The organism is Pseudomonas graminis (genome assembly GCF_004364335.1).
GTDB classification, from domain to species: domain Bacteria; phylum Pseudomonadota; class Gammaproteobacteria; order Pseudomonadales; family Pseudomonadaceae; genus Aquipseudomonas; species Aquipseudomonas graminis_D.
Genome location: NZ_SOCR01000005.1, coordinates 57279 through 285475 on the forward strand (window position 1 = coordinate 57279; position 228197 = coordinate 285475).

The following is a 228197-nucleotide window of genomic DNA, read 5'->3' on the forward strand; positions in this document are numbered from 1 at the left end:
TGGCGTTGTCCTTGTCGCTGAGCACGGTGATCGGGTTCATACCCTGGCGCGCAAGCTCCACGGCAATCGCGTCGCCCTTGTAGGCACCGATTCGGTAAGACCGCGCGCCTTCAAGCGTGCTCAGCTGAATCTGACTGTCAGCCCGCGCCAGCAGAATCCAGTCGTCGGGGCCGATGGGGCCTACCCACTTGAAGAGCTTTTCGCGCTCAGGCAATCGCGCGGTCACGAACACGCCGTAACCGGGATTTTCCAGCGCCAGCCTGTAGATGCGATCCCAGGGGAAGCGCAGGGTCAGGTTGTAGCCGATACCGGCGCGCTTGAAGGTCTCGCGCACCACCTCGACGGCGATGCCTTTGATGTTAGCTTCCTGGGCGAAATTCTTGCCGTCGGTGGCCATGTTGTAAGGAGGGAAGTTTTCGGTCAGCAGGACCATTGAATAGGCCGGCGTATCGTCGGCCCGGACGGCTGCTGACAGCAATGTCGCGACGCTGACCAGTGCGAGAAAAACACCTTTGAACATATCCCTGGCACCTGATCCTGACGACGGCAAAAGAGTGCCGCTAACGGCCTGCAAAGTCCAGTTCGGCGGCGGACGTGGTCGGTTTCAGAGCGAACGTGCCTCGTCGCTCTGAACCACGCAGTCGTTTAGCGAACCACGATCCCTTGCGCCGCCATGAACGCCTTGGCTTCCGGCACGGTGTATTCGCCGAAGTGAAAAATACTCGCCGCCAGCACCGCACTGGCATGACCTTCCAGTACGCCGTCTGCCAGATGCTGCAAATTGCCGACGCCACCGGAAGCAATCACCGGAATGCCGAGGGCATCGCTGATCGCCCGGGTCACGCCCAGATCAAAGCCGTTCTTCATGCCGTCCTGGTCCATGCTGGTCAACAGAATCTCCCCGGCACCGAGGTCTTCCATCTTCTTTGCCCACATCACTGCGTCCAGGCCGGTCGGCTTGCGGCCGCCGTGAGTGAAGATTTCCCAGCGCGGGGTTTCGCCGGGCAGCGAGACCTTCTTGGCATCAATGGCCACAACGATGCACTGCGAGCCGAAACGGGCTGCGGCTTCACCAACGAACTCGGGATTGAACACAGCCGCGGTGTTGATCGAGACCTTGTCCGCGCCTGCGTTCAACAGGTTGCGGATGTCCTGCACGGTGCGCACACCGCCACCCACGGTCAGCGGGATGAACACCTGACTGGCCATGCGCTCGACGGTGTGCAGCGTGGTGTCGCGGCCATCGACGCTGGCGGTGATGTCGAGGAAGGTAATTTCATCCGCACCCTGCTCGTCATAACGCCGGGCGATCTCGACCGGATCACCGGCGTCGCGGATGTTCTCGAACTTCACGCCCTTGACCACGCGGCCGTTGTCGACGTCCAGGCAAGGGATGATGCGTTTGGCGAGGGCCATGAGGGTCAATCTCCGAAATATTGGCCACCTGTAGGAGCGCGCTTGCCCGCGATTGCGTCAGCAGACCCTCTATGTTGAGCGCCTGACACATCGCCATCGCGGGCAAGCGCGCTACTACAAATCAGACCGAGTACTGATCACAAAACGCCTGGGCTTCAGCCACATCCAGCGTGCCTTCATAGATCGCGCGGCCGGTGATTGCGCCGATGATGCCGGGGGCTTTTGCGTCGAGCAGCGCCTTGATGTCGCCCAGGTTATGAATGCCGCCCGAGGCGATCACCGGAATGCGGGTCGCGGCGGCCAGCGCGGCGGTGAACGGGACATTGCAGCCCTGCATCATGCCGTCTTTGGCGATGTCGGTATAAACGATGGCCGAGACGCCGTCTGCTTCAAAGCGCTTGGCCAGATCGATTACCTGCACGGTGCTGACTTCAGCCCAGCCGTCGGTGGCGACGAAGCCGTCTTTGGCATCCAGGCCCACGATCACTTTGCCCGGAAACGCGCGGCAGGCTTCGGCGACGAAGTCAGGGTCCTTGACCGCCTTGGTGCCGATGATCACGTAACTCACGCCAGCTTTGACGTAGTGCTCGATGGTTTCCAGCGAACGGACACCGCCACCGATCTGGATCGGCAGATTCGGGTAACGACGCGCAATCGCCGTCACGACGTCGCCATTGACCGGCTGGCCTTCGAATGCGCCGTTCAGGTCCACCAGATGCAAGCGACGGCAGCCGCCCTCGACCCACTTGGCAGCCATGCTCACCGGATCATCGGAGAACACTGTGGAATCTTCCATCCGACCCTGGCGCAGTCGTACACAGGCGCCGTCTTTAAGGTCGATCGCGGGAATAATGAGCATGCTTTTTCCTTCGTCAAAAGAGCTGCGAGCCGCGCGCTTTACGCTGCAAGTGGCATCTCTACTAATTCTTGCAGCTTGAGGCTTGACGCTTCTAGCTGCTCTTCTCCAACGCCCACAGGTCGCTTTCGATGCTTTCGAAACGCTCCTTGAGGTGCGTCTGAACATCGAAGATCGCCCGGTTGTAGTAATGCGGTGCGATCTCGCGGGTGAACAATTCCAGAATTTCAGCCGCTTCGAACGAACCCAGGTCCAGCTCGAAACGGTCTTCCATGAACCGCTTGATCGTGTGGCACGCCTCGCTCTCCTGCTCGGGAGTGAGGGTCAGGATCGGCGGCTTGGTTTTCTTGCTCATTACCTGCGGCCGTCCCACGCCGCGAAGTTCTGCAGTAACTGCAGGCCATGGGTATGGCTCTTCTCGGGGTGAAATTGCACGGCGAAGCGCGAGCCATCGGCCAAAGCGGCGGCGAAGTCATGACCGTAGTGGCCACGACCGACGATCTGCTGCGCGTTCGGCGATTCTATGTAATAGCTGTGCACGAAGTAGAACCGCGCCATGTCCGGAATGTTGGCCCACAGCGGGTGGTCCACGGCCTGCGCCACTTCGTTCCAGCCCATGTGCGGGACTTTCAGGTGCTGGCCATCTTCGTGAAGATCCTTGCCGAAGAAGCGCACCTGCCCAGGCAAAACGCCGATGCAGTCGACGCCGCCACTCTCTTCGCTGCGCTCCATCAGCGCCTGCATGCCTACGCAGATTCCGAGAAACGGACGGTCCTGACTGACTTCACGCACCAACGTGTCGAAGCCCAGGCGACGAATTTCCGCCATGCAGTCGCGAATCGCGCCGACACCGGGAAACACGACACGGTCTGCTTCACGAATGACGTTGGCATCGCTGGTGATCAGCACGCGACCAGCGCCGACATGCTCCAGCGCCTTGGCCACCGAGTGCAGATTGCCCATGCCATAGTCGATAACGGCAACGGTCTGCATTACAGCACGCCTTTGGTCGACGGCATCTGACCAGCCATGCGGTCATCGAGCTCTACTGCCATGCGCAACGCACGGCCGAACGCCTTGAAGACGGTTTCGATCTGGTGGTGGGTGTTGTGGCCGCGCAGGTTGTCGATGTGCAGCGTGACGTTGGCGTGGTTGACGAAACCCTGGAAGAACTCCTGGAACAGGTCCACATCAAAGCCGCCCACGGTAGCGCGGGTGTACGGGACATGCATTTGCAGGCCAGGCCGACCGGAGAAGTCGATGACCACGCGCGACAGCGCTTCATCCAGCGGGACGTAGGCGTGGCCGTAGCGACGGATGCCCTTTTTGTCGCCGATGGCTTTGCTGAACGCCTGACCCAGCGTGATGCCGACATCTTCCACAGTGTGGTGATCGTCGATATGCAGGTCGCCTTTGCATTCAATGTCCAGATCGATAAGCCCGTGACGGGCGATCTGGTCGAGCATGTGCTCAAGGAAAGGAACGCCGATATCGAATCGGGACTTTCCGGTGCCATCCAGGTTGATCGAGGCTTTGATCTGGGTTTCCAGGGTGTCGCGCTCGACGAACACCATACGTTCGGCCATCACCAACTCCGCAAAATCATTGGGCGAAAAGGCGGCCATTATAGGCGTGTGGCGGGGAAACAGAAACATGAAGCGAGCAATGCCGGACCGAGGGGAATGGCACTGACGAAGATGTACATGTCTGTACAAATGGACTGCAGGAGCCGGCTTGCTGGCGAACGCGGTGCGTCAGTTCAAATGATTTGCCTGAGACATCCAGGTTCGCTAGCAAGCCGGCTCTTACAGGGTGCGGGGCCAGCCTGAAATCTTCAGGCCGACACCGCCAGGGTTTTAGTGAAACAACACCGCAGTTTTCTGCAGAGTGATCCACACGCCCCACGCCAACGGAATGCCCACTGCCAGCCAGGCCAGAATCGCCAGTGGCTTGGTGCTTGGATCAGCTTTCCATTCAAGCGAAGTGCTGTGATCGGCGCCGGCATCGTGACCGAAGGCTTGCTCAGCCTTCAATTGCTCGTCGGTCATGAAGTATTTATCGGCCACCGGACGCACCAGCAGGTTGCAGATGAAGCCCAACACCAGCAGGCCCGCGAGGATGTACAGGGTGATGTCGTAAGCATCGGCGCGTGCAACGCCGTGGCTCAACTGATACTCACGCAGGTAGTTCACCAGCACCGGGCCAAGGACACCAGCGGCAGCCCATGCGGTCAGCAGACGACCGTGGATCGCACCGACCATTTGCGTACCGAACAGGTCGGCCAGGTAGGCCGGAACGGTCGCAAAACCGCCGCCGTACATCGACAGCACGACGCAGAACGCCGCCACGAACAGCGCAACGCTGCCCAGGTGACCCAGGGTCGGTACCGACGCGTAGAGCAAGAAGCCCAGCGCGAAGAACACGAAGTAGGTGGCTTTACGGCCGATGTAGTCCGAGAACGATGCCCAGAAGAAACGACCGCCGATGTTGAACAGGCTCAGCAGACCGGTGAAGCCCGCGGCGATCGCCGCGATGGCCGCCAGTTGCGAGGCATCCAGCTGCCCGAACGGCTGATCGGTACCCAGCAGCTTGCCGCCGAACACTTCCTGCAGCAGGGGCGAAGCCATGCCGAGGATGCCGATGCCTGCCGATACGTTCAGGCACAGCACCAGCCAGACCAGACGGAACTGAGGCGTCTTCCAGGCAACGCTGACGTGCACGTGGCGGTTGGTGATCATCGCGCTATTGGCTTTCTTCACCGGAGCGGTCCAGCCTTCAGGTTTCCAGCCGGTAGGCGGAACGCGGTAAGACAGTGCGCCGCCGATCATGAAGATGAAGTAAATCACCGCCATCACCACGAAGCTCTGCCAGACGCCAACGCTGTCAGGCGTGGCGAAGTGGCTCATCAATGCGGTTGCCAGCGGAGCGCCAACCATCGCGCCACCGCCGAAGCCCATGATTGCCATACCGGTCGCCATGCCGCGCTTGTCCGGAAACCACTTGATCAGCGTCGAGACCGGCGAGATATAACCCAGGCCCAGACCGATACCGCCGATCACGCCCGAGCCGATCCACATCAACCAGATCTGGTGCGTATAAACGCCCAGCGCCGAGATCAGCAGACCGCCACACCAGCACAATGCCGATACCACACCGGCCTTGCGCGGGCCTGCGTGTTCCAGCCAGCCGCCCCAGATGGCTGCGGAGCAACCCAGGAAAATGAAGAACAGGGTGTAGATCCAGCCGAGCATGGAGATCGGCCAATCACAGCTGGACGAAATGACTTGCTCGAAGAAACCCATGTCAGCCGGGCAGGCGACAGCGGCCTTGATGCCGATTGCCTTGGACAGCGGCAGCCAGAACACCGAAAAGCCGTAGGCCATACCAATACACAGGTGGATTGCCAATGCGGCTGGCGGAACCAGCCAACGGTTGAAACCGCGTTTGGCGATAATGCGCTCTTTGGACAAGAACGCAGGCTGAGCGGCAGTACCACCCAGAGCAGTGCTCGTAGTCATCTTATTGTTGCCCCCAATTTATAGTTGTATCCCGCAAGAACAGCGACATAGCCCCACCACCACTCTTAAAGCACGCAGGCCTTGGTGGTTTATCGGCAGAACATCTCTTTACGTGACAATTCGACGCAGCAAAGCTGGCGAATGGCGCGAGATTACCATTTGCGGCCTAAAAGAAAGCACTCTGCTACTACCTTTTTCGTGCCATCTGTCACTGTGCAACGCCCCGTCAATTTGATCGGCAGCGTCTGTGGCGATCCAAAACCCTGTGCCTGTGCGAGAACGCTATACTCGCGGGCTAAATTTTGAACGACTCGACACAAGGACTCGCCCATGAAAGCGTTCGGCAAAATCCTGGGGCTCACCCTTCTCGGGCTGTTGCTGATCATCGTGGCTCTTGGCTTTGCCCTGACCCACTTTTTTGATCCCAACGACTACAAAGACGAGATTCGAAAACTGGTTCGCGATCGCGCCCATGTCGAGCTGACGCTCAATGGTGATATCGGCTGGAGCCTGTTTCCGTGGCTTGGCCTGGAGCTGCATGACGCCAGCGTCGCCACTTTGAGCGAGCCGACCAAACCCTTCGCCGACCTGCAGATGCTCGGGCTGTCCGTGCGCGTGCTGCCGCTGCTGCGCAAGGAAGTGCAGATGAGCGACGTGCGTGTCGAGGGCCTGAACCTGACGTTGACCCGCGATGAAAACGGCCACGGCAACTGGGAAGACATCGGCAAAGTGCCCGCCACCGCAGCCAATCCAGCCCAGCCGCCCGCTACGCCGTCTTCGCCCGCCGAGAGCGCGTCCGCCAAGCCCGATAAGCAATGGCAGCCGCTCAAGCTGGACATCGACAGCCTGACCGTGAACAACGCGCGGATCGATTTCAACGATATTCCCAAGGCCCGGCAGTTCACCGCCGAGAGCATTCAGCTGAGTACCGGCCCGATCCACAACGCGACCGATATCCCGCTGAAACTGACCGCGTTCCTCAGCACCAATCAACCCGTCGTGCGCACCAAAACCGAACTGACCGGCAAGCTGCGCTTTGATCGCGCCCTCAAGCGTTATCAGCTTGATGACATGCGCTTCTCCGGCGATGTGACGGGCGATCCGCTGCAGGGCAAGACCCTGACGTTCTCGGCCCAGGGCCAGTTGCTGGCTGACATGTCCGCCAACGTCGCGGAATGGACCAATTTAAAGCTGTCCGCCAACCAGCTGCGCGCCCTCGGCGAGCTGCATGTGCGTGATCTGGACAAGACCCCGCAACTCACGGGCGGCATCTCGATTGCCCAGTTCAACCTGCGCGACTTCCTCGACAACATCGGCCAGCCTGCGCCAACCCTTGGCGACGGCAGCCTGAACAAACTGGAACTGGTCACCCGCATCGCGGCAACGCCCAACAGCGTGGCGCTGGATGACCTCACGGTGAGACTCGACGACAGCACCATCAGCGGGCGCGTCGCCGTGGAAGACTTCGCCAAACAGTCCCTTCGCCTTCAACTCAAGGCCGACACGTTCAACGCTGACCGCTATCGCATGCCCGAGAGTGAACAATCCAAGGGCGCAGGCGCCGCTCGCAAAGCCGAAGTTCAGGGCGCCGAGGCCGAAGCCATGGTGGCGTCGGGCACCTCGCCGCTGCCGAACCAGCCGACCCAAGGTGCCTGGAGCGACACGAAGCTGCTGCCCCTTGAGCGCCTGCGCAAACTGGATGTCGATGCCGATTTGAGTTTCGGCAAGCTGACCCTGGAGAAACTGCCGATCCAGAATGCCGCGCTGAAAACATCGGCGCTTGATGGCGTGATCACGGTGAACAGCCTGCGCGGCGATCTGTACAACGGCAATTTCGAGGTCAAGGGCAATCTCGACGCGCGTCCCGAAGTGCCGTTGGCGAGCGTTCAGACCCGCATCGCCAAAGTGCCGGTGGAACACTTCATTCAGAGCCAGGGCACCACGCCACCTCTGCGCGGCCTGCTCAACCTCACCAGCGACGTGACCGCCAAAGGCAACAGCGAGAAGGCGTTGGTGGAGAGTCTCAACGGTACCGCCAATTTTGCGCTGAACGACGGCGTGCTGGTCAATGCCAACCTCGAACAACAACTCTGCCGGGGCATCTCGACGCTCAACCGCAAGAGCTTGAGCGGCGAGCCGCGCGGCAAGGACACGCCCTTCCAGCAGTTGAATGGCAATCTGGTGTTCCGCAATGGCGTGGCCAGCAACCCGGACCTGAAAGTCCGTACGCCGGGCCTGACCGTCAATGGTGATGGCGACATCGACCTGCGCGTCATGGGCATGAATTACCGCGTCGGTGTGATCATCGAAGGCGACAAGAGCGACATGCCGGACCCGGCCTGCGAAGTGAACCCCCGGTTTGTCGGCATCGAATGGCCGGTACTTTGCCGTGGCCCGCTGGAAATGGGCGCCAAGGCCTGCCGTCTGGATAACGACGGCCTGGGCAAGGTCGCCGCGAAACTGGCAGGCGACCGGATTGGCGACAAGCTCGATGAAAAGCTGGGGGACAAGGTGAGTCCCGAGCTCAAGGATGCGATCAAGGGATTGTTCAAGCGTTAAACCCATTCAACAGGCGCTGCAGAACAAACTGTAGGAGCGCGCTTGCCCGCGAAGAGGCCCGTACATCCGCTAAGGTCCCAGCGGTCGGAACACCGCCTTCGCGAGCAAGGTGGAGCGCCACCCCGGTCAATCCCACCGGGATTTCGTTTGCTACCTGATCGCGCGGCGTCTCTCCACGGGGAATCACCCGCAGATCAGCATCAACCTTAACCCTCTCTTTGATCACCGGAACCCTTGATGCAACCCGAGCAGTTCTCCTCCGCCGTTCTCGACTGGTACGACCGCCACGGCCGTCACGATCTCCCCTGGCAGCACGACATCACCCCGTACCGCGTGTGGGTGTCGGAAATCATGCTGCAGCAAACCCAGGTCAGCACGGTGCTTGGCTATTTCGATAAATTCATGGAAGCGCTGCCCACCGTGCAGGCCCTGGCCGAAGCGCCGGAAGATGAGGTCCTGCATCTGTGGACCGGGCTGGGTTACTACACCCGCGCGCGCAACTTGCAGAAAGCCGCGAAAATCGTGGTAACCGAGCACGGTGGTGAATTCCCCCGCGACGTGGAAAAGCTCGTCGAGCTGCCCGGTATCGGCCTCTCGACAGCCGGCGCGATTGCCAGCATCAGCATGGGCCTGCGTGCGCCAATTCTTGATGGCAACGTCAAGCGCGTACTCGCCCGCTTCACTGCGCAGGAAGGCTATCCGGGCGAGCCCAAGGTCGCGAAGCAGATGTGGGTGACGGCCGAGCGCTACACGCCGCACAGTCGGGTCAATCACTACACCCAGGCGATGATGGATCTGGGCGCCACGCTCTGCACCCGGACCAAACCCAGCTGCCTGCTCTGCCCCCTCGAGCGCGGCTGCGAAGCGCACATGCTAGGTCAGGAAACCCGCTATCCCATCCCGAAACCGCGCAAGGTCGTGCCGCAAAAACGCACCCTGATGCCGATCTTCGCCAACCACGAAGGCGCGATTCTGCTGTATCGCCGCCCTTCGACCGGGCTGTGGGGCGGGCTGTGGAGCCTGCCGGAACTGGACGACTTCAACGACATGCAGCATCTGGCCAACCAGCACGCCCTTGAGCTGGGCGAGCATCAAGCCTTACCGGGCCTGATCCACACGTTCAGCCACTTTCAGCTGACCATTGAACCGTGGCTGGTCCGGGTCCGCGCGTCCGCCCATCACGTGGCCGAGGACGACTGGCTCTGGTATAACCTCGCCACCCCGCCGCGCCTGGGCCTTGCCGCCCCGGTGAAGAAACTGCTGAAAAACGCAGCCGACGTATTGAATGCAGGAGAGTCCTCATGACCCGCACCGTAATGTGCCGCAAATACAAAGAAGAATTGCCTGGCCTGGACCGTCCGCCGTATCCGGGCGCCAAAGGTGAAGACATCTACAACCATGTCTCGCAGAAAGCCTGGGCCGACTGGCAGAAACACCAGACCCTGCTGATCAACGAGCGTCGCCTGAACATGATGAACGCCGAAGATCGCAAATTCCTGCAGACCGAGATGGACAAATACCTGTCCGGCGAGGAATACGCCAAGGCCGACGGCTACGTTCCCCCTGCCGAATAACCCTTCGCAGACAGTGGTCGTCGTAAGCGGAGGAAATAATTCAGATTTTTTTCAACACCCCGCTTGACGACCTCCTGAAAAACACGTTTAATGCGCCCCGTTGCCCAGATAGCTCAGTCGGTAGAGCAGGGGATTGAAAATCCCCGTGTCGGCGGTTCGATTCCGTCTCTGGGCACCACCTTTCGTTTTCAGGTGATGCCAAGCACGCTTGAAAACACACAAGAAGCCCGCCTCGTGCGGGCTTTTTGCTTTTCACGGTTCCACACCGCTTCCTTGTAAGCCCGGATCTATGTGAATAGATTCGTGAGCTCATAGACGGATCTGCCTGAAGACGCCCAGGTGGTGGCCGACGTCTCCGACAAACGCCTGCGTCGTCGCTCAAATCGCTTGATTGGAGGTATGGGAGCAGATAGCCGGGCTATCAATCATGCTTGTTTTTCTTGTGCCCATGTCGCTTGCCGTGAGATCGATTGTTGCCGCCGTCATCTGCCAAGTTGCTACCCACTGCGCCTCCGGCAGCGCCGCCTAAGCCGGCACCTATGGTTGACCCTGTTGAGCCACCCAACTGGTTACCAATGACAGACCCACCCGCTGACCCCAGCCCCCCGCCGATAGCCGCTTCGGTCTTGCTTCCCCTTTTGGCGCCTAAAGCTCCGCCAGCGGCTCCGCCGACACCAGCACCAACCGCCGCGCCGGTGCTTCCACCCATTTGCTGTCCAATCACATTCCCGAGCGCACCGCCTATGCCTCCGCCCACTGCAGATGTTCCATCCCCAGCCGCCAGCGCGCATTGAGTGCCAAGCATTCCTAAAAGCAGTACCGGTATGGTTATTCGCATGGATTCAATCTCAAGTGGGGGAAGTAGTCCCTCGGAGGAACATCGGGCAGGACTAAAACGGCGGTGCTGGACTGGGCTAGGGAGATTCAGCTCAGAGTATGTCCAACGGCATGCTCATACCCACACATCGGCTGCCGTGGATAAATCTTGATAGGGTAGAACCACTGGCGGGTGACCAGCGCCGGGACGGACGGCCACAAAAGATTCACCATAAATACCGTAAACCCCTGCATCGAAAGATTCAGGGGTTTTTTATTGGGCGCGATTTATTAACATCTCAGGCTTGAGCCGACCAGGGGACTTCGTGATGGCATCTGTCAGCAAGCAACAGAAACGCGCCAAGCGCGCCAAGACCAAAGCCAAGGCGCAGCGTGTCGCCCGTCAGCATCCGCAGACCCTCAGCCCCATCGTCCCGGATTACTTCATGCCTGACTTCTTGTCGGACGACGAAGCAGCGCTGTTGGACGACGATACCCTGCTAGAGAATTTCGTAGAGCCCGACATCCTCGAAAACATGGACGAAGAAGAGCGGGAGGCGATGGCGGCGGTGATCAGGGGCGAGGACATCGGGATGTCGCTCACTGAAGATGAAATGCTCTTATTGGAGGTGTACCAGACCCCTGCGCCAGAGCCGTCTCAGGCGCAACGCCTCGCGCATTACGAAGCGCTCAAGCTGGCCGAGCAGCAAGGATTCCTGGATTTGCTCGATGCCTTCGCCAGAGGTCCGATAGCCGCCCACGCTTTCTACGACATGGACTTCGACAATTACCTCGACGTCCTTGTCAGCACGCTAGGCGCCTACATGATGTGGGCCCACGGACTGGACGAGGCGACCGTTCGGGCGCGCATCCACGACGATGATTTCTATGAGGCCTTCCGCGCCATACTCGGCGAGATCGAGATGGAATCCACACTGGAGATGCTGGGGATCGACCGCAACAAGCACGACGAACCGGCACAAGACTGAATACAATACGCGCCCGATGATCCTGGGCCATGCGAATGGCTGCACCGCACAAGGAACCGCCGTCATGGCCTCCCCCGACAAACAGCAAAAACGCGCCCAGCGTGCAAAGGCCAAAGCCAAGCAGAACCGTTCCGGCAAGGCCCGGCCGAGCGTCATTCACCCGGTGCTCAACCACGCCTTCGTCAACGAGCCCTTCGATGACGTCGAGATCGACCTGAGCACGTTCGATTTCAAGGACATCGAAGAAAACGGTTTCGACCCGGCGGATTTCGACGACCTGTTCGAAGCAATGAAGCAGGCTGAATCGATAAGCTTGCTGGCGATGTGCGTGGTCTTCCTGCAATACCCGGTGCTGGAGCTGGTGATCGCCGAAGAAGACGAAGAGCCGGCGACCGACTTCATGATGGGCCTGCTGATCACCTACCGCGGGCTCTTCCATGAGGAAGATGAAGACTCCGCCGTTGAATGGATCGGCAGCGACGCCTTCCAGACCGCCTACTACGAAGCGTCGGTGATCCTGCAGAAAAAGAACGCACAGGGTGCAAGCGGGCGTTCTTAAAACGTTTTTTGATTTACATGACCCCGGTCAAAACGGTAGCTTTGCGCCATTACGAGAATGCAACTCCTTCTCAACTAAAGGCTGGCCGTTTTGACACTCCCAAATACTCCTGTGCCGGAACCCGCTTCAGGCGAAACGAGCCCTTACTCCCGAACCCGAATCTTCCTGCATTGGCTGTCTGCTGCAGTCATCCTGTGGGCGACGTTCAGCGGCTTCGGCGTGGCATTGCTCGATGAGAGCGACCCCTTTCGGCAATGGGTCGAGTCGTTCAATCCACAGCTGACCAGCCTGTTTATTCCGTTCTTTGCCTGGAGATTGTGGCTGGCAATCAAGGCGCCCTCACCTACCACCGCTAAAAACGTTCAGGCACGACTGGCGAGCGCTGCGCACAAGGCGATCTACGCGGCAGTGGCCGGCGTGTTGATCACCGGGGTGCTGATGATGAGCCACCCCGTCATGCTCCTGGCGCTGGTGCCGCTGCCACAGCTGATCCACTCGAAGATCGCGCTCATGGAGCTGCATGAGGTGCATCACGTTCTGTGCGCGGTGTTGGCAGGGTTGGTTGCGCTGCATCTGGCGGCGGTCGTGTTGCACCAAGTGCGTGGCAAGTCGGTGTTAGGGAGAATGCGCAGAACAGTGTAGGAGCGCTTGCCCGCGATGACTTATCCAAATTCAATAGAGATGGGCCTGCGAGGCCACAATCGCGAGCAATACCCGCACTCCTCACGACCCAATCATCGAGACAAAAAAAGCCGCCATCATCCCTGATAGCGGCTTCTCGACAGCGGTCGGTCATAACCGACTCACTCCCCCATCAATTCATCACAACCTTGCCAGCCTTCCCCGCCTTGCGACGGTTCGAGACGATCAAACCGGCCGCCACGACCAGGATGCTCAGCAGCCCGGTGGCAATGATCTCCATGCGGTGGCCTTCCTGGAACAGCATGACGGTCAACACGGCGACGATGAACACGATCACCGCCCAGGTCAGGCCCGGGAACAGCCACATGCGGAAGTCGATGGCCTGACCTGCTGCTTCACGCTTGCGGCGCATACGCAACTGGGACACGGCGATGACCAGATACACCAGCAGCGCGATCGCGCCCGAGCTTGCCAGCAGGAAGTCGAACACCGCAGCCGGTGCAACGTAGTTAGCGAACACGGCAGCGAACGCAGCGCCGGTCGACAGCAACACCGCCCAGTAAGGCGTGCCGGCTTTGGTGGTGCGCTGGGAAACAGCAGGCGCGTCGCCACGTTTGCCGAGGGAGAAGAGCATGCGTGAAGCCGTGTAAAGCGCCGAGTTCAGGCAGCTGGTCACTGCGACCAGCACGACGATGTCGACGATCAGCTTGGCGTTCGGAATGCCCATCAGATCGAGCACGGTCTGGTACGAACCCACTTCAGCCAGACGGCTGTCGTTCCACGGCACCAGTGAGACGACGAGGAAGATCGAGAGCAGGTAGAACAGGCAGATCCGCCAGATCACCGAGTTGGTGGCCTTGGTGATTTGCTGGCCGGGGTTCTTCGATTCTGCCGCTGCGATGGTGACAATCTCAGTCCCCATGAACGAGAACATGGTGGTCAGCATCGCCGCCAGCACCGCACCCATGCCGTTAGGCAGGAAACCCTGCGTGTCATACAGATGACTGACGCCGCTGACCTGGCTGTTCGGCAGCAAACCCAACACCGCCGCAATGCCCAGCAGCACGAAGCCAATGATCGCGATGACCTTGATCAGCGCGAACCAGAACTCGAACTCTCCGTAGTTCTTCACGCTGAACAGGTTGGTCGCGGTGAGCAGCAGGGTGATCACCAACGTGAACGCCCAGATCGCCACGTTCGGAAACCACGCGTGCAGAATCGTCGCGGCGGCGTTGGCTTCCAGCGGAATAACCAACACCCAGAACCACCAGTACAACCAGCCGATGGTAAAGCCGGCCCAGTGCCCGATCGCGCGGTCGGCGTAGGTCGAAAAAGAACCGGTGTCCGGCGAAGCGACGGCCATTTCCGCCAGCATGCGCATCACCAGCACCACCAGCGTACCTGCGGCGCCGTAAGCCAGAAGCACGGCCGGTCCGGCTTCGGCAATTGCATGGCCGGAGCCAACGAAGAGACCGGCGCCGATGACGCCGGCAATAGAGAGCATGGTGATGTGACGCGGTTTGAGCCCTTGTTCAAGGTTTGAAGCGTTGGGTGTACTGCTCATGGAACCAACCTTAGAAGGATTTTTGTACGGATCAGGACGCGTGGCGGCTCTTCGTAAAGAGAACACAACAGCTCTGTTATTTATTTTTTACGCAAGAATTACGCCAGAATGTTTCAGATACGACGTCGCAGCGGGATACGGCCGTTCCAGACGGTTTCCGCAAGTCCATGAATGCAATAGCAATTCGCCAGTCATGTAGGAAATGTTACCGAGCGCAACAGGAGTGAGACGATTGGCCGCACCGAAAATACACACTTACGACGAAATGGCACCAAATAAGCGCACAAGAATGGCTGCCGATCGCGCCAGTGGCCGAAACACCCTTCCCCACGGCGGTTAAAGCTGGCACCATCGCGCCCTTTTTGCGCAACGGCATTCTGAGCCCGCGCTCATCAAGCTCATCCTTATAAGCCTTCGCGCTACACGCCCGCTGCGATCGCCCGGTTGCGTCCCACCCGCCAACCCGATGAGCCCACCGAACACACGAGGACTGAACATGGCCGAGGCCACGCCCGCCCTGGAAATCCGCAATCTGCACAAACGCTACGGCGAACTCGACGTGCTCAAGGGCATTTCGCTGAGCGCCCGCGATGGCGATGTGATCTCGATTCTGGGTTCCTCCGGCTCAGGCAAGTCGACGCTGCTGCGCTGCATCAATTTGCTGGAAAACCCTCATCAGGGGCAGATTCTCGTCGCCGGCGAAGCACTCAAGCTTAAAGCCACCCGCAAGGGTGAACTGATCGCTGCCGACAACCGTCAGATCAACCGCCTGCGCAGCGAGATCGGCTTTGTCTTTCAGAATTTCAATCTCTGGCCGCACATGACCGTCCTCGATAACATCACCGAGGCGCCGCGCCGCGTGCTGGGGCAGAGCAAAGCCGAAGCCACCGAAGTTGCCGAAGCATTGCTGGCCAAAGTGGGTATCGCCGACAAACGTCATGCGTATCCCGCACAGTTGTCGGGCGGCCAGCAGCAACGTGCCGCTATTGCGCGCACGCTGGCGATGCAGCCCAAGGTCATTCTGTTCGATGAGCCCACATCTGCCCTTGATCCCGAGATGGTGCAGGAAGTGCTTAGTGTTATCCGTGGCCTCGCCGAAGAAGGCCGCACCATGCTGATGGTGACCCACGAAATGAATTTCGCCCGCCAGGTGTCCAGCGAAGTGATCTTCCTGCACCAAGGGCTGATAGAAGAACAAGGTTCGCCAGACCAGGTCTTCGATGACCCACGGTCGGCGCGCTGCAAACAATTCATGTCCAGCAATCGCTAACGGAGCAACATCGATGCAGACCCTGAGAAACATTCTGTTGGCCGCTGCCGCCACCCTGGCCATGGCCTCCAGCGCCTTTGCTGCCGACACCCTGAAAATGGGCATCGAGGGCGCCTATCCGCCGTTCAACAACAAGGACGCCAGCGGTCAGGTGGTGGGCTTTGACGTGGAGATCGGCAACGCCCTGTGCGCGAAGATGAAAGTGACCTGTGAAACCGTCACTTCCGATTGGGACGGCATCATTCCAGCGCTCAACGCGCAGAAGTTCGACTTCCTGATTTCTTCGATGTCGATCACCGAAGAACGCAAGCAGGCCGTCGACTTCACCATCCCGTACTACTCCAACAAGCTGCAATTTGTCGCGCCTAAAACCACCAACCTCAGCGGCGATCTGGCTGCCATCAAGGAAACGTTGAAGGGCAAGACCATCGGTGCCCAACGCGCGACCCTGTCCGGCTCGTGGCTGGAAGACAACTGGGGCGACGACGTGACCGTCAAGCTGTACGACTCCCAGGAAAACGCCTTTCTCGACCTGGCGTCGGGCCGCCTCGACGCACTGCTCGGCGACAAATACGCCAGCTACGAGTGGCTGAAAGGCAAGGAAGGCCAGAGCTTCGAGTTCAAAGGTGATGCGCTGCCGGTTGACGACAAGATCGGCATCGCGGTGCGCAAAGACGACCCGCTGCGCGACAAGCTGAGCGAAGCGCTGAAAGAAATCATCGCCGACGGCACCTACAAGAAGATCAACGACAAGTATTTCCCGTTCAGCATCCTCTGACCTGCCTGACCATCGCCGCCGTTTGCTCGCGCAGACGGCGGCGTCTGCCCTCTAGACAAACACCGCCATGAACTTCGATCTCTATGGATTCGGCCCGGCCCTTGCCGCCGGCATGCTGATGACCCTCCAACTTGCGCTGTCGGCCCTCTGCCTGGGGCTGGTCCTCGGCCTGCTCGGGGCGCTGGCGAAGACTTCGCCGAATCGACCCCTGCAGTGGCTCGGCGGCACCTACTCCACACTGGTGCGCGGCATCCCCGAATTGCTGTGGGTCTTGCTGATCTACTTCGGCACGGTCAGCTCGATGCGGGCGATCGGCAAGCTGTTCGACATCCCGAACCTGTCGCTGAGTGCGTTCGCGGCTGGCGTCATTGCCCTGGGCCTGTGCTTCGGCGCATACGCCACCGAGGTGTTTCGCGGCGCCATGCTGTCGATCCCGAAAGGTCATCGCGAGGCGGGGCTGGCGCTGGGCATGTCGCGCTCGCGTATCTTCTTCAAGCTGGTAATGCCGCAGATGTGGCGCATCGCGCTGCCGGGGCTGGGCAACCTGTTCATGATCCTGATGAAGGATACCGCGCTCGTATCAGTCATCGGACTGGAGGAAGTCATGCGCCACGCACAGATCGCGGTCACGTCCACCAAGCAGCCTTTCACCTTCTATATGGTCGCGGCGCTGATGTACCTGTGCATGACCGCGCTGTCGATGATCGGCCTGGCATGGCTGGAGAAACGCGCTTCGGTAGGCTTTGCGAGGAGCGCGTCATGAGTTGGGAATTCGTCCTCAAATGGCTGCCGAAACTGCTGCACGGCGCCACCGTCACGCTGGAGCTGGTCGCCGTCGCGGTAATTGCGGGCCTCATTCTCGCCATTCCCCTGGGCATCGCCCGCGCCTCGCGTAACGCCTATGTCCGGGCGCTGCCTTACGCCTACATCTTCTTTTTCCGTGGCACGCCGCTGCTGGTGCAGCTGTTTCTGGTCTATTACGGCCTGGCGCAGTTCGACGTTGTTACCAAAGGCCCGCTGTGGCCTTACCTGCGCGACCCGTTCTTCTGCGCGGCGCTGACCATGACGCTGCACACCACCGCCTACATCGCGGAGATCCTGCGCGGCGCCATTCAGGCCGTGCCGCCCGGTGAAATCGAAGCAGCTCGCGCACTGGGCATGTCCAGAGGCAAAGCGCTGCTGTACATCATCCTGCCCCGCGCTGCACGCATCGGCCTGCCGGCGTACAGCAACGAAGTCATTCTGATGCTCAAGGCCAGCGCACTGGCGAGCACTGTGACCCTGCTCGACATCACCGGCATGGCCCGCACCATCAACGCGCGGACCTACATGCCGGAGCAGACTTTCCTCATCGCCGGGTTGATCTATCTGGTGATGTCGTTCGTGCTGGTGCAAGGCTTCAAACTGCTGGAGCGCTATTTGCGAGTGGACGCCAGCCAAGGGCGGTGAGGATCGCCGCGCGCTCCCACAGAGAACTCGGTCCATGTGGGAGTGAGCTTGCTCGCGAAAGCGGCATTTCAACCGCCAAAGGTCGCTGTGCCTGAAGAGCGCTCCCTTCCCATGATTCACCGTATGCTGCAACGCATATCCCGACTGCCCTAATCAAATGCCACTCACACCCGCGCAACTCCAATCCCGATTCGCCGCGCTCGATGCCTTCCTCCTAGAGCATCAGGCCCTGTGGCGCCCGCGACCCTTCACCCATCGCCATCTGCCGTGGGAGTCGCAGCACCTGGAGCTGTCACGGTGGCTGCGACAACGTTCGCTCGAACAGGCAGAAGCGGCACACAACCATCCCGAACAGCTCGATGCGCCGCAGCCTTTCGCCCAGCTAGCTTTACAGTCGAAGGCGTTAAGCGAGATCGACGCGCTGCCGCCCGTTAGCCTGGAGACTGTGTCAGCGCGCATGAGCGTCGACGTGCCCGGCCGCAAGTGGCAGCAGATCGAAGCCTTCGCCAGCCGCTTGAGCTTTCAGCGACAGCCAACCCACTGGCTGGACTGGTGCTCGGGCAAAGGTCATCTCGGTCGGCGCCTCGCCCATGGCGGCCAAGCCCTGACCTGCCTGGAATACGATGCGGATTTGGTTGAAGCGGGAAGGCAACTCAGCGACAAACTGGGCATCCGCGCGAACCATCTGCATCAAGACGTCCTAGCCGACGATGCGGCTGCGCGCCTCCAAGCGCATCACACGCCCGTCGCCCTCCACGCCTGCGGCGACCTTCATGTGCGCCTCATGCACCTCGCCAGCGACGCCCACTGCCAACAACTGGCGATCGCGCCCTGCTGCTACAACCGCATCGCTGGCGAGCACTACCTGCCGATCTCCCAGCGGGGCAAAGCGTCTGCGCTTACGCTCTCCATCGATGACCTCGGCCTGCCCCTCAGCGAAACCGTGACCGCCGGCGCCCGCATACGCCGCCAGCGCGACACCTCCATGGCCCGACGCCTCGGCTTCGACCTGCTACAGCGACAACTTCGCGGCGTCGACGACTACCTGCCCATACCCTCACTGCCCAGCGCCTGGCTCGACAAACCCTTCGCCGACTACTGTCGCGACCTCGCAGAACTCAAGCAACTCCCCTCCCCCGGCAGTCAGGACTGGACCGCCCTTGAAACGGCGGGATGGGCGCGTCTGGCCGAAGTGCGCAACCTCGAATTGCTGCGCAACCTCTTCCGCCGGCCGCTGGAAATGTGGCTCATCCTCGATCGCGCGCTTTATCTGACTGAGTGCGGGTACGACGTACGCATCGGCACCTTCTGCGACAGCCAAGTCACTCCGCGGAATCTGCTCATTCTTGCAGAGCGACTGTGAGCATTTTTTGACGCGCGCGCCTGTGGATAAGTCTGTTGATGAAATTCCGGCGAACGCCCGGAAATCCTGCTTTGGAGGGGATGTAACCATTTGTTCATTTTTTGGCCAGCGTAAAATTGGCGCTAAAACAGTAGCTTGCGAACGATTGAGAATGGTTCCTGAATCTGACCGATCGTCGCCTTGGGCTTGTGCAGATTGTGAATAACGGTAATCGCCTTCCGGCATAAGGGCCGCGAAAAAACTGAAATTAGGGCTTTACTCGCCAGATCAAATCCCTATAATCAGCGCCCACAACGCCGGTATAGCTCAGTTGGTAGAGCAACTGACTTGTAATCAGTAGGTCCCGGGTTCGACTCCTGGTGCCGGCACCAGATTTAGCAAAAAGGCTCACCGAAAGGTGGGCCTTTTTTGTTTGTGCCAAATGCCACACCGCCAATCCCCGTAGGAGCGCGCTTGCCCGCGAAAGCCGCCCTCCGCCGCACTACCGTCCTACCTCCCCGCCCAACCCACACAAAAAGTCCCAAATCCCGTAGGACGCTTCTGAAATTAAGCGATATCCTCCCGACCGCTTGAACGTATCTGATCCGGCGACTACCTTCCCGCGTGTCGTTGCAAACAACGACCGGGTTTAGTCGCCCGAACACGTCAGGCGCGTAAAGCCCCATAACCTGAGCCGCTGTCATCGACATCGGTTCTGTCCTTTTATGGTGGCTGTACGAGGGGCACCTTCGGGTGCGCCGGGTGCCTGACTTCCCGGTCGACTAACCCGCGTACAGCCGCCACCTATTCGTTTAGTCGCGAACGGTGTCGGTCTCATCCAAGTCAGGAGAGACACCATGATTAAATCCACCCCTCACCCACCCGAAACACCCGCCCCACAATCAACCTGCATCAACGCCAACCTCGGCAACCTGAGCCTGTTCTCGGTCAAGCCCGGCGTAAGAGCTGAGGACGCATTGCTCACCGCCTCCGAATACCTCGCCTGCGCCGCAGCCACCGCCTACGAAGTCGCAGATAACTGCACGCTGGAATTCCGCCCGTTGGCGCGCTCGGTGGTGCATCAGCTTGATGCGGCGCGGGCGTTGATTGAGGTGTCGATCGCCAAGGTGGGCGGTTCGTCTTTGTAGCTGCCCTGCTGCGATCTATTCGCGTAGGCATTCCTTGCGCCAACCTGCGCCCATCTCTTTCTCCCGGAAAGAGACGGGCGCTCCTACCGCTGCTGCAGCCAACTCGTAAAAGGCTTTGCGGCATTCCCCCTCGTGACAATCGGCGTGACAAACACCGAAGTCACCAGCAACAGCGATGCAGATGATGGTGCCGCAGCCCAAGGAATGGACTGCACCTGACTGACAGTCAGGCATGCCCCGGTCATCGCATCACTGCCTTCACCTGACTCAGGATCTCGCGGCGTTGGTCTCGTCAGCCAGTGCAGCCTCCACCCGCCCACTTCTTCGGAAGTGCTCAGGAGGCCAGATAATGAGATACCCAAGCTCCCGGTCGTAAGGAGCCGTGAGTCCAGCGTTAATGGACATCCCCACAGGTCGCAGGGGCCTTGATCCCTGATCACACTCAGCATTCTTGACGAAATGCCGTGGGGGCGAGTTAAAAATTTGGTTTTGGAACCTGATCATGGCATTGGCAGCTAAATGGGGTGAACGGAGTATTGGTATGGTCGCCACGCCGGGACGAAAAGCGCAAAAAAATTGTTCCCTAGGGTGCACTATGGGGCAGCGAACGCGACTCGTAATAGATGGCTGGAGGCTTACCTAAAGCTGATCACAATGAGCAATGAGCTTCGTACCCGGCAGGTTTAGCAGCAACACGCCTCCAGCGAATGTGTACTCGGTCGATCTAGCCGCACCGGCAACCACCATCGGCGATCAAGGCCCCTCTCAATCAACCTGCTGGTTATAGGCAAAATGCCATGCATCCGCTAGTATCAAAGCGCCATCCAACAATGCCATTTATCTGGGTGATTGGATCTCCGAGATTTTATCTAAAGGGACTATAAATGTTATGCGCGTTAAAATATTAGGTGGGAACGGACTACATAAAAGTGAAGTGCGCGCTGTAGAACGAATGGAGAAAGAACTTAGAGACAGCTGGTTTTCTTATGCATCGCTTCTAGTGGTGGACAACCAGGGATCTATGGACATAGATCTTTTAATAATTACTCACGATAGACTATTGTTGGTCGAGCTAAAGGAGTGGAGCGGGAAGCTCGAAAGCCTAGATGGGCAATGGTATATAAACGGAAAAAGAAGAAGCAAGAGCCCCTACGAAACTAAAAGGGTTCATGCTTTAAGGCTGACAAATATCCTTAAGCAAGAACTTGAACATAAGCTTGGATACTACCCTCTCGTAGAGGCACATGTGGTTCTGTGCGGAAGCGCTACCCCAGAGCTATTAACTAGTACAGAAAAAAGGTATGTACACACCCTGGATGAGTTTATTAAAATCAGAGAAGCCTCTGACTACGAGCGTATCACAGAGGACAAGAGCAAATATATCTATGCCGTATTTGAGAAACTAGGTAAACCTAGGCCTAACTCGGAGAAGGTACTACCTTTTATTCAAAGTTTTTTCAGCGGCCACATGGTCAAACCTAAAGGATTTGTTTCACATCATTATGTAGGAAATGAAAACCCCTGGTATACTCACAGCAAAGGCCTATATGTTGAATACAAGGGATTACACGAAGAGGACTCAAATGATCAATCCTTGATGAGACGGTGGGACTTTTCAAGGTTAGGAATTGGGCACGCGACTCAAGATCAATGGGCTAACATAGCGCTAAGAGAGCATCGAATATTTCGCCACGCCAGAGCGGAAAATAGCAAATTAGAACAGTATATGCTGAGGCCGCTAATCTCACTTGGAGAAGAAGATATCTCTGAAGATGCGACTGAGCTGTACGAATTACGTCGCACGACAAAACGATTAGATGAGTACCTAGCTTCCAATGCAAAAAAATGGAGCACAGAGCAAAGGCTTGATCACGTAAGAGCTTTATTAGCGCCCTTTTCTGAACTACATGGCTTAGGCATTGGGCACAGAGATATTGATTGCCACAATCTCTGGTACGCCACGGACCAAAAAAGCATAATGACATCTGGGTTCGCAGCAGCTTTTTTTCCAGAAAAAGGAACCGTTGGAGATTTACGTGCAATTCTCAAAAGTTCAGAGTCGACCTTACCAGAGGATGAGTTTGGGCTAGATGGGGATATACTGGACCCATTCAGACAGGATGTATTTCTGCTCGGACAAGTTGCTTATCAAATATGTTTCTTTGGACAGTTTCCACCGAGAGAGAATAGCGTGCCGGTTTGGAGCCCTCCTAAAGAGGATCCATTCAATGGAGCTTTGAATGACTTTTTCATTAAAGCATTAGACTGGGACTATACAGTAAGGCATGACACCGCTAGTGAAATGCTCGCAGAGTTTAACTCGATTACGATGGGAGTATCATTAAGTTACGATGACACTCAGGAAGTTATAGATCAGATTATGTCTGGTACATTTATAAAGCGTGAGTGGAGCCCATTCTCGCTCTACCAAAATTTCCCCCCTCTTCCGGGCCAAAGCCTGAGCGCCGGTGCGAAAATTTCCTACCAGTTCGCGTACGAAGGAGGGAAAGGAATCTGCAAATTTTGGCAGAAGGCGTATGTAGGCCGCGACACGCCTGGCATGAACCGAAGAATACTCAGGCTACGTAAACGGATTGAGGTTGCGGCCACGCAAAATCTTCCTATAACGAAAATAATTGATTACGGCGTTCTAGAAAGTGGTGGGTTTTTTATTGCCACTGAATACGAAGAAGGTATTATTTGGAATGAGGCTGTTCCGACGTTCGACGCCCCATCAAAAATAATAATTTCTGAGATATTGGTGTCTGCGCTTATAAAAATGCATGGTCACGGGCTAGCCCATGGGGACCTTCACCCTGGAAATATTATTGTAAATCTCGCGCCATACGACGACGATCTTCCCGACAACCTCGCAACGCCGAAAGTAACACTTATCGACTTGATTGATTTAGGGGATAGCAGTGAACCATTTAACGTCGAATATGGCCCCAAAAACCCAGCAATAACAGATAGCTTTGGAAGGGACCGTTACGCTACATATAAATTAGTAGCTGAATTATTTGGAGATGGCATACCGCCAGAAATTAATGCCGAAATTGAAAGGGCTAATAAACAGTCAAATAGCATCCCGGTGTCTCTAGACCCTTTGTTGGAAAGCATCAGAGAACAAAAAAAATCAGACGCCAAAGTTGAGAGCGCTATTACTGAGAGCCCGATGGTATTTATTTGGGCACACAGTTCGTTCCCAAAGGAAGCTGTAAAACTGGAGCCTGATGGTAACTCGTACCATTTCAACTGCAAATGGGATCAGCGATTCCCAGAAATTCTAAACTGCTATATAACCTCGACCAATATCGTATTGATGGTTGCACTAGACCCTGAGCAACGACAAATAAGAAATGTTAAAGCCAACATGGACATTGCACTAAGCGAGCTAGTCTCGGCGAGCAATAAATCGCAAACTACTATTCACCAAAAAATTATCATTAAGCAAGGCACTTCACAGGTTGACTCATCGCGTGAGCTATTGAACTTATTATTCTCTCTCCCCCCGGTCATTGACGCACTTGACGAAAAATATTCTTGCGACAATGAATTGGAGGATGAGGTACCAGAGGGGGTGTATGTAGCTCCAAGCCAGATTTGGCGCACCCTCCTGGATAAGGAGGGTGAGCTTCTAATAAAAATCGAAATAACTGAAGACGATGTCGAAGAGAGCTCAAACGGTAGGCTCCTCATACCATATAGTTTGTCTCATGGAGACACTTTAGACTTTGAGATTGATGATCAAGTTTTTACTTCATTTTCCGAAGATGAAAACCCTTTCGGGGAGTTAGATCTTCTTGAAACCAATCCGAACTTTCTTGCAGTTAAGCCCAATTGGCAAGGAGTACGAAAAAAATTAAAAAAGGGAGTTGAACTAACTTTAGAATCTCTGAAAAGCAAAGCGTCTCGAGATAGAAGAAGACGAGCGCTTGACAAGGTACTAGACGGCGGAGCTACGATTAGTGAGTTACCGTCATATTTTGACTTCAACGCACACCATAAGTCTACTATCACTGGTGATATACCCGCTGAAGAAATCATCCGTGATCTATATGATGTTCCGGGATCAGATACCGAAAAGCTAAATAGCCAACAGATAATCGCCTTTCAGCGAGTCATCTCTGAAGGCCCAATTAGTGTGTTACAGGGACCACCGGGAACAGGTAAGACAGCATTCGTCAGCAAACTTATCCATTATCTGTTCCACACGGGGGGCGCAAAAAATATCTTACTCGTGGGCCAATCACATACTGCCGTTGATAACGTAGCAATTAAAGCGCGCGAGGTGTGCGCAAAGCATTCTACCGATATCAGTATTGTAAGACTTGGGCAAGAGCAGATGATCGATGAAGATCTACTCCATGCGCACCCTGGGGCTATCCAACGAAAAATTCGTCATAAGTTTCATCGAGAGTACGATCAACGTATTAATGCGCTTTCGTCTAGAATAATGCTCCCAACTGATCTGGTAGAGGAGCTATCCAGACTTCATCGCAGTATTCATCCGATGATCGAAAATTTAAGACATTTGGTAAAAAGCTTAGACAAGATCCATCGCCACGCAGAAACTGATGATAGGCGTGCAGACATATCCAACCGAATCAAAGACACAGTCGAACGCATAGCCAGCAACGTTAAAAACAGGTACCCCGAGCTATTGATTGAAAAAGTAGAAGAAGAAAACTTCTGGTCAGAGCTCTCGTCATCCGTAGCACAGCAGTTTGGTGTAAATAACCCTGTAGGCTTAAGAAAATTAAACAATTTGCTTAGAATAAGCCAAGACTGGATTGACGTTCTTTCGAGCGGCGAAGCGAACTATGACAAATTTTTGGTTAAAACATCCCAGCTAGTTTGTGGAACTCTAGTAGGCATGGGTAACAAGAGACTGAGCATCGAAGAGTCTGTTTTTGACTGGGTAATCGTTGATGAAGCAGGTAGAGCACAAGCATCGGAGTTGATGATCCCTCTTCAATCAGCCCGGAAGGCACTCTTGGTTGGAGATCACCGCCAGCTCCCGCCGTTCTATGAAAAGAGCCACCTAAAATCGGTTGCTGCGAGCCTGGGTATAAGTAGCGCCGAAGTTTCTAAAACAGATTTTGAACGCGCCTTTATAACTAACAACGGAATAACCTTAAATACGCAATACAGAATGACCTCTGAGATAGGCGAAATAGTTTCTAGTTGCTTCTATAGCGACACGGATGGGGGCCTAAAAACTGGCAGGGGGTTATCTCCGGAATGGTATGGATTATTGCCTGCACCATGGAATCACCCTGTGACTTGGATCGACAGCGGTGTCGGCGAGCTATCCTCTGGTGAAGAAGAGGTCGCAAAAAACAGATACATTAACAAGCACGAGATTGATGTTTCACTTCACATTTTAAAAACATTAGCAACGACCGAGACAATAGCACTCTTAAGCAACTCCGTCACTAACGAGCAGCCATTTCCCATTGGGATTATCACGATGTACCGGGCGCAGAAAGAGCTATTTGAAGCTGAACTTAGCAAAAGCGAATGGGCCGCACCACTTCGCCCCTTTATAAAAATAAACACTGTTGATTCGTATCAAGGGCAAGAGAACAAGATCATAATCTTAAGCTTGGTGAGAGACAACGCTAGTAAAAACCAAGGCTTTCTAGGTGATCAACCTCGCATCAACGTAGCGCTTTCTCGAGCGCAAGAGCGACTAGTCATTTTGGGCGCGAGGCGGATGTGGGGCAAGAGCAATACAGACTCTGCCTTAAGCCTCGTCCTAGACTACATTGAAGGGCAAGCTCATAACCGCGCTAAAGGTTACGAAATTACAGATGGAACTGGCATAATCAGAGGGATGGCAAATGTTTGATTTCGAAACCAATGAAGTTGAATCTGAACGTAAGCTCGGAAATGTGATTTCACTGTTGCTTCCAGCTAGAAGCTATAGGCTTTATTGTTCTTGGACTCAAGAGGCCCCTTTGCCGGCGATAGAGGAATTTTCTTGCAGGTTGCTTTTGGCGCTGGGAGAGGTGCTCATTGGAGAGCTTCAGGAATATTTTGGTTTGACCACAAGAGAATGTGAAGTCCTAGTTCAAAGCTTGACCGACAATAAACTAGCTACATATACCTCGGAGGGTCTTCTTTCCCCATCTTCAATGCTACAAACTAAAACAAATGGCAATGCCGACATATTACCCAGCCTGACAAAGTACGAAGAAAAGGAGGAGAATCCAGTATTTGATCTATTGACTCTAACCATTCTATCAAGACGCACTTACGACAAAAGTAAGTACGGCCTTCCTGAAATTCCCTTTACAGAGGAAAAAAGCTTAGGTCAGCTTGAAATCTTAGAAGCATTCGGGAAGCAATATCGAGCACACCTTGAATATACCCGGAAAAATGAAATAGATATAAAAAAGACACGACTATATAAAATAAACACTTGCGAACAAGATCGTACACTACAAATCCCTATAGACCTAGACATACATGTTGAAACAACCACTAATGGCAGAGTCAACGTAATCAAAGACTCATCTGAAAAACTCGGGGATTTGAGAAGACGTCCTTTATCTAACAAACTAGAATCAAAAATATCAGACTACTTAAATAGCCTACAAATGCCTAGCGGCGGGCTTTCGCTGGAGGAATATTGCCACATAGTCGATGACCAAATCCTCCTGCGCTATGCATCTAATAATTCATTTGATTTGAACTCATGGCTTTTGGACAGGGCGGAGAAGAAAACTGGATATGGAAACCCTCAAACCCGTGCAATGTTTGGCCCGATCTACCTAGATAATAACCGCACCTTTCTTGAACGCCTCCTAAAGGATAACTCTAGAGACTGGAAGCCTAAGACAATTCATTCCGCATTATGGCTTTCTAGCTTCGCTCCTTTATGGGGGGAGAATGGGTCATTGCTGGGGGAGTTCTCTCGAAAAATCGAGCCACTGCTCGCGGAAGATGAAAGCGTAAAGGGCAATATAGTCGCTCTATTTCCATTCAATGATTATAAGGGAATAAACGAGTTGAAACGGCGGTTTGGGACTCGTATCCCTTCAGCGGTCTGCTTTGGTGGCGATCCATTGCAAGACAGAAGCGAAATATTTTTGATCCCGGGACAAGTTGCAATTTCGCAATTCCACATTCATCCGAGCCCAGATAGCTCGATCACCGTCCCTATAGGATTTATTACTACAGACGTCGAAAGGCTGGCACGCATCCATTCTATATTGTCATATCGGCTTGAAAATCGTCCTCCCCCTCAACTCGCTTGGACAAATGGGAAAATGTCTGCGCACGAACTACTACGATTTAATTTAAACGACGAAGAGCGGTCCGAAGGAGAGGCGCCCAAAAGGCAAAATGAAACTGTAATTTACTACAAGTCTAAGCCAAAAAAGCTCAATGAGTAGATTCAGCGTACATTTCTGCGGCGTCTGAACATCAATACCGAGCCGCAGATCCAGAACAGATGTTTGAATAAAGTCTCACGATTAAAAAGTGGGATTTTATTTAAAATTATTACTTGGAAATTAAACTTTCCGAATAATTTTCAATGGACTCTGCATCATCGGTAAAAACCAGTCGGTCAATGCCTCCAAGACGGAGCTTATGAAGTCCACATTTCTCCGATGCATCAAGGGTATTCGATGGATAACCAAAATATCTGCAGATAATAGGAGTTTAATTAGCCTAACCTTCGGGATGAGATTTTATATAGGCATAAAATTCGAGGCCAAAAAACACTTTTTATTATTGACTTTTGGAGCCGCACTAGGCTTAGCAATGAGGCTCACCGGAAGGCGGGCCTTTTTTGTTTGGGCGTTTCAGAGGGGGAGTTGGGACACACATTTACCAGCTGAAAAGCCTCAGCCATCTCGACCCTGCACCTCATTGTCCCGGCCTCAATCCACGGGCATCATCGTGCTTCGACATAAGGACGCGTCTTCATGGCCAACCCCACACTCCACCTCCTGTGCGGCAAGATCGCATCCGGGAAATCCACCCTAGCGAATTCCCTAAAAGCCGAACATGCCGCGATCCTGCTGACTGAAGACCATTGGCTCTCAAGGCTCTACCCAGACCAGATCCACTCGGTCGGAGACTACGTAAAACTCTCAAGAAGACTCCGAGATGTCGTAGGCCCTTTGGTCATCGACATGCTAAAGGCCGGGATCAATGTGGTTCTCGATTTCCCCGCCAACACTCCCGCAGACCGCCACTGGTTACGCAGTCTGGCTGACACCGCCCATGCTTCTCACAGCCTTCACTTCCTCGACGTCGACGACGAAACCTGCCGAGCCCGGCTGGACCTCAGAAACACGCGCGGAGATCATGACTTCGCAGCGACTGACGCGGAGTTCGATTTGATCACCAGTTACTTTGTGGCCCCACATAAGGAAGAAGGGCTCAACGTGGTCATTCACCAGGATCACGCCTAAACGGCTGCCACCCGGAGAGAACCCAGCCATCAGGCTCAAATGGCGCCCTTAGATTCAAAGCGCCCCCTCCCCCATCCCGCCCCCATCGAGTAACGTATACCCATCCAACGGGCCCTCGCGTCTGCGTCAGGACAGCGACCCGCCATCAGAATCACGATAGAAGGCCCAACCGTGCACAAAGTCCGATTGATCAAGTACGTCTGGACCCACCAGACCCCGGAGATTTCGTCCGAATGGTCCAAGCTGCTCTACGAAGTGGAGCTGCCGTTCGTCCCTTTCCATGGCTTGAACATTCAGTTGCCGATGCAGCGTGTCTGGCGGATTCGGGATGTCGAGTGGAACGTCGAAGAGCAGACCTTCCGTTGCCATATCGAGGACCAGTTCATGAACCTGCTGGACGTGGACGACTCGTACGAGGACTGGATCGAGACGTTGCTGGAGTGTGGGTGGGTGCTGAGCGGGCGCTACACCAATGAGCACAACAAGACCTGAATCGCCGTCGCTCAACTATTCCCCCGGAATTGACGCAGGATGCGCGGTTTGCCCGGCAGAGATAACGAACAGGTGCCAGACTGGATAGCAGACCAGGCACATGGACTGTCACGGCGCCCTATTCCCTCTGAGCATGACTGCCATGAAATGGATTTCCTGTTGTATCCGTTACGCGGCCAGCGCGCTGTTGGCGTGTTCGTCAGCGGCGTTTGCGCTGCCGGTGGTTGACGTGTACGTGGCCGAAGCGCCACCGCTGACCATGGCCAGTCAAGGCGACCAGCATGGCATCGCGGGCGACATTAGCCTGCAAGCCATGGCGATGGCCGGGTATTCCGCTCACCTGCTGTCGCCGCCGTGGCCGCGCGCGCAACGCGACGTGGCGCTTGGGGCGAATAAGCTCATCGCGCCGCTGACCCGCACCCAAAGCCGAGAAGGCAGCTTCACCTGGATCGCGCCGCTGATGACGATGGACCGGGCGTTTTTCAGCCTTGATCGTCATGTCGAGAGTTTTGAAGAGGCGCGCAAGGCCTTCAAAATGATTGCCGTGGGCAGTGGCTCGGCGCAGGAGACGCGGCTACGTGAGGAAGGTTTTTCCGCCGCGCAGATTTATCCGCTGAAGATTGGCGAGAACCCGGCGCTGATGTTGCTCAAGGGCCGGGTGGATGCGTGGTTCAACGGCGTGCCGGAGACGCTTTATATCTGGAAGCAGATCAGCGACCGCCCGCTTATGATGAGCCGGGCGTTGATGACCGCCGATCTTTATCTGGCGTGCTCGAAAGACTGCGACCCTCAGATGGTCGAGAAGCTGAGGACCGCGATCGATACGCTGCAGTCAGACGGCTCGATCAAACGCGCCCAGCATGACTACCTGAAAGGGTTGCCCGTCCAGTAGGGCAGCCTGGCTCCAAGGCTCGTGATTGCCTGTTACGGCAGCAGAATCACCTTGTCGGCACCGCCCTGATTCACTTCGGCGTAACGCGCCAGGCCTTCTTCCAGCGGCGACTCGATCAGCCCGGTCGGCAGCGGCAAGGTGCCATCGTCAAACTGTTTGCCGAACTGCTCCAGCATCCGCGCGCAGGCTTCCACGCCATACAGCAGCGAGTTGATCCCCACCACCGAACCGCCTTTGCGGTACAGCGCCAGCGCCGGCAATTGCACGTGGCCGTCCACCGGCGCGGCGATGATTGCGATGCGGCCGAACTGGGCCAATGCCGCCACAGAAGCCGGTAGCCAGAAGCCCGTGGTGTCGAAGATCACATCGGCGCCGCCTGGAAAAACGGCGTTCACTTGGGCGCTGAGGTCTTCCGGTTTGTCGAGCTGGATCGTGTTGAAGCCTTGCGCTTGCAGCGCTTGCAGCTGGTCCGGTTTACGCACCGCTGCCAGCACCTGGGCGCCACGCACTTTCGCCAGTGCGATGGCGGCGCTTCCGACTGCGCCATTGGCACCGATGACCAGCAACCGGGTGCCGGCCTGCACGAGGCTGCGCTCGAGCGCGTCCCATGCCGTGGTGTACGGAACGCCCAGACTGGCGGCCTGAGTAAAGCTCAGCGATGCAGGCTTGATCGCCACGCCTTTGGCCGGCAGCGTGATGTAGCCGGCATGGGAGCCGTCGCGGACAAAGCCGATTTCCTTGCCGGTGCCCCACACTTCTTTGCCGATCAGTTCCTGCGGGCCTTCGACGACCACGCCCGCGAAGTCACGACCCGGAATGCGTGGCATCGTGGTGTAGGGGAAGCGACCCAGGACGTTTTTCACGTCGCTGGGGTTCAGGCCTGCTGCCTTGATCTGCACCAGAACTTCGCCGGCCGCCGGGACCGGCGTGGGCAGATCGACGACTTCCAGCGCAGCCAGGTCGCCGGTGCGGGAGAATTGCAGTGCTTTCATGATGGGTTATCCAGAGTTGGGAAAGGGAGGTCATCGGTTCAGGACGCCAAGTTGGAGAAGAACTGCTTGCCCACCGGCCACAGCCATTCACCGGCCTGCATGCCGAGCAGGCCAACCAGTGCGACCAGAGGCGGTGCAGGTGAACGGAAATCCAGCAGGCCATAGAGCAAACCGACGGCGATACCGATGGCGAGGGAAATGACGTAGCTCATGACAAACTCCGGTGCGTGGGACGCGCGGCTCGACGGCGGCGCGACAGCGTTAAGCGATGACCAGAGTGTAAGGAGGAAGGGCAAGGGCTACCGGCCAAGTGCTTCTGAATTTCGGACAGAGTCTGCGCACACGTTAGCTGGCTGGATCAACGACCGGGTACTGAGAAGGCGCGATGCCCAGTTCGCGGCGGAACATGTCGCTGAAACTGCTCGGCGAATATCCCATGGAACGGGCGATGGCGTTGACCGGTACGCCCTGGATGATCTCCGCCACCGAAGTCGCCAGTTGCACCTGCCGCCGCCATTCGGCGAAGCCCATGCCGAGCACCGCCTGAAACAGCCGGGACAGCGTTCGCACACTGGCGCCGGCGTTTTCCGCGTGCTGCTCGAATGACACATCAATGGACGGCTCGATCATCACCGCCTGACAGACGCTCATCAGCCGGCGGTCGCTGTCATCGGGCATCGGCACTTTCAGCAACGAACGCCGGGCGCGTTTGAGTTCGAGCAGGGCCAGGTTTACTACGGCGTTGTAGTAGTCCGATTCCTTGTCCTGCTCGGCCACAAGGCCGACGATCAGCTCGCGCAACAAGCGACCGACTTCCAGGACCTCAACCGTAGGGTCGAGGGTTCTGGCGAGTGCCGGGCGCAGGTAGATGTTGCGCATTTCCAGGTCCGACACGACGCGGATGCCATGGGGCACGCCGGGCGGCAACCAGACCGCGCGCTGTGGTGGCACGACCAGCGCTTCGTTGGGCGTCTCGACCCACATCACGCCCGACATCGCATACAGCACCTGCCCCCATTCATGCTCGTGGGGCTCGATGTACAGCCCGCGCGGATACGTCCGTGACAAAGGCTGCACGGGGACGGCGGTATTGGAAAGGTCAGGTGGCGCGGCGATTGCCATGGTGAAACCGGTGGGAGTGGGGATACGGCGATGGTAGCGGGAGAGCGGGCGGGATCGCCAGTGCAGTGGATCATGGACCGTTTCTGTGGATGGTGAGGCTGGCGAAGTCCGTAGGAGCCGGCTTGCTGGCGAAGGCGGTGGGTCAGCGACGGCGCGTTGTCTTCGCCGACGCATTCGCGGGCAAGCGCGCTCCTACAGTGGGTAGGCGTCAAACCTTACGTATGGGTTGTGTGCAAATCCGCAGGAGCCGGCTTTCTGGCGAAGGCGGTGGGTCAGCGACGGCGCGTTGTCTGAGCCGACGCATTCGCGGGCAAGCGCGCTCCTACAGTGAGTCGGCGTCAAACCCGACGTCTGGGTTGTGTGCAAATCCGTAGGAGCCGGCTTGCTGGCGAACGCGGTGGGTCAGCGACGGCGTGTTGTCTGAGCCGACGCGTTCGCGGGCAAGCGCGCTCCTACAGTGGGTCGGCGTCAAACCTTACGTATGGGTTGTGTGCAAATCCGCAGGAGCCGGCTTTCTGGCGAAGGCGGTGGGTCAGCGACAGCCGCGTTGTCTGAGCCGACGCATTCGCGGGCAAGCGCGCTCCTACAGTGGGTCGGCGTCAAACCTTACGTCTGGGTTGTGTGCAAATCCGCAGGAGCCGACTTTCTGGCGAAGGCGGTGGGGCGGCGTCAAACCTCACGTCTGGCTTGTGCGCAAATCCGTAGGAGCCGGCTTGCTGGCGAATGCATTTGTTCAGCCACCGTAGTGGTGAATGACGTGAACGGTTCGCCAGCAAGCCGGCTCCTACAGATCCATTTCAGCCAGCAGGCTTCACCTCAAAATACGTTGATCGGGTAATCGACGAAGATCCGCGTTTCGTTACCGCCAACGTTGTACTGGTCCACATCGTTGGAGACGCGCAGGAACGAGTTACGCAGGCGCACCGAGAGGTCTTTGACCGGGCCGCTCTGGACCACGTAGGTCAACTGGCTGAACAGTTCGCGCTCTTCGCCACGCCCACGACCGCTGCCGTCGTCGATGTTGTCGCCGCGCACGTAGGCCACGCGATAGCTCAGGCCCGGGGTCACGACGGTGGCCAGGTTCACGCCGTAGCCCAACTGCCACGAACGTTCGTCCTTGCCGTTGAAGTCCGACCAGTAGGAGTTCGCCAGGTAGATGGTGTTGCCGCCATCGCCGGTGCCGCCTGCGTTGCGGTAGCCGCCGTAGGTGTAACCGGTCTCGCCGGTGCTGCGCTGATGTGCGAGGGTGAACGAGTGGATGCCGACCGCCCAGGTCGCCGCCAGGCTCCAGATCTTGTTGTCGCGGGCGTCGTCGACGGCGAAGTCCTTGTCCAGCTTGGTCTTGTAGCCGTTGAAGTCGAAGGTCAGAGACTGATCTTTCGGCATCGCCCAGACGTAGTTCAGGTTCACGTACTGCTTCTTCAGCACGTCCTCGTCGTCGGAGGCGTAAAACGCGGCGCTGAGGGCCTCGGTGAATTTGTAGCTGCCGCCGTACACGTTGATGCTTTTCAGATCACCGCTGTCGCGGCCTTCGGCGCTCTTGCGGGTTTCGGCGGTGAAGCGGCCGGCCACCAGCGTGAGGCCCTTGATCTCTTTGGAGGTGATCATGGTGCCGGTGTAGGACTCAGGCAGCAGGCGCGAGCCGTCGTAGGTCAGCACTGGCAGCTCGGGCATCATGTCGCCGTACTTCAGTTCGGTATTGGACACCCGGAATTTGACCGCACCGCCAAAACGCGACAGGTCATCCGCCGCATTGCCGCTGTCGCCCTGCTTGAAGAAGTCGATACCGCCTGCGCCGCTCTTGCCCTTGCCACCGTCCAGACGCGCGGCGTACAGACCGAAGGCGTCAACGCCCACGCCCACCAGGCCTTGGGTGAAACCGGATGTGTAGCCGGCCATGAAGGCCTGACCCCATTCCGAGCGGTCCTGCGGTCCGTTTTTATAATCGCGATTGATGTAGGCGTTGCGCAGGTTGATCTTCAGGCTGCTGTCTTCGACGAAGCCTTTGGAATCTGCCTGACCGTCTGCCATGGCGTGAGTGGCGGCGAAGATGCCCAGAGCGAGCAGGCCGATACGCTGTTTCATCTTGTTGTCCTTGTGAGCGGATTAATCGCGCGCTGTGGCAAATGCCCCGGGTGGGCAGCTGCGTCTTCCGGGACTGGAGGAGTTCCGAAAGCCCGCACGAAATCATCGCAGTGGACTACTGATGCACGTACATGGCGCTAGGCCACAGGCGGTGGAGGCGCGAATGCTAGCCCCCGTCTATCGAGGGTGTCAATTTGATGGGGGTCAAACGGAGGCTCTGCAATGCCTGTTGCCGTACCTTCGTCAGCTGTGAAGCACGCCCAGCAGCGCTTCGATCTCCGCGTCGTTGATCAGTCCGCTGGGATAACGCTTCGACAGCATCTTGCGAAAATCACCACGTTGTTTCAGCGCATGCTCGTCGTGCATGGGCACCATCGGGATCCGGGTCGTCCGTAACCAGTCCGCCATCATCTGCCGTGCTTCACTGCTCGCAGAAAAACCTCGAGTCACTCGCAACTCATGACCTGCGTTCATAAGGACAACCTCTTATGTCGTGGACTGCGAAATCTACGGAGCTTTTGTTACAGATGGACGACCCGGCAAGCGCATTACACGCCTCTGGGATCCTATCTTCATCTGGCCGACCGGAAACCGTCCGCCCATAAAAAAGCCCATCGTCTGATGGGCTTGATAACAGCAAGAAGCGAACCAACTCAGCCGCGATGAGGTGCCGGCTGCTGCTGCGTCAGGCAGTGAATGTTGCCTCCACCCAGCAGCATTTCGCGGCCCGGGACCATGACCACCTCGTGTTCAGGGAACAACTGCTGGAGGATTTTGCGGGCCGTGTCATCCATCGGATCGTCGAAACACGGAGCAATGATGCCGCCATTGACGATCAGAAAGTTTACGTACGAACCGGCCAGGCGCACCGATGGGTTGCGCTCCTGACTGCCATGCACCTGATCCACGCCGGCGCACTCTTCTTCAGTCGCAAACAGCGGGCCGGGGATCGGCATCTTGTGCACGACGAACGGACGTCCCTTGGCGTCGCGGGCATTTTCCAGCACCGCCATGGCCGCCTGGCAACGCGGGAAATTGGGGTCTTTCGGATCATCTGTCCAGGCGAGTAACACTTCGCCGGGGCGTACGTAGCAGCAGAAGTTATCCACATGCCCGTCGGTCTCGTCGTTGTACAAACCATCCGGCAGCCAGATTATTTTCTCGACCGACAGGTGATCGCGCAGCACGGCTTCGATGTCTTCGCGGGACAGGTGCGGGTTGCGGTTGCGATTGAGCAGGCATTCTTCGGTGGTGATCAGCGTGCCCTCGCCATCGACGTGGATCGAGCCGCCTTCCAGCACAAACCCTTCGGTGACATAGCGCGGGCAGCGCTCGATTTCCAGCACTTTGCTGGCGACCTGTTCATCCAGGTTCCACGGCGCGTACAGCCCGCCGTCAAAACCGCCCCAGGCATTGAAGCCCCAATTGACACCACGGACCTCGCCCGCGTCGTTGATGACGAAGGTCGGACCGGAGTCGCGCACCCAGGCATCGTTGCTGCTGAGCTCGACGACACGAATGTTGGGCACGTTCAGTCGTGCACGGGCGTTGTCGTACTGTGCAGCCGAGACGCCAACAGTGACAGGCTCAAAACGGGCGATGGCCTTGGCCACGGCGACGTGATCGTTTTGCACCGGCTTGCCACCCAGACGCCAGTTGTCAGGGCGCTCGGGCCAGATCATCCAGGTTTGCGTCTGTGGTGCCCACTCGGCGGGCATGTAGAAGCCATCGGCGCGGGGGGTGCTGTTGAGAGTGGTCACAGTAATCAGAGCTCCATGAAACGACGAAGGCGTCTACGGCAAAGGAAGACAGACGTTATAGACGATAAAAATCGGATTTAAAAACATTAACGGAGCAAAGGTCGGATATTCGGACGGCTAATGCCGATATATATCGGAGTAAAGGTCAGTTCGCGACGGACAAGAACCCGCTCAACCCTCCAGCTCATTCAGCACCTTCGACACGTTATCGACAAAGAAGTCCACGCTTCGACGGCTGGTCACCATGGGCGGTTTGATCTTGAGAATATTCAGATAATCCCCTGTAGGTTGCATGAAGATCCCCCGCTCACGGAGACGATCACACAAGTAGGTCGTTTCCTCGGTTGCAGGCTCCAGCGTCTCTCGGTCGCGAACCAGCTCAAGCCCCAGATAGAACCCCGAACCATGAACGGCGCCGGCCAGCGGATGTTTGTCGATCAGCGCTAGCAGGCGCTCCTTGAAATAGCCGCCCACCACGCGGGCGTTTTCCCACAGCTTTTCTTCTTCCATGACGTCGAGCACCGCCATGCCGATGCGGCAACTCACCGGGCTGCCGCCTGACGACGAGAAGAAATAGCCTTCAGCCTCCAGCGCTTCGGCGATCTCGCGACGGGTGATGACGGCGCCGAGGGGATGACCGTTGCCCATGCCCTTGGCCATGGTGATGATATCGGGCACCACGCCCTGCTCTTCAAAGCCCCAGAAGTGATGACCGAGACGGCCGTAACCCACCTGCACTTCGTCAGCGATGCACACGCCGCCCTGGGCGCGGACTTTGTCGTACACCTGCTGCAAGTAACCCGGCGGCAGCGAGATTCCGCCGGCGTTGCCGTATACCGGTTCGCAAATGAAGCCCGCCACCTGCCGACCTTGCTCCTTTAGCGCGGTCAAGTGCGCGTCTACGCTGCGCAGGTAGAGCGGCGTGCTGTCCGCGCCACGAAACTCGCCACGATAGGTATTGGGCGCGACCACGGGATGCACCCAGTCCGGTCGCGTGCTCAGTGCTTGCGGGTTGTCGGCGATGGATGTCGAGATGGCATCGGTCGCCACCGACCAGCCGTGATAGGCCTCCAGCACGCTCAAGACATCGCGCCCGCCGCTGTAGGCCCAGGCCAGACGAATCGCCAGATCATTCGCCTCGGTGCCGCTGTTCACCAGAAACACCCGATCCATCCCGGCAGGCGCCAACTTCAGCAGCCGCTCGGAAAACTCGGCGATTGCCGCGTAATGAAAGCGTGAATTGGTGTTGAGCAGCGACCACTGCCGCGCGGCAACCTGGGCCATGCGCGGATGACCATGACCGAGCACTGCGACGTTGTTGAGCATGTCCAGATAAGAACGGCCCTGCAGGTCGATCAGGTGGTTGCGCCAGCCGCGCTCGATGTGCGGCGGGTCCTGATAATAATGCTTTTGCGAACGGGCGAAGCTCGCGTCGCGACGGGCGAGCAACGCGGCAGAATCGGCCAGCACGGGCGCATCGCAATCGAAACCCAGCAGCCCTTTGGGGGACGGACACAGCGCACGCCACGCAGAAGCTCGCGAAGGCGTGGTAAACAGCGGCGGGCTCACGTCCGGTTCCGAGCACAGCTGCACGATCAACGCACCGCCGCCCTGCCCGATCACGTCGCCCGCGCCGAACTCAACGCCTGAGTCGAAATCAGAACGCACGCCCCACAGGCGTAGACTCACTTCGGCGCCCACCAGCTGCAACGCGCCATCGGCGGTGTGACGCAGGCTCCCGGCAAATGGCGCATGAACAGCGGTGCCGTGGGGGATCTGCAATTCGGTATGCAGCGCGAAGGTGTCCGGCTCTTTCGCGCTGTCCGGCAGCGTGCGGGACAGCCGGTATTCGCCATAGCGACTGGCGCTCAGCCCGTGGCGTTGGGCCGCGTCTTTCAGCAGTTGTTCATCAATGCCGTTTTGTTCCCAGTTGCCCGCTACGAAATGCTCGCTGAGCGCACCCAGATCGACGAGGGTAAAACTCTGCCCGCTCAAGCTCGGTAACAGCAGCGAAAACGGCTCGGCCTCTTCGTCCGCTTCCCATTCACCCACCGCGTCAACAATCGCTGCCTCCATCAGCGCAATCGGCACGGAGGTAGCGACATCGAAGATGTTCCACTCGCTGGCCAGATTGGCCTGGATATAACGGTTGTCCGGCTCGATGCTCGCCTGTTGCTCGCTGCTCAAGACCAGCACGGCCGAGCGCGCAAGGATCAACGGCCACAGCGCCAGCAGTTCCTCGCTCTGGAGCGGGTTGATTTGGTGGTAAGCCTGAATGGCGGGCAGGATGAAGAACGGATCGCCGTCGGCGTGGTGCAGCAGCGCGGCGCAGGTCACCGAGAGATCGGCGATCCGCCACGTGCGCACCAGATCACCAAAGTCGATCAACCCTTGAAGCTGCCACTGGCAATGAGCGTCTCGGGCCCAGACCACGTTGTACTCGGTGATGTCCATGTGAATGGCCTGGACCGGCAGCGACGCCACCAGCGGCAGCAAATAGGCCTGAGCCTGCTCGGCAGCCTCGGCGATGCACGCGCGCTTGTCGGCATCCGCGATGACCGGGAGCAAGTGCTCGACCAACGTGAAGGCGTGGCGCGGGTCCCACTGCAGCACACGGTCCAGACCTGGGTGGTCGAACCCGGCCAGCGCTGCATCGACTCGGGCACAAAGCTGCGCCAATCCGGTCACGATGTGCCGGTTCAGATGCGCCACATGGGCCAGTGATTGCCCGTCGATAAATTCCAGAACGCGCAGGTGTACAGCGTTGCCTTTGTGCTCGACGGACAGCAAGCCCTCACCCTTCAGCGCCGGCATTACTGCCGGCACGCGCACCTGCGGCTCCCTGCTCAGATGCCGCAGCGCTGCGTGTTGCGCGGCAAGCTCGGTGGCTGAATAAGCGCCGTGGCAGATCTTCAGTACGAACCGTCGCCCGTCAGCGCAGTCCAGCAGGAAGTTTCGGTCCTGATGGCTGCCCAACTCCTTCAACGTCCCCGACAACCCGTAATGCGTCGCCAGCCATTCGGCGGCCTGCGCGGCGTCGACGTCCGGGCATGGCAGGCTGGAGCGGCGAATCAAGGTGTCGAGCGACATGGAGAAAGTCCTGAGGGATAGAGGTGCGCAAACAATATCGCCAGTTGCGCGACCGTTAATCAACCCCGCGCCAATTGCCTATGCGGAAATGCGTTGAAAGACCGATAGATAGGGCAGGCGTTAAGTCCGTGAAACACCCGCGGCGGTTTTATGGCGCTAATTGCGATGGGCCATCAATTAATATCATCGCTCGCTGGTGGATTGCTTCTTGCGCCGGTAACCAAGGCCCCACAAGCTATGCTCCATCGTCCTGCCTCTTTATCGTCCTACGTCTTTTCCAGGGAAGAAGGTTTATCCATGCGAATACTTGTTACCGGTGGCGCCGGCTTCATCGGCTCTGCGCTGATCCGTCATCTGATCAACAACACCGATCACGACGTCCTCAATTTCGACAAGCTGACCTACGCCGGTAATCTTGAGTCGCTGCGGGGCATCGCCACGAACACTCGGTACGAGTTCGTGCAAGAGGACATCGTTGATCAGGCCGCCGTGAGCAAAGTCCTCGCGCGCTTCAAGCCTGACGCGATCATGCACCTGGCAGCTGAATCCCACGTCGACCGCTCGATTGACGGGCCGTCGGAGTTCATCCAGACCAACATCGTCGGCACCTACAGCCTGCTGGAAGCCACCCGCAGCTACTGGCTGACCTTGCCCGAAGCCGAGCGCGCCGCCTTCCGCTTCCATCACATCTCCACCGACGAAGTGTATGGCGACCTGCATGGCGTGGACGACCTGTTCACCGAAACCACGCCCTACGCGCCAAGCTCGCCGTATTCGGCCAGCAAAGCGGCGTCGGACCATCTGGTTCGCGCCTGGCAGCGCACCTACGGGCTGCCAGTGGTTGTCACCAACTGCTCGAACAACTACGGCCCGTTCCACTTCCCCGAGAAGCTCATTCCGCTGGTGATTCTCAATGCCCTGGCCGGAAAGCCACTGCCGGTGTACGGCAATGGCTTGCAGGTACGCGACTGGCTGTTCGTCGAAGACCACGCCCGCGCACTGCTCAAGGTGGTGACTGAGGGCAAGGTCGGCGAGACCTACAACATCGGCGGCCATAACGAACAAAAGAACATCGACGTCGTGCGTGGCATCTGCGCGCTGCTCGAAGAGCTGGCGCCGGAACAGCGCAAAGGCGTGGCCCACTACGCGGACCTGATCACCTACGTGACCGACCGCCCAGGCCATGACATGCGCTACGCCATCGACGCCAGCAAGATTGAACGCGAGCTGGGCTGGACGCCGGAAGAGACATTCGAATCCGGTTTGCGCAAAACCGTGCAGTGGTATCTCGACAATCTTGAATGGTGCCGCAACGTCCAAGACGGCAGTTATCAGGGCGAACGCCTGGGCACCAACGTGAAGGAACTGATCGCATGACTAAAGGAATTGTTCTGGCCGGCGGCTCGGGCACGCGCCTGCACCCGATCACCCTCGGGGTTTCCAAACAGCTGTTGCCGATCTACGACAAGCCGATGATCTATTACCCGATCTCGGTGCTGATGCTGGCCGGGATCAAAGACATCCTGGTCATCTCGACGCCGCTGGACCTGCCGCAGTACAAGGCGCTGCTGGGTGACGGCAGTCAGTTCGGCGTGCACTTTCATTACGAGGAGCAACCCAAGCCGGACGGCCTCGCGCAGGCATTCCTGATTGGCGAAGCGTTCATCGGCGATGACTCGGTGTGCCTGATTCTCGGCGACAACATCTTCCACGGTCAGCACTTCAGCGAGCAGCTCAAGCGTGCGGCGGACAACACCTCAGGCGCGACCGTGTTCGGCTACTGGGTCAAGGATCCGGAGCGTTTCGGCGTGATCGATTTCGATGAGCACGGCCACGCGCTGTCCATCGAAGAGAAGCCCAAGGCGCCTAAATCCAGCTACGCCGTGACCGGTCTGTACTTCTACGACAACGAAGTCATTCAGATCGCCAAGGACGTCAAGCCGTCCCCACGCGGCGAGCTGGAAATCACCGACGTCAACAACGCTTACCTCAAGCGCGGCGATCTGCGCGTCGAGCGCTTTGGCCGCGGCTTCGCCTGGCTCGACACGGGCACTCACGACAGCCTGCTGGACGCCTCGCAGTACGTGCAGACCATCGAGCATCGTCAGGGCCTGAAAGTCGCGTGCCTGGAAGAAATCGCTTACCAGAACGGCTGGATCGACCGCGCTCACCTGTTGAATCGGGCTGACTATTTCGGCAAGACCGGCTACGGTCAGTACCTGTTCAAGATCGCAGGGGAAAGTCAGTGAAAGTGGTTGCCAGCAAGTTGCCTGAAGTCCTCATCATCGAACCCAAGGTGTTCGGCGATGAGCGTGGCTTCTTCTACGAAAGTTTCAACGCCCGGGCCTTTGCCGAGGCCACCGGCGTCGCCGATCAGTTCGTGCAGGACAATCACTCGCGCTCGCAGAAAGGCGTCCTGCGCGGGCTGCATTACCAGATCGAAAACCCCCAGGGCAAACTCGTGCGCGTGACCGTCGGCAGCGTGCTGGACATCGCTGTCGACATCCGTCGCAGCTCCCCGCAGTTCGGCCAGTGGTTCGGTCTGGAGCTGTCTGCCGAGAACGCTCGTCAGCTGTGGATTCCCAAGGGTTTCGCCCACGGCTTCGTGGTGTTGAGCGACTACGCAGAGTTTCTCTACAAGACCACCGACTACTACACTCCATCCGCCGAGCGCTGCATTCGCTGGGACGATCCTGAGCTGGCCATTGAGTGGGGCTTGAGCGAAGCGCCTCAACTGTCGGCCAAGGATCAGGTCGGCAAGCTCCTGAAAGACGCGGACCTGTTCCCGTGAGTGCGCCGCTGCGGATTCTGATCAGCGGGCAACAGGGCCAGGTGTCCCAGGCACTGCAGCAACGTCTGCAGAACATGGGTGAGCTGATCGTGCTGGGCCGTGATCATCTGGACTTGAGTCAGCCGGAGTCGATCCGCCCCGTGGTGCGGGACATCAAGCCGGACCTGATCATCAACGCCGCCGCGCACACGGCAGTGGATCAGGCCGAAAGCGAGCCGGACCTGGCCTTCGCCATTAACGCGACGTCCCCCGGCGTGTTCGCAGAAGAAGCCGCCGCACTGGGCATTCCACTGATTCACTACTCCACTGATTACGTGTTCGATGGCAGCAAGGATGGCGCATGGGTTGAATCCGACGCGCCGAATCCGCTGGGCGTCTACGGCAGCAGCAAGCTGGCGGGCGAGCGCGCCATCGCCGCAGCGGGCGGACAGCACCTGATTTTGCGCACCAGTTGGGTTTACTCCCTCACCGGGCGTAACTTTCTGCTGACCATGCAGCGCTTGCTGCAAGAGCGCGAGAAGCTGTCGATCGTTGCCGACCAGATTGGCGCGCCTACTTGGGCCGGCACCATCGCTGCCAGCACCCATAACCTGATTGAACGCTGGCGTGACGGCGCGCCAGGTGCCTGGGGTGTTTATCACCTGACAGCCAGCGGGGAGACGTCGTGGTTCGGGTTCGCTGAAGCCATTGGTCAGCAATTGATCAAAAGCGGTAAGCCCTGCGCAGCACTTGAGCCGATTGCTTCCAGCGCTTACCCGACGCCGGCCGCACGCCCGCTCAATTCGCGTCTGGATTGCAGCCTGTTGCAGCATGAGTGGGGCGTCAGCCAGCCGGACTGGCACGAAGCGTTGCTGGAGTGCTTAGCGCAGCAGCGGTAGGCATAATGGGCCGACTCGATGTTGAGCGGCTGCGGAATACTGATTCATCCGCAGCCGCCCCACACCGCAACGAACCCACCGGCGATTCCATGATCAGCACTAACGCCCTTCCCCGCCGCCCTCGCTGGCGCAGCCTTGCTCTGCTGGCGCTGATCCTCGCCCCGCTGCTGTGGCCGCTCGAACGCCTGGCCGAACACTATTACCGCAACGAGCTGCTGAGCCAGAATCGCCAGACCCTCGACCTCTACGTCGCCAACCTGCTCGGCACCTTGCACCGCTATGAAGTCCTGCCACAGATACTCGGCGACCTGCCCGGCCTGCGGGCCATGCTGGCGAACCCGCAGGACAAACACGCCCAAGCCCAAGCGAACGTGCTGCTGATGAACACCGCCCGGCAGACCGGCGCCGAGGTGATCTACCTGATGGCGCCCAATGGCGACACCCTCGCTGCGTCGAACTGGGACAAACGCGACAGCTTCGTCGGCCGCAACTTCGCCTTCCGCCCGTATTTCAGCAACGCCATGGCCGGCAACCTCGGGCGCTTTTTCGGCCTGGGCACCACGTCGGCCAAACGCGGCTACTTCTTCGCCGCGGCTGTGCGCGATGGTGAAACGGTGATCGGTGTGCTGGTGGTCAAAGTCGACCTGGACCTCACGGAGACGTTGTGGGGCAAGACGCCGGAACAGTTGCTCGTCACCGACCACAACGGCGTGGTGATCCTGACCTCCAATCCCGCCTGGCGTTTCCGCGCCACGCGTCCGCTCAGCGAAGAAGAACAGCAGGCCATCGTTGCCATCCAGCCCTACCCGACCCGCGATCCGCGTCCGCTGCAGCTGGATGAAAACGGCTGGCTCAAGCAGACCCAGCAGATCGACGAGACTGGCTGGAGCGTCAACATCCTTGCGCCCAAGGTGCTCGTGTCCCGGCCTGTGCGAACGGTCGTGGCGATTGGCGGTGCTACGTTGCTGGTATTGATGCTGCTGCTGGGTCTGATGATGCAGAGGCGGCGGCATTATCTGGATCGCATCAATTTCGAGGCCAAGGCGCGCCGTGAACTGGAAGTGCGAGTCGCCGAGCGGACCTGTGACCTGGAAGGCGTCAACCGGCGGCTGCGTCAGGAAGTACTCGAACGCGAGCAGGCGCAGCAGGAACTGTTTCGCGCCCAGGACGAACTGGTTCAGGCCGGCAAGCTGTCGGCGCTGGGCACGATGTCGGCGAGCATCAGTCATGAACTCAATCAGCCACTGGCCGCGATTCGCAGCTACGCCGAGAACGCCGAGGTACTGCTCGACCACCAGCGCACGGAGGACGCCCGTGGCAACCTCAAGCTGATCAGCGAACTCACCGGGCGCATGGCGTCGATCATTGCGCACCTGCGTGCCTTCGCCCGGCGCGACCGGCACGCGCCTGAAAGCGTGGCGTTGCAGCCAGCGCTGGACGATGCGCTGGCCCTGCTCGCCAAGCGTCGCCGCGCGATGGAAGTGGAGCTGATTCGTGACCTGCCCGCCGCGACCTTGTGGGTACAGGCCGGTGAGACGCGCCTGCGTCAGGTGCTGGGCAATCTGCTGGCGAATGCGCTGGATGCTCTGACCGAGAAGGGTCCGCCGCGCAAGTTGTGGATCAGCGCCGAGTACAATGCCGAAGGCGTCAATCTGTTCATCCGCGACAACGGCCCCGGGTTTTCACACGAGGCGCTGGAGCACGCGCGCGAGCCTTTTTTCACCACCAAGACGCGCACCCAGGGGCTCGGCCTGGGACTGGCGATCTGCGATACGCTGATGCGCGCACTGGGCGGCGAACTGCTGTTTGCCAATCACCCGGAAGGCGGCGCGCTGCTGACGTTGCGGATGCGCACCGGCGCCTCGGGCGTCAACCTTCAACCGTCTGAGGACTTATCTGCATGAGCACCGACGCCATCGACAGCCGGATTCAGGTGGTGCTGATCGACGACGACCCGCACCTGCGCCAGGCGTTGAGCCAGACGCTGGACCTCGCCGGCCTGAAAATCCTGCCGCTGAGCGACGCCAAAGGCCTGCAAGCGCGCATCGAACGGGATTGGCCGGGGGTGATCGTCAGTGACATTCGCATGCCGGGCATCGATGGCCTCGAATTGCTCAACCAGCTGCACGCCCAGGATCCGGAGTTGCCGGTGCTATTGATCACCGGCCACGGCGACGTGCCGCTGGCGGTGCAGGCCATGCGCGCGGGCGCTTACGATTTTCTGGAAAAACCCTTCGCCAGCGACGCGCTGCTCGACAGCGTGCGCCGCGCCCTGGCGCTGCGCCGGCTGGTGCTGGACAACCGCAGCCTGCGGCTTGAGCTCAGCGATCGTCAGCAACTGAGCACGCGACTGGTGGGGTTGTCCGCCCCCATTCAGCGCCTGCGCGCTCAGATCGGCGCGCTGGCCGCGACCAAGGCTGACGTGTTGATTCTTGGGGAAACCGGCGCCGGCAAGGAGGTGGTCGCCCGCGCGCTGCACGATTTATCCAATCGCCGCAACGGTCCGTTTGTGGCCATCAATGCGGGGGCGTTGGCCGAGTCGGTGGTGGAAAGCGAGCTGTTCGGCCATGAATCGGGCGCCTTTACCGGCGCGCAAAAGCGCCGCATCGGCAAGTTCGAATTCGCCAATGGCGGCACGCTTTTCCTGGATGAAATCGAAAGCATGAGCATGGACGTTCAGGTCAAGCTGCTGCGCTTGCTGCAAGAGCGCGTGGTCGAGCGCCTGGGCGGCAATCAGCAGATCCCGCTGGACATCCGGGTGATCGCGGCGACCAAGGAGGACCTGCGCCAGGCGGCGGATCAAGGGCGTTTCCGGGCCGACTTGTATTACCGCCTCAACGTCGCGCCGTTGCGCATTCCGCCGCTGCGCGAGCGGGGCGAAGACGCGTTGGTGCTGTTCCAGCATTTCGCCGACACCGCCAGTTTGCGCCACGGCCTGCCACGCCATGAATTGCAGCCGGGGCACCGGGCGCTGTTGCTGCGTCACACCTGGCCGGGCAACGTACGTGAACTGCAGAACGCCGCCGAGCGTTTCGCATTAGGCCTTGAGCTGGAACTGGAAGGCGAGGCGCAGCCGGATCTGGTCGCATCCAATGGCGGCCTGAGCGAGCAGGTCGAGGCGTTCGAGCGGGCGTTGATAGCCGCCGAACTGACCCGCCCGCACAGCTCGGTGCGCAGCCTCGCCGAAGCCTTGGGCCTGCCCCGCAAAACCTTGCACGACAAACTGCGCAAGCACGGACTGACCTTCAACGGCGGGGGGTCCGACGACAATGAATGATCGGGATTGCTTGTCCGCTGAAGACCTGGAAACGGTGCTGCACCGGGACATTCCCCTCACCCGGGAGATGGGCATCAAGGTGCTGGGCTGGCGAGACCACCAGCTCCGTCTGCACCTGCCATTGGCGCCTAACGTCAATCACAAGAACACCCTGTTCGGCGGCAGCCTGTACTGCGGCGCGGTACTGGCGGGCTGGGGTTGGCTGTATCTGCGACTCAAGGAAACCGGGATCGACGAAGGGCACATCGTGATTCAGGACGGTCAGATCAGTTATCCCCTGCCGGTCACCCGCGATGGCGTCGCCATTTGCGACGGGACGGATGAAGCGAACTGGGAGAAATTTCTGAAGCTCTACCAACGCCGCGGCCGCGCACGACTGGCGCTGCACACCCGGACCGTGGTCGAGGGATCAGAAGAGACGGCGGTGGAATTCGTCGGGCAGTTCGTGCTGCATCGCTGAACAGACACCGCTCAGGCGCCACTCCCCTGTAGGAGCGCGCTTGCCCGCGAAAAATTTCCCTGCCAACAAATAGTAATCTGACACGCCGAATTGGGTTGAGGTGGGTCAGTGGGAATAAAGTCGCTTGGCAGAGCGCTTTCGCGGGCAAGCGCGCTCCTACACGGGATCTGCGGCGGATGACGTAGCGCGGTCAGCACGGGAATCTGCGGACACCGGCTTGCTGATGACGTATCTGGGGGCTGACATCTGTAGGAGCCGGCTTGCTGGCGAATGCGGTGGGTCAGCCAATATTGGTGAAACTGGCAGATTGCTTTCGCCAGCAAGCCGGCTCCTACAGATCTGATGTGAGGCCAAGGCAAGCGGTCAGCAATCAGCAGCGCGATCCGGGGTAGTCGATCAGCTACGAGGCTTCGCCAACGCCAGCAACGCGCCACGCCACGTGGCGTCCCCCGGCAGCGCCAAGAAGTACGCATTCAGCAGCGTCTCGCGTGCCGGATAATCGAAGGTCGTGCCGTCCAGGTTCAACACCACGCCGCCCGCGCCTTCCACCACCCCTTGGGCCGCGGCGGTGTCCCACTGAGACGTCGGCGCCAGGCGCGGGTAGCAGTCGGCAGCTCCTTCGGCCAGCAGGCAAAACTTCAACGAGCTGCCGATAGTGGTCAGCTCCAATTCACCCACCGCTTCCGACAAACCGGCCAGCAACTTCTGTTGCTCGGGGCTTGAATGACGACGGCTGGCGACCACAGTGAACGCTTCCCCCGCGCCCGGCTCACTGCGCACGCTGATCGGCGCCAGATGCTGCGCGTCGTCACTGCGCCACGCACCCAGCCCGGCGCCACCGAAATAGCAGCGGTTGTTGGTCGGCATCGACACCACGCCAAACACCACGCGACCGTTCTCGATCAGCGCCACGTTGACGGTGAACTCTTCGCTGCCGGCAATGAATTCCTTGGTGCCATCCAGCGGGTCTACCAGCCACCAGCGTTGCCACTGACGGCGTTCGCTCAACGGGATGTTCGCGTCCTCTTCGGACAGGATGTGAATGCTCGGGTCCAGCGCCTTGAGGCCCGCCACCAACAGCTCATGGGCGGCCAGATCAGCGGCCGTAACAGGCGAGTCGTCCGACTTGACCGTAACTTCCACGCCGGAGCGCCAGAACGGCAGAATGACTTCCCCAGCCTGGCGGCAAAGCTCGATGACGGGGGCAAGCAGCGGGTGCGGCAATTGGGCGAATGTCGGGTTCATGGCAAGAAATCACCCCGTTCGGCCAGCAGGTCGCGGGCAAGGTATAACGCAGCCAGCGCGCGCCCCTCGGTGAACTGCGGGTTCTGAACCAGACTGGAAAGCTCACGCAGATTGACCTTGTCCACGCGCATCGGCTCAGGCTCGTCGCCGGGCAGCGTTTCCTCATACAAATCGGTGGCCAGCACGACCTGGATTTTCTGGCTCATGTAGCCCGGCGAAAGTGACAGCTCAGTCAGGTGCACCAGGGTACGCGCGCCATAACCGGCCTCTTCCTTAAGTTCGCGATTGGCGGCGGCCAGCACGTCTTCGCCCGGCTCGATCAAGCCTTTGGGCAGCGACAGCTCGTACTGGTCAGTGCCGCCGCAGTATTCCTCGATCAGCACGGCGTGATCGGCGTCGAGCATGGCCACGATCATCACCGCGCCGTAGCCACTGCCGCTGCCGACCAGCCGCTCGTAGGTACGCTCGACGCCATTGGAGAAGCGCAGCTGCACTTCTTCAACGCGGAACAGACGGCTGCTCGCGACGATTTCGCGAGAGAGGACGGTAGGTTTCTGCTGCATGACGAGCTCCTTGGCGTAGACGGGTTACTATACCGTGGCTTTTGCGGAAGTCTTCGCCGCAAACCCACGCGACTCATCCAACGCCGAGAGACCCGTATGCCTTCCTTGCCCTGGCGCGATATCGACACCGTTCTGCTGGATATGGACGGCACGCTGCTCGACCTGCATTTCGACAATCACTTCTGGCTGGAGCATCTGCCCAAACGCTATGCCGAGGTGCACGGGGTCAGCCTGGCGATGGCGCAATTGGAGCTGATGCCGCTCTTCGAAAAAAACGCCGGCACCCTCAACTGGTATTGCACCGATTTCTGGAGCACCGAGCTGAACCTGCCGGTGAAGGACCTGAAAGTCGAAATCGCCCACCTCATCGCCCTGCGCCCCGACGCGGAGACGTTTCTAGCCGCCCTCAAACAGGCGGGGAAGCGGGTCATCATGATCACCAACGCTCACCGCGACTCGCTGTCACTGAAGATGGAAAGACTGGAACTGGCGCCGTACTTCGAGCGTTTGATCAGCTCACACGACTACGGCTATCCCAAGGAAAACCCGCAGTTTTGGGACGCGCTTCAAGACGACATCAAGTTCGATCCGGCGCGCAGTCTATTCATTGACGACACGCTGCCGATCTTGCGCAGCGCAGGACGATACGGGATCGGTCATTTGCTGGCCGTGCGTGAGCCGGACAGCCGCAAAGGCCCGAAAGACACCGAAGAATTCGAGGCGGTCGAAGACTATCGGGCATTGATACAGGGTTTATGAGCATCGCAAAACAACTGTAGGAGCGCGCTTGCCCGCGAAAGATTCGTACACCCGATGCAGATCAGCCGGATGTGCGATTTTTCGCGGGCAAGCGCGCTCCTACAATTAATCACCGAACGGTCAGTGGGAACGGTCATTACCGTACGGTCAGTAAGAATACTGATTGCCGTACGGCCAGCACGACGGCCCTTATTCAGGAATACGCAGGGACTGACCTGGATAGATCTTGTTCACGTCCTTGAGCATCGGCTTGTTGGCGTCGAAGATTTTCTGGTACTTGTTGGCATCGTGGTACACGCGCAACGAGATGGCGCTGAGGGTATCGCCCTTCTGGACAGTGACGAACGTTGCGGCAACCACGGCAGGTGCGCCGGCCGCGATGGTCAGCTGATCATCAACACTGCCTACACCCGCGATGTTGCCGGCAGCCAATACAATCTTCTCTTTCTCTTCCTGACTGGCGACTTCGCCCGTCAAGGTGATCTTGTCGCCGTCGACCGCTGCATGGACGTTGGGATTGCCCAACCCGACAGACTCGATGTGCTTTTTCAGCTCATCGCTGGCATTGGCGTTTCCTGGGGTGAGCAGGTCGATAAGCTTCTCGCCGGCTTCCTTCACAAAACTGAACAGACTCATGGGTTTCTCCTTGGTGGCTGTGGTTTCCCGCGCAACATCTGATCCGCTGACATTGCCCGACAAAGCTCCGACCCGATGCCGCGTCTCAAGGTTTCAAGCCATTCGACGTTCGGTCGCGATAGACTTCGCCGGGCCAGCCTGTGCCTCAAGGAATGAAGATGGACATTAAGCAGCTGAAATTTCTGATTGCCCTCGACGAGACCCGACACTTCGGGCAAGCCGCTGCGCGCTGCCATATCACGCAACCGACACTGTCGATGCGTCTGCGCAGTCTTGAAGAAGAACTGGATCTGCCGCTGGTCAATCGCGGCCAACGCTTCGAAGGGTTTACCGCGCCGGGCGAACGCGTTCTGGCATGGGCGCGCACGGTGCTGGCAGCCTACGACGGTCTGCAGGCTGAAGCGGCCGCGTGTCGCGGGCATCTGGTCGGCACATTACGGCTGGGCGTGGTGCCGCTCTCGAACTTCGATCCGCTGCCCTTGCTGCAACGCCTGCATTCCCTGCACCCGAACATGCGCTTCGAGCTTTCATCGCTGAGCTCCGAGCAGATTCTCGACCAACTCGCCAGCAATCGCCTGGACCTCGGGGTTTCGTATCTGGACCGACTGGACTCCGAGCGCTTCGACTCGTTGCAACTGGCCGAAACGCGCATGGGCGTGATGTACGACCAGCGTTATTTCAGCTTTACCGAAGCCACTTCAAGTTGGGAAAGCCTGATCGAACTCCCCTTGGGCCTGCTCACCAGCGGCATGCACTTTCGGCAATCCATCGATCACAACTTCCACAGCCGCGGCCTCCATCCTCAGCCGATCATTCAGACGGACGCCGTGCATCAGCTGCTGCAGGCCGTTCACGGCGGTTTCTGTTGCGCGATCATGCCGCTGGACGGCGGTCTGGAATCACTGACCGAGCACCTCCGGCTGCAGCCCATCGAAGACGCGCAGACCCTGGCCCGGCTGGGCCTGATCATGCGTCGCTCAGCGCCGCGTTCCGCGCTGGCCGAAGCCTGCCTGGCGCTTTACCACACCATGATGGAAGAGAGTTGATCGACGTCATCTATCGGTGCATCAGTACTAGCGATTAGACGTTATCCGACCGGAGGCCTAGGCTTAAGCCTAATCAATCTGCCGGTTACTCCCGATGCACGCCAAGCACATGGATATCACGGCGCCCGCACAACAACTGCCCGCGCCCGCCGCAAGCCAGTCCTACAGCTATTCGAACCTCGAACACGATGTCAGCGAGCCCAATGTGCTTGCCGAGGAAGTCGCGTTGGCCATCGCCTATAACGGCATCAGTCAGGCCGTCATGCTGGTTACGCCCACTGATCTGGAAGACTTTATCGTCGGCTTCAGCATCGGTAGCGGCATCATCGAATCACCGGACGAGATCTACGACATCAAGCTCGGTGGTTGCGGGTCTGCGCAGACCGCAGAAGTCGAAATCGCCAGCCGTGCTTTCTGGAACCTGAAGACCCAGCGTCGGCAACTGGCTGGCACCAGCGGCTGCGGCCTGTGTGGCGTTGAGGCCGTCGAGCAGGCGTTGCCCGAGCTCAACGTGCTGCCGGGCGCCCCCCTTCCCCCCGCCGAATGGTTGAAAGGCCTGCGCGCGCGCATGGGGGCGTTTCAGCCCTTGGGTGAACACTGCGGCGCCGTCCATGCAGCGATGTTCATGGACGCTCGCGGCGAAATTCTCTTAGGTCGTGAAGACATCGGCCGACATAACGCTTTAGACAAGCTGATCGGCGCACTGATTCGCCAGAACATCCCGACCACGGGCGGGCTGGCTATCGTTACTAGCCGCTGCAGTCTCGAACTGATTCAAAAAGTACTTCGTGCCGGTATCCAGACCCTTGTCAGCCTGTCATCGCCCACCGGGCTGGCGCTGCAATGGGCTCGCCGCCACAACCTAAACCTCATTCATCTGCCTAAACACAGTGCGCCGCGGGTTTACAGTCCTGCGTTGGAGAATCAAGCGTGAGCATGCATAAAGAAGCCGACAAGGTATCGACCCCCCGCTACAAGCCTTACAAAGGCCCGGCCGGCGGATGGGGCGCATTGATCAGCGTCGCCCACTTCTGGCTGACCAGCGACAACGCCCTGAAGAACATCCGCACGATGCTCAAGACCAACCAGAACGGCGGCTTCGACTGCCCGGGCTGCGCGTGGGGCGATTCGCCGGAAAGCGGCATGGTCAAGTTCTGCGAGAACGGCGCCAAGGCGGTGAACTGGGAAGCGACCAAGCGCCGCGTCGACCCTTCCTTTTTCGCCCGCTACAGCGTCAGCTCGCTGCTCGAACAAAGTGATTACTGGCTGGAATACCAGGGCCGCCTGACCGAGCCAATGGTCTACGACGCTCAGACCGATCGCTACAAGCCGATTGCCTGGGACGATGCCTTCGCGCTGATCGCCAAACACCTGAACAACCTGCCAAGCCCGAACATGGCCGAGTTCTACACCTCGGGCCGTGCCAGTAACGAAGCGGCGTATCTGTATCAGCTGTTCGTGCGTGCCTACGGCACCAACAACTTCCCTGACTGCTCGAACATGTGCCACGAGGCCAGCGGCGTTGCGTTGTCACAAAGCGTGGGCGTCGGCAAGGGCACGGTCACCTTCGAAGACTTCGAACACGCGGACGCGATTTTCGTCCTCGGCCAGAACCCGGGCACCAACCACCCGCGCATGCTGGAGCCGCTGCGTGAAGCGGTCAAACGTGGCGCCCAAGTGGTGTGCGTCAACCCGCTGAAAGAGCGTGGCCTGGAGCGTTTCCAGCACCCTCAGCACCCGCTGGAAATGCTCAGCAACGGCTCCGAGCCGACCAACACGGCGTATTTCCGTCCGGCACTGGGCGGCGACATGGCCCTGCTGCGCGGCATGGCCAAGTTCCTGCTGCAGTGGGAACGTGAAGCCCAGGCGAACAATGAGCCGTCGGTGTTCGATCACACCTTCCTCAACGAACACACCAATGGCGTGCTGGAATACCTGGCCGCCATCGACGACACCTCGTGGGAATTCATCGTCGAGCAATCCGGGCTGCCACTGACGGACATCGAACTCGCCGCGCGGATGTACGCCAAAGGCAAGAACGTGATCATGTGCTGGGCGATGGGCATCACTCAGCATCGCCATTCGGTGCCGACCATCCAGGAAGTTTCCAACCTGATGCTGCTGCGCGGCAATATCGGTCGGCCGGGCGCAGGCCTGTGCCCGGTGCGCGGCCACAGCAACGTGCAGGGCGACCGCACGATGGGCATCAACGAGCGTCCGCCGGCGTTCTTCCTCGATGCGCTGGAGAAACGTTTCCAGTTCAAGGTGCCGCGTGAAAACGGCCACAACGTCGTCGAAGCGATTCACGCGATGCTGGAAGGCCGCGCGAAGGTCTTCATCGGTCTGGGCGGCAACTTCGCCCAGGCGACTCCGGACAGCCCGCGCACCTTCGAAGCCCTGAGCAACTGCGACCTGACCGTGCAGATCAGCACCAAGCTCAACCGCAGCCATCTGGCCCACGGTAAAGAAGCGCTGATCCTGCCGTGCTTCGGCCGTACCGACATCGACATCCAGGCCGAAGGCCCGCAAGCAGTGACGGTAGAAGACTCGTTCAGCATGGTTCATGCGTCCAACGGTCAGCTCAAGCCGCTGTCGCCGCAGATGCGTTCCGAGCCTGCGATCCTGGCAGGCATCGCCAATGCAACGCTGGGCAAGCAGCCGGTGGACTGGCTGTGGCTGGTAGCGGACTACAGCCGCATTCGCGACCTGATCGCCGACACCATTCCGTCGTTCCAGAACTTCAACGAGAAGATCAAGAACCCGGGTGGCTTCTATCTGGGCAACGCCGCAGGCTCACGCCGCTGGAACACGCCAAGTGCGCGCGCCAACTTCAAGGCGAACGTGCTGCCGAGCGATCTGGTTCACGAAAGCGTGCGTGGGACAGGCATCGTGCCGGACCTGATCATGCAGTCAATGCGCTCTCACGATCAGTACAACACCACTATCTATGGCCTGGACGACCGCTATCGCGGCGTGAAAGGTCAGCGTGACGTGATGTTCGTGAACGAGGCCGACATCATTCGTCTGGGCTTCGTACCGGGTCAGAAAGTGGACATCGTGTCGATCTGGGGCGATGACATCACGCGTCGCGTGAAAGGCTTCACGCTGCTGCCCTTCGACATCCCGGCCGGCCAAGCTGCTGCGTACTACCCGGAAGTGAACCCGCTGGTGCCGCTGGAAAGCGTGGGCGACGGCAGCAGCACGCCAACGTCCAAGTTCGTGGCCATCAAGCTGGAAAGGCATGCGGAGACCGCGCGGATCATTTGATCTGCGCATGTCCTGTAGGAGTGAGCTTGCTCGCGAAGGGGATCTATCAACCGCTGGATAGTTAGCGGATGTGCCGACCCTCATCGCAAGAAAGCTCACCCTCCTCGCAGCCACAAAAAAAGGCCCGAATCGCGAGATTCGGGCCTTTATCAAGTAGCGTATGACTCGCTGACCTGGCTTAGGTTCCCAAGCCAAAACAATAAGTTAGCGTTTTGTATACAGGTCGTGTTATTCGTCGGAATTCGATTGTGACATTTTCTTCATGATCGCAGGATCGCCGCGTCATCCCTATGAGCATCCCTACATGAAGTATTCCTCGATTCTGTTGTTGTCGTTCTCACTGGTCAGCGGTTTTGCCTCAGCAGGCGATAACGTGACGGCCGGCGTGGGCGGCGCATTGGGTGGGGTACTCGGCTCCGTCGTTGGCCAACAGGTCGGCGGCAGCACAGGTTCGGCAATCGGTGCCGGCCTTGGCGGCGCGGCCGGTGGCGCAGTGGGCGCCAACCGCCGGAACCGTACCGAAGCCGCAATTGGCGGCGGCCTGGGTGCCGCTGGCGGTAACGTGATTGGCCGCAGTGTCGGCGGCAGCACGGGCAGCCTGATTGGCGCTGCAGCAGGCGGCGGCGCGGGCGGCGCACTCGGCAACTACATGGGCGACGAAAGCCGCCGTGACGACGCCCGAGGCCGTGGCTACCGTGGCGATCGCCGCGACTACAAACACGGGCGCGGTCACGCGTACGGTCATCGCAAGCACCGTGACTGAAACAGTCGATTCCGACGCGCTAACCTGACCCGATGAACACCGGCCGCCCATAAAGCGGCCGGTTTCATTTTCAGACCACCAATCGCTCAAGCGCCTGCCGCAGCCCCGACGGGATCGGCACCGGCTGATTGGACGCCCGATCCACGAACACATGCACGAAGCGGCCCGCAGCCCGCGCCTCGTCTTCCCCCGCCTTGAACACCGCCAGCTCATATTGCACCGAGCTGTTGCCGAGCTTGCCAACCCGCAGCCCGACCTCGATCAGCTCCGGGTAGGCAATCGAGGCAAAGTAATCGCACGACGAACTGACCACAAAGCCCACCGCTTCACCGTCATGGATATCCAGCCCGCCCTGCTCGATCAGGTAGGTATTCACGGCGCTGTCGAAGAAGCTGTAGTAGGTAACGTTGTTGATATGGCCGTAGACATCGTTGTCGTGCCAGCGCGTGACGATCGGCTGGAAGTGGCGATAGTCGGCGCGCTGCGGGGTGTCGTTCATGTGGCTCCCTCCGGTTTGTCTGTTGTGTGTCCTGGTTCATGAGGCTCGTGACGACTATTGAATCCGGCTTTGAATCCATTCACGGACCTCGGCATACGGATACGCCTCAAGCGCCGCAAACCCGCCGATGTTCCGAGCCTTGAGCCTGGTAAACATTGGCACGCTGATCCCGCAGAGAAACCGCGTCAGGCACTCCGCGCCCGGCTCATGCCCTCGGGTTTCAAGGTGCTTGCCGACGAACTCGCTGCACAGGTCCGCGAAGTCCTGCTCGCTCAAAGGCGTCAGCGCTGGCGGCTCGGGGAGCACGGCCACCTGCCCCTCGCACACCGAACAATGACCGCAACGTTCAGGCGCACGGTCGTCGCCAAAGTATTGAGCCAGACGATGACTGAGGCACTGCTCACTGGCGAACAGTTCCAGCATCGCGTGGATGCGCGCAACTTCGGTCTGTTCATGATGGACGAAGTAGTCATGCAACTCCTCGCTCAGCGCCTCGGCGTCGAAGTCGGCGGCGATCAGGCTGTAGACCTCGGTCATCTGCTTGCTTTCAAGCTCTATCCAGCCCTTCTCCTGAAAGAAATCCAGCGCCGTCACAACACGCCCGCGCTCGGCCTGATACTGCTGATACATCGCGTCGAAGTTGACGGTTGCCCAGGTGCGCGCCCGGCTTGAGGTCTCGGTCAGCGCCTGCACGAACTCGCGTCGCTCACCCTGAAACCGTTGCACCAGCACCTGCGGTTCGATCAGGTATTTGAAGCGATACTCCGCGAAGTACGAATAACGCGGCGCAATGATCCCGCGCAGCTCCAGCTGCACCAGCAGTGTTTTGAGCGGCAGTTGGCGGATGTTGCTGAGGTCCGACAAGGGCGCCAGCAGAAACTCCCACTGACTGTCGTTACGCGCGCCTTGCAGATCTTCCAGCACCAACCGGATGCCTTCCTGCTCCGGCGTGTCGCCGTACACGAAGTTTTCCAGCACGTTCAGGCTGTCGCGATTGGCCAGGACCAGGCACTCAGAGGTCGCCCCATCGCGACCCGCGCGACCGATTTCCTGGCTGTAGTTCTCGATGGATTTGGGCAAATCGAAATGCACGACGTTGCGGATGTCACTCTTGTCGATGCCCATCCCGAACGCGATCGTGGCGACGATGCAGTTCAGGCGCCCATCCATGAACTGGCGCTGGATCGACTCGCGCTTATCGTGGGGCAGGCCCGCATGGTAGGCGTACGCCGGAATACCGTTCTGCGACAGATGCGCCGCCACGAACTCGGCGGTCTTCTGCAGCGTGACGTAGACAATGCTCGGCTGCCCTGCCCGCTCACCGAGCCACTCCACCAGGCGCCTACGCTTGTCCCGGCCGGCAACGGGCTCAACCCGCAGCGTGAGGTTGGGTCGGTAAAAGCCCGTCGTCACCACATCGTCCAACGCGATGCCGAACTTGCTCTGCATGTCATTGATGACTTGAGGCGTCGCGGTCGCCGTCAACAGCAGCGCCTGGGGGATATTGAACTCGCGTTGATAGTCAGGGAGCTTGAGGTAATCGGGCCGGAAGTTGTGGCCCCACTCGGAGATGCAGTGCGCTTCGTCAACGACCAGAAGGGAGATCGGCACCTGAGTGATGAAATGCCGGAAGCGCTCGTTCTTCAGTCGCTCGACGGAAATCATCAGGATTTTCAACTCACCGGAGCGCGCCTTGGCCATGACATCGGCGACGTCATCGCGACTTTGCGCGGAGTCGATGCTTGCCGCCGCAATGCCATGTCGCTGCAGGAAAGCCAACTGGTCCTGAATCAGCGCCAACAGCGGTGACACCACCAACGTCAGGTGCGGCAGCAGCAATGCCGGCAGCTGATAGCAGAGGGATTTACCGGAACCCGTGGGAAATATCGCCGCGGCGGAGCGCCCTGCCAACACCGCACTGATGGCGGCCTCTTGTCCGGCGCGAAACTGCCGATAACCGAAAACCTGCTCGAGGGTTTGATGCATGTGCTGCCACTCCTTTGACCGTCGCAAGGGCGTGAACCATAGCGCGGTGGGTCCGGGCGCAATACACCTAAACCATTACAGAAATATCGGACAGGATACATCCCGGACACAAACACTGCGCGCAGTGCTGGCAAAACGTCATTGCGAGGATTAATCTCGCGCGACGCAACCCATCGCTGCACCTCAAACAGCCCGTTCGGCGGTAATCCCGCCTACGTCAAAAGATTCGCCAAGGAGAGGCAATGCAACCAACCACACCGCAGCCCGAGGATGACGGGCTGACCATGCAACGGCTGGCGCCCGGTCACTTCGACGTCGTGCTGGGTTCTCATCCCGCCCGAAGCAGTGCCGCATCGGGCAAAAGCAATTGGCCGTTGAGCAGCCTTTTGATTTGCCTGGCACTGCTGATCGCCATCCTCTTTCTGATCGCGCAGATGTTTCGCACACCCAAGCCGGCAGCGACCGTCATCCCTGACCCACCCGTCGCAGAAGGTTTCAGCGAGCCCGATCCGGTACAACCCGTTGCTCAAGTGCGTAACGTCGAACAAGTCGTTTACATCGCACCCAAGGCTGATGTCTCGCAGCCCGCCACTGCACAGCCGCTCGACACCTGCCTGAAAGACGGCAACGTCATCGACCGGGATGTCATCAACTGCCGCTTCGGCGAGGTTCAGGCCAACGACTCCCAAGCCACCCGCCCTCAAGGCATGGTTTCAGATCGTTACATGGCGAACTACAAGGCCGCCGCCGCCAAGCCCAAAACCGAGCCCGCGCGACGCTATGAAGTGGCAGGTGTGTTCATCCGTGAAATTGACGGCCGCAACCGCTACGAAGCCCGATATCGCATCTACAACAATCACGTGGAGGTGAGAAGCGTGTGCATGAACTTCCTCGCCGACAGCGTGGAGCACCGCGAATGCCGCCGCGCCGCTGCGCCGTACTTCAAAGACATGTGCAGCGACTGGAGCAAACGCCTCGCCAAAGACAAGAGTGACAAGAACAAACTGGCGCAAGAGCAGTACTGCACAGCAGCGCGGGAATACTCCGCCTGACAGGTGCCCCATTGATTAGCCGAGAAACCCATCAGCGCTCATTACCGTACATGCAGTAACAACCGCAGCCAACCTGTTCGCATACCGTCTTCTAACCTCGTCAGACTTATCAACCAGCGAGGCTAGAAACATGACGACATTTACAATTTTCTTTTGCGGAACCGGCTCGACTAAATACGACAACTTGAACAAGAACTACTGGAACGGCGAGCTGGTCGCTACGTTGGCGAACAATATCGAAGGTCATGAGTTTGCGGAGTGGATTGTCATCGACGGGCCGGGCAGCGGCAATATGCAGGCCGATGAACTGTTTACAGAATCCAAAGGGTTTGGTTGGTCTGGCACCGCATTCGGCAAAGGCTGGTACGAGAATGTGCAGCATGCCGTCAATATCATTCAGGGCGAGTTCGATTGGCAAAGAACCAAGCTGTCCGAAGCCGACTACCTGCGTCTCAAGCAAGCCGGCGTGCCTATTCCCGACGCACAAGCGCATGGATCCTGGTTCTGGCGGCAGTACGACTATGGCAATCGCATCAGCCCGCAGGAGCTTCAACAACAGCTGATCAAGAAGTTAAGAAAAGGCGGCTTGATTCCAAAGCAGATCAATCTGGTGGGCTGGAGTCGTGGCGGAGTGAGTTGTCACATGCTCGCCAACGCGCTGACGGCCAGTCCGCTGACACGTCATATACCGGTCAACATATTTGCGGTGGACCCGGTGCCCGGCCCAATGAATTATCAACCCGAGAAAGTCTCACTCGGCAGCAACGTTAAACAGTACGTGGGGTTCTATGCCCGAGACGAACGCTCGAAAGGCTTTTCTTGCGTCATTCCTAAAACAGACCCGAAGACTAAGGTCAGTATCTTTCCCATGGTCGGACGTCACGCGACGTTGGTGGGCAACGCGTCGCTCACAGGAGCAAGCGGACCAGGCGACCTGACAGAACCTGGCACGCTGGTGCGGCATTATGCCGAAGTGTGTCTGACCCGTTGGGGAACGAAGTTGCAACGGAAACTCAACTTGTCGGCTATAGAAATTGGCAAACTGCACCAAAGCATCGTTATGCATGACGCGAAGTTCCTCAAAATGCGAAGCCACTCATACACTGTTTTGGTTGAAGACCATCAAACAGAGCGATATGTAAGTTACGCCGACAAGGGAACCGGATTCAGTAAGGTCGCGGGAATGCCCTTTACCCCGGTGGAAGGCTTGGCGGCGAACCTCGCGAAAGGAGACGGCGCCTACAAAGATATCTGCTGAGGCTGAGTCCACAACCACGAAGCATGCCGCGATGCAGGTTTCTGGCTGCATGATTCAACGCCAACGCCCGCCTGGCTGAGCACCGCGCTGGTAAAAAAAGAATTCCCATGGAAATCGCCCCATTGCGGGCGGTTTCTTCGTTCTGTTTTTTGTCATCGTCACATTGACCCGCCGGCCCTTTCTGCGGTCATAGGGAGCTAGGGTCAGAGACAACCCCAGCGAAAACGGACGGAACAACATGCCTCAAGCAGCCCCGCGAACCCATACACGCCTGCTCCCGCTGTTACTCGTTGTCACAGCCTCTCTTCTTTCGGGCTGCGGCGATGACGCCAAGGCACCCGGGACGGCGACCGCAAGTGCATCGCCCCTTCAGAAGATCATGGTTGTCGACGTCAGTGGCGCGCTCAACCTGCACTACGAGGCAAGAGGCGATCAAGTAGCCGTGGGCTTCTTGCCCGGCAAACTGCCCGGCTCCAACTGGCTGACGCTGAGCGCGGACCAAGAAGCCGAAGGCGACCGCAATGAGGTGAGCATCGGGCCGATTCTCGGGTTCTCTTTCGACAACCCTGATCAGGAGAAGAAAGCGATCATGTTTCAGGGTGGCCGCGTCGAAGTTGCCCACGATGAAAACAGCGCGTCCTACGACACCGGTTCGTACTATCAATATTTCGATGCGGACAAGGGCGGCAACAACAGCAACGTCCAGCTGGTCTTCAGCAAAATCGAGAAACTCGCCTCGCCCAACAAACTCCTCGATCGCTACCGGTTGATCGGTACGTTCCAGTTCAACGCGGCGCTGTCCCCTGAGCAACCCACCGACGAATGCACCCGGGAAGCCGCTGCGTACGCGGCCGAGCACGGCGAACGCCATCCGGGGTTCGACGCGAAGCTGTGTAACGCGAAGAGCGTTGTGGCTAAGGGCAGCTTCGACATCACTCAGGATTTTCCCGTGACGACGAAAACTGATGGGTAAATCTATCCGTTCGCAGTTCTTGTTCGCCTTCCGACTCACTGACTGAACCGCATTTAATGTAGGAGCGCGCTTGCCCGCGATAGCAATCTGTCAGGTTCCATCTTCGTCTCAAGTACACCGCCATCGCGGGCAAGCGCGCTCCTACATAAGATGGGTGTCAAGACTGCCGGCTGCGTATGCCCAACCCCTCTCGGACGGCATAAACACCCGCCAACAAAAAACCGCCCCGAAGGGCGGTTTCTTTTTAGCAGGTTCCGATCTTACAGCTTCGGACCCGCCGCCTTGATCGCGTCGCTCACTTCGAACTTCTTGAAGTTCTCGATGAACAGACCGGCCAGTGCTTTGGCTGCTTCGTCGTACGCCGCTTTGTCAGCCCAGGTATTACGTGGGTTAAGCAGCCCGGTTTCGACGCCCGGCACGGACGTCGGGACGTCCAGATTGACGGTGTCGAGGTGCTCGGTTTCTGCACCGATCAACGCGCCGCTCTGAATGGCTGCGATGACGCCACGGGTGGTCGGAATGTTGAAGCGCTTGCCGACACCGTAGCCACCGCCGGTCCAGCCGGTGTTGACCAGATAGACCTTGGAGCCGAAACCGCGGATGCGCTTGATCAGCAGCTCTGCGTATTCGCCCGCCGGGCGCGGGAAGAACGGTGCGCCGAAGCAGGTGGAGAACGTCGACTTGATGCCGGCGCCCGAACCCATTTCAGTGGAGCCGACCAGTGCGGTGTAACCCGAGAGGAAATGGTAGGCCGCTTGTTCTTCGCTGAGGATCGACACGGGTGGCAGCACGCCGGTCAAATCGCAGGTCAGGAAGATCACCGCGTTTGGCTCGCCGCCCAGGTTCTTCTCGGAGCGCTTTTCAACGTGCTCGAGCGGGTAAGCGGCGCGGCTGTTCTGGGTCAGGCTGCTGTCGGCGTAGTCGGCATGACCGGCTGCGTCCAGCACTACGTTTTCCAGTACGGCGCCGTGCTTGATGGCCTTCCAGATAACCGGTTCGTTCTTCTCGGAGAGGTCGATGCACTTGGCATAGCAGCCGCCTTCGATGTTGAAGACAACGCCTTCGCCCCAGCCGTGCTCGTCGTCACCGATCAGGTAACGGGTCTCGTCGGCGGAAAGCGTGGTTTTGCCGGTGCCGGACAGGCCGAAGAACAACGTCACGTCGCCGTCTTCACCAATGTTGGCTGCGCAGTGCATTGGCAGCACATCGGAAGCCGGCAGCAGGAAGTTCTGCACCGAGAACATGGCTTTCTTCATTTCACCGGCGTAACGCATACCGGCAATGAGGACCTTCTTCTGGGCGAAGTTGATGATGACGCAACCGTCAGAGTTGGTGCCGTCACGCTCAGGCACGCACTCGAAGTTGGCCACGTTGAGCACTTGCCACTCTTCACGACCGGCCGGGTTGTACTGGGCCGGATTGATGAACAGGCAGAGACCGAACAGGTTCTGCCAGGCCGTCTGCGTGGTCATCTTGACCGCGAGGTAGTGGTCTTCGGCTGCGCCTACGTGAACGTGGGAAACGAAGTGTTCCTGGGCGTTGTTGAACGCCTCGACACGCGCCCACAGGGCGTCGAACTTGTCGGCCGGAAACTTGCGGTTGATCGGGCCCCAGGCGATCGCGGCCTGAGTGGTAGGTTCATCAACGATGAAGCGGTCGACAGGCGAGCGGCCTGTGCGGTGGCCTGTTTCCACGACGAGTGCGCCAGTATCGGACAGCACGCCTTCTTCGCGTTTGAGGGCTTCTTTAACCAGATCGTCGACACTGAGATCGGTGTGAACGGCGTTATTGGCTTGCGTCATGAGATTCCCCGTCGGCTCGATGGCCGAGTGCTCCAAACGTTTTGTAGTAGAAAAACCAACACTACTACAGCTAAAAAGTGGCCGGATTATGCCAGAAAAGCCCAAAAAAGGTAGGGCCCTCCTGTCAGAACTACATGAAGAAGAGTCAAGCGGGCCGGGCGGAAAGCTTTCAGCGCAGGGCCCGCACTACATTAATGGCGGGTATCGGAGGGGGTATCTACCCCGCCCCCTGCAAACAGCTGCGCTACATCGGTTGCGTCGAAGAGATAGCGCTGATTGCAGAACTGACAGTCGATCTCGACCGCACCGTGATGCTCGATCACCAACTGCTGCGCATCTTCCAGACCAAGACTGACCAGCGCATTGCCAGAACGTTCGCGCGAGCAGCTGCAACGGAACACCAGCGGCTGCACGTCAAACATGCGCACGACGTCCTCGTGGAACAGCCGTTTCAACACGGTTTCGTTGGTCAGGCTGAGCAGTTCTTCGGCGGTCAGGGTGTCAACCAGGACATTGACGTGCTGCCAGCTGGCCTCGCGCTCTTCCTGGTCTTTCAACTTCTCGGCCGGCAGCTGTTGCAGCAGCAGCCCGCGCGCGCGCTTGCCGTCGGCCTTGATCCAGAAGCGCGTCGGCAGTTGCTCCGACATCACAAAATACTCGGACAGGCATGCAGACAGATCGACGCCGTCCAGGCCCACGATGCCTTGATAGCGTTTGCCCTGACGCGGGTCGATGGTCATGGTCAGATCACCCTCGGGCATCAGGTCGAGCAGCGTGGCATCCGGTTTGACAAGGGCTTCGTCGTAGCGCGCGATGCCGCGCAGCTCCCGCTCGCTGGAGCATTCGACCATGAGCAGCGACACCGGCCCCAGCGACCGGGCCTGCAAGACCAGAAGACCGTCGAACTTCAGCGTGCCCGCCAGCAACGCAGCGGCGGCGAGCATTTCGCCGAGCAATTGAGCGACTGGCTCGGGATAGGGGTGCTTGGCAAGGACCTCGGCGTAGCTGCGCTCAAGGGCCACGAGCTCGCCGCGAACGTCGCTCTCGTCAAAGATGAAGCGCTGGGTGTAATCGGTATCCGCAAAGTCTGGCATAGGAGAAGGTATCTGAATGGATGACAAAATGATGACAACCGCCTATAAAGCGCGGTTTAAGCACCGCTTGGTGCACTGTCATGCCGATGGGGGCATTTTATGGACTATCCCGCGCTGTTCCAACCCAAGTGGAACGCCAAAAAATTCTTGCTGTGTAATCTGGTGGCGCTCGCACTGCTACTGCTATGGATCTGGCCCACGGGCCACGCGGCTTTCACTCACTTCGACGAAGGCCTGTTTCACCTCCTGAACCGCCCGCTTGAACAAAACAAAGCGTGGCTGTGGATCTGGACGATTGCCAGCATGCGGCCCTTCGACATCGTCGTCGGCCTGATTCTTCTCACGCTGCTTATAAAGGGCGACTGGGTGTTCAAATCGTTGCAAACCCGTGCCGCGCTGATCGGCTTCGTGCTGACGCTGATCCTTCTGCTGATCATCCGGACGGTGTTTTCCAAGATCATCGATCACAGCGCGCTGCAACATGACAGCGCGTCGATGATGATCCCTGACGCCATCAAGCTCAGCGACATATTCCCGGGGCTGGAAGACAAGTGGCAGCTCAAGGACCGTTCCAGCCAGAGCTTCCCGGGTGACCACGCCTCGGTGTTGCTGATCTGGGCGATGTTCATGAGCGTCTACAGCCGTACGGTCGGCCAGCGCGTGGTCATCTGGGCGCTGGCATTCCTGTTCATGATGCCGCGCCTGGTTGCCGGCGCACACTGGGGGCAGGACGACTACATTGGCGGCGTGATGATCGCGTTGCTTGCCCTGGGCTGGAGCTGCTACACCCCGTTCGTGGCCACTGCTACCGCCTTCCTGTTTCGACTGACCGCGCCCGTCTTCAATGTGCTGGGCCGCCTGCCGCTGCTCAAATGCCTGAGCATCATGAAGCAGGGCTCTCATTTGTAAGCTGTCTGTCGCTATCGAGCAGTCCGGGTTCGATTAACTCGCGGTCCCGGAAGCTGCGAGATTGTCAGTCGTCACCCGAACGAAAATGGAACAATTGCCGACGCTGCTTTTTGGTCGGTCTGCCGTCGGTGGTCACGCCCAGGCTTCCGGCCTTGCGCATCTCGGCGGCTTGTTCACGTTTGGCGAGGCTCTCCGGGGTTTCGCTGTACAGCAGCTGGGCCTCAGGGGCGCCACGACGGACTATCGACAACGCCTGAACCACCACGGTCCGCTCATCGAAGCCCGCTCTGATCTGGAACTCATCCCCTACCCGCGGCTCTTTTCCCGGCTTGCAGCGCTCACCGCGGCAATGAACCTTCCCGCTTTCAATGGCGGCTTTTGCCAGCGTACGCGTCTTGAAAAAACGCGCCGCCCAAAGCCATTTGTCCAGACGGACTTTGTCGTCCTCGTCTGACTTCTGTGTCATCTGAATTCCTCAATCGTGTAATGGTCAGAAACCGTACTACGTCACGCCGGGGACGCAGTAACCGCCGCCCTCGTTTACACTGCCCACCAAGACTAAAGCACCGGCTTCAGGAGAACGACGTGACAGACTTCCCAACGTCATTGACTGGTGGGTGCCAGGGCTGCAGAGAAAGCTCCGCGCTGGATCTCGAATTTGAATTCGCCTATCAGCCTATCGTGGACGTCCGCGACCGTTCGGTATTCGCTCACGAGGCGTTGGTACGTGGCGTCAACGGCGAGGGTGCCCTGTCTGTGCTGAATCGGGTCGACGACACCAACCGTTACCGTTTCGATCAATTGTGCCGAACCCGCGCGATTTCAACTGCCGCCCGGTTGGGAGTGGACGAATACCTGTCGATCAACTTCCTGCCCAACGCGGTGTATCGTCCCGAACTGTGCATTCGCAGCACCCTTGAAGCGGCTCGCGCCCACCACTTCCCGCTGGACCGGCTGATCTTCGAAACCGTCGAAACCGAGCATCTGTGTGACAACAGCCACCTCACTAACATTCTTCGCGAGTACCGCCAGTTCGGCTTTAAAACCGCCATCGACGACTTCGGTGCCGGGCATTCGGGACTGACCCTGCTTGCCGACTTCCAGCCTGACCTGATCAAGCTAGACATGGCGCTGGTGCGCAACGTCCATCTGGACCCGGCACGGCAGGCCATCGTGCGCGGCATTGTCACAATGTGTACGGACCTGAACGTTACAGTGATCGCCGAAGGCATTGAACAGGCAGGCGAACGAGACTTCCTCGCCGACTGCGGCATTTACCTCATGCAAGGCTACTGGTTCGCCAAGCCTGCATTCCAGGCGCTGGCGCACATTGATGCCGACGCCTGGCAGAACGTGTAAACGAACGGAACCGCTTTGAAAACATTTGACCATCTGACAGTCATCGGCCTCCGTGAATGGGTGGCGTTGCCCCATCTGGGCGTCGCCGGGCTGCGCGCGAAGATCGACACCGGTGCCAGCACTTCCAGCCTGCACGCGACAGAAATAGAACCGTTCGAACGGGACGGTGAGAAATGGGTGCGCTTCAACGCGCATCTCGGGACAGTGGTGCAGCTGCGCCACCGTCGCTGTGAGGCTCAACTGGTGGCGATGAAAACCATCAAGAGCTCCAACGGCCACGCTCAGGTTCGCTACGTCATTCGCACGACGCTGGCGCTAGGGGATCGGGTCTGGCCGGTGGAGTTCACGCTGGCCTGCCGCAAGGCCATGCGCTACCGGCTGCTGCTGGGTTCCAAAGCCCTGATTGATGGCCAACTGGTGGTCAATCCGGGTGTTACTTATATTCAGGACAAGCCGGTGTTCCCGGCTTCAAATCTCTCTGCCACAGGTGCTGCATGAAGATCGCTGTGCTTTCGCGAAACCCGCGTCTGTATTCAACTCGTCGTCTGGTCGAAGCTGGGATTCAGCGCGGCCATGAGGTCGTGGTGGTCGATACCCTGCGCGCCTATATGAACATTGCCAGTCATAAGCCGCAGATCCACTACCGAGGAAAACCCCTGGAAGGCTTTGATGCGGTAATACCCCGCATCGGCGCCTCCGTGACCTTCTACGGCTGTGCCGTGTTGCGTCAGTTTGAAATGATGGGCGTGTTCCCGCTCAACGAATCCGTCGCCATCGCGCGCTCCCGTGACAAGCTGCGCTCGCTGCAACTTTTGTCGCGCCGCGGCGTTGGCTTGCCCGTCACCGGCTTCGCCCACTCACCGGATGACATCCCTGACCTGATCCAGATGGTCAACGGCGCACCCCTGGTGATCAAGGTGCTCGAAGGGACGCAAGGTATCGGCGTGGTGCTCTGCGAAACCGCGACGGCGGCTGAGTCCGTGATCGAGGCCTTCATGGGCCTGAAGCAGGACATCATGGTGCAGGAATACATCAAAGAGGCCGGAGGCGCCGATATCCGCTGCTTCGTGGTGGGTGACAAGGTCATTGCGTCGATGAAGCGTCAGGCGAAGCCCGGGGAATTCCGCTCCAACCTGCATCGCGGCGGCACTGCGAGTCTGATCAAGATCACCCCCGAAGAGCGTATGACGGCCATTCGCGCCGCCAAGGTCATGGGCCTGAGTGTCGCGGGCGTCGACATCCTGCGTTCCAATCACGGGCCACTGGTGATGGAGGTGAACTCATCGCCAGGTCTTGAAGGCATTGAAACCACCACCGGCAAGGATGTCGCGGGGATAATCATCGAGTACATCGAGAAAAACGGCGGGCCGCACATGACCCGCACCAAGGGCAAGGGCTAGAGCCCAACCCCGTTTCTGTACGGAGGCGTTGGTCGCGAGCACGCCGCCCGCCCAGGGCCTCCAGGCAGAGTCACGAACGAATCAATCAGCATCCCGCGGCAGCAATAACCCCAACGGCAGCCGAACCCTGGCCTCCAGCCCGCCTCCCGACCGATTACGCAATTCGACATTGCCGCCGTGCATCGCGGCAATACGCTTGACGATCGCCAGGCCAAGTCCTGTCCCCTTGCCGCTTCTGGCGCGATCACCACGGATGAAAGGATTGAAAATCCCCTCCAGCTCCGAAGGATCGATACCCATGCCCCGGTCCAGCACGCTCAGCACCACATAGGGCGCACCGCTGTCGCCGGATACGTAGGCCGCCACTTCAACGCCGTCACCGGCATGGTGCATGGCATTGCCAATGAGATTGTTGAGCAGCCGCTTCATGGAAACCCGTCGCAGCGGGAAAGGCGGAATGGACTCCAGGCACAACCGCACCTGTTCCACCGGGTTGTTGTACGGCGCGACGACTTCGTGGACCAACTCGACCAGATCGACCTCTTCGACTTCCTCGTCGCGCCCGTCCCGGATGAATGCCAGGAATTGATCGAGGATGGCATCCATGTCTTCGATGTCGCGAACCATGCCTTCCATGAACTCGTTATTGGTCGGCATCAGTTCGAGTGACAGACGCAGCCGGGTCAGCGGCGTCCGCAAATCATGGGACACCCCGGCGAGCATGAGCTCGCGCTCCTGCCCTGCCTGCTCCACGTCTTCAGCCATCTGGTTGAACGCGCGGTACACCTCGGTGATCTCGCTGGGCGTGTCGCCCACCGGCAAACGCACACTGCGCCCCTGCCCTAACTGGCGCGCGGCGAAAACGAGACGCTTGAGCGGCTGGTTGAGCTGGCTGACGAATATCCACGCCGATGCAGTCGAGAGCAACCCGATCGCCAGGAACCAGCCCAACACGCTCCAGATTTTCTGCCCGCGCAACGGATGTGGGTACAGCGGCACCTTCAGCCAGCCATCGCCAAGACTCGGCGCTCTTACCCACAGCGCAGGGGGCGCGTGGACACGCAGGCGCACTTCAGTGTCCGCGCCCAACTCATCCTGCATCTGCCGCTGGTAGATCTCTGAGTACGGCCAGTGCTGCTCGCCTTCAGGCACACCGCCGCCTACCACACGGATAAGCCCGGCAGCATCGGCGATGGTCTGCCGGTCACTCTCATCGGCCGCCCAGTAAGCCCGCAAAGTGAGCGCAACACCGTGGCTGTATTGGCGATCAACCAGGACATCCTCGTTCATCAGCAGGTAGACGAGGGTCAGCGCCTTCGAAAACAGCACGACAATGAGCACCAGCCACAGGGTGCGGGAGAAAAAACTTTGCGGGAACCAGAGCGGTGTCTTCATAACAGCAGCTACACACTTTGCGGAAGCGAGCCGGGCTCGCGAATTTGCGGAACACATGACACAGCAAAAACCAGTCACGCCGATGGCCGCTTTCGCGAACATCGAGGTGACTGGCTAACGTAGGCGGGCGTGAGACAGGCCCGGCAGGTTACCGTCGAACTTGCTGTTACTGCTTGTTGGCGCCGTCTGGCACGAAAACATAACCCACTCCCCAGACCGTCTGAATGTAACGCGGCTTGGCAGCGTCCACTTCAATCAGACGGCGCAGACGGGAGATCTGGACATCGATGGAGCGCTCCAGCGCGTCCCACTCACGGCCACGGGCCAGGTTCATCAGTTTGTCCCGGGTCAGCGGCTCACGGGCGTGCATGACCAGCGCCTTCAACACGGCGAATTCACCGGTGGTGAGCATGTGCACTTCGTCGCCACGCTTGAGCTCGCGGGTGGCGAGGGACAGGGCGTAGTCGCCGAAAGTGACGGTTTCGTCTTCCGTGGCAGGGGCGCCAGGGACGGGGGCGGATTGACGACGCAGCACGGCGCGAACGCGGGCCATCAGTTCGTCAGGGTTGAAAGGTTTTGCGAGGTAGTCATCAGCGCCGAGCTCAAGGCCCTTGATGCGGCTGAGCTCGTCACCCTTGGCGGTCAGCATGATGATGGGGACTTGATTGTTCGCGGCGCGCAAACGGCGGCAGGCGGACAGGCCGTCTTCGCCCGGCAGCATCAGGTCCAGCACCACGAGGTGAAACACTTCGCGCGCCAGCAGCCGGTCCATTTGCTCCACGTTGGGCACAGCCCGGGCGCGATAGCCCTTGCTGTTGAAAAAGCGTTCTAGCAGGCTGCTCAAGCCCGGGTCATCGTCAACGATGAGGATTTTCTCGCCTTCAGCCGTTTGTGCAGTGCTGCTCATTGGAAGCTCCTTTGATCTCGGCGCGCATTATGGCGTAGCTGCAGTTATGCGCACCGTGTGCATTGTTAGCAGATTTTTCCTGAGTCCACATGGGTGCTCTCGCTCAGTCATTTCAGGGCGATACCCAGCGGCTGCGCGTGCTGAAACCGGCGGATCGACCGGGCAATCCCCTATTCAGGGCTCACTGGGTATAATGCGCCGCCTTCAAGGTCAGGCAACGCTCGCTCAAGGCGGTTCGCCAGCCGCTGATTTAATGCTCACACATTTGCCAGGTGGTTTTATGGACAGTATCAACAGCCGCATCGCCGAGGAACTCGGCGTCCGCCCGCAACAGGTCGAAGCGGCCGTCGCGCTACTGGATGAAGGTTCCACGGTGCCTTTCATCGCTCGCTACCGCAAGGAAGTCACTGGCAGCCTCGATGACACGCAACTGCGTCATCTGGAAGAGCGCCTGCGCTACCTGCGCGAACTCGACGAGCGCCGTATCAGCATCCTTGCCAGCATCGAAGAGCAAGGCAAGCTGACCCCTGAGCTGGCGCGCGACATCAAGCTCGCCGACACTAAAACCCGCCTTGAAGACTTGTACCTGCCGTATAAGCAGAAGCGGCGCACCAAAGGCCAGATCGCGCTGGAAGCCGGCCTGGGCGAGTTGGCCGATGGGATTTTTAACGACCTGACGCTCACTCCTGAAGCCGAAGCCGCGCGCTTCGTCGATGCCGAAAAAGGCCTCGCCGACGTCAAGGCCGTGCTCGAAGGCGCCAAATACATCCTGATGGAGCGCTTCGCCGAAGATGCGACGCTGCTGGAGAAGCTGCGCAGTTTCCTCAAGCACGAAGCCGTGATCAGTGCCCGTGTAGTGCCGGGTAAGGAGGAAGAAGGCGCGAAGTTCCGCGACTACTTCGAACACGACGAGCCGCTCAAGAGCATGCCGTCGCACCGTGCGCTGGCGATCTTCCGGGGACGCAACGAGGGCGTGCTGAGCTCGGCCCTGAAAGTCGGCGAAGAGCTGCCCGGCACTCTGCACCCCTGCGAAATGATGATCAGCGAGCGCTTCGGCCTGCAGAATCAGAACCGCCCTGCGGACAAGTGGCTGGCCGAAGTCGTGCGCTGGACCTGGAAGGTCAAGCTGTACTCCAGCCTCGAAACCGACCTGCTCGGCGAGCTGCGCGAAGGTGCCGAAACCGAAGCGATCAACGTATTTGCTCATAACCTGCACGACCTGCTGCTGGCTGCACCGGCGGGGCCACGCGCCACCTTGGGTCTCGACCCGGGCCTGCGCACGGGCTGCAAGGTCGCCGTCGTCGACAGCACCGGCAAACTGCTGGACTACGCCACGGTTTACCCCCACGTGCCGAAAAACCAGTGGGATCAGACGATAGCCGTGCTGGCGGCCCTTTGCGCCAAACACTCGGTTGACCTGATCGCGATCGGCAACGGCACTGCCAGCCGCGAAACTGACAAGCTGGCCGGTGACCTGATCAAAAAGTATCCAGGCCTGAAGATGACCAAAGTCATGGTCTCCGAAGCCGGCGCTTCGGTGTACTCGGCGTCGGAACTTGCTGCCAAGGAATTCCCGGACCTCGACGTTTCGATCCGTGGCGCCGTGTCCATCGCCCGCCGTCTGCAGGACCCCCTCGCCGAACTGGTGAAGATCGACCCGAAATCCATCGGCGTTGGCCAGTACCAGCATGACGTATCGCAGCTGAAGCTGGCCCGCGGCCTCGACGCGGTGGTGGAAGACTGCGTGAACGCCGTGGGTGTGGATGTGAACACCGCCTCCGTGGCCCTGCTGGCGCGGATTTCCGGCCTGAACACTACGCTGGCGCAGAACATCGTTGCCCACCGCGACCAGAACGGCGCGTTCAAGACCCGTGCGGCGCTGAAGAAAGTCCCGCGTCTGGGCGAGAAAACCTTCGAACAGGCCGCAGGTTTTCTGCGCGTCATGAACGGTGACAACCCGCTGGACTCGTCCGCGGTTCACCCTGAGGCGTATCCCCTGGTGCAGCGCATTGCCGCCCAGACCGATCGCGACATTCGCTCGCTGATCGGCGATGCAGGTTTTCTGAAGCGTCTCGACCCGAAGAAATTCACCGACGAAACCTTCGGCCTGCCGACCGTCACCGACATCCTTCAAGAACTGGAAAAACCGGGCCGCGATCCGCGTCCTGGGTTCAAGACCGCTGAGTTTCAGGACGGTGTCGAAGACTTGAAGGATCTTCAGCCGGGGATGATTCTCGAAGGCGTGGTCACCAACGTCACCAACTTTGGTGCGTTCGTTGATATCGGCGTGCATCAGGACGGTTTGGTGCACATCTCCGCGCTTTCGGAGAAGTTCATCAAGGACCCTCGCGAAGCGGTCAAAGCCGGCGATGTGGTGAAGGTCAAGGTGATGGAAGTGGACATTCCGCGTAAGCGCGTCGGCCTGTCGATGCGCATGAGCGACACGCCGGGCGAGAAAGTCGACGGCGCTCGCGGCGCCCGTCCGGGAGCAGCGCCGCGTCAGCAGCAAAGCAATGCCCCTCGCAAGGAAGCCTCCACCCCGGCGCCGAGCAATAACCCGATGGCGTCGCTGTTCGCCAACGCCAAGCAATTGAAGAAGCGTTGATGGATATCCCTGATGAACTGACCCAGAGCGCCTACTTCAAGACGCTCGGCTGTCGGGTGGTGCAACTGGACGAAGGTGTCGCCGTCGTGGCCTTGCCGCTGGAGCCGCACCTGCGCAATCGCGGCAATGTCATGCATGGCGGCGCCCTGTTCAGTCTGGTCGACATCACGATGGGGCTGGCGTGCTCCAGCGCCCACGGCTTCGACAAGCAAAGCGTCACCGTGGAATGCAAAATCAATTACATGCGCGCCGTGGCCGAGGGCGAAGTCATCTGCACCAGCACGGTGCTGCATGCCGGACGCCGAACGCTGGTGGTCGATGCCGACGTTCGCCAGAACGACAAGTTGGTTGCCAAAGCGCAGGGCACGTTTGCGATCGTCTAGCTGTCCGATAGCGTTATGAGTTAATTTCGGCACTGTTCAGCAGTGTCGAAATTATCTGATTTCCTTGTAGGAACGATCAGCGACGGGCATCGGCGTTAGGGCCATCAACGAGGCGAAAACGCCAGTTCCTTTCTTCACCCTTGTAGACCGCCATATCGCCCCCATATAGGGCCGACTGACGCGTGAAGGATTCCAACTTGAGCGAACTTCTCAACCGCCGCCTGACTCTGCTTGGCGAGCACTCCAACCTCTCCCTTCTGGAGAAGTGCTTGCACGGCATCGAGCGTGAATGCCTGCGCGTTACGGGCGAAGGCCGTCTGGCGCAAACACCGCACCCGGAAGCCTTGGGAGCGGCGCTGACCAACGAGCAAATCACCACCGATTACTCCGAGTCGCTGCTGGAGTTCATCACTCCGGCCCTGGCCAACCCTGCTGATACGCTGGAGAGCCTGGATAAGATCCATCGCTTCGCGTACAGCAAACTGGGCAGCGAATACATCTGGAGCCCTTCGATGCCGTGCCCGCTGCCGGCTGAAGCGGATATTCCGATCGCCTATTACGGCACCTCCAACATCGGCAAGCTCAAGTACGTCTACCGTCAGGGCCTTGCCCTGCGTTACGGCAAAGCAATGCAGTGCATTGCCGGCATTCACTACAATTTCTCATTGCCCGAGGCCATCTGGCCCGTGCTCAAGCAGGACGCGAAATTCGAAGGCGATGACCGTGATTTCCAGTCCGAAAGCTATATCGGCCTGATACGCAACTTCCGCCGTTACAGCTGGCTGCTGATGTACCTGTTCGGCGCGTCGCCAGCTCTGGACGCCAGCTTCCTGCGCGGCCGTTCGCATCAGTTGGAGCAGTTCGACGCCGAAACGCTTTACCTGCCCTACGCCACCAGCCTGCGGATGAGCGATCTGGGTTACCAGAGCAATGCCCAGGCGGACCTGACGCCTTGCTACAACGACCTGCTGACTTACACCGACAGCCTGCGCCGCGCGGTGGCGACGCCCTACGCGCCTTACGTCGAAATCGGCACGCACAAGGATGGCGAGTGGATTCAGCTCAACACCAACGTGCTGCAGATCGAGAACGAGTACTACTCGACTATTCGCCCGAAACGCGTCACCTATTCCGGCGAACGCCCTATTCAGGCGCTGGTCGCGCGCGGCGTGCAGTACGTGGAAGTCCGCTGCCTGGACATCAACCCGTTCCTGCCGGTCGGCATCGACCTTCAGCAATCGCGCTTCATCGATGCGTTCATCCTGTATTGCGCGCTGCACGACAGCCCGCAGCTGGCGAACAACGAGTGCGGCAACGCCAGCACGAACTTCCTCACCGTGGTCAAGGAAGGTCGTCGTCCCGGCCTGCAACTGAACCGCAACGACACGACGATCGACCTGAAAGTCTGGGCCAACGAGATGCTGGACACGATCAGGCCAATCTGTGAACTGCTGGATGCCAGCCAGGGCACGGATGAGCACGTCAAGTCGCTGGACGCTCAACGGGCGAAAGTGGCAGACGCCTCTCTGACGCCTTCGGCACAGGTGCTGGCTGCGATGACCGAGCACAAGGAAGGCTTCACGGCCTTCTCACTGCGCCAGTCACAGGTTCACGCTGATCATTTCCGCAGCAATCCGCTGAGCGCCGAGGACCAGACCCACTTCGAGAGCAAGGCCCGCGAGTCCCTGGCTCAGCAAGCGGAGCTGGAACAGACCGAAGAGAAAGTGGATTTCGACACGTTTGTGGGTGCGTATCAGGCGAGCATTCTGGCGATCAGCAACTGATCAAAATGGGTCGTGTCATCAACTGACACGACCCGATCAACCCTGGGGGAGTGCCACGCCCTTCCTACATTGGATTTCGGGCAAGCGCGCTCCTACGGGAGTCGAGCGGATGCCGGTGTTGAATCCGGCATGACGCCCTAAATCGCCTTTTCGAAAATCTTCGAATTACGCTGATAGTTGTACAGCGACGCACGCGCGCTGGGCAGGCGATCAACGCTGCTGGCCTCGAAACCGCGCTCCTGGAACCAGTGCGCGGTACGGGTTGTAAGGACGAACAGGGTTTTCAGACCCAGCGCCCGGGCGCGTTCTTCGATGCGTTCGAGCAACTCGTCGCCGCGCCCGCCGTGGCGGTACTCGGGGTTGACCGCCAGACAGGCCAACTCACCCGCCTCGGAATCCGCAATCGGATACAGCGCCGCGCAAGCGATGATCAGGCCTTCGCGCTCGACCACGCTGAACTGCTCGATTTCCCGCTCCAGCACTTCCCGCGACCGACGCACGAGGATGCCCTGCTCTTCCAGCGGCGTGATGAGGTCGATGAGCCCGCCAACGTCGCCGATCGACGCTTCGCGCACCAGTTCGAATTGCTCCTGCGCCACCAGCGTGCCGCCGCCCGCGCGGGTGAACAGCTCGGAGAGCAGCGCACCGTCTTCGGCGTAGCTGACGATATGACTGCGCGCCACACCACCGCGACACGCCTGAGCCGCCGCATCCAGCAGCTCCGCCTGGTAGTTGCTGCCCAGGCGCTGAAGGTGCGCGGGTACCTGCTGTGGACGCAGCTCACGGACCAATCGACCCTGCTCGTCCAGCAAGCCTGACTCAGCGCCAAACAACAGCAGCTTTTCCGCCCCCAGATCAATCGCTGCGCGCGTCGCAACGTCTTCGCAGGCCAGGTTGAAGATCTCGCCGGTGGGCGAATATCCCAGCGGTGACAGCAACACGATGGAGCGCTCGTCGAGCAGACGACTGATGCCCTTGCGGTCGATGCGGCGTACTTCGCCGGTGTGTTGGAAATCGACGCCTTCAAGGACGCCGATCGGGCGCGCCGTGACGAAGTTGCCACCCGTGACGCGCAACCGCGAGCCCTGCATCGGCGAGGCGGCCATGTCCATCGACAAACGCGCTTCGATGGCAATTCGCAGTGCCCCGACGGCGTCGATCACGCATTCAAGCGTGGCGAAATCAGTCACGCGCATGTCGTGGTGGAAATGCGGCGTCAGGCCACGGGCCTGCAAGCGGCTTTCGATCTGCGGGCGGGAGCCGTAAACCAGCACGAGGCGCACGCCGAGGCTGTGCAGCAACACGAGGTCGTGGACGATGTTGCCGAAGTTCGGGTGCTCGACGCCATCGCCCGGAAGCATGACGACGAAGGTGCAATCCCGATGGGCATTGATGTAAGGAGACGCGTGGCGGAGCCAATTGACGTAATCGGGCATATCCGAAAGGAGCCTGTAGTGGATGGACGAAGGGTGAAAACACTCAAGACGGCATGAGCCTTATCGTCGGAACAGGCATCGCAACACGCGTACTCTCCTTTTCGGGTAATTCTGAGACAGGCCCTGACTCAAGCAGCACATGGGCGCGCTCAAGGGGTAGCCAGGCAGTAATGTTCGATCAATTGACGTAACAGACGCACTGTAGGCTGCAAACGTGACATTTCAAGATACTCACCGGGCTGGTGCGCACAGGCAATATCCCCAGGCCCCATCACGATGGTTTCGCAACCAAGGCGCTGAAGATAAGGTGCTTCGGTGCCAAATGCCACTGCTTCGGCCGTATGACCGGTCAGACGCTCGGCGATTCGCACCAGTTCCGCATCGGCGCTTTCTTCAAACGGGGATACTTCCGAAAACAGCGGCGCGTAATCGATCTGCACCTGATGAAGTTCGGCGACGGGCTGCAGTTTCTGCCGAATTGCGGCGCGCAGCACTTCAGGGTCCATGCCCGGCAGCGGGCGCAGGTCGAACTCCAGCGAGCATTGCCCGCAGATCCGGTTCGGGTTGTCGCCGCCATGAATGCAGCCGAAGTTCAGGGTCGGTTGCGGCACGCTGAACTGCGGATTGCGGTATTGCTCCTGCCATTGTCGGCGCAGGCCTTTCAGCTCGCCAATGGCGTCGTACATGGCTTCAAGGGCGCTGCGCCCCAGGCTCGGGTCCGAGGAGTGACCGCTGCGGCCGAGGATCTCGATGCGTTCCATCATCACGCCTTTGTGCAGGCGGACCGGCTTGAGGCGGGTCGGCTCGCCAATGACCGCCGCGCGCCCCAGCACACCGCCCGCCGCAGCCAGCGCCTTGGCACCGGCCATCGAGCTTTCCTCATCGCAGGTCGCGAGGATGATCAGCGGCTGCTTGAACGGCTGATCGAGCAGGGGCTGCAGCGCTTCAATAGCCAGAGCGAAGAAGCCCTTCATGTCGCAGCTGCCCAGCCCTACCCAATTGCCGTCGACTTCGGTCAGTTTCAGCGGATCGGTCTTCCACAGCGCATCGTCGTAAGGAACCGTATCGCTATGGCCCGCCAGTACCAGCCCGCCCGGGCCGGTGCCATAGGTCGCCAGCAGATTGAACTTGCCCGGGCTCACGTGCTGGATGTCGCAGGCAAAACCCAGATCCCCCAGCCAACCTGCCAGCAGATCAATGACAGCGCGATTGGACTGGTCGAGCGCAGGCTGCGTACAGCTCACAGAAGGTGCGGCGATCAGGGCGGCGAACTGGTCTTTCATGGACGGCAACGGCATAGGCGACTCCGGTGATGGGGTGCGACACGCCAGCCATCATAGGTCGATTGGCCCGCATGAATAAACTGTCACGGTTGATGTCCTGTACACTGCACGGCCCACGCAGCTGTGTCGATTCCGGCTGCGACCCCGTTATCAGCGATAGAGCGTTTGGATTCTCCGGCCATGCAGAAAGAAACCGAAATCAAACTCCGCGTCAGCCGCGAAACCCTCATAGCCCTGCGCGAGCACCCGTTGCTGAAAAAGCGCAACAAGAGCGGCTGGGAGCGGTTGGAGCTGTTCAATCAGTACTTCGACACTCCCGAGCGCGAGCTGGCCCACGCCAAGGTTGCACTGCGCCTGCGCCGCGACGGCGACGCAATCATTCAGACCCTCAAGACCCGCGGCCAGAGCGTCGCAGGCCTGTCCGAGCGCAACGAATACAACTGGGACGTCCCCAAGGCCAAGCTGGACCTGAAGAAGCTCGACGGTGAGTGCTGGCCGGAGCAGCTGGCGGACCTGGACAAGAAAACCATCAAACCGGTGTTCACCACTGATTTCGTCCGCGAGAAAGCGGAAATCGCCTGGGGCCGTGGCAAGTCCAAGGTGGTGATCGAGGCAGCGCTGGACCTGGGTAAGGTTGTCGCCGGCAAGCAGCAGGAAGAAATCTGCGAGCTGGAGCTTGAGCTGCGCGAAGGCGATCCTGCCGCGCTGCTGGAACTGGCCGCAGAGCTGGCCGAGAAGCTGCCGCTAATGCCGTGCGATATCAGCAAGGCCGAACGTGGCTATCGTCTGTTCGACGCCAGCAGCTACTCGATCAAGCTGCCGACGCCCGAGCTGCATGGCGAGCTCTCGGTAGACGACGCGTTCAGCGCCATCGCCTGGTTCCTGCTTGGCAGCAGCCAGCGCCTGGCCGAGCAATACCGTTTCAACGGTCACTGGAGCCTGTTGCAGGAATGGGTCGAAGTGCTCGCTGAACTGCGCGCTCTGGCTGGCAGCCTCGGTCAGGCCGCTCCGCGCGCAACGACCCATGACCTGCGCGCTGCCCTGGACGCCTTGCTGGAAGACTGGCGCACGCTGGTGCTCGCCGGCCAGGAGGATGGCGATGTACGCGCCGCCGCCCATGAGCAGTTCATCGAAGAGCTGCAGGACACCCGCTGGGGCCTGTTCTCGCTCACGACATCGCGCTGGTTGATGGCGCGCAGCTGGACGGTCGAGCGCAACAACCGTGGCAACCGGCAGGGCCACGCGATGCTTAGCAGCTGGTTGCCGCGTTTCCTGGGCGATGAAGCCACCGCGCTGAACCTGCCGCGCTACCAGCAGCAGCCGGAAGACCTTGCCGAGCAGCTGCCACGCATCGAGCGCATCCAGGTCTGGCTGCATTACGCCCGCCAGGCCCTCGACCTGCCTGAGCTGGATCGCTTGTACGGCGAGTTGAACAAGCTTGAGCAACTGGCGCACCTGGACATCACCGACGAACTCCTTGATGCCCGCGTCCAGCAAACCATCACCGTGCTGCAAAGCCGGGCGTGGAAGACATTGTTGAAGTTGTAAGACGCCGTATGGATGGGACGGCTGGCGCGGTTGGTAGGACCGGCTGACGTTGTTTCGTAGGACCTGCTTTAGCCGGGAAGAGGCCAGCCTGAGCATCCTCAATTTCGCAGTGCGCCTACCAACGCTTTCCCGGCTGAAGCCAGTCCTACGAAAGGCACGCGGTGTGTCAGTAGGACCGGCTTTAGCCGGGAAGACGTCAGCCTGAGCACCCTCAGTTTTGTGGTGTGTCTACCGACGCTTTCCCGGCTGAAGCCAGTCCTACGAAAGGCACGCGGTGTGTCAGTAGGACCGGCTTTAGCCGGGAAGAGGCCAGCCTGAGCACCCTCAGTTTTGTGGTGTGTCTACCAACGCTTTCCCGGCTGAAGCCAGCCCTACGAAAGGCACGCGGTGTGTCAGTGGGACCCGCTCCAGCCGGGAATTGGCAACCTATCTGCCAATCGGCAAGCTGGTCGTGGATTTGATTTCCGACAGCGCGACCGTTGAATTCACTTCCTGAATGCCCGGCACCAGCGAGAGCTTTTCGAAGAAGAATCGCTCGTACGCTTCGATGTCCGGCGTGACGATGCGCAGCAAAAAGTCCACCGACCCCATCAGCACATAGCACTCCAGCACTTCGGGAAAACCACGGATCGCTTCGGTGAATTCAGTGAAGTTGGACCGACCGTGGGCGTTGAGTTTTACCTCGGCAAAAATCTGCGTGTTCAGGCCAATCTTCTTGCGGTCCAGCAGTGTCACCTGCCGCCGGATCACGCCCTCCTCCTTGAGCCGCTGGATCCGCCGCCAGCAAGGCGACTGCGACAGGCCGACCTGCTCGGCGATCTGCGCGCTGGACAGCGACGCATCCTCCTGCAGCAGCGCGAGAATCCTGCGATCGAAGGCATCCAGCGCAATTTGCATAGTCAATTCCTGAAAGGAGTCCGTTGCACATAAACAAGTCTGATACAGACTAATACAGCGCATCTTCGATCAGAAATTTCTTTTTCAGCGTGTAAAACTCCCTGCCATTGAACGTCATTACCACGACGAGATTGTCAGGAGATCCCCATGCCGCATTTCGAACCCGCCAGCCCTGCACCTTTTCGCCACGATGCTTGGTCCGTCGGCAACGCTCATTGCCTGTCGCGCTATCAAATCCTCGCCGAGGCAGAAGCTGACGTACTCTGCCGGCTGCTCAACTTGTTCGCGATGCAGTACCTGATTCCCCAACAGGTCAGCGTGTTGCAGCAGGAAGGCGTGCTTATGGTGAGCATTGAGGTGGGCGGCATGACGTGGCACCGCGCTCAGGTAATTGGCGAAAAAATGCGCAACCTGGTCAGTGTTTGCTCGGTCGAACTTGAACCCGTGGGCGATTTGCACGTCGTAACCGAGGCCGTCTCACTCGCCGCCAGTTGAGCGCTCCGAAAATATTGGCAACGCTTCGCTACCGGCAGGGCGCAACAACTGGCACGCTTGGGACTACTCTTGCTCAACACCGAAGTAAGCCGTCTCGTCCCAAGGAGCCCGCATGTCCGTCCTCGCCTCATCATCTCAGGACCGCTGGCTGGATCTGAACGAAGTATTGCGTGACCTCGTCGCGCAGGGATACCTCGATCAGGACAATGCCGAATATGCGCTCACGCTGCGCCGAGCCGCGCAGAATCTCCACGCCCACCCGCTCGAACTCATCGCCACCCAGCAGTTCGATAACCACAAGCGGCCCGGCAAGAAACTCGACCTTGAAACCCTGACCGCCTGGCTGGCGGAGCAATCCGGCCAGCCGTATCTGCGCATTGACCCGCTGAAGATCAACGTCGCCGCCGTGACCCCGTTGATGTCCTACGCCTTCGCCCAGCGCCACAAGATTCTGGCGGTGGACGTCGATCGCGACGCGGTGACCATCGCCAGCGCGCAGCCTTACGTGAGTGCGTGGGAAGCCGACCTGACCCACGTACTGAAGATGCCGATCAAACGCGTCGTCGCCAATCCCGTCGACGTGCAGAAACTGGCCGTCGAGTTTTATCGGCTGGCGAAATCGGTCAGCGGCGCGAGCGCCAGCGATCAGAAAACCAGCAACATGGGCAACTTCGAACAGTTGCTCAAGCTGGGCGCCAGCGATCAGGAGCCGGACGCCAACGACGCGCACATCGTCAATATCGTGGACTGGCTGTTCCAGTACGCCTACCAGCAGCGGGCGAGTGATATTCACATCGAGCCCCGCCGTGAGGCCGGCACCGTCCGGTTCCGCATCGACGGCGTGCTGCATAACGTGTATCAATTCCCGCCCCAGGTGGCGATGGCCGTCACCAGCCGCCTGAAAAGCCTGGGCCGGATGAACGTGGCCGAGAAGCGCAAGCCACAGGACGGTCGGGTCAAGACCAAGACGCCTGACGGTGGCGAAGTGGAGCTGCGGCTGTCGACGCTGCCCACGGCCTTTGGCGAAAAGATGGTCATGCGTATTTTTGACCCGGAGGTGCTGCTCAAGGACTTCGACCAGCTCGGGTTCTCCGGCGATGACCTGCGTCGCTGGGAGGGCATGACGCGGCAGCCCAACGGCATCATTCTGGTGACCGGCCCGACCGGTTCCGGCAAGACCACAACGCTGTACACGACGCTGAAGATGCTGGCGACTTCGGAGGTGAACCTCTGCACCATCGAGGACCCGATCGAGATGGTTGAGCCGGCGTTCAATCAGATGCAGGTGCAGCACAATATCGACCTGACCTTTGCCAGCGGCGTGCGTGCGCTGATGCGGCAAGACCCGGACATCATCATGATCGGCGAGATTCGCGACCTGGAAACCGCAGAAATGGCGATTCAGGCGGCATTGACCGGTCACTTGGTGCTGTCGACGCTGCACACCAACGACGCGCCCAGCGCCATCAGCCGTCTGCTGGAGCTGGGCGTGCCGCATTACCTGCTCAAGGCGACGATCCTCGGCGTGATGGCCCAGCGTCTGGTGCGTACGCTGTGCCCGCATTGCAAGGCGCCGATCGAAATGGATGAAGTGGACTGGCAGACCCTGACGCGGCCGTGGCAGGCGCCAGTGCCAACCGGCGCGCACCGGGCGGTGGGTTGCGCGGAGTGCCGCGACACGGGTTATCGCGGGCGTGCGGGGGTGTACGAGATCATGCTGATGTCGGACGCCGTGAAGTCGCTGATCACGGCGGACCTGGACCTGACGGCGTTGCGTCGCCAGGGCTTCAAGGACGGCATGCGCAGCCTGCGGCTGTCCGGCGCGCAAAAAGTCGCAGCGGGGCTGACGACGGTTGAAGAGGTGCTGCGCGTGACACCGCAGAGCGACCAGCGCTAGGCCCGCCGACTGTAGGAGCGCGCTTGCCCGCGAAAACGTCAGATGACTCATCACCGAGTTAACGGACACACCGCAATCGCTGTAGGAGCCGGCTTGCTGGCGAATGAGGCGTGTCAGTCGATGCATTCGTAGCTGACGTAACGCCGTCGCCAGCAAGCCGGCTCCTACGGAATTTGGGTGGGTCAATTTACCTTTGTGTTAGACGATCTGACGCCTTCGCGGGCAAGCGCGCTCCTACAGGTTTTACGCGCCGGCAATCACCGATCACACCTTCATCAACGCCGTGCTTTCACTGGTCCGGCACCCCGAAATCCAGCACGACTTTCATCGCCTGCTGCTTGTCTCCCGCCAACTCGAACGCCTGCACCGCGTCCTGAAACTCGAGGGTGTGGGAGATCACCGGCGTCACGTCGATCACCTTGCGATTGAGCAAGTCCACCGCCTGGGCGAATTCGGGGTGGAAGCGAAAGGTGCCGCGCAGGTCGATTTCCTTGCCCACCACCAGATTCAGCGGAATCGCCACATCGCCACCGAGGCCGACCGTCACCACAATTCCGCGCGGGCGCAGGCAGGTCAGGCCATCGCGCAAGGCTTGCGCGCTGCCGGAGGCCTCGAACATCACGTCGAAATAACCCTTGTCGGCGGTATAGCGCGCCAGTGCTTCGGGCTCGTCGCGCAGATTGTGGGTTTCGCTGGCGCCCATGCGGCGCGCGCAGGCCAGCGCGCTGTCGCTCAGGTCTGCGGCAATAATCTGCAACGCACCCGCCGCGCGCAGGCTGCCGATCAACAGGTTGCCAATCGGGCCGCAGCCGGTCACCAGCACACGCTTGCCGAACACGCCGCCGGCGCGCTGGATCGCATGAAGCCCGACCGACAGGGGCTCGGCCAGTGCGCCCTCAGCCAGCGTCGTGGTCGGCGCCAACACATGGGCCTGGCTTGAGTCGATCACCAGATGCTCGCGGAACGCGCCCTGAATGTGCGGAAACGGCATCGCGCTGCCGTAAAAACGCATGTACAGGCAATGGTTGGGCAGGCCTTCGTGACAGTACTTGCAGTCACCGCATGGCCGTGACGGCGATACAGAAATCCGCTGTCCGACGCTGAAAGCGCTCTGCGCGTCGCCGACTTCATCGATGACCGCCGAGATTTCATGGCCGAGGACCATCGGCTCTTTCAGCCGAACGGCACCGAAGCCGCCGTGCTGGTAGTAGTGAAGATCCGAGCCGCAGATCCCGCCGCGAGCAACGCGTACGCGCAACTGGCCGGCAGACAACGGCAACGCTTCGTTGCCGGGCTCGACACGCAGGTCTTTCGCGGCATGGCAGACAATCGCTTGCATGATCATTCTCCGGATTACAGCGATGCCGTGATGGCACCGTCGACGTACAGGATGTGGCCGTTGACGAAACTGGCCGCGTCCGAGGCCAAAAACACCGCCGCGCCCGCCAGCTCCGACACTTCGCCCCAACGACGGCTCGGCGTGCGTTGCACCAGCCAGTCGCTGAATTCGGTGTTGGCCACCAGCGCAGCGTTCAGCTCGGTCTTGAAGTAGCCCGGCCCGATGCCGTTGACGTTGAGACCGAACGGGCCCCAGTCGATCGCCATGCCCTTGGTCAGCATCTTCAGCGCGCCCTTGCTTGCCGTGTACGGCGCGATACCCGGGCGCCCCAGCTCGCTCTGCACTGAACAGATATTGATGATGTGCCCGCGTCCACGGGGGATCATGCACCGCGCGACGGCCTGACCGACAAAGAACGCGCTGTCCAGGTTCGTGCGCATCAGCTCGTGCCAGTCAGCCTCGGCGAACTCCGCCAGCGGCCCACGGCGTTGTATGCCGGCGTTGTTAACGAGGATTTCCAACGGTCCGACGCGCTCTTCGATTTCCTTAACCGCAGCGGCGACCGCTGCGCTGTCCGTCACATCAAAACGCTGGGTGTGAACCGCATGCCCCTCGGCCGTCAGCGCCTGGGCGGCCGATTGCAGCGTCTCGGCACTGCGGCCATTGAGCACGACCGTGGCTCCCGCTTCGGCCAAGCCCCGGGCAATTGCCAGACCAATGCCTGCGCTGGAGCCGGTAATCAGCGCCACCCTGCCGTCGAGACGAAAACTTTCCAGAACAGCCATAAAGCCCTCCTATTGTTTTTGTGGCTAGAGTCTTGATTGGCTGCGCCAGCTCGTCCTCCTGTCAGATACGGAAGGTTCGCTGCGCAGATTGCAGTCACCTTACTCTGCCCGATCGACTTCTCACCGTCATCAACAGCGACTCGGTGAACGTTGATGAACTCTCAGTCCGGGACGACTTTGCAGGTCGAGGTGATATGACGCCCTGCCCATGGGGAACTAGAACGGAAGATGGCGTATCAAATCGTTTCAGAACAAACCAACATCGGAGTACCCATCATGCGTCTTAAACTTGCTGTAGCCACGTTAGCTTTGCTTTCCCTGCCGGTCGGTTCAGCAATGGCCGACGGTTTTCTGCGGGATGTGCTTTCGTCTGGTGCTACTACCGGTTCCACCTACCTCACCTTCCGTCACCACAAGCTGATCGTTGCCGCACAAGACGACGCTGGCAGCTTCGTGGCGAGCAATGGCGAAATCCGTGGCCCATACCTGGAAGCAGCCATGGATCAAGTGCGCAAAGACAATCCCGCCCTGAAGGCATCGGACATGGACTTGGCAAACGCCATCCTGGCTAAGAATCTGGTTGCCGAGCAATAAGTTGGACCTGTTGTGACGAGTCGGCGGCATAACGCCGATCCCGCTCCCACAAAAAAGCCGCTCATCCGAGCGGCTTTTTTATGTCTGACTGATCGGGTTATTCGCCGATCAGCGCCTTGTAGCCGGCTGCGTCGAGCAGCTTGCCCAGGTCAGCGGCATTGGCAGGCTTGACCTTGAAGATCCACGAATCGTAAGGCGAGTTGTTCAATGCCTCTGGCTCACCGGCCAGCGTCTCGTTGACTTCGACGACTTCGCCCGCCACGGGCGAGTAGATGTCTGAAGCAGCTTTTACCGACTCAACGACGCCGGCCTGATCGCCAGGGGCCGCGAAAACCTTACCCACCTCAGGCAGCTCGACGAACACGACGTCACCCAGCGCTTCCTGCGCATGATCAGAGATACCTACAACGATCAGATCACCCTCTTGCTTCGCCCACTCGTGGCTCTCGGCAAAACGCAGGTCGGCGGGAATAGTGCTCATGTTCTTATCCTCTCTACTTCATCAGGTCAGCGGAAAAACCCGCCAGGGATGGCTTTCAAATCAAGGTTATATCAGGGCCTTGCCGTGACGCACGAATGCGGGTCGAACCACTCGGACCGGGTACCACTTGCCCCGGATTTCCACCTCGGCACGGTCAGCGGTGGCCATCGGCACTCGCGCCAGCGCGATCGACTTGCTTAGCGTAGGAGAGAAACTACCACTGGTGATCTCTCCTTCGCCAACTTCCGCTATTCGGACGACCTGATGAGCGCGTAAAACGCCGCGTTCTTCGAGGACCAGTCCTACAAGCCTTGAGGAGATGCCTCGCTTTCTCTCCGCTTCGAGTGCAGAGCGCCCGATGAACTCGCGCTCTTCAGGCATCCAGGCCACCGTCCAGGCCATGTTGGAAACCAGCGGCGAGACCTGTTCGTCGATTTCCTGTCCGTACAGGTTCATGCCCGCTTCCAGGCGCAGCGTATCGCGGGCCCCCAGTCCAATCGGGGAAATGCCGGCGCCGACCATGTCGTTGAAGAAACTGCAGGCTTCGGTGGCCGGCAGGATGATCTCCAGGCCGTCTTCACCGGTATAGCCCGTGCGGGCGATGAACCAGTCGCCTTCCTGCTGGCCTTCGAAGGGTCTGAGGGTGTGGATAAGCGCGGTGCGTTCCTGATTGACCAGTTCGCCGATCTTCTGCCGGGCGTTCGGCCCCTGAATGGCAAGCATGGCCAGCTCCGAGCGGTGCTTGACGCGCACGTCGTAGCCGGCAAGGTTGGCGTTCATCCAGGCCAGGTCCTTGTCGCCGGTGGCTGCGTTGACCACCAGTCGATAACCTTCGTCGGTCTGGTAGACGATCATGTCGTCGACGATGCCGCCATGGGTGTCGAGCATCGCGCTGTAAAGCGCCTGCCCGGTCTGTTGCAACCTACCGACGTCGTTGGCCAGCAGATGCTGCAGCCAGGGCTTGGCCTGACTGCCGGATACGTCGAGCACATGCATGTGCGACACGTCGAAAATTCCGCAGTCCCGGCGCACCTGATGGTGCTCCTCGACCTGGGAGCCGTAGTGCAAGGGCATGTCCCAACCACCAAAATCGACCAGCTTCGCGCCGAGCGCGAGGTGCAGGTCAAAGAGGGGCGTACGCTGTCCCATGGGTTTCTCCTTCCGGGCGTGGCGAAGACGCAGTCACTGGCAATCCCGCAAATCCCCCGTGAATTGGGGTCTGAAACCTTTGCTAATTTGCGGAATTGTCTGACAGACCGAGTCGATTGCGGCGCATTGTAGCCGCAAGGTTAGGACCCCGCACCTAACCAATCGGCTTGGCCGAACGTCTGATCAAACCGATGACCGGGAGCAGCCCGACCAGCACCAGGGTCAGCGCAGGCAAAGCCGCACGCGCCCACTCACCTTCGCTGGTCATTTCGAAGATGCGCACGGCCAGCGTGTCCCAGCCAAACGGGCGCATGAGCAGCGTGGCGGGCATTTCCTTGAGCACATCGACGAAGACCAGCAGTGCAGCGCTCAACGTACCCGGTACGAGCAGCGGCAGATAAATCCTGAAAAACAATCGTGGTCCGCTGACACCCAGACTGCGTGCGGCTTCGGGCAATGACGGGCGAATGCGCGACAGGCTGTTCTCGAGCGGCCCGTATGCGACCGCGATGAAGCGCACCAGATAAGCAAGCACGAGAGCCCCCAGGCTTCCCAGCAGCAACGGCCTGCCAGCGCCACCCAGCCAGCTGGATATCGGCACAACCAGTTCCCGATCCAGGTAACTGAACGCCAACATGATCGACACCGCCAGCACAGAGCCGGGCAGCGCGTAGCCGATGTTGGCGACGCTGACGCCTGAGCGTATGGCGCGGGTGGGGGCGAGACGCCGGGCAAAGACGAGGATCATCGCGACGCACACCGTGACCAGCGCTGCGATGCCGCCCAGATACAGCGTGTGCAGGATTAGCCCGGCGTAGCGCTCGTCGAGGTCGAAGCGCCCGCGCTGCCAGACCCAGACAATCAACTGCAGCAGCGGCACCACGAACGCGCAGGCGAACACCAGTCCACACCATGAGCTGGCGGCGGCGGCTTTCATGCCGCGCAGGTGATACAGCGCCTTGACCCTCGGGCGCTCGTTGCTCGGCCGGCTCGCCCCCCGTGCGCGATGCTCGCCGTACAGCAGGACCATGACGGCCAGCAGCAGCAGGCTCGCCAGTTGCGCGGCGCTCGACAGGCTGAAGAAGCCGTACCAGGTTTTGTAGATCGCGGTGGTGAAGGTGTCGAAGTTGAACACCGACACCGCGCCGAAATCCGCCAGGGTTTCCATCAACGCCAACGCGACACCGGCACCGATCGCCGGCCTCGCCATGGGCAATGCCACGCGCCAGAACGCTTGCCACGGCGACTGCCCCAAAATGCGCGCCGCCTCCATCAGGCCTTTGCCCTGCGCCAGAAATGCCGTACGCGCCAACAAATACACGTAGGGATAAAACACCAGCACCAGCACGATAATCACACCGCCGGTGGAACGCACCCGAGGCAGACGCAGGCCGGAACCGAACCACTCGCGCAACAGCGTCTGCACCGGGCCTGCAAAGTCCAGCAAACCCACAAACACGAACGCGAGCACATACGCCGGAATAGCAAACGGCAGCATCAGTGCCCAGTCAAGCCAGCGCCGCCCCGGAAACTCACACAACGCCGTCAGCCACGCCAGACTCACGCCCAGCAGCGTAACGCCCAGCCCTACGCCAATCACCAGCGTCAGGGTGTTGCCCAGCAGCCGTGGCATCTGGGTTGCCCAGAGGTGCGACCAGATCTGTTGATCAATGGTCTGCCAAGAGAACAGCAGCACGCTTAACGGCAGCAGCACCAGCGCGGCAATGGTGAAAACCAGGGGATACCAGCGACGCTGGGGGGAGTGGGCCAAAAGGGTTACTCATGGAGAGTTGCAGATTGACGAAGCCCGCGATCATTCGGGGGCCTTGGTCGAAAGATCAGTTCCAGCCTGCGCGGTCCATCATGCGAATCGCCTCGGCCTGCCGCCGACCGGCTACTTCCACCGGGATCGTGTCCGCCTTGAACGCGCCCCAGCTCGCCACCTCTTCAGATGGTGCGACTTTCGGGTTGGCCGGAAACTCCTGATTGGTGCCGGCGAATATCGTCTGGGCTTCGGGGCCCGTCATCCATTCCACCAGTGCTTTGGCCGCGTCGGGGTGAGGTGCGTATTTGGTCAAGCCAATGCCGGAAAGATTGACGTGCACGCCACGGTCCGACTGATTGGGCCAGAACAGGCGCACGGCGAGAGCCGGATTGTCCTTGTGCAAGCGACCGTAGTAGTAGGTATTGACGATGCCGACGTCGCATTGGCCGGCATTGATGGCTTCCAGCACCGCGATGTCATCGGAAAACACGTCAGTCGACAGGTTGTTGACCCAGCCCTTGAGGATCTTCTCCGACGCCTCGGCGCCGTGGGTTTCGATCAGCGTGGCGGTCAGGGACTGGTTGTAGACCTTTTTGGCGGTACGCAGGCACAGACGCCCTTCCCACTGTTTGTCGGCCAGCGCTTCGTAGGTGGTGAGTTCTTCAGGTTTGACGCGGTCGGTGGAGTAGGCAATGGTCCGCGCGCGCAGGCTCAGGCCGGTCCAGCTGTGGGTGGAAGAACGGTATTGCGAGGGAATGTTGGCATCGATGACCGGCGAGGTGAACGGCTGCAAGATACCCATCTGCTCAGCTTGCCAGAGGTTGCCTGCGTCGACGGTGAGCAGCAGGTCAGCCGTTGCGTTCTGACCCTCGGCCTTGATGCGCTGCATCAGCGGCGCTTCCTTATCGGTGATGAACTTGACCTTCACGCCGGTCTTGGCGGTGTAGGCATCGAACACCGGTTTGATCAGCTCATCGATTCGGGAGGAATACACCACCACTTCGTCTGCGGCCTGGGCGGTGCTGCCGAGCACGGTTAATGCCAGGGCAGCCAAAAGACGCTTGCTCGCCTGCATGCAGGTTCTCCTGATTCGAGAGAGGGGAAAAACGAGGCGAAATGGTAGTGAATCGCATCTGCCATCTCAACCGAAGTCAGGATTGAGCCGTTACTGGATGTTGCGGGGTCTTAGTGTTGAAGATCTGAATGGAGAATGCAGACACTGTAGGAGCGCGCTTGCCCGCGAAAAATGCTCCAGACGCTGAAGAGGTGGTGAATGTACCGGCCTCTTCGCGGGCAAGCGCGCTCCTACACAAACGCTGTGCCGTCAGAGCTTTGCCAGCGCCGGGAGATCTCCAGTCAGCCCCAAAGCCTGGCGCACGAACAACGCCTTGGCTTCTGCCGAATGATCGACCATCTTCAGCCCGGCGTTGCGCAACAGGCGAACCGGCAGTGCGTCGGCCTGGAACAGGCGCTCGAAGCCCTCCATCGCCGCCATCAACGCCAGGTTATGCGGCATGCGCCGACGCTCGTAACGGCTCAACACACGCTCATCAGCCAGACGCTCCCCGCGCTCGACCGCACCGCGTAGCACTTCGGCCAGCACCGCTGCGTCGAGAAAGCCCAGGTTGACGCCCTGCCCCGCCAACGGATGGATGGTGTGCGCGGCATCGCCGATCAGCGCAAGGCCCGGCGCCACATAGCGCTTGGCATGGCGTTGACGCAGCGGGACGCAAACACGCGAATCAGCCGAAATCACCTTCCCGAGATAGCCTTCGAAGGCATTCTCCAGCTCACGGCAGAAACGTTCGTCGTCGAGCTTCATCAAACGCTCGGATTGCTCCGGGGTCACGGACCAGACGATGGAACACCAATGCTCACCCTCTCGATCCAGCGGCAAAAAAGCCAACGGGCCGTCGTCAGTGAAGCGCTGCCACGCGGTTTTACGGTGGGAGTCCGCCGTGCGCACGCTCGTCACAATGGCGTGATGCAGGTAGTCCCACTCCCGCGTCGCAGTGCCGGTCATGCGCCGCACGGTCGAGTTGGCGCCATCGGCCGCGACCACCAGCGGCGCGCGCAACGTGCGGCCATCGGAGAGGGTCAGAAGCCAGTCATCGCCGGAGTGACGCATCTGCTCCAGACGCGCGTCGGCCAACAAACCGATTTCGCTGCCATGCAGACGTTCGACCAACGCATCCTGCACGACGCGATTTTCGACGATGTGCCCAAGCACTTCGGCGTGAACACTGGAAGCAGAGAAGTGCACCTTGCCCGTGCCGCTGCCATCCCACACGTGCATGTCGCTGTAGGGGCTGACGCGCCGCGCAACGATGCCCTCCCAGACGCCAAGCCGCTCGAGAATGCGCTGACTGGCGATGGACAGCGCGCTGACCCGTGCCTCGAATGGCGCGTCGGCCACGAACGGCTTGACCGTCAGCGGCCCGCCGTCTACCACGAGGATATTCAGCCCACTGTCTCGCAGCGCCAGCGCAAGCGCGCTTCCCACCATTCCGGCCCCGACAATCAGCAGATCTGCGCGCGTTTCCATGCTTTAAATCGTTCTCGGTTGTGGCAAAGGCCACGAATGAATGGAGTGTTCAGACATCGCTTCGCGTCCCCAGCCCCATGGCCTGACGGGCGAACCAGCTCTTGGCTGAAGGCAACAGATCCAGGCCCATGAGGCCCAGATTACGGCCCGCCGTCACAAGGGACTGCTGACTGCTGAACAGCCGGGTGGCTTGATCGGAAAAGCCGACGGTCAGTTTTTGATCAACCCGCTGGCGCTCGCGATAGGCCTGCAACGTCGACAGCTCGCCCAACGGCGCGTCACTGGCGAGCAGCGCTTCGGCCAAAGACGCAGCATCGCGCAGCGACAGATTGAAGCCCTGCCCCGCAATCGGATGAAGACTATGGGCGGCGTTGCCGAGCACCACCAGATGGGAGCGGATCTGCTCTTCGGCCTCGATCAGTGCCAGCGGATAGCTATGGCGCGCACCCACTTGCTTCAGCGCGCCCAGCCGGTAGCCGAAGACGCCCTGCAGTTCTTCCAGGAAGCTTCGATCGTCCAGCGCCATCAGGCGTTGAACGTCATTGCCGGTACGCGTCCAAACCAGCGCGCAGCGGTTGTCCGGAAGCGGCAACAACGCCATGGGGCCATTTTCGGTAAATCGCTCGAAAGCCTGACCAGCGTGAGCAGCGCCCGGTGTGATGTTGGCGATCAGCGCGCTTTGATCGTACGGCGTGTGTCGCACGGCAATGCCCAACTGCTCGCGCAGGCTGGAACGGCCGCCGTCGGCCAGCACCGCCAGGTCGCACGTGAGCTGAGTTTCATCGTTGAGCGTCAGTTGGTAGCCGTCGGGCAGTGCCTGCATGTGCGTGACTTCGGCCGGCACACGCCAACTGATGACGTCCTTGTCCAGGGCCTGCCACAGGCATTGGCCCAGCCAGGCGTTTTCAACCACGTAGCCCAGCGCCGGAACGCCTTCCTCCATCGAAGACAGATGCGCAGCGCCGAACCGGCCTTTGTCGGAAACGTGAATGTTGAGGATTGGCTCGGCGCGGCGGCTAATCTGCTGCCACAGTCCCAGGCGCTCGTAAATCTGCCGCGCGCCGAACGACAGCGCTGAAGAGCGAGCGTCGTAGCTGGGCTGATAGGTGTCGCCGGGCGCAAACGGCTCGATCAGGACGATTTTCCAGCCTCGCGCTTTTGCCCCGGCTTGCAGGGCGAGCGCCAGGCTTGCGCCCACCAGTCCGCCACCGACGATGGCCAGATTAAAGCGGCTCATGCGGCTTGGGTTCGTGCAGCGGCCATCAAGGCCTCGATATCGGCCACGGTCTTTGGCACATCGCCCGTCAGGATTTCACAGCCTTTTTTGGTCACCACGACGTCATCCTCGATTCGCACGCCAATTCCGCGCCATTTTTTGGCGACGGTCTGATTGTCCGGGGACACATAAATGCCGGGCTCGACCGTCAGCGCCATCCCGGCTTCCAGCACACGCCACTCGCCACCGACCTTGTATTCGCCGACGTCGTGCACGTCCATGCCCAGCCAGTGTCCGGCGCGGTGCATGTAGAAAGCTTTGTACGCTTCGGCGGCAATCAGTTCATCCACCGCGCCTCGCAGCAGCCCGAGTTCTACCAAGCCTTCGGTGATGACCCGAACCGTCGCCTCATGGGCCTGGTTCCAGTGATTGCCGGGTTTGATCGCCGCAAACGCCGCTTCCTGGGATCGGAGCACCACTTCGTAAATCGCTTTTTGTTCAGGGGAGAACTTGCCATTCACCGGAAACGTGCGGGTGATATCGCTGGCGTAACAGTCGATCTCGCAACCGGCGTCTATCAGCACCAGGTCACCGTCTTTGAGCGGGGCATCGTTCTCCTGATAATGCAGGATGCAGGCGTTGCGCCCCGAAGCGACGATGGAGCCATAGGCGGGCATCTTCGCGCCGCCCTTGCGGAATTCGTAATCCAGCTCCGCTTCCAGGCTGAACTCGTAGAGCCCGGCGCGACTGGCCTGCATCGCCCGCACGTGCGCTCGGGCCGAGATCTGCGCGGCCTCACGCATCACCTTCACTTCGGCCGCCGATTTATACAGGCGCATGTCGTGAAGCAGGTGATCGAGCGCAACGAATTCTTTCGGCGGCTGCGCTCCCAGATGCGCTTTGGAGCGGATGACGTTGATCCACTCCATCACATGGCGGTCGAATTCAGGATTGCTGCCCATGGACGAATACACCCGATCGCGACCCTCGATGAGGCCGGGCAGGATGTCGTCGATGTCGGTGATCGGGAAGGCATCGTCGGCGCCGTACTCGCGCATCGCGCCGTCCTGGCCCGCGCGCAGGCCGTCCCACAACTCGCGCTCGGGATTGCGCTCGCGACAGAAAAGGACGTACTCGCCGTACTCGCGGCCTGGGATCAGCACGATCACCGCCTCGGGTTCGGGGAAGCCACTCAGGTACTGAAAGTCGCTGTCCTGGCGGTACACATGCTCAACGTCCCGATTTCGAATGGCCACAGCCGCCGCCGGCAGAATGGCGATGCTGTTGGGCTCCATCTGCTCCATCAACGCCTTGCGGCGGCGGGCATACTCGGCTTTCGGGATATGAATCATGGGCAAGTGCGATTCTCCGTGAGGGTCGCTTCGGCCAGCGCCGCGCAAAGGAGGCATGGCCGAAGCAGCAGTGACGCGATGTCAGTGCAAAGACGGCTTGGCGTCGTCTTCGGCGTCGGTTTTCTGGTTGAACTCGGTGAACAGCAGCAACGGCGCAACGCGCAGGTACTCCATGACTTCCATGTAGTCGCTCTCGCCGTCTTCGGACTCGTCCAGCGCATCATGAACCTGAGCGATGGCGGCCAAGTCTTGCAGCACGTCCCTGGCATCACCGCTCAGTGACTGACCACCCACTCGGGCAAAGCCGCTGAGGAAACCTTGGCACCACTGGGCCATGGCGGCGGTGCGGGCAGCCAGAGGCTCGTCATCGCCGGGCAACAGCAACACGACGGTCATGTCGTCGCCGGTCAGTTCGCTTTTGACCATTGCCTGCAAGCCGATCAGGGCTTGGCGCACTTTGTCGTCAGGCTCTGTTTCCAGCAGCAGGTGGGCGTCGGCCAGCCACTCATCTGCATCGAAGCCTGCGCCGGCGCAACTGCGGCCCAGCAAGAGGCCGTGCAATTCGGCAGGAGATACATGATGACCACTGCTGGCGAGCAGGGTGGCGAAGCCGTTGTACGGGGAATTCTGAATAGGCATGGGCAACTAGGCGCCAGGCGGCGCAATGTCTAGAATGGAGGCCTTGTATCGTAGCACCGGCAGACGGGCCCAAGCTATCAGGCGATGCCCGGGGCGAATCCAGACGCCAGCGCCTGCACCACTCATCTGAAAGTATTCAGTGGAAAACAATGGAAGACAACGACCTGCAAGCGCTGATGGCTCGACTGGAGTTATTGATCAATCGTGTCGAGCAACTAAAAAGTCAAAACGGACTCCTATTAGCTCAGGAAAAATCCTGGCGCGAGGAACGCGCTCAACTCATTGAAAAAAACGAAATCGCCCGGCAAAAGGTCGAGTCCATGATTTCGCGCCTCAAGGCCCTGGAGCAAGACTCATGAGTAATGGCAACAGCATCACCGTGCAAATCCTCGACAAAGAATATTCGATCATCTGCCCGCAAGAGGAGCGCACCAATCTGGTCAGCGCCGCGCGTTATCTGGACGGCAAAATGCGCGAGATCCGCAGCAGCGGCAAAGTCATCGGCGCCGACCGTATTGCGGTGATGGCCGCACTGAACATTACCCATGACCTTCTGCACAAACAGGAACTGCCACCCGCAAAGGCCCAGGTCAATGGTGCCAACAGCGAGCAGGTTCGCGATTTGCTGGACCGTGTAGACCTGGTCCTTGCCACGGATTCGGATAAAGCACAAGGCTGATTGTTCGGACATGATTGGGTATACTTGCGACCGCTCCCTGGAGTGCTTGCCAGTCGGTCATGTCCCTGAGCCGATACGCACAACCACGGGGGTTGCACGTTGGGGTTGGTGTGCATGTCCGCTCGACGGAAAGCCTTAAAACCTCCTGCAATCTCCACCTTGAACTTTCGGGTTCAAGGGCTACACCGACAGCGGTTCGTCGGGGAGTCTCGAACCTTCTACCCATCGCCAGGCGTCCCGTCTGGCGGTGGGCATCGTGAATCTGCCTGATTACACGACATCACTTTTCAAAGCCTCACGGACCCGCCAGCATGACCTCATCCGGCGCCGCTCCCCTCCCAGATCCTTCAACCCTCTCTCGACAACAGTTGCGTCGGCTGCTTCGCCATAATCGTCGCGCGCTCAGCCCGGCAGAACAGCGACAGGCGGCGCAGGGCTTGTACCGTCAACTTGCGCAAAACCCACTCTTTCGCCGCGCCAGACACGTTTCTCTTTACCTTCCGATGGACGGTGAAATCGATCCGAGCCTGCTCCTTCGTGCCGCTCAAAAACGCGGCAAGACCACTTACCTGCCGGTGCTCAGCGCCTGGCCGCGAACGAAAATGGTATTTCAGCGCGTGCTCCCCGGGGAAAAGTTCAGGCCGAACCGGTTCCGCATCCCGGAGCCACGTATCAATGCCAGGCGACAACGCAAGATCTGGACGCTGGACCTGGTGCTGATGCCGCTCGTGGGATTCGATCCGCAAGGGGGGCGTCTCGGCATGGGTGGCGGCTTTTACGACCGCAGCCTGGCTTATCTCGCGCGTCGTAAAACCTGGCGCAAGCCGGTGCTGCTGGGACTGGCCCACGAGTGTCAGAAAGTCGGGAAACTGGCGGTCGCCAGTTGGGATGTTCCGTTGGCAGGAACAGTGACGGATAAGCGTTGGTATATGGCGGGCTGAATCGTCAGCAGTGCGCGCTTGTGCAAGAAAAGCGCGCTGCAAAAAAGCGCTTTAGCGGCGGAGCTGTGACGGTTGTTGCTGAGTGATTTCAACCGGCGCGTCTGCCTTGGCAGCCCACAGACTTTGCGCGTAACCGGTGGTGACGATTCCCAAGCCGAACAAAATTGCCAATATCCACAGTACATCCGGCTTGCGTCGCATTCATCGTCCCCTTTGTAACGAATCAGAATCTGAAATCGGTAGCGTTTAAACAAGGCTGCCAAGTCGTGCAGCCCTTAAAATGCCGGCATTCTGCGGCAACGTGACGCAACACGCAAATACTGACGCCAGCCGACTGTCGGTTTGTCATCAAAGCGTAGGACAACTTTCCCAAGACTTGTTCAGGAGCCTTATAAATGGCCTATTGGCTGATGAAATCCGAGCCCGATGAGCTCTCGATCAGCGGGCTGAAAAAGCTCGGGCAGACACGCTGGGACGGTGTCCGCAACTACCAGGCCCGCAACTTTCTGCGGGCGATGGCCGTGGGCGATCAGTTCTTTTTCTACCATTCCAGCTGCCCCGAGCCCGGGATTGCCGGCATCGGAAAAATCGTCAAGGCCGCATATCCCGATCCCACGGCGCTGGACGAAAAAAGCCACTACTTCGACGCCAAAGCCACCGAGGAGAAAAATCCCTGGAGCGCGCTTGATGTGGGGTTCGTGGAAGCGTTTCCGAACGTGCTGGGGCTGGGGTTTCTGAAGCAACAACCCGCGCTGGAGCAGATGCCTCTGGTGCAGAAAGGCAGCCGCTTGTCCGTCATGCCGATGACGGACGAAGAATGGGCCGCCGTACTGGGCCTGCGCTGAGTTCAGAATGAAGCGTGTTACTGGGCGATAAAGTTGTTGAACAGCAGATCATCAACCACGGGCTTGCCGGTCTCCTGGGTCAGCACTTGCTGGGTCTGCTTCAGGGCTTCCTGACGCAACTTCTCTTTGGCATCGACGTTACCCATGCTGTCGACTGTTTGCTGAGTGAACAATGCCACCAGTTGGTTGCGAATCAGCGGCTCGTTCTGCTTCACCAGTTTCTGCGCTTCAGCGCCGGTCACGCGCAAGGCGACGTCAGCCTTATAGACGTGCAGTTTCGGGCTGCCGTCCAGTGAGTAGTTGCCCACGAAGGGTGGCGTCAACGCCACGTAGGAAACCTTGTTCGGATCTTCTTTCTCGCCGCCCTCTTCGGCCAGCGCTACAACAGGCATCGACAATGCCATCAACATCACAATCCACGCTTTCACAGTCCGCTCCTCAATCCGCTTTGCCGCATAGCTTACTTCAGCTTATGCACACCTATCAGGCCGGGGCATGCTCATTGACCCCACAACCTCGCTACCTGTACTTATCGGCCACCCCCGAAAAAGGAATAGCCCTCGATGAAAGCCGTGCTTTGTAAAGCCTTCGGTCCCGCTGCAGATCTGGTGCTGGAGGACATTCCAGGCCCGGAGCCGAAGAAGAACGAGATTCTTCTGGACGTGCACGCTGCCGGGGTCAACTTCCCGGACACGCTGATCATCGAAGGAAAATACCAGTTCAAGCCGCCTTTCCCGTTCTCGCCCGGAGGTGAAGCCTCGGGCGTCGTGACGGCTGTCGGTGAAAAGGTCAGCCATGTTCGTGTCGGCGACAGGGTGATGGCGCTGACCGGCTGGGGCAGTTTCGCTGAACAGATCGCCGTGGCCGGTTACAACGTCCTGCCCATTCCCGAAGCGATGGACTTCACCACCGCCGCCGCATTCAGCATGACCTACGGCACGTCCATGCACGCCCTCACCCAGCGCGCCAATCTAAAAACCGGCGAAACGCTCCTCGTCCTCGGCGCTTCCGGGGGCGTCGGCCTCGCCGCGGTTGAAATCGGCAAAGCCATGGGCGCTCGCGTGATTGCCGCCGCCAGCAGCGCAGAGAAGCTTGAGGTCGCCAAAAAAGCAGGCGCCGACGAGTTGATCAACTACAGCGAAAGCAATCTGAAGGATGAAATCAAACGCCTCACCCATGGCAATGGCGTCGATGTGATCTATGACCCTGTGGGCGGTGACCTTTTTGATCAGGCTGTTCGCGGCATCGCCTGGAACGGGCGATTGCTGGTCGTCGGCTTCGCCAGTGGTCGCATTCCCGACTTGCCGGTCAATCTCGCGCTATTGAAAGGTGCCTCGGTTGTGGGTGTGTTCTGGGGCTCATTTGCCCAGCGCCAGCCCCAAGACAACGCGGCGAATTTCCAGCAACTGTTCACCTGGTTCAGCGAGGGCAGGCTGAAGCCACTGGTGTCGAAGGTTTACCCGCTGGAGCAAGCGGCGGAAGCCATTGAATCGTTGGCGCAGCGTAAAGCGGTGGGCAAGGTGGTGGTGAGCGTCAGGTAACGAGGATCGGGATCTACCCCGCTCTGAAGAAACGGAGCTCACCCTGCGGAGTTCTCTGTACGCGCTCACAGCATCATCCTCACTTGATCAGGCAACACGTCCTTGTAACGCAGTTCCGGATTCGCCCGGCATCGCTGAATGACCTCCGGAACTGCATCTGCCATCTCATCCCCCAGGGCAAACCTTTGCTGGTCGGACAGCTTTCTGTAAGTCGCCACCCTCGCCAGCACGCTGTAGGTGTGCCGGAACACGCTCATCTCCACCTGTTCAAGATCAGAGGAGTTCTGCTGGAAGTCGTCGAAGCGCTTGTTGAATTTCGCGCAGGACAGGTGGCGCAGACTCCGATGCAGCCAAGGCACGTGAGCATTTCCTTCACGCGGGTGGACGAAGTAATGCTCCTGGCGCAGCGAGATAACTGCCGGACGCTGCTCACTGACGCCCCAGGGTTTTACGCGCCACGTTGGCACCACCTTTACGACGGCGAGGGAAAACAGAGGATGCGAGCTGTCCAGCACTTCAGGCTCGGAAACCCGTCCGTCATGGTGCGCCTTCAGGTCGTAGACGACCCACCCGGATATTCCCGATTTTGAAAGCGAATAAGGCCAGGCGGGCGCCCTGCGGTAATCAAACTCCACACTGCCGTCGTCCGCGCTCGCTGCGATACAAATCGCACACATCACGCATAGAACCCATCTGCTCATCACTGTCGTCACCCGCGCCCCTCCAGTCTGCCTTCTGCGTGGGTGCAAAAGACTGGCGCGCATTTTGTGCGCTGGCCTGCAGCGGCAATAGCTCATGACTTCCCAGGGAAGCGTAGGATCGGTCCCAAAAAATCAACACGTCATTAAACAACCCGCGACGGCACCTGATGTGTTCCGTATATTTCACGGCCGATACAGTCAGAGGGGAGAGGTTTGAGATTTGCTTGCGTTGTTCATTACTCATCTTCATCGTAAAGTCCTCTGCCCCGACATAACACCATTAGAAGCTAGCTCGATGATTCCTAAAATCTCTGTGGTTCTACCCACGTACAACGTGGAGGCCTATATCTCGGAAACGCTTAGCTCACTGTTCAACCAAACGGTCCCGCTTTTCGAAGTCATCATAATCAACGATGGTTCGACCGACGGAACACTTGCAGTGATCGAAGAGCAGTTCGGTCATCGTCCCGAGCTCTTAGTCGTGAGCCAGGAGAATCAAGGGGTCGGGGAGGCACGTCGCCGCGGCTTGGCAACGGCAACCGGCGACTACGTGTTTTTCTGCGATCCGGATGACGTAATTGGAGCGGGTTTGTTCGCAGAGTTTGCTACGAGATATGAGGCTGACTCGAACATTGAGTTGTTCTACTTTTCTAAACGCTCTTTCACCGAGGGTCCTGAAGGACGCGTCATCAATCGGCGCACCACCGCAGCAACACGTGAAGGCTGGTTCGAGTCAGGGGGTGCGCTGCTACAGGATTTAATCCTGTCCGAAAAATACCATGCTGCTATGTGGCAATATATTTTCCGTAGGTCTGTGTGTGATCGGTTCACCGTCGCGCTAGAGGGCAGAGCGCATGAAGATCATGCGTTCAGCATGTGTATATATCTCCACAGTCAAAGAGCTTACGCCGCATCGGCCGACTATTACTTTTATCGCGAACGCACCGGGTCTCTAACACAGAGTCGGAAAAATGCTGACTACGTAATGGCCAGTTACGCTGCCTATCTCAACACAATCACAGAACTCAAGAAACATGTGAGGTCTCTTGATCAGGGATCTGCAGTTGCGCTCAAATTCATGGAGCGCAATGTCAGTGCACTCATCAACAAATGCGTTAAACAACATGTGAAGCTGCCGCGCGGTCTCACGAAAAAAACCTGGAAAAACGCACACGACTGTAGAGTAGGCCTCCATTTCCGCCTTCCAATTTTGCTTCCTTACCCGCTGTATCTGATGCGCGTCGCTCGCGCCATCTTTAAGCGTTAGCTGCAAATCTGCAGGCACTACACAAATGACGCGCCCGCGAAACGCAAAATTTTCCATGGCACCTGTAAACACCCTGGCAGGTAAGCGGTACCCATAGCCTGGCTACGGACAGCCGGGCATGGGAGTGCGCACTTCGTCCGATGAGAAGCCTTCCTATTTTCTGTAACGAAAATGTAATATTCGGATTCGCATAACAAAAAAATAAATGGAGTGTCCCGATGTTTGCCTTTTTCCGTCCTGCCGCACATCAGGCTCCGCTGCCTGAGGAGCGTGTCGACTCCACCTACCGCCGCCTTCGCTGGCAGATTTTCGCCGGCATCTTCTTCGGTTACGCCGGCTACTATTTGCTGCGCAAGAATTTCTCGCTGGCCATGCCCTACCTGATCGATGAGGGATACACCCGTGGTCAACTGGGCCTCGCGATCTCGGCGATTGCCATTGCGTACGGACTGTCGAAATTCCTCATGGGGCTGGTGTCGGATCGCTCCAACCCGCGTTACTTCCTGCCATTCGGGCTGGTGATCTCAGCGCTGGTGATGTTCGTGTTCGGATTCGCACCCTGGGCGACATCCAGTGTGACAATCATGTTCATTCTGCTGTTCATCAATGGCTGGGCCCAGGGCATGGGCTGGCCGCCGAGCGGACGCACGATGGTGCACTGGTGGTCGCAGAAGGAACGTGGTGGCGTGGTGTCGGTCTGGAACGTGGCGCACAACGTCGGCGGCGGCTTGATCGGCCCGCTGTTCCTGCTCGGACTCGGCTGGACCAACGACTGGCACGCCGCGTTTTATGTGCCTGCGGCGGTTGCGCTGTTTGTCGCCCTGTTCGCGTTCGTCACCATGCGCGATACCCCGCAGTCTGTGGGCTTGCCGCCGGTGGAGGACTACAAGAACGACTACCCGGAAGGCTACGACGCGAGCCACGAAGAGGAATTCACCGCCAAAGAGATCTTCGTCAAATATGTCCTGCGCAACAAAATGCTCTGGTACATCGCGCTGGCCAACGTGTTCGTCTACCTGCTGCGCTACGGCGTGCTGGACTGGGCGCCGACGTACTTGAAAGAAGCCAAGCACTTCGACGTCGACAAGACGTCCTGGGCCTACTTCTTCTACGAGTGGGCGGGCATCCCGGGCACGCTGCTGTGCGGCTGGATGTCCGACAAAATCTTCCGTGGCAACCGTGGCCTGACCGGGATTGTGTTCATGGCAATGGTGACCGTTGCGACGCTGGTGTACTGGCTCAATCCGCCAGGCAATCCTACCGTCGACATGATTGCGCTGGTCTCCATCGGTTTCCTGATCTACGGCCCGGTGATGCTGGTCGGCTTGCAGGCGCTTGAGCTGGCGCCGAAGAAAGCTGCCGGCACCGCAGCGGGATTCACTGGCCTGTTCGGGTACCTCGGTGGCTCGGTCGCCGCCAGCGCGCTGATGGGTTACACGGTCGACCACTTCGGCTGGGACGGCGGCTTCGTGCTGCTGGTGTCCGCTTGCATCCTCGCGATGGCGTTCCTGGTGCCGACGCTGCGTCATACGCGGGTGGCGAGCCAGTCGCGAGAGGAGAAGGCTTAATTTCCGCTCTGTCCGGGACGGACGTAGGGGCGCGCTTGCCCGCGATTTCGATCTGTCTGAGATGAATTTGTCGACTGATACAACGCATTCGCGGGCAAGCGCGCTCCTACAGGTGAAGCGCTGAGGCGTGCCCATCAGGCAGAGCTAACGTAGGCAGGTCAGGCGGTTATATCGCCAACAACACCGGCCTGCAGCGCTTGAACCGCGCTTCCAGGCTCAGGTCCGGCATCGCATGGGTGCGCAGTGCTCGGATGGTTTGTTCGACGTATTCCCACGTAGTCCCGAATCGCCCGCTGGCATTGGCCAGCACCTGGGTGAGCACACTGTCGGGCAGGTTGCCGGCGTAACTGGGCAGATGCCGCTCCAGCACAAATCCCAGAGCCTGCACCTTGGTGCCGTCTTCAAGTCGGCAGTTGAGCCAGTGCGGGCGATAGGACGGGAACGGCATTTCCCTCTGCCACAACGCCAGCAAGGATTCGTCGATATTGTCTTCGGGCAATCGGTAGGCGAATCCGCTGCAGGAGCCGCCGCGATCCAGACCGAACACCAAACCTGGCTGCTCGGGCGTGCCACGGTGTTCGTGGGACCAGAGATAAAGACCGCGATGATAGCCGTGGACCCGACCGCGCTGACGCTCGACGGCGCTGCACTCGGGTCGCCAGATCAATGATCCGTACGCGAACAACCAGATCGGACCGCCCTGATGGCGGCTCATCGTGGCATGGATGGAGGCAAGCAACTGGTCGCGGCTCAGTTTCGGCCCAAGATCGATGACCGGCGGGTAGGACAAACCCAGGCCGTCATGGACGGCTTCCGCCAGAATATTGATTTGATTCCCCATCTGGTTCCCCCCACCGGCAAGGCTGACGCCGGTGCAACGCTGAACACTCATGAAACGGGTCTGGCAACAACGAATGAACAATCAGACGGCATCGCAGGCAGTGTGACGGTGTGACTCAGCCACCGGCGCATGGGTCACGCCGGAAAACCGATATCTGACAAACAGTCATGCAATACGCTGTCCACATCCGGCTCGGCGAGTGGCTGCGCTTCAGGGCCTCGGTGCATACGCGAAAACATCGGCACGCATCTGATGCGCATCCATGCCGGCCAGCACCAGCGCATCGAGGGTCGAATAGACCATTGCCGGTGAACCGCTGGCATAGACATAAAGCGACTTCAGATCGCTGAAGTCCTCGCAGACCGCCTCGTGCAGCATCCCGCAACGCCCTTCCCAACCGCATAGATCACTGACGATTTTGTGCAGGAAAAGATTAGGCAGCGTCTGCCATTCATCCCAATGCTTGAGCTGATAGAAATCTTCCGGACGGCGCATTCCCCAATACACGTGCACCGGATATGGAAAACCCTTGGAGCGGCAATGCTCGATCAGGCTCTGCATCTGCCCCATACCGGTGCCTGCCGCGATCAATACCAGCGGCCCGTCGGGCAACTCGCCCAAATGAGTGTCGCCGAACGGCAATTCGACCCGCGCCATACCCTCGCGCTGTAACTGTTTGATCAGATTTTGCGCACTGGCCTCGCGGGCAAGCACGTGGATCTCCAGTTCTCGTCCGTTCTCCGGGGCCGAGGCCATGGAAAACGCTGATTTTTCGCCGTCATCCCTGTGGATCATCAAGTACTGACCGGCGTGGTAACGCGGCGGTTTGCCCGCAGGCGCACGGAGCATCACGCGCCAGACATCGCCGCCGACCTCAACGCACTCACTGACCTGGCAGGCGAACGTGCGCACCGGCAACTCACCGAGCGCCAGCACACTGTCCCACAGCACAACGCAGTCTTGCTGCGGCACCGCCAGGCATGTGTAGATTTCGCCATGGCTGCGGATCTCTCCAGCCTGCTCGACGCTGCCTTCTACAAGCAGGGCGGAACAGATATGGCAATTGCCGTTGCGACAGCTTTGAGGGCATTCGTAGCCCAGACGCTGAGCGGCGTCGAGGATCCGCTCGCCTGCCAATGTCTCGATGACTGCGCCCGATGGCTGCAAGGTTACACGCATCAATCAATTCCCAGCTGAGTCCAGATTTCATCGATCCGGCGGGTCACCGCTTCGTCTTTGACGATGGCGCGACCCCATTCACGGGTGGTTTCGCCCGGCCACTTATGCGTAGCATCGAGCCCCATTTTCGAACCCAGACCGGAGACCGGCGAGGCGAAGTCGAGGTAGTCGATTGGCGTGTTGTCGATCATCACCGTGTCGCGCTTGGGGTCCATGCGCGTGGTGATCGCCCAGATGACGTCATTCCAGTCACGGGCATTGATGTCGTCGTCGGTGACGATAACGAACTTGGTGTACATGAACTGTCGCAAAAACGACCAGACGCCCAACATCACGCGCTTGGCATGGCCGGGATACTGCTTCTTGATCGTCACAACCGCCATGCGGTAAGAGCAACCCTCGGGCGGCAGGTAGAAGTCGACGATCTCGGGGAACTGCTTCTGCAGGATCGGCACGAACACTTCATTCAGCGCAACGCCCAGAATGGCGGGCTCGTCAGGCGGCCGGCCCGTGTAGGTGCTGTGGTAGATCGGCTTGATGCGGTGCGTGATGCGCTCGACCGTGAAGACCGGGAAGCTGTCGACCTCGTTGTAGTAGCCGGTGTGGTCGCCGTACGGGCCTTCATCGGCCATTTCGCCGGGATGAATCACACCTTCGAGGACGATCTCTGCACTGGCCGGGACCTGGAGGTCGTTGCCACGGCACTTGATCAGTTCGGTACGGTTGCCACGCAGCAGGCCGGCGAATGCGTATTCGGACAGGCTGTCAGGCACTGGCGTCACGGCGCCGAGAATGGTGGCGGGGTCAGCGCCCAACGCCACGGACACCGGGAATGGCTGACCCGGGTGCTTGTCGCACCAGTCCCTGAAATCCAGTGCGCCACCGCGATGGCTGAGCCAGCGCATGATCACCTTGTTGCGGCCGATCACCTGCTGGCGATAGATACCCAGATTCTGCCGTTCCTTGTTGGGCCCGCGAGTAACCGTAAGGCCCCACGTGATCAGCGGGCCGACATCGCCAGGCCAGCAGGTCTGCACCGGCAGCATGCCGAGGTCAACGTCGTCGCCCTCGATCACGATCTCCTGACACGGGGCATCCTTGACGACTTTGGGCGCCATGGCGATGACTTTTCTGAAGATGGGCAGCTTGGACCAGGCGTCTTTCAAGCCCTTGGGCGGCTCGGGTTCTTTGAGGAACGCCAGCAGCTTGCCGATTTCTCGCAGTTCGGACACCGACTCGGCGCCCATGCCCATGGCGACGCGCTCGGGCGTGCCGAACAGATTGCCAAGCACCGGAATGTCAAAACCCGTCGGCTTTTCGAAGAGCAGCGCCGGCCCCTTGTTGCGCAGGGTCCGGTCGCAGATTTCGGTCATTTCCAGTACAGGGGAAATGGGTACCTGAATGCGTTTCAACTCTCCGCGCTGCTCAAGCTGCTGCACGAAATCCCGTAGATCCTTGAATTTCATTAACCCGGCCACTCACCAAATAGATGCACATCCTACCTGCTCTGACCGCGAAACATCATCCTGCGGACGCACAGCGATCAATTTTCAGCTCTACTGTGCAGCATCGGTTCGAATAACGGATAGAGACGGGCACCTCCGGTATCAGACAAATGCCCGTCATCCCTGTAACGTGCTTGCCCGTCAACTTCGATGTTGCAGGTCTCGGTCCCACACATCATCGGCGTCGGGTCGATAACGTGAACGCCGGGGTCAGCAGCACTCATCGACTCGAACAGGTTATTAACAAAGCGCTCATGGACCAGATGCTCTTTGAGGGGCCGACCTAGCGCGGCAGATGAGCGGCCGATTCGACTGAGACTAATCAAACGATCTACAGACCCTTTGCGCTGTTGCGGCACTTCCTTGAAAAGCCAGACCTGAGCACCTGCGGCTCTGATCGCTGCAACTCGCGCTTTGATTGCTTCAGCAATGCGGACCTCCGCGTCGGCGGGGCCATCATCGCGATCGAGCAACATATTTTTGTTACCGTCCTCGCGCACATACATATAAAGGGTCCAGCTTGATGCGAGCATCACATCCTTAATGTGCAAGAGGCGAATCTGTTCCATGGTCCGGCTATTAAAATCTCTGCACTTCTTGCGGGGTTGCTCGCTGACTATCGGCGGGCAAGCACTCATGCTGTAAAGCCATACAGGCTCCCCTGCTTGTGCTGCTGCTATCTGAAGGCCAGGCATCAATGCAGCGGCATGACTGTCGCCCCACACCATCCGCGACGGCGAGGTCCCTGGTTTTTCACCCAGCAAGCAAGCCCTGTCGGGCTGTTTATCAGAGGTGACGAGCATGCAGCTTAGCTGGCCAGCACGCCACAAACGAGCCTTTGCATAGGACTGCGCTTCGCCAGTCAAGCGTTGAGGAAAACCGTCGGCCGATCGTATGACAGATCCCAATACCCCCAAGGCCGCCATTGCGAGCAAGCCGGCTATCAGCATGTGCCCCTGTCCGGAAACCAGTCGCTTTTCACGGAAAGGCAATTCGATGAACCGCAGACTTAACCATGCGATCCCGAGTGCCAAGAGAATCCACCCCATTGCTTCCAAGGGCTGTATGCCGTCGCTTGATATCGCATTGGCATAGACATAGATCGGCCAATGCCAGAGATACAGAGAATACGAAAGCAGGCCGATCCACACCAATATCCGGGCGCCAAGCACTTGCCCGACATAAGTAGGACCTTGCCCGCCGGACCAGATTAGGGCAGCAGCACCAAGAACGGGTAACACAGCAGCCCAGCCAGGAAATGAAGTGTTTCTGTCAAACGTGAAAATGGCAGTGAATATCGCAATCAGCCCGGCAGCCGCGACCACTTGGTAATGACAAGGGCGCACACGCCTGGAGCTGGGCAAAACCGCAAGCATTGCGCCACACAACATTTCCCATGCGCGGGTAGGCAGCGAAAAAAATGCGACTTCAGGCTTATGCGCGCTATAGAAAATATTCAAGCCGAAAGACAGAAGCAACACTGCAAACAACATCCAGCGCCAGTGACGGAGATGGCGCATTACCAGCGCAATCAAAAATGGGAAAACAACGTAATACTGCTCTTCCACGGCCAGTGACCAAGTATGAAGCAGCGGGTTCAACTCCGAAGCAGGCTGAAAGTACCCGTCCTGGCGCATGAAAAGCATGTTTGAGATGAACATTGATTGGTAACGAACGGCCCTTCCCAACTTAGAGAAGTCCTTGTCCGTCATTAGCAGCCAGCCCAAAGTCAAAGTGGCTAGCAAAACCACGCTCAACGCCGGCAGGATTCGCCGCGCACGCCGCGCCCAGAAATCCACAAAGCTGAAGCGCCCGGCGCTGATTTCGCGATAGAGAATCCCAGTGATCAGAAACCCGGATATGACGAAGAAAACATCAACGCCGACGAAGCCGCCACTGAACGGACCGATACCAAAGTGGAAGAGTACGACCGGAATAACGGCCAGCGCCCGCAGTCCATCGATATCGCGACGATTGCCAAACGTATGCATGACGCTCCAAGCCTCAAATTCGAGACAAAAAAAATGGTGTCCAAAAGGACACCATCTTTCTACATTCGGTTCAGCGCGGTGTTACTTGCGCTTCATCGACAGGAAGAACTCATCGTTGGTCTTGGTCTGTTTCAGCTTGTCGATCAAGAACTCGATGGCTGCGACTTCATCCATAGGATGCAGCAGCTTGCGCAGGATCCACATGCGCTGCAACTCGTCGTCGGCCGTCAGCAACTCTTCGCGGCGTGTGCCGGAACGGTTGATGTTGATGGCCGGGAAGACGCGCTTCTCTGCGATCTTGCGATCCAGAGGCAGCTCCATGTTGCCGGTACCCTTGAATTCTTCGTAGATCACTTCGTCCATCTTCGAGCCGGTTTCAACCAGCGCGGTGGCGATGATGGTCAGCGAGCCGCCTTCTTCGATGTTACGTGCCGCACCGAAGAAACGCTTTGGCTTCTCGAGGGCGTGCGCATCGACACCACCGGTCAGGACCTTGCCGGAGCTCGGGATGACAGTGTTGTAGGCGCGAGCCAGACGGGTGATGGAGTCGAGCAGGATGACCACGTCTTTCTTGTGCTCGACCAGGCGCTTGGCCTTTTCGATCACCATTTCGGCGACCTGCACGTGACGGGTCGGTGGCTCGTCAAAGGTGGAAGCAACCACTTCGCCGCGCACGGTGCGCTGCATTTCGGTTACTTCTTCCGGACGCTCATCGATCAGCAGAACGATCAGGTGGACTTCAGGGTTGTTGCGCGTGATGTTCGACGCGATGTTCTGCAGCATGATGGTCTTGCCCGCTTTTGGCGGAGCAACGATCAGACCGCGCTGACCTTTACCGATCGGGGCACACAGATCGATGACGCGACCAGTGAGGTCTTCGGTGGAACCGTTACCGGCTTCCATCTTCATGCGAATGGTCGGGAACAGCGGCGTGAGGTTTTCGAACAGAATCTTGTTCTTCGCGTTTTCTGGACGGTCGAAGTTGATGGTGTCGACCTTGAGCAGTGCGAAGTAACGCTCGCCTTCCTTTGGCGGACGGATCTTGCCGACAATGGTGTCGCCCGTGCGCAGGTTGAAACGGCGGATCTGGCTAGGCGAGACGTAAATGTCGTCTGGGCCGGCAAGGTAGGAGGCGTCTGCAGAACGAAGGAAGCCGAAGCCATCCTGGAGGATCTCCAGCACGCCGTCACCCGAGATTTCCTCGCCGCTTTTCGCGTGCTTCTTCAGCAGGGAGAAAATCACGTCCTGCTTGCGCGAACGGGCCATATTTTCAATGCCCATCTGTTCGGCCATTTCGAGCAGATCGGTAATAGGCTTTTGCTTGAGTTCAGTCAGGTTCATATAGGAATGACGTAATCATGTATGGAGGGGGAAATTAAGCTTTTGGCTTAATGAGGCCGCGCCGCAGAGAAGGCGACAGGATCGCGTGCAAATCGAAAGGAGACGGTCGGCGACGGCTAGCAGGGGGCAACGGAGAAGCCGTTGCGGGGCCGAATGTACCACTTGATTTTCTGAGCGTCTAGTACAACGCCCGAAAAAAACCCCGCGATTTGCGGGGCTATATCGCCATCAGATGTTGGCGTCGAGGAACGCTTGCAACTGCGACTTGGACAGCGCGCCGACCTTGGTCGCCGCGACTTCGCCGTCCTTGAACAGCATCAGGGTCGGGATACCACGAACGCCGTGCTTGGCCGGAGTTTCCTGGTTGTCGTCAATGTTCAGCTTGGCGATGGTCAGCTTGCCATCGTAATGGGTAGCGAGGTCATCCAGAACCGGTGCAATCATCTTGCATGGGCCACACCATTCAGCCCAGTAATCGACCAGTACAGGGCCGCTGGCCTTCAGGACATCGGCTTCGAAGCTCGCGTCGCTGACGTGTTTGATCAGGTCGTTACTCATGAGATTTCTCCGAGGTCATAGGCAAAAAAACGTGGGCCATCATAACTGTGTCACGCGGTGACAGGAAGCCGAGGTTGATTGTCTCTCGCTATGACTCGATAGGGTTACCTCAATCGACGCATTCAGCCGGAGGGCGCAACGAACACAATACCGGTGCGTAACGCAGCGCCACGGATATGCTCCTGCATGGCTTTCTGCGCCGGGCCAGACGCGTTTCGCGCCAGCGCCCGCAGGATCTTGCGGTGCTCCTGCCAGGTTTCCATGGCCCTGCCCGCACGAATAAAAGGCAGTTTCTGGCTCTCCAGAAAAATGTCGGCGCTGGTGGTGATGATCCCCAGAATCGCCTGATTGCCACTGGCGACGAGAATGCGCCGGTGGAAATCAAAGTCCAGCCGGGCGGCGCAGTCAAAATCCCCTGCCTTGAGCTCAAGGCGCATGGCCTCGACGTTGTCTTCCAGTACATCGCGCTCGTCGGCCGTCAGCGTCACCGCTGCAAGGCCGGCGGCAAAACCCTCTAGCGCATAGCGCAGCTGAAAAGTCTCGGCAGGCGATGCGTGCGCTGCATACGGCCAGGAAAATCCGCCCGTGCTCCGTTGTGGTTCAGAAACGGCCTGTACGAATACGCCCTTGCCGGGCTGCACACTGACCAGTCCAAGGGCGCTCAGCGATGACAACGCCTCACGCAACGAAGCGCGACTGACGCCCAGCCGAATCGCCAGATCCCGCTGAGAGGGCAGGCTGTCGCCGGGGACATAGCCCTGCTCGGCGATCAATTTGCGGATCGCCTGGAAGGCGGCTTCAGGCACTGCGACAGGGCTCGGATGCATAGCGATCAAGGTGCGTAAACCATAGGAAAAATCCCTTGTATCGCCATCGGAGGCATCCGGCAAGTGACGCCCAAGTGAGGGGCGCCGGGCCTTTCAGGCGCGCCAAAGCAGGGCGGCGCGCCCACTCACTGTTCAGACCAGTTAGACCGGATCAAGCCTGCGGCCCGCATTCCATGGTCGCAACCAAGCGGCTGGCATGGGCTGTGCACTGGTGCTTGGCCATCACTCGGGCTTCGCCTGCACATTGATCGACTCGGAGACAACCCATGACCCAGCGTTACAGCGCCCTGCTCGCCGCCCTGTTTGCCAGCCTCATGCTCGGCCAGGCCCCCGCCCACGCTAATGGTCTGGATGATGTAACCGCCCGCGGCACGTTGAAAGTCGCTGTTCCGCAAGACTTCCCGCCCTTCGGCTCGGTCGGCCCTGACATGCAGCCGCGCGGCCTGGACATCGATACGGCAAAACTCATTGCCGACCAATTGAAGGTCAAGCTTCAACTGACGCCGGTCAACAGCACCAACCGCATCCCGTACCTGACCACTGGCAAAGTTGATCTGGTCATCTCCAGCCTCGGCAAAAACCCGGACCGCGAAAAGGTCATCGACTTCTCCCGCGCTTACGCACCGTTCTACCTCGCTGTCTTCGGCCCGCCTGAAGACGCGGTCAAAACCGTGGACGACCTGAAAGGCAAAACCATCAGCGTCACACGTGGCGCCATCGAGGACATCGAACTGACCGCCGTCGCGCCGAAGGAAGCCACGATCAAACGCTTCGAAGACAACAACTCGACCATCGCAGCCTATCTGGCCAAGCAGACCGACCTGATCGCCAGCGGCAACGTGGTCATGGTCGCCATCAGCGAGAAGAACCCCAAGCGCATCCCTGAACTGAAAGTGAAGCTCAAGGACTCGCCGGTCTACGTGGGTGTGAACAAAGGTCAGCCCGAGCTGCTCGCCAAGGTGAACGAGATCCTCGAAGCAGCAAAGAAAGACGGTTCGCTGGAAAAGAACGCGCAGACCTGGCTCAAGCAGCCATTGCCTGCCGACCTCTGATCATCGACTGCCGAGGCGCTTAAATGGCTTATCAGTTCGACTTTATCCCGGTCTTGCAAAACACCGACCTGCTCCTGCGCGGCGCACTGTTCACGCTGGAGCTGACGGCCATCGGCACCCTGCTCGGCGTCAGTCTCGGCATCGTCGGGGCGATTGTCAGGGCGTGGAAAATCCAGCCGTTCTCGGCCATTTTCGGTGTATATGTCGAGCTGATTCGCAACACGCCGTTTCTGGTGCAGTTGTTTTTCATTTTCTTCGGGCTACCGTCCCTGGGCCTGCAGATATCGGAGTGGCAGGCCGCCGTGCTGGCGATGGTCATCAACCTCGGCGCTTATTCGACGGAGATCATCCGTGCGGGCGTGCAGGCGATTCCGCGCGGCCAGATCGAGGCGTCGGCCGCGCTGGCGATGACCCGCTTTGAGACCTTCCGCCATGTCGTACTGATCCCGGCGCTGGGCAAGGTCTGGCCGGCATTGAGCAGCCAGATCATCATCGTGATGCTCGGCTCGGCAGTCTGTTCGCAGATCGCCACCGAGGAGCTGAGCTTCGCTGCGAACTTCATCCAGTCGCGCAATTTCCGCTCGTTTGAGACGTACATCATTACAACGCTGATCTACCTGTGCATGGCGCTGCTGGTGCGTCAGCTGCTGGCGTGGATCGGCCGGCGCTACATCGCAAGGAGCCGCTGATGGATTTCACCCTTTGGGACATCGTGCGCAACTTGCTGACCGGGTTGCAATGGACTTTGGCACTGTCGCTGGTGGCGTTCATCGGCGGCGGCGTGATCGGGTTGCTGGTGATGACCCTGCGCATCTCCGAGAAGGCAATGCCGCGCAGGCTCGCGCGCTGCTACATCGAGCTGTTTCAAGGCACGCCGTTGTTGATGCAGCTGTTTCTGGTGTTTTTCGGCGTGGCGCTGATGGGCATCGACATTTCGCCCTGGTTTGCGGCGGCGCTGGCGTTGACGCTGTTCACCAGCGCCTATCTCGCCGAAATCTGGCGTGGCTGCGTGGAGTCGATTTCCAACGGTCAGTGGGAAGCTTCCGCCAGCCTGGCGCTGACGCCGTTCGAGCAACTGCGCTATGTGATTCTACCCCAGGCATTGCGCATCGCGGTGGCGCCGACGGTAGGGTTCTCGGTGCAGGTGGTCAAAGGCACGGCGGTCACGTCGATCATCGGCTTCACCGAGCTGACCAAAACCGGCGGCATGCTCGCTAACGCCACGTTCCAGCCTTTCATGGTCTATGGCTTCGTTGCCTTGGGCTACTTCCTGCTTTGCTACCCGTTGTCGCTCAGCGCGCGCTACCTGGAAAGGAGACTTCATGCCTCTGCTTAGAATTTCCGCCCTGCACAAGTATTACGGCGACCACCATGTGCTCAAGGGCATCGACCTCAGCGTTGAGGAAGGCCAGGTCGTGGCGATCATCGGGCGCAGCGGTTCGGGCAAAAGCACGCTGCTGCGCACGCTCAACGGGCTTGAGTCGATCAACGACGGGGTGATCGAGGTCGACGGCGAATACCTCGATGCCGCGCGGGCTGATCTGCGCAGCCTGAGGCAGAAAGTCGGCATGGTCTTTCAGCAATTCAACCTGTTTCCGCACCTGACGGTCGGCGAGAACGTGATGCTCGCGCCACAGGTGGTGAAGAAGGTTTCCAAAGCCGAAGCGACCAGGCTGGCAAAGGAAATGCTCAATCGCGTGGGCCTGGGCGAGAAATTCGACGCATTCCCTGACCGATTGTCCGGTGGTCAGCAGCAGCGGGTGGCGATTGCGCGTGCGCTGGCGATGTCGCCCAAAGTGCTGCTGTGCGATGAAATCACCTCGGCGCTCGACCCGGAGTTGGTCAACGAAGTACTCGCGGTCGTTCGCGAGCTGGCCAAAGACGGCATGACGCTGATCATGGTGACCCACGAAATGCGCTTCGCACGGGAGGTGGGCGACAAGCTGGTGTTCATGCATCAGGGCAAGGTGCATGAAGTCGGCGACCCGAAAGAATTGATGGCCAACCCGAAGACGCCCGAGCTGGCGAATTTCATTGGGTCGGTTGAGCAGGGGTGACTGTAGGGCCGGCTTTAGCCGGGAAGGCGTCCGCTGCCACACCGCAAAACTGATGGTGCACACACCGGTCTCTTCCCGGCTATAGCCGGTCCAACTAATCCCGCGCAAATACGTTGCCGGTTTGGCGACGGTGATGGATCGTGGCACGATGTCGGAGTTATCGACCGAGACCTTTTGACCATGCCGCTATCCACAGCCAAAAACCTCTCGCTGATCGCCGCGATCGACCTGGGCTCCAACAGCTTCCATATGGTTGTCGCCAAAGCCAATCAGGGCGAAATTCGCATCCTTGAGCGGCTCGGTGAGAAAGTGCAGCTGGCCGCGGGGATCGATGACGACCGCCGCCTCAGCGAAGAATCCATGCAGCGCGGGCTCGACTGCCTAAAGCGTTTCGCCCAACTGATCAACGGTATGCCACCCGGCGCCGTGCGCATCGTCGGCACCAATGCCCTGCGCGAAGCCCGCAACCGCAACGAATTCATCCACCGCGCCGAAGAAATCCTCGGCCATCCGGTAGAGGTCATCTCCGGCCGTGAAGAAGCGCGCCTGATCTACCTGGGCGTCTCCCACACCTTGGCCGATACGCCCGGTAAACGCCTGGTCGCCGACATTGGCGGCGGCAGCACCGAGTTCATCATCGGGCAGCGCTTTGAACCGCTGTTGCGTGAAAGCCTGCAGATGGGCTGCGTCAGCTTTACTCAGCGTTACTTCAAAGACGGCAAGATCACCCCGGCCCGCTACGCCCAGGCTTACACCGCAGCACGGCTGGAAATCATGAGCATCGAGCACGCACTGCATCGTCTGACGTGGGATGAAGCCATTGGCTCGTCCGGCACCATTCGCGCCATCGGCCTGGCGCTGAAGGCAGGCGGCCACGGCAATGGCGAGGTCAACGCCGAAGGCCTGGCCTGGCTCAAGCGCAAGCTGATGAAGCTGGGCGAAGTCGACAAAATCGATTTCGAAGGCCTCAAGCCTGATCGTCGAGCGATCTTCCCGGCGGGGCTGGCGATTCTCGAAGCCATCTTCGACGCCCTCGACCTCAAGCGCATGGACCACTGCGAAGGCGCGCTGCGTGAAGGCGTGCTCTACGATCTGCTGGGCCGCCATCACCACGAAGACGTGCGCGAACGCACCCTAAGCTCGCTGATGGAGCGCTACCACGTTGATCTCGAACAAGCCGCCCGTGTCGAGCGCAAGGCGCTGTCCGCGCTGGAGCAAGTGGCGACGGCGTGGGAGCTTGAGGACAACGCGTATCGCGAACTACTGAGTTGGGCCGCCAAAGTGCATGAAGTGGGTCTGGACATCGCCCACTATCACTACCACAAGCATGGCGCGTACCTGATCGAGCACTCGGACCTCGCCGGTTTCTCGCGCGAGGACCAGCAAATGCTAGCGCTGCTGGTGCGCGGTCATCGACGCAATATTCCCAAGGACAAGTTTGCCGAGTTCGGCAACGAAGGCGTGAAGCTGATTCGTCTGTGCGTGCTGCTGCGTTTTGCGATCCTGTTTCACCACATTCGCGGCACCCAGGAGATGCCGCAGCCTGTGCTGACCGCCAACGATAACCACCTGGACATCGTGTTCCCGGATGGCTGGCTGGAAAACAACCAGCTGACTCAGGCCGACTTCGCGCTCGAAGCGGAGTGGCTGACCCGAGTCGGCATTATCCTCAACGTACGCTGAGGACCGGGTTGCTGAGTTTTTCCAACAGGCTCGCCTGCACATTGCGGGCGTTCTGGTTGCCGGTCGGGGTGCTGCGGATGTAGCGCCCGTCCGGCTGCAGCAGCCAGCTATGGGTGTTGTCGGTCAGGTACCCTTCCAGCTCTTTCTTCACACGCAAGATCAGCTTCTTGCCTTCCACCGGGAAGCAGGTCTCGACGCGCTTGTCGAGGTTGCGCTCCATCCAGTCGGCGCTGGACAGGAACATCTGCTCGTCGCCGCCATTCAGGAAGTAGAACACTCGCGTGTGCTCAAGGAAGCGACCGATGATCGAGCGCACCTGAATGTTGTGAGACACGCCCGGCACGCCAGGCCGCAGGCAGCACATGCCGCGCACGACGAGGTCGATCTTGACCCCGGTCTGACTGGCCTTGTACAGCGCGCGAATGATCTTCGGGTCGGTCAGCGAATTGAACTTGGCGATGATGTGCGCAGGCTTGCCCTCGGACGCGAACTGGGTCTCGCGGGCAATCATGTCCAGCATGCCTTTCTTCAGGGTGAACGGCGCATGCAGCAGCTTCTTCATGCGCAGCGTCTTACCCATGCCGATCAACTGACTGAACAGCTTGCCGACGTCTTCGCACAGCGCATCGTCCGAGGTCAGCAGGCTGTAGTCGGTATAGAGACGCGCGTTGCCGGCGTGATAGTTACCCGTACCCAGATGCGCGTAACGGACAATCTCGCCGGCTTCACGGCGCAGGATCAGCATCATCTTGGCGTGGGTCTTGTAACCGACCACGCCGTAGATCACCACGGCGCCTGCCGCTTGCAGGCGGCTGGCCAGTTGCAGGTTCGATTCTTCGTCAAAACGCGCACGCAGCTCGATGACGGCGGTGACTTCCTTGCCATTGCGCGCGGCGTCGACCAGCGCGTCGACAATCTCCGAGTTGGCGCCGCTGCGGTACAGCGTCTGACGCACGGCCAGCACGTGAGGGTCTTTCGCCGCCTGGCGCAGCAGATCGACAACCGGCGTGAAAGACTCGAACGGGTGCAGCAGCAGAATGTCCTGCTTGCTGATCACGTTGAAAATGTTCTCGCTGTTCTGCAGCAGCTTCGGAATCGCCGGGGTGAACGGCATGTACTGCAGCTCGGGATGACTGTCCAGACCCGTGATGCTGAACAGCCGCGTCAGGTTCACCGGGCCATTGACCTGATACAGCTCGCTCTCGCTCAGGTTGAATTGCTTGAGCAAGTAGTCCGACAGCAGTTTCGGGCAGGTATCCGCTACTTCCAGACGCACCGCGTCGCCGTACCGACGGGAGAACAGCTCACCACGCAGCGCGCGGGCAAGGTCTTCGACGTCTTCGGAGTCGAGGGCCAGGTCAGCGTTACGGGTCAGACGGAACTGATAGCAGCCCTTGACCTTCATGCCCTGGAACAGGTCATCGGCGTGAGCGTGGATCATTGATGACAGGAAGACATAGTTGTCGCCCGGGCCGCCCACGTCTTCCGGCACCTTGATGATGCGCGGCAGCAGGCGCGGTGCCGGAATGATCGCCAGGCCCGAGTCACGGCCGAAGGCGTCAATGCCTTCCAGCTCAACGATGAAGTTGAGCGACTTGTTCACCAGCAGCGGGAACGGGTGCGTCGGGTCCAGACCGATCGGCGTGATGATCGGCGCGATCTCGTCACGGAAATAACGGCGCACCCAGGCCTTGATCTTGGCGTTCCAGTTGCGACGACGGATGAAGCGCACCTGATGCTTTTCCAGCTCCGGCAGCAGGATGTCGTTGAGAATGGCGTACTGCCGATCCACGTGGCCGTGAACCAGTTCGCTGATGCGCGCCAGCGCCTGATGAGGCTGCAGCCCATCAGCGCCGGCCTGTTCGCGAGCGAAGGTGATTTGCTTCTTGAGCCCGGCAACGCGGATTTCGAAGAATTCGTCGAGGTTGCTGGAGAAGATCAGCAGGAACTTGAGCCGCTCAAGCAACGGATAGGACTCGTCCAGCGCCTGCTCCAACACACGAATGTTGAATTGCAGCTGCGACAGCTCGCGGTGAATATAAAGGCTGCTGTCATCCAGATTGGGCACCGCGAGGACATGCGGGGCCGGATGATGCGGTTCCAGCGCGGGGACCACTTCAATGGTCGGCTCGACCACAGGCGTGACCTCTTGGTTGACGGGCTGCGGGTCAAGCTCGACTGCGGCTTCGGTAGATCCTTCGGTGCTCATGAATAATCCTGTAAGGCAATTGGCCTTGTAACAGTTGGGCCGCGCATACGGCCGATGTCGGAATGCCGCATGCGCCACAACAGTGGTGACGTACAGCGTGGGGCAACGGTCACGCCCAGGCCGCGGCGGTTCTGAAGATGTTTGCAGCCTGACTCGATATCGAGCGGCGGGGCGACCGGCGTCAGGCGAGATGCTGTGAGAGGTTTGACTCTCCACGCTACGGATTTCTCCGTACGGTGCAAGCCCTGACCTGCAAACATCCGGGTGATGCTCAATAGCGGGCAACGTGCGAGGAAGGGTTCCGAGCCCATCCAGCCGGGCAAGCGTGACATTTATAAGCGGCGATTATGACACTCGCGTGACAGGTGTAATTGCGACGTAACGCGTGCGATACAACCCCCCTCCTGAAGCGAATAATCGCTGCCGAATGTAGGAAGCTTTAACGCGGTGACACATTTGCATACTTTCCTGAATGACTTGGGCGCGTTAGGCTGCGCGTTCATTTCGCCAGCACCCAAATAATGCTCCAGCATTTTTTACAAGAATTTGGCTACTTCGCCCTTTTCCTCGGGACCTTTTTTGAAGGCGAGACCATTCTGGTGCTTGCCGGCTTTCTTGCGTTCCGCGGATACATGGATATCAATCTGGTCGTGGTGGTTGCCTTCTTCGGCAGCTACGCCGGCGACCAGCTCTGGTATTTCATGGGACGCAAGCATGGCCGCAAGCTCCTGGCGCGCAAGCCTCGCTGGCAGTTGATGGGCGACCGCGCGCTGGAACATATCCGGCGCCACCCCGACATATGGGTGCTGAGCTTCCGCTTCGTTTATGGCCTGCGCACGGTCATGCCGGTGGCCATCGGCTTGTCCGGCTATCCACCGGGGCGCTACCTGTTGCTCAACGGCATCGGCGCAGCAGTATGGGCAGCGGCACTGGGCGCGGCGGCGTACAAGTTCGGCTCGGTGCTCGAAGGCCTGCTGGGCAACGTCAAGAAATACGAACTGTGGGTGTTGGGCGCACTGCTGGTGATTGGCGTGCTGCTGTGGATTCGTCGGCGCATTAAAAACGCACGTATCGCCCGAGAAGAGAAGCTGGCCGTTGCGGCCAATGCCGAAGTGAACGCCGAAGCCAGGAACACCCCTGACGAGTAAATCCTCGGCGCATGCCCACGACGCTGGAGACATTCGCTGACGGCGTTGTCCTAGGTTCATGGCTTGCGACAATCAGCGCAATGCTGACCTGCGTAACCGGCTGGGCCGGAGCAACCGAGAGGGGAACACGCGAATGACCAAAAAAGTGGCCGTTATTCTTTCTGGCTGTGGCGTTTACGACGGCGCGGAAATCCACGAAAGCGTGCTGACGTTGCTGCGCCTCGATCAACGCGGCGCCGCGGTAAAGTGCTTCGCACCCAATATCTCTCAGCACCATGTCATCAATCATCTGACCGGCGAAGAGATGCCCGAATCGCGCAACGTGCTGGTCGAATCAGCCCGCATCGCCCGTGGCGACATCGAAGACATCCGCGAAGCCGACGTCACTGAATTCGATGCATTGATCATCCCCGGCGGCTTCGGTGCCGCGAAAAACCTGTCGAACTTCTCTACCCAAGGCGCTGGCTGCAAGGTCCAGGCTGAAGTGCTGGCGATGGCCGAAGCGTTCGCCGCAGCCGGCAAACCCATTGGGCTCATCTGCGTATCGCCAGCGCTGGCCGCCAAAATCTATGGGCCGGGCGTCACCTGCACGATCGGCAACGACGCCGACACCGCCGCAGCGATCACCCGCATGGGCGGCACTCATCAGGAGTGCGAGGTGACGGAGATCGTCGAAGACAAGGACCGCAAACTGGTGAGCACACCCGCTTACATGGTCGCAAAGTCTATTGGTGAGGCAGCGTCCGGGATTAACAAGCTGGTGGATCGGGTGCTGGAGCTGGTGCAGGAAAACGAGGATCGCCTTCCGGACTGATGTTGGAAAAGGTGCTGGAAGCGGATTGACCGCTCCCCAGCCTTAAGGGTTCTCGCCTGCAGGCGGGGAGGGATACTCTCGCGCCAGCCGCGTCAGTATCCGGTCAAGGCAGTTAGCAAACGCCTGTTTCTCCCGCTCGCCATAGGCGCCCTGCCCGCCACTGGCCTGGCCTTGCTCACGCAGATCCGTGAAGAGGTTACGCATGGCCAGGCGCTGGCCCATGTTCTGCGCATCGAATTCCTTGCCCCGCGGATCGAGCGCTGCAACGCCCTTCTTCACCAGCCGATCAGCCAGCGGCACGTCGCTGCAGATCACCAGTTCGCCCGGCACGGCGTGCTCCACCAGATAATCGTCAGCCGCATCGGGCCCGCTGGGCACAACGATCAGCTTCACCAAGGTCAGGCTCGGTTTGATCTGGCTCTGCCCCGCCACCAGAACGACCTCGAACTTGCGCTTGAGGGCGAACTTGATGACGAGGTCCTTGGCAGCCTTGGGGCAGGCGTCGGCATCGATCCAGACGCGCATACGCGACTCCGATTTCAGAAAGTGAATTTAGGCAGTGGCCGCGCGGCGCTTCTCAGCTATCCGACTGCGACCATACAGCACCACAATCGCCAACAGTGCGATGGCTTGCGCGCCCAGGGAATAGGCATCGGCGTGAATACCCAGCCAGTCGAAATCGAAGAACGGCACCGGACGCGTCCCGAAAATCCCCGCTTCCTGCAACGCCTTGACGCCATGGCCGGCGAACACCACCGACAGCGCACACAGCAGCGCGGCATTGATGCTGAAGAACAACGTCAGCGGCAGCTTCGCCGAACCGCGCAGGATCACCCACGCCAAGCCGACAAGCAGCACCAGCGCCGTGGCGCCCCCGGCCAAAACGGCATTGTGGCCAGCGGGGCCTGCCTGCAGCCACAGGGTTTCGTAGAACAGAATGACTTCGAACAGCTCGCGGTAGACCGAGAAGAACGCCAGCACCGCAAAACCAAAACGGCCACCGCCGCCGACCAGGCTGCTCTTGATGTAGTCCTGCCAGGCAGCGGCATGACGTCGGTCGTGCATCCACACCCCCAGCCACAGCACCATGACGCTGGCGAACAGCGCCGTCGCGCCTTCCAGAAGCTCACGCTGCGAACCACTGACATCAATGACGTACGCTGCCAGGGCCCAGGTGCCCAGGCCCGCCAGCAACGCCAGCCCCCAACCGACGTTGACGCTGCGCACCGCCGATTGCTGACCTGTGTTGCGCAGGAACGCAAGAATGGCGGCGAGCACGAGAATCGCCTCCAGCCCTTCGCGCAGCAGGATCAGCAGACCGGAGATGAAGCTCAACGAGGTGCTCAGGCCATCGCTGCCGAGCAGATCGGCCGACGCCTTGAGCTTGACCTTCGCATCAGCGAGCTTCTGCGCAGCCTGCGCTGCGGGCAAGCCGTCCTGAAGCGACTGCCGGTAGGCCATAAGCGCTTTTTCGGTGTCCTTGCGCACGGTGGCATCGACGTTGTCGAGCGAGCTTTCGACCAGCTCAAAACCCTCCAGATACGCCGCGACGGATAGGTCATACGCTTGCTCGCGATCGCCGGCCTGGTACGCGGCGAGGCTCTTGTCGAGGGTTGCGCTGGTGTAATCGAGCAACTGAGCCGGGCCGCGCTGAACCTGAGGCGGCTGGGCGCGCTGGGCACGGAAGCTTGCAGCGGCTTGTGGTCCTTCGCTGGCACTCACTTCAGCAGGCGTCTGCCGCGCGAGATCAGCGAGGTTGTAGGATTTGTCCTGCTTCGAAGCGGAATCCGCGCTGAAGCCTGCGGTGTAAGTCGCGACATCCCAGCGCTGGCGGTCATCCAGTTGGTCCGCGAACGCTGGCATTTCAGTGCCTTCAATGCCCAGCCCGAGGGTGTTGTAGATGTCGTAGAGACTCAGGCGGTCCAGCCGCGCGACGTCCCGCAAATTGGTGGGTGGCGGTAAAAGACCAATCCCGGCGGGACCGTCGCCTGCGCCGGCATCGCCGTGGCACACCGAACAATACTGCGCATACAAGGGCGCGCCACGTGCGGGATCCGGGGTAATCACCGGCGCCTGGCTGACTTCGTACGCCACTGCCAGCTTCGCGCCAAGCTGACGCGCCTGACGGGCCACTTGAGCGCCGTCCTGCTTCTGGTTGACCGCCTTCAACAGCGCGGTGACGCCCTGCTCCAGCTCTGCGCGCTCCGGCTTGGCCGGCAACGTGGCGATCGTACCCTGCAGCGCCGCGAGAAATTCCACCTGTTCGCGGTATTCGGCGTCATCCACGACCTTGCCGTCCGCGACCGTCGCCGGGTAGTCCGCCCCGACGTAATCGAGCAAATGCAAAGCCTGAGCCGCGTCCTCGGCAGGCGCTGCGCAGGCACCGACGCTGAACAGGCTCAACAGCACCAGGCTCAGGCAGGTCAAAAAGCGGGAGCGGAACATGGGGGTGGATCTCAAATAGGAATGCGAAGGGTTGCCATTGTTCATGTTCGGCGCTGGGGACTCAAGCGCTGCGTCGATGGCTGCGACTCAATTGTAGGACTGGCTTTAGCCGGGAAGACGTCGGGGGTCACACCGGAAAAGATGAGGGTGCTGCCAATGGCCGCTTCCCGGCTGAAGCCGGTCCCACTAATACATAGCGTGCATCCAGTGAGATCGGCTGTGGCTCGAATTGTAGGACCGGCTTTAGCCGGGAAGACGTCGGGGGTCACACCGAAAAAGTGAGGGCGCCGCGACTAGCCTCTTCCCGGCTGAAGCTGGTCCCACTAATACATAGCGTGCATCCAGTGAGATCGGCTTCTGCCGGATCAGGCCCGATGCAAGGTGGCGAGAAACGCCGCTGCGCTGACGAACAATCCGGCGAAGGTGCGGTTCATCCGGCGTTGCTGCCTGGGGGTTTTGAGGGCGCGAAGCACTTTTGAGGCCAGGCCGGTGTAGCCCGCCATAACGATCAGATCCACGCAGACCATGGTCGTGGCGATGATCAGGTATTGCGGCAGGAGCGGCAGGTGCGTGTCGATGAACTGCGGCAGGATCGCCAGGATGAACACCAGCGCCTTGGGGTTGCTGATGTTCACCAGAAAGCCGCGGGCCATGAGCACCAGCGGCTTGCCCACCGGGCGGACAGCCGACTCATCCGCCAGATCGCTCGGCAGCGCACGCCATTGCTTGATACCCAGATACACCAGGTAGGCGACGCCGAACCATTTGATCAGGGTAAACGCCAACGCCGAAGTGGCCAGTACCGCGCCAAGCCCGGCGGCGACCACGGCGATCTGCACGACGAGGGCGACCTGCAGGCCTAGCGCATTCCAGTAGCCGCGCCAGAACCCGTATTGCAGACCGCTGGACATCGAGGCGATAGCGCCCGCGCCCGGAGACAGGCTGATAACCCAGCAAGCGGCGAAGAACGCCAACCATGTTTCAAGCGACATCACGCACCTCAGGTAACGAAATCTTCGCCTAACCTAGTGTTTACGGGCCTTTAAAGGCCAGTCATTTCTGACTGTTGCGGCGACTTGGCAGACAGCTGTTCCGGTCACCGGCGTTATACGGTTAACGCAGGTGACGCCATCAGGACAACGCTTCCAGCTCGGCCTGCATCGATTCCAGCAATTCCAGTGCTTCCATCCACGCTTCTTCAAGCTCGGATTCACGGGATTTGAGCTTGGCCTGATCGGCCAGCAGGTCGCGCAATTTGTCTTTGTTCGCAGCCTCGTAGATGCCGCTGTCGCCAAGCGCCGCTTCGATCTTCGCCAGCTTCTCGTGCAGCGTGCCAAGGTCCTTCTCAAGCTTGTCGGCTTCACGCTTGTGCGGGGCGAGTTGCTGGCGCAACGCAGCGGCCTGCTGACGCTGGGCTTTCTTGTCGGTCTTGTCGACGTTCACCGGCGTGTTACTTGTCGGTGCATTGCGCAGGCGGTAGTCCACCAGCCAACGGGCGTAGTCGTCCAGATCGCCATCGAACTCCTGAACCAGGCCATCGGCGACGAGGAGGAAGTTGTCAGTGGTGCTCTTGAGCAAATGCCGATCGTGGGAGACCACCAGCACCGCGCCACTGAACTCCTGAAGCGCCATGGTCAGGGCCAGTCGCATTTCCAGATCCAGGTGGTTGGTCGGTTCGTCGAGCAGCAGCAGGTTGGGTTTGTCCCATGCAATCAGGGCCAACGCCAGTCGCGCTTTCTCGCCACCGGAGAAATTCAGCACCGGCTCGTCGAGGCGCGCACCGCGGAAATCGAAACCGCCCAGGAAGTCCCGCAACGCCTGTTCGCGCTCGGCGGGTGCAATGCGCTGAAGGTGCAGCAGCGGACTGGCCTTGGCGTCCAGGGAATCAAGCTGATGCTGGGCGAAATAGCCGACCACCGTGTTTTCGCCACGCACCATGCGCCCGCTCAACGGCTCGAGCTCGCCCGCAAGGTTTTTGATCAGCGTGGATTTACCGGCGCCGTTCGGGCCCAGCAAGCCGATGCGTGCGCCCGGCGTCAGCTGCAGCTTGACCTTCTGCAGGATGGCTTTGTCGCCATAGCCCAGTCGCGCGTCAGACAGGTCCATCAGCGGGCTGGAGATTTTGGTCGATTCGCGGAAGGTGAAGTCGAACGGAGAATCGACGTGGGCCGCCGACAGCTCTTCCATTCGCTCAAGCGCTTTGATCCGGCTCTGGGCCTGTTTGGCCTTGGTGGCCTGGGCCTTGAAGCGCGTGATGAACTTCTCCATGTGGGCGCGCTGGGCCTGTTGCTTGTCGTAGGCCTGCTGTTGCTGAGCCAGGCGTTCAGCACGGGCGCGTTCGAAAGCGCTGTAACCGCCGCGATAGAGCGTGATCTTTTTCTGCTCGACATGGGCAACGTGATCGACCACCGCATCCAGAAAATCGCGGTCGTGAGAGATCAGCAGCAGCGTTCCCTGGTAGCTCTTGAGCCAGTCCTCAAGCCAGAGAATGGCATCGAGATCCAAGTGGTTGGTCGGCTCATCGAGCAGCAGCAGGTCCGAGGGGCACATCAAGGCCTGCGCCAGGTTGAGACGCATCCGCCAGCCACCTGAGAAGTCGCTGACCTGGCGCTCCATCTGCTCGTTGGTGAAGCCCAGACCTGCCAGCAACTTGCGCGCCCGCGCATCGGCGGTGTAGCCATCGGCGCTGTCGAGCTCCGAGTGCAGACGCGCTTGCGCGGCGCCGTCCTGGGCGGCCTCGGCAGCCGCGAGGTCATGCTGCACCTGACGCAGGCGCAGGTCGCCGTCGAGGACATAGTCCACCGCCAGACGATCGAGGGTATCGACCTCCTGACGCATGTGGGCGATGCGCCAATCGGCAGGCAGCAGACAGTCGCCGTTGTCGGGGGTCAATTCACCCCGCAGCAGCGCAAACAGGCTGGATTTACCGGCGCCGTTCGCGCCGATCAGGCCGGCTTTCTGACCGGCGTGCAGGGTCAGCTCGGCGTCTTCTAGCAGACGTTGCGGACCACGCTGTAAGGTAAGGCTTTGAAGTCTGATCATAATGGCGGCGGAGTCTACCAGCTTCGCCCAAAACAGGTAGATGGCGATGCTTTCGGACCTATGGAGTTTCACCCTCGATTTCTATGCACGCCCAGGCGTCGAGCAGGCGTGCCTCAACCTGCAAGCCAATGGCGCCAATGTCTGCGCGCTGCTGTGCGGTGTCTGGATGGACCGCCGCGGCGTGCAGTTCGACCCGGAACGGGCGCGACAAATCGGACAATTGGCCGACCCGTGGCACGAGAAGGTGGTGGGACCATTGAGGGATGTTCGGACACGCTGGAAGGCCGACGCGACAGAAGACGAAGAACTCACGGCTTTACGGGACAGGCTGAAAATTCTGGAGCTTGATGCCGAACGTGAGCTGCTGGTGCGGTTGCAACGGCTGACCAGAGACTGGCCTGAGCGAGACGCTCAACCTACCGGTGTGTGGCTGCAAGCGCTGGCGGGAGGTGCTGATCAAGCCAGTCCCGACGCGTTGCAGATTCTGCTTCGCGCCGGGACCGACATCGCTTAGGACGCGCTGTTCGAGGTCGAATCAGCAGCTGGCGCGGCCGGAGCGGCTGGCGCAGGGGAAGCAGCAGGCGCTGCTGACGCTGGCTTGGCAGCCGGTTTTGCCGCAGTCTTCGCTGCGACTGGCTTCGAGGCAGCAGGCTTGGAGGCTGCTGGCTTGGCAACCGGGCTCGCTTTGGCGGCGGCAGGCTTGGCTGCTACTTTGCTCACAGCAGGCTTGGCAGCTGGTTTTGCAGCAGGCGCTTTAGCCGGAGCAGGGGCAGCGGCTTTCACGGCAGCCGGTTTGGCAGCGGTGGTTCTGGCGGCGGGCTTGGCGGCCGATTTCGCGGCGACCGCGGTTTTAGCGGCTGGCTTGCTCGCAGCGCTGGCGACTGGCTTGGCAGCAGGTGCCTTGCTCGCAGCAGGCTTGGCGGCCACGGTTTTCGCAGTCACTTTGGCGACGGTTTTTTCAGCAACGGCTTTGACTGCAGTTTTAGCAGCAGGCTTTACCGGCGCCGCTTTGGCCGCAGGTTTTGCAGGCGCTTTCGCAGGTGATTTTGCCGCCACAGGCTTGGCAGCAGCCTGAACCGGAGCTTTTGCAGCGCGATCGTTCAGCGCTTTGCCAACGGCTTCCTTCACGCGGCCAATGCCTTGGGCCAGCTTCAGGCTTTCCTGAGCATCACGCTTGAGGTTGAGGATGTAGCTGCGGGTTTCGGTCTGACGATCTTTCAACGCGTCGAGCAACGACTCGAGTTCGGCCACACTGTCTTTGGCCTTGCCTTGAGCCTTGGCTTTACCGGCGGCGGCAGCGTCTTGCAATTTGGTGCGCGACTTGTGCAGTTTCTCCTGCGCCTTGCCACGTTGTTTCTCGAGCTTGGCGAGCAGTTTTTCAGCGTCAGCCAATGCTTGAGAACAGGCGTTTTCGAGATGTTCGAGCAGGCTGCCCGAAAGCTGTTGAAGCAAATGCAACGGAGTGTTTACTGGCTTCTTGGTGGCCGACATGACTTACCTCCTGGCTGATTTGAGTGCGGCCATACTAGACCTCCGCCCGCACCGCCGCTAGGGCATCTTGACACTACAATCCCCGCGCTGTTGCAAGACGCCGAAAAACGCGGCAATACCCGTCACGCTCGGGCTTCAGCGCTGGCATAATCGCTCACTTCCCAGGCCGGAGAGCATTCATGTCGCGCTACCTGTTTATGTCGTTGTTCCTCTTGGTACCCCTTGCTCACGCGACCGATGCTCCGGCGTCCGACAACACCCACGATCTTTCCTATAGCCTTGGCGCAAGCCTGGGCGAGCACCTGCGGCAGGAAGCCCCCGATCTGCAGTTGCCCGCGCTGCTTGAAGGCCTGCAGTCGGCGTATCAAGGCAAGCCGCTGGCGATCAAGCAGGAACGCATGGAGCAGATTCTCAGCGACCACGATGCTGCCCTCGCCCAGGCTGAAAACTCCGGCCAGACCGAGCCGCAGACTGAAGCGGCGCTGAAGGACGAGCGCAAGTTCATGGACGCCGAGAAGGCCAAACCGGGCGTTCGCCAGCTCGCGGACGGCATCCTGATGACCGAGCTGACGCCTGGCAATGGCCCCAAACCCGACATCAATGGTCGTGTGCAAGTGAAGTACGTGGGTCGTCTGCCTGACGGCACGATCTTCGATCAGAGCCAGCAGCCACAATGGTTCCGTCTGGACAGCGTCATCGCCGGCTGGACCACCGCTCTGGCCGACATGCCGGTGGGTGCCAAATGGCGGCTGGTCATCCCTTCCGCTCAAGCGTATGGCGCAGAAGGCGCAGGCGATCTGATCGATCCGTACACGCCACTGGTGTTCGAAATCGAGCTGATCGGGGTGTCACAGTAAAGCCGGCAGTGGCCGAGGCTCGCCGCCAAAGACCATAAAAAAAGGGTGCCCAGGGCACCCTTTCTTACATCAGCGGCCTTCTCAGACCTCTTCCTCAACCTGTTCCTTGTGCGCGTTGTGCAGCACTTCGATCAGGCAGTCTTCCAGTTCAAAGCGCTCGTGCAGCAAGCCGCCCAGTTCCTTGAATTTCTCGGTGACGCACTTGCCTTCATCACAGAGATCGTTGAACGCCAGCAGCTTCTCGGTGATCACGTCGATACGAGGATAGATCGTGTCAGCCAGCTCGAGGCCGCGCTGATCGTTGAACGCCTTGGCTTCGCTGGTAAGTTGCTCGTAGATTTCGAAATGGCCGGCCGACACGTAATCGACCAACGTGCCGCAGAAGTCCTGCAGGGGCGCGCGCTTCTCAGAGAACGATCCCGGCTCTGCACCCAGAGCGTCGTAAGCCTTGATCAGCTCGTTGCGCTCCAGCAACCAGCGGTCAATCAGCTTGTGGACCCCACCCCAGCGTTCCTGAGCGTTCTGACAACTTTCCAGCATGATGTTCTCTCTTCCCTTCAGGGGCATGCTGCTTCAGGCGCTTTCCGATCGGTCCGAAATATGCCGGATCCGGCCGGATAAGCGTCAACAGCAGCATTGATCCGATGATGCGTGCGGCCCAGATTATGCCCGCATGACTAGCCCATCAAGGTACGCAGGACACAAAGTTCATACAAGTGTTTAATCCGGAGTTCCCACATCCATTGATTTGAACCGGCGAAACTCGATAAAAAGGTAGTACAACGCGAACAGGCACAAGCCGGAAAATGCTAGCAGGCTCCACTCCGGCAAGCTGATACCGAACAGCGACCAGTTGATCTCGGAGCAGCCTGCACTTCCGGCCAGCACCATCGCCATGATCTTCGCGTAGGTTTGCGTTTCCATCAGGTACTGAAGGTTTTCAATGCACGCCGCCATGTTCTCGGGCGGCGAAGCCTGCAACCAGACCTGACGTGCCGCGACGCTCGCACCCAACGCGGAGAACAGTAAAAGAAAGCCCGCGTAGATACGCCAGCCGAATTTGCCCGGCGCGTGCAGCGCCGCGAGCAGGCACACACCCGCCGATAACGCCATGAGCACACGCTGAAGCAGACACATCGGGCATGGCGCCGCATCAACCACAGGGCCGAGGTAAACCGTCGCTCCCACAATCGATGCGCAGGCCAGAAACGCCAGAGAGAACAAGGAGCGCGTACGAGCCAGCTGCATGGAAAATCCGTAACAAAAGACGAAGGCGGCTACGGTAGAGGAAAGCGCGAGTCGCTTTCAAGGCACCCAACGGAGGATATTTCTTTGTTGATGTAGGTAAAACCCGACGCCGTATTTAAGACGTTATACCGGTAGTGCGAATATCCTCCCAACAAGCCACACCAAGCACAGAAAGTTCCTACACAAATCAGCGAATCAGACACGGAAGAGGCCCGCTGGCGGGCCTCTTCACGTTGACGTATGGCTTCAGTCTAAACGCGTGTCAGCGCTGGCAACGGACGCGCGAGCAAACGCTCATCCAGCAGACCCAGGCCTTCCTGAAACAGTTGATTGCTGCGATCTGTCTCGCCCAGTTGCGCAAGCAGACGAGCCAGCTCCGCACATGCTTCCGGGTTGCGCTGCAACCTCAAGCTCGACTCAAGATAATCACGCGCCTTACCCCACAAGCTGCTTTGCAAACACAGACGACCCAGGGTCAACAACAAGCCTGGGTCATCGGTATGACTTTTCAGCCAACTTTCGGCAGTCTGCAACTGTTTGGCAGGATCGGCGCCGCGCACCAGTCCATACAACCGCGCAAGGTGGGTGTTGTAGTCGCGCTTCATGGCCGTGCGCAGGACTTCCTCGGCCTGCACATCTGCGCCCAGACGCCGCAGTTGTTCGGCGTACGCCAATACCAGCGCGGGCTCCTGGCGCTGAGCCGAGGTCAATTGCTGCCAGGCGCTCTCCAGCGACGGCAGGCCCGTGGCGACGCTATCGCTGCCGGATTCACGATGGGCAGCCAACGAGAGATTCTCGCCCCAGGCGCGGCTCTCCAGTTCAGCCAGCTCTTGCGCAGGGAGCACCTTGTCCTTGCGCAGCTCAGGCATCAGGCGAATCAATTCAGCCCACTCGCCGCGCGCTCGGTACAGACGCTGCAACTGGCGCAACACCTGAGGGTTATGCGGATGACGTTCTTGCATGGCCTGCAATGTAACCAGCGCCGCGTCGAGATCACCGCGGTCCACCTGCAATTGCGCGTGGCTCAGCGCAATGGCCAGCTCGGCATTAGGCTGACGCTCCAGCGCGCGTTCGAGGAGATTGTCGCTTTCCTCATAACGGCCCTGCTCGCTCGCTGCCCGGGCCGCGCCGAGGTAGTACAGCAGTGGCTGACGTTCAGCCTCGGCGGCGCGATGCAAGTTGCGTTGCGCACTGGCCCAGCGTCCTTCGGCGAGGTCCAGCTGCCCTTGCTCAATCGCGTTCTGCACACGACGGCTGCGGTTGCGGCGCGACCAGGGATTGACCACCCCGCCAGAGGTCGTCAGCAACGTAATGACCACCCGCACCAGCCACAGAATGAGCAGGACGGCGACGAGCAATGCGAGTGCGGCCCAGATACTCGATTCGTAGCGGAAAGTGTCGTAGGAAATAAGCACGTAACCCGCATGGCGGGAGATCGCGACACCGATCAGTGCCGCGGCCACCACCAGTACGAAGAGGACGACGTAAGCGCGCTTCATGGTTGTTTCCCAGGCTGCGCCTCGTCAGTGCGTTTCTCCAGCGCACCGCCCACAGGCGTATGACGCTGTTCGAGATACGCCTGAACCGCCGCCAGACTTTGTGTCAAATCAGGGGTCGCAACGGAAACAGGCTGTTTGCCCAGCTCATCCAGACGCTGGCCGAGCGCTTTGCTCTGCTGGTTATCGCGATTGAAATTGTCGTCCAGAACGCTTCGCGCTTCAGCCATGGCTTTTTCGTAAACCGGCGCCTGGCCGTTGAGCGCTGCCCATTGCGCCTGCTCGATCGCCAGGCTCAACGCCAGACGAACCTGGGTCAGGCCCTGACCTGCCAGCAATGGCCGAATGTTTTTGTCGGCGTGGAAATCGATACGCACGAACTGGGAGATCTTGTCCCACCACTTAGCCCAATAGCCGTCCTCGCTGCCATCGGTCAAACCGAACAGCGAATCGCCCTTGTCGACATATTCCGGCGCCAGCTCATTCAACTGCGCGACTTGATCACGCACCGCCGCCAGTTGCAGGAACAATCCGGTGCGATCCGGTTGATCGACACTGCGCAGCGCGGTCAGGCTCTTGGCCAATTGCTCGCGGGCCGCGAACGCGCCGGGGTCATCCTGCTCGCGCAGGATCTCGTCAGCGCCCTGCACCAGCGCTGCAGCGCTGTTGATGTCTTGCAGCGCAGACAGCCTCAGGCTCGCCAGGCGCAGCAAATGCTCGGCCTCGGCCAGACGCCAGTCCTTACGACTGGCACCGAGTACCGTCTCTACACGCTGGCTCAGGCGCTGCTGATCACCCTGTAGCTGCGTGACGAGGCGACGGCGGTCTTCCAGTTCTTGGGCCGGTGGCAGTTGCGCCAGACGTGCGGCGATTTGCTGCTCGCTCTGCTTGAGGGCTTGAGTCTGAGAGCCAATGTCCTGTAACTGACCCGACTGCTCCTGATGACCGGCCTGCATGGCGCGCAGTTGCCAAACGCTCCAGCCGCCAACGGCAACGCCCGCAGCGCCCAGCAACAGCGCCAGTATGGCGAGCCCGTTGCTGCTTTGGCGTTTCGACGGTTCTTTGTACGCTGGATCCGGTAGCGGCTCGGATCTGGCCAGTACCGGTTCAACGTCATCTTTTGGCAAGACTGTTTCGCTCACGTATCCATCCTTTGCATGTTGGGCGTCGCGTAATCCGACTGATCGACCATTACGCCTGTGAGGCAGGCGCGGGGTGTTCGCGCAATGCTGCCAGCAAGGCCGGGGCGCTGGCGCCACGGCAATCCACTACGTTAAGAACCCCGGCGACACGCGCCATTTCGGCGACTCGGGGGCTTGGTACAAACAAAGGCATCTGCGCAAGAGTAGGCCAGGCGTCGCCCGCCAACTCACGCAGATGCTCGAAACCCTGTCCACTGCTGACCACCAGCCCATTCAAGCGTTCCGCTCTCACCGTGTCGGGCAGCGCGAAAGCCGGGTACTGCGGCAGGTGGCGACGATACAACGGCAGGTAATTCACCACCACACCACGCTCCCGCAACCGCTCGGCCAGCAGCTCGCGCCCGTCTTCGCCACGCATGATCAGCACTTTGGGATCGTAGCCCGAGAGGGCCTGTTGAAACTGTGGCAGGTCGAGCAATGCTTCGCTGTCATCGCCGTGCTCGGGGAAGAACACGTGCAGGCCATAGTCATCGAGGATCTGCGCGGTTGCAGCGCCGACGGTGAACCACTTCTGCATCGGCGGCTGCGGCCAGACTTCATCGAGCATCGCCAGCCCAAGGCGCGCAGCCGGTTTGCTGACGACGATGACGGCGCAGTACGCCGCGAGGTCGTAGATGATCGAGCGGTTGGGTTCCGAAACCGGCAGAGGCTCGATCTCCAGCAACGGAAGGCTGGCGCTGTACACGCCGACCTCAGCCAGGGTCTGCGCGAGGGCCTGCGATTCCTCGGCGGGACGCGTCAGCAACAGGCGCCAGGCTTTCACTCGCCGTCCGCCTCGCCGTATACGGCCTTTAGAATCTTCGCCGCACCCTGAGCCAACAGCGCTTCGGCCACTTGTACGCCCAGAGTCTGGGCATCCACCTGTGGCGCGCGTGCTTCGGCGTGCAGCAGCACGGTACCGGAGGGATCGCCCACCAGACCGCGCAGCCAGAGTTGTTCGCCTTCCAGCACGGCGTAGCAGGCGATCGGCACCTGGCAGCCCCCGTTGAGGTGTTTGTTCAGGGCGCGCTCGGCAGTGACGCGCACGGCAGTGTCGTCATGGTGCAATGGGGCCAGCAAGGCATGTAGTTCGATGTCGACGCTACGACATTCAATGCCTACCGCGCCCTGCCCGCCTGCGGGCAAGCTGTGGTCGATACTGATGGGGGCGGTGATGCGGTCTTCGAAACCCAGACGGATCAGGCCGGCGGCGGCAAGGATGATCGCGTCGTACTCACCCGCGTCCAGCTTGGCGAGGCGTGTGTTGACGTTGCCCCGCAAGAACTGAATTTTCAGATCAGGCCGACGCGCCAGCAATTGAGCCTGCCGGCGCAGACTCGACGTCCCCACCACGGCGCCGGCGGGCAACTCATCGAGACTGGCGTAGGTATTGGAAACAAAGGCGTCGCGTGGGTCTTCGCGTTCGCAGATGCAGAACAGCCCGAGCCCCTGGGGGAAGTCCATCGGCACGTCTTTCATTGAGTGGACGGCGATATCGGCGTTGTTCTCAAGCAGCGCGGTTTCCAGCTCCTTGACGAACAGGCCCTTGCCACCGATTTTCGACAGCGGCGAGTCCAGAAGTTTGTCGCCGCGGCTAACCATCGGCACCAGCGTCACAATCAGGCCGGGATGCGCCTGTTCCAGACGCGCCTTGACGTACTCGGCTTGCCAAAGGGCCAGGGCGCTTTTGCGGGTGGCGATGCGGATTTCGCGAGAAGACATGAACCGGTCCGTACTGAGTGAATGCGGCGGATAATAACAGCTCGGCCATATCGGGCCGAATGACTGTATTCAATCTGCGCGCATCATGATCTCAATCAACCTGCGTACGCCATGCGACGGCGTGTCGCCCGCATCACGGCATGCCCCTCACCGCCATCGCTTTACAACTGCTGCATCATCTTGCGTACACCGGCAACATGCCGGCGGCTGACGATCAACGCATCGCCGTTGAGCCCTTTCAGGAACAACTGGAAATGGCCCAGCGGGGTGCGCTGCAGGCGTTCAATACGTTCCCGGGCGACCAGTGCATTTCGGTGTATACGTACAAACCGGTCGCCGAATTCGTCTTCCAAGGCTTTAAGCGGTTCATCCAGCAACACTTCGCCGCCTTCGTGGCGCAGGGTCACGTACTTGTGGTCAGCGATGAAATAAATCACCTCGGCGAGCGGGATCAGCTCAATGCCCTTGCGGGTACGTGCGCTGATGTGGCTGCGCGGGCCGGTGCCGCTTTCTGCCGCAGGCCGGGTCATCGCCGCCAATTGCACACGATTAGGCCGCTCAGCCTTGCGCAACGCCTCGAGCAAGTGCTCCGAACGAACCGGTTTGACCAGATAACCCACGGCACTGACCTGGAAGGCTTCGAGCGCAAACTCATCATGGGCCGTGCAGAACACGACGGCAGGCGGGGTGTCGCGCTCGCACAGCTTGGCCGCGACCTGAAGTCCGTCCAGGCCAGGCATGCGGATATCCAGCAACACCACGTCGGGTTTCAAATTTTCAATCAGCTGCAACGCTTCTTCGCCATTTGTGGCGCTGGGTTCCAGAACCTTGTAACCCTCGAGCTCACTTACCATACGGCTCAGGCGGTCTCGGGCTAGTGGTTCGTCATCAACGATCAGGACATTCATATTGCTCTGGCTTCCTGCGTGAGTCTCGCACAAGGATAGCGTAGACAGGTGAAGTGACGACCGTCTCGGCGCTCCACGCTCAGACTGGCGAGAGGGCCGAAAAGTGCCGTGAGTCGAGCGCCGATGTTTGCCAGGGCTTGCTGAGTGCCGCCTGGATTTTGCCGTAAGACGACCTCATCGTAAGGATTACTGACGCGCAATATAAATACTCCCCGTTCGTAGTCCGCCTCAACTCTGACCACGCCGCCTTCAACACGGGGCGCGATGCCGTAAATCAACGCGTTTTCCAATAATGGCTGCAAGGTTAGCTGGGGAATTGGCAAGTCGTCGGGAATTGCACTTACTGCCCAGTCCAACTGTAGACGCTCGCCAAGTCGATATTGCTCAATCGATAAATAGCGTTTCGCCAATTCAAGCTCTTCGCGCCATGTCGTCAGGCTGCCGGGCTTGCCTAGACTGGCCCGGAACAGGTCAGACAGATCCAGCACTGCCTGCTCCGCCTTGACCGGATCGCTGGTGACCAGACTGGCGATGCTGTTGAGCGTGTTGAACAGAAAGTGCGGACGGATGCGCGCCTGCAGGGACTCGATCCGTGCATGGAGCTCGGCCTGCTGCTGTTTGCGCCACTGACTCTGCAGGTAAAAATAGCGCAGCATCAGCGCGGACATGATCACGGCGATCAGTGCGTAGCGCAGGTACCGCTCGACGACGCCGTCGAACGATGTCGGGGGATTCACCTGGTAGTAGTCAGTCACGGCGGTGCACACCAGCGTCACTGCCACCACCAGCAGGCAACCGATGCAGCCGGCCACGCCAGCTCGCAGGCGCGCCAGCCAGGGGCGCAAGCCGCACAGCAGCGCGGCGGACAGCAGCACAATCCACTGCACAAAAAGAGAAATTAGCGCCAGCCGCACCCAGTCGAAATCGGGTCGCATGGGTTCGATGAGCACAAGCACGAAGACCAGCAACTCCGCCAGCACGACCAGTATCAACAAGGCCTGGGGCAGGCACAGTTCCGGGAGGAAGAACTCTTTGCCGGGCGCACTGCTCTGCCCCGGTTGTTTGCGCTCGTTTTGCATGGCCGCCAGTCTCTCCGCTCATACCCGTGCGGGCAAGCCGCCGGGGATAAATAAACGGCAATGCTGTTATCATCGCCCGCGTCTTTAGAATCGGCCGGCGCCGGTTTTTCATCAGTTTCAGCAACCAGCACAGCAGCGAGCGAATCATGAGCACCGACAAGACCAACCAGTCCTGGGGCGGCCGCTTCAGTGAACCCGTCGACGCCTTCGTCGCACGCTTCACCGCCTCCGTCACCTTCGATCAGCGCCTTTATCGCCATGACATCATGGGCTCCGTCGCCCACGCCACGATGCTGGCCAAGGTCGGCGTGCTCACCGACGCCGAGCGCGACACCATCATCGACGGGCTGAAGAGCATTCAGGGCGAGATCGAAGCCGGCACGTTCGACTGGCGCGTGGACCTCGAAGACGTGCACATGAACATCGAAGCGCGCCTGACCGATCGCATCGGCGTCACCGGTAAAAAATTGCACACCGGACGCAGCCGCAACGATCAGGTCGCCACCGACATCCGTCTTTGGCTGCGTGATGAAATCGACCTGATTCTGGCTGAAATCACCCGCCTGCAAGAAGGCCTGCTGGGGCTGGCCGAGCGAGAAGCCGAGACTATCATGCCGGGCTTCACTCACCTGCAGACCGCGCAACCGGTGACCTTTGGCCACCACATGTTGGCGTGGTTCGAAATGCTCAGCCGTGATTACGAGCGTCTGGTCGATTGCCGCAAGCGCACCAACCGCATGCCCTTGGGCAGCGCCGCGCTGGCCGGCACTACCTACCCGATCGACCGCGAGCTGACCTGCCAACTGCTGGGTTTCGAAGCGGTCGGCGGCAACTCGCTGGACAGCGTCTCCGATCGCGACTTCGCCATCGAATTCTGCTCCGCCGCGAGCATCGCGATGATGCACCTGTCGCGCTTCTCCGAGGAGCTGGTGCTGTGGACCAGCGCGCAATTTCAGTTCATCGACCTGCCTGATCGCTTCTGCACCGGCAGCTCGATCATGCCGCAAAAGAAAAACCCTGATGTGCCCGAGCTGGTCCGTGGCAAGAGCGGCCGCGTGTTTGGCGCATTGATGGGCCTGTTGACCTTGATGAAGGGCCAGCCGCTGGCCTACAACAAAGACAATCAGGAAGACAAGGAGCCGCTGTTCGACGCTGCCGACACCTTGCGCGATTCGCTGCGGGCCTTTGCCGACATGATCCCGGCGATCAAGCCCAAGCACGCCATGATGCGCGAGGCGGCGCTGCGTGGTTTCTCCACCGCCACCGACCTCGCTGACTATCTGGTCCGCCGCGGCCTGCCGTTCCGTGATTGCCACGAAATCGTCGGCCACGCGGTGAAGCATGGCGTTGAGACGGGCAAAGATTTGGCCGAGATGACGCTGGACGAGCTGCGTCAGTTCAGCGACCAGATCGAACAGGATGTCTTCGCGGTGCTGACGCTCGAAGGTTCGGTCAACGCCCGCAACCACATCGGCGGCACGGCGCCGGAGCAGGTCAAGGCAGCGGTCGTGCGTGGCCAGCATTTGCTCGCCGCCCGCTAAACCCATAAACGGGGTCGCCCAGCGCGGGCGATTCCATTCAATTGGCAGGACATCGAGAACGACATGAGCGACAACATCGAAAACGACGACGAAGAGTTTGCTGAAGCAACGCTGATTGAAGCCATCGAAAATCAGATCGAGAGCGACAACCCTCCGGCGGCCAAAGCCACGTTCAACAAGCTGACCCTGGTGGGCATCGAGCGCGAAGAGATTCTGCAGATGATGGCCCACATTCTGGCGCTGGAGATCGACGGCATCCTGGCTGAAGATCGTCCGTTCAATACCGTCTGGTACGAAGCGGCCCTGCGTGCACTGCCCGACATGCCGCCCGGCGTGCGACTGGCGGAAGACGAGTAAAATCCGCCACAAATGCCGGTCGCTCAACCGACCTGACGACCGGCCAGATACTTCCTGCAAAATCCCCAGATCTGACTACACTCCAACAGCCTCGCTGCCGTATGGCGATGGGGCCGTCACGCCTGCGATTCTGATCGCGGTGTATCCACTGGAAAAAGTCTGGAGCACCTATGTCGTTTACCCCTGAATTGGTTGCCGAGCTGGAAATCCTGTCGCTGTTCAATCTGAGCAACACCAAAGAGGGTCTGAAGGTTCACCACCACACTGCGGCACCCACTGCCGTCGCTGCCGCCCAACGACTCTTCGACAAAGGCCTTACCACGCAAAGGGACGGAGGCTACTTGACCAGCCTGGGGCTGGATGCCGCCGACCACGCTCAATCGCTGCTGATCATTCTTGCCACCAGCCAGGAAGCTGCCTGATTTCGTCCTCGCGAAACCTTTGCCTGGACGCATCAAATAAAGGTTTCGCGAATCCTCCATTTCGACGATGCTGCGCCGATAAAATAATGGCGCCATAAAAAAGACGCGCAGCCGAGCCGTACAGGTCTACGCCCAGCTGTCTTGATTATCGCTACACCTCCACTTCATGCAGTGCCGCCCGCCGGCTTCGAGTCGCGATGACGCGTAGTTTCGAAATTCGCCCGGATCTGGATGAGGGCATTGATCGCAAGGTCCTCGCCCAGTTACGCAGCCGCTTCCTGGCCCTGAGCGAGAGTCGACTGGCGCGCGCGTACGAAGGCCTGTCGACGCGCCAGCAAAGCGTGCTTTCGCTGCTTCCGCTGTTTTTCCACGTCAATCATCCTTTGTTGCCGGGCTATGTGTCGGGCTCGACCCCCGCTGGCGTTTCCCATTACGAGCCAGACGCCCATGCCCTCGCTGAAGCGCAACGCCTGACGCGGTCGTTCTCCTACAAACCACGCCGGGTGAATCCACCGCAGCCGATTCACGGCATTTTCCTGATGGGCAGCCTTGGCACCCTCGCCCAGGCCGACCAGAGCGACATGGACGTGTGGATCTGCCACGACCCGCTGCTGTCGGCAGACGAAATTCAGGAGCTGCGCAGGAAGTGCCAATCCCTCGAAAGCTGGGCCGCAAGCATGGGCGCCGAAGCGCACTTCTTTCTCGTTGATCCGGAGCGTTTTGTCGTCGGCGAGCGCGACGCGCAACTGAGCGGCGAGGACTGCGGCACGACGCAGCATTATTTGCTGCTCGACGAGTTTTATCGCACCGCCATCTGGCTGGCCGGTCGCACCCCGATGTGGTGGCTGGTGCCAGTCTATGAGGAAACGCGCTACGCGGAATACACCCATACCCTGCTGTCGAAACGCTTTATTCGCGCTGACGAAGTGCTGGACCTCGGCAACATGTCGCACATCCCGCCGGGCGAATTCATTGGCGCCGGGCTGTGGCAACTGTTCAAGGGCATCGAATCGCCCTACAAATCGGTGCTCAAGCTGCTGCTCACCGAGGTCTATGCCAGCGAGCACCCGCAGGTGCAATGCCTGAGCATGCGCTTCAAGAAAGCCGTGTTCGCCAATCGCGCCGACCTCGACGAGCTGGACCCGTACGTGATGGTGTACCGGCGCATCGAGGAATACCTGCTGGCGCGGGGTGAGCCCGAACGGCTTGAGCTGGTACGCCGCAGTTTGTACCTGAAGGTGAACAAGAAACTCACGGGTGCCACTCGCCACCGCAGCAACGGCTGGCAGCGCCTGTTGCTGGAGCGATTGGTCAATGAGTGGAACTGGGACGAGCGTCAACTGGCGCTGCTCGACAGCCGTTGCCAATGGAAAGTGCGTCAGGTCGCCAGTGAGCGCCGCGCACTGGTTGGCGAGCTCAACTTCAGTTACCGCTTTTTGACCCAGTTCGCTCGCGCGCAAAAAGCGGTCAACTCGATCACCAAGCGCGACATGAATGTGCTCGGGCGGCGTCTGTACGCAGCCTTCGAACGCAAAGCCGGCAAGGTGGAATTTCTCAACCCGGGCATCGCGCCGGATCTGGCGGAAGACACGCTGACGCTGGCGCAGCGGCCGAACAAGCGCGAGCCCGGCAGGTATCAGTGGTGTCTCTACAATGGCAGTCTGAGTGCCCATGAGCTGGAGACGTTTGCGCCGATCAAGCGCAGTCGCGAGTTACTGGAACTGCTCGCGTGGTGCCATCGCAACAACGTCATCGACAGCAGCACGCGGCTTGCGCTGCACCCCGGCATCAGCGATCTGACCGAGTTCGAGCTGTTCAACCTGCAAGGCGCGTTGCAGCAGAGCATTGCGCTACCGCTCGCAATGGTCGATGAAGACGTCCTGTTGAGCCCGAGCGTACCCCGCGAAATTCTGCTGCTGGTCAACGTCGGCGTCGATCCACTCCGACATCACAAAGACCTGAACATCCTCATGACCACCGAGCGAACCGACTCGCTGAGCTACGCTGGTGTGCGCGAAAATCTGGTGCTGACCTTCGATCAGATCACCCTGAACAGCTGGAACGAGGTGCTGGTCAATCGCTTCGACGGCCCCCATGCCCTGCTGGAATGCCTGACAGAATTGTTCAACGGCCTGCCGGAAAAGTCCGCAAGGCCTGTCATCCGCGTGCGCTGCTTTTGCCACAACCGCGCGCAGGCCATCGCCCAGCGCGTGGAGGAGCTCATCGGCACGGCGCAACTGCTGCTGGACCGGCGCCTGAATCATCGCTATCTCATCCAGGTCGAGCAGTGGTATCACGTCCTGGAAATGATCCCCGGTCAGGTCAGTCATGTGGTGCTGGAGCATTTGCCGGCGCTGTACGACTACCTGGGAGAAGAGCTCTCAGCCTACAGCCCGATTCATCTGGACCCCCAGGCACTGGACGACTCGGACTTGTCTCTGTTCATCCCGTACGGCCAGCCCGAGTGCATTCAGGTGTTTTACCGGATCAACGAGCCGAATGCTGACCTGTACGTGCTCGATGAGCGCAATGCGCTATGGCATCAGCAGGTGCCTTATCACACTGAATCCAGCCTGCTGGTGCCAATTCAACGCTTTTTTCATTCGTTGATGTACCGCCGCGTGACGTTGCTGCCCCTGGATAACCCGCTGGAATCAACGTCGCTGGAGGCTTTGTATTACCGCATAACCCCTGATGGATCAGGGCGAGCGCGCCGCGTTGAGCATCGTCCGACCCCGGCGATGCTCAACGACAAATCGTTTTTTGACGTGCAGGCGATTATCGAGGAGGCGTCCCCCGGCCAGGTCAGCGTGACGCTGTACTGCGACGGGATGGAGTTTTCCGAGCTGGAGTATGGCGATCAGCTGTTCAGCGTCGTGGCCCGACGGATTCTCGAGCAGCGCCGCGAGCCGCAACGTTACCGCTGCTACATCACCGACCTGGACCTGTCCGGGATACTGGGGGATACGCGCGGGCAAACCATCCTGGTCCTGCGCTACAAAGCCCGGCTGGAACAATCACTGAATGCCGCGATGGATGAGGTGTGATGCCAGTGGCGGCCAGACATCAGGCCCGGCATCGCGACAGCGACCGGCCTTTGTGGGAGCCGGCTTGCTGGCGAAGGCGTTTAGTCAGACGCTGCAAGGGTAAATGCCAAATCCGGTTCGCCAGCAAGCCGGCTCCTACAGATTCAACGTTGCAAAGGGGGGCCGTGACCTAAACGCGACCGGAAGTCGCACTGCGACGCTGATCCGCCTGCCGCACGATCTCGCGGCGGCGCTCGTCGGTCGCCGCCCGCCACTCGCGGATGTCTTCGACGTGGCGCTGGCAGCCCGTGCAGACTTTGTCCTCGTCGAGCCGGCAGATGCTGATGCAGGGCGACGGCACAGCCGGGCTGACGTTGCTGAACAGGGGCTTTGGCGGTTTGACCGGGGTTGCGCTAACGGTCACTGGCGGTTGCCATCGCTGCCGTCGAGGGCGTCGAAGTCGATTTCTTCGCCCGCCTGCTCCTTCGCCAGACGATAGAGCATCTCGCTCAACAGCTCTTCGCTCTTGTCGCAGATCCAGTGCTTCGCTTCTTCGTCGTAATCAAAGTGAAAACCACCGGAAGCGGCCGCCAGCCACAGCTGACGCAACGGCTCCTGACGGCTGAAAATGAACTGCGAGCCGTTTTCGAACTTCACGGTCAGCACACCGGCCGAGCTCTCAAGGTCCAGGTCCAGACCGCTCTCGTCGAAGATGTCCTGCAGCTTTTCCTGGGTGGCATCGACCAGATCGTGAAAACGGGCTTCGGTCAAACTCATTGCATGAACCTCAAAAGTGTCGGCGGATGGCGCAGCGACGCACGATACGGTCGCTCCCCGGCAAATGCAAAGCCTACCCGCCCAAGTGTAATTGTGGGAGCGGCTTTGTCCGGGAAGGCAGCAAGCGTCTCGCCCCACCGCAGGCTGCGTCAGAAATCCGCGCGCGCCGCGCAGTCTAATTGCGCAGCGGCGTCAAACCCCCGCCGGACGGGAACTCCAGCGCATAGGCAATCTGTCGGGTGGTCGGTATACTCGGGCGCAATTAATGCTTATACAAAGGATTTCGCCATGAAGCGCCTGATTTCCTCCCTGGCCGCACTGCTTGCAGTTGCGTGTCTGGTCTCTGCCTGCGGTCAGAAAGGTCCACTGTATCTGCCCGACGACGACTCGTCCGCCGACGGCTCCAGCCAGACCAAGTCGCACTCGCACAAGCATCAGACTTCGACCTACTAGGAATCAGTCATGGACGCCTTCAACTACCGCGACGGTGAGCTGTTCGCGGAAGGAGTGGCGTTGTCTGCCATCGCCGAACGCTTCGGCACGCCGACATACGTCTATTCCCGCGCGCATATCGAGGCGCAGTACCGCGCCTACGCTGATGCCCTGAGTGGCATGCCGCACCTGGTTTGCTTCGCCGTAAAAGCCAACTCAAACCTGGGCGTTCTCAATGTCCTGGCACGTCTGGGCGCGGGTTTCGACATCGTTTCCCGCGGCGAACTGGAGCGTGTACTGGCGGCGGGCGGTCAGTCCGACAAGATTGTCTTCTCCGGCGTCGGCAAGACGCGCGATGACATGCGTCGTGCGCTGGAAGTCGGCGTGCATTGCTTCAACGTCGAATCCACCGACGAACTCGAACGTCTGCAAGTCGTCGCCGCCGAAATGGGCGTGCGCGCTCCGGTGTCGTTGCGCGTCAACCCGGACGTCGACGCCGGCACTCACCCCTACATCTCCACCGGCCTCAAGGAAAACAAATTCGGCATCGCTATCGCGGACGCCGAAGACGTTTACATCCGAGCCGCGCAGTTGCCGAATCTCGACGTCATCGGCGTCGATTGCCACATCGGTTCCCAGCTGACCACCCTTTCACCTTTCGTTGATGCACTGGATCGCTTGCTCGATCTGGTCGATCGCCTGGGCGATTGCGGCATTCTGCTAAAGCATATCGACCTGGGCGGCGGTCTGGGCGTGCGTTATCGCGACGAGGAGCCACCACTCGCGGGCGATTACATCAAGGCTGTGCGTGAACGCCTCGATGGCCGCGATCTGGCGCTGATGTTCGAGCCCGGCCGCTTCATCGTCGCCAATGCCGGCGTGCTGCTGACCCGCGTCGAGTATCTCAAGCACACCGAGCACAAAGATTTCGCCATCGTCGACGCCGCCATGAACGACCTGATTCGTCCGGCGCTGTATCAGGCGTGGATGGACGTGACAGCGGTCGAACCTCGCGACGGCGCCAAACGCACCTACGACATCGTCGGCCCGATCTGTGAAACCGGGGATTTCCTGGCCAAGGAGCGCGAACTCGCACTGGCTGAAGGCGACCTGCTGGCGGTGCATTCTGCCGGCGCCTATGGCTTCGTGATGAGCTCCAACTACAACACCCGCGGGCGTACGGCGGAGGTGCTTGTGGATGGCGAGCAAGCCTTCGAAGTGCGTCGCCGTGAAACTGTGACTGAGTTGTTTGCCGGCGAAAGCCTGCTGCCGGAGTAATCCCATGCTGCTGCGTTTTACCAAGATGCATGGCCTGGGCAATGATTTCATGGTGCTGGACCTTGTGAGCCAACACGCGCACATTTTGCCCAAGCACGCCAAGCAATGGGGTGATCGCCATACCGGTATCGGTTTCGATCAGCTGCTACTGGTCGAGGCGCCGAACAATCCGGACGTGGACTTCCGCTACCGGATTTTCAATTCCGACGGCTCCGAAGTGGAGCAATGTGGCAATGGTGCGCGCTGCTTCGCCCGTTTCGTGCTGGACAAGCGGCTGACCGCCAAGAAGCAGATCCGCGTCGAGACCAAGAGCGGCATCATCGAGCTGGACATCCGCAACGACGGCCAGATCAGCGTTGATATGGGCGCGCCGCGTCTGCTGCCGGCGGACATCCCGTTCGATGCGCCGGAGCAGGCCGCCAGTTATTCGCTTGATGTCGATGGCGAGACCGTCGAGCTTGCCGCCGTGTCCATGGGCAATCCCCACGCCGTGCTGCGCGTCTACGACATCAACAATGCGCCCGTGCATGTGCTGGGGCCGAAGATCGAGAACCATCCGCGCTTCCCGGCCCGGGTAAACGTTGGATTCCTCCACGTCGTCGATCGCCAGCGCGCGCAATTGCGGGTATGGGAGCGAGGCGCCGGGGAAACCCAGGCCTGCGGCACGGGTGCCTGCGCAGCAGCGGTTGCAGCCATTACTCAGGGCTGGATGGATTCGCCAATGCTGATCGACCTGCCGGGCGGACGCCTGTCCATCGAGTGGGCCGGCCCCGGCCATTCGGTGGTGATGACTGGCCCGGCTGTCCGGGTTTACGAAGGCCAAGTACGTCTATGAGTGAGAGTATCCAATGACCGACCAGCCTCAGACTTCAAACGACACGCCCGGCCAGTCCCCTGCCGAGGACGCAGTGCCTGCCCTTGAAGCCGAGGCGGTTGCGGCCTGGCTGCAACAACACCCTGATTTCTTCGCCGAGCACGACGAATTGCTGGCGATGATGCGCGTGCCGCACCAACGAGGCGACACCGTCTCGCTGGTCGAGCGCCAGCTCAAACTGCTGCGCGAGCGCAACATCGAGATGCGTCACCGGCTCTCTCAACTGATGGACGTGGCCCGAGACAACGACCGGCTGTTCGAAAAAACCCGCAGGCTGATTCTCGATCTGATGGACGCGACCAGTCTGGAAGAGATCGTCATCTGCGTGGAAGACAGCCTGCGCCAGGAGTTTCAGGTGCCCTTCGTCAGCCTTATCCTGTTCAGCGACAACCCAATGACCGTCGGCCGCTGGGTGAGCGCCGCCGACGCGCAGAAAGCCATTGGCGGGCTGATGTCCGGCGGCAAGACCCTGTGCGGCGCACTGCGTGAGCATGAACTCGAGTTTCTGTTCGGCAGCGAGCAAGCCAAGGAAGTCGGCTCAACGGCCCTGGCCGCCCTCACCCATCAGGGCCTGCACGGCGTTCTGGCGATCGGCAGCCGGGATCCGCAGCATTACAAAAGCTCGGTCGGTACGCTGTTTCTCAGTTACATCGCCGATGTGCTTAGCCGCCTGCTGCCACGCTTCACCCATTCGCTGCGTTCGGTTCACTAGTCATGGAGCGGCAACTGGACGCGTACTGCACGCACCTGCGCAGTGAGCGCCAAGTGTCGAGCCATACGCTTGAAGCCTATCGCCGCGACCTGAATAAAGTCCTGGCGTTCTGCGAAAAGCAGCACATCGACACGTGGAAGGCGCTGGATATTCAGGCCATGCGCAGCCTGGTCGCTCGCCTTCATCAGCAGGGCCAATCCTCGCGCAGCCTGGCCAGACTGCTGTCAGCCGTTCGCGGCTTTTATCACTACCTCAACCGCGAAGGCTTCTGCGATCACGATCCGGCCAATGGCCTGTCACCGCCCAAGGGCGAGCGTCGCCTGCCGAAAACTCTCGATGCCGACCGCGCCCTGCAACTGCTTGAAGGCGGGGTCGAAGACGATTTTCTGGCCCGGCGCGATCAGGCCATCCTCGAGCTGTTCTATTCCTCAGGCCTGCGGCTGTCCGAGCTGACCGGGCTGAACTGTGCAGACCTGGATCTGGCGGAAGGTCTCGTGCAGGTCCTCGGCAAAGGCAGCAAAAGCCGCGTTTTACCGGTCGGCCGAAAGGCCCGGGAAGCGCTGGAGGAATGGCTCAAGCAACGGGCGCTGGCCAATCCGCAGGACGATGCAGTGTTCGTCAGCCAGCAAGGTCGCCGTCTGGGGCCGCGCTCGATCCAACTGCGGGTCAAGGCCGCCGGCGAACGCGAGTTGGGCCAGAACCTGCACCCGCACATGCTTCGTCATTCTTTCGCCAGTCACTTGCTGGAGTCGTCCCAGGACCTGCGCGCCGTGCAGGAGCTGCTGGGCCACGCCGATATCGCCACCACTCAGATCTACACCCATCTGGATTTCCAGCATCTGGCCACGGTGTATGACAGCGCCCATCCACGGGCCAAGCGCAAAGGTAACGTCGATAATGAGCATTAAGCTGATCACCTTCGATCTGGACGACACGCTGTGGGAAACCGCACCGGCCATTGTCAGTGCTGAAGCCAAGTTGCGTGAGTGGCTGGCTGCCAACGCACCAAAACTCGGGGCGGTTCCAGTCGAGCACCTGTGGGAAATCCGCTCGCGACTCATCGAAGAGGATCCGACGTTCAAGCACCGGATCAGTTCGTTGCGCCGCACGGTGCTTTTTCACGCTCTTGAGGATGCCGGGTATGGTCATGCCCAAGCCCATGAGCTGGCGGATCAAAGCTTTGAAGTGTTCCTTCAGGGGCGACACCAGTTGGACATCTTTCCTGAAGTGGTTCCGACGCTGGAGATCCTGACCAAGTCTTACACGCTGGGTGTCGTGACCAACGGCAATGCCGACGTCCGCCGCCTCGGCCTGGCCGACTATTTCGCCTTCGCGCTGTGCGCCGAAGACCTGGGCATCGGCAAACCCGACCCTGCGCCTTTCGTCGAAGCGCTGAAGCGGGGCAATGCCGATGCCAGCCAGGCCGTGCATGTCGGTGATCATCCGGGTGACGACATCGCCGGCGCTCAACAGGCGGGCATGCGGGCTATCTGGTACAACCCCGGCGGCAAGGTATGGGAAGCTGAAAGAGCGCCGGATGCCGTAATCAACAGCCTGACGCAATTGCCCGAGGTGCTGACGCGCTGGGGCTGATCAATAAGTCCCGCTTCGTGCACGCCGCTTTTTGTAGGAGCGCGCTTGCCCGCGAACTGCGGTAGGTCAGCTACACATTTATATCAGGCACATCGCGATTCGCGGGCAAGCCCGCTCCTGCAGCATTGCCCGACGCCAGTACCTGACAACTAAACGACCCGAATCGCAGGCAATAAAAAACCCGCAGCGACAGCGGGTTTTTCATCAAGCGCGCAGCAGGTCCCTTAGATGGGACGGCTGCCGTACTTGTTGTCGGGCTTCTTGGGCGGATCGGCGACCACGTTGGCCTCCACTTCCACGACCTTGCCCCCGCGAGCCAGGAACTCTTCCATCGCGCGAGCCAGAGCATCACGCTCTTTATTCTTGGCTTCCACGCTGGGCAATTCGTCGACCGAGACGGCAGCCTTGGCCTTGCCTTTGGCCGGAGTCGCAGAGACTTCAGCGCTGTCGTCGACCTCCACTACATCTTCATCGGACGCCGCAGCAAGCCCCTCGCCGCCCTCCTCGTCTTCCAGCTCGTCTTCCAGACCTTCTTCGATGTCGTCGTCGCTCATGTTCTACCTCATGACTTGCGAAAGCAGATTAGTTATAGCCCAGCCGGGCTTGATTTCTTGAACAGCCGGAAAAAATTCAACTACCGTGTACTTTCAGCGGTCGTGTTCGTCACCCTGAAGCGTGACGAGGACTTTACGGGCACCACCTGCATCGCGGTGCTCGCCCAGATAAATACCTTGCCATGTGCCCAACGCCAGCCGTCCATTTGTAACCGGCAATGTAAGCTGGCAGCCAAGCAGACTGGCTTTGAAGTGCGCCGGCAGATCATCGGGCCCTTCGTCGTCATGCTCATAGCCGTCTCGCCCCTGGGGCACCAGACGGTTGAAGAAACGCTCGAAATCACGACGTACCGCCGGGTCGGCGTTCTCGTTGACAGTCAACGAGGCCGAAGTGTGTTGCAACCAGACATGCAGCAGGCCAATGCGGCATTCGCGTAATTCACGAACGCCCGCAACAATCTCGTCAGTCACCACATGGAAACCACGAGGCCTTGCCCGCAGCGTGATCAAGGTCTGTTGCCACATACCGTTCTCCGCCCTTCGGCGCGCATTCTAACGCGCTGGAAAAAAAAACAAAGTGCGTAATGAGCGACGACTTTCAGGAGCGCTGAACAAGGGCATTTATGCCCTCTCAAGCATCGAGAATCGTCAGGTTAGGCCGAACATTGCAGCGGATGTTCCTGCCGGGAACGCCCGCCCGCTGTGCGGACATCCCTATCGACAAACGTCAGACAAAAAAATGCCCGGAGACCCGGGCATTTTTTCACGCGTGGATTACAAGTTGTAGCCACGTTCGTTGTGTTGCGCCAGATCCAGGCCGACTGCCTCTTCTTCCTCGGTGACACGCAGGCCCATGACCATGTCGAGCACCTTGAGGATGATGAAGGTCACGATCGCGGTGTAGATGACCGTGAAGCCGACGCCTTTGCATTGAATCCAGACTTGTGCCGCGATGTCGGTCACGGTGCCGAAGCCGCCCAGCGAAGGGGCTGCAAACACGCCGGTCAGGATCGCGCCAAGGATACCGCCGATACCGTGAACGCCGAAAGCATCCAGGGAGTCGTCGTAGCCCAGCTTGCGTTTCAGGCTGGTGGCGCAGAAGAAGCAGACCACGCCTGCCGCCAGACCGATGATCAGGCCGCCCATTGGGCCGACAGTACCAGCGGCCGGAGTGACGGCAACCAGACCGGCAACCACACCCGAGGCGATGCCCAGAGCGCTTGGCTTACCGTGGGTCAGCCATTCGGCGAACATCCAGCCCAGTGCTGCGGCAGCGGTAGCGATCTGGGTGACCAGCATGGCCATACCCGCGGTGCCGTTGGCCGCAGCCGCAGAACCTGCGTTGAAACCGAACCAGCCCACCCAGAGCATGGCCGCGCCGACCAGGGTGTAACCCAGATTGTGCGGAGCCATCGGGGTGGTCGGGAAACCTTTGCGCTTGCCCAGTACCAGGCACGCTACCAGGCCAGCCACACCGGCGTTGATGTGGACAACGGTGCCGCCCGCGAAGTCGAGAACGCCCCAGTCCCACAACAGACCACCGACGCCGCTCCAGACCATGTGCGCAATCGGCGCATAAACCAGAGTGAACCATATCCCCATGAAGATCAGCATCGCGGAGAACTTCATGCGTTCTGCGAAGGCGCCGACAATCAGGGCCGGGGTGATGATGGCGAAAGTCATCTGGAAGGTCACGAAAACGGCTTCCGGGAACAGTGCCGCAGGACCGGTAATGCTCGCAGGGGTGATGCCTGCCAGGAACGCCTTCGAAAGACCGCCGACGAAGGAGTTGAAGTTGACGACGTTGACTTCCATACCGGTGGTATCGAACGCCATGCTGTAGCCGTAGACGACCCACAGGATGCTGATCAGGCCGGTAATGGCGAAGCACTGCATCATCACGGAAAGAATGTTTTTCGAGCGGACCATGCCGCCGTAGAACAGCGCCAGACCGGGGATGGTCATGAACAGCACCAGCGCGGTGGAGGTGAGCATCCAGGCGGTGTCGCCGGAATTGAGTACGGGGGCTGCCACTTCGTCTGCCGCCATGGCCAAGCCAGGGGTTACGAGGGACAACAGGGCTCCTAGCCCTGCGAATTGACGCAGAGTCATATTGTTTTCTCCTGGGGCGTTGGGGTTTGGCGGCTTAGATTGCGTCGGTATCGGTTTCGCCGGTACGGATGCGGATAGCCTGTTCCAGATTGACCACGAAGATCTTTCCGTCACCGATCTTGCCGGTGTTGGCCGCTTTGGTTATCGCTTCGATAACGCGGTCCAGATCCTTGTCGTCGATCGCAACATCGATCTTCACCTTGGGGAGGAAGTCGACTACATACTCCGCACCGCGATACAGCTCGGTGTGGCCTTTCTGACGTCCGAAGCCTTTGACTTCAGTAACCGTGATGCCCTGCACGCCGATTTCGGACAGCGACTCGCGTACGTCGTCCAGCTTGAACGGCTTGATGATGGCAGTGACTAGCTTCATGAAACTTTCTCCCGAATTGGTGGACTTGCCCCAGGAAAACAAACCCGACTCAAGTCTAAGCGCAGTGTCTGGCTTTGTAACGCGTCGTGTCCGTAACAGACCTGACCAACCCCAGAAAACCGCTTCTGACGAAACATTCCCCGCTCCGCCTGCCGCACTGCATTCGTCACAGCGACTGCATCAGTGCATGGGTTACAAGCCACTAAGCAGAAAGCTTGCCATTTCATCGATCAGCGTGAATTTCGGCACTTCGACCGTGAATTCACGCTTCAGCGTAGTCGTCGATTGCCATCACCGCACAACAACGGTGCGCCCGTGCCCGAAGCCATGCGCAAAAAGCGTGCAGAGCATTGCGTGCGGCGGAGGGCCGAAAGCTGCGTGCTACACTCGCGCCCTCTGATTCTGGAGTTTCATCATGCTCGCCCCCAAAGCCTTTCTCGACGCCCTGAGCGGCCACGCCTCCCGCCTGTTCAATGGCGAAACCCCGGTTCCCCGCAGCGAATTCGAAACCCAGTTCAAGGCGCTGCTGCAGAGCGGCTTCAGCAAGCTGGACTTGGTCAGCCGGGAAGAATTCGACAGCCAGATGATCGTCCTCGCCCGCACCCGCGCCCGTCTTGAGGCACTGGAAGCGAAGATGGCGGAGATGGAAGCGCAGTTGGCCACGCAACCGAAAGTGCCAGGGGCTGAGCCACAGAGTTGAGCGCTGAATGCTGATGTTGCTCAGGCGCAGTGCGCAATGCGCTGAACCTGAGCTTTGATCGCGTCACCTCGCTCGATCTCTGCTTTGCGCAGGTCGTAGGTGAGTTGCAAGTTCAGCCAGAACTCCGGGGTGGTTTCGAAACACGCCGCCAAGCGTAGCGCCATGTCGGCGCTGACGCCCCTGCGTTGCAGGACGATATCGTTGACGGTGGGTGTTGAGACGCCCAGCGCCCGAGCCAGCGCTGCTGAGGCAAGGCCCAAGGGTTCGAGGAACTCTTCTTTGAGAATTTCCCCGGGATGTACAGAGCGCATTCCAGTCCTGGTCATGATTCATCTCACTCCTTCGATTCATACACATGCCGTAGAACATGCACGGGGCCGCAGGCCGGAGCAATGACTATCCTTCAGCTCGCCGCAGGAAGCGGTGCTGCCTTCAAGGAAAGACATGTCCCTCGCGATTGTTCTGAGCCGTGCCCAGGTTGGCGTTGAAGCGCCTGCCGTGACCGTCGAAACCCATCTCGCCAATGGGCTGCCCAGCCTGACGCTGGTGGGTCTGCCGGAAGGCGCGGTGAAGGAGAGCAAGGATCGGGTGCGCAGTGCGATCCTTAACTGTCGACTGGAATTTCCCGCGCGACGCATCACGCTAAACCTCGCCCCTGCCGATTTGCCCAAGGACGGCGGACGCTTTGATCTTGCTATCGCACTTGGCTTGCTCGCCGCCAGCGCGCAGGTGCCGACGCTTGCGCTGGAGGGCATTGAATGCCTAGGGGAGCTGGCATTGTCCGGTGCGATTCGGCCCGTGCAGGGCGTGCTACCGGCGGCGCTTGCTGCGCGTGAAGCGGGCCACACGCTGATCGTGCCGGCGGTGAATGCCGAGGAAGCGTGTCTGGCGTCAGGCCTGAAGGTAATCGCGGTCAGTCATCTGCTGGAGCTGGTGTCACACTTGAATGGGCATACGGTCATCCCGCCCTATAAATCCAATGGCCTGATTCTGCAGACACAGCCTTATCCCGACTTGAGTGAGGTGCAGGGCCAAACCGCCGCCAAGCGCGCTCTGTTGGTAGCCGCCGCCGGTGCACACAACCTTCTTTTCAGCGGCCCACCCGGAACCGGCAAAACGCTACTCGCGAGCCGTTTGCCAGGGCTGTTGCCGCCGCTGGATGAGCTCGAAGCGCTGGAGGTGGCGGCAATTCAGTCGGTCGCCAGTCACGCCCCGCTGACCAGTTGGCCACAGCGCCCTTTTCGGCAACCCCATCATTCGGCATCGGGCCCTGCGCTGGTCGGCGGTGGCAGTCGCCCGCAACCTGGCGAAATTACCCTCGCGCACCACGGCGTGCTGTTTCTGGACGAGCTTCCGGAATTTGATCGGCGTGTGCTGGAGGTGCTGCGCGAACCCCTTGAGTCAGGCTACATCGTGATTTCCCGGGCGCGGGACCGGGTGCGCTTTCCGGCGCGCTTTCAACTGGTCGCGGCGATGAACCCATGCCCGTGCGGTTATCACGGCGAGCCGACCGGGCGCTGCCGCTGCTCAACCGATCAGATTCAGCGGTACCGCAACAAGCTGTCTGGCCCATTGCTCGACCGGATCGACCTGCATCTGACGGTCGCTCGGGAAACCACCTCCTTGGCCGCCACTGCAGACAGCAAGGGTGAAAGCGCCAGCGCAGCGGAGGTGGTATCCGACGCACGCCAGCGCCAACAGCGCCGCCAGGGTTGCGCCAACGCCTTTCTTGATCTGCCTGCGCTGCGCCAGCACTGCGCGCTGCTACCGGAAGACGAAGCCTGGCTCGAGAATGCTTGCGAACGCCTGAACCTCTCCCTGCGCGCTGCACACCGATTGCTGAAAGTCGCGCGGACGCTGGCGGATCTGGAGAAGGTGGACGCCATCGCCCGATGCCACATTGCTGAGGCTTTGCAGTATCGGCCTTCGTCGAATTGAAGACCGGATACACCGTGGGTTGTAAGGAGATCCACTGTAGGAGCGCGCTTACCCGCGAACGCGTCTTTTCAGTCGCCATCGGTGCAATCTGACCCACCGCATTCGCGGGCAAGCGCGCTCCTACAAACGTGCATCGCCGGTGACGTTCGGGCAAATGGGGCGCTTGAAAAAAACGAACGCACCCCGACAGTCAAGCAATTCGGCAGCGTCTCAGCCTCACCGAAACCGATCCACTTCCTTCTGCAAGTCAGCCGCCACGGCATTCAGCTCTTGAGCCGTGATCGCCAGATTGGACACGACTTCGCGTTGCTCGCTGTTCGCCAGGGCGATGCTTTGCAGGTTGGCGCTGAGCAGCGTTGCGGTGTTGCTCTGCTCTTGGGTCGCGGTGGTGATGGACGTGAATTGCTCGCCGGCCGAGCGGCTTTGTTCGTCGATCTGGGCCAGCGCTGCCGCGACTTTGGCGTTGCGCGACAGGCCTTCCTGCATCAGCGCGTTACCTTGCTGCATGGTGTTGATGGCATTGCTGGTCTCTTGCTGGATGCTGCTGATCATGCCGGAGATTTCGTCGGTGGCCTGACGCGTACGTGATGCCAGGCTGCGGACTTCATCCGCTACCACCGCAAAGCCACGGCCTTGCTCACCGGCGCGTGCTGCTTCAATCGCGGCGTTGAGGGCCAGGAGGTTGGTCTGCTCGGCGATCGAGGTGATGACGCTGACAATCCCGCCGATCTCCTGCGAGCGTTGGCCCAAGGTATCGATCACCGTCGCGGTGCTGCTCAGCGAGCCTGCAATTTGCTCCAGCGAGGCCGATGCCTCTTCCATGGACGTGCGACCGATGCGTGTCTGCTGGGCATTGCCCTGCGCCATGCGTTCGGTGGTGCCCATGTTGTCGGCGATGGTCAGAGCCGTGGCGCTGAACTCCTCCACCGCGCCGGCCATGCTGGTGATTTCGCCGGATTGCTGCTCCATCCCTTCATAAGCGCCGCCCGACAGACCGGACAGTGCGTTGGCTCGACCGCTGACTTCCAGCGCGGCCGTACGGATGTGGGACACCATGGTTTCCAGCGCCTGGCCCATCTTGTTGAAACTACCCGCCAACTGACCAATTTCGTCATGGCTGGAAATGTTCAGTCGTGCGCTCAAATCACCTGCGCCGAGGGCTTCTGCCTGACTGACCAACGCCGACAGCGGCCGCAGCTTGCTGCGCAACAGCCAGATCGCGGCACTGACAGCGATCAACATGGCCAGAAGGCTGCCGATGGCCAATTGCGTACCGACGCTCCAGGTCACAGCGCTGATTTCATCCTTGGGCATCGTCGCCAGAACCGTCCAAGGGCCACCGGTAAACTTCTCGCCGACGGTGTAGAAATCCTCACCGGCGTCCTGCCAGAAACGCCCAACGCTCGGGGTCTTGGCGAACTCAGCCAATGTAGTGCTTGCCTGATCCAGATCCTTCACGCCGGCAGGTGCCACCAGCCATTTGTTCTGCTCATCAAGCAGGGCCAGCGAACCGGTGGAACCGATGCGGAAGTTTTTCAGGTTGTCGAACTGCGCCTTCTGCGCGTCGGTGTAGTCGAAGCCGACGAACAGCACGGCGATGACTTTGCCGCTGGCGTCACGCACAGGGCTGTACTGCGTCATGTACAGCCGATCGAACAACAGCGCGCGACCGACGTATCCCTGCCCGGCGAGCAACTTGTCGTAGGCCGGATGCTTGTGATCCAGCGAGGTACCGAGGGCGCGTGAGCCGTCCTGCTTGCTCAGGGAAGTGCTGACACGCACGAAGTCGTCGCCGCTGCGAACGAAGACCGTCGCCACGCCGGCAGTCATGTTTTTGAAGTCGTCGACTTCCGTGAAGTCGTTGTTCAGTGCAGTGCCGTTCATCAGCAGCGCAGGGGTCTGCACGCCCGCGACCGCAATCTGCTGATCGCCCTGCAGGCTCAGGCCGCCCGAAAAACGCTTCTCGAACAGGCCGCTCAGACGCAGGGTGCTGTCACGCAAGGTGCTGTGGAAGGTATTCAACTGGTCGGCGAGCAAACGAGCTTCGCTGCCCATGTGCTCTTCACGGATGACCAGGTTTGCCGCGTCCAGTGAGCGCAGGGCGAACAGGGTGCTGCCGCTGATGACGACGGCCAGAATAACGGCCAGGGCAATGCCGAGTTGCGAAGCAATTCGGGCGCGAGGCTGAGGCATTGGGGCTCCTTGCCGAACGACTGGGCCGTCCTGATCTCAGGAACACCATTCGGACGAATTTAATAGAGAGGATCGATGAACCGATTGAGGTGAACGGCTCTGCAATACACCTTCGGCCTACAAAGCAAATACTTGAGTCCTACACCGTTTCAGGACGGAATTAATTCCCTTTTTGGCGGTCCCGCGTCCGCTTTCGACCGGGGAGCACTCCAAGTGCTCACTCCAGAATCGTCACGTCCGGCAACTCCATCGCCTGCACTTCGCCCTGCAAAAAGTCGCTCAGCCGCCGCATACGCTCGCCGCCCGGGCGAGTCTTGGGCCAGACGAGATAGTAGTTTTCGCCGCTGACCACCGCTGTGCGCCACGGCAGGCTGAGTCGACCCTGAGCGACATCCTCCGCCACCATCAGCAGATCGCCCATGGAAACGCCGTAACCGCGAGCCGCTGCGATCATGCCCAGCTCCAACGTGTCGAAGACCTGCCCTCCTTTAAGCGAAACCCGGTCAGACAGATCCATACGTTCCAGCCATCGGCGCCAGTCGCGGCGATCGGGCGTGGGGTGCAGCAGTTCGGCGCCGGCCAGTCGCTCGGCATCCCACGGCGCGTCATCCAGCAGCGTCGGCGCGCCCACAGGAATCAGCCATTCCGGGAACAGGTACGTCGCCTCCCACTCCGGCGGGAAATGCCCATGGCTGAGCAACACCGCGCAATCGAACGGCTCTTGGGTGAAGTCGACGCTGTCGATGTCCATCCACGCGCTGGTGAGTTGCACCTCGTTACCCACCTGCAGATGGCGAAAACGACTCAGCCGCGCCAGCAACCAGCGCATGGTCAGGGTCGATGGGGCCTTCATGCGCAAGATGCCCTCCTCCGCCATCAGCGCGCTGCACGCTCGCTCCAAGGCCGAAAAGCCTTCCCGCACGCCCGGCAGCAATTCCCGCGCGGCCTCGGTGAGCTGCAGATTACGACCATTACGGCGAAACAGGCGGCAGGCAAAATGTTCTTCCAGCGTGCGGATATGCCGACTGACCGCGCTTTGAGTGATCGACAGCTCTTCAGCGGCGCGCGTGAACGAGCTGTGTCGCGCAGCGGCTTCAAACGCGCGCAGGGCATACAGGGGCGGAAGGGTGCGTGACATCGACGGGTATTCCTCAGGCAGTCGGCAACTGAGATCACTCTACTGCAGAAATGGCAGGATGAGTTTTACTCATGCGAGGGATCGGATTTATCCCTTTGTGCATCCCCGCCTGAATCCCCACAATGACCGGCCTGCCAACACCCGCAATCCGAGCACAAAGACCATGCACCAGCACGCCTTCAAAGAACTGTGGATCATCCTGCGTCTGGCCGGGCCGCTGATTGCATCGCAGATGGCGCACATGCTGATGGTGTTCACCGACACCGTGATGATGGGCAAGCTGGGCCCGGAATCCCTTGCCGGTGGCGGGCTGGGCGCAGCCAGCTATAACTTCGTGTCGTTCTTTTGCGTGGGCGTCATGGCCGCCGTTGGCACCCTAGTCGCGATCCGCAAGGGCGCGAATGATCACGCTGGTGTCACTCGCCTGACCCAGGCCGGTTTGTGGCTGGCATGGGGAATGGCGCTGATTGCCGCGCTGATCCTGTGGAACCTCGAACCGATTCTGCTGCAGTTTGGTCAAAACGAAGCCAACGTTCACATGGCCAGCGAATTTCTGATCACGCTGCCATTGGCGCTACCCGGCCTGCTGAGCTTCATGGCTCTGCGCGGCTTCACCAGTGCACTGGGGCGGGCGACCCCGGTAATGGTGATCAGCCTGGTGGGCGTGGCGCTGAACTTCGGGCTCAACTACGCCTTTATCCACGGGCTGTTCGGGCTGCCGCACTGGGGCCTGATGGGCATCGGTCTGGTCACGGCCATTGTCACCAACGCCATGGCCATCGCCCTGGCCCTGCACATTCGTTATCACAGCGCCTACGCGGCGTATCCCCTTCACAAAGAACTGATGAAGCTCTCGCGCAGTTGCCTGAAAGAACTGTGGCGTCTGGGCCTGCCGATTGGTGGCACCTACGCGGTGGAGGTCGGGTTGTTTACGTTTGCGGCGTTCTGCATGGGCGCCATGGGCAGCACCCAGATGGCCGCGCATCAGATCGCCCTGCAATCGGTGTCGATGGCGTTCATGGTTCCCGTCGGGATTTCCTATGCAGTGACCATGCGCATCGGCTTGCACTACGGCGCCGGGAACCTACTGCTGGCGCGCACGGCCGGGCGCATGGGGATTGGTTTCGGCGGCCTGCTGATGCTGTCGTTCGGCATCCTGTTCTGGGTCGCGCCCCATGCCGTCATCGGCTTGTTCGTGGACGTCAACGATCCGAAGTACCAGGGTGTGGTTGAGTTGGCGGTGAAGCTGCTGGCCATCGCCGCCTGGTTCGAGATTCTCGACGGCACACAGACCATCGCCATGGGCGCAATTCGAGGATTCAAGGACGCAAAAACCACGTTCCTGATCGGACTGGCAAGTTACTGGGTGGTCGGCGCGCCGCTGGCGTGGGGCCTCGGCTTTCTGGCTCACGAAGGCGCGGTAGGCGTGTGGTGGGGGTTGGCGATCGGTCTGCTCTGCTCAGCAGTCGCACTGACTTGGGCATTCGAGCGCAAAACCGCGCGGCTGCTGCGTAAAGAGGCAACGGGCGTTGTGGTGATGGGGTAAGCGGCTCAGACCTGCAGGAGCGTGGCTTGTCCCGCGATCTGCCGCGCAGCGGCAGCAAAACAAGCGAGCGCGGTGCATCAGGACAAACGGAGTCGTCAGATTTTTTACGACTGCTGCGCAGCCGATCGCGGGACAAGCCACGCTCCTACGGGCTGTGCACGACTACTCCTTAAATCCCCTGCAGTCCCTTTCTTTGCACCTGATCCATCGCCAGATAATCCATCAGTTCCGGTAACGCCAGCGGGTGACTGATGAGAAAACCTTGAGCCTGGTCGCAGTTGAAGCTGCGCAGCAATGCCAGTTGCTCAGGGGTTTCGACGCCTTCGGCCACCACTTCGAGGCTGAGGTTATGGGCCAGGTTGATCATGGCGTGGACCAGCTTGCGGTTTTCCTCACGTTGCTCCATTTCGCCGACGAAGCTCTTGTCGATCTTCAGCAGCGTGATGGGCAGGCTGTTGAGGTGCACGAAAGATGAAAACCCGGTGCCGAAATCGTCCAGCGAGAAGCGCACACCCAGCCGGCCCAGCGCGTCCATGGTCTGTTTGACCAGGTCACTGCGGCGCATGACGGCTGTTTCGGTGAGTTCAAATTCCAGCCATTGCGCGTCAATGCCCCGATCGGCGATCAAGCGGCTGAGCGTTGCGAGCAACTGGTTGTCCTGAAACTGGCGGAATGACAGGTTGATCGCCATGTGCAGCGGCGGTACGCCTTTCTCGCGTAACGCCTGCATGTCCCGCAGGGCCCGGGCGATGACCCAATAACCCAGGGGTACGATCAGCCCGCTTTGCTCGGCCAGCGGCACAAACTCACTCGGCGGTAGCAAACCGCGTTCAGCGTGGCGCCAGCGCACCAGTGCCTCCAGCCCCAGAATGTGCCCGGTATTCAGGCACAGGCGCGGCTGGTAATGCAGCTCCAGCTCATCGCGACGCAAGGCCCGGCGCAGTTCACTTTCCAGGTCGGCGAGGCTGCGGGCGTTGCGGTTGATGCGTTCGTTGAAGACGTGAAAGGTACAGCCTTGCGTGCCCTTGGCCTGCTGCATGGCGATGTGCGCATGCCACATCAGTGGATCGGCGCCGCCGTTGAGGCGGGCATAGGCGATGCCCAGGCTGCAGCCGATCAACAAGCTTTCGCCATCGACCCAGTACGGTTCGGACAGGGCTTCGGTGATGCGCTCGGCAATGGACTCCGCGCGCTCAGGGGCGCGTCGAGTGTCGATCAGCAGGGCGAATTCATCGCTGCCCAATCGCGCCAGTTGATCACACGCCTCCAGCTGGCCTTTCAGCCGCGCCACCACTTGCAGGATCAGCCGATCCCCCGCCTGATGCCCCAGCGCGTCGTTCGCACGCCGGAAGTTGTCCAGGTCGAGATGCCCCAACGCCAAGCCACGACCATCGAACTCAGCCAGCCGGGCGGCCAACAGCGTCTGAAAGCCCTGTCGGTTGGCGATACCGGTCAGAGGGTCCTGCTCGGCGAGGCGATTGAGTGTGGTTTCCAGCACGCCCCGTTCGCGCACATGCCGCAAACAACGGCGCAAGGCCTGCGGGGTGAGCGCATCACGCACCAGCCAGTCGCTGACGCCGACGGGTTCTTCGTCAGGCTCTGTGTCGAAAAGCAATACGGTGGGCCAGTTGCATTGGCCGGCGGCGGGCTGAAGGGCTTCAGTGGTGAAAAGGATTCCGGGGGCCGCGAGGTCTGTGTGGTCGCCAACAGCGTCCCAGCTCGGCGCGCAGTCAAGGACGGCGACGTTTCCGAGCGGCGCCAGGCACTCGCGCAACGATGCCGGCCATTCGGGCGAGTCCGCCAAAAGCAGCAAACGCAAGGGTTCGACAGGCGTAGACAAGCTAACTCCCCACACAAACGTATAGAACTTGGCGCACCCCCGAACGGGGGTCGTCAAACGCGAGAATCATCCGCAATACGCAAATGTAACAAAACGGCGAAATATAGATAGCGCGGCGCATCACAGTGTCGGACGGTGGCTGCACAATCCGCTGACCCTGTTAAAATGCCCGCCCTTTTCAAAGCGACCCCATTTTTCCCCATGTCCCGACTCAATCCCCGGCAACAGGAAGCCGTGAACTACGTCGGCGGCCCTCTTTTGGTGCTCGCCGGCGCAGGCTCCGGCAAGACCAGCGTGATCACACGCAAGATTGCCCACCTCATCCAGAACTGCGGCATCCGTGCCCAGTACATCGTCGCCATGACCTTTACCAACAAGGCAGCGCGGGAGATGAAAGAGCGCGTCGGGACCCTGTTGCGCGCTGGCGAAGGGCGCGGACTGACCGTTTCGACGTTCCACAACCTGGGCCTGAACATCATCCGCAAGGAACACGCCCGGTTGGGCTACAAGCCCGGGTTCTCGATCTTCGACGAGACCGACGTCAAGGCGCTGATGACCGACATCATGCAGAAGGAATACTCGGGCGACGACGGCGTCGACGAGATCAAGAACATGATCGGCGCCTGGAAAAACGAACTGATCCTGCCACCCGAGGCCCTCGCCAATTCCCGCAACCCTAAGGAGCAGACCGCCGCCATCGTCTACAGCCATTACCAGCGCACGCTGAAGGCGTACAACGCGGTGGATTTCGACGACTTGATTCTGCTGCCGGTGAAGTTGTTCGAAGAGCACGCCGACATTCTGGAAAAGTGGCAGCACAAGGTGCGCTACCTGCTCGTCGACGAATACCAGGACACCAACGCCAGCCAGTACCTGCTGGTGAAGATGCTCATCGGCACGCGCTGCCAGTTCACCGTTGTGGGTGACGACGACCAGTCGATCTACGCCTGGCGCGGCGCGCGGCCGGAAAACCTGATGCTGCTCAAGGACGATTACCCGTCGTTGAAAGTGGTGATGCTGGAGCAGAACTACCGCTCCACCAGCCGCATCTTGCGCTGCGCCAACGTGCTGATCGCCAACAACCCTCATGCGTTCGAGAAGCAGCTGTGGAGCGAGATGGGCCACGGCGACGAAATCCGCGTCATTCGCTGCAAGAACGAAGACGCCGAAGCCGAGCGCGTGGCCATCGAAATTCTCAGCCTGCATCTGCGCACCGACCGGCCGTACAGCGATTTTGCGATCCTCTATCGCGGTAACTATCAGGCCAAACTGATCGAGCTGAAGCTGCAGCACCATCAGATTCCGTATCGGCTGTCCGGGGGCAACAGCTTCTTCGGACGCCAGGAAGTGAAGGACCTGATGGCCTACTTTCGCCTGCTGGTGAACCCGGATGATGACAACGCCTTCCTGCGCGTGATCAACGTGCCGCGCCGGGAAATCGGCTCGACCACCCTTGAAAAGCTGGGCAACTACTCAACAGAGCGCAAGGTGTCGATGTACGCAGCGACCGACGAGATCGGTCTGGGCGAGCATCTGGATGCCCGCTTCACCGACCGCCTCAGACGCTTCAAGCACTGGATGGACGGCGTGCGCCAGCAATGCGCGACGCAGGACCCGATTGCCGCTCTGCGCAGCATGGTCATGGACATCGATTACGAAAACTGGATTCGTCAGAACAGCTCCAGCGACAAGGCTGCCGACTACCGCATGGGCAATGTGTGGTTCCTGATCGAGGCGCTGAAAAACACGCTGGAGAAAGACGAAGAAGGCGGCATGACCATTGAGGAGGCCATCGGCAAACTGGTCTTGCGTGACATGCTGGAACGTCAGCAGGAAGAGGAAGACGGCGCCGAAGGCGTGCAGATGATGACGCTGCACGCCTCCAAGGGGCTGGAGTTTCCGTACGTGTTCATCATGGGCATGGAAGAGGAAATCCTCCCGCACCGCTCCAGCATCGAGGCCGACACCATCGAAGAAGAACGCCGCCTGGCCTACGTGGGCATCACCCGCGCGCGGCAGACGCTGGCGTTCACCTTTGCGGCCAAGCGCAAGCAGTACGGCGAAATCATCGATTGCCTGCCGAGCCGGTTTCTCGACGAACTGCCACCGGACGATCTCGCCTGGGAAGGCAACGATGACACGCCCGTTGAAGTCAAAGCCGTACGCGGCAATACAGCCCTGGCGGACATACGCGCCATGTTGAAAAGATAACGTTCATTTCGCGCACATCGCGCTCTGAGGACCACCCACGTGGAAGCACTGCACAAGAAAATTCGCGAAGAAGGCATCGTGCTTTCCGATCAGGTACTGAAGGTCGACGCGTTTCTCAACCACCAGATCGACCCGGTGCTGATGCAGCAGATCGGCGACGAATTCGCCTCGCTGTTCGCAGGCTCCGGCATCACCAAGATCGTCACCATCGAGGCATCGGGTATCGCCCCTGCGGTCATGACCGGCCTGAAAATGGGCGTTCCGGTGATCTTCGCGCGCAAGCATCAGTCGCTGACTCTGACTGAAAACATGTTTTCCGCGTCGGTGTATTCGTTTACCAAACAGACCGAAAGCACCATCGCCATTTCGACCCGCCACCTGAACAGCAGCGATCGGGTGCTGATCATCGACGACTTCCTGGCCAACGGTAAGGCGTCCCAGGCGTTGATCTCAATCATCAAGCAGGCAGGCGCCACCGTCGCCGGGCTGGGTATCGTGATCGAGAAGTCGTTCCAGGGCGGCCGCGCCGAGCTGGACGGTCAGGGCTATCGTGTAGAGTCACTGGCGCGTGTGCAGTCGTTGAAAGATGGCGTTGTGACCTTCGTTTGATACTCAACGCCTGCATTTGACACGCCGCACTTCCTGTAGGAGCGCGCTTGCCCGCGAAGACGACGTCACCGTCAACCTCCGCCTGACAGACAAAAGCGCAACATCCCTGCATCGGCAACAAAGGAGAGCAAACATGATCATTGGCGAAAAACTGAGCGTAGAGGCGTTCTTCGATCCGCAGACCTCGACCATCAGTTACCTGGTCATTGACCGCTCTACGCTTCAAGCCGCGCTGATCGACAGCGTGCTGGATTACGACCCGAAATCCGGGCGCACCAGCACGCAGTCCGCAGACAAGCTGATCGACAGGGTTCGCGAGCAGGGCGTGTCGGTGCAGTGGATTCTGGAAACCCACGTCCACGCCGATCACGTCTCGGCGGCGGCCTACCTGAAAGAACAGCTCGGCGGCACCGTCGCCATTGGCAGCCACATCACCCGCGTGCAAAAAGTCTTCGGCACGCTGTTCAACGCCAAAGGCGACTTTGCCCGGGACGGCAGCCAGTTCGACCGGCTGCTGGAAGATGACGCGCACTTTCAGATCGGCACGCTGCAGGCCAGAGCCATGCACACCCCTGGCCATACACCAGCGTGCATGACGTACGTGATCGAAGCGGGCAACGAAGCCGTGGCGTTTGTCGGCGATACGCTGTTCATGCCCGACTACGGCACCGCCCGTTGCGACTTCCCGGGTGCCGATGCGCGCACGCTGTATCGCTCGGTCGGCCGGATTCTCAGCCTGCCGCCGCAGACACGCCTGTTCATGTGCCACGACTACCTGCCGAACGGCCGTGAGCTGATGTTCATGACCACCGTCGCCGAGCAACGCGCCAGCAACATCCATGTGCGCGAAGGCATCGACGAGGACGCCTTCGTTGAGATGCGCGAGAAGCGCGACGCCACCCTCGACATGCCGATGCTGATTCTGCCTTCGGTGCAGATCAACATGCGCGGCGGCCATTTACCGGAGGCGGAAGACAACGGCGTGCGCTACCTGAAGGTCCCGATCAATGCGCTGTGATGCCTGCCGAGCGCGCCGATCCAGCGCGCTCACATACTGAACAGCCACCTCCTGACAGACCTACGGGACTTGCTCACTTAACATGAATGAACACGAACTGATCGGAGCCGGCCTCGGTACGATCATCGGCGGGGTGTTGGGACTGACAGGCGCGGGTGGCGGCATTCTTGCGGTGCCGCTTTTGGTTTTCGGGCTGGGTTTGACGATGATTGAAGCTGCGCCGGTGGGCCTTCTGGCCGTCGGGCTGGCTTCGGCCGTCGGTGCAGCGCTTGGGCTGCGCCAGGGCATCGTCCGTTACCGCGCGGCCATTTTCATCGCGATCATTGGCATCGCATTGTCCCCGGTAGGCCTGTGGCTGGCGCATCAACTGCCCAATGCGCCGCTGGCGGTGGGGTTTGCGCTGATTCTTTTTTATGTGTGCGGGCGGATCTACCGCAAAGCCGCTCACGAGTTGCGCCACGGCAAGCCGCCGGATCGAGGGGCATTCAGGCCCTGTGTGGTCAATCCGCTGGTGGGTCGGCTGCGCTGGACCCTGCCGTGCGCACGCTCACTGGCAGCGACCGGCGCCTTGGCCGGGCTGCTATCGGGCTTGCTCGGTGTGGGCGGCGGCTTTGTCATCGTGCCGGCATTGACCCGCTACACGGACCTTGAAATGAAGAGCATCGTCGCCACGTCGCTGGCGGTGATCGCTTTGGTTTCGACGGGGAGCGTGATCACGGCCAGCGTCAGCGGCGCAATGCACTGGTCAGTGGGGCTGCCGTTTGCCGCCGGGGCCGTCGCTGGACTGATGGCCGGCAGACAGGTAAGCCGCTATCTGGCCGGCCCGAGATTGCAGCAGTTGTTTGCGGTCAGTGGCTTCTTCGCCGCTGTATTGCTGGTGATTAAAACCCTCAGTTAAGCGGATGCAGTTCACGAAGAAGGTGGATCTGTCACCTCAGTGTTGCCTGATCCAACGCGTTTCGCGGGCAAGCGCGCTCCTACAGGTTCGTGGCGTGCCCGACATCTGCATCGGACGCAAATCCCCTGTAGGAGCAATCGGAGGTTACGACGGTCGCGAACGCGGTGGGTCTGTCACACCCAGGCTGCCTGACACACCCCATTCGCGAGCAAGCTCACGCCTACATTCCAAAGAAGCATCGGACCTAAGCCGTGGCCTGCAACCCCGCCAACACCAGCCGCTGATACAGCTCTTCTCGCAACCCCTGCGGATGATCGAGGCCCATGCGCTGCAAGTGCTCCGGATACGCGCTCGCGTCAGGGGCTTCCAGCGTGGCCTTGCCCAGCTCGATGATTTCCGTGAGCTTGAACTTGCTCTTCAACCAGTTCAGCGCGCGCAGCAGATCGCGCTCTTCCGCCGTAAAATCACTGCCCAGCGGGTATTCGATGAACAGCGACGGGAACTGGTTACGGATGTGCTTCAACCGCTCGGGCGTGTTCTGGCTAAACAGCGGATCAAGGCGGAAATCCTTGGGCAGCTTGCCGGCCTTTTGCGCCTGATCGATCAGACCCGGCTGGAAGCGTGAATCACTGATGTTCAGCAGCGCCTCGATCACAGCAGAGTCGGTCTTGCCACGTAGGTCGGCAATGCCGTATTCAGTGACGACGATGTCACGCAAATGCCTGGGGATCGTCGCGTGCGCATAGTCCCAGACGATGTTGGAGCTGACCTCCCCGCCCGATTCACGCCAGCTGCGCAGGATCAGCACTGACCGTGCGCCCTCCAGTGCATGGCCCTGAGCGACGAAGTTGTACTGCCCGCCAACACCGCTGACCACCCGGCCATCGGCCAACTGATCCGAAACCGCTGCACCCAGCAAGGTGACAGTGAAACAACTGTTGATGAATCGCGCATCACGCCGTTGCAGGCGCTTGAGGGTTTCGTTGCCGTAAAGCTCGTTGATGTAGCTGATCGCAGTCATGTCGATCTGCGCGATCTGCGCTGGCGTGAACTCCCGCAGCCGATCGTAGAAACTGCGCGGGCCGAGAAAGAAGCCGCCGTGAATCAACACGCCGTCATCATAAACCGACTCGTCGAGCAACCCGTCGTTGGCCATTTGCTGCAGTTCGACGTCGGCGTACACCTTGCGCCGGATGATCCCTGCGTCCAGCAGCACCAGCAGGCCGTTGATCAGCATTTCGCTGCAGCCATAAAGCCCGGTGGCGAAGGGCATCACCCCGCCATGCGCCTCGATCAACGGCTTCCAGGTCGAGATGCCGTCCAGCTCGGCCAGGCACGCGCGGTAGGTTTCGTTATCGGCTTGACGCGCAAGCAAGGCGGCGGTGAGGGCGTCGCCCATCGAACCGATGCCGATCTGTAACGTGCCGCCATCGCGCACCAGCGTGCTCGCGTACAAGCCAATGAAATGATCCTGGATACCGACCGGCATGTTCGGCGTCGAGAACAACGTGCTGCGCTCTTCGTGCTCGATGAGCAGGTCGAAGGTATCGACGCTGACCTCGGCATCGCCCTGCATGTACGGCAAATCCGAGTGGACATGGCCAAGCATCAGAATGCGCTCGCCCGCCGCGCGGCGTTTTTCCACAAGGGGCAGCAGGTCGAGGGTGATGTCGGGGTTGCAGCTCAGGCTGAGGTGATCAGGCCGTTGCGGGTCGCGGGCGATCAGCTGCGCGATCAGATTCAGGCCGTTGGCATTGATGTCCCGCGCAGCGTGGCTGTAATTACTGCTGACGTAATCCTGCTGCGCTTCAACGCTGCCGAGCAGGCTGCCAGGCTGCATGAAGAACTGCTGGACGTGAATGTTGGGCGCAAGGTCGTCGCGGCGCAGATCGGTGAGGAAATCCAGTTCCGGGTAATCGTCGAAGACGCGCTCCAGAAAGGGCTCCAGAAACCGTCCCTGCAAACCGTCACCACTATCGGGCCGGCCGAGGCATAGGGCGGTATAGATGGTCAGTTGCCGATCAGGCAGCGATTTGATTCGGGCATACAACGCGTTGGCAAAGCGATTGGGTTTGCCCAACCCCAGCGGCATACCCATATGAACATGCGCCGGCAACTCGGCCAGCACGTGATCGACAGCTTGCTCGATCGAGCAGGAATGCGGCATCCGGCCTCTCCTGATTTTGTTATTTGATGGGGGTTGGACCGGGCCTCAGGGCGATTTGCTGCATTGCGCCGCTGGCGCCCTCACACAACGACTGCCAGCCGGCGACTCAATCCCGCCTCGTCTCAATTTCTACCAGCTTGTCCTCGATAAATCGCAGGTGTTGTCTAGCGCCGTTGCGAGGGCCGTACACCCACAAACTGACCTTCGCAGTGCCGAGCTTCGGAACCCCGTTGCTCCTGAGCGCAGGCATTTGATCGACACTGCTGTCAGGCGCTCCGCACTTCTGGCGGACCACATCGGCGGTGTCCCCCAGACTGATAAGCGCCGTGCCGCAGCGCATGGTCGCGTCAGCCGTATCGGCGAAGAGCAAGACGGCCAGCCCGAGGAAGATCAGTTTTCGGTTAATCATGTCACTGATCAGAAATTCGCCGGCGTGGCCGCGCTGATGAGTCGCGCAGGAACGTCGAACGGGTTGCGAAAGCGATGGGGTCGGGAGCTCTCGAAGTAGTAACTGTCGCCCTCTTCAAGCACGTAGGTATCCAGACCAACCACGAGTTCAAGACGGCCCTCGACCAGAATCCCGGTCTCCTCGCCCTCGTGCACGAGCATCTCGACACCCGTGTCGGCACCCGGCGGGTAGACCTCGGAAAGGAACGCAATGGCACGGCTCGGATGGGATTTGCCGACCAGTTTCATGGTCACGGCACCGTCCGAGATATCGATCAGTTCGCTGGCTTTATAGACCACTTGGGTCGGATTTTCGGGTTCGAGTTCTTCGGAAAAGAACTCCACCATGGACATCGGTATGCCGCCCAGCACCTTGCGCAACGAGCTGATCGAGGGGCTGACGCTGTTCTTCTCGATCATGGAGATGGTGCTGTTGGTCACGCCCGCTCGTTTGGCGAGTTCACGCTGGGACAGACCTTTGAGTTTACGAATGGATTGCAGTCGTTCACCGACGTCCAATGCGGGAGTCCTCCTGATAATCAAGTTGGGTCAAGTGGCCGCCATCATGGCAACAGCGTTCAGTATTTACAACACTTGAGCCCATGGCCGGATCAGCAAAGGGACTGGCGGCCGTGACTGGCCGCGAAGGAGTGGTTTGCAGGGGATTGGCGAGCGGCGATCAGGCCCCGGTATAGAGCCTCGGCACGCGTTTTAGATTGCACAGAATCTGGTACGGGATCATGCCCGCGCTGGCCGCAAGGTCGCTGATGAGGATGTTCTTGCCCCACAACTCGACACGGCTGCCCAGCCCTGCGCCCGGCACGTCGGTGAGGTCGACGCAGAGCATGTCCATCGACACACGCCCGAGCAACTGGCTGCGATGACCGTCGACCATCACGGGGGTGCCGGTGGGCGCCTGGCGCGGGTAGCCGTCGGCGTAGCCCATCGCGACCACACCGATGCGCATGTTGCGCTCGGCGACGAATGTACCGCCGTAGCCCACTGGCTCACCGACTGGCAGGTCACGCACGCAGATGACACGGGACTCCAGGGTCATCACCGGCTGCAAACGATCGGCGACCGATTGCGACTGATCAAACGGCGTCGCGCCGTAGAGCATGATCCCTGGACGCACCCAGTCACTCGGCACGCTGGGCCAGCCCATGACGGCGGGGGAATTGCGCAGGCTGACTTCAGCGGCCAACCCTGTACGCGCCGATTGAAAAATCGCCACTTGCTCTTCGGTGCGCACGCTGTCGAGTTCGTCGGCGCGGGCGAAGTGGGTCATCAGGACGATCTTCGCGGCCTTGCCGCTGTTCAGCAGCCGCTGATGCGCCGCCTGAAAATCCGCAGGGTGAATGCCGACGCGGTGCATGCCCGAATCCATCTTCAGCCATACGTTCAGCGGCCTGCCGAGGGCGGTTTGCTCGATGGCATCGAGTTGCCAAAGGGAATGCACCACGCACCAGAAATCATGCTCGACGATCAGTGCCAGTTCGTCGGCCTCGAAAAAACCTTCCAGCAGCAGAATCGGAGCGTTGATCCCGGCCTGACGCAGCTCCAGCGCTTCTTCGATGCACGCCACGGCAAAGCCGTCGGCCTCGGATTCCAGCGCCTGCGCAACCCGCACCGCGCCGTGGCCGTAGGCATCGGCCTTGATGACGGCAAGCGCCTGGGCGCCAGCGGTGTCGCGCGCCAATTGATAGTTGTGGCGCAAGGCTTGAAGATCGATGAGGGCGCGGGCTGGACGCATGGCGGGGCTTCTTGGTCAGGGTTTCGGAATCTGTAGGAGCGCGCTTGCCCGCGAAAGATGGGGCAGCTGCATCACGTCGCCTGATACACCGCGATCGCGGGCAAGCGCGCTTCTACAAGAACGATGTTGCGTAAGGTTTCAGCGGCACACGGGCGTGCAAATGAGCTACGGCAGCGCCGCAACCACCGACAGCTCAACCAGAATCTCAGGCTCGCAAAGCCTGGCTTCAACCGTCGCGCGGGCGGGGGCAAGGCCTCTCGGCAGCCATTTGTCCCAGACGCTGTTCATGCCGGCAAAGTGCGCGTCGATGTCCTTAAGGTAAATCGTCACCGACAGGATGCGAGTCTTGTCGGTACCGGCCAGGTCCAGCAATCGCTCGATGTTGTGGAGCGTCTCGCGGGTCTGTTGCTCGATCCCCGCGGCCATGTCGTCGCCCACTTGCCCGGCAAGGTAAACGGTGCCGTTATGAACGACCAACTGGCTCATGCGCTCATTGGTGAGCTGGCGCTGGATGGACATGTTTTGCGATCTCCTTGGAACTGCCGTAACGAGAAATATCGAGGCCTTCAGCGCTGATTTGTGGCGTTTTACGTGCGATCAGGTCAGCCAGCAATCTGCCTGATCCACAGGCCATCGTCCAACCCAATGTGCCGTGACCGGTGTTCAGGAACAGATTGCGATACGGCGTTGCGCCCACGATAGGCGTGCCGTCTGGCGTGGTCGGGCGCAGACCGGTCCAGAAGCTGGCCTGCTGCAGGTCGCCGCCGTGAGGATAGAGATCGTTGACGATCATATCGAGCGTCTCGCGGCGACGAGGATTTAGCGACAGGTCGAAGCCGGCGATCTCGGCCATGCCACCCACGCGAATGCGGTTGTCGAAGCGCGTAATCGCGACCTTGTAGGTCTCGTCGAGAATGGTCGACGTCGGCGCCATTGCCGGGTTGGTGATCGGCACCGTCAGCGAGTAGCCCTTGAGCGGATAAACCGGCGCCTTGATGCCAAGCGGCTTGAGCAGTTGCGGCGAGTAGCTGCCCAGCGCCAGAACATAGCGGTCAGCCGTTTCGAGCTTGCCGTTGATGCGCACGCCGTTGATGGTGTCACCGGCGAAATCAATGGACTCAATGGACTGGCCGAAGCGGAACTCAACGCCCAGCTTCACGCACATCTCGGCCAGACGCGTGGTGAACAGCTGGCAGTCGCCGGTCTGATCGTTCGGCAGGCGCAGTGCGCCGCTGAGGATGTTGCTGACGCTGGCCAACGCCGGCTCGACCCGGGCAATGCCTTCACGGTCGAGCACTTCATACGGCACGCCGGCCTGTTCTAGAACGGCGATGTCCTTGGCGGCGTTATCCAGCTGCTCCTGAGTGCGGAACAACTGGGTCGTGCCGAGGCTGCGGCCTTCGTAGGCAATGCCGGTCTCGGCACGCAGCTCATCGAGGCAGTCGCGGCTGTATTCGGAGAGGCGAACCATGCGCTCTTTGTTGACCGCATACCGGTTCTGGGTGCAGTTGCGCAACATCTGCGCCATCCATAGGTACTGGTCGATATCGCCTGTCGCCTTGATGGCCAGCGGCGCATGGCGCTGCAGCAACCATTTGAGCGCCTTGAGCGGCACACCCGGCGCGGCCCATGGCGAGGCGTAGCCCGGCGAGACCTGCCCGGCGTTGGCGAAACTGGTTTCCATAGCCGCGGCCGGTTGACGGTCCACGACCGTCACCTCGAAGCCTGCACGCGCCAGATAGTACGCACTGGTGGTACCGATTACGCCACTTCCAAGGACCAGAACGCGCATGTTGATTCCCTCATCGCGGATATCCGCTGACGTTTTCAAGTTTTAAGCAAGGATGTGCGCAGTATAAAAAGGCCCGAGCAGTGCTTTTGACTATATAAACGCCTATATTCGGCATTTCTTCCCGGCAACCGACGCTTTGGCAGAGGGCTTATCAATGCGCACCCAACACCAGTCCAAACGCGAGCTGGACAAGATTGATCGCAATATCTTGCGCATCCTGCAAAACGATGGCCGGATCTCCTTCACCGAACTGGGCGAACGCGTCGGATTGTCTACCACGCCGTGCACAGAACGGGTCCGGCGTCTGGAGCGTGAAGGCATCATCATGGGCTACAACGCCCGCCTCAATCCGCAGAACCTCAAGGCCAGCTTGTTGGTGTTTGTCGAGATCAGCCTGGACTACAAGTCCGGCGACACCTTTGAAGAATTCCGCCGCGCGGTGCTCAAACTGCCCCATGTGCTGGAGTGCCACTTGGTGTCAGGGGATTTCGACTATCTGGTGAAAGCGCGGATTTCCGAGATGGCGTCGTACCGCAAGCTGCTGGGCGACATCCTGCTCAAGCTGCCCCACGTGCGGGAGTCCAAGAGCTATATCGTGATGGAAGAGGTGAAGGAGAGTTTGTGTTTGCCGATTCCGGAATAAGGGTCTTTAGCTGATTCAATAAATCGGATCGCCGTTAAACCAGCACCTGCCGCGTCGAGGCGATGAACTCATGCACCTGCTTCTCGGCGCGAGGGTGAATCAGGACATCAGGGCGGCGGCCATTGGGGCACGGCAGGGTTTTCGTGGTGCCAAACAGACGGCAGATCAGCGGGCGCTCGTCATACACCGTGCAGCCGTTGGGCCCCAGGTGTACGCAGTTCAGCTCGTTGAGCGCCTCTTCTTGCTCGGCTGGCGTCTTGCGCGGCAAACGCGACATTTCTTCGGATGACGTGGTCACCGGCCCACAGCAGTCGTGGCACCCCGGGACGCATTCGAACGACGGAATCTGCCGCCGCAGATCGCGGATTTTCTCGCTGTTACAGCCCATGGCGGCAGTTTCCCCTGTGAAAGATGGTGATTGTGCCCCAGTGCCACTGCGACTGACACCCGGGTGATCATCCGCGGGCATTTTCTTGCCCGGCCACCCTGACACCGCTACCCTCCGTAAAATTTTCCAAACAGTGCTCTCGGGATATTTAACATGAATCCTCGGTCTCCCCAGCCCGGACTGTCTGACCACGCGGCCTCTTACTACGCTGCCACCCGCCGTACTCAACCTGATTACCCTGCCCTGCATGGCGAGGTCAAAACCGACGTCTGCATCATCGGCGGCGGGTTTTCCGGGCTGAATACGGCGATCGAGCTGGCTGAACGCGGTTTGAAAGTGGTGCTGCTGGAGGCCCACAAGATCGGCTGGGGCGCGAGCGGTCGCAATGGAGGGCAACTGATCCGCGGCGTAGGCCATGACGTGGACCAGTTCAGCAATGTCATCGGCGAGGACGGCGTTCGTCAGCTCAAGCTGATGGGCCTGGAAGCAGTGGAAATCGTCCGCGAGCGTGTCAACAAATACCAGATCGACTGCGACCTGACGTGGGGTTACTGCGATCTGGCGAACAAGCCCAAGGAATTCGAGGGCTTTGCCAAAGACGCCGACGAGCTACGCAGCCTGGGTTACCGGCATACGCTTGAGCTGATTGATGCGAGCAACATGAACAGCGTCATTGACTCACCCAACTACGCCGGCGCCATGCTGGACATGGGTTCTGGCCATCTGCACCCGCTGAACCTGGCGCAGGCAGAAGCCGCCATCGCCCAGTCATTGGGCGTACAGGTGTTCGAACACTCGGCGGCGACGCGGCTGGAATACGGGGCAGAGGTCAACATTCATACAGCCCACGGCCTGGTGCGCGCCAGTACGCTGGTGCTGGGCTGCAATGCGTATCTCAACGGACTCGACGAGGAGTTGAGCGGCAAGGTCTTGCCCGCAGGCAGTTACGTCATCGCCACCGAGCCGCTGAGTGAACAACTCGCCAGCCAACTGATTCCACGCAATACCGCGATGTGCGATCAGCGCGTTGCGGTGGATTATTTTCGGTTGTCGGCTGATCGACGCCTGCTGTTCGGCGGCGCCTGTCACTATTCAGGCAGGGACCCGAGCGACATTGCCGCGTACATGCAGCCGAAGATGCTCAAGGTGTTCCCTCAGCTCAAAGACGTGAAGATCGATTTTCAGTGGGGCGGAATGATCGGCATCGGCGCCAACCGCTTGCCGCAGATCGGGCGACTGCACACGCATCCAAACGTGTTCTACGCACAGGCATATGCGGGGCACGGGCTGAACGCAACGCATCTGGCGGGCAAGTTACTGGCTGAGGCCATCATCGGCCAACACAGCGGCGGGTTCGAGCTCTTCGCCAAAGTCCCTCACATCACCTTCCCGGGCGGCAAACATTTGCGTTCGCCGCTGCTGGCGCTGGGGATGTTGTGGCACCGCCTCAAAGAGCTGGTATAACCGGACTCGCCCTGTGAGGCCGACTGTCAAAGGCCTCATTCGCGCCAGAAAGGCTTTAGCCCTTCATGACGCGCCTGCTTACTGCTCAAGCCGACATCCTTCAGTTGCTCGTCAGTCAGTTTCAACAACGCGCGCCGACTGGCTCGGCGATGCTGAAACAGACCCCACATCCCCAGCCCTTCCGGCGCGTTGATGCGCGAGCCCGCTTCATGCTCACGGACCAGCTCACCTGCATACAGCGTTAACCGAACATCACTTATTCCGCTCATTTCCAGACACCTCATGGTGGGTTTCGAGTGGATTCATGATGTATCTGTATGGAAAACCATTACAGATCCACAGAATTATTATTCTTTGCATACAGATCGGTTTCATCCGGCGCTGAATGCTGTATTTTCCCAACATCTGTATCGGTCCACCGATCGCATCACCTTGTGGGAGTACGCCGTGACGCTCTACGTCAACCTCGCCGAATTGCTCGGCACGCGCATCGAAAACGGCTTTTATCGCCCCGGCGACCGGTTGCCTTCGGTGCGTGCGTTAAGTCTTGAGCATGGCGTCAGCCTGAGCACGGTGCAGCAGGCGTATCGATTGCTGGAGGACAACGGCCTCGCGCTACCACGCCCCAAGTCCGGGTACTTCGTACCGGCTGGCCGCAAAACGCCCGCCCTGCCTGCAATAGGCCGCCCCGCGCAGCGCCCGGTGGAGATCTCTCAGTGGGATCAGGTGCTGGAACTGGCACGAGCCGCCCCCAGCCCTGACGTCGTACAGCTGGGTCGCGGCATGCCCGATGTCACCAGCCCGACCTTGCGCCCACTGACCCAGGCGCTGGGCAGGATCAGCCGCCGCTCGGACATGCCCGGGCTGTATTACGACAATATCCACGGCCGGCGCTGCCTGAGAGAACAAGTCGCCCGGCTGCTGCTGGATTCCGGCACCAACATTGATCCGGACGATCTGGTGATCACCACTGGTGCCCAGGAAGCACTGGCCATCTGCATCCGTTCGGTCTGTGAGCCGGGCGACATCGTCGCAGTGGACTCGCCCAGCTTTCACGGCGCCATGCAGGCGCTCAAGGGGCTGGGCATGAAAGCCCTGGAAATCCCCACCGACCCGCTCACCGGCATCAGCCTCGATGCGCTGGAGCTGGCGCTGGAACAGTGGCCGATCAAAGCCATTCAGCTGACGCCGAGCTGCAACAACCCGTTGGGCTACATCATGCCGGAGGACCGCAAACGCGCACTGCTGACCCTGGCGCAACGCTTCGATGTGGCGATCATCGAAGACGATGTGTATGGAGACCTGGCCTACACCTACCCTCGCCCGCGCACTATCAAATCCTTCGACGAAGACGGGCGCGTCCTGCTGTGCAGCTCGTTTTCCAAAACATTAGCCCCGGGCTTGCGTGTCGGTTGGGTCGCGCCCGGTCGATACCTTGATCGCGCCCTGCACATGAAATACATCAGCACCGGTTCGACCGCGACCCAGCCGCAGCTGGCGATTTCCGATTTTCTCAAAGCCGGGCACTACGAGCCGCACATGCGCCGGATGCGCGGCCAGTACCAGCGCAGTCGTGACCTGATGACCGGCTGGGTGACGCGCTACTTGCCGGAAGGCACCCGTGTGAGTCGTCCCCAGGGCGGATTCATGCTGTGGATCGAACTGCCGGAAGATTTCGACTCCTTGCGCCTGAACCGCGCGCTGCAGGGGCAAGGCGTACAGATTGCCGTCGGCAGCATCTTTTCGGCGTCAGGCAAATACCGAAACTGCCTGCGCATGAACTTTGCCGCCAAGCCGACCGCGCAAATCGAAGACGCGGTGCGCAAGGTCGGCGCTGCCACGGCGCTGCTCATGCAGCGCGCGGACCCTGCATAACTTTTTGCAGCGTTTAACCTTTTGCAGCTTTTAACCTTTTTCAGAAAGCGCGGTCACATCGCCATGACTGATTTTCGGATGACCGCGTTGACCAACTTACGAGCGGTGCCCCTCCTCCTCGCGCTTGGCCTTGGCCTCAGCGGTTGCGCACACACGCCCGCCCCCGACGGCCCGAGTCAGGCGCTGCCGGCAGCGCAATCCTCGTTCGGTCGCTCGATCATGGCCCAGGCGACACCTCACGAAGGTCGCTCGGGCTTCCGCCTGCTGCCCAACAGCACCGAAGCCTTCATGGCCCGCGCCGAGCTGATCCGCAACGCCAAAACCAGCCTGGACCTGCAGTACTACATCGTTCACGACGGCCTGAGCACCCGGGCGCTGGTTGACGAATTGCTCAAAGCCGCCGATCGCGGCGTTCGCGTGCGCATCCTGCTGGACGACACCACCAGCGACGGGCTGGATGAAGTCATTGGCACACTCGCTGCGCACCCGAACATTCAGATCCGCCTGTTCAATCCGCTCAATCTGGGCCGCAGCATGGGCGCCACCCGTAATATGGGCCGGCTGTTCAATCTGTCCCAGCAGCATCGACGCATGCACAACAAGCTGTGGCTGGCCGACGGCGCCGTGGCCATCGTCGGCGGGCGCAATCTGGGCGATGAATATTTCGACGCCGAACCCAATCTGAATTTCACCGACATCGACATGCTCAGCGTGGGCCCGGTCGCCGAACAGCTGGGCCACAGTTTCGATCAGTACTGGAACAGCACGTTGAGCAAGCCGATCAACGACTTCCTCTACTGGCCGCCCGACCGCAAGGATCTGTCCAAGGCGCGCGTGCGTCTGGCCGAGTCGCTGGATCAGGCGCACGTGGACAAAAAGGCCCTGTATGAACGGCTGATGGACTATCGGGCTCACCCGCGCATGAAAACCTGGCTCAATGAGCTGATCTGGGCGCACAACCAGGCCTTGTGGGACGCCCCGACCAAGGTGCTGTCACGGGGCGAGCCTGACCCGCACCTGCTGTTGGCGACCCAACTCAGCCCTGATCTGGGCAACGTGCATAAGGAACTGATGCTGATCTCGGCCTACTTCGTCCCCGGGCAGGAAGGCTTGGTGTACCTGACCGGACTTTCAAATAAAGGCGTATCGGTGAACCTGTTGACGAATTCGCTGGAGGCCACCGACGTCCCGGCAGTGCATGGCGGCTATACGCCGTACCGGCGAGCGCTGCTGGAGCATGGCGTGAAGCTGTTCGAACTGCGCCGCCAGCCAGGAGACCCGAGCAACGCCAGGGGGAGCGGACCTGCATTTCTGCACACAAACCTGATCAAGGGCGGCTCGGAATCGAGCCTGCACAGCAAAGCGATGATCTTTGACCGGCAGAAAATGTTCGTGGGTTCGTTCAATTTCGACCCACGATCAGTGCTGTGGAACACCGAAGTCGGCGTGCTGGTCGACAGCCCCGAGCTGACCGAATACCTGCGCGAACTGGCGCTTCAGGGTATGGCGCCGGCCATCAGCTATCAGGTCAAGCTGGAGAACGACCGGCTGGTGTGGGTGACCGAGGACAACGGCAAAATCCACACGCTGTCCAAGGAGCCTGGCGACTGGTGGCGCCGGATGAACGCCTGGTTCAGCACGGCGGTCGGCCTGGAAAAGATGCTTTAAGCCGCCACCGCTTGCGCGCCAAATGCCTTGGGACGCTGGGACAGGATGACCAACCCCAGCGCCCCCGCCGCCATCAGCAACGGCAGCGCCTGACCGCTGACCCACTGGCTGCCGGCACCTGCCGCCAAGGGGCCGAGCAGGCAACCAATCCCCCACAGCTGAGCGACATGGGCATTAGCGCGCACCAGGGCGTCATCGCGGTAACGCTCGCCAATCAGAATCAGCGACAGCGTGAACAGCCCGCCCGCACTCGCGCCAAACAGCACCCACAGCGGCCAGATGGCGACTGTGTCGACCAGCAGCGGGATCGCCAGGCTTGACACCATCAGCACCAGCGCACACCCGAAAAACAGCCGCCGTCGGGAAACCCTGTCGGCCAGCGCGCCAATCGGTAGTTGCAGAAGCGCATCACCCACCACCACAGTGCTGACCATCGCCAGGGCGATTTCAGGCGTGAAGCCCTGTTGCAGGCAATACACCGGCAGCAAGGTCAGAATCATCGCTTCAAAGCCGGCGAACAGCGCGATGGCCCATGCAATGGCCGGCAAACCCCGACAGAAGCCGCCCAGGTCGCGCAGCGTCACATGGCTGGATTCCGCGCTCGGCGCACCGGTTCTGCCCAGCAATAGAAACGGCGATACCGCCAGCAACAGGGTCCCGACCCAGAACCCGTAATCTGCTTCAGTGCCAATGAAGCCCAGCAGCACCGGCCCGCCCAGCTGACTCAACGCATAGGAACTGCCGTACAGCGCTACCAGCTTGCCGCGCAGCCGTTCGATCACCAACTGGTTGATCCAGCTTTCCCCGAGCACGAACACAATCGTAAGGATCGTCCCGAGCATCAGGCGCAGGACCAGCCAGACCCAGTAATTAGGCAGTAACGCCAGCAAACCCACTGAAAATGACCCGGCCCACAGGCACAGCCGCATCAGGTTGGCGGTGCCGAGTCTAGAAGCGAGCCGGCTGGCTAAACTGGCGCCCAGCAACACGCCAATGGCCGGCATAGCAGCCATGACGCCAATGGCAAACGCGCCGTAACCCCAGGCTTCCAGCCGCAGCGACACCAACGGCATGCTAACGCCCAGCGCCAGGCCGACACTCAATACAGACGCCAGCACAGCGAAATAAGTACCCCAACGCATCACCACGCTCCTGTGGCTGAAAAGGACGAAACAAAACAGCCGGGCTTTTTAGGGAAGCCCGGCTGCGTCGGTTTTTACTGCGCCTAAGTTTTGAAGGCGTGCGGCCTTTTACAGCTTGATCCAGGTCGCCTTCAGCTCGGTGTATTTATCGAACGCATGCAGCGACTTGTCGCGCCCGTTGCCGGACTGCTTGAAGCCACCAAATGGCGCGGTCATGTCGCCGCCATCGTACTGATTGACCCACACGCTGCCCGCGCGCAACGCCTTCGCGGTCAGATGCGCCTTGGACAAGTCAGACGTCCACACCGCCGCGGCCAGGCCATAAGGCGTGTCGTTGGCAATCTGAATGGCTTCTTCAGCGGTATCGAAGGTGAGCACAGAAAGCACCGGCCCGAAGATCTCTTCCTGAGCGATCTTCATCGCGTTGGTCACGCCGTCGAAGATCGTCGGCTCAACGTAGGTGCCGCCGGTTTCCTGGAGAATGCGCTTGCCACCAACGACCAGCTTGGCGCCATCGGTGTGGCCGGCTTCAATGTAAGACAGCACGGTATTCATCTGCTGGGTATCGACCAGCGCGCCGACCGTGGTTGCCGGATCAAGCGGATTGCCCGGCTTCCAGGCTTTCAGCGCTTCGATCACCATCGGCAGGAATTTCTCTTTGATCGAGCGCTCGACCAATAGGCGGGAACCGGCCGTGCAGACCTCGCCCTGGTTGAACGCAATAGCGCTGGCGGCAGACTCGGCCGCAGCCTGCAGATCCGGCGCATCGGCGAAGACGATGTTCGGGCTCTTGCCGCCGGCTTCCAGCCAGACACGTTTCATGTTCGATTCGCCCGAGTAGATCAGCAATTGCTTGGCAATCTTCGTCGACCCGGTGAACACCGCCGTGTCGACGTCCATGTGCAGCGCCAGTGCTTTACCCACCGTGTGGCCGTAACCCGGCAGCACATTCAGCACGCCCGCCGGAATACCGGCTTCGATGGCGAGCTGCGCGACGCGGATGGCGGTCAGCGGGGATTTCTCCGACGGCTTGAGGATCACCGAGTTGCCGCTCGACAGCGCAGGACCGAGTTTCCAGGAAGCCATCAGCAGCGGGAAATTCCACGGCACAATGGCCGCCACCACGCCAATCGGCTCGCGCGTTACCAGGCCCAGTTGATCGTGCGGGGTGGGCGCGACTTCGTCGTACAGCTTGTCGATGGCCTCGCCGCTCCAGCTCAACGCCTGAGCGGAGCCGGGAATGTCGATGCCGTAGGAGTCGCTGATGGGCTTGCCCATGTCGAGGGTTTCGAGCAGCGCGAGCTCTTCGACATTCTCGTTGATCAGCTCGGCCAGACGAAGCATGGCGGCCTTGCGCTTGGCCGGCGCCAATCGCGACCAGACGCCGGAATTGAACGTAGCCCGGGCGTTTTCGACGGCGCGCTGTGCATCGGCGGCGTCACAACTGGCGACGTGGGCGAGGAAGCGGCCATCGACCGGACTGATGCAGTCGAACGTCGAGCCGGATGCGGCGTCTGTGTATTCACCATTGATGAAAGCACGGCCTTCGATTTTCAGGTCCTGGGCGCGTTGTTCCCAGTCAGCATGAGTCAGGGTGGTCATGAAACGTCCTCCTCTTATGAAATAGGCGCCTCTTCGCACTCGAATCGGGCTTCAGGACGGGGCCTGACGCGTCATCGGATCGGCCGAAGGCATTCGCCACCCTAAACCAGCATTGGGCGAATTTCCAATATATTGGACATAAGTGGGCGAAATCTGGCCGGATCGTGCATTTTATTCAACAGCTCCCGGGATCGCCTGCGCTTTCCACACGATCCTCGACGAGCAACAATCACGCAGCGCCCACTTTCAGGAATCAGATATGAGCATCGAAAGCATCGTCGACTTCAGCGAAGCCACTACTGCAGCGGAGCGTTTCACGCCTGCCGCTGAAAAGATTCTCAAGGGCGAGCCGAACCAGACGGTTTACAACCATTACAACAGCCCGTGCGGGCAGCTGAATGCAGGCGTCTGGGAAGGGGAAGTCGGCCAGTGGAAAGTGAATTACACCGAGCATGAGTATTGTGAAATCGTGCAGGGCGTTTCGGTCCTTCGTGACGAAGAAGGCAAGTCGAAGACCCTGCGCGCCGGTGACCGTTTCGTGATTCCCGCAGGTTTTAAAGGGACGTGGGAAGTGCTGGAAGCCTGCCGCAAGATCTATGTAGTGTTCGAACAGAAGGCTTGAGGGTGATGTGACCGGCTTTCCTTCAGCCACAAAAAAGCCCGCATCGCTGCGGGCTTTTTTGTAAGACGCAAAAATCAATTACTTGATTTTGGCTTCTTTGTAGATCACGTGCTTACGAACAACCGGATCGAATTTTTTAATTTCGATTTTGTCCGGAGTCGTGCGCTTGTTCTTGTCGGTGGTGTAGAAGTGGCCGGTGTTAGCGGTCGACACCAAACGGATCAATTCACGCATGATTTTCTCCCTTAGACCTTCGCGCCAGCACGGCGGATTTCGGCCAGAACAACCGTGATACCACGCTTGTCGATGATACGCATGCCTTTAGCAGATACGCGCAGACGTACGAAGCGTTTCTCTTCTTCAACCCAGAAGCGGTGATGCTGCAGGTTTGGCAGGAAACGACGACGGGTTTTGTTGTTTGCGTGGGAAATGTTATTCCCGGTTACCGGACCCTTACCGGTAACTTGACATACTCTCGACATGCCTCAGCCCTCTAAAACCACATGCCCAACCCGGCATGGGTTGGCCGCTTAATCTCTCAGTCATTTGGCGCCAGGCGCCGCGTTTCTTCAGGGGTCTTACCGGCCACACCTGCGGTGAAGGCAGCGGGCCCCTAGAAAAGAGCGCTGCTTTATACCAGAAAGCCCCCGGTGCAACAACACAAACCACGAATTGCCTGCCAGAACGCACGGGCTTTGAACCCGACAAGGCCAGCGGCGTTAGGCGCGGCGGGAAATATACCACTCGTCGCGCCGCAGCGATTGTTCTGCACCAATCGATGGTCTAGGGTTACTGACTCTCCAGACTGCGCCGGCAGATGGGCTATCTCTGAAAGGAAAATCGCCATGCGCCTAGCCGTTCTACCCCTGTTGCTCGCGTCCCTGTCCACGCCGTTGATGGCCCAGGCGGCAATGACGTTGAGCGTCTGCACGGAAGCCAGCCCTGAAGGCTTCGACGTGGTGCAGTACAACTCGCTGACCACCACCAATGCTTCGGCGGACGTACTGATGAACCGTCTGGTGGACTACGACGCAGCATCCGCCAAGTTGGTTCCCAGCCTGGCGCAGAGCTGGAGTGTGTCGCCTGACGGGCTGACCTATGACTTCAAACTTCGCGCCGGCGTGAAATTCCATCACACCGATTACTTCACCCCGACCCGCGAGCTCAACGCTGACGACGTGGTGTTCAGCTTCCAGCGCATGCTCGATCCGGCTAATCCCTGGAACAAGGTCGCTGCACAGGGCTTCCCTCACGCGCAGTCGATGCAATGGCCGTCGCTCATCAAGAAAGTCGTGGCGACCGACGCCAACACGGTGCGTATTACCCTGGACCACCCGGACGCGACATTTCTGGCGACGCTCAGCATGGGCTTCGCTTCTATTTATTCCGCCGAGTACACCGCGCAGTTGTTGAAGGCCGGCACTCCGGAGAAGCTCAACAGCCAGCCGATCGGCACCGGTCCTTTCGTCTTCAAGCGCTTCCAGAAAGACTCGGTGGTGCGTTACGAGGCCAACCCGGATTATTTCGCCGGCAAGCCCGCCGTCGATACGCTGGTGTATGCGATCACGCCGGACGCCAACGTTCGCCTGCAACGAATTCGCCGCAATGAGTGCCAGGTTGCCCTGTCGCCCAAGCCTCTTGATGTCGCAGAAGCCGTGAAGGATCCCAACCTGCAGGTTGAAAAAACGCCTGCCTTTATGACCGCTTTCCTGGCTATCAACAGTCAGCATCCGCCGTTGGACAAGCCGCAAGTGCGTCAGGCAATCAACCTGGCGTTCGACAAAGACACTTACCTGAAAGCGGTGTTCGAAGGTTCGGCAAGCCCGGCCAACGGTCCGTATCCGCCTACGACGTGGGGTTACGCCAGCGACTTGCCCGGCTACAAACATGATGTGGCGAAAGCCAAGGACCTGCTGGCCAATGCTGGTCTGAAAGACGGATTCAAGACGACGATCTGGACTCGCCCGTCAGGTAGCTTGCTCAACCCTAATCCGAACGCCGGCGCGCAGTTGCTGCAGAACGACTTGGCTGCTGTAGGCATCAAGGCAGAGATCAAAGTTATCGAATGGGGCGAGCTGATTCGTCGCGCCAAGACAGGCGAGCATGACCTGCTGTTCATGGGCTGGGCGGGTGATAACGGCGATCCGGATAACTTCCTGACGCCACAGTTCTCCTGCGCCGCCGTCAAATCCGGAACCAACTTCGCGCGCTACTGTGATGAAGGGCTGGACAAGCTGATCCGTCAGGGCAAGGCCGTAACCGATCAGGCCCAACGCAGCAAGCTGTATCACCAGGCCCAGGAGCAGATCCAGAAGCAGGCACTGTGGCTGCCTCTTGCGCATCCAACGGCGTACGCGCTGACTCGCAAGAATGTTGAGGGTTACAGCGTGAGCCCGTTCGGTCGTCAGGATTTCTCCAAAGTGACCGTGAAGTAATTCGCAAAAATCATAGGAGTGCGGCGTGACTGCCGACGCTTTCCCGGCTAAAGCCGGTCCCACTGTCGAGGTCACAGCCGATGCCGCTGGATGCCCACGACGCTTTTAGTGGCGCCGGCTTTAGCCGGGAAGAGGCCGGTTTGTACACCGTTAGTTTTGCGGTGTGACTGCCGACGCTTTCCCGGCTGAAGCCGGTCCTACAAGTCGGGGCATGGCCAGTCCACATGCGGCGGCAACCCTCCGTCGCGGGCTTTACATCAACCCATACTCAACCATCGACAGCGGATCGCCGTCGCCGATGATCAGGTGGTCCAGCACCACCACGTCCACCAGCGCCAGCGCCTGTTTCAGATGCCGCGTCAGGTCGATGTCGGCTTCGCTGGCGTCTTTGACGCCGGAGGGGTGGTTGTGACAGAGGATCAATCCTGCCGAGTTGTGGGCCAGTGCCCGTTTGACCACCTGCCGCGCATGAACATGCGCCGTGTTGATCGAGCCGTGAAACAGCACTTCGAACGTCTGAACCCGGTTCTTGCTGTCCAGAAACAGGCAGCCAAAGACTTCATGGGGCTCGTGCCGTAGAAGCGCCTTGAGGTAACGACGCACTTGGGTCGGGTTTTCCAGCACAGAATCGCGCTTCAAATCCTCGCCCATGTTGCGCCGGGCCATTTCCATTACAGCCTGCAACTGCGCGAACTTGGCGGGCCCAAGACCCAGCTCGCTGCTGAACGCCGTCAAGTTGGCTTCCAGCAACGCGCGCAAGCTGCCGAACTGGTTCAAAAGGTGCCGGGCCAGGTCCACGGCACTTCTGCCCGAGACGCCCGTGCGCAAGAAAATCGCCAGCAATTCAGCGTCTGACAAGCTCGACGCCCCCCGTTCCAGCAGCTTCTCCCGCGGACGCTCTGCCGCCGGCCAATCGCGAATACTCATAGCAGCTCCCTGTCTGTGGCGCCGCTGTTCCCGTGCGGTCGCTGTGCTATCTTAGCCGCTCTTTTTTGCGCGACAGTCAGGCCTGGGGAGGCCAATGATTGCCGCGTGTTAACTGACCTAAAGGCAGGCCTATGCAGCGGCTGTATCGAAAACGCATCGTTCTCGGCGTCGGCGGTGGCATCGCGGCCTACAAGAGCGCCGAACTGGTCCGCCGTTTGCGCGACCACGGTGCAGAAGTCCGCGTCGTCATGACCAAAGGCGGCGCTGAATTCATCACCCCGCTGACCATGCAGGCCTTGTCCGGCCACCCCGTCCACCTGGATTTGCTCGACCCCGCAGCCGAAGCCGCCATGGGCCATATCGAACTGGCCAAATGGGCCGACATGATCCTTATCGCACCGGGCACCGCTGACCTTATGGCCCGCCTGGCCCAAGGCATTGCCAATGATTTGCTGACCACCGTGGTGCTGGCGACCGACGCTATCGTCGCCGTCGCGCCCGCGATGAATCAGGCCATGTGGCGCGACCCCTCCGTGCAGGCCAATCTGCAGCTGCTCGAACAGCGCGGTCTGCGCATGTTCGGCCCAGCCAGCGGCAGCCAGGCCTGTGGTGATGTGGGCTATGGGCGCATGCTCGAACCCAATGATCTGGCGCAATCCGCCGCCGATTGCTTTCAACACCTGACGCTGACCGGCAAGCACGTATTGATCACAGCCGGCCCTACCCAGGAAAACATCGACCCGGTTCGCTACATCACCAACCACAGCTCCGGGAAAATGGGCTTTGCCCTGGCCGAGGCCGCTGCCGAAGCGGGCGCGCGCGTCACCCTGATCACCGGCCCGGTGAACCTGCAGACGCCTGACCGGGTGTCGCGTGTCGACGTCGTCAGCGCCCGCGACATGCTCGCCGCCTGCGAAGACGCCATGCCTTGCGATCTCTTCATCGCCTCCGCAGCCGTCGCGGACTACCGGCCGGAAGTTGTCGCCACACAAAAATTGAAGAAAGATCCCACGACCGGTGATGGTCTTCTGCTGCAGATGGTCCGCAACCCGGACATTCTCGCCACCATTGCCCAGCGCCAGGATCGCCCGTTCAGCGTCGGCTTCGCGGCCGAAACCGAACACCTGCTTGATTACGCCGCACGCAAGCTCAAGGACAAGAACCTTGATCTGATCGTCGCCAATGACGTCGCCAATCCCAGCATTGGCTTCAACAGCGAAGAAAACGCCTGCAGCGTGATCGACCGAGCGTTGCAAGCGACGCTCTTCGCCCAGACCAGCAAAGCCAAGATCGCGCGGCAGCTGGTGACTTTTATCGCCGATCGCATGAACCAGGTTTAATCACGAATGCACGCTCTACAAGCCAAGATCCTCGACCCTCGCATTGGCAGCGAATTTCCGCTTCCCGCTTACGCCACTTCAGGCTCGGCCGGCCTGGACCTGCGCGCCATGCTGAAAGAAGACACCCTGCTCGAACCCGGCCAGACCCTCCTGATTCCCACCGGGCTGTCGATATACATCGCAGACCCTGGCCTGGCTGCGCTGATTCTGCCGCGCTCTGGCCTGGGCCATAAACACGGCATCGTGCTGGGCAACCTGGTTGGCCTGATCGACTCCGATTATCAAGGCGAGCTGATGGTCTCCTGCTGGAACCGCGGCCAGACCGCTTTCAAGATCTCCATCGGCGAGCGTCTGGCTCAGCTTGTACTCGTCCCGGTGGTGCAGGCGCACTTTGAAATCGTCGAAGAGTTCGATGAAAGTCAGCGCGGCGCAGGGGGCTTCGGTCACTCCGGCAGCCACTGATCCCGCAACACACACTTACTTTGGCTAACGCATCGCTTGTGCCCTGACGGGCTTTGAGCGGTGCGAAAACAACAAGAACGCGTCAGGACGACCCAGCAGGGAGAGTTAGTTTGAAAGGCATCAAACGCACAGCCAAAGCGACCCCCACCGCGGAAACAACTGTCCCGGCTGGCAAAGATGCCAATCTGAGCCTGGCGAGTCCCGGCCTCATTCCTGCGCTCATCGGCCTGCTCGCGGCAATGGTGCTGGTGTGGCTTGCGATTCAAAGCCAGCCGCAGCAACAGGAGCAGCTGGTTCAAGCCTGGGGCAGCGCGCAGGCAGGAGCCGTCAACAAAGCATTGCGCCAGATCAACGCCGACACCCAGGCCGCTGCAATGGACGCCGCGCTGAGCCAGGCCCTGTTGAGCAACAATCCGACGTTCATCGAAGGCGCGCAGAATCAGCTGCGGTACCGCGACGGCGTGGTGGGTGCGCGGCTCAACCCTGTAGGGTTCAACGGCGTAGACACCCAAAGCGCGCTCCCTGTCAGCTTCGCCACGCTGGACATGCTGACCAAGGCCGGCAAAGGCGAAACGCCTGCTCCCGAAGCACGCAAGGTCGGCGACAAATGGCTGATTTACAGCGCCGCGCCCCTGCGCACGGCGCCAGACGCGCCGATCACCGGCACCCTATTGCTGGCCTTCAATCCGCAGCGCCTGATCAACGCGCTCCCCGAGGCACCCGCCGATGTAGGTCAGGTGGTGCTCGCTCAACAGTTTGGTACCGCCACCGCGCAGAATTTTCTAACGCGTGGCGAGGACGATGGCAGCCGTCCCCAGGAATTCTCTACCGGCTACCCCAACTGGAAACTGACGTTTGCCGCCGGTCCCGCGCTGCAAGGCTCAACGCCATGGCTGATGCTGCTGCTCGCCTTGCTGGTTGCCGCCGGGGCGATGCTGTTGGGGTTGTATCTGAACGAGAGTGCGCTCAAGCGTCGAGTGGCGGCTGATGCGCGGCAGCTTGAGCAATTGCTGCAAGAACTCTCCGGAGGCAAGGCCGTTAAAGCCTTCAGCTTGAGCCTGCCAGCATTGAACGGGCTCGCCCAGAGCATGGCGCGGTTCTCGTTGCGCAATAGTCCGACAGGCGCTGCGCCGGCGGATCACGCGTCGACAACCGGGTCATCGCTGAACGGTCCTGCACCGCGTCTTCCCGTCGTGTCGGAGGAGGAGGACCACCTGACCGACCCGCTTTTCCAGGACACCGATATTCTTGACCTCGACTTGATCGATGACCCCCAGGAACTCACGCAGCCGGAGCCCTCCCACGCCATGATCAGCAGCGCGTCCAGCGCCCCGCCCTTTCCCGACACGATATTTCGCGCCTATGACATTCGCGGCATTGTTGGCGATACGCTGAGCGCCGAAACCGCCTACTGGATCGGCCGAGCCGTCGGTGCGGAAAGTCTTGCGCAGGGCGAGCCGCATGTTTCGGTAGGCCGCGACGGGCGACTCTCGGGGCCTGAGCTGGTCGCGGACTTGATCAAGGGGCTGCATGACAGCGGCTGCCACGTCAGCGACATCGGACTGGTGCCTACGCCGGCGCTGTACTACGCCACTCACGTACTGGCGGGAAAAACCGGCGTCATGCTGACGGGCAGCCACAACCCGAAAGATTACAACGGCTTCAAGATCGTCATTGCCGGCGACACCCTGGCAGACGAGCAGATCCAGGCCCTGCACGAACGCATCAAGGCCAATGACCTGCCATCCGCCAAAGGCAGCATCATCAAGGTCAATATCCTCGACCGTTATGCCAGCCAGATCATTGGCGATGTCGTACTCGCGCGGCGCATGAAAGTGGTGGTGGACTGCGGCAACGGTGTAGGCGGCGTCATCGCCCCGCAATTGATCGAAGCACTGAATTGCGAAGTCATTCCGCTGTACTGCGAAGTCGACGGCAATTTCCCCAACCATCACCCTGATCCGGGCAAGCCGGAGAATCTTCAGGACCTGATCGCCAAGGTCCGGGAAACCGGTGCCGATCTGGGCCTGGCCTTCGACGGTGATGCCGATCGTGTCGGTGTTGTCACCAATACCGGCACCATCATCTACCCTGACCGCCTGCTGATGCTGTTTGCCCGCGATGTGGTCAAGCGCAATCCCGGTGCCGATGTGATTTTCGACGTCAAATGCACGCGCCGCCTGATACCGTTGATCCACGAATACGGCGGCCGTCCGGTTATGTGGAAGACTGGGCATTCGCTGATCAAGAAGAAGATGAAAGAAAGCGGCGCGCTGCTGGCAGGCGAGATGAGTGGACACATCTTCTTCAAGGAGCGCTGGTACGGCTTCGACGACGGCATCTACAGCGCAGCGCGTCTGCTGGAAATCCTCAGCCAGGAAAAACTCAGCGCCGAGGAGCTTTTTCAGACCTTTCCAAACGATCTATCAACGCCCGAGATCAACATCAAAGTCACCGAGACCCGCAAGTTCAGCATCATGGAAGCGCTGGAGCGCGACGCGCAGTGGGGCAACGCCAACCTCACCAGCATCGATGGTGTGCGGGTTGATTATCCGAAAGGCTGGGGCCTGGTTCGCGCGTCCAATACCACGCCAGTGCTGGTGTTGCGCTTCGAAGCCGAAACAGAGCTTGAGCTGCAACGGATAAAGGACGTCTTTCACACCCAGTTGAAACACGTAGCACCGGATCTAGAACTTCCTTTTTGACCCTATTTTGAGTGGAGCCCAAATGACCCTCGAACGTGATGCCGCAGCCAATGCCGCCAAGGTCCTCTCCGAAGCGTTGCCCTACATCCGACGCTTTGTCGGCAAGACGCTTGTCATCAAATACGGCGGCAACGCCATGGAGAGTGACGAGCTGAAAACCGGCTTCGCCCGCGACATAGTGCTGATGAAGGCGGTGGGCATCAACCCGGTCGTGGTTCACGGCGGCGGGCCTCAGATTGGCGACCTGCTCAAACGCCTGTCCATCGAAAGCCACTTCGTCGACGGCATGCGCGTGACCGATGCAGAAACCATGGACGTGGTGGAAATGGTGCTGGGCGGCCAGGTCAACAAGGACATCGTCAACCTGATCAACCGGCACGGCGGCAGCGCCATCGGCCTGACCGGTAAAGACGCGCAGTTGATCCGTGCGAAAAAGATGAACGTCACGCGCCAGACCCCGGAGATGCTCAAGCCGGAAATCATCGACATCGGTCACGTGGGTGAAGTCGTTGGCATCAACACCGACCTGCTTAACATGCTGGTGAAGGGCGATTTCATCCCGGTGATTGCGCCAATCGGTGTGGGCGCCGATGGCGAGTCCTACAACATCAACGCCGACCTGGTGGCAGGCAAAGTCGCTGAAGCCCTGAAGGCCGAAAAGCTGATGCTGCTGACCAACATTGCCGGCCTGATGGACAAGGAAGGCAAAGTGCTGACAGGCCTGACCACCGAACAGGTGAATAGCCTGATCGCCGACGGCACCATCTACGGCGGAATGCTGCCGAAGATCCGCTGCGCACTGGAAGCGGTTCAGGGCGGGGTGAACACCTCGCACATCATCGACGGCCGTGTGCCGAATGCCGTGCTGCTGGAGATCTTCACCGATACCGGCGTCGGCACATTGATCAGCAATCGCAAGCGTCACTGATTGCCGCTGTAAAAAGCCCCGCCCGGCTTACTCCCGGGCGGGGCTTTTTTGTGGCTGGTTTTTGGTCGCGCCCATAGCGGTGATCACCGACCAAGCAGTTTCTGCACACGGGCGCGATCCTGCGCGAACTCGGCCTCAGCCTGGGTTCTCGCCGTCTGGTAGCGCAGGATGTCGACTTTCAGGTTCTGCTGCTGATCACGCAGATCATCCATCTGATCAAGCAGCGTCTTCGGCACCGGGTGCCCTGCCCGCTCTTGATCAGCCGCCTGTGTTTGCAGCGAGCCTTGCTGGGTAACGAGGTTCTGGATGTTGCCTTGCGCCACGACGATCAGGCCGTCGAGTTCGGCGAGTCGACGATTCTTCGCCCGGTCCACGTCCTCGACGCTGCTGTACAGCCGCAGCAGATGGGCGTCGGCGTCGGACTGAAGCTTGGCGGCCTGGGCGTCGCGCAATTCATCGGCGGATGGTGCGGGCGGTATCGTCTGCACCACCCGGCCGCGCTGATTAAGCACTTCGTAACCCTTGCCGACGTACTCCGGGGGCACGCCCTGGCGGTCAAGCACGGTTACGCCGCGACTGTCGACGTAGCGATACAGCACGATGCCCGGGGCATCGTCCGCATGAACATTCGCGATGCAACCCAAACCCAGCGACAGACAAAAACCCAACGTGCCCAGCTTGAGCATAAACCGCATCCTTTTGGAGGCTCAGATTCCGTATTGGGCCCGGTACGCTTCGACGGCGGGCAAATGCTGTTTGAGCTGAGGGTCGTCGGCCAGGAATTCCAGCACCTGATTCAACGATACGATGCTCACCACCGGAATGCCGAAATCACGCTCTACTTCCTGAATGGCAGACAGCTCGCCGTTGCCACGCTCTTGGCGGTTCAGCGCAATCAGCACGCCGGCAGCATTCGCGCCCTGGGCCTGAATGATCTGCATGACTTCGCGAATAGCGGTGCCTGCGGTGATCACGTCGTCGATGATCAGCACATTGCCGGTCAACGGCGCGCCGACCAGGCTGCCGCCTTCGCCATGGGCCTTCGCCTCTTTGCGGTTGAAGCACCAGGGAAGATCGAGACTGTGATGCTCGGCAAGGGCCACGGCAGTCGCCGCTGCAAGGGGAATACCCTTGTAGGCCGGGCCAAACAGAACATCGAAGGAGATACCGCTTTCAACAACGGCGGCGGCGTAGAACTTACCCAGTTGGGCAAGGGCCGAACCACTGTTGAAAAGACCGGCATTGAAGAAGTAAGGGCTGGTGCGCCCAGACTTCAAAGTGAACTCACCGAAGCGCAAAACTCCGCGATCGATGGCAAAACGAATGAAATCGCGTTGATACGCCTGCATGAAAAAAGCCCCGAATACCACGGATTTAGCTAATTAGGTAGAGCTCGGGTATCATACACGCACGTGATTTTTGGGGCCATTTATGCGGATCATCAGTGTGAACGTTAATGGTATTCAGGCTGCAGTCGAGCGTGGTTTGCTCAGTTGGCTGCAAGCTCAGAATGCCGACGTCATCTGCCTTCAGGACACCCGCGCCTCCGCCTTTGAACTGGACGACCCAGCCTTCCAACTGGACGGCTACTTCCTATATGCCTGCGAGGCCGAAGTGCCTGCTCAGGGTGGCGTGGCGCTTTACTCGCGGCTGCAACCGAAGGCGGTCATCAACGGTCTTGGTTTCGAGACGGCTGACCGTTACGGGCGTTACCTGCAGGCAGATTTCGACAAAGTCAGTATCGCGACCTTGCTGCTCCCTTCCGGGATGAACGGCGATGAAGACTTGAATCAGAAATTCAAGCTCATGGACGACTTCGGCAAGTACCTCGACAAGCAGCGACGCAAACGTCGCGAGTACATTTACTGTGGCTCGCTGTACGTGGCGCAACAGAAGCTGGACATCAAAAACTGGCGCGACAGCCAGCAATCTCCGGGCTTCCTGGCACCAGAGCGTGCATGGATGGACGAGATCGTTGGCAACATGGGTTATGTCGATGCCCTGCGCGAAGTCAGCCGTGAAGGCGATCAGTACAGCTGGTGGCCGGATAACGAGCAGGCCGAGATGCTCAATCTGGGCTGGCGCTTCGATTATCAGCTGCTGACCCCGGGCCTGCGTCGTTTCGTACGCAGTGCACGTCTTCCACGCCAGCCGCGTTTTTCGCAACACGCGCCACTGATCGTGGACTACGACTGGACGCTCACCATCTGACGTTCAGTTGCTCAAAAAAAGCCGACGTGAAGTCGGCTTTTGTTTGTCCGCAGATCAGGCGATCGCCCAATCTCTGGAAGCGCTTACTTGATCAACCGCCAAGTGAACGGATAGCGGTAGGCGACGCCGTCATTGACCTTGACGCCCGCGATGATCGTCAGCACCAGCGCGCCGACGCCCACCAGCATCAACAGCGGAAAACCGATGATCACCACCATCAGCAAAAAACAGATCATCGCGGCAATGGCGACGGTGATCTGAAAATTGAGGGCTTCCTTGCCTTGAGCATCGATGTACGGGTCGACTTCTTTCTTGAGCTGCCAGACGATCAGCGGCCCGAGCAAATTGCCGAACGGAAAGATCAGGCCGAAAAACGCCGCGAAGTGGCACAGCATTGCCCACTGACGGACTTCTTTACTCGGCGTTGGCAACGGCGACTGACTCTCGATCATCATGCTTTCCCTGTTTTGATGCAGTGCTCTGAAGGAGTGTTCTGACCTGGAAAACGATCAGTCGGCCAGTGCCGCCTGCTGCAGTTCGAAGATTTCGTTCATACCTTTTTGAGCCAGTGCAAGCATCGCATTGAGGTCCTCAGGCTGGAACGGGGCGCCTTCGGCAGTACCCTGAACTTCGATGAAACCGCCCGCGTTGGTCATGACCACATTGAGGTCGGTCTCGGCAGCGAAGTCTTCAAGGTAATCCAGATCCAGGACCGGTTCGCCCTGATACATGCCCACCGACACGGCCGCGATCATCTGTTTCAGCGGATCGCCGCCCTTGAGGCCGCCACGCTTTTTGATCGACTTGAGTGCATCAATCAGCGCGACCATGGAGCCGGTAATCGACGCAGTGCGCGTCCCGCCGTCCGCCTGAATCACGTCGCAGTCTACGTACAAGGTGATTTCACCCAGCTTGGACATGTCCAGTGCCGCGCGCAGCGAGCGGCCGATCAGGCGCTGGATCTCGAGGGTACGGCCGCCCTGCTTGCCGCGGCTGGCTTCGCGCTGGTTACGCTCGCCCGTTGCGCGAGGCAGCATGCCGTATTCAGCCGTCAACCAGCCTTGACCCTGGCCCTTGAGAAAACGCGGAACGCCGTTTTCAACGCTGACGGTGCAGATCACCTTGGTATCACCGAACTCGACCAGCACAGAACCCTCTGCGTGCTTGGTGTAGTTGCGGGTGATGCGGATCGGGCGAAGCTGATCGGCAGCGCGACCACTTGGACGTTTCATCTGGGATACCTGTACTGGAGACGGAAAACTGGCCTGCATTATAGAGGTGCAGGCACGGCTTGGGACATCTAATGACACATTGCTCACGACAGGCGCTGCAGATTTGCACGCCTGGCAGCACGATCACAACGCCGCGCATCGCTTGCGACAATGCCACATTTGGGCGCACACCCTGCACTGAGCTACAATCCTGCGCCTTTATAGCCAGTCGTTTCCCCACGACACTCTGCCGGGGATTCATCCCGGGCCGGCTATCCGCAAACGCCTGAATTTATAGAGGTACTTCCCATGGTGCACAGCATGACGGCTTTTGCCCGCGCTGAACGAGCCGGCCCACAAGGCACGCTGAGCTGGGAAATGCGCTCGGTCAATCACCGTTACCTCGAACCCCATCTGCGCCTGCCGGAATCGTTCCGTGACCTCGAAGGCGCCGTACGTGAGGCGCTGCGCCAGGGACTTTCCCGAGGCAAAATTGAATGCACGCTGCGTTTCACTGAAGAAACCGCAGGCAAACCGCTGCAGGTTGACCGCGAACGCGCCGGGCAACTGGTCGCGGCAGCGGAGGTCGTTGCCAGCCTGATCAAGCAACCTGCTGCGCTGAACCCGCTTGAAGTGCTGGCCTGGCCCGGTGTTCTGGTTGCCGACGCCGCCGATCCGCAGGCGCTGAACAACGATGCACTGGCCCTGTTCAACGAAGCGCTCGAAGAGCTCAAGGCGGGTCGTGCCCGCGAAGGCGCCGATCTCGCCAGGCTTCTCGACGAACGGCTCACGTCAATCAAGACGGAGGTCGCGACCTTGCGTACCCTCGTGCCGCAGATGCTCGCCGCCCAGCGCCAGAAGGTGCTTGATCGTTTCGCCGACATGAAGGCCGAGCTCGATCCGCAGCGCCTGGAACAGGAAATGGTCCTGCTGGCGCAAAAAAGCGACGTCGCCGAAGAACTTGACCGTCTGAGCACTCACGTCACCGAAGTGCGCCGCGTACTCAAGGCCGGCGGGCAAGCCGGGCGCCGGCTGGATTTCCTGATGCAGGAGCTCAACCGCGAAGCCAACACACTGGGCTCCAAAGCCTTTGATCCTCGAAGCACGCAAGCCGCCGTCAACCTCAAAGTGTTGATCGAGCAGATGCGCGAACAAGTGCAGAACATTGAGTAAGGCCACCTCCGACATGACCCACAGCACCGGCACCCTGTACATCATTTCCGCCCCATCGGGCGCGGGCAAGACCAGTCTGGTCAACGCCTTGATCAACGCTCAGCCGCAGATCCGCGTGTCGGTGTCCCACACCACCCGAGCCATGCGTCCGGGCGAAGTGGACGGCGTGAACTACCACTTCGTCGACCGCGCCGAGTTCGTGCGCATGATCGAGCACGGCGACTTTCTCGAGCAGGCTGAAGTCTTCGGCAACATGTACGGGACGTCGCAGAGCCGTTTGCAGCAGACGCTGGACGAAGGTCATGACCTGATTCTGGAAATCGACTGGCAAGGTGCGGAACAGGTTCGCAAACTGATGCCCCACGCCCGCTCGATCTTCATTCTTCCGCCGACGCAGCAGGCGTTGCGCCAGCGCCTGACCAATCGGGGTCAGGACAGCGACGAGATTATCGAAGGCCGCATGCGCGAAGCCGTCAGCGAGATGAGTCACTACGCAGAATATGATTACATCGTGATCAACGACGATTTCGCCACGGCGCTTGAAGACCTGAAAGCGATCTTCCGCGCTAACCTGCTGAGCCAGGAACATCAACAGCAGCGCCACGCCGAGCTGTTAGCTCAACTGCTGGCCTGAGCGCTTCTTACGCGGCAAAACCGATCCATTCAAAATCAGCGCTTCCCTAAACGCTGGTGATTTTTTAGACTGTCGAGTCCGCTCGCCCATTCGGGCACCGCGCATATCGCATTTGCTACGAGGAATACCCATGGCCCGCGTGACCGTTGAAGACTGCCTGGAACATGTAGATAACCGTTTTGAGCTGGTCATGCTCGCCACCAAGCGCTCGCGTCAACTGGCGACCGGTGGCAAAGAGCCAAAGCTGGCATGGGAAAACGACAAGCCTACCGTAGTGGCCCTGCGTGAAATCGCTGCAGGCCTGATGGATTACGCTGTTATCGCAGAAGCCGAAATCGTTGAAGATGAACCACTGTTCGCCGCATTCGAGGACGAGTCCAGCGAGGCCGTCTAAGCCTATGCCTGGTCGACGTAGCAAGGCGCAGGGTCACAGCCTTCGGCAAGGAGTTTTATCTTGCCGAGCATAGACGCCCTCGCCGATCGCCTGTCGACCTACCTCGGCGCAGACCAGGTCAATCTGGTCCGCCGGGCGTATTTCTACGCCGAACAAGCCCACGACGGCCAACGCCGTCGCAGCGGCGAAGCCTATGTCACGCATCCGCTGGCAGTGGCCAATATTCTTGCCGACATGCACATGGACCATCAGAGCCTGATGGCCGCCATGCTGCATGACGTGATCGAAGACACCGGCATCGCCAAAGAAGCGCTCTGTGCGCAGTTTGGCGAAACGGTGGCCGAACTCGTCGATGGGGTCAGCAAACTGACCCAGATGAACTTCGAGACCAAAGCCGAAGCTCAGGCCGAAAACTTCCAGAAGATGGCGATGGCCATGGCGCGGGATATCCGCGTGATTCTGGTCAAGCTCGCCGACCGCCTGCATAACATGCGCACGCTGGAAGTCCTTTCCGGAGAGAAGCGCCGTCGCATCGCCAAAGAAACCCTCGAAATCTACGCCCCTATTGCCAATCGCCTTGGCATGCACAGCGTGCGTATCGAATTCGAAGACCTGGGTTTCAAGGCGATGTACCCGATGCGCTCGTCCCGCATCGGCCAGGCGGTCAAGCGCGCGCGCGGCAACCGCAAGGAACTGGTCAACAAGATCGAAGAGTCGCTAAGCCACTGCCTTGCCGTTGACGGCATCGAAGGCGAAGTCAGCGGCCGTCAGAAGCACCTGTATGGCATCTACAAAAAGATGCGCGGCAAGCGCCGGGCTTTTAACGAGATCATGGACGTCTATGCGTTCAGGATCATCGTCGACAAGGTCGACACCTGCTATCGGGTGCTTGGCGCCGTACACAATCTGTACAAGCCGCTGCCCGGCCGCTTCAAGGATTACATCGCGATTCCGAAAGCTAACGGCTATCAATCGCTGCACACCACCCTCTTCGGGATGCACGGCGTGCCCATCGAGATCCAGATTCGTACCCGCGAAATGGAAGAGATGGCCAACAACGGCATCGCCGCGCACTGGCTGTACAAGTCTTCAGGCGATGAACAGCCGAAGAGCACACACGCAAGGGCCCGTCAGTGGGTCAAGGGTGTGCTGGAAATGCAGCAGCGTGCGGGCAATTCCCTGGAATTCATCGAGAGTGTGAAGATCGACCTGTTCCCGGACGAGGTCTACGTGTTCACGCCGAAAGGCCGGATCATGGAGCTGCCGAAGGGCTCCACGGCGGTCGACTTTGCTTATGCCGTGCACACCGATGTCGGCAATAGCTGCATCGCCTGTCGGATCAATCGCCGGCTGGCCCCGCTTTCCGAACCGCTGCAAAGCGGCTCGACCGTCGAGATTGTCAGTGCGCCCGGGGCTCGTCCGAATCCGGCCTGGCTCAACTTTGTCGTGACCGGCAAGGCCCGCACCCACATCCGTCATGCGCTCAAACTGCAGCGCCGGTCGGAGTCGATAAATCTCGGCGAGCGCCTGCTGAACAAAGTGCTCAACGGCTTCGACAGCACGCTGGACAAGATTCCGGCAGAACGCGTGCGCCTGATCCTTGCCGAGTATCGGGTCGAGGTCATCGAAGACCTGCTCGAAGACATCGGCCTGGGCAATCGCATGGCGTACGTGGTCGCTCGCCGATTGCTGGCCAGTGAGGGCGATCAACTGCCAAACGCAGAAGGTCCACTGGCGATTCGTGGTACCGAAGGCCTGGTCCTCAGTTACGCCAAGTGCTGCACGCCTATTCCAGGCGACCCGATCGTCGGGCATTTGTCTGCGGGCAAAGGCATGGTCGTGCACCTGGACAACTGCCGGAACATCACGGAAATCCGCCACAACCCCGAGAAGTGCATTCAGCTGTCCTGGGCCAAAGACGTTACCGGCGAGTTCAATGTCGAGCTGCGCGTCGAACTGGAACATCAGCGCGGCTTGATTGCCCTGCTTGCGAGCAGCGTCAATGCCGCGGACGGCAACATCGAAAAAATCAGTATGGATGAACGCGATGGTCGCATCAGCGTGGTCCAACTGGTGGTCAGCGTGCACGACCGCGTGCACCTGGCCCGCGTGATCAAGAAACTGCGCGCACTGGCCGGCGTGATCCGCATCACCCGTATGCGCGCGTAGTCAAACCGCAAACAGGAGTTTTTCATGAGCAAGACCGTCATCTCCAGCGACAAAGCCCCTGCCGCCATCGGCACCTATTCCCAGGCAATCAAGGCGGGCAACACCGTTTACATGTCGGGCCAGATTCCGCTGGACCCCAAGACCATGGAGCTGGTCGAAGGCTTTGAAGCACAGACCGTTCAGGTCTTCGAAAACCTGAAGGCAGTGGCCGAAGCCGCAGGCGGTTCGTTCAAGGACATCGTCAAACTGAATATCTTCCTCACCGACCTGAGCCACTTCGCCAAGGTCAACGAGATCATGGGCAAGTATTTCGAGCAGCCGTACCCGGCGCGCGCCGCCATTGGCGTTGCTGCGCTGCCGCGTGGCGCGCAGGTCGAAATGGACGCCATTCTGGTCATCGAGTAAATCCCGGTGCGGAGCTCAAGCACGCTCCGCCTCCTCACAAAAGGAAGGACTGCACCCATGCGCGTTGCGTTTGCCCTCTCGCTGCTGGCCGCACTGCTCAGCGGCTGCGCCAGCCACTCCGACAAAAGCCCGGACGGCACCTGGATCAACCAGGCCGCCATCGACGCCGCAGCCCAAGGCGGTAACCTGCGTCAGGCGCTGCTGGCTCACGGCCCGAACCTGGAATGGAACATCAACACCAAAGCCGGACAGGCCACTGCTTCCAACGGCTTCGAGCTGAGTGAAGGCAAGATCGCCAGCAATGCCGACGGCAAGCTGCGCGTCGACTTCTACGGCAATGCGTCTGATGAGTTGACCATCAAGGGTGATGACCTGGTGCAGGGCGCCAGCGACACCGGGCCCGAGCAGCATTTCCGCACGCCCAAGGAAGCACCCCCGGCCGGCGCGCAACCCGGCACCAGCTTCGAGCGTGCGCTTTATACCGCCTACCTCGGCGGCAAGTGGACCATCGTCAATGGTGAAGGCCAGGGCAGCACGGTTGAGTTCATGCCAGATGGCAGCGTCAGTGGCCTGCCGGGTAATGATCGCTACGCGCTGTGCCTGGCTGGCGACTGTGCCGCAATGAGCGGTGAATACGACAGCATGTGGCTGGAAAAGAACGAGCGCGGTAACCCTTGGATCTTCGTACGCAACGGCAAACAGCTGGAGTTGTTCCAAGCGGTGAACAACGCCCAGGCGACCGAAATGCCGGACTTGCGCCCGGGCGAGCGGCATTGGGTGCTTGAGAAGAACTAAGTCGCCAAGCTCGAAAATGTAGGAGCGCGCTTGCCCGCGATTGCGGTGGGTGATCTGGCACGGTATAGCCAGAAAAATCCGTTCGCGGGCAAGCGCGCTCCTACAGTGGCTATATGATCTGATCTACTCTTGCTGATCTGCCAGCATCGCTTCATACCCTTCCTTATAGGTCGCATAACGCGGCGTCCAGCCCAGCGCTTTGGCGCGGGCATTGCTGCAGCGCTTGCTGCCGGCCCGGCGCACGTTGTTTACATCCGACCACTCTGTGACGCCCAGACGCTGACGCATCCAGTCGACCACTTCAGCCAGCGGCGCGGGTGCATCGTCGACGCCGATATAGCAGTCTTCCAGCGCGACCTCGTCCGATGCTGCTCGCAACAAAAACGCCAGCAGCCCGGCCGCGTCATCAGCATGAATGCGGTTGCCATACAGCGGCGGATCGATCGCAACGCTGTAGCCCTGGCGTACCCGATTCATCAGGTCGCTGCGGCCCGGACCGTAAATTCCGGTCAACCTGACAATGGTCGCTGGGACACTGCTGCTCAACGCCACTTGTTCAGCCTCGCGCATGATCTGTCCCGAGAACCCGGTTGCTTCGGCGGGCGACGTTTCATCGACCCACTCGCCTTGCTGCTGACCATAGACGCTGCTGCTGGACACGAAAAATATCCGCTTCGGTCGCTGTCCGCTGCGCTCGCTCCAGCCCAGTACGTGCCGGAGGCCTTCGACATACGCCGCGCGGTAACCCGCCTCATCCCGGTCAGTGGGTGTGGCGCAATAGACCAGGTAATCAAGCCGGCCTTCCGGCCAGTGGCCAGGAATGCGGGCGTCGAACAAGTCGCCGCGGACGCCGAGCACACCTGCGGGCAGTTTCTCAACGGAGCGGCGCAAGCCGTACACCGTCCAGTCATCAGGCAACAGCCGGGAGGCCAGCCGGCTCCCGATGTCGCCACACCCAGCAATCAAAACGGATGGCGCTGACATGTCCAATCTCCACATCACTCATTGAATTTCGGCCCGTAAAACGGGCTATAAAACCGACCATTGGGAAGCATTCTCAGGAAAAAAGAGACGCTCTTACTTTTGTTAACAAGAATTACTTGCAATAATGACGGCCCTTTGTTCTCCTCCGCTCGCCTCGCGCCAGCGTGACGCTCTCAGAACGAACACCTATTTTCATATCAGGTCGGGCCAGCATGACATCTATTCAAACCCCCGCTTCGTCACTTGCCAACCGAGGCCTGCCACGCGCAGGACGAGCCATTGCCGCGCTGCTGTTCAGCCTGATGTTGACGCCTGTGGCACTCGCCGACTCCAACGCTCCCGCACAAAAACCCGCTGTACAAGCCGAGACGCCAGCCGCTACACCGGTTGACCCCGCTACAGCGCCAGGCGTTCAAGAACTGACCCCGGCATCTGCGCCGGCAGAATCGCTCGACGCCGCCGCGGAAGATAACAGCCTGGGCATGTCCCACGATCTCTCGCCATGGGGCATGTACAAGAACGCTGACATCATCGTCAAAGCCGTGATGATCGGTCTGGCGATTGCATCAGTCATCACCTGGACCATCTGGATCGCCAAGGGCTTCGAACTGCTGGGCGCCAAGCGTCGTCTGCGAAGCGAAATCGCTGCGCTGAAACGCGCGCGCAACCTGGACGAGGCCAGCGCAGGGGCGAGGAAAGAAGGAACCCTTTCTCATTTGCTGGTGCACGACGCACTGGAAGAGATGCGCCTGTCGGTTAACACACGCGAACGGGAAGGCATCAAGGAACGTGTTGCTTTCCGCCTAGAACGCCTGGTCGCCGCTTGCGGCCGCAACATGAGCATGGGCACCGGCGTGCTGGCCACCATCGGTTCGACTGCGCCCTTCGTGGGCCTGTTCGGCACCGTCTGGGGGATCATGAACAGCTTCATCGGCATCGCAAAAACCCAGACCACCAACCTGGCCGTTGTTGCACCGGGCATCGCCGAGGCCTTGCTGGCCACCGCCCTGGGCCTGGTTGCAGCGATTCCGGCCGTGGTCATCTACAACGTCTTCGCCCGCTCCATCGCTGGTTACAAGGCGCAAGTGTCCGACGCTTCGGCGCAGGTTCTGTTGCTGGTCAGCCGCGATCTGGATCACCAGCCCGCAGCCGAGCGCAGCCAACCGCCGCACATGGTAAAGATGGGGTAAACCATGGGCCTGCATTTGAAGGAAGGCGACGACGAGCTCGCCGAGAACCACGAAATCAACGTGACGCCGTTCATCGACGTCATGCTGGTCCTGCTGATCATCTTCATGGTTGCCGCACCGCTGGCAACCGTGGACATCAAGGTTGACCTGCCCGCCTCTACCGCCAAACCAGTGCCTCGACCCGAGAAACCGATATTTCTGAGCGTGAAAGCCGACCAGAGCCTGTACCTGGGCGACGAAAAAGTGGCACGCGAGCAGATCGGTCAGGTGCTGGATGCCAAAACCAAAGGCAAGAAAGACACCACGATCTTCTTCCAGGCTGACAAGGGCGTCGACTATGGCGACCTGATGGACGTCATGAACGCCCTGCGCGGCGCCGGCTACCTGAAAGTAGGCCTGGTAGGGCTCGAGACGGTCGGCAAGAAATGATCAATACGCGCCAAAAGCTGACGCGCTATAGCGGTAGTCTGTTGTTGGTGCTGGCGGTCCATGCCATTGCGATCGTCGTCGCATTGCGCTGGCCTTCCTCGCAGGCCATCGAGCTGCCGCCAGCAGCGATGATGGTTGAGCTCGCGCCTGTTCCCGAGCCCGCCCCGCCGCCACCGCCGAAAGTCGTGCAACCGCCGCAGCCGCCTGCGCCTGAAGAACAACTGCCGATTCCGCCGGTCGCCGAAGCGCCCAAGGCCGAGATCGCCGTGCCCAAGCCGGTCAAGCCCAAACCCAAACCACAGCCGCCCAAACCTGTGAAGAAGGTCGAGCCGCCGAAGGAAGAAAAGCCAGCCGACAACAAGCCGCTGGACGCACCGCCGTCCAACGCCAAGCCGGAGAAGTCTGCCTCGCCGCAACCTGCTCCGCCCACGCCGCCAAGCAATGCATTGCCCACCTGGCAGGGTGAATTGCTGAGTCACCTGAGCAAGTTCAAGCGATATCCGGAAGACGCCCGACGTCGCGGCATGCAGGGCACCAGTCGTCTGCGATTCGTGGTCGATGGCGAAGGCCGCGTGTTGTCCTATGAACTGGCCGGCGGTTCAGGAAGCGCTTCACTGGATCGAGCGACGCTGGAAATGATCCGACGCGCGCAGCCTTTGCCCAAGCCGCCGCCGGAATTGCTGAAGAATGGGTCGCTGGAAGTGGTCGCTCCCTTCGTTTATTCCCTGGATAAACGCTGAAACCAGAATTTTGTCAGCCGCGACGGGTTGATAACGTGCGTCTATCGATTGCACCCGCTATGCTGGGGCCGCAACTTCATGGACGCACGTTATGACCCTCACAGAATTGCGCTACATCGTTACCCTTGCTCAAGAGCAGCACTTCGGCCATGCCGCTGAACGCTGTCACGTCAGCCAGCCGACCCTGTCGGTGGGCGTCAAAAAGCTGGAAGATGAACTCGGTGTGCTGATTTTCGAGCGCAGCAAGAGTGCCGTACGTCTGACCCCGGTTGGCGAGGGCATCGTGGCTCAGGCGCAAAAGGTCCTCGAACAGGCTCAGGGCATTCGTGAACTGGCTCAGACCGGCAAGAACCAACTGACCGCGCCGCTTAAAGTCGGCGCGATCTACACCGTCGGCCCGTACCTGTTTCCTCACCTGATTCCCCAACTGCACCGGGTCGCCCCGCAGATGCCGTTGTACATCGAGGAAAACTTCACCCACGTGCTGCGCGACAAGCTGCGCAATGGCGAGCTCGACGCGATCATCATCGCCTTGCCGTTCAACGAGGCCGATGTCCTGACGCTGTCGCTGTACGACGAGCCGTTCTATGTGCTGATGCCGGCCGATCATCCATGGACCCAGAAAAAGACCATTGATGCCTCCGCGCTGAACGACAAGAGCCTGCTGTTGCTGGGCGAAGGTCACTGCTTCCGCGATCAGGTGCTCGAAGCCTGCCCGACGCTGGTCAAGGGCGGCGACGCTGCCAAGCACACCACGGTGGAATCCAGCTCGCTGGAAACCATCCGGCATATGGTCGCTTCGGGGCTGGGCATTTCCATCCTGCCGATGTCGGCCGTCGACAGCCATCATTACGCCCCCGGCGTGATCGAAGTCCGTCCGCTGTCGCCGCCGGTGCCGTTCCGCACAGTGGCAATCGCCTGGCGTGCCAGCTTCCCGCGTCCGAAAGCCATCGAAATCCTCGCTGACTCGATTCGTCTGTGTTCCGTCGCTCGTCCTAAAGCTCAGGCTGAAGCGAGTTAAGGGACGGTATGACGGAGCTGTCTCATGTCTCGGTCACGGCGCTAAAAGGCGTCGGTGAGGCAATGGCTGAAAAGCTGGCGAAAGTCGGTCTTGAGAACATTCAGGACGTGCTGTTTCACCTGCCGTTGCGTTATCAGGACCGGACTCGCGTTGTGCCCATCGGCGAGTTGCGCCCGGGCCAGGACGCGGTGGTCGAAGGTGTGGTGAGCGGCGCCGACGTGGTCATGGGCAAGCGCCGCAGCTTGCTGGTCAGGATTGGCGATGGCACCGGTGTGTTGAGCCTGCGCTTTTACCACTTCAGCAACGCGCAGAAGGACGGCCTCAAGCGCGGTACCCACGTGCGCTGTTACGGCGAAGCCCGGCCCGGCGCTTCGGGTCTCGAGATCTACCACCCGGAATACCGCGCGATCACCGGCGATGAGCCAGTCGCGGTCGAGCAGACGCTGACGCCGATCTACCCTACGACTGAAGGCCTCACCCAGCAGCGCCTGCGGCAATTGTGTCAGCAGAGTCTGTCGATGCTTGGCCCAAAGAGCCTGCCTGACTGGTTGCCGGATGAGCTGGCGCGCGACTATCAACTCGCGCCCTTGGCTGACGCCATTCATTACCTGCACAACCCGCCTGCCGATGCCGACGTCGAAGAGCTCGCGCTGGGCCATCACTGGGCGCAGCACCGACTGGCGTTTGAAGAGCTGCTGACGCACCAGCTTTCCCAGCAACGCCTGCGTGAAAGCCTGCGCTCGCAGCGTGCGCCTGCGCTGCCACCGGCCAAGCGCCTGCCGAGGAAATTCCTCGCCAACCTCGGATTTCCGCCCACAGGTGCGCAGCAGCGCGTCGGCAACGAGATCGCCTATGACCTCAGTCAGAACGAGCCGATGCTGCGTTTGATTCAGGGTGACGTGGGCGCTGGCAAGACGGTCGTTGCAGCCCTCGCCGCATTGCAGGCCCTCGAAGCGGGCTACCAGGTTGCGCTGATGGCGCCCACTGAGATTCTTGCCGAACAGCATTTCATCAATTTCACCCGCTGGCTGGAGCCTCTCGGCATAGAGACGGCCTGGCTTGCAGGTAAGCTCAAGGGCAAGGCGCGGGCAGCATCACTGGCGCAGATCGCCGGCGGTACGCCCATGGTCGTCGGCACCCACGCTTTATTCCAGGACGAGGTGCAGTTCAAGAGCCTCGCGCTGGTCATCATCGATGAACAGCACCGTTTCGGCGTTCAGCAACGTCTGGCCCTGCGCAAGAAAGGCGTCGGCGGCTCGATGTGTCCGCATCAGTTGATCATGACCGCCACGCCCATCCCGCGCACGCTGGCGATGAGCGCCTACGCCGACCTCGACACATCGATTCTCGACGAACTGCCACCCGGTCGTACGCCGGTGAATACCGTGCTGGTGGTCGACAGCCGACGGATCGAAGTCGTCGAGCGCGTACGCAATGCATGCGCCGAAGGCCGGCAGGCGTACTGGGTGTGCACGCTGATCGAGGAGTCCGAGGAGCTGACGTGTCAGGCCGCCGAAACCACCTTTGAGGAACTGACCAGCGCGCTGGGCGAGCTCAAGGTCGGCTTGATTCACGGGCGCATGAAGCCCGCCGAAAAAGCCGCGGTCATGGCCGAATTCAAACAGGGCAACCTGAATCTGCTGATCGCGACGACGGTGATCGAGGTTGGTGTGGACGTCCCCAATGCCAGCCTGATGATCATCGAAAACCCGGAACGTCTGGGCCTGGCGCAGCTTCATCAATTACGCGGTCGGGTCGGCCGGGGTAGCGCCGCCAGCCATTGCGTGCTGCTGTATCACCCGCCGCTCTCGCAGATCGGTCGTCAGCGGCTGGGCATCATGCGTGAAACCAACGACGGCTTCGTGATCGCCGAAAAGGATCTGGAGCTACGTGGGCCCGGCGAGATGCTCGGCACCCGTCAGACAGGGCTGCTGCAGTTCAAGGTGGCTGACCTGATGCGCGATGCAGATCTGCTACCGGCAGTCAGGGACGCGGCCCAGGCGCTGCTGGAACGCTGGCCGCAACATGTCAGTCCGCTGCTGGAGCGCTGGCTGCGCCATGGACAGCAATACGGTCAAGTGTGAAGCAGTCAACGCAATAACAGGTGTCTCACCTCTATAACAACTAAGCTGGTTATACTTCAGCGATTGTAGGAATCTGGATACAGGCCATGACAGAAGTTGCCCACATTGACGCAAGCCCACACTGCCCTTCTATCATTCGGCAGTTGCTGGGCAAAGCCGCTATCAACTTCCGTGAAGTGACAGATGACGAGTCTCTTCCGCTTGATCAGAAAGTGCAGGCGATTCTGGTCGACGACTCAGTCGGCGCGCTGTTTATCCTGTTTCCTCAGAACCAATTGCTGGACCTCAATCGCATCACAGAGTTGACCGGCCGCAAGTTGAAAGCGGTTCCGAAAGAGTCGCTCGAACTCATGCTGCAAAAACACAAACTGGGCACGTTGCCGGGCCTGCCTTCGCTGACCAGCTCGCCTTGCCTGTATGAAGAGCGGATTCTGTCCGGCGCTACTGTGCTGATCGATTCCGGTGAGCCGGGCCTCTTGCTGGAAATCAGCAGCGAAGACTTCAGGACACTGTTGACCAAAGCCAGCGCTGCCCGCTTTGGCGAGCCGGTGACATCCGTTACGCCCAACCTCACGCGTCCCGATGACGACCGCGAGGAGATCACCAAAGCCGTTCAGAATTTCACCGCCCGGCGCATTCAGCAGCGTCTGGAATCCACGGTGGAGATTCCGCCATTGGCCGACACGGCGCAGAAGATCATCAAGCTGCGTGTCGACCCCGACGCGACCATTGACGACATCACCGGCGTGGTGGAAACCGACCCGGCGTTGGCGGCACAGGTCGTGAGCTGGGCGGCCTCTCCGTATTACGGCTCGGCCGGCAAAATCCGCTCTGTAGAGGATGCCATCGTCCGCGTGTTGGGTTTTGATCTGGTGATCAATCTGGCGCTCGGCCTGGCGTTGGGCAAAACCCTGGCGCTGCCCAAGGATCATCCGCAGCAAGCAACCCCTTACTGGCAGCAGTCGATTTACACCGCTGCGATCATTGAAGGCCTGACCCGCGCCATGCCCCGTGCCGAGCGCCCGGAAAGTGGCCTGACGTACCTCGCCGGCTTGCTGCACAACTTCGGCTATCTGCTGCTGGCGCATGTTTTTCCGCCGCACTTTTCGCTGATCTGCCGCCAGATCGAAGTCAATCCGCATCTCCATCACAGCTACGTCGAGCAACACCTGCTGGGCATCACACGCGAGCAGATTGGTTCGTGGCTGATGCGCAACTGGGACATGCCGGAGGAGCTGGTCATCGCCCTGCGCTTCCAGCATGACCCGCATTACGCAGGTGAACATCACAAGTACGCAAACCTGGTGTGCTTGGCGGTGAGACTGCTGCGCAAGGAAGGCATCGGCTCCGGCCCTCTGGAAGGCATTCCAGACGAATTGCTCGAGCGCCTGAAGCTGTCTCGCGAGAAAGCACAGGATGTCGTGAAGAAGGTGCTGGAAGCAGAAGTGCTGTTGCGCGAACTGGCCGCGCAGTTCAGCTGATTTCGAAGTGCCCTGAAGTGCCCTATAGAGACTAAGGGCAACTGTAGGAGCCGGCTCGCTGGCGAATGCATTCTGTCAGTCGGCATGTTCATATCTGACATACCGCGTTCGCCAGCAAGCCGGCTGCTACAGATTCATGTAGGGGTCGGGATCTTTATTAGACGTTGGATCAGCAGATAGCTCTGTACTGAGTCTGTAAAACCACAGGCTTCGTCGCTCAGACCGCGACCTTTTTCTTCTTCCTCGGCTTCAAATACTTTGTCAGGCCCTGAAACCACATCACCAGTCCAGCGTTGCCGGTGACCAGGATGTTCTTGTCCTGAATGCCCTGCATGAAAGCGAGCTGCTTGTTCCGGGCCTGCATGGTGGCGAAGCCGTAATCGGCATCCTTGAAAGAAATCACGAAAGCAGGCGCCGCAAAGGTGCCGGCGCGGCTTTTGACGCGTTGATCGCGCACGATGAAATGCCGGGCGATCTTGCCATCAGCCGTTTGCAGCTGGAAAGCCAGATCTTTCCCCGCGAGCTGCTGCTGAAAAGCGGGGTTATTGCGACTGGCGCGGCCCATCAACAGGCCCAACATCCAGAGTAGAAAACGAAACTTCATACGTGGGCCTCATGGGATCGGCGTCGGTCAGAGTGACCAGCCGCAGTGTAGCGAGCTTGATTGAACAGTGAGCAAGCAGAACCGGTCGGTCGCAAAGTGGCGAGCTAGACGCAACGCGCAGGGCAGCGCCGGTTGATTCATCGGGCATAAAAAAATGGACATGCCGACTGATCGGCATGCCCATCTCCGTGCTGCTCGCCCTCCGCAGAGCGCTCAGCGAATTACTTTTTCTTTGCTGCGGGTGCCTTGGCCGCTGCGGCCTTGGCTGGCTTGGCCTCTTTGGCGGCTGCAGCCGGCTTGGCTGGTTTCGCTGGCTTTACCGCGTCCGGATTAACGCTGTCTTTGAGAAACTTGCCCGGCTTGAATGCCACCGTGTTGCTGGCCTTGATCTTGACGGGCTCACCGGTCTGAGGGTTCTTACCGGTGCGGGCGCCACGATGGCGTTGCAAGAAAGTGCCGAAGCCAACCAGCGTGACGCTGTCCTTCTTGTGCAGCGCGTTGGTGATTTCGTCGAGCACGGCGTTGAGGACGCGATTGGCTTGTTCTTTGGTGAGATCTGCTTTCTCGGCAATAGCCGCTGCGAGTTCTGGTTTACGCATATGAAGCCTCTTTTACGGTTTTTTGTTTTTATGTCCCGTGCAGCCCTTGCGGACAGCGAGCAGGTGCCGCAACAGCTCTACGTTGCGGCAGACCGGAATGAGAATGGCACGCCACCGGGACCCGCGCCAGTACGTGGGCCACGTTTGTTTCAACTAAAAGATGGCTTATCCGACAGAACGACTGTTAATCATGCCAGCAACGGGGGCAAGGCCTTGTTCAGGGCGAGCTTGTCCATCACCGCAGCGCCCGTCAGCGCGTAACCCAGCAGGTTGCCGTCATTGTCGCGGCACAGCGCCTTGATGTCGGCGGCCTCACCTTCCACGGTCCAGACACCTTCCGAGCCCTTGGGCGGCGGGGACACTACCAGCGGGCAAACCGGTGTTTTCACGGTGACCGGCATCGGGCCATATTTGACGGGCGTGGGTGTGCCAGCGAGCGTCTGCGCCAAGGCTCGGGCGCAATTCATCAGCGGCATGACATAAAGCAGGTTCAGCCCATCGACTTCAGCGCAGTCGCCCAGCGCATAGATGTTTGCGTGGGAAGTCTGCAAATGCCGGTCGACCACCACGCCACGCCCGATTTCCAGGCCCGCCGCTGCGGCGAGATCAGTGCGGGGACGCAGGCCGATGGCCGACACCACCAGATCGCAATGCAGCACCTGGCCATCGGACAAGTGCGCTTCAAGCCCGTTGCCGGCACGATCAAGCCGAGTCAGCAAAGGGCCGAGGTGAAAACGCGTGCCCAGGCTCTCCAGCCCGGCCTGTACCGCTGCGGCAGCTGCCGGGTGCAACAACGTGGGCATCACCTGCTCGCACGGCGCAACCAGGTCGATTTCGTAACCGCCCAGCATCAGATCATTGGCGAACTCGCAGCCGATCAGGCCGGCGCCGAGGATTAACACCCGTTTCTTGCCTGCCGCTGCGGCCCGGAAACGCGCGTAGTCCTCCAGATCGTTGATCGGGAATATGGCGTCGGCAGCGTCACCCGCTACCGGCACCCGCACGGTTTCCGCGCCCCAGGCCAGAATCAGATCGCGATAAGGCACCGCTTCTTCGCCGATCCACAGACGCTTGTGACCCGGATCAATGCCGCTGACGCGGGTGTGCGTACGCACCTCGGCCCTGAGCTGCTCGGCCATGGCGCCCGGCTCGGCCATGCTCAGGCCGTCGGCTTCCTTGTTTTTGCCAAAGCCGGTGGAGAGCATGGGTTTGGAGTACGAACGGCCGTCATCGGCGGTGATCAGCAACAGCGGCGTCTCGCCATCCAGCTTGCGAAATTCGCGAGCGAGGTTATAGCCGGCCAGCCCGGTACCGATGATCACGACAGGTGCGTTCATTCATTTCTCCAGAGAGGTCGTGGAAATCGGCGGATCAGCCGATTTCGATCATTTCAAAATCCATTTTGCCGACGCCGCAATCAGGGCACAGCCAGTCTTCCGGCACATCCTGCCAGAGCGTGCCCGGCGCGATGCCGTCATCCGGCCAACCGTCGGCTTCGTTGTAGATCAGGCCACAGACTATGCATTGCCACTTTTTCATCGCTCGGTTCTCTTGGTTTCAGGCTAGACGTCCCAGACGCTTCGCTGTCGTCGCGAAGTTTATCGAATGGGTCAGGCCTTTTACTGATCACAGCGCCATGACGCAAGTTTCATCGATTCATAACGCGCGCTGTTAGCAGGACTGAGCAGCCAGGCAGGCGTCGGGAGTTACACCGCAAAATTAATAGTGCTCGGGCTGGCCCTTCCCGGCTGAAGCCGGTCCCACAAATACACCGCATATCCCAGTAGGACTGGCTTTAGCCGGGAGGCGTCGGGTGCCACGCTGCAAGATTGATGGCGCACACACCGGCCTCTTCCCGGCTGAAGCCGGTCCTACAATCACACCGCATATCCCAGTAGGACTGGCTTTAGCCGGGAAAGCGTTGGGTGCCACGCTGCAAGATTGATGGCGCACACACCGGCCTCTTCCCGGCTGAAGCCGGTCCCACAAATACACCGCATATCCCAGTAGGACTGGCTTTAGCCGGGAAGGCGTCGGGTGCGTCAGCGCAAAATGGCGCGCGCTCCGGCCGTCGGTCAAACATCGCAATCATGCTAAGCTCGCCGCCTCGATTGCCGCCTGTGTTTGTCTCCCGTGATCCAGCAAACCCCTGCATTTCCAGCGCCCGAGTGGCTTCTGCGCGATCAGTTGATCGAAGCCCCCTCGCCCGTCGTTCTTGAGTGGCTGTTCCACGAAGATTCCCTGACCCGACGCCTGACCCGCCTCTCTGACGACCGCTTTTGCGTCGAGCCGCAGTTCGAAGGCTGGCAGCGCCTGCGTGAAGATGAATGCGCCGCGCTGCACTTGCCTGAGGGCAGTGAAGGCTGGGTGCGTGAAGTGTATCTGCTGGGCCACGATGAAAAGTGGGTGTTTGCCCGCAGCGTCGCTGGGCGAACTGCGCTGGAGCATGATGGACTGCACATGGACGAACTCGGCACCCGGTCGCTTGGCGAATTACTGTTCAGCGATAAAGCCTTCGCTCGCGGCCCGCTGCAGGTCTGCCGCTATCCTGCGCAATGGCTGCCCAAGACTGACGCACAGCAGGGCTTGTGGGGACGCCGTTCCTGTTTCAGCCGTGGGACTTTAAGCATTCTGGTAGCGGAAGTGTTTCTGCCGACGGCATGGCGCGCGATCGAAGCCAACCTTCCACTGCACGCCCAAGAGGGCCGCTGATGTACCTGTCGTTGCTCAAATCCCTTAACCGTCTGCACCCGCGCGCCTGGGACTTCGTCCAGCTCACGCGCGTCGACAAGCCCATCGGTGTTTATCTGTTGCTGTGGCCCACCTTGTGGGCCGTCTGGATTGCCGGGAAAGGTTCGCCGTCCCTGAGCACCCTGCTGATTTTCGTCGTCGGCGTGTTTTTGATGCGCGCGGCGGGCTGCGTGATCAACGACTTCGCCGACCGTAAGGTGGACGGCCACGTCAAACGCACCGAGCAACGGCCTTTGGTCAGTGGCAGGGTGTCTTCAAAAGAAGCGCTGATTCTATTCGCAGTGTTGGTGACGCTGAGCTTTGTGCTGGTGTTGTTCACCAACGCAACGACAATCTGGCTGTCATTCGGCGGGCTCGCCCTGGCGGCGTGCTACCCCTTCATGAAGCGCTACACCTACTACCCGCAAGTGGTGCTGGGTGCGGCGTTTTCGTGGGGCATGCCAATGGCGTTTACCGCCGAGACCGGCGAGCTGCCAGCTGCCGCATGGCTGCTGTACATCGCCAATTTGTTGTGGACGGTGGGATACGACACGTATTACGCGATGACGGATCGCGAGGACGACTTGAAGATCGGCGTGAAATCCACCGCCGTGCTGTTCGGCGATGCGGATCGGGTGATCATCCTGACGCTGCAATGCCTGGCATTGTTCTGCCTGATGCTGGCGGGTACGCGCTTTGAGCTGGGCCTGTACTTCTTCATCGGCCTGCTGGTCGCCGCGGGATGCTTCGCCTGGGAGTTCTGGTCGACGCGGGACAAAGACCCGCAAGCCTGCTTCAAGGCCTTTTTGCATAACCATTGGGCGGGACTGGCGATTTTTGTCGGTATCGTGGTGGACTACGCGCTGCGCTGACCGATTCAGGCCGACGCAGCGGTTGGAAGGCTCAGATCACGGCTTGGCGATGTGCCAGACGTCGCCCTTGCCGTCGCCGGTTTTGTCGCCTGCGGCCTTATCGCTTTTGAAAAAGTACAGCGGCTTGCCCTTGTAAACCCACTGCGAGGCGCCGTCATCGCGCTTGATGATGGTCCAGTCGCCCTCAGGTTTGTCGCTTGCTGTGGCGATCAGCGGCGGCCAGTTAGTTGCGCATTGATCGTTGCAGACGGATTTGCCTGCAGAGGTGTCTTTATCAAAGGTGTAGAGGGTCATGCCTTTGTGGTCGGTGAGCATGCCATCACTGGTCATCGCGGGCGCGGCAGCGAATGCCATGCCGGATGATGCCAGCGCTGCTGCCGCCAAAAGACGCATCAGTGCGGAAGAAATTTTAGCCATGGATGAATCCTCTTCTTGTTTGTCGTTGTACGGACATTTCTTGTAGGACAAGTCCCCAGCTTAGCGCTAGATCGGCGAATAAGCCTAGCTCGAACTAACCTGTCACACGACTGCAATAATTCCGTTATCTAATGCGCCCCAAGACAGTTAAATGACATGAGGTTCGAGGCATGGCTGGCAGGAGTATTCTGATCGTCGACGACGAAGCGCCCATTCGCGAAATGATTGCCGTCGCACTGGAAATGGCCGGCTATGACTGCATTGAGGCTGAGAATTCTCAACAGGCCCACGCTGTTATTGTCGACCGCAAGCCGGACCTCATCCTGCTGGACTGGATGCTGCCGGGCACATCCGGCATCGAGTTGGCCCGTCGCTTGAAGCGTGACGAGCTGACGGGTGACATCCCGATCATCATGCTCACGGCCAAAGGCGAAGAGGACAACAAGATCCAGGGTCTTGAAGTCGGCGCCGACGATTACATCACCAAACCCTTCTCTCCCCGCGAGCTGGTCGCCCGGCTCAAGGCCGTGCTGCGTCGGGCTGCACCGAACGATGGCGAATCGCCGATCGAAGTGGGCGGTCTGCTGCTGGACCCGATCAGCCACCGCGTGACCATCGACGGCACACCTGCCGAGATGGGCCCGACCGAATACCGCCTGCTGCAATTCTTCATGACCCATCAGGAACGCGCCTACACCCGCGGGCAGTTGCTTGATCAGGTCTGGGGCGGAAACGTCTACGTGGAAGAGCGCACCGTTGATGTCCACATCCGGCGTCTGCGCAAAGCACTCGGCGAGGCTTACGAAAATCTGGTACAAACCGTCCGCGGTACTGGCTACCGTTTCTCCACCAAAAGCTGAAAAAGCTTGTGGCAGCGATTCAGACCGCTGAAGACAAGGACGCGTTAATTGAATCACAACTGGCATGGCACCCTGATCCGCCACTTGCTGATGTTGGTCACAGCCTCGCTGCTGGCCGGTTTGATCAGCGGGCATTACGGCGGGTGTCTGGCAATCGGTCTGGGGCTTTATCTGGCCTGGACCCTCAAACAGCTGCTGCGCCTGCATGACTGGCTTCGCCATCACAAACCCGACGAGCCGCCGCCCGATGGCTATGGCTTGTGGGGTGAGGTCTTCGACAGCATTTACCATCTGCAACGTCGCGATCAGCGCGTCCGGGGCCGCTTGCAAGCGGTTATCGACCGTGTCCAGGAATCCACTGCGGCGCTGAAAGACGCTGTGATCATGCTCGACAGCGACGGCAATCTGGAATGGTGGAACCGCGCCGCCGAAACCTTGCTGGGCCTGAAAACGCCTCAGGACAGTGGTCAGCCGGTGACCAATCTGGTTCGCCACCCGCGCTTCAAGGAGTACTTCGCGCACGCCAATTACGCCGAACCGCTGGAGATCCCTTCGCCGGTCAACGACCGCCTGCGCATTCAGATGCTGATCACCCGCTACGGCAACAATGAGCATCTGATGCTGGTACGCGACGTGACGCGCATGCATCAACTGGAGCAGATGCGCAAAGACTTCGTGGCCAACGTGTCCCATGAGCTGCGCACACCGTTGACGGTCATCTGCGGGTACCTGGAGACGCTGTTGGATAACGTCGAGGAAGTGAATCCACGTTGGGTCCGTGCGTTGCAGCAAATGCATCAGCAAGGCGGGCGCATGCAGACGCTGCTCAATGACCTCTTGCTGCTGGCCAAGCTGGAAGCCACCGATTATCCGTCCGACAATCAGCCCGTGGCCGTGTCGTCGCTGCTGCAAAGCATCACCAATGATGCTCAAGCCCTGTCGGGAAGCAAGAATCAACAGATCACGCTGGATCTGGAAAGCGACGTCAGCCTCAAGGGCAGCGAGGCGGAGCTGCGCAGCGCGTTTTCCAACCTGATCTTCAACGCGGTCAAATACACGCCGGCCGAGGGCAAGATCCGCGTCCGCTGGTGGAGTGACGGACGTGGCGCCCACCTGAGCGTGCAGGACTCCGGCATCGGCATCGACAGCAAGCACATTCCGCGTCTGACCGAGCGCTTCTACCGCGTCGACTCCAGCCGCGCGTCAAACACCGGCGGAACAGGCCTGGGCCTGGCGATCGTCAAGCACGTGCTGCTGCGACACCGCGCGACACTGGAAATCAACAGCGTCCCCGGCAAGGGCAGTGTGTTTATCTGCAACTTTGCCCCGGCCCAGATGACCAAAGTCTAGGCAAGCCGGTAGATAGCCGCTAAATTGCGTCCCTTGTGCCCTCCAATTGTGAGGGCTTGTTTCATTCCACACTTCAAAACGGAACCTGCAAAACCCCATCATGGACCCTTCCCCTGGTATCAGCCTGGCTTCACTCTTCGCCGATTTCGGCATGATTCTTTTCGCAATGGTGTTGGTTCTGCTCAACGGATTCTTCGTTGCGGCCGAGTTCGCCATGGTCAAACTGCGCTCCACCCGCGTTGAGTCCATTGCCGAGAAAAACGGCTGGCGCGGACGCATTCTGCGCACTGTTCACAGCCAACTCGATGCTTATCTTTCGGCTTGCCAGCTGGGTATTACGCTGGCGTCGCTGGGTCTGGGCTGGGTGGGCGAGCCGGCGTTTGCGCACTTGCTGGCGCCGCTGCTCGAGACGGTGGGCGTGGAGTCGCCTGAAGTCGTTAAGGGCGTGTCGTTCTTCAGTGCCTTTTTCATGATTTCGTACCTGCACATCGTGGTGGGTGAGCTGGCCCCGAAATCCTGGGCCATTCGCAAACCCGAGCTGCTGTCACTGTGGACGGCGGTGCCGCTGTACCTCTTCTACTGGGCGATGTACCCGGCCATCTACCTGCTCAACGCCAGTGCCAACGGCATTCTGCGTATCGCGGGCCAGGGTGAACCCGGCCCGCATCACGAGCATCATTACAGCCGTGAAGAGCTCAAGCTGATCCTGCACTCAAGCCGCGGTCAGGACCCAAGCGACCAGGGAATGCGCGTGCTGGCTTCCGCTGTGGAAATGGGCGAGCTGGAAGTGGTGGACTGGGCAAATTCCCGCGAAGACATGGTTTCGCTGGAATTCAACGCCCCGCTCAAGGAAATCCTCGCGATGTTCCGTCGGCACAAGTTCAGCCGGTACCCGGTGTACGACTCGGACCGCAACGAGTTTGTGGGTCTGTTGCACATCAAGGACCTGCTACTGGAGCTGGCGGCGCTGGATCACCTTCCCGAGTCCTTCAACCTTGCCGAGCTCACGCGGCCGCTGGAGCGCGTATCCAAGCACATGCCGTTGTCGCGTTTGCTAGAGCAGTTCCGTCAAGGCGGCGCGCACTTTGCGCTGGTCGAAGAGGCGGACGGCAAGATCATCGGCTACCTCACGATGGAAGACGTGCTGGAAGTGCTGGTGGGGGACATTCAGGACGAACACCGCAAGGCCGAGCGCGGCATTCTGGCCTATCAGCCGGGCAAGCTGCTGGTACGCGGGGATACGCCGCTGTTCAAGGTCGAGCGTCTGCTGGGCATCGATCTGGACCACGTGGAAGCCGAAACCCTGGCAGGCCTGATCTACGACAGCCTCAAGCGTGTGCCTGAGGAAGAAGAAGTCATGGAAGTCGAAGGCCTGCGCATCATCATCAAAAAGATGAAAGGCCCGAAGATCGTGCTGGCGAAGGTGTTGAAGCTGGATTGATCTCGCCGCCGGCCGGGTCTCGGTTGTGCCATTTCGCTGCCGCTGCGCGCCAGATCGCGGGACAAGCCACGCTCCTACGGGTCTGTGGTGGTTCATCAATCGCAGTGTGGCTATACGCCTGGGCTGGCGCAGAATCTGTAGGAGCCGGCTTGCTGGCGAACGCTGTGGGTCGGCCTGGATCGATTCCACTAGCCAATCCCATTCGCGGGCAAGCGCGCTCCTGCGCTAAGCGGCACCTTACTGGCAGATGATCAATTCCCGCCAATCGCGAAGTTGGGCAGGCTCTGGACCGGTTGCGAGAATTCGTACGGGATCGACTCCAGCGCCAGCCCGACATTGCGCTGCACCACGAAGTGCAAATGCGGGCCGGTGCTGTTGCCGGTGTTGCCGGACCGCCCAAGCGGCGCGCCCACGGCCACATGCTGGCCTTCCTTGACGCTCACCGAGCCCTGCTGCAGATGCAGATAAACGCCCATCGTGCCGTCGTCGTGCAGGATGCGCACGAAGTTGCCCGACGGATTGGCGCCTCGGCCCGATTGAGCATTCTCGGTCTTGATCACGGTCCCGCCCCGCGCAGCGATGATCTGCGTGCCTTCAGGCATGGCGATGTCGATCGCATAGCGACTCTTGGCGCCTTCGTGGCTGTAAGAACCATTAGCGCCCTGACTGATGCGAAACGGCCCGCCCACCCATGGCAACGGATAGCGATAGGCAAATCCACTCGCCGAGACGCCCCGCTGCGGGTCGCCCACGATTGATCGCAGGCTGGGCTTGTAGGCCATGGCCTTGCTGGCGACTTGCGGGCTGAGGGCGATGAGGCGTTCGTTGCTGCGCGCCGCGATGGTGCGGCGAATGACCTGATCCGACACCCCCACCACGTTCTTCACCCCGGCCAGACGCAGTTCGACTTCAACGGGCGCGTAGAGATCATTGCGAACATAGAGGCTGTCGCTGCCGTTGGCTTTCTTGACGCTCAGGCGCACCTGGCTGTCGATGCGCTCGACCATGCGCTCGCGAAGCTTCATCACCTGCGCGCCACGTACAGGCTGGTCGGTAAACGACACCACGCCATTGGCGTCGGTGAACCGATAGATCGTGACTGCCCCGGCGGTCTGCGTGGCCAGCAGTAAGGCACAGACAACCAGCACGCGCTCTAACATCGGGAAAGACCTGGTGAGTGGACGATTGGCGCCCAGCCTAACAGCGATGTCGACGCAATTGGACTCATCCGAATCAATCGGTAATAGACGAAGCGTCAAGGAAATCGCGTCAGCCAGGGGCGCGATCGGAATTGCAATATCTATGCTGGGTGATAGTGCGTTTCGTCAGGCCGTTCTTCGCCTTCGCTGATAAGTCCGTCTTCCAGACGCTGCGCGGGAGCGCAGCGAACTGGCCGGCGAATCAGGCACCCGGCACGAAGTGCTTCTGCGCTGTGCCACGGGCAATCAGGCGCGACAGGTAATCAAGCTTCTGGGTGTCCTTGTCGACGAATCGGAAAGTCACCTGCAGCCAATCACTGTCCGGCTTTTGCTCGAACGCGGCAATCGCGTGCAGATAGCCATTGAGACGCGCGACCTCGGCGTTTTCACCCTGCTCCAGATCGAGCACGGCGCTTTCAAGGATCTGCGGCAGCACTTCGCCACGGCGGACCAGCAGCGACGCTTCTTTGAGCGTCAGCGCCTTGATCACGCAGGGCTGGTTCCCGCTCGGAAGACGCAACTGACCCTGACCGCGACCTGTCGGGGCGGCTGAAGGCGCCGCTTTGACAACAGGCTGAACCAGAGGCTGAGCAGCCTGCGGTGCCGCAGGTGTCGTGTTGACGACCTCGGGGCGATTACCCGTCAAGGCGCTGAGCGAATCATTGGCAAACGCCGCGTTGACGCGGGCCGGACCACTGGACATCAACGCGTCGAGCTTGCCGACCTTGTGCAACGCTTTCTTGACCTTGGTCAGCAGTTGCTCGTTGGTGAACGGCTTGCCGATGAAGTCAGAGACGCCGGCCTGGATCGCCTGAATCACGTTTTCCTTGTCGCCACGGCTGGTGACCATGATGAAAGGCATGGTCTTCAGGTTGTCCTGCTGGCGGCACCAGGTCAGCAATTCCAGCCCGGACATTTCGGGCATTTCCCAATCGCACAACACCAGATCGAACACTTCACGGCTGAGCAGCACTTGCGCCTTGCGGCCATTGACTGCGTCTTCCAAAGCGATCCCCGGGAAGGCGTTGCGCAGGCCTTTCTTGACCAGATCACGGATGAACGGTGCGTCATCCACCACCAATACACTGACTTTACTCATCGACGCTCCTGATGGCGTGTTCACCGTAAATGGCGAGCATTCGCTGGCGGGTGGCCAGCTGCCAAACTGTTTGACGACACCGGGACTTTTACTCGCGGGTGACTAGAAAAATATGGGCAGACCGGAGAAACAAAAACGCCCGGCGGTCGCCAGGCGTTTTTTCTCAGGCAATCTTATTTATCGTCAGGCGTGTCCAGAACATTAATCCTTTCGGCGGTCAGGCCTTTGACTTCTTCCTGCATGCGCTTGAGGCCCAGGTGGCGGACGTCGGTACCGCGCACGAGGTAGATGACCAGTTCGGAGATGTTGCGCGCGTGATCGCCGATGCGCTCCAGCGAGCGCAGGACCCAGATCACGTTCAGCACGCGGGAGATCGAGCGCGGATCTTCCATCATGTAGGTGACCAACTCGCGCAGCGCGGTCTTGTACTCGCGGTCGATGTTCTTGTCGTACTGCGCGACCGACAACGCCAGATCGGCATCGAAGCGGGCGAACGAGTCCAGCGCATCGCGCACCATCTTGCTGACCTGATCGCTGATGTGGCGCACCTCGACGTAACCGCGCGGCGACTCACCCTCTTCGCACAGCTGAATCGCACGGCGGGCGATTTTGGTGGACTCATCGCCGATGCGCTCAAGGTCGATAACCGACTTGGAGATACTGATGATCAGACGCAGGTCGGAGGCAGCGGGCTGACGACGGGCCAGGATGCGCAGGCACTCTTCATCGATGTTGCGCTCCATCTGGTTGATGCGGTCGTCCACCTCGCGCACGCGCTGGGCCAGGCCCGAGTCGGCTTCAATCAACGCGGTGACCGCATCGTTGACCTGCTTCTCGACCAGACCACCCATTTCCAGCAGGTGGCTGCGAACTTCTTCCAGTTCAGCGTTGAACTGCTGGGAGATGTGATGTGTATGGCTGTCTTTGATCATGAGTGTCCGTCCGATTGATTGCGCGGTGGTTCAAGGCTGACGAAACACGTGCTAGCCGTAACGACCGGTTATGTAGTCTTCAGTCTGCTTTTTGGTCGGATTGGTGAACAACGTATCGGTGTCCCCGTATTCGACCACCTTGCCCATGTGCAGAAACGCGGTGTAGTCCGACACGCGCGCCGCCTGCTGCATGTTGTGGGTAACGATCACAATGGTGTATTTGGATTTCAGTTCGTAGATCAGCTCCTCGACTTTGAGGGTCGAAATCGGGTCGAGCGCGGAGCACGGCTCATCGAGCAGCAGCACTTCAGGTTCAACGGCGATAGTGCGGGCGATCACTAGACGTTGCTGCTGACCACCGGAAAGTCCGAGCGCCGACTCATGCAGGCGGTCCTTGACCTCGTCCCACAGCGCGGCGCCACGCAACGCCCATTCCACGGCTTCATCGAGCACGCGCTTCTTGTTCACCCCTTGGATGCGCAGCCCGTAGACCACGTTTTCATAAACGGTCTTGGGAAACGGGTTGGGTTTCTGGAAGACCATGCCTACCCGACGACGCAACTCGGCGACGTCCTCGCCTTTAGTGTAGATGTCGTGGCCATAGAGCTTGATCTCGCCCTGTACGCGGCAGCCGTCCACCAGATCGTTCATGCGGTTGAAGGTGCGCAGCAAGGTGGACTTGCCGCACCCGGACGGCCCGATGAACGAGGTGACGCGTTGTTTCGGGATGTTCATGCGGATGTCGAACAGCGCCTGCTTCTCGCCATAGAAGAGATCCAGCCCCGGCACTTCCAGCGCCACGGCTTCGTTCGCCAGATCCAGCACCTGGCGCTTGCGACCCAGGGCCGACATGTTGATGCCGTGGGCGTGGGGTTCGTGTTGCATGATCTCTCTCCGTTCGTAGCTGCAAGCCTTTAGCTGCAAGCTGCAAATGTGGTGCTGATACGGTATGCGGCTTACAGCTAGCCGCTTGAAGCTGACTCAGTCTTCGAAAGCCTTGTACTTGTCGCGCAGGCGGTTGCGAATGGTCACCGCCGACAGGTTCAGCAGCGCGATTACCAGCACAAGCAGCAGCGCCGTGGCGTACACCAGCGGGCGCGCGGCCTCGACATTGGGGCTTTGAAAGCCGACGTCGTAAATATGGAAACCCAGGTGCATGATCTTCTGGTCGAGGTGCAGGTACGGGTAATTGCCGTCCAGAGGCAATGACGGCGCCATCTTGACCACACCCACCAGCATCAGCGGCGCCACTTCACCCGCCGCCCGTGCCACGGCCAGGATCAGACCGGTCATCATGGCCGGGCTGGCCATCGGCAAAACGATTTTCCACAGCGTTTCGGCTTTGGTTGCGCCCAAGGCCAGCGAGCCCTCGCGCAACGTTAGCGGGATACGCGCGAGACCTTCTTCGGTGGCGACGATCACCACCGGCACGGCAAGCAGCGCCAGAGTCAATGACGCCCACAGCAAGCCGGGCGTGCCAAACGTCGGCGCCGGCAGGGCTTCGGGAAAGAACAGCTGATCCAGAGAGCCGCCCAGTACGTAAACGAAAAAGCCCAGCCCGAACACGCCGTAGACGATCGCCGGAACGCCCGCGAGGTTGTTCACGGCGATGCGGATCAGGCGCGTCATCACGCCCTGACGTGCGTACTCACGCAGATACACAGCGGCGAGCACGCCAAAGGGCGTCACGATGACGGCCATGATCAGGGTCATCATCACGGTGCCGAAGATCGCCGGGAAAATCCCGCCCTCCGTGTTGGCCTCGCGCGGGTCGTCGCTGAGGAATTCCCAGAGCTTCTGAAAGTAGAACCCCAGCTTGGTCATCGTGCCCATGGCGTTGGGTTGGTATGCGTGAACCACCTTGCCGATACTGAGCTCGATCTCTTTGCCGTTGGCGTCACGGGCCGTCAGGCTGTCGCGATTGTATTCGGCGTGCAACGCGCCCAGCTGCGACTCGACCTCCTTGTAGCGGGCGTCGTATTCCGCGCGCTCAGTGGCCATGTCAGCCTGTGCGGCGGCGTCGAGTTCGCCGTTGAGCTCAAGCTTGCGCGCCTGCAGCCGCAGCCGCTCGATGCCGTGGTTGATCGCGCCGATCTCGCCCTTCTCCAGGTCGTCCAGCTGATCGGAAATACCCTGCACTCGCTCGATACGCGCCTGCAGTTGCGGCCATGCGGCTTCGCCTTCGGCGACGACTTTGCCGTCTTCCTTGACGCTGAGCAGATAGCCGTAGAAGTTGCCCCACTCGCGGCGCTCCAGCGTCATCAACTCCGCGGGCTTGCGCTGGTCCTTGAGCCACTCGCCAATGACCCAGTTGAAATCGCTGGGGCTGATATCCCGGTTGCCGACCTTGAACAGATCGCGGGTCATGAACTCGGGCCCCTGATCAGGGACTGGTAACCCGGCGGCCTTGAGCCTGGCGCGCGGCACTTGTTCAGACTGAACCAACTCGCCCACCAGCACGTGGCTGTCCTGCCCCGGAACGTCGTACCGGGCGGAAATGACATCCGCTGGCCAGAAGTGCCCCAGCCCGCGCACGGCGATCACCGCCAACAGGCCGATGGTCATGATCACCGCGATAGAGACCGCACCCGCGCTCAGCCAGACGCCGGGGCCGCCACTGTTGAACCATCGCTTGAGGGAGGTCTGCTTCATCGGTTTCAACCTGCCCTAGAGAGACGAATACTGCTTGCGCAGGCGCTGACGAATCAGCTCTGCCAAGGTATTCATGACAAATGTGAACATCAGCAGCACCAGGGCGGCGAGGAACAGCACGCGATAATGACTGCCACCCACTTCCGACTCGGGCATCTCCACCGCCACGTTGGCCGCCAGGGTGCGCATGCCTTCGAACAGGTTCATGTCCATGATCGGCGTGTTGCCGGTGGCCATGAGCACGATCATGGTCTCGCCGACGGCGCGCCCCATACCGATCATCAGCGCCGAGAAAATCCCCGGGCTGGCCGTGAGAATCACCACCCGAACCAGCGTCTGCCACGGCGTTGCGCCAAGGGCCAGTGAGCCGAGCGTCAGACCCCGCGGCACGCTGAACACGGCGTCCTCGGCAATCGAATAGATGTTGGGAATGACCGCAAAACCCATGGCGATCCCGACCACCAGTGCGTTGCGCTGGTCGTAGGTGATGCCCATATCGTTGGTGATCCACGCACGCATGTCGCCGCCGAACAACCAGTTCTCCAGGTGCGGGCTCATGCTCAGTGAGACCCAGCCAATCAGCAGAATGACCGGAATCAGAATCGCGCTTTCCCAACCGTCGGGCACCCGCAGGCGAATCGAGTCGGGCAAGCGCGTCCAGCCGAACCCTGCCAGCAAGATGCCGATGGGGGTGAAGATCAGCAGGCTAAAAATGCCCGGCAGGTGCCCTTCCAGATACGGCGCCAGGAACAGCCCGGCGAAGAACCCGAGAATGACCGTCGGCATCGCTTCCATCAGCTCGATGATCGGCTTGACCTTGCGACGCATGCGCGGCGCCATGAAGTAAGCGGTGTAGATAGCCGCAGCGACTGCAATCGGCGCAGCCAGCAGCATGGCGTAGAACGCGGCTTTGAGCGTGCCGTAGGTGAGTGGCGCAAGGCTCAGCTTGGGTTCGAAGTCACTGTTGGACGCGGTGGATTGCCAGACGTATCTGGGTTCGTCGTAGTTCTCGTACCAGACCTTGTTCCACAGGGCGCTCCAGGAAATCTCCGGGTGCGGATTGTTCAGGTTCAAAGGCAGCAGCTTGCCGTTGTCTTCAACGATGATGCGATCCGCTCGCGGCGACAGACCCATCACGGCCGGGCCGCTGGCAATCGGGTCGATCAACAGCGTGCGGTGAGCGGTGCTGTGAAAAACGCCGAGCTTCCCGGAGGTGTCCATGGCAATGAAGCCTTTGCGGCGTTGCTCGGCGGTGATCTGGGAAATCGGCGCGCCACTCATTTTGAAGTCACGAATGTGCTGCAGACGCATCTCGCCATCGACGTCACGGGCCATGAACCACTGCGCGATATTGCCTCTGGAGCTGCCGATCACCAGCGAGATGCCACCGACCAGCTGCGTGCTGGCGGTGGTTTCGGCGTTGGCGTCCTCAAGTAGTTTGTAGCGGCCGTTCAAGGTGCGGTCGCGCAGGTCGAACACATCCACCAGCGCGCGACCGTTGATCACGTACAGCCATTGCTGGCGAGGATCGACGTAGATGGCTTTGACCGCCGCCGACAGCTGCGGCAATTCGATACGACTTTGCTCGCGGCTGGTTTCGCCCGTCATCAGGTTTTCGGATTGGGTCAGCGACAACACGTGCAGCTGGGTACCGGTTGCACCGGCCAGAATCAGAGTCGTGTCGCTGGCGTTCAGATTGACGTGTTCAAGCGCCCGCCCTCCGTCGTCCAGTACCAGCGGCGTCTCGCCGTAGGGATAGGTAATCGTGGGGGTGATGGTTTTTTTATTGTCGGGATAGCTGATCGGGTAAGCGTGCTTGAACACCAGCACCTGGCCGTTGGACAGGCCGACCGCAATCAAAGGCTTGCCGGGCTGATCCTGCGCCACCGACGTCACCTTCGCGCCAGCAGGGATCGGCAAGGCGACGCGGGAGATTTCGCCGCCGTCCTTGAGGTGGAAAAACAGCGCTTCGCCCTTGTCGGACACGCGCATGGCGACCTGATTCTGCTCTTCGATGACCAACACCATGGGCTTGCCGGCATCCTGCAGCCAGGCGGGTGTTTGAGTATCGCTGCGCGTCAGTTTCGCACCCTGGAACAACGGCGCGACGACGTAGGCCAGGTAGAAGAAGATCAGCGTGATGGCGGCCAACACGGCGAGACCGCCCACTAACACGTACCAGCGCGTAAGGCGGTCTTTGAGCGCACGAATCCTGCGCTTGCGTTGCAGCTCGGGCGCATTGAAATCGATGCGCTCGGGGCGGGGGTTTTCGGTCATTGATGAATTGGCCAAATCATTCATGCGCACACCGTAGCCGCTGTGTATGACAAATACATTACAGCGAGGTGACGCAAAAAAGCCCGCCGCCCCTGAATCGGGGCAACGGACTGTTCAGTGTTCTGCGAGCCTCGTTCCATAAGGCCTTTGTCGTTTGTGGCGGGACGAACCTGTCACCCCGCATCAGGGTTGTCTGGGCAGCGCGCTCGCTACCGTTCTTGTAGCCCCAGATCAGCCAAGGCTTTGCTGACGACCTTGGCTGGTAACGGAATGTACCCGTCTTTCATGACAACTTCCTGACCTTGTTTTGACAGGATCAATCTGACGAACTCGGCTTCGAGCGGGTTCAACGGTTTGTTGGGCGCTTTGTTGACGTACACATAAAGGAAGCGTGCCAGCGGGTAGGTGCCATTCAGCGCGTTGGCTTCGTTGTCTTCGACAAACTCGCCGCCCTCTTTTTTCGCGAGGGGCACGGTGCGCACGCTGGACGTTTTATAGCCAATGCCCGAATAGCCAATGCCGTTCAGCGAATTGCTGATGGAGCTGACCACGGACGCAGAGCCAGGCTGTTCGTTGACGTTGGGTTTGAAGTCGCCCTTGCACAGCGCCTCTTCCTTGAAATAACCGTAAGTGCCGGAGACCGAATTGCGCCCGAACAGCTGAATGGCCTTGCCGGCCAAATCCCCCGTCACGCCTACATCGCCCCAGGTTTTTGCATCGGTCCTGGCGCCGCACAGCCGGGTCGCGGAGAAGATCGCGTCAACCTGCTGCAGCGTCAGGCCCTTGATCGGGTTGTCCTTGTGAACAAACACCGCCAGCGCATCGACGGCGACGGGAATCGCCGTCGGTTTGTAGCCGTGCTTCTGCTCGAATGCAGACAATTCGCCGTCCTTCATCTTTCGGCTCATAGGCCCCAGCGTCGCAGTGCCCTCGGTCAATGCGGGGGGCGCTGTTGAGGAGCCGGCGGCCTGAATCTGGATGTTCACGCTTGAGTATTCTTTCTTATAGGCCTCGGCCCACATCGTCATCAGGTTGGCCAACGTATCCGAGCCCACGCTGGACAGATTCCCGGAGACACCACTGGTTTTGACGTAGGGCTTGATCGCAGGATCGACGGCGGCAACCGCAGTCGCGGTGGTAAAGCCAGCAGCGACAAAAGTCAGTGCAGTCATCAAACGCTTGAGTGTCATGCCTTGCTCCTGGCGAGGTAAGAGTGCTGACCGGTGGATGCTGGCCATGTGACCAATCTATGACTGGATTGTGACATCGAGATGAATGCCGGCAACCTTTTTTTGGAGGACTTCAACTTCAACACTCGCCGGAGTTTGGCGCGTTACAGCTTAACAAGCCTTTAATATGGATGATGTCGAAATAATCTACGCGCAGGGTTCAAACGCCTGGAGCGGCTAGCCTGAAAATGATGGGCGCACCCCAAGGTGTGTGAAAGATCATCACGCCAAGAAAGTAGAGAAGTCGCGATAATCAACAGCGCTGCTTATTTCAAATCCAACTAACTAACCCAGAAGCACCTTGCTAAATTAATAATCAGTGACTCGTTATTGCCTTACAGCTCTCGGAAGAAAAGGAAGTAGCCATGAAATCGCCAAACAACCTGCACACCCATGAAAAAATCGACGATTACTTGATTCGCACTGATAATCAACCCGCAGCAGGTCTTTTTGGGGTATTAGATTATGACGCCAGCTTCGGAAATAGCGGACGGCTCTACCTGCCCTTCAAGGCGGAAGAGGGCTGGGCGAGCGGTGTCATTCAGTGTCCTTCAACCAATAATGCCGCCAAGTACCTGGCGACCTACTTTGAAAAACATAGTGTAAATGATCCGGATCATCGGTCAGTCGCTTGCCTTGCCCGTTTCGACGGTGCAGGGGAACTCGACAAAAGCTTCGGCACTGATAACACTGGTGTCGTTGATGTGCCATTCGCTGATACAGGCACCTCTGTACTTCTCGGGATTCATGCGCCAGACGATTCAAGTCCCATCACCCTGTGGGGGTACTCTTATGGATCAACAGGATCTGATGCCTACATTACCCAATGGACTCACGACGGTAAATCTAGCTCTCTTTTCGCGCCGCTCAATATCAGCGAACTGCTCAAGATCCGCTTCAGCGACCTCAAGATCCGCTCACAGCTTGGAAAAGGAAATGCATGCCTTGTACAGGCTGACAGCAATATTTACGCCGTTGTAATCACTGAGAAAGAAGATAACCTCGAATGCTACTTAATTAAAATCACGCCTACTGGCACGCTTGATACATCGTTTGCGGACGCAGGCGTCTTGAAAATCCAGCATCCCGTTCGTCCCACGATACCTATCTCCCTATCGTCTATCGCTCAAGATAAACTTGGCAACATTTACGCGTGCGGATATGCCGACCAACCGACTGGGAAATCTATCGGAATTTTGATGAAGGTGTCTCCATTGGGTATTTTGGATCAAGATTTTGGAGAGCAGGGTGTCGTAGAGTTGAACAGCACTCAGGAAGAACTAGCCTATTACCTCAAAGGTATCTATGTGGACGATATCAAGGACAACAAGATAGTGTTAGTCGGCTCTGCCTTTAACGGAGCGATATTCAAAGGTATGGTCACGGTGCTGCAGCCAGACGGCTCCCTTGATACAACCTTCAACAAAGGTGTTCCGGTCATTCATAAGTTCTACGACGGCGCAAACGACGCGTGGTACATGGCTCGGTATGAGGTGAGTGGCGAGCCTGAACGTAAACTCCTGATCAGCGGTGGATTCACTGCCGGCCCTGTGCTGGGCCGCTTCAACGATAACGGAAGCGTCGATTCCAGCTTGGCGGGAGCGACATTCGGAACCTTGTACAACGTGAAGTTTTACCCTAACAACGGGTTCAGCTTCGTCCAGCCGAAGCCTGGTCAGATCCTGATCGCGGGTAACTCTGCTGGCAAAGTCCCGACGATCCACGCACTGAAGCTCTAATGCGTTACTCGCTCGCGGGCCAGAACCGGCTCGCGAGCGGCTTGGACGTGAATCAGATGCTCATTGGGCAGGTTTACGGCGCAGCAGATACACGCCGATCCCCATCCCCAACGCACACAGGACCGCCACGTACCATGAGGGCGCCATCGGGTTCACCTTGTTCAGCCCCTGCACCACCATCGGCGTCAGCCCGCCGAAGATTGCGTAGGCCAGGTTGTAGGAAAAGGACAGCCCTGAAAACCGAACCACCGGCGGAAACGCTTTGACCATCACGAATGGGACGGCGCCAATGGTGCCAACGAACAATCCTGTGATCGCGTAGAGCGGATAAAGAAGCTCGGGCTGCGTGCCAACCGTGTGATAGAAGGTCCACGAACTGACCAACAATCCCAGCGATCCGAACAGGAACACCAGGCCAGCGCCAACGCGGTCTGCCAGTGCTCCCGCGCCTATACAGCCCAGGCTCAGAAAGACAATGGCAAGGCTGTTGGCTTTCAAGGTAAGCGCTGGCGCGAAGCCAAAGTTGGTCTGCAGCAGTGTCGGCGTCATGAGGATGACCACGACGACGCCTGCCGACAGCAGCCAGGTCAGCGCCATCGACAACACCACAGCACCGCGATGATCACGCAGGACGGCCTTGAGAGGGACCTCTTCAGCCAGCTGCTTGCGCAGTTGCAGCTCGGCGAACACTGGCGTTTCGTGCAACCAGCGGCGCAGGTAAACCGACATCAGACCGAAGACGCCACCGAGCAGGAAAGGAATTCGCCAGGCGTAGTCCGATACTTCAACGGGCGAGTACACGCTGTTGATCCAGGTGGCGACGAGCGAGCCGAGCAAAATCCCGGCCGTCAGACCGGACGTGAGGGTACCGCAGGCGTAACCGACGTTACGGGCGGGAACGTGTTCGGAAACGAATACCCACGCGCCAGGCACTTCTCCGCCGATGGCGGCGCCTTGAATGACGCGCATCAGCAGCAGCAAGAGCGGCGCCCATATGCCGATCTGCGCGTAGGTGGGCAACAGGCCCATGATCAGCGTTGGCACGGCCATCAGGAAAATGCTCAGGGTGAACATTTTCTTGCGGCCCAACAGGTCGCCAAAATGCGCCATGACGATGCCGCCCAGCGGCCGAGCCAGATAACCGGCGGCAAAAATGCCAAACGTTTGCATCAAACGCAGCCATTCGGGCATGTCTACGGGGAAAAACAGCTTGCCTACCACGGCCGCGAAGAACACGAAAATGATGAAGTCGTAGAACTCCAACGCTCCGCCCAGGGCAGACAGTGAAAGGGTTTTGTAATCGTTGCGGTTCAGCGGGCGCGAAGGCTGCGTAGCACTTAAAGGCACAGAGGACATGACAATGGCTTCTCTTTTGAGGCTCTCTTTGGGCGAAAAATCAACGGTGACTCAACCGTGGGTAACGGCTTCACACGCGATTTCTCGACTCGAAAAGTTAATCGGGCATCAAAATTGCGTGCCAAAAATGGCGTAGTGCGCCAGGTCGGTCCGGCACGATAGCAAATTGCGTACAAATGCACATGGATTGCAATGGCGCGAAGGCATTATGAAAAAGCGGCGGTCGTTTCATGACGGCGCGCCCGATATACTCGCCGGCCACGACTCAGCCGGTCTCTTCAGGGAAGTTGTGCGAAGCCATTTGCCCAAGTCGTTTTCGCAGAGTTTCCCTTTAAACGAAATGAAGACTTAGTAGAGTCATGGGTCAGAGGGACCCAAAAATGATTGAGCTCGAACAAGAAGATCCAATACCGCAGGGCGATCTTGCCTTGCAGATTACCGCCCTGCCTCGCGAAACAAACGGCTTCGGCGATATATTCGGCGGCTGGCTGGTTGCCCAGATGGACCTTGCCGGTACGGCTATGGCAAGCAAGGTGGCAGGTGGCCGTGTGGCGACTGTTGCCATCGACCGCATGGCGTTCCTCGTGCCCGTCGCGGTGGGCGCGCAGTTGTCGTTCTATACCCAGACCCTGGAAATCGGCCGCAGCTCGATCCAGATGATGGTCGAGGTATGGAGCGATGATCCGCTGTCCAGCGAATGGCGCAAGGTGACCGAAGCCGTGTTCGTTTTCGTAGCGATCGACGGCAGCGGCCGTACCCGTTCGGTGCCGGCTCGACGCTGATCCTTAAGCCTGGGTGGGCGGATGTGTCCGCCCTTGGCTTTGCGCAACAAACTCATCAAGCTTGGCGCAGTCTGATTCAGTCACTGTCCTTCGAGTGAGAACCCCCATGCCCACATCAAATGTCGAATCCTTCCAGCTCGGTGAGCTTAATTGCTGGCGCATCCGCCACGGCCAGGCCGAATTGGTGATCGCCCAACAAGGCGCGCACATCATTAGTTATCAGGTAGACGGCGATGAGCCGCTGATCTGGTCCAACCCGGGCGCGCTGTTCAAATCGGGCAAGCCTATTCGCGGCGGGATGCCGATCTGCTGGCCGTGGTTTGGCAATTTCCAGAAAAACCCGTTCAGCGTGCAGGCCATGCGCGAGAGCGACGAGCCGGCAAAGGCCCACGGTGAAGTCCGGGCGATTGACTGGGAGTTGATGGGTGTGGGTGAGGACGGCGACGCATTAATCGTCGAATTCATCCAGCCCCAGGCCGAAGGACAGTTGCCGGGCTGGCCGCATACCGTCGGCCTGAAACTGCACATCCGCCTGGATGCCGCGCTGAATGTCAGCTTGGTGAGCTTCAACGCTGGCGCTGAAGACGTCACGCTCAGTCAGGCGCTGCACAGTTATTTCGCGGTGAGTGATGTGAGTCAGATCAGCATCGAAGGGCTGGATGGCGTCGAGTACCTGAACACACTGGAAAGCTGGGACACCCAGAACGTCCAGGTGGGTGACATCAGGTTCACCGGCGAGACGGACCGTATTTACCGGGACACGCCTGATCTGATCTCAGTGGTCGACCCGGGATGGAAACGCCGGATCCAGATCCAGACGACGGGCTCGCAATCGGCCATCGTCTGGAACCCGTGGATCGACAAGACCAAAACATTCGACGACATGCAGCCTGATGGCTGGAAGAGCATGGTGTGCGTTGAGACGGCCAACGTCATGACTGACGTCGTGACGCTCAAACCCGGTGATATGCACGCGCTGAGCGTCAGCATCTGGGCCGAGCCGCTGTCAGAAGCCTGACAACACTGCGCTATTTTGTAGGACCGGCTTCAGCCGGGAAAAGGCCTGCGTGCGCACCTTCGATTTTGTGGTGTGACACCCGACGCCTTCCCGGCTAAAGCCAGTCCTACAATGCATCGAGCCGGATCCATCGATCTGCACGCTGTGTCAGCGAACTACAAATCCGCCTCAACCACCACACGCACATTCGACGCGTCCAGCGCATAGGCGGCGTCGGCGAGGTCGTTGCTGACCTTCTCCACCTTCAACGTGCCGATGACCCACAACGGGGTGTAGATGTCGGATATCTTCAAACCTTTCGGATAACGCACCAACACCAGCTGATTCGGCGGCGGTGGCGGCACGTGGATACAGGCGCCAGGGTACGGGACGAGGAAGAACAGCGTGCTGTGGCCCTTCGCGTCAGTTTCCAGCGGCACTGGATAGCCACCCAGGCGGATGGTTTTGTCATTCATCGACGCGACGGTTTTGGTGGAGTACATAACGGCAGGCAAGCCCTTGCTCTGCTTCAAACCGCCCTTGCTGTCGAACGTGCCCTGGCCTTCCGGCGAGTTGTGATCGATTTCGGGCATGGCTTCGAGGGCTTTCTGATCCGACTTCGGCATCAGTTCAAGCCAGTCGGTTTCGGGTAATTCCGCGGCGCGTACCAGTCCGCAGACTAGCAGCAGTGAAACGAAGAGGAGATGACGCATTGGAGATGCTCGGCGGGAGGAATTGAGTGCCGGGCATTCTAGCCCTCTGCGCAGCAATAGCGCAGAGGGCCAGGCTTGCTTAACGCTTTTTAATCATGCCGTAGATCACCAGCAGGATGATCGCGCCGACGAGCGCACCAAGGAAACCTGCACCCTCGCCTGCGCGGTAGATACCCAGCGCCTGGCCACCATAAGTAGCGGCCAACGAACCACAGATGCCGAGCAGGATGGTCATGATCCAGCCCATGCTGTCGTCGCCTGGCTTCAGAAAGCGCGCCAGCAGACCTACGATCAAGCCGATGAAGATGGTTCCGATGATTCCCATGCCATGTCCCTCTGTTTGAATGAATATGCAAATAGCCTAGCTAGCTATCGGCAACACGCTATGAGAGGGGCAGCGGTGGCGAATGGTTCAACAGGATGTGCAGGACACCGCTATGATCAGTTTTTGATCAAGGCTTCGACCCGTTTTACCTGACGATCCAGCGTTGCGCGGTCTTTGCTGCGCACGGTGGCGTGGCCGACCTTGCGCCCGGCCTTGAAGGCCTTGCCGTAGTGATGCAAATGGCAGTCTTCGACGGCGATGACCTCGCTTACAGCGGGCACTTCACCGATGAAGTTGAGCATCGCGCTTTCGCCGACCTTGGCCGTCGACCCCAGCGGCAGCCCGGCAACGGCGCGCAGATGGTTCTCGAACTGGCTGCACTCGGCGCCTTCGGTAGTCCAATGGCCCGAGTTGTGGACGCGCGGGGCGATTTCGTTGGCTTTCAGGCCGCCATCGACTTCGAAGAATTCAAAGGCCAGAACGCCCACATAATCCAGCTGCTTGAGCACGCGCCCGGCGTAATCCTCA

214 protein-coding genes, 2 tRNA genes, 1 other RNA gene and 2 pseudogenes (2 of these 219 cut by a window edge) are annotated in these 228197 nt (G+C 59.9%); 110 read left to right on the forward strand and 109 right to left on the reverse strand.

What is annotated here, in order from left to right; genetic code table 11:
- The 7 genes from EC919_RS10165 to EC919_RS10195 form a co-directional block, all read right to left on the reverse strand.
- Positions 1 to 520, reverse strand: the 5' portion of a protein-coding gene (locus EC919_RS10165) for a substrate-binding periplasmic protein (protein ID WP_133773578.1). The gene continues 236 nt to the left of window position 1, outside the view; only the first 520 of its 756 coding nucleotides appear in the window; its start codon is at positions 518 to 520; its stop codon lies off the left edge, out of view.
- Positions 521 to 645: 125 nt separating this feature from the next.
- Positions 646 to 1416: an imidazole glycerol phosphate synthase subunit HisF gene (gene hisF / locus EC919_RS10170; protein WP_074889818.1), complete on the reverse strand. Its 771-nt coding sequence runs from the start codon at positions 1414 to 1416 to the stop codon at positions 646 to 648.
- Positions 1417 to 1537: 121 nt separating this feature from the next.
- Positions 1538 to 2275: a 1-(5-phosphoribosyl)-5-[(5-phosphoribosylamino)methylideneamino]imidazole-4-carboxamide isomerase gene (gene hisA, locus EC919_RS10175; protein WP_133773580.1), complete on the reverse strand. Its 738-nt coding sequence runs from the start codon at positions 2273 to 2275 to the stop codon at positions 1538 to 1540.
- A 91-nt stretch (positions 2276 to 2366) separates the two neighbouring features.
- Positions 2367 to 2627 carry a DUF2164 domain-containing protein gene (locus EC919_RS10180; RefSeq protein WP_037016295.1) on the reverse strand — a complete coding sequence of 87 codons (261 nt, stop codon included), beginning with the start codon at positions 2625 to 2627 and terminating at the stop codon, positions 2367 to 2369.
- The gene (hisH, locus tag EC919_RS10185; protein WP_133773582.1) at positions 2627 to 3265 is read right to left on the reverse strand and encodes an imidazole glycerol phosphate synthase subunit HisH; all 639 of its coding nucleotides are present in this window, start codon (positions 3263 to 3265) and stop codon (positions 2627 to 2629) included. Before hisH ends, EC919_RS10180 begins: the two co-directional genes overlap by 1 nt.
- Positions 3265 to 3858, reverse strand: a complete 594-nt coding sequence (gene hisB / locus EC919_RS10190; protein WP_065987388.1) for an imidazoleglycerol-phosphate dehydratase HisB — start codon at positions 3856 to 3858, stop codon at positions 3265 to 3267. The genes hisH and hisB overlap by 1 nt, the downstream gene beginning before the upstream one ends.
- 270 nt (positions 3859 to 4128) lie before the next feature.
- Positions 4129 to 5790, reverse strand: coding sequence for an OFA family MFS transporter (locus tag EC919_RS10195; RefSeq protein ID WP_133773584.1), 1662 nt, complete (start codon positions 5788 to 5790; stop codon positions 4129 to 4131).
- A 330-nt stretch (positions 5791 to 6120) separates the two neighbouring features.
- Between EC919_RS10195 and EC919_RS10200 the strand changes: the two genes are divergently transcribed.
- From EC919_RS10200 to EC919_RS10215, 4 genes are all read left to right on the forward strand, one after another.
- Positions 6121 to 8349, forward strand: coding sequence for an AsmA family protein (locus EC919_RS10200; RefSeq protein ID WP_133773586.1), 2229 nt, complete (start codon positions 6121 to 6123; stop codon positions 8347 to 8349).
- A 237-nt stretch (positions 8350 to 8586) separates the two neighbouring features.
- The gene (gene mutY, locus EC919_RS10205; RefSeq protein ID WP_133773588.1) at positions 8587 to 9654 is read left to right on the forward strand and encodes an A/G-specific adenine glycosylase; all 1068 of its coding nucleotides are present in this window, start codon (positions 8587 to 8589) and stop codon (positions 9652 to 9654) included.
- Positions 9651 to 9923 (forward strand): oxidative damage protection protein, encoded by a 273-nt coding sequence (locus tag EC919_RS10210; RefSeq protein ID WP_122534024.1) that lies wholly within the window; start codon positions 9651 to 9653, stop codon positions 9921 to 9923. Before mutY ends, EC919_RS10210 begins: the two co-directional genes overlap by 4 nt.
- 102 nt (positions 9924 to 10025) lie before the next feature.
- Positions 10026 to 10101, forward strand: a tRNA-Phe gene (locus EC919_RS10215).
- Positions 10102 to 10344: 243 nt separating this feature from the next.
- Here EC919_RS10215 and EC919_RS27410 read toward each other — a convergent pair.
- On the reverse strand, positions 10345 to 10761 hold the full coding sequence (locus EC919_RS27410; protein WP_133773590.1) for a glycine zipper domain-containing protein: 417 nt from the start codon (positions 10759 to 10761) through the stop codon (positions 10345 to 10347).
- Between the two features lie 307 nt (positions 10762 to 11068).
- On the opposite strand from EC919_RS27410, the gene EC919_RS10225 reads away from it, so the two are divergent.
- From EC919_RS10225 to EC919_RS10235, 3 genes are all read left to right on the forward strand, one after another.
- Positions 11069 to 11728: a hypothetical protein gene (locus EC919_RS10225; protein ID WP_133773593.1), complete on the forward strand. Its 660-nt coding sequence runs from the start codon at positions 11069 to 11071 to the stop codon at positions 11726 to 11728.
- 64 nt (positions 11729 to 11792) lie between these two features.
- A complete protein-coding gene (locus EC919_RS10230; protein WP_133773595.1) occupies positions 11793 to 12287 on the forward strand; it encodes a hypothetical protein in 495 nt (164 codons plus the stop codon).
- Between the two features lie 90 nt (positions 12288 to 12377).
- Complete coding sequence (locus EC919_RS10235) at positions 12378 to 12929, forward strand: cytochrome b (RefSeq protein WP_243842237.1); 552 nt, start codon at positions 12378 to 12380, stop codon at positions 12927 to 12929.
- 172 nt (positions 12930 to 13101) lie between these two features.
- Here the strand turns inward: EC919_RS10235 and gabP are convergent, their stop codons facing one another.
- Positions 13102 to 14493, reverse strand: coding sequence for a GABA permease (gene gabP / locus EC919_RS10240; RefSeq protein WP_133773597.1), 1392 nt, complete (start codon positions 14491 to 14493; stop codon positions 13102 to 13104).
- Positions 14494 to 14989: 496 nt separating this feature from the next.
- On the opposite strand from gabP, the gene EC919_RS10245 reads away from it, so the two are divergent.
- The 12 genes from EC919_RS10245 to EC919_RS10305 all read left to right on the forward strand — a co-directional run bounded on the left by EC919_RS10245 (position 14990) and on the right by EC919_RS10305 (position 30296).
- Positions 14990 to 15763 carry an ABC transporter ATP-binding protein gene (locus EC919_RS10245; protein ID WP_133773599.1) on the forward strand — a complete coding sequence of 258 codons (774 nt, stop codon included), beginning with the start codon at positions 14990 to 14992 and terminating at the stop codon, positions 15761 to 15763.
- Positions 15764 to 15776: 13 nt separating this feature from the next.
- Positions 15777 to 16541 (forward strand): ABC transporter substrate-binding protein, encoded by a 765-nt coding sequence (locus EC919_RS10250; protein WP_133773601.1) that lies wholly within the window; start codon positions 15777 to 15779, stop codon positions 16539 to 16541.
- A 67-nt stretch (positions 16542 to 16608) separates the two neighbouring features.
- Positions 16609 to 17304 carry an ABC transporter permease gene (locus EC919_RS10255; protein ID WP_133773603.1) on the forward strand — a complete coding sequence of 232 codons (696 nt, stop codon included), beginning with the start codon at positions 16609 to 16611 and terminating at the stop codon, positions 17302 to 17304.
- On the forward strand, positions 17301 to 17990 hold the full coding sequence (locus tag EC919_RS10260) for an ABC transporter permease (protein WP_133773605.1): 690 nt from the start codon (positions 17301 to 17303) through the stop codon (positions 17988 to 17990). The genes EC919_RS10255 and EC919_RS10260 overlap by 4 nt, the downstream gene beginning before the upstream one ends.
- Before the next feature lie 157 nt (positions 17991 to 18147).
- Positions 18148 to 19353, forward strand: coding sequence for a methyltransferase (locus EC919_RS10265; RefSeq protein WP_133773607.1), 1206 nt, complete (start codon positions 18148 to 18150; stop codon positions 19351 to 19353).
- Between the two features lie 295 nt (positions 19354 to 19648).
- Positions 19649 to 19724 (forward strand) — tRNA-Thr (locus tag EC919_RS10270).
- Between the two features lie 465 nt (positions 19725 to 20189).
- Entirely contained in the window at positions 20190 to 20480 is a 291-nt protein-coding gene (locus EC919_RS10275) for a DUF6124 family protein (protein WP_133773609.1), read from the forward strand.
- An 889-nt stretch (positions 20481 to 21369) separates the two neighbouring features.
- Positions 21370 to 26334 (forward strand): AAA domain-containing protein, encoded by a 4965-nt coding sequence (locus EC919_RS10285; RefSeq protein ID WP_133773611.1) that lies wholly within the window; start codon positions 21370 to 21372, stop codon positions 26332 to 26334.
- Positions 26327 to 27883: a hypothetical protein gene (locus EC919_RS10290; protein ID WP_133773613.1), complete on the forward strand. Its 1557-nt coding sequence runs from the start codon at positions 26327 to 26329 to the stop codon at positions 27881 to 27883. The genes EC919_RS10285 and EC919_RS10290 overlap by 8 nt, the downstream gene beginning before the upstream one ends.
- Before the next feature lie 537 nt (positions 27884 to 28420).
- Positions 28421 to 28912, forward strand: a complete 492-nt coding sequence (locus tag EC919_RS10295; RefSeq protein ID WP_133773616.1) for an AAA family ATPase — start codon at positions 28421 to 28423, stop codon at positions 28910 to 28912.
- A 171-nt stretch (positions 28913 to 29083) separates the two neighbouring features.
- A complete protein-coding gene (locus tag EC919_RS10300; protein WP_037016364.1) occupies positions 29084 to 29404 on the forward strand; it encodes a hypothetical protein in 321 nt (106 codons plus the stop codon).
- A gap of 142 nt (positions 29405 to 29546) precedes the next feature.
- The gene (locus EC919_RS10305; RefSeq protein ID WP_133773618.1) at positions 29547 to 30296 is read left to right on the forward strand and encodes a substrate-binding periplasmic protein; all 750 of its coding nucleotides are present in this window, start codon (positions 29547 to 29549) and stop codon (positions 30294 to 30296) included.
- Between the two features lie 32 nt (positions 30297 to 30328).
- On the opposite strand, the gene EC919_RS10310 is transcribed toward EC919_RS10305, so the two are convergent.
- The 7 genes from EC919_RS10310 to EC919_RS10340 all read right to left on the reverse strand — a co-directional run bounded on the left by EC919_RS10310 (position 30329) and on the right by EC919_RS10340 (position 39345).
- Entirely contained in the window at positions 30329 to 31288 is a 960-nt protein-coding gene (locus tag EC919_RS10310; protein WP_133773620.1) for a quinone oxidoreductase family protein, read from the reverse strand.
- A 38-nt stretch (positions 31289 to 31326) separates the two neighbouring features.
- On the reverse strand, positions 31327 to 31500 hold the full coding sequence (locus tag EC919_RS10315) for a DUF1427 family protein (RefSeq protein WP_133773621.1): 174 nt from the start codon (positions 31498 to 31500) through the stop codon (positions 31327 to 31329).
- Positions 31501 to 31633: 133 nt separating this feature from the next.
- Positions 31634 to 32410, reverse strand: a complete 777-nt coding sequence (locus tag EC919_RS10320; RefSeq protein WP_133773623.1) for an AraC family transcriptional regulator — start codon at positions 32408 to 32410, stop codon at positions 31634 to 31636.
- A gap of 816 nt (positions 32411 to 33226) precedes the next feature.
- A complete protein-coding gene (locus EC919_RS10325) occupies positions 33227 to 34495 on the reverse strand; it encodes an OprD family porin (RefSeq protein ID WP_133773625.1) in 1269 nt (422 codons plus the stop codon).
- 243 nt (positions 34496 to 34738) lie between these two features.
- Complete coding sequence (locus EC919_RS10330; protein ID WP_133773627.1) at positions 34739 to 34969, reverse strand: hypothetical protein; 231 nt, start codon at positions 34967 to 34969, stop codon at positions 34739 to 34741.
- Between the two features lie 179 nt (positions 34970 to 35148).
- The gene (gene aguA / locus EC919_RS10335; RefSeq protein WP_133773629.1) at positions 35149 to 36255 is read right to left on the reverse strand and encodes an agmatine deiminase; all 1107 of its coding nucleotides are present in this window, start codon (positions 36253 to 36255) and stop codon (positions 35149 to 35151) included.
- Between the two features lie 171 nt (positions 36256 to 36426).
- Positions 36427 to 39345, reverse strand: a complete 2919-nt coding sequence (locus EC919_RS10340; protein ID WP_133773631.1) for an aminotransferase — start codon at positions 39343 to 39345, stop codon at positions 36427 to 36429.
- A 297-nt stretch (positions 39346 to 39642) separates the two neighbouring features.
- Between EC919_RS10340 and rfbB the strand changes: the two genes are divergently transcribed.
- From rfbB to EC919_RS10375, 7 genes are all read left to right on the forward strand, one after another.
- On the forward strand, positions 39643 to 40722 hold the full coding sequence (rfbB, locus tag EC919_RS10345) for a dTDP-glucose 4,6-dehydratase (protein WP_133773633.1): 1080 nt from the start codon (positions 39643 to 39645) through the stop codon (positions 40720 to 40722).
- The gene (gene rfbA, locus EC919_RS10350) at positions 40719 to 41594 is read left to right on the forward strand and encodes a glucose-1-phosphate thymidylyltransferase RfbA (protein WP_133773635.1); all 876 of its coding nucleotides are present in this window, start codon (positions 40719 to 40721) and stop codon (positions 41592 to 41594) included. Before rfbB ends, rfbA begins: the two co-directional genes overlap by 4 nt.
- Entirely contained in the window at positions 41591 to 42136 is a 546-nt protein-coding gene (rfbC, locus tag EC919_RS10355; RefSeq protein WP_133773637.1) for a dTDP-4-dehydrorhamnose 3,5-epimerase, read from the forward strand. Before rfbA ends, rfbC begins: the two co-directional genes overlap by 4 nt.
- Positions 42133 to 43014 (forward strand): dTDP-4-dehydrorhamnose reductase, encoded by an 882-nt coding sequence (gene rfbD / locus EC919_RS10360; protein WP_133773639.1) that lies wholly within the window; start codon positions 42133 to 42135, stop codon positions 43012 to 43014. The genes rfbC and rfbD overlap by 4 nt, the downstream gene beginning before the upstream one ends.
- 89 nt (positions 43015 to 43103) lie before the next feature.
- A complete protein-coding gene (locus tag EC919_RS10365; protein WP_133773641.1) occupies positions 43104 to 44918 on the forward strand; it encodes a sensor histidine kinase in 1815 nt (604 codons plus the stop codon).
- Positions 44915 to 46291: a sigma-54-dependent transcriptional regulator gene (locus EC919_RS10370; protein WP_133773643.1), complete on the forward strand. Its 1377-nt coding sequence runs from the start codon at positions 44915 to 44917 to the stop codon at positions 46289 to 46291. Before EC919_RS10365 ends, EC919_RS10370 begins: the two co-directional genes overlap by 4 nt.
- Entirely contained in the window at positions 46284 to 46751 is a 468-nt protein-coding gene (locus tag EC919_RS10375) for a YiiD C-terminal domain-containing protein (protein WP_133773645.1), read from the forward strand. The genes EC919_RS10370 and EC919_RS10375 overlap by 8 nt, the downstream gene beginning before the upstream one ends.
- Positions 46752 to 47147: 396 nt before the next feature.
- Here EC919_RS10375 and cysQ read toward each other — a convergent pair whose 3' ends face one another.
- Positions 47148 to 47996: a 3'(2'),5'-bisphosphate nucleotidase CysQ gene (cysQ, locus tag EC919_RS10380; protein ID WP_133773647.1), complete on the reverse strand. Its 849-nt coding sequence runs from the start codon at positions 47994 to 47996 to the stop codon at positions 47148 to 47150.
- Entirely contained in the window at positions 47993 to 48559 is a 567-nt protein-coding gene (gene nudE, locus EC919_RS10385) for an ADP compounds hydrolase NudE (RefSeq protein ID WP_122534054.1), read from the reverse strand. The genes cysQ and nudE overlap by 4 nt, the downstream gene beginning before the upstream one ends.
- Before the next feature lie 96 nt (positions 48560 to 48655).
- Here nudE and yrfG point away from each other — a divergent pair, with 96 nt between their 5' ends.
- Positions 48656 to 49318, forward strand: coding sequence for a GMP/IMP nucleotidase (gene yrfG / locus EC919_RS10390; protein ID WP_133773649.1), 663 nt, complete (start codon positions 48656 to 48658; stop codon positions 49316 to 49318).
- Between the two features lie 189 nt (positions 49319 to 49507).
- Here yrfG and lysM read toward each other — a convergent pair whose 3' ends face one another.
- The gene (gene lysM / locus EC919_RS10395; protein ID WP_133773651.1) at positions 49508 to 49954 is read right to left on the reverse strand and encodes a peptidoglycan-binding protein LysM; all 447 of its coding nucleotides are present in this window, start codon (positions 49952 to 49954) and stop codon (positions 49508 to 49510) included.
- A gap of 158 nt (positions 49955 to 50112) precedes the next feature.
- Here lysM and EC919_RS10400 point away from each other — a divergent pair, with 158 nt between their 5' ends.
- From EC919_RS10400 to EC919_RS10415, 4 genes are all read left to right on the forward strand, one after another.
- Complete coding sequence (locus EC919_RS10400) at positions 50113 to 51000, forward strand: LysR family transcriptional regulator (protein WP_133773653.1); 888 nt, start codon at positions 50113 to 50115, stop codon at positions 50998 to 51000.
- A 94-nt stretch (positions 51001 to 51094) separates the two neighbouring features.
- Positions 51095 to 51934: a formate dehydrogenase accessory sulfurtransferase FdhD gene (gene fdhD / locus EC919_RS10405; protein ID WP_133773655.1), complete on the forward strand. Its 840-nt coding sequence runs from the start codon at positions 51095 to 51097 to the stop codon at positions 51932 to 51934.
- 2 nt (positions 51935 to 51936) lie between these two features.
- Complete coding sequence (locus EC919_RS10410; RefSeq protein WP_166650533.1) at positions 51937 to 54267, forward strand: FdhF/YdeP family oxidoreductase; 2331 nt, start codon at positions 51937 to 51939, stop codon at positions 54265 to 54267.
- 304 nt (positions 54268 to 54571) lie between these two features.
- Entirely contained in the window at positions 54572 to 55030 is a 459-nt protein-coding gene (locus tag EC919_RS10415; RefSeq protein ID WP_133773659.1) for a glycine zipper domain-containing protein, read from the forward strand.
- 70 nt (positions 55031 to 55100) lie between these two features.
- Here EC919_RS10415 and EC919_RS10420 read toward each other — a convergent pair whose 3' ends face one another.
- On the reverse strand, positions 55101 to 55529 hold the full coding sequence (locus tag EC919_RS10420) for an acyl-CoA thioesterase (protein WP_133773661.1): 429 nt from the start codon (positions 55527 to 55529) through the stop codon (positions 55101 to 55103).
- A gap of 54 nt (positions 55530 to 55583) precedes the next feature.
- The gene (locus EC919_RS10425; protein ID WP_133773663.1) at positions 55584 to 57515 is read right to left on the reverse strand and encodes a RecQ family ATP-dependent DNA helicase; all 1932 of its coding nucleotides are present in this window, start codon (positions 57513 to 57515) and stop codon (positions 55584 to 55586) included.
- Between the two features lie 242 nt (positions 57516 to 57757).
- Here EC919_RS10425 and EC919_RS10430 point away from each other — a divergent pair, with 242 nt between their 5' ends.
- From EC919_RS10430 to EC919_RS10440, 3 genes are all read left to right on the forward strand, one after another.
- A complete protein-coding gene (locus tag EC919_RS10430) occupies positions 57758 to 58567 on the forward strand; it encodes a hypothetical protein (RefSeq protein WP_133773665.1) in 810 nt (269 codons plus the stop codon).
- Positions 58568 to 58697: 130 nt separating this feature from the next.
- The gene (locus tag EC919_RS10435; protein WP_133773667.1) at positions 58698 to 59825 is read left to right on the forward strand and encodes a hypothetical protein; all 1128 of its coding nucleotides are present in this window, start codon (positions 58698 to 58700) and stop codon (positions 59823 to 59825) included.
- 238 nt (positions 59826 to 60063) lie between these two features.
- Positions 60064 to 60798 carry a hypothetical protein gene (locus tag EC919_RS10440; RefSeq protein ID WP_133773670.1) on the forward strand — a complete coding sequence of 245 codons (735 nt, stop codon included), beginning with the start codon at positions 60064 to 60066 and terminating at the stop codon, positions 60796 to 60798.
- 260 nt (positions 60799 to 61058) lie between these two features.
- Here EC919_RS10440 and EC919_RS10445 read toward each other — a convergent pair whose 3' ends face one another.
- Positions 61059 to 62600 (reverse strand): phosphoenolpyruvate carboxykinase, encoded by a 1542-nt coding sequence (locus tag EC919_RS10445; protein WP_133773672.1) that lies wholly within the window; start codon positions 62598 to 62600, stop codon positions 61059 to 61061.
- Positions 62601 to 62791: 191 nt separating this feature from the next.
- A complete protein-coding gene (gene hslO, locus EC919_RS10450) occupies positions 62792 to 63694 on the reverse strand; it encodes an Hsp33 family molecular chaperone HslO (protein ID WP_133773673.1) in 903 nt (300 codons plus the stop codon).
- Between the two features lie 99 nt (positions 63695 to 63793).
- Here hslO and EC919_RS10455 point away from each other — a divergent pair, with 99 nt between their 5' ends.
- On the forward strand, positions 63794 to 64603 hold the full coding sequence (locus EC919_RS10455) for a phosphatase PAP2 family protein (RefSeq protein ID WP_133773675.1): 810 nt from the start codon (positions 63794 to 63796) through the stop codon (positions 64601 to 64603).
- A 64-nt stretch (positions 64604 to 64667) separates the two neighbouring features.
- On the opposite strand, the gene EC919_RS10460 is transcribed toward EC919_RS10455, so the two are convergent.
- Positions 64668 to 65069, reverse strand: a complete 402-nt coding sequence (locus EC919_RS10460; RefSeq protein ID WP_133773677.1) for an RNA-binding S4 domain-containing protein — start codon at positions 65067 to 65069, stop codon at positions 64668 to 64670.
- Between the two features lie 119 nt (positions 65070 to 65188).
- Between EC919_RS10460 and EC919_RS10465 the strand changes: the two genes are divergently transcribed.
- Genes EC919_RS10465 through rimK form a run of 3 tightly spaced genes read left to right on the forward strand, consistent with a single transcriptional unit; the run spans position 65189 to position 67362 of the window.
- On the forward strand, positions 65189 to 65962 hold the full coding sequence (locus tag EC919_RS10465) for an EAL domain-containing protein (protein ID WP_133773679.1): 774 nt from the start codon (positions 65189 to 65191) through the stop codon (positions 65960 to 65962).
- 33 nt (positions 65963 to 65995) lie between these two features.
- Entirely contained in the window at positions 65996 to 66460 is a 465-nt protein-coding gene (locus EC919_RS10470; RefSeq protein ID WP_172613008.1) for an ATP-dependent zinc protease family protein, read from the forward strand.
- Entirely contained in the window at positions 66457 to 67362 is a 906-nt protein-coding gene (gene rimK, locus EC919_RS10475) for a 30S ribosomal protein S6--L-glutamate ligase (RefSeq protein WP_133773681.1), read from the forward strand. The genes EC919_RS10470 and rimK overlap by 4 nt, the downstream gene beginning before the upstream one ends.
- Positions 67363 to 67443: 81 nt before the next feature.
- On the opposite strand, the gene EC919_RS10480 is transcribed toward rimK, so the two are convergent.
- Together EC919_RS10480 and ompR are read right to left on the reverse strand one after the other, a co-directional pair.
- Positions 67444 to 68757, reverse strand: coding sequence for an ATP-binding protein (locus tag EC919_RS10480; RefSeq protein ID WP_065987439.1), 1314 nt, complete (start codon positions 68755 to 68757; stop codon positions 67444 to 67446).
- A 166-nt stretch (positions 68758 to 68923) separates the two neighbouring features.
- Complete coding sequence (ompR, locus tag EC919_RS10485) at positions 68924 to 69664, reverse strand: osmolarity response regulator transcription factor OmpR (RefSeq protein ID WP_065987440.1); 741 nt, start codon at positions 69662 to 69664, stop codon at positions 68924 to 68926.
- Between the two features lie 280 nt (positions 69665 to 69944).
- Here ompR and EC919_RS10490 point away from each other — a divergent pair, with 280 nt between their 5' ends.
- The 3 genes from EC919_RS10490 to gshA all read left to right on the forward strand — a co-directional run bounded on the left by EC919_RS10490 (position 69945) and on the right by gshA (position 74436).
- Positions 69945 to 72269 carry a Tex family protein gene (locus tag EC919_RS10490; protein WP_133773682.1) on the forward strand — a complete coding sequence of 775 codons (2325 nt, stop codon included), beginning with the start codon at positions 69945 to 69947 and terminating at the stop codon, positions 72267 to 72269.
- Positions 72269 to 72652 carry a PaaI family thioesterase gene (locus EC919_RS10495; RefSeq protein ID WP_133773684.1) on the forward strand — a complete coding sequence of 128 codons (384 nt, stop codon included), beginning with the start codon at positions 72269 to 72271 and terminating at the stop codon, positions 72650 to 72652. Before EC919_RS10490 ends, EC919_RS10495 begins: the two co-directional genes overlap by 1 nt.
- Positions 72653 to 72849: 197 nt before the next feature.
- Entirely contained in the window at positions 72850 to 74436 is a 1587-nt protein-coding gene (gene gshA, locus EC919_RS10500; protein ID WP_133773686.1) for a glutamate--cysteine ligase, read from the forward strand.
- A gap of 137 nt (positions 74437 to 74573) precedes the next feature.
- On the opposite strand, the gene argA is transcribed toward gshA, so the two are convergent.
- Positions 74574 to 75872, reverse strand: a complete 1299-nt coding sequence (argA, locus tag EC919_RS10505; RefSeq protein ID WP_133773688.1) for an amino-acid N-acetyltransferase — start codon at positions 75870 to 75872, stop codon at positions 74574 to 74576.
- Between the two features lie 149 nt (positions 75873 to 76021).
- Positions 76022 to 77170 carry an acetylornithine deacetylase gene (argE, locus tag EC919_RS10510; protein WP_133773690.1) on the reverse strand — a complete coding sequence of 383 codons (1149 nt, stop codon included), beginning with the start codon at positions 77168 to 77170 and terminating at the stop codon, positions 76022 to 76024.
- 165 nt (positions 77171 to 77335) lie between these two features.
- On the opposite strand from argE, the gene EC919_RS10515 reads away from it, so the two are divergent.
- Positions 77336 to 78703: an inorganic triphosphatase gene (locus tag EC919_RS10515; protein WP_133773692.1), complete on the forward strand. Its 1368-nt coding sequence runs from the start codon at positions 77336 to 77338 to the stop codon at positions 78701 to 78703.
- A 426-nt stretch (positions 78704 to 79129) separates the two neighbouring features.
- Here EC919_RS10515 and EC919_RS10520 read toward each other — a convergent pair whose 3' ends face one another.
- Entirely contained in the window at positions 79130 to 79600 is a 471-nt protein-coding gene (locus tag EC919_RS10520) for an Lrp/AsnC family transcriptional regulator (RefSeq protein ID WP_133773694.1), read from the reverse strand.
- A gap of 147 nt (positions 79601 to 79747) precedes the next feature.
- Between EC919_RS10520 and EC919_RS10525 the strand changes: the two genes are divergently transcribed.
- Both EC919_RS10525 and EC919_RS10530 read left to right on the forward strand, forming a co-directional pair.
- The gene (locus EC919_RS10525; RefSeq protein WP_133773696.1) at positions 79748 to 80095 is read left to right on the forward strand and encodes a hypothetical protein; all 348 of its coding nucleotides are present in this window, start codon (positions 79748 to 79750) and stop codon (positions 80093 to 80095) included.
- A gap of 112 nt (positions 80096 to 80207) precedes the next feature.
- Complete coding sequence (locus EC919_RS10530; protein WP_133773698.1) at positions 80208 to 81992, forward strand: GspE/PulE family protein; 1785 nt, start codon at positions 80208 to 80210, stop codon at positions 81990 to 81992.
- A 289-nt stretch (positions 81993 to 82281) separates the two neighbouring features.
- Here EC919_RS10530 and EC919_RS10535 read toward each other — a convergent pair whose 3' ends face one another.
- Positions 82282 to 83331: an L-idonate 5-dehydrogenase gene (locus tag EC919_RS10535; RefSeq protein ID WP_133773700.1), complete on the reverse strand. Its 1050-nt coding sequence runs from the start codon at positions 83329 to 83331 to the stop codon at positions 82282 to 82284.
- Between the two features lie 14 nt (positions 83332 to 83345).
- Positions 83346 to 84116: a glucose 1-dehydrogenase gene (locus tag EC919_RS10540; RefSeq protein WP_133773702.1), complete on the reverse strand. Its 771-nt coding sequence runs from the start codon at positions 84114 to 84116 to the stop codon at positions 83346 to 83348.
- A gap of 276 nt (positions 84117 to 84392) precedes the next feature.
- Between EC919_RS10540 and EC919_RS10545 the strand changes: the two genes are divergently transcribed.
- The gene (locus tag EC919_RS10545) at positions 84393 to 84710 is read left to right on the forward strand and encodes a DUF2388 domain-containing protein (protein WP_065987516.1); all 318 of its coding nucleotides are present in this window, start codon (positions 84393 to 84395) and stop codon (positions 84708 to 84710) included.
- A gap of 97 nt (positions 84711 to 84807) precedes the next feature.
- On the opposite strand, the gene gcvH is transcribed toward EC919_RS10545, so the two are convergent.
- The 8 genes from gcvH to EC919_RS10585 all read right to left on the reverse strand — a co-directional run bounded on the left by gcvH (position 84808) and on the right by EC919_RS10585 (position 93857).
- Positions 84808 to 85191 (reverse strand): glycine cleavage system protein GcvH, encoded by a 384-nt coding sequence (gcvH, locus tag EC919_RS10550; RefSeq protein WP_133773704.1) that lies wholly within the window; start codon positions 85189 to 85191, stop codon positions 84808 to 84810.
- 66 nt (positions 85192 to 85257) lie between these two features.
- Entirely contained in the window at positions 85258 to 86340 is a 1083-nt protein-coding gene (gcvT, locus tag EC919_RS10555) for a glycine cleavage system aminomethyltransferase GcvT (protein WP_133773706.1), read from the reverse strand.
- 154 nt (positions 86341 to 86494) lie between these two features.
- The gene (locus EC919_RS10560) at positions 86495 to 88111 is read right to left on the reverse strand and encodes an ABC transporter permease (protein ID WP_133773708.1); all 1617 of its coding nucleotides are present in this window, start codon (positions 88109 to 88111) and stop codon (positions 86495 to 86497) included.
- Between the two features lie 67 nt (positions 88112 to 88178).
- The gene (locus EC919_RS10565) at positions 88179 to 89180 is read right to left on the reverse strand and encodes an extracellular solute-binding protein (protein WP_133773710.1); all 1002 of its coding nucleotides are present in this window, start codon (positions 89178 to 89180) and stop codon (positions 88179 to 88181) included.
- Between the two features lie 249 nt (positions 89181 to 89429).
- Complete coding sequence (locus EC919_RS10570; RefSeq protein WP_133773712.1) at positions 89430 to 90650, reverse strand: 2-octaprenyl-3-methyl-6-methoxy-1,4-benzoquinol hydroxylase; 1221 nt, start codon at positions 90648 to 90650, stop codon at positions 89430 to 89432.
- A 49-nt stretch (positions 90651 to 90699) separates the two neighbouring features.
- Entirely contained in the window at positions 90700 to 91887 is a 1188-nt protein-coding gene (gene ubiH / locus EC919_RS10575) for a 2-octaprenyl-6-methoxyphenyl hydroxylase (protein ID WP_133773713.1), read from the reverse strand.
- A complete protein-coding gene (gene pepP, locus EC919_RS10580) occupies positions 91884 to 93218 on the reverse strand; it encodes a Xaa-Pro aminopeptidase (protein ID WP_133774195.1) in 1335 nt (444 codons plus the stop codon). The genes ubiH and pepP overlap by 4 nt, the downstream gene beginning before the upstream one ends.
- A gap of 81 nt (positions 93219 to 93299) precedes the next feature.
- Positions 93300 to 93857, reverse strand: a complete 558-nt coding sequence (locus EC919_RS10585) for a YecA family protein (protein WP_133773715.1) — start codon at positions 93855 to 93857, stop codon at positions 93300 to 93302.
- A gap of 149 nt (positions 93858 to 94006) precedes the next feature.
- On the opposite strand from EC919_RS10585, the gene EC919_RS10590 reads away from it, so the two are divergent.
- The 4 genes from EC919_RS10590 (at position 94007) to EC919_RS10605 (ending at position 95477) form a co-directional block, all read left to right on the forward strand.
- Positions 94007 to 94216, forward strand: coding sequence for a TIGR02449 family protein (locus EC919_RS10590; protein ID WP_037016503.1), 210 nt, complete (start codon positions 94007 to 94009; stop codon positions 94214 to 94216).
- The gene (locus EC919_RS10595) at positions 94213 to 94536 is read left to right on the forward strand and encodes a cell division protein ZapA (protein ID WP_133773717.1); all 324 of its coding nucleotides are present in this window, start codon (positions 94213 to 94215) and stop codon (positions 94534 to 94536) included. Before EC919_RS10590 ends, EC919_RS10595 begins: the two co-directional genes overlap by 4 nt.
- Before the next feature lie 31 nt (positions 94537 to 94567).
- Positions 94568 to 94746: non-coding RNA, 6S RNA (gene ssrS / locus EC919_RS10600), on the forward strand.
- A gap of 101 nt (positions 94747 to 94847) precedes the next feature.
- Positions 94848 to 95477 (forward strand): 5-formyltetrahydrofolate cyclo-ligase, encoded by a 630-nt coding sequence (locus EC919_RS10605; RefSeq protein WP_133773719.1) that lies wholly within the window; start codon positions 94848 to 94850, stop codon positions 95475 to 95477.
- A gap of 51 nt (positions 95478 to 95528) precedes the next feature.
- Here EC919_RS10605 and EC919_RS10610 read toward each other — a convergent pair whose 3' ends face one another.
- Positions 95529 to 95678, reverse strand: a complete 150-nt coding sequence (locus EC919_RS10610; RefSeq protein WP_133773721.1) for a hypothetical protein — start codon at positions 95676 to 95678, stop codon at positions 95529 to 95531.
- A 194-nt stretch (positions 95679 to 95872) separates the two neighbouring features.
- Here EC919_RS10610 and EC919_RS10615 point away from each other — a divergent pair, with 194 nt between their 5' ends.
- Positions 95873 to 96322, forward strand: a complete 450-nt coding sequence (locus tag EC919_RS10615; protein WP_133773723.1) for an EVE domain-containing protein — start codon at positions 95873 to 95875, stop codon at positions 96320 to 96322.
- 17 nt (positions 96323 to 96339) lie between these two features.
- Here EC919_RS10615 and EC919_RS10620 read toward each other — a convergent pair whose 3' ends face one another.
- A complete protein-coding gene (locus EC919_RS10620; protein WP_122623502.1) occupies positions 96340 to 96750 on the reverse strand; it encodes a flagellar basal body-associated protein FliL in 411 nt (136 codons plus the stop codon).
- A 135-nt stretch (positions 96751 to 96885) separates the two neighbouring features.
- Here EC919_RS10620 and EC919_RS10625 point away from each other — a divergent pair, with 135 nt between their 5' ends.
- Entirely contained in the window at positions 96886 to 97863 is a 978-nt protein-coding gene (locus EC919_RS10625; RefSeq protein ID WP_133773725.1) for an NADPH:quinone oxidoreductase family protein, read from the forward strand.
- Between the two features lie 65 nt (positions 97864 to 97928).
- Here EC919_RS10625 and EC919_RS10630 read toward each other — a convergent pair whose 3' ends face one another.
- Positions 97929 to 98498, reverse strand: a complete 570-nt coding sequence (locus EC919_RS10630; protein ID WP_166650523.1) for an energy transducer TonB — start codon at positions 98496 to 98498, stop codon at positions 97929 to 97931.
- Positions 98488 to 98814, reverse strand: coding sequence for a hypothetical protein (locus tag EC919_RS27145; RefSeq protein WP_166650524.1), 327 nt, complete (start codon positions 98812 to 98814; stop codon positions 98488 to 98490). The genes EC919_RS10630 and EC919_RS27145 overlap by 11 nt, the downstream gene beginning before the upstream one ends.
- Positions 98815 to 98859: 45 nt before the next feature.
- Between EC919_RS27145 and EC919_RS10635 the strand changes: the two genes are divergently transcribed.
- On the forward strand, positions 98860 to 99831 hold the full coding sequence (locus tag EC919_RS10635; protein WP_133773729.1) for a glycosyltransferase family 2 protein: 972 nt from the start codon (positions 98860 to 98862) through the stop codon (positions 99829 to 99831).
- Positions 99832 to 100049: 218 nt separating this feature from the next.
- The gene (glpT, locus tag EC919_RS10640) at positions 100050 to 101399 is read left to right on the forward strand and encodes a glycerol-3-phosphate transporter (protein ID WP_133773731.1); all 1350 of its coding nucleotides are present in this window, start codon (positions 100050 to 100052) and stop codon (positions 101397 to 101399) included.
- A gap of 166 nt (positions 101400 to 101565) precedes the next feature.
- Here glpT and EC919_RS10645 read toward each other — a convergent pair whose 3' ends face one another.
- The 7 genes from EC919_RS10645 to EC919_RS10675 form a co-directional block, all read right to left on the reverse strand.
- On the reverse strand, positions 101566 to 102240 hold the full coding sequence (locus tag EC919_RS10645; RefSeq protein WP_133774197.1) for a gamma-glutamylcyclotransferase: 675 nt from the start codon (positions 102238 to 102240) through the stop codon (positions 101566 to 101568).
- Positions 102241 to 102450: 210 nt separating this feature from the next.
- Positions 102451 to 103419: a CDP-6-deoxy-delta-3,4-glucoseen reductase gene (locus EC919_RS10650; RefSeq protein ID WP_133773733.1), complete on the reverse strand. Its 969-nt coding sequence runs from the start codon at positions 103417 to 103419 to the stop codon at positions 102451 to 102453.
- Entirely contained in the window at positions 103419 to 104885 is a 1467-nt protein-coding gene (ubiD, locus tag EC919_RS10655; protein WP_133773735.1) for a 4-hydroxy-3-polyprenylbenzoate decarboxylase, read from the reverse strand. Before ubiD ends, EC919_RS10650 begins: the two co-directional genes overlap by 1 nt.
- 77 nt (positions 104886 to 104962) lie before the next feature.
- Positions 104963 to 106915, reverse strand: coding sequence for an acyltransferase family protein (locus tag EC919_RS10660; protein WP_133773737.1), 1953 nt, complete (start codon positions 106913 to 106915; stop codon positions 104963 to 104965).
- An 81-nt stretch (positions 106916 to 106996) separates the two neighbouring features.
- Complete coding sequence (gene rho / locus EC919_RS10665) at positions 106997 to 108256, reverse strand: transcription termination factor Rho (protein WP_037016529.1); 1260 nt, start codon at positions 108254 to 108256, stop codon at positions 106997 to 106999.
- Between the two features lie 228 nt (positions 108257 to 108484).
- Entirely contained in the window at positions 108485 to 108814 is a 330-nt protein-coding gene (gene trxA / locus EC919_RS10670) for a thioredoxin TrxA (RefSeq protein WP_133773739.1), read from the reverse strand.
- A 122-nt stretch (positions 108815 to 108936) separates the two neighbouring features.
- Positions 108937 to 109641 (reverse strand): FadR/GntR family transcriptional regulator, encoded by a 705-nt coding sequence (locus EC919_RS10675; RefSeq protein ID WP_133774199.1) that lies wholly within the window; start codon positions 109639 to 109641, stop codon positions 108937 to 108939.
- A 266-nt stretch (positions 109642 to 109907) separates the two neighbouring features.
- Here EC919_RS10675 and EC919_RS10680 point away from each other — a divergent pair, with 266 nt between their 5' ends.
- From EC919_RS10680 to ppx, 5 genes are all read left to right on the forward strand, one after another.
- Positions 109908 to 110693 (forward strand): transporter substrate-binding domain-containing protein, encoded by a 786-nt coding sequence (locus EC919_RS10680; RefSeq protein ID WP_133773741.1) that lies wholly within the window; start codon positions 109908 to 109910, stop codon positions 110691 to 110693.
- A gap of 23 nt (positions 110694 to 110716) precedes the next feature.
- Positions 110717 to 111382 carry an amino acid ABC transporter permease gene (locus EC919_RS10685; protein WP_133773743.1) on the forward strand — a complete coding sequence of 222 codons (666 nt, stop codon included), beginning with the start codon at positions 110717 to 110719 and terminating at the stop codon, positions 111380 to 111382.
- The gene (locus tag EC919_RS10690; RefSeq protein ID WP_208294973.1) at positions 111379 to 112029 is read left to right on the forward strand and encodes an amino acid ABC transporter permease; all 651 of its coding nucleotides are present in this window, start codon (positions 111379 to 111381) and stop codon (positions 112027 to 112029) included. Before EC919_RS10685 ends, EC919_RS10690 begins: the two co-directional genes overlap by 4 nt.
- Positions 112016 to 112750, forward strand: coding sequence for an amino acid ABC transporter ATP-binding protein (locus tag EC919_RS10695; RefSeq protein ID WP_133773747.1), 735 nt, complete (start codon positions 112016 to 112018; stop codon positions 112748 to 112750). Before EC919_RS10690 ends, EC919_RS10695 begins: the two co-directional genes overlap by 14 nt.
- 180 nt (positions 112751 to 112930) lie before the next feature.
- A complete protein-coding gene (ppx, locus tag EC919_RS10700; protein WP_133773749.1) occupies positions 112931 to 114433 on the forward strand; it encodes an exopolyphosphatase in 1503 nt (500 codons plus the stop codon).
- Here ppx and ppk1 read toward each other — a convergent pair.
- Positions 114420 to 116642 carry a polyphosphate kinase 1 gene (ppk1, locus tag EC919_RS10705; RefSeq protein ID WP_133773751.1) on the reverse strand — a complete coding sequence of 741 codons (2223 nt, stop codon included), beginning with the start codon at positions 116640 to 116642 and terminating at the stop codon, positions 114420 to 114422. The genes ppx and ppk1 overlap by 14 nt on opposite strands.
- Positions 116643 to 117160: 518 nt before the next feature.
- Between ppk1 and EC919_RS10710 the strand changes: the two genes are divergently transcribed.
- Positions 117161 to 117790, forward strand: a complete 630-nt coding sequence (locus EC919_RS10710; protein WP_243842242.1) for a DedA family protein — start codon at positions 117161 to 117163, stop codon at positions 117788 to 117790.
- Positions 117791 to 117923: 133 nt separating this feature from the next.
- The gene (elbB, locus tag EC919_RS10715; protein WP_133773755.1) at positions 117924 to 118604 is read left to right on the forward strand and encodes an isoprenoid biosynthesis glyoxalase ElbB; all 681 of its coding nucleotides are present in this window, start codon (positions 117924 to 117926) and stop codon (positions 118602 to 118604) included.
- Between the two features lie 42 nt (positions 118605 to 118646).
- On the opposite strand, the gene EC919_RS10720 is transcribed toward elbB, so the two are convergent.
- The 4 genes from EC919_RS10720 to EC919_RS10735 form a co-directional block, all read right to left on the reverse strand.
- On the reverse strand, positions 118647 to 119129 hold the full coding sequence (locus tag EC919_RS10720; RefSeq protein ID WP_133773758.1) for a YaiI/YqxD family protein: 483 nt from the start codon (positions 119127 to 119129) through the stop codon (positions 118647 to 118649).
- Positions 119130 to 119156: 27 nt separating this feature from the next.
- The gene (locus EC919_RS10725) at positions 119157 to 121049 is read right to left on the reverse strand and encodes a cytochrome c/FTR1 family iron permease (RefSeq protein WP_133773760.1); all 1893 of its coding nucleotides are present in this window, start codon (positions 121047 to 121049) and stop codon (positions 119157 to 119159) included.
- A gap of 365 nt (positions 121050 to 121414) precedes the next feature.
- Complete coding sequence (locus tag EC919_RS10730) at positions 121415 to 122041, reverse strand: LysE family transporter (RefSeq protein WP_133773762.1); 627 nt, start codon at positions 122039 to 122041, stop codon at positions 121415 to 121417.
- Positions 122042 to 122180: 139 nt separating this feature from the next.
- Positions 122181 to 124091, reverse strand: coding sequence for an ATP-binding cassette domain-containing protein (locus EC919_RS10735; RefSeq protein WP_133773763.1), 1911 nt, complete (start codon positions 124089 to 124091; stop codon positions 122181 to 122183).
- A 46-nt stretch (positions 124092 to 124137) separates the two neighbouring features.
- Here EC919_RS10735 and EC919_RS10740 point away from each other — a divergent pair, with 46 nt between their 5' ends.
- Positions 124138 to 124605 carry a TIGR02444 family protein gene (locus EC919_RS10740; protein WP_133773766.1) on the forward strand — a complete coding sequence of 156 codons (468 nt, stop codon included), beginning with the start codon at positions 124138 to 124140 and terminating at the stop codon, positions 124603 to 124605.
- Here EC919_RS10740 and EC919_RS10745 read toward each other — a convergent pair.
- Positions 124602 to 125582, reverse strand: a complete 981-nt coding sequence (locus EC919_RS10745; protein WP_133773767.1) for an AlgP family protein — start codon at positions 125580 to 125582, stop codon at positions 124602 to 124604. The two genes, EC919_RS10740 and EC919_RS10745, sit on opposite strands and share 4 nt — an antisense overlap.
- Positions 125583 to 125761: 179 nt before the next feature.
- Here EC919_RS10745 and EC919_RS10750 point away from each other — a divergent pair, with 179 nt between their 5' ends.
- The gene (locus EC919_RS10750) at positions 125762 to 126439 is read left to right on the forward strand and encodes an FKBP-type peptidyl-prolyl cis-trans isomerase (RefSeq protein WP_133773769.1); all 678 of its coding nucleotides are present in this window, start codon (positions 125762 to 125764) and stop codon (positions 126437 to 126439) included.
- 81 nt (positions 126440 to 126520) lie between these two features.
- Here the strand turns inward: EC919_RS10750 and rsd are convergent, their stop codons facing one another.
- The 8 genes from rsd to EC919_RS10790 all read right to left on the reverse strand — a co-directional run bounded on the left by rsd (position 126521) and on the right by EC919_RS10790 (position 134073).
- Positions 126521 to 126979: a sigma D regulator gene (rsd, locus tag EC919_RS10755; RefSeq protein WP_133773771.1), complete on the reverse strand. Its 459-nt coding sequence runs from the start codon at positions 126977 to 126979 to the stop codon at positions 126521 to 126523.
- Between the two features lie 180 nt (positions 126980 to 127159).
- A complete protein-coding gene (locus EC919_RS10760; RefSeq protein WP_133773773.1) occupies positions 127160 to 127687 on the reverse strand; it encodes a disulfide bond formation protein B in 528 nt (175 codons plus the stop codon).
- A 251-nt stretch (positions 127688 to 127938) separates the two neighbouring features.
- Positions 127939 to 129186, reverse strand: coding sequence for a heme biosynthesis HemY N-terminal domain-containing protein (locus EC919_RS10765; protein WP_133773774.1), 1248 nt, complete (start codon positions 129184 to 129186; stop codon positions 127939 to 127941).
- Positions 129183 to 130283: a uroporphyrinogen-III C-methyltransferase gene (locus tag EC919_RS10770; protein ID WP_432213806.1), complete on the reverse strand. Its 1101-nt coding sequence runs from the start codon at positions 130281 to 130283 to the stop codon at positions 129183 to 129185. Before EC919_RS10770 ends, EC919_RS10765 begins: the two co-directional genes overlap by 4 nt.
- Positions 130284 to 130374: 91 nt before the next feature.
- Positions 130375 to 131148, reverse strand: coding sequence for a uroporphyrinogen-III synthase (locus EC919_RS10775; protein ID WP_133773778.1), 774 nt, complete (start codon positions 131146 to 131148; stop codon positions 130375 to 130377).
- A complete protein-coding gene (gene hemC / locus EC919_RS10780; protein ID WP_133773780.1) occupies positions 131145 to 132086 on the reverse strand; it encodes a hydroxymethylbilane synthase in 942 nt (313 codons plus the stop codon). Before hemC ends, EC919_RS10775 begins: the two co-directional genes overlap by 4 nt.
- A 161-nt stretch (positions 132087 to 132247) precedes the next feature.
- Entirely contained in the window at positions 132248 to 132994 is a 747-nt protein-coding gene (locus tag EC919_RS10785) for a LytR/AlgR family response regulator transcription factor (RefSeq protein WP_133773782.1), read from the reverse strand.
- Entirely contained in the window at positions 132991 to 134073 is a 1083-nt protein-coding gene (locus tag EC919_RS10790) for a sensor histidine kinase (RefSeq protein ID WP_133773784.1), read from the reverse strand. Before EC919_RS10790 ends, EC919_RS10785 begins: the two co-directional genes overlap by 4 nt.
- Before the next feature lie 146 nt (positions 134074 to 134219).
- Here EC919_RS10790 and argH point away from each other — a divergent pair, with 146 nt between their 5' ends.
- The 4 genes from argH (at position 134220) to EC919_RS10810 (ending at position 139440) form a co-directional block, all read left to right on the forward strand.
- Positions 134220 to 135614, forward strand: coding sequence for an argininosuccinate lyase (gene argH, locus EC919_RS10795; protein WP_133773785.1), 1395 nt, complete (start codon positions 134220 to 134222; stop codon positions 135612 to 135614).
- A 63-nt stretch (positions 135615 to 135677) separates the two neighbouring features.
- Positions 135678 to 135971, forward strand: a complete 294-nt coding sequence (locus EC919_RS10800) for a hypothetical protein (protein ID WP_133773787.1) — start codon at positions 135678 to 135680, stop codon at positions 135969 to 135971.
- A 170-nt stretch (positions 135972 to 136141) separates the two neighbouring features.
- Positions 136142 to 136393: a TIGR02647 family protein gene (locus EC919_RS10805; protein ID WP_133773789.1), complete on the forward strand. Its 252-nt coding sequence runs from the start codon at positions 136142 to 136144 to the stop codon at positions 136391 to 136393.
- Positions 136394 to 136590: 197 nt separating this feature from the next.
- On the forward strand, positions 136591 to 139440 hold the full coding sequence (locus EC919_RS10810; protein WP_133773791.1) for a class I adenylate cyclase: 2850 nt from the start codon (positions 136591 to 136593) through the stop codon (positions 139438 to 139440).
- Positions 139441 to 139609: 169 nt separating this feature from the next.
- Here EC919_RS10810 and EC919_RS10815 read toward each other — a convergent pair whose 3' ends face one another.
- Complete coding sequence (locus EC919_RS10815) at positions 139610 to 139843, reverse strand: DUF1289 domain-containing protein (protein WP_133773793.1); 234 nt, start codon at positions 139841 to 139843, stop codon at positions 139610 to 139612.
- Complete coding sequence (gene cyaY / locus EC919_RS10820) at positions 139840 to 140196, reverse strand: iron donor protein CyaY (protein ID WP_133773794.1); 357 nt, start codon at positions 140194 to 140196, stop codon at positions 139840 to 139842. The genes EC919_RS10815 and cyaY overlap by 4 nt, the downstream gene beginning before the upstream one ends.
- Positions 140197 to 140484: 288 nt before the next feature.
- On the opposite strand from cyaY, the gene lptM reads away from it, so the two are divergent.
- The 6 genes from lptM to EC919_RS10850 are packed head-to-tail and all read left to right on the forward strand — an operon-like array spanning position 140485 to position 145085.
- Positions 140485 to 140649 carry an LPS translocon maturation chaperone LptM gene (lptM, locus tag EC919_RS10825; protein ID WP_133773796.1) on the forward strand — a complete coding sequence of 55 codons (165 nt, stop codon included), beginning with the start codon at positions 140485 to 140487 and terminating at the stop codon, positions 140647 to 140649.
- 9 nt (positions 140650 to 140658) lie between these two features.
- Entirely contained in the window at positions 140659 to 141906 is a 1248-nt protein-coding gene (gene lysA / locus EC919_RS10830; protein ID WP_133773798.1) for a diaminopimelate decarboxylase, read from the forward strand.
- Positions 141907 to 141910: 4 nt separating this feature from the next.
- Positions 141911 to 142741 (forward strand): diaminopimelate epimerase, encoded by an 831-nt coding sequence (gene dapF, locus EC919_RS10835; RefSeq protein ID WP_133773800.1) that lies wholly within the window; start codon positions 141911 to 141913, stop codon positions 142739 to 142741.
- Between the two features lie 13 nt (positions 142742 to 142754).
- Positions 142755 to 143492, forward strand: coding sequence for a DUF484 family protein (locus EC919_RS10840; protein WP_133773802.1), 738 nt, complete (start codon positions 142755 to 142757; stop codon positions 143490 to 143492).
- A gap of 2 nt (positions 143493 to 143494) precedes the next feature.
- Complete coding sequence (gene xerC, locus EC919_RS10845; RefSeq protein ID WP_133773804.1) at positions 143495 to 144400, forward strand: tyrosine recombinase XerC; 906 nt, start codon at positions 143495 to 143497, stop codon at positions 144398 to 144400.
- Positions 144390 to 145085 carry an HAD family hydrolase gene (locus EC919_RS10850; protein WP_133773806.1) on the forward strand — a complete coding sequence of 232 codons (696 nt, stop codon included), beginning with the start codon at positions 144390 to 144392 and terminating at the stop codon, positions 145083 to 145085. Before xerC ends, EC919_RS10850 begins: the two co-directional genes overlap by 11 nt.
- Before the next feature lie 224 nt (positions 145086 to 145309).
- Here the strand turns inward: EC919_RS10850 and EC919_RS10855 are convergent, their stop codons facing one another.
- The 4 genes from EC919_RS10855 to glnK form a co-directional block, all read right to left on the reverse strand.
- Positions 145310 to 145639: a hypothetical protein gene (locus tag EC919_RS10855; protein WP_122534138.1), complete on the reverse strand. Its 330-nt coding sequence runs from the start codon at positions 145637 to 145639 to the stop codon at positions 145310 to 145312.
- A 93-nt stretch (positions 145640 to 145732) separates the two neighbouring features.
- On the reverse strand, positions 145733 to 146164 hold the full coding sequence (locus EC919_RS10860) for a secondary thiamine-phosphate synthase enzyme YjbQ (protein WP_133773808.1): 432 nt from the start codon (positions 146162 to 146164) through the stop codon (positions 145733 to 145735).
- A 249-nt stretch (positions 146165 to 146413) separates the two neighbouring features.
- Positions 146414 to 147751, reverse strand: a complete 1338-nt coding sequence (locus EC919_RS10865) for an ammonium transporter (RefSeq protein ID WP_133773810.1) — start codon at positions 147749 to 147751, stop codon at positions 146414 to 146416.
- Positions 147752 to 147785: 34 nt separating this feature from the next.
- Positions 147786 to 148124, reverse strand: a complete 339-nt coding sequence (gene glnK, locus EC919_RS10870; protein ID WP_002555808.1) for a P-II family nitrogen regulator — start codon at positions 148122 to 148124, stop codon at positions 147786 to 147788.
- Between the two features lie 415 nt (positions 148125 to 148539).
- On the opposite strand from glnK, the gene EC919_RS10875 reads away from it, so the two are divergent.
- Complete coding sequence (locus EC919_RS10875; RefSeq protein WP_133773812.1) at positions 148540 to 148824, forward strand: accessory factor UbiK family protein; 285 nt, start codon at positions 148540 to 148542, stop codon at positions 148822 to 148824.
- A gap of 20 nt (positions 148825 to 148844) precedes the next feature.
- On the opposite strand, the gene EC919_RS10880 is transcribed toward EC919_RS10875, so the two are convergent.
- The gene (locus EC919_RS10880; protein WP_133773814.1) at positions 148845 to 149150 is read right to left on the reverse strand and encodes a HigA family addiction module antitoxin; all 306 of its coding nucleotides are present in this window, start codon (positions 149148 to 149150) and stop codon (positions 148845 to 148847) included.
- A gap of 118 nt (positions 149151 to 149268) precedes the next feature.
- Here EC919_RS10880 and EC919_RS10885 point away from each other — a divergent pair, with 118 nt between their 5' ends.
- Positions 149269 to 150762, forward strand: a complete 1494-nt coding sequence (locus tag EC919_RS10885; protein ID WP_133773816.1) for a YifB family Mg chelatase-like AAA ATPase — start codon at positions 149269 to 149271, stop codon at positions 150760 to 150762.
- Between the two features lie 216 nt (positions 150763 to 150978).
- Here the strand turns inward: EC919_RS10885 and EC919_RS27820 are convergent, their stop codons facing one another.
- The 3 genes and pseudogenes from EC919_RS27820 to EC919_RS10895 all read right to left on the reverse strand — a co-directional run bounded on the left by EC919_RS27820 (position 150979) and on the right by EC919_RS10895 (position 154093).
- Positions 150979 to 151839, reverse strand: a complete 861-nt coding sequence (locus EC919_RS27820; RefSeq protein WP_432213807.1) for a methyl-accepting chemotaxis protein — start codon at positions 151837 to 151839, stop codon at positions 150979 to 150981.
- A pseudogene (locus EC919_RS27825) lies at positions 151834 to 152955 on the reverse strand (Cache 3/Cache 2 fusion domain-containing protein); the annotation flags it as partial. The pseudogene EC919_RS27825 and the gene EC919_RS27820, both read right to left, overlap by 6 nt.
- A 217-nt stretch (positions 152956 to 153172) precedes the next feature.
- Positions 153173 to 154093 carry a LysR substrate-binding domain-containing protein gene (locus tag EC919_RS10895; RefSeq protein ID WP_133773820.1) on the reverse strand — a complete coding sequence of 307 codons (921 nt, stop codon included), beginning with the start codon at positions 154091 to 154093 and terminating at the stop codon, positions 153173 to 153175.
- A gap of 163 nt (positions 154094 to 154256) precedes the next feature.
- Between EC919_RS10895 and EC919_RS10900 the strand changes: the two genes are divergently transcribed.
- Positions 154257 to 155639: a NorM family multidrug efflux MATE transporter gene (locus tag EC919_RS10900; RefSeq protein WP_133774201.1), complete on the forward strand. Its 1383-nt coding sequence runs from the start codon at positions 154257 to 154259 to the stop codon at positions 155637 to 155639.
- 169 nt (positions 155640 to 155808) lie between these two features.
- Here the strand turns inward: EC919_RS10900 and EC919_RS10905 are convergent, their stop codons facing one another.
- A complete protein-coding gene (locus EC919_RS10905) occupies positions 155809 to 157479 on the reverse strand; it encodes a putative bifunctional diguanylate cyclase/phosphodiesterase (RefSeq protein ID WP_133773822.1) in 1671 nt (556 codons plus the stop codon).
- A 201-nt stretch (positions 157480 to 157680) separates the two neighbouring features.
- On the opposite strand from EC919_RS10905, the gene rep reads away from it, so the two are divergent.
- The 4 genes from rep (at position 157681) to EC919_RS10925 (ending at position 162215) form a co-directional block, all read left to right on the forward strand.
- Positions 157681 to 159690, forward strand: coding sequence for a DNA helicase Rep (gene rep / locus EC919_RS10910; RefSeq protein ID WP_122534146.1), 2010 nt, complete (start codon positions 157681 to 157683; stop codon positions 159688 to 159690).
- Between the two features lie 39 nt (positions 159691 to 159729).
- Entirely contained in the window at positions 159730 to 160299 is a 570-nt protein-coding gene (locus tag EC919_RS10915; protein WP_133773824.1) for a xanthine phosphoribosyltransferase, read from the forward strand.
- Between the two features lie 133 nt (positions 160300 to 160432).
- Positions 160433 to 161317, forward strand: a complete 885-nt coding sequence (locus EC919_RS10920) for an MBL fold metallo-hydrolase (RefSeq protein ID WP_133773826.1) — start codon at positions 160433 to 160435, stop codon at positions 161315 to 161317.
- Between the two features lie 82 nt (positions 161318 to 161399).
- The gene (locus tag EC919_RS10925; RefSeq protein ID WP_133773828.1) at positions 161400 to 162215 is read left to right on the forward strand and encodes a sulfite exporter TauE/SafE family protein; all 816 of its coding nucleotides are present in this window, start codon (positions 161400 to 161402) and stop codon (positions 162213 to 162215) included.
- Between the two features lie 244 nt (positions 162216 to 162459).
- Here EC919_RS10925 and EC919_RS10930 read toward each other — a convergent pair whose 3' ends face one another.
- From EC919_RS10930 to dadA, 6 genes are all read right to left on the reverse strand, one after another.
- Entirely contained in the window at positions 162460 to 164382 is a 1923-nt protein-coding gene (locus EC919_RS10930; protein ID WP_133773830.1) for an acetyl-CoA hydrolase/transferase C-terminal domain-containing protein, read from the reverse strand.
- A 106-nt stretch (positions 164383 to 164488) separates the two neighbouring features.
- Positions 164489 to 164791 carry a DUF2845 domain-containing protein gene (locus tag EC919_RS10935; RefSeq protein ID WP_133773832.1) on the reverse strand — a complete coding sequence of 101 codons (303 nt, stop codon included), beginning with the start codon at positions 164789 to 164791 and terminating at the stop codon, positions 164489 to 164491.
- 8 nt (positions 164792 to 164799) lie between these two features.
- The gene (locus EC919_RS10940; RefSeq protein ID WP_037016647.1) at positions 164800 to 165348 is read right to left on the reverse strand and encodes a cupin domain-containing protein; all 549 of its coding nucleotides are present in this window, start codon (positions 165346 to 165348) and stop codon (positions 164800 to 164802) included.
- A 160-nt stretch (positions 165349 to 165508) separates the two neighbouring features.
- Positions 165509 to 166582: an alanine racemase gene (gene alr, locus EC919_RS10945; RefSeq protein WP_133773834.1), complete on the reverse strand. Its 1074-nt coding sequence runs from the start codon at positions 166580 to 166582 to the stop codon at positions 165509 to 165511.
- A 165-nt stretch (positions 166583 to 166747) separates the two neighbouring features.
- Positions 166748 to 167101, reverse strand: a complete 354-nt coding sequence (locus EC919_RS10950; RefSeq protein ID WP_133773836.1) for a RidA family protein — start codon at positions 167099 to 167101, stop codon at positions 166748 to 166750.
- Positions 167073 to 168374 carry a D-amino acid dehydrogenase gene (gene dadA, locus EC919_RS10955; RefSeq protein WP_133773838.1) on the reverse strand — a complete coding sequence of 434 codons (1302 nt, stop codon included), beginning with the start codon at positions 168372 to 168374 and terminating at the stop codon, positions 167073 to 167075. The genes EC919_RS10950 and dadA overlap by 29 nt, the downstream gene beginning before the upstream one ends.
- A gap of 154 nt (positions 168375 to 168528) precedes the next feature.
- Here dadA and dadR point away from each other — a divergent pair, with 154 nt between their 5' ends.
- Entirely contained in the window at positions 168529 to 169017 is a 489-nt protein-coding gene (gene dadR, locus EC919_RS10960) for a transcriptional regulator DadR (protein WP_065988245.1), read from the forward strand.
- Positions 169018 to 169051: 34 nt separating this feature from the next.
- On the opposite strand, the gene EC919_RS10965 is transcribed toward dadR, so the two are convergent.
- Positions 169052 to 169405 (reverse strand): YkgJ family cysteine cluster protein, encoded by a 354-nt coding sequence (locus tag EC919_RS10965; RefSeq protein WP_133773840.1) that lies wholly within the window; start codon positions 169403 to 169405, stop codon positions 169052 to 169054.
- Between the two features lie 153 nt (positions 169406 to 169558).
- Here EC919_RS10965 and EC919_RS10970 point away from each other — a divergent pair, with 153 nt between their 5' ends.
- Entirely contained in the window at positions 169559 to 170869 is a 1311-nt protein-coding gene (locus tag EC919_RS10970) for an NAD(P)/FAD-dependent oxidoreductase (RefSeq protein WP_133773842.1), read from the forward strand.
- A gap of 35 nt (positions 170870 to 170904) precedes the next feature.
- On the opposite strand, the gene EC919_RS10975 is transcribed toward EC919_RS10970, so the two are convergent.
- The gene (locus EC919_RS10975; RefSeq protein WP_133773844.1) at positions 170905 to 171138 is read right to left on the reverse strand and encodes a DUF1127 domain-containing protein; all 234 of its coding nucleotides are present in this window, start codon (positions 171136 to 171138) and stop codon (positions 170905 to 170907) included.
- Positions 171139 to 171316: 178 nt separating this feature from the next.
- Here EC919_RS10975 and EC919_RS10980 point away from each other — a divergent pair, with 178 nt between their 5' ends.
- Together EC919_RS10980 and EC919_RS10985 are read left to right on the forward strand one after the other, a co-directional pair.
- Complete coding sequence (locus EC919_RS10980) at positions 171317 to 172744, forward strand: PLP-dependent aminotransferase family protein (RefSeq protein ID WP_133773846.1); 1428 nt, start codon at positions 171317 to 171319, stop codon at positions 172742 to 172744.
- 78 nt (positions 172745 to 172822) lie between these two features.
- Positions 172823 to 174412 (forward strand): phospholipase D family protein, encoded by a 1590-nt coding sequence (locus tag EC919_RS10985; RefSeq protein WP_166650534.1) that lies wholly within the window; start codon positions 172823 to 172825, stop codon positions 174410 to 174412.
- On the opposite strand, the gene EC919_RS10990 is transcribed toward EC919_RS10985, so the two are convergent.
- Both EC919_RS10990 and EC919_RS10995 read right to left on the reverse strand, forming a co-directional pair.
- The gene (locus tag EC919_RS10990) at positions 174409 to 175554 is read right to left on the reverse strand and encodes an MFS transporter (RefSeq protein WP_133773848.1); all 1146 of its coding nucleotides are present in this window, start codon (positions 175552 to 175554) and stop codon (positions 174409 to 174411) included. The genes EC919_RS10985 and EC919_RS10990 overlap by 4 nt on opposite strands.
- Before the next feature lie 108 nt (positions 175555 to 175662).
- The gene (locus EC919_RS10995; RefSeq protein ID WP_133773850.1) at positions 175663 to 177156 is read right to left on the reverse strand and encodes an aldehyde dehydrogenase; all 1494 of its coding nucleotides are present in this window, start codon (positions 177154 to 177156) and stop codon (positions 175663 to 175665) included.
- A 259-nt stretch (positions 177157 to 177415) separates the two neighbouring features.
- Here EC919_RS10995 and EC919_RS11000 point away from each other — a divergent pair, with 259 nt between their 5' ends.
- Positions 177416 to 177778: a cupin domain-containing protein gene (locus tag EC919_RS11000; RefSeq protein ID WP_074893116.1), complete on the forward strand. Its 363-nt coding sequence runs from the start codon at positions 177416 to 177418 to the stop codon at positions 177776 to 177778.
- A gap of 78 nt (positions 177779 to 177856) precedes the next feature.
- On the opposite strand, the gene rpmG is transcribed toward EC919_RS11000, so the two are convergent.
- On the reverse strand, positions 177857 to 178012 hold the full coding sequence (rpmG, locus tag EC919_RS11005; protein ID WP_010225867.1) for a 50S ribosomal protein L33: 156 nt from the start codon (positions 178010 to 178012) through the stop codon (positions 177857 to 177859).
- 11 nt (positions 178013 to 178023) lie between these two features.
- On the reverse strand, positions 178024 to 178260 hold the full coding sequence (gene rpmB, locus EC919_RS11010; RefSeq protein ID WP_037016669.1) for a 50S ribosomal protein L28: 237 nt from the start codon (positions 178258 to 178260) through the stop codon (positions 178024 to 178026).
- Between the two features lie 363 nt (positions 178261 to 178623).
- Here rpmB and EC919_RS11015 point away from each other — a divergent pair, with 363 nt between their 5' ends.
- Entirely contained in the window at positions 178624 to 180213 is a 1590-nt protein-coding gene (locus EC919_RS11015) for an ABC transporter substrate-binding protein (protein WP_133773852.1), read from the forward strand.
- Positions 180214 to 180465: 252 nt separating this feature from the next.
- Here the strand turns inward: EC919_RS11015 and radC are convergent, their stop codons facing one another.
- Positions 180466 to 181140: a RadC family protein gene (radC, locus tag EC919_RS11020; RefSeq protein WP_065988236.1), complete on the reverse strand. Its 675-nt coding sequence runs from the start codon at positions 181138 to 181140 to the stop codon at positions 180466 to 180468.
- 131 nt (positions 181141 to 181271) lie between these two features.
- On the opposite strand from radC, the gene coaBC reads away from it, so the two are divergent.
- From coaBC to argB, 4 genes are all read left to right on the forward strand, one after another.
- Entirely contained in the window at positions 181272 to 182480 is a 1209-nt protein-coding gene (coaBC, locus tag EC919_RS11025; RefSeq protein ID WP_133773853.1) for a bifunctional phosphopantothenoylcysteine decarboxylase/phosphopantothenate--cysteine ligase CoaBC, read from the forward strand.
- A gap of 6 nt (positions 182481 to 182486) precedes the next feature.
- Positions 182487 to 182942 carry a dUTP diphosphatase gene (gene dut / locus EC919_RS11030; protein ID WP_133773855.1) on the forward strand — a complete coding sequence of 152 codons (456 nt, stop codon included), beginning with the start codon at positions 182487 to 182489 and terminating at the stop codon, positions 182940 to 182942.
- Between the two features lie 1307 nt (positions 182943 to 184249).
- The gene (locus EC919_RS27415; RefSeq protein ID WP_243842243.1) at positions 184250 to 185647 is read left to right on the forward strand and encodes a phosphomannomutase/phosphoglucomutase; all 1398 of its coding nucleotides are present in this window, start codon (positions 184250 to 184252) and stop codon (positions 185645 to 185647) included.
- Between the two features lie 22 nt (positions 185648 to 185669).
- Positions 185670 to 186575, forward strand: a complete 906-nt coding sequence (gene argB / locus EC919_RS11040) for an acetylglutamate kinase (protein ID WP_133773857.1) — start codon at positions 185670 to 185672, stop codon at positions 186573 to 186575.
- 83 nt (positions 186576 to 186658) lie between these two features.
- On the opposite strand, the gene EC919_RS11045 is transcribed toward argB, so the two are convergent.
- Both EC919_RS11045 and pyrE read right to left on the reverse strand, forming a co-directional pair.
- Complete coding sequence (locus EC919_RS11045; RefSeq protein ID WP_432213805.1) at positions 186659 to 187270, reverse strand: DUF4124 domain-containing protein; 612 nt, start codon at positions 187268 to 187270, stop codon at positions 186659 to 186661.
- A gap of 12 nt (positions 187271 to 187282) precedes the next feature.
- On the reverse strand, positions 187283 to 187924 hold the full coding sequence (gene pyrE, locus EC919_RS11050) for an orotate phosphoribosyltransferase (RefSeq protein ID WP_074885836.1): 642 nt from the start codon (positions 187922 to 187924) through the stop codon (positions 187283 to 187285).
- Between the two features lie 82 nt (positions 187925 to 188006).
- Here pyrE and EC919_RS11055 point away from each other — a divergent pair, with 82 nt between their 5' ends.
- Positions 188007 to 188786 (forward strand): exodeoxyribonuclease III, encoded by a 780-nt coding sequence (locus tag EC919_RS11055; RefSeq protein WP_065988229.1) that lies wholly within the window; start codon positions 188007 to 188009, stop codon positions 188784 to 188786.
- 83 nt (positions 188787 to 188869) lie between these two features.
- On the opposite strand, the gene EC919_RS11060 is transcribed toward EC919_RS11055, so the two are convergent.
- Together EC919_RS11060 and rph are read right to left on the reverse strand one after the other, a co-directional pair.
- Positions 188870 to 189238, reverse strand: a complete 369-nt coding sequence (locus EC919_RS11060) for a DUF4870 domain-containing protein (RefSeq protein WP_065988228.1) — start codon at positions 189236 to 189238, stop codon at positions 188870 to 188872.
- A gap of 57 nt (positions 189239 to 189295) precedes the next feature.
- Positions 189296 to 190018, reverse strand: coding sequence for a ribonuclease PH (gene rph, locus EC919_RS11065; protein ID WP_133773859.1), 723 nt, complete (start codon positions 190016 to 190018; stop codon positions 189296 to 189298).
- 288 nt (positions 190019 to 190306) lie between these two features.
- Between rph and EC919_RS11070 the strand changes: the two genes are divergently transcribed.
- The 6 genes from EC919_RS11070 to EC919_RS11095 all read left to right on the forward strand — a co-directional run bounded on the left by EC919_RS11070 (position 190307) and on the right by EC919_RS11095 (position 195567).
- Positions 190307 to 191170, forward strand: coding sequence for a YicC/YloC family endoribonuclease (locus EC919_RS11070; protein WP_133773861.1), 864 nt, complete (start codon positions 190307 to 190309; stop codon positions 191168 to 191170).
- 13 nt (positions 191171 to 191183) lie between these two features.
- A complete protein-coding gene (gmk, locus tag EC919_RS11075; RefSeq protein ID WP_133774209.1) occupies positions 191184 to 191804 on the forward strand; it encodes a guanylate kinase in 621 nt (206 codons plus the stop codon).
- A 130-nt stretch (positions 191805 to 191934) separates the two neighbouring features.
- Positions 191935 to 192198 (forward strand): DNA-directed RNA polymerase subunit omega, encoded by a 264-nt coding sequence (gene rpoZ, locus EC919_RS11080; protein WP_025257879.1) that lies wholly within the window; start codon positions 191935 to 191937, stop codon positions 192196 to 192198.
- 60 nt (positions 192199 to 192258) lie between these two features.
- Positions 192259 to 194367, forward strand: a complete 2109-nt coding sequence (gene spoT / locus EC919_RS11085) for a bifunctional GTP diphosphokinase/guanosine-3',5'-bis pyrophosphate 3'-pyrophosphohydrolase (RefSeq protein ID WP_133773863.1) — start codon at positions 192259 to 192261, stop codon at positions 194365 to 194367.
- Between the two features lie 24 nt (positions 194368 to 194391).
- Entirely contained in the window at positions 194392 to 194772 is a 381-nt protein-coding gene (locus EC919_RS11090) for a RidA family protein (protein WP_065988223.1), read from the forward strand.
- 57 nt (positions 194773 to 194829) lie between these two features.
- Positions 194830 to 195567, forward strand: a complete 738-nt coding sequence (locus tag EC919_RS11095; RefSeq protein WP_133773865.1) for a hypothetical protein — start codon at positions 194830 to 194832, stop codon at positions 195565 to 195567.
- Positions 195568 to 195690: 123 nt separating this feature from the next.
- On the opposite strand, the gene EC919_RS11100 is transcribed toward EC919_RS11095, so the two are convergent.
- The gene (locus EC919_RS11100) at positions 195691 to 196551 is read right to left on the reverse strand and encodes an SDR family oxidoreductase (RefSeq protein WP_133773867.1); all 861 of its coding nucleotides are present in this window, start codon (positions 196549 to 196551) and stop codon (positions 195691 to 195693) included.
- Between the two features lie 212 nt (positions 196552 to 196763).
- Here EC919_RS11100 and exbB point away from each other — a divergent pair, with 212 nt between their 5' ends.
- The 6 genes from exbB (at position 196764) to EC919_RS11130 (ending at position 203496) form a co-directional block, all read left to right on the forward strand.
- Positions 196764 to 197741, forward strand: coding sequence for a tonB-system energizer ExbB (gene exbB / locus EC919_RS11105; RefSeq protein WP_133773869.1), 978 nt, complete (start codon positions 196764 to 196766; stop codon positions 197739 to 197741).
- A gap of 3 nt (positions 197742 to 197744) precedes the next feature.
- Positions 197745 to 198170, forward strand: a complete 426-nt coding sequence (gene exbD, locus EC919_RS11110; protein ID WP_133773871.1) for a TonB system transport protein ExbD — start codon at positions 197745 to 197747, stop codon at positions 198168 to 198170.
- Positions 198167 to 198910: an energy transducer TonB gene (locus EC919_RS11115; protein WP_133773873.1), complete on the forward strand. Its 744-nt coding sequence runs from the start codon at positions 198167 to 198169 to the stop codon at positions 198908 to 198910. The genes exbD and EC919_RS11115 overlap by 4 nt, the downstream gene beginning before the upstream one ends.
- A gap of 91 nt (positions 198911 to 199001) precedes the next feature.
- Positions 199002 to 199931: a hydrogen peroxide-inducible genes activator gene (locus tag EC919_RS11120; protein ID WP_065988216.1), complete on the forward strand. Its 930-nt coding sequence runs from the start codon at positions 199002 to 199004 to the stop codon at positions 199929 to 199931.
- A gap of 8 nt (positions 199932 to 199939) precedes the next feature.
- A complete protein-coding gene (recG, locus tag EC919_RS11125) occupies positions 199940 to 202015 on the forward strand; it encodes an ATP-dependent DNA helicase RecG (RefSeq protein WP_133773875.1) in 2076 nt (691 codons plus the stop codon).
- An 86-nt stretch (positions 202016 to 202101) separates the two neighbouring features.
- A complete protein-coding gene (locus tag EC919_RS11130) occupies positions 202102 to 203496 on the forward strand; it encodes an aminoacyl-tRNA deacylase and HDOD domain-containing protein (RefSeq protein WP_133773877.1) in 1395 nt (464 codons plus the stop codon).
- Between the two features lie 217 nt (positions 203497 to 203713).
- Here EC919_RS11130 and EC919_RS11135 read toward each other — a convergent pair whose 3' ends face one another.
- The 4 genes and pseudogenes from EC919_RS11135 to EC919_RS11155 form a co-directional block, all read right to left on the reverse strand.
- Complete coding sequence (locus tag EC919_RS11135; RefSeq protein WP_133773879.1) at positions 203714 to 204100, reverse strand: helicase; 387 nt, start codon at positions 204098 to 204100, stop codon at positions 203714 to 203716.
- Between the two features lie 329 nt (positions 204101 to 204429).
- A pseudogene (locus tag EC919_RS11140) lies at positions 204430 to 204699 on the reverse strand (HU family DNA-binding protein); the annotation flags it as partial.
- A gap of 188 nt (positions 204700 to 204887) precedes the next feature.
- Positions 204888 to 206036 (reverse strand): NAD(P)/FAD-dependent oxidoreductase, encoded by a 1149-nt coding sequence (locus EC919_RS11150; protein ID WP_133773882.1) that lies wholly within the window; start codon positions 206034 to 206036, stop codon positions 204888 to 204890.
- Between the two features lie 34 nt (positions 206037 to 206070).
- Positions 206071 to 206238 carry a rubredoxin gene (locus tag EC919_RS11155; RefSeq protein WP_002555879.1) on the reverse strand — a complete coding sequence of 56 codons (168 nt, stop codon included), beginning with the start codon at positions 206236 to 206238 and terminating at the stop codon, positions 206071 to 206073.
- A 594-nt stretch (positions 206239 to 206832) separates the two neighbouring features.
- Between EC919_RS11155 and EC919_RS11160 the strand changes: the two genes are divergently transcribed.
- Together EC919_RS11160 and ubiA are read left to right on the forward strand one after the other, a co-directional pair.
- Positions 206833 to 207411 (forward strand): chorismate--pyruvate lyase family protein, encoded by a 579-nt coding sequence (locus EC919_RS11160; RefSeq protein WP_133773884.1) that lies wholly within the window; start codon positions 206833 to 206835, stop codon positions 207409 to 207411.
- Positions 207411 to 208301, forward strand: coding sequence for a 4-hydroxybenzoate octaprenyltransferase (gene ubiA, locus EC919_RS11165; protein WP_133773886.1), 891 nt, complete (start codon positions 207411 to 207413; stop codon positions 208299 to 208301). Before EC919_RS11160 ends, ubiA begins: the two co-directional genes overlap by 1 nt.
- Before the next feature lie 36 nt (positions 208302 to 208337).
- Here the strand turns inward: ubiA and EC919_RS11170 are convergent, their stop codons facing one another.
- A complete protein-coding gene (locus tag EC919_RS11170; protein WP_133774211.1) occupies positions 208338 to 208718 on the reverse strand; it encodes a COG4315 family predicted lipoprotein in 381 nt (126 codons plus the stop codon).
- Positions 208719 to 208888: 170 nt separating this feature from the next.
- Here EC919_RS11170 and phoB point away from each other — a divergent pair, with 170 nt between their 5' ends.
- From phoB to EC919_RS11185, 3 genes are all read left to right on the forward strand, one after another.
- Positions 208889 to 209578, forward strand: coding sequence for a phosphate regulon transcriptional regulator PhoB (gene phoB / locus EC919_RS11175; protein ID WP_065988205.1), 690 nt, complete (start codon positions 208889 to 208891; stop codon positions 209576 to 209578).
- Positions 209579 to 209668: 90 nt separating this feature from the next.
- Positions 209669 to 210928: a phosphate regulon sensor histidine kinase PhoR gene (gene phoR / locus EC919_RS11180; RefSeq protein WP_243842245.1), complete on the forward strand. Its 1260-nt coding sequence runs from the start codon at positions 209669 to 209671 to the stop codon at positions 210926 to 210928.
- 100 nt (positions 210929 to 211028) lie between these two features.
- A complete protein-coding gene (locus EC919_RS11185; RefSeq protein WP_122623573.1) occupies positions 211029 to 212369 on the forward strand; it encodes a hemolysin family protein in 1341 nt (446 codons plus the stop codon).
- Between the two features lie 251 nt (positions 212370 to 212620).
- On the opposite strand, the gene EC919_RS11190 is transcribed toward EC919_RS11185, so the two are convergent.
- From EC919_RS11190 to EC919_RS11220, 7 genes are all read right to left on the reverse strand, one after another.
- Complete coding sequence (locus EC919_RS11190; RefSeq protein WP_133773890.1) at positions 212621 to 213529, reverse strand: peptidoglycan DD-metalloendopeptidase family protein; 909 nt, start codon at positions 213527 to 213529, stop codon at positions 212621 to 212623.
- Between the two features lie 241 nt (positions 213530 to 213770).
- Entirely contained in the window at positions 213771 to 214667 is an 897-nt protein-coding gene (locus EC919_RS11195; protein WP_133773892.1) for a response regulator, read from the reverse strand.
- Between the two features lie 173 nt (positions 214668 to 214840).
- Complete coding sequence (gene phoU, locus EC919_RS11200; protein WP_133773894.1) at positions 214841 to 215599, reverse strand: phosphate signaling complex protein PhoU; 759 nt, start codon at positions 215597 to 215599, stop codon at positions 214841 to 214843.
- 51 nt (positions 215600 to 215650) lie between these two features.
- Positions 215651 to 216484 carry a phosphate ABC transporter ATP-binding protein PstB gene (gene pstB / locus EC919_RS11205; RefSeq protein WP_065988194.1) on the reverse strand — a complete coding sequence of 278 codons (834 nt, stop codon included), beginning with the start codon at positions 216482 to 216484 and terminating at the stop codon, positions 215651 to 215653.
- A 96-nt stretch (positions 216485 to 216580) separates the two neighbouring features.
- Entirely contained in the window at positions 216581 to 218251 is a 1671-nt protein-coding gene (gene pstA / locus EC919_RS11210) for a phosphate ABC transporter permease PstA (RefSeq protein WP_133773896.1), read from the reverse strand.
- 15 nt (positions 218252 to 218266) lie between these two features.
- A complete protein-coding gene (locus EC919_RS11215) occupies positions 218267 to 220552 on the reverse strand; it encodes an ABC transporter permease subunit (RefSeq protein ID WP_133773898.1) in 2286 nt (761 codons plus the stop codon).
- A gap of 185 nt (positions 220553 to 220737) precedes the next feature.
- The gene (locus EC919_RS11220) at positions 220738 to 221718 is read right to left on the reverse strand and encodes a phosphate ABC transporter substrate-binding protein PstS family protein (protein WP_133773900.1); all 981 of its coding nucleotides are present in this window, start codon (positions 221716 to 221718) and stop codon (positions 220738 to 220740) included.
- 404 nt (positions 221719 to 222122) lie between these two features.
- Here EC919_RS11220 and EC919_RS11225 point away from each other — a divergent pair, with 404 nt between their 5' ends.
- Complete coding sequence (locus EC919_RS11225; RefSeq protein ID WP_133773902.1) at positions 222123 to 223496, forward strand: hypothetical protein; 1374 nt, start codon at positions 222123 to 222125, stop codon at positions 223494 to 223496.
- 60 nt (positions 223497 to 223556) lie between these two features.
- On the opposite strand, the gene EC919_RS11230 is transcribed toward EC919_RS11225, so the two are convergent.
- Positions 223557 to 224852: an MFS transporter gene (locus EC919_RS11230; RefSeq protein ID WP_133773904.1), complete on the reverse strand. Its 1296-nt coding sequence runs from the start codon at positions 224850 to 224852 to the stop codon at positions 223557 to 223559.
- Positions 224853 to 225232: 380 nt separating this feature from the next.
- Here EC919_RS11230 and EC919_RS11235 point away from each other — a divergent pair, with 380 nt between their 5' ends.
- Both EC919_RS11235 and EC919_RS11240 read left to right on the forward strand, forming a co-directional pair.
- On the forward strand, positions 225233 to 225634 hold the full coding sequence (locus EC919_RS11235; RefSeq protein WP_093466337.1) for an acyl-CoA thioesterase: 402 nt from the start codon (positions 225233 to 225235) through the stop codon (positions 225632 to 225634).
- Positions 225635 to 225740: 106 nt separating this feature from the next.
- Positions 225741 to 226652, forward strand: a complete 912-nt coding sequence (locus EC919_RS11240; RefSeq protein ID WP_133773906.1) for a D-hexose-6-phosphate mutarotase — start codon at positions 225741 to 225743, stop codon at positions 226650 to 226652.
- A 155-nt stretch (positions 226653 to 226807) separates the two neighbouring features.
- Here EC919_RS11240 and EC919_RS11245 read toward each other — a convergent pair whose 3' ends face one another.
- From EC919_RS11245 to EC919_RS11255, 3 genes are all read right to left on the reverse strand, one after another.
- Entirely contained in the window at positions 226808 to 227344 is a 537-nt protein-coding gene (locus tag EC919_RS11245; RefSeq protein ID WP_133773908.1) for a DUF3299 domain-containing protein, read from the reverse strand.
- A 79-nt stretch (positions 227345 to 227423) separates the two neighbouring features.
- Positions 227424 to 227669: a GlsB/YeaQ/YmgE family stress response membrane protein gene (locus tag EC919_RS11250; RefSeq protein ID WP_037016790.1), complete on the reverse strand. Its 246-nt coding sequence runs from the start codon at positions 227667 to 227669 to the stop codon at positions 227424 to 227426.
- A 116-nt stretch (positions 227670 to 227785) separates the two neighbouring features.
- A protein-coding gene (locus tag EC919_RS11255) for a 5-(carboxyamino)imidazole ribonucleotide synthase (RefSeq protein WP_133773910.1) crosses the window boundary here: on the reverse strand, positions 227786 to 228197 show its final stretch. Its footprint extends 671 nt past the window's final position; the window shows 412 of its 1083 coding nt (coding positions 672–1083); the start codon falls outside the window, past its right edge; the stop codon is at positions 227786 to 227788.

What these genes read in the sequence shown, in the direction of transcription:
- EC919_RS10565 (WP_133773710.1), bottom strand. Translation starts at nt 89,180, where the DNA reads ATGCAGGCGAGCAAGCGTCTTTTGGCTGCCCTGGCATTAACCGTGCTC.
- cysQ (WP_133773647.1), bottom strand. Translation starts at nt 47,996, where the DNA reads ATGAACCCGACATTCGCCCAATTGCCGCACCCGCTGCTTGCCCCCGTC.
- phoR (WP_243842245.1), top strand. Translation starts at nt 209,669, where the DNA reads ATGTTGGTCACAGCCTCGCTGCTGGCCGGTTTGATCAGCGGGCATTAC.
- EC919_RS10570 (WP_133773712.1), bottom strand. Translation starts at nt 90,650, where the DNA reads ATGGAAACGCGCGCAGATCTGCTGATTGTCGGGGCCGGAATGGTGGGA.
- EC919_RS10920 (WP_133773826.1), top strand. Translation starts at nt 160,433, where the DNA reads ATGATCATTGGCGAAAAACTGAGCGTAGAGGCGTTCTTCGATCCGCAG.
- EC919_RS10545 (WP_065987516.1), top strand. Translation starts at nt 84,393, where the DNA reads ATGCGTCTTAAACTTGCTGTAGCCACGTTAGCTTTGCTTTCCCTGCCG.
- EC919_RS11000 (WP_074893116.1), top strand. Translation starts at nt 177,416, where the DNA reads ATGAGCATCGAAAGCATCGTCGACTTCAGCGAAGCCACTACTGCAGCG.
- phoB (WP_065988205.1), top strand. Translation starts at nt 208,889, where the DNA reads ATGGCTGGCAGGAGTATTCTGATCGTCGACGACGAAGCGCCCATTCGC.
- EC919_RS10310 (WP_133773620.1), bottom strand. Translation starts at nt 31,288, where the DNA reads ATGAAAGCACTGCAATTCTCCCGCACCGGCGACCTGGCTGCGCTGGAA.
- EC919_RS11170 (WP_133774211.1), bottom strand. Translation starts at nt 208,718, where the DNA reads ATGGCTAAAATTTCTTCCGCACTGATGCGTCTTTTGGCGGCAGCAGCG.
- EC919_RS10660 (WP_133773737.1), bottom strand. Translation starts at nt 106,915, where the DNA reads ATGCATACGTTTGGCAATCGTCGCGATATCGATGGACTGCGGGCGCTG.
- EC919_RS10990 (WP_133773848.1), bottom strand. Translation starts at nt 175,554, where the DNA reads ATGCGTTGGGGTACTTATTTCGCTGTGCTGGCGTCTGTATTGAGTGTC.
- EC919_RS10295 (WP_133773616.1), top strand. Translation starts at nt 28,421, where the DNA reads ATGGCCAACCCCACACTCCACCTCCTGTGCGGCAAGATCGCATCCGGG.
- rpmG (WP_010225867.1), bottom strand. Translation starts at nt 178,012, where the DNA reads ATGCGTGAATTGATCCGTTTGGTGTCGACCGCTAACACCGGCCACTTC.
- EC919_RS11060 (WP_065988228.1), bottom strand. Translation starts at nt 189,238, where the DNA reads ATGATCGAGAGTCAGTCGCCGTTGCCAACGCCGAGTAAAGAAGTCCGT.
- EC919_RS10320 (WP_133773623.1), bottom strand. Translation starts at nt 32,410, where the DNA reads ATGGCAATCGCCGCGCCACCTGACCTTTCCAATACCGCCGTCCCCGTG.
- EC919_RS10930 (WP_133773830.1), bottom strand. Translation starts at nt 164,382, where the DNA reads ATGCCGCATTCCTGCTCGATCGAGCAAGCTGTCGATCACGTGCTGGCC.
- EC919_RS11185 (WP_122623573.1), top strand. Translation starts at nt 211,029, where the DNA reads ATGGACCCTTCCCCTGGTATCAGCCTGGCTTCACTCTTCGCCGATTTC.
- EC919_RS10445 (WP_133773672.1), bottom strand. Translation starts at nt 62,600, where the DNA reads ATGACGCAAGCCAATAACGCCGTTCACACCGATCTCAGTGTCGACGAT.
- EC919_RS10720 (WP_133773758.1), bottom strand. Translation starts at nt 119,129, where the DNA reads ATGCGCGTCTGGATCGATGCCGACGCCTGCCCCAAGGCTGCCAAGGAC.
- rph (WP_133773859.1), bottom strand. Translation starts at nt 190,018, where the DNA reads ATGAAACGTCCAAGTGGTCGCGCTGCCGATCAGCTTCGCCCGATCCGC.
- cyaY (WP_133773794.1), bottom strand. Translation starts at nt 140,196, where the DNA reads ATGAGTTTGACCGAAGCCCGTTTTCACGATCTGGTCGATGCCACCCAG.
- EC919_RS11055 (WP_065988229.1), top strand. Translation starts at nt 188,007, where the DNA reads ATGCGGATCATCAGTGTGAACGTTAATGGTATTCAGGCTGCAGTCGAG.
- ompR (WP_065987440.1), bottom strand. Translation starts at nt 69,664, where the DNA reads ATGAGCAGCACTGCACAAACGGCTGAAGGCGAGAAAATCCTCATCGTT.
- EC919_RS10370 (WP_133773643.1), top strand. Translation starts at nt 44,915, where the DNA reads ATGAGCACCGACGCCATCGACAGCCGGATTCAGGTGGTGCTGATCGAC.
- gmk (WP_133774209.1), top strand. Translation starts at nt 191,184, where the DNA reads ATGACCCACAGCACCGGCACCCTGTACATCATTTCCGCCCCATCGGGC.
- EC919_RS10925 (WP_133773828.1), top strand. Translation starts at nt 161,400, where the DNA reads ATGAATGAACACGAACTGATCGGAGCCGGCCTCGGTACGATCATCGGC.
- EC919_RS10860 (WP_133773808.1), bottom strand. Translation starts at nt 146,164, where the DNA reads ATGTGGCAACAGACCTTGATCACGCTGCGGGCAAGGCCTCGTGGTTTC.
- xerC (WP_133773804.1), top strand. Translation starts at nt 143,495, where the DNA reads ATGGAGCGGCAACTGGACGCGTACTGCACGCACCTGCGCAGTGAGCGC.
- EC919_RS10330 (WP_133773627.1), bottom strand. Translation starts at nt 34,969, where the DNA reads ATGAACGCAGGTCATGAGTTGCGAGTGACTCGAGGTTTTTCTGCGAGC.
- EC919_RS10735 (WP_133773763.1), bottom strand. Translation starts at nt 124,091, where the DNA reads ATGATCAGACTTCAAAGCCTTACCTTACAGCGTGGTCCGCAACGTCTG.
- EC919_RS11250 (WP_037016790.1), bottom strand. Translation starts at nt 227,669, where the DNA reads ATGGGAATCATCGGAACCATCTTCATCGGCTTGATCGTAGGTCTGCTG.
- dut (WP_133773855.1), top strand. Translation starts at nt 182,487, where the DNA reads ATGCACGCTCTACAAGCCAAGATCCTCGACCCTCGCATTGGCAGCGAA.
- EC919_RS11190 (WP_133773890.1), bottom strand. Translation starts at nt 213,529, where the DNA reads ATGTTAGAGCGCGTGCTGGTTGTCTGTGCCTTACTGCTGGCCACGCAG.
- dapF (WP_133773800.1), top strand. Translation starts at nt 141,911, where the DNA reads ATGCTGCTGCGTTTTACCAAGATGCATGGCCTGGGCAATGATTTCATG.
- EC919_RS10340 (WP_133773631.1), bottom strand. Translation starts at nt 39,345, where the DNA reads ATGTCGCTCGACACCTTGATTCGCCGCTCCAGCCTGCCATGCCCGGAC.
- EC919_RS27145 (WP_166650524.1), bottom strand. Translation starts at nt 98,814, where the DNA reads ATGAAGATGAGTAATGAACAACGCAAGCAAATCTCAAACCTCTCCCCT.
- EC919_RS11090 (WP_065988223.1), top strand. Translation starts at nt 194,392, where the DNA reads ATGAGCAAGACCGTCATCTCCAGCGACAAAGCCCCTGCCGCCATCGGC.
- EC919_RS10275 (WP_133773609.1), top strand. Translation starts at nt 20,190, where the DNA reads ATGATTAAATCCACCCCTCACCCACCCGAAACACCCGCCCCACAATCA.
- EC919_RS11155 (WP_002555879.1), bottom strand. Translation starts at nt 206,238, where the DNA reads ATGAAAAAGTGGCAATGCATAGTCTGTGGCCTGATCTACAACGAAGCC.
- EC919_RS11130 (WP_133773877.1), top strand. Translation starts at nt 202,102, where the DNA reads ATGACAGAAGTTGCCCACATTGACGCAAGCCCACACTGCCCTTCTATC.
- ubiD (WP_133773735.1), bottom strand. Translation starts at nt 104,885, where the DNA reads ATGAAATTCAAGGATCTACGGGATTTCGTGCAGCAGCTTGAGCAGCGC.
- EC919_RS10765 (WP_133773774.1), bottom strand. Translation starts at nt 129,186, where the DNA reads ATGAAGCGCGCTTACGTCGTCCTCTTCGTACTGGTGGTGGCCGCGGCA.
- rho (WP_037016529.1), bottom strand. Translation starts at nt 108,256, where the DNA reads ATGAACCTGACTGAACTCAAGCAAAAGCCTATTACCGATCTGCTCGAA.
- EC919_RS10195 (WP_133773584.1), bottom strand. Translation starts at nt 5,790, where the DNA reads ATGACTACGAGCACTGCTCTGGGTGGTACTGCCGCTCAGCCTGCGTTC.
- hisA (WP_133773580.1), bottom strand. Translation starts at nt 2,275, where the DNA reads ATGCTCATTATTCCCGCGATCGACCTTAAAGACGGCGCCTGTGTACGA.
- EC919_RS10785 (WP_133773782.1), bottom strand. Translation starts at nt 132,994, where the DNA reads ATGAATGTCCTGATCGTTGATGACGAACCACTAGCCCGAGACCGCCTG.
- EC919_RS10365 (WP_133773641.1), top strand. Translation starts at nt 43,104, where the DNA reads ATGATCAGCACTAACGCCCTTCCCCGCCGCCCTCGCTGGCGCAGCCTT.
- lysA (WP_133773798.1), top strand. Translation starts at nt 140,659, where the DNA reads ATGGACGCCTTCAACTACCGCGACGGTGAGCTGTTCGCGGAAGGAGTG.
- EC919_RS10685 (WP_133773743.1), top strand. Translation starts at nt 110,717, where the DNA reads ATGGCTTATCAGTTCGACTTTATCCCGGTCTTGCAAAACACCGACCTG.
- EC919_RS10415 (WP_133773659.1), top strand. Translation starts at nt 54,572, where the DNA reads ATGAAGTATTCCTCGATTCTGTTGTTGTCGTTCTCACTGGTCAGCGGT.
- EC919_RS10495 (WP_133773684.1), top strand. Translation starts at nt 72,269, where the DNA reads ATGGATATCCCTGATGAACTGACCCAGAGCGCCTACTTCAAGACGCTC.
- EC919_RS10585 (WP_133773715.1), bottom strand. Translation starts at nt 93,857, where the DNA reads ATGCCTATTCAGAATTCCCCGTACAACGGCTTCGCCACCCTGCTCGCC.
- EC919_RS10540 (WP_133773702.1), bottom strand. Translation starts at nt 84,116, where the DNA reads ATGGCTGTTCTGGAAAGTTTTCGTCTCGACGGCAGGGTGGCGCTGATT.
- rfbA (WP_133773635.1), top strand. Translation starts at nt 40,719, where the DNA reads ATGACTAAAGGAATTGTTCTGGCCGGCGGCTCGGGCACGCGCCTGCAC.
- argA (WP_133773688.1), bottom strand. Translation starts at nt 75,872, where the DNA reads ATGCCCGATTACGTCAATTGGCTCCGCCACGCGTCTCCTTACATCAAT.
- EC919_RS10840 (WP_133773802.1), top strand. Translation starts at nt 142,755, where the DNA reads ATGACCGACCAGCCTCAGACTTCAAACGACACGCCCGGCCAGTCCCCT.
- EC919_RS10970 (WP_133773842.1), top strand. Translation starts at nt 169,559, where the DNA reads ATGAATCCTCGGTCTCCCCAGCCCGGACTGTCTGACCACGCGGCCTCT.
- EC919_RS10255 (WP_133773603.1), top strand. Translation starts at nt 16,609, where the DNA reads ATGAACTTCGATCTCTATGGATTCGGCCCGGCCCTTGCCGCCGGCATG.
- radC (WP_065988236.1), bottom strand. Translation starts at nt 181,140, where the DNA reads ATGAGTATTCGCGATTGGCCGGCGGCAGAGCGTCCGCGGGAGAAGCTG.
- EC919_RS10610 (WP_133773721.1), bottom strand. Translation starts at nt 95,678, where the DNA reads ATGCGACGCAAGCCGGATGTACTGTGGATATTGGCAATTTTGTTCGGC.
- dadA (WP_133773838.1), bottom strand. Translation starts at nt 168,374, where the DNA reads ATGCGCGTTCTGGTCCTTGGAAGTGGCGTAATCGGTACCACCAGTGCG.
- EC919_RS10250 (WP_133773601.1), top strand. Translation starts at nt 15,777, where the DNA reads ATGCAGACCCTGAGAAACATTCTGTTGGCCGCTGCCGCCACCCTGGCC.
- EC919_RS10810 (WP_133773791.1), top strand. Translation starts at nt 136,591, where the DNA reads ATGACGCGTAGTTTCGAAATTCGCCCGGATCTGGATGAGGGCATTGAT.
- EC919_RS11015 (WP_133773852.1), top strand. Translation starts at nt 178,624, where the DNA reads ATGCGCCTAGCCGTTCTACCCCTGTTGCTCGCGTCCCTGTCCACGCCG.
- EC919_RS10900 (WP_133774201.1), top strand. Translation starts at nt 154,257, where the DNA reads ATGCACCAGCACGCCTTCAAAGAACTGTGGATCATCCTGCGTCTGGCC.
- EC919_RS11195 (WP_133773892.1), bottom strand. Translation starts at nt 214,667, where the DNA reads ATGAGTAAAGTCAGTGTATTGGTGGTGGATGACGCACCGTTCATCCGT.
- EC919_RS10410 (WP_166650533.1), top strand. Translation starts at nt 51,937, where the DNA reads ATGCATAAAGAAGCCGACAAGGTATCGACCCCCCGCTACAAGCCTTAC.
- argE (WP_133773690.1), bottom strand. Translation starts at nt 77,170, where the DNA reads ATGCCGTTGCCGTCCATGAAAGACCAGTTCGCCGCCCTGATCGCCGCA.
- gcvH (WP_133773704.1), bottom strand. Translation starts at nt 85,191, where the DNA reads ATGAGCACTATTCCCGCCGACCTGCGTTTTGCCGAGAGCCACGAGTGG.
- lptM (WP_133773796.1), top strand. Translation starts at nt 140,485, where the DNA reads ATGAAGCGCCTGATTTCCTCCCTGGCCGCACTGCTTGCAGTTGCGTGT.
- trxA (WP_133773739.1), bottom strand. Translation starts at nt 108,814, where the DNA reads ATGAGTAACGACCTGATCAAACACGTCAGCGACGCGAGCTTCGAAGCC.
- elbB (WP_133773755.1), top strand. Translation starts at nt 117,924, where the DNA reads ATGACCAAAAAAGTGGCCGTTATTCTTTCTGGCTGTGGCGTTTACGAC.
- EC919_RS10650 (WP_133773733.1), bottom strand. Translation starts at nt 103,419, where the DNA reads ATGCGTGTAACCTTGCAGCCATCGGGCGCAGTCATCGAGACATTGGCA.
- ppx (WP_133773749.1), top strand. Translation starts at nt 112,931, where the DNA reads ATGCCGCTATCCACAGCCAAAAACCTCTCGCTGATCGCCGCGATCGAC.
- ubiA (WP_133773886.1), top strand. Translation starts at nt 207,411, where the DNA reads ATGTACCTGTCGTTGCTCAAATCCCTTAACCGTCTGCACCCGCGCGCC.
- EC919_RS10375 (WP_133773645.1), top strand. Translation starts at nt 46,284, where the DNA reads ATGAATGATCGGGATTGCTTGTCCGCTGAAGACCTGGAAACGGTGCTG.
- EC919_RS10805 (WP_133773789.1), top strand. Translation starts at nt 136,142, where the DNA reads ATGTCGTTTACCCCTGAATTGGTTGCCGAGCTGGAAATCCTGTCGCTG.
- EC919_RS10515 (WP_133773692.1), top strand. Translation starts at nt 77,336, where the DNA reads ATGCAGAAAGAAACCGAAATCAAACTCCGCGTCAGCCGCGAAACCCTC.
- EC919_RS11225 (WP_133773902.1), top strand. Translation starts at nt 222,123, where the DNA reads ATGAAATCGCCAAACAACCTGCACACCCATGAAAAAATCGACGATTAC.
- EC919_RS10200 (WP_133773586.1), top strand. Translation starts at nt 6,121, where the DNA reads ATGAAAGCGTTCGGCAAAATCCTGGGGCTCACCCTTCTCGGGCTGTTG.
- EC919_RS10455 (WP_133773675.1), top strand. Translation starts at nt 63,794, where the DNA reads ATGGACTATCCCGCGCTGTTCCAACCCAAGTGGAACGCCAAAAAATTC.
- EC919_RS10245 (WP_133773599.1), top strand. Translation starts at nt 14,990, where the DNA reads ATGGCCGAGGCCACGCCCGCCCTGGAAATCCGCAATCTGCACAAACGC.
- hisF (WP_074889818.1), bottom strand. Translation starts at nt 1,416, where the DNA reads ATGGCCCTCGCCAAACGCATCATCCCTTGCCTGGACGTCGACAACGGC.
- EC919_RS10800 (WP_133773787.1), top strand. Translation starts at nt 135,678, where the DNA reads ATGAGCGACAACATCGAAAACGACGACGAAGAGTTTGCTGAAGCAACG.
- phoU (WP_133773894.1), bottom strand. Translation starts at nt 215,599, where the DNA reads ATGATCAAAGACAGCCATACACATCACATCTCCCAGCAGTTCAACGCT.
- EC919_RS10895 (WP_133773820.1), bottom strand. Translation starts at nt 154,093, where the DNA reads ATGTCACGCACCCTTCCGCCCCTGTATGCCCTGCGCGCGTTTGAAGCC.
- exbB (WP_133773869.1), top strand. Translation starts at nt 196,764, where the DNA reads ATGACATCTATTCAAACCCCCGCTTCGTCACTTGCCAACCGAGGCCTG.
- EC919_RS10535 (WP_133773700.1), bottom strand. Translation starts at nt 83,331, where the DNA reads ATGCAAGCGATTGTCTGCCATGCCGCGAAAGACCTGCGTGTCGAGCCC.
- EC919_RS10420 (WP_133773661.1), bottom strand. Translation starts at nt 55,529, where the DNA reads ATGAACGACACCCCGCAGCGCGCCGACTATCGCCACTTCCAGCCGATC.
- EC919_RS11135 (WP_133773879.1), bottom strand. Translation starts at nt 204,100, where the DNA reads ATGAAGTTTCGTTTTCTACTCTGGATGTTGGGCCTGTTGATGGGCCGC.
- EC919_RS10965 (WP_133773840.1), bottom strand. Translation starts at nt 169,405, where the DNA reads ATGGGCTGTAACAGCGAGAAAATCCGCGATCTGCGGCGGCAGATTCCG.
- pepP (WP_133774195.1), bottom strand. Translation starts at nt 93,218, where the DNA reads ATGATTCATATCCCGAAAGCCGAGTATGCCCGCCGCCGCAAGGCGTTG.
- EC919_RS10695 (WP_133773747.1), top strand. Translation starts at nt 112,016, where the DNA reads ATGCCTCTGCTTAGAATTTCCGCCCTGCACAAGTATTACGGCGACCAC.
- mutY (WP_133773588.1), top strand. Translation starts at nt 8,587, where the DNA reads ATGCAACCCGAGCAGTTCTCCTCCGCCGTTCTCGACTGGTACGACCGC.
- EC919_RS10635 (WP_133773729.1), top strand. Translation starts at nt 98,860, where the DNA reads ATGATTCCTAAAATCTCTGTGGTTCTACCCACGTACAACGTGGAGGCC.
- hisB (WP_065987388.1), bottom strand. Translation starts at nt 3,858, where the DNA reads ATGGCCGAACGTATGGTGTTCGTCGAGCGCGACACCCTGGAAACCCAG.
- EC919_RS11220 (WP_133773900.1), bottom strand. Translation starts at nt 221,718, where the DNA reads ATGACACTCAAGCGTTTGATGACTGCACTGACTTTTGTCGCTGCTGGC.
- EC919_RS10305 (WP_133773618.1), top strand. Translation starts at nt 29,547, where the DNA reads ATGAAATGGATTTCCTGTTGTATCCGTTACGCGGCCAGCGCGCTGTTG.
- EC919_RS10430 (WP_133773665.1), top strand. Translation starts at nt 57,758, where the DNA reads ATGCAACCAACCACACCGCAGCCCGAGGATGACGGGCTGACCATGCAA.
- EC919_RS10490 (WP_133773682.1), top strand. Translation starts at nt 69,945, where the DNA reads ATGGACAGTATCAACAGCCGCATCGCCGAGGAACTCGGCGTCCGCCCG.
- rimK (WP_133773681.1), top strand. Translation starts at nt 66,457, where the DNA reads ATGAAGATCGCTGTGCTTTCGCGAAACCCGCGTCTGTATTCAACTCGT.
- EC919_RS10730 (WP_133773762.1), bottom strand. Translation starts at nt 122,041, where the DNA reads ATGTCGCTTGAAACATGGTTGGCGTTCTTCGCCGCTTGCTGGGTTATC.
- coaBC (WP_133773853.1), top strand. Translation starts at nt 181,272, where the DNA reads ATGCAGCGGCTGTATCGAAAACGCATCGTTCTCGGCGTCGGCGGTGGC.
- EC919_RS10850 (WP_133773806.1), top strand. Translation starts at nt 144,390, where the DNA reads ATGAGCATTAAGCTGATCACCTTCGATCTGGACGACACGCTGTGGGAA.
- rsd (WP_133773771.1), bottom strand. Translation starts at nt 126,979, where the DNA reads ATGCTGGAAAGTTGTCAGAACGCTCAGGAACGCTGGGGTGGGGTCCAC.
- EC919_RS11215 (WP_133773898.1), bottom strand. Translation starts at nt 220,552, where the DNA reads ATGAATGATTTGGCCAATTCATCAATGACCGAAAACCCCCGCCCCGAG.
- alr (WP_133773834.1), bottom strand. Translation starts at nt 166,582, where the DNA reads ATGCGTCCAGCCCGCGCCCTCATCGATCTTCAAGCCTTGCGCCACAAC.
- argB (WP_133773857.1), top strand. Translation starts at nt 185,670, where the DNA reads ATGACCCTCGAACGTGATGCCGCAGCCAATGCCGCCAAGGTCCTCTCC.
- EC919_RS11095 (WP_133773865.1), top strand. Translation starts at nt 194,830, where the DNA reads ATGCGCGTTGCGTTTGCCCTCTCGCTGCTGGCCGCACTGCTCAGCGGC.
- EC919_RS10315 (WP_133773621.1), bottom strand. Translation starts at nt 31,500, where the DNA reads ATGAGCTACGTCATTTCCCTCGCCATCGGTATCGCCGTCGGTTTGCTC.
- EC919_RS10265 (WP_133773607.1), top strand. Translation starts at nt 18,148, where the DNA reads ATGCCACTCACACCCGCGCAACTCCAATCCCGATTCGCCGCGCTCGAT.
- EC919_RS10625 (WP_133773725.1), top strand. Translation starts at nt 96,886, where the DNA reads ATGAAAGCCGTGCTTTGTAAAGCCTTCGGTCCCGCTGCAGATCTGGTG.
- EC919_RS10605 (WP_133773719.1), top strand. Translation starts at nt 94,848, where the DNA reads ATGACCTCATCCGGCGCCGCTCCCCTCCCAGATCCTTCAACCCTCTCT.
- EC919_RS11240 (WP_133773906.1), top strand. Translation starts at nt 225,741, where the DNA reads ATGCCCACATCAAATGTCGAATCCTTCCAGCTCGGTGAGCTTAATTGC.
- EC919_RS11120 (WP_065988216.1), top strand. Translation starts at nt 199,002, where the DNA reads ATGACCCTCACAGAATTGCGCTACATCGTTACCCTTGCTCAAGAGCAG.
- EC919_RS11045 (WP_432213805.1), bottom strand. Translation starts at nt 187,270, where the DNA reads ATGCGGTTTATGCTCAAGCTGGGCACGTTGGGTTTTTGTCTGTCGCTG.
- EC919_RS10460 (WP_133773677.1), bottom strand. Translation starts at nt 65,069, where the DNA reads ATGACACAGAAGTCAGACGAGGACGACAAAGTCCGTCTGGACAAATGG.
- EC919_RS27410 (WP_133773590.1), bottom strand. Translation starts at nt 10,761, where the DNA reads ATGCGAATAACCATACCGGTACTGCTTTTAGGAATGCTTGGCACTCAA.
- EC919_RS11235 (WP_093466337.1), top strand. Translation starts at nt 225,233, where the DNA reads ATGATTGAGCTCGAACAAGAAGATCCAATACCGCAGGGCGATCTTGCC.
- EC919_RS10290 (WP_133773613.1), top strand. Translation starts at nt 26,327, where the DNA reads ATGTTTGATTTCGAAACCAATGAAGTTGAATCTGAACGTAAGCTCGGA.
- EC919_RS10590 (WP_037016503.1), top strand. Translation starts at nt 94,007, where the DNA reads ATGGAAGACAACGACCTGCAAGCGCTGATGGCTCGACTGGAGTTATTG.
- glnK (WP_002555808.1), bottom strand. Translation starts at nt 148,124, where the DNA reads ATGAAGCTAGTCACTGCCATCATCAAGCCGTTCAAGCTGGACGACGTA.
- EC919_RS10285 (WP_133773611.1), top strand. Translation starts at nt 21,370, where the DNA reads ATGCGCGTTAAAATATTAGGTGGGAACGGACTACATAAAAGTGAAGTG.
- hslO (WP_133773673.1), bottom strand. Translation starts at nt 63,694, where the DNA reads ATGCCAGACTTTGCGGATACCGATTACACCCAGCGCTTCATCTTTGAC.
- EC919_RS10950 (WP_133773836.1), bottom strand. Translation starts at nt 167,101, where the DNA reads ATGTCCATCCAGCGCCAGCTCACCAATGAGCGCATGAGCCAGTTGGTC.
- EC919_RS10740 (WP_133773766.1), top strand. Translation starts at nt 124,138, where the DNA reads ATGCTTTCGGACCTATGGAGTTTCACCCTCGATTTCTATGCACGCCCA.
- EC919_RS10995 (WP_133773850.1), bottom strand. Translation starts at nt 177,156, where the DNA reads ATGACCACCCTGACTCATGCTGACTGGGAACAACGCGCCCAGGACCTG.
- rfbB (WP_133773633.1), top strand. Translation starts at nt 39,643, where the DNA reads ATGCGAATACTTGTTACCGGTGGCGCCGGCTTCATCGGCTCTGCGCTG.
- EC919_RS10400 (WP_133773653.1), top strand. Translation starts at nt 50,113, where the DNA reads ATGGACATTAAGCAGCTGAAATTTCTGATTGCCCTCGACGAGACCCGA.
- EC919_RS10985 (WP_166650534.1), top strand. Translation starts at nt 172,823, where the DNA reads ATGACCGCGTTGACCAACTTACGAGCGGTGCCCCTCCTCCTCGCGCTT.
- pstA (WP_133773896.1), bottom strand. Translation starts at nt 218,251, where the DNA reads ATGAAGCAGACCTCCCTCAAGCGATGGTTCAACAGTGGCGGCCCCGGC.
- rpmB (WP_037016669.1), bottom strand. Translation starts at nt 178,260, where the DNA reads ATGTCGAGAGTATGTCAAGTTACCGGTAAGGGTCCGGTAACCGGGAAT.
- rep (WP_122534146.1), top strand. Translation starts at nt 157,681, where the DNA reads ATGTCCCGACTCAATCCCCGGCAACAGGAAGCCGTGAACTACGTCGGC.
- EC919_RS10875 (WP_133773812.1), top strand. Translation starts at nt 148,540, where the DNA reads ATGCTCGCCCCCAAAGCCTTTCTCGACGCCCTGAGCGGCCACGCCTCC.
- EC919_RS10745 (WP_133773767.1), bottom strand. Translation starts at nt 125,582, where the DNA reads ATGTCGGCCACCAAGAAGCCAGTAAACACTCCGTTGCATTTGCTTCAA.
- EC919_RS10645 (WP_133774197.1), bottom strand. Translation starts at nt 102,240, where the DNA reads ATGGGGAATCAAATCAATATTCTGGCGGAAGCCGTCCATGACGGCCTG.
- EC919_RS10440 (WP_133773670.1), top strand. Translation starts at nt 60,064, where the DNA reads ATGCCTCAAGCAGCCCCGCGAACCCATACACGCCTGCTCCCGCTGTTA.
- fdhD (WP_133773655.1), top strand. Translation starts at nt 51,095, where the DNA reads ATGCACGCCAAGCACATGGATATCACGGCGCCCGCACAACAACTGCCC.
- EC919_RS10180 (WP_037016295.1), bottom strand. Translation starts at nt 2,627, where the DNA reads ATGAGCAAGAAAACCAAGCCGCCGATCCTGACCCTCACTCCCGAGCAG.
- EC919_RS11230 (WP_133773904.1), bottom strand. Translation starts at nt 224,852, where the DNA reads ATGTCCTCTGTGCCTTTAAGTGCTACGCAGCCTTCGCGCCCGCTGAAC.
- dadR (WP_065988245.1), top strand. Translation starts at nt 168,529, where the DNA reads ATGCGCACCCAACACCAGTCCAAACGCGAGCTGGACAAGATTGATCGC.
- EC919_RS10260 (WP_133773605.1), top strand. Translation starts at nt 17,301, where the DNA reads ATGAGTTGGGAATTCGTCCTCAAATGGCTGCCGAAACTGCTGCACGGC.
- EC919_RS10595 (WP_133773717.1), top strand. Translation starts at nt 94,213, where the DNA reads ATGAGTAATGGCAACAGCATCACCGTGCAAATCCTCGACAAAGAATAT.
- EC919_RS11115 (WP_133773873.1), top strand. Translation starts at nt 198,167, where the DNA reads ATGATCAATACGCGCCAAAAGCTGACGCGCTATAGCGGTAGTCTGTTG.
- argH (WP_133773785.1), top strand. Translation starts at nt 134,220, where the DNA reads ATGAGCACCGACAAGACCAACCAGTCCTGGGGCGGCCGCTTCAGTGAA.
- EC919_RS10880 (WP_133773814.1), bottom strand. Translation starts at nt 149,150, where the DNA reads ATGACCAGGACTGGAATGCGCTCTGTACATCCCGGGGAAATTCTCAAA.
- EC919_RS10615 (WP_133773723.1), top strand. Translation starts at nt 95,873, where the DNA reads ATGGCCTATTGGCTGATGAAATCCGAGCCCGATGAGCTCTCGATCAGC.
- EC919_RS11100 (WP_133773867.1), bottom strand. Translation starts at nt 196,551, where the DNA reads ATGTCAGCGCCATCCGTTTTGATTGCTGGGTGTGGCGACATCGGGAGC.
- EC919_RS27820 (WP_432213807.1), bottom strand. Translation starts at nt 151,839, where the DNA reads ATGGGCCAGGCGCTGGAAACCATGGTGTCCCACATCCGTACGGCCGCG.
- EC919_RS10725 (WP_133773760.1), bottom strand. Translation starts at nt 121,049, where the DNA reads ATGTTCCGCTCCCGCTTTTTGACCTGCCTGAGCCTGGTGCTGTTGAGC.
- lysM (WP_133773651.1), bottom strand. Translation starts at nt 49,954, where the DNA reads ATGAGTCTGTTCAGTTTTGTGAAGGAAGCCGGCGAGAAGCTTATCGAC.
- EC919_RS10675 (WP_133774199.1), bottom strand. Translation starts at nt 109,641, where the DNA reads ATGCATCCGAGCCCTGTCGCAGTGCCTGAAGCCGCCTTCCAGGCGATC.
- EC919_RS11150 (WP_133773882.1), bottom strand. Translation starts at nt 206,036, where the DNA reads ATGAACGCACCTGTCGTGATCATCGGTACCGGGCTGGCCGGCTATAAC.
- EC919_RS10750 (WP_133773769.1), top strand. Translation starts at nt 125,762, where the DNA reads ATGTCGCGCTACCTGTTTATGTCGTTGTTCCTCTTGGTACCCCTTGCT.
- EC919_RS10935 (WP_133773832.1), bottom strand. Translation starts at nt 164,791, where the DNA reads ATGATTAACCGAAAACTGATCTTCCTCGGGCTGGCCGTCTTGCTCTTC.
- EC919_RS10425 (WP_133773663.1), bottom strand. Translation starts at nt 57,515, where the DNA reads ATGCATCAAACCCTCGAGCAGGTTTTCGGTTATCGGCAGTTTCGCGCC.
- EC919_RS10865 (WP_133773810.1), bottom strand. Translation starts at nt 147,751, where the DNA reads ATGACTCTGCGTCAATTCGCAGGGCTAGGAGCCCTGTTGTCCCTCGTA.
- EC919_RS10210 (WP_122534024.1), top strand. Translation starts at nt 9,651, where the DNA reads ATGACCCGCACCGTAATGTGCCGCAAATACAAAGAAGAATTGCCTGGC.
- EC919_RS10520 (WP_133773694.1), bottom strand. Translation starts at nt 79,600, where the DNA reads ATGCAAATTGCGCTGGATGCCTTCGATCGCAGGATTCTCGCGCTGCTG.
- ppk1 (WP_133773751.1), bottom strand. Translation starts at nt 116,642, where the DNA reads ATGAGCACCGAAGGATCTACCGAAGCCGCAGTCGAGCTTGACCCGCAG.
- EC919_RS10975 (WP_133773844.1), bottom strand. Translation starts at nt 171,138, where the DNA reads ATGAGCGGAATAAGTGATGTTCGGTTAACGCTGTATGCAGGTGAGCTG.
- EC919_RS10760 (WP_133773773.1), bottom strand. Translation starts at nt 127,687, where the DNA reads ATGCAGCTGGCTCGTACGCGCTCCTTGTTCTCTCTGGCGTTTCTGGCC.
- recG (WP_133773875.1), top strand. Translation starts at nt 199,940, where the DNA reads ATGACGGAGCTGTCTCATGTCTCGGTCACGGCGCTAAAAGGCGTCGGT.
- rpoZ (WP_025257879.1), top strand. Translation starts at nt 191,935, where the DNA reads ATGGCCCGCGTGACCGTTGAAGACTGCCTGGAACATGTAGATAACCGT.
- EC919_RS10680 (WP_133773741.1), top strand. Translation starts at nt 109,908, where the DNA reads ATGACCCAGCGTTACAGCGCCCTGCTCGCCGCCCTGTTTGCCAGCCTC.
- pyrE (WP_074885836.1), bottom strand. Translation starts at nt 187,924, where the DNA reads ATGCAGGCGTATCAACGCGATTTCATTCGTTTTGCCATCGATCGCGGA.
- EC919_RS27415 (WP_243842243.1), top strand. Translation starts at nt 184,250, where the DNA reads ATGATCAGCAGCGCGTCCAGCGCCCCGCCCTTTCCCGACACGATATTT.
- EC919_RS10325 (WP_133773625.1), bottom strand. Translation starts at nt 34,495, where the DNA reads ATGAAACAGCGTATCGGCCTGCTCGCTCTGGGCATCTTCGCCGCCACT.
- EC919_RS11245 (WP_133773908.1), bottom strand. Translation starts at nt 227,344, where the DNA reads ATGCGTCATCTCCTCTTCGTTTCACTGCTGCTAGTCTGCGGACTGGTA.
- pstB (WP_065988194.1), bottom strand. Translation starts at nt 216,484, where the DNA reads ATGCAACACGAACCCCACGCCCACGGCATCAACATGTCGGCCCTGGGT.
- EC919_RS10435 (WP_133773667.1), top strand. Translation starts at nt 58,698, where the DNA reads ATGACGACATTTACAATTTTCTTTTGCGGAACCGGCTCGACTAAATAC.
- EC919_RS10885 (WP_133773816.1), top strand. Translation starts at nt 149,269, where the DNA reads ATGTCCCTCGCGATTGTTCTGAGCCGTGCCCAGGTTGGCGTTGAAGCG.
- EC919_RS10790 (WP_133773784.1), bottom strand. Translation starts at nt 134,073, where the DNA reads ATGCAAAACGAGCGCAAACAACCGGGGCAGAGCAGTGCGCCCGGCAAA.
- EC919_RS10480 (WP_065987439.1), bottom strand. Translation starts at nt 68,757, where the DNA reads ATGAAGACACCGCTCTGGTTCCCGCAAAGTTTTTTCTCCCGCACCCTG.
- gabP (WP_133773597.1), bottom strand. Translation starts at nt 14,493, where the DNA reads ATGAGCAGTACACCCAACGCTTCAAACCTTGAACAAGGGCTCAAACCG.
- ubiH (WP_133773713.1), bottom strand. Translation starts at nt 91,887, where the DNA reads ATGAGCCGCTTTAATCTGGCCATCGTCGGTGGCGGACTGGTGGGCGCA.
- hemC (WP_133773780.1), bottom strand. Translation starts at nt 132,086, where the DNA reads ATGTCTTCTCGCGAAATCCGCATCGCCACCCGCAAAAGCGCCCTGGCC.
- hisH (WP_133773582.1), bottom strand. Translation starts at nt 3,265, where the DNA reads ATGCAGACCGTTGCCGTTATCGACTATGGCATGGGCAATCTGCACTCG.
- nudE (WP_122534054.1), bottom strand. Translation starts at nt 48,559, where the DNA reads ATGCAGCAGAAACCTACCGTCCTCTCTCGCGAAATCGTCGCGAGCAGC.
- EC919_RS10225 (WP_133773593.1), top strand. Translation starts at nt 11,069, where the DNA reads ATGGCATCTGTCAGCAAGCAACAGAAACGCGCCAAGCGCGCCAAGACC.
- exbD (WP_133773871.1), top strand. Translation starts at nt 197,745, where the DNA reads ATGGGCCTGCATTTGAAGGAAGGCGACGACGAGCTCGCCGAGAACCAC.
- glpT (WP_133773731.1), top strand. Translation starts at nt 100,050, where the DNA reads ATGTTTGCCTTTTTCCGTCCTGCCGCACATCAGGCTCCGCTGCCTGAG.
- EC919_RS11070 (WP_133773861.1), top strand. Translation starts at nt 190,307, where the DNA reads ATGGTGCACAGCATGACGGCTTTTGCCCGCGCTGAACGAGCCGGCCCA.
- EC919_RS10525 (WP_133773696.1), top strand. Translation starts at nt 79,748, where the DNA reads ATGCCGCATTTCGAACCCGCCAGCCCTGCACCTTTTCGCCACGATGCT.
- yrfG (WP_133773649.1), top strand. Translation starts at nt 48,656, where the DNA reads ATGCCTTCCTTGCCCTGGCGCGATATCGACACCGTTCTGCTGGATATG.
- gcvT (WP_133773706.1), bottom strand. Translation starts at nt 86,340, where the DNA reads ATGGGACAGCGTACGCCCCTCTTTGACCTGCACCTCGCGCTCGGCGCG.
- EC919_RS10530 (WP_133773698.1), top strand. Translation starts at nt 80,208, where the DNA reads ATGTCCGTCCTCGCCTCATCATCTCAGGACCGCTGGCTGGATCTGAAC.
- EC919_RS10855 (WP_122534138.1), bottom strand. Translation starts at nt 145,639, where the DNA reads ATGAGCGACGACGACATCGAAGAAGGTCTGGAAGACGAGCTGGAAGAC.
- EC919_RS10230 (WP_133773595.1), top strand. Translation starts at nt 11,793, where the DNA reads ATGGCCTCCCCCGACAAACAGCAAAAACGCGCCCAGCGTGCAAAGGCC.